This is a genomic window from Peribacillus sp. NPDC046944 (assembly GCF_050272735.1).
In the GTDB taxonomy this organism is placed as follows: domain Bacteria; phylum Bacillota; class Bacilli; order Bacillales; family DSM-1321; genus Peribacillus.
In genome coordinates this window covers 1-230,686 of the sequence record NZ_JBNNML010000003.1, presented here as the reverse complement: position 1 = coordinate 230,686, position 230,686 = coordinate 1, and the positions used below count along the sequence as shown (strand labels likewise).

Annotated in this window: 242 protein-coding genes, 1 pseudogene, 2 riboswitches and 1 other annotated feature; of the genes and pseudogenes, 197 read left to right on the top strand and 46 right to left on the bottom strand. The window is 40.5% G+C overall.

The features are described from left to right. The first annotated feature begins 210 nt into the window (after positions 1–210). The 7 genes from ACQKIC_RS06795 to ACQKIC_RS06765 all read left to right on the top strand — a co-directional run bounded on the left by ACQKIC_RS06795 (position 211) and on the right by ACQKIC_RS06765 (position 7,055). Positions 211–876, top strand: coding sequence for an O-methyltransferase (locus ACQKIC_RS06795; RefSeq protein ID WP_402869691.1), 666 nt, complete (start codon positions 211–213; stop codon positions 874–876). Beyond that, on the top strand, positions 863–1,792 hold the full coding sequence (locus ACQKIC_RS06790; protein WP_427590536.1) for a peptidase U32 family protein: 930 nt from the start codon (positions 863–865) through the stop codon (positions 1,790–1,792). The genes ACQKIC_RS06795 and ACQKIC_RS06790 overlap by 14 nt, the downstream gene beginning before the upstream one ends. Positions 1,793–1,816: 24 nt before the next feature. After that, positions 1,817–3,088: a peptidase U32 family protein gene (locus ACQKIC_RS06785; protein WP_402869687.1), complete on the top strand. Its 1,272-nt coding sequence runs from the start codon at positions 1,817–1,819 to the stop codon at positions 3,086–3,088. A gap of 1 nt (position 3,089) precedes the next feature. Next, positions 3,090–3,728, top strand: a complete 639-nt coding sequence (gene udk / locus ACQKIC_RS06780; RefSeq protein ID WP_402869685.1) for a uridine kinase — start codon at positions 3,090–3,092, stop codon at positions 3,726–3,728. A 278-nt stretch (positions 3,729–4,006) separates the two neighbouring features. Then, positions 4,007–4,483, top strand: a complete 477-nt coding sequence (gene greA, locus ACQKIC_RS06775; protein ID WP_402869683.1) for a transcription elongation factor GreA — start codon at positions 4,007–4,009, stop codon at positions 4,481–4,483. A gap of 92 nt (positions 4,484–4,575) precedes the next feature. After that, the gene (locus ACQKIC_RS06770; protein ID WP_427590535.1) at positions 4,576–6,327 is read left to right on the top strand and encodes a peptidoglycan D,D-transpeptidase FtsI family protein; all 1,752 of its coding nucleotides are present in this window, start codon (positions 4,576–4,578) and stop codon (positions 6,325–6,327) included. Between the two features lie 86 nt (positions 6,328–6,413). Then, complete coding sequence (locus ACQKIC_RS06765; protein WP_427590534.1) at positions 6,414–7,055, top strand: YrrS family protein; 642 nt, start codon at positions 6,414–6,416, stop codon at positions 7,053–7,055. Between the two features lie 41 nt (positions 7,056–7,096). On the opposite strand, the gene ACQKIC_RS06760 is transcribed toward ACQKIC_RS06765, so the two are convergent. Continuing rightward, positions 7,097–7,309: a DUF2536 family protein gene (locus tag ACQKIC_RS06760; RefSeq protein ID WP_402958344.1), complete on the bottom strand. Its 213-nt coding sequence runs from the start codon at positions 7,307–7,309 to the stop codon at positions 7,097–7,099. Positions 7,310–7,446: 137 nt separating this feature from the next. Here ACQKIC_RS06760 and ACQKIC_RS06755 point away from each other — a divergent pair, with 137 nt between their 5' ends. The 6 genes from ACQKIC_RS06755 (at position 7,447) to ACQKIC_RS06730 (ending at position 11,905) form a co-directional block, all read left to right on the top strand. Then, complete coding sequence (locus ACQKIC_RS06755) at positions 7,447–8,085, top strand: class I SAM-dependent DNA methyltransferase (RefSeq protein WP_402958346.1); 639 nt, start codon at positions 7,447–7,449, stop codon at positions 8,083–8,085. 16 nt (positions 8,086–8,101) lie between these two features. After that, positions 8,102–8,797 carry a 5'-methylthioadenosine/S-adenosylhomocysteine nucleosidase gene (gene mtnN, locus ACQKIC_RS06750; protein ID WP_402869673.1) on the top strand — a complete coding sequence of 232 codons (696 nt, stop codon included), beginning with the start codon at positions 8,102–8,104 and terminating at the stop codon, positions 8,795–8,797. 105 nt (positions 8,798–8,902) lie between these two features. Continuing rightward, the gene (locus tag ACQKIC_RS06745) at positions 8,903–9,826 is read left to right on the top strand and encodes a PLP-dependent cysteine synthase family protein (protein ID WP_402869671.1); all 924 of its coding nucleotides are present in this window, start codon (positions 8,903–8,905) and stop codon (positions 9,824–9,826) included. A 1-nt stretch (position 9,827) separates the two neighbouring features. Next, positions 9,828–10,964 carry a bifunctional cystathionine gamma-lyase/homocysteine desulfhydrase gene (locus tag ACQKIC_RS06740; RefSeq protein ID WP_427590533.1) on the top strand — a complete coding sequence of 379 codons (1,137 nt, stop codon included), beginning with the start codon at positions 9,828–9,830 and terminating at the stop codon, positions 10,962–10,964. 108 nt (positions 10,965–11,072) lie between these two features. Further along, the gene (locus tag ACQKIC_RS06735) at positions 11,073–11,339 is read left to right on the top strand and encodes a YrhC family protein (protein WP_427590532.1); all 267 of its coding nucleotides are present in this window, start codon (positions 11,073–11,075) and stop codon (positions 11,337–11,339) included. Positions 11,340–11,764: 425 nt separating this feature from the next. Continuing rightward, the gene (locus tag ACQKIC_RS06730; protein WP_402958356.1) at positions 11,765–11,905 is read left to right on the top strand and encodes a YrzI family small protein; all 141 of its coding nucleotides are present in this window, start codon (positions 11,765–11,767) and stop codon (positions 11,903–11,905) included. Between the two features lie 388 nt (positions 11,906–12,293). On the opposite strand, the gene ACQKIC_RS06725 is transcribed toward ACQKIC_RS06730, so the two are convergent. After that, positions 12,294–12,488, bottom strand: a complete 195-nt coding sequence (locus ACQKIC_RS06725; protein ID WP_402869663.1) for a sporulation protein YjcZ — start codon at positions 12,486–12,488, stop codon at positions 12,294–12,296. Between the two features lie 331 nt (positions 12,489–12,819). Between ACQKIC_RS06725 and sigK the strand changes: the two genes are divergently transcribed. Next, the gene (gene sigK / locus ACQKIC_RS06720) at positions 12,820–13,551 is read left to right on the top strand and encodes an RNA polymerase sporulation sigma factor SigK (RefSeq protein WP_402869661.1); all 732 of its coding nucleotides are present in this window, start codon (positions 12,820–12,822) and stop codon (positions 13,549–13,551) included. A gap of 188 nt (positions 13,552–13,739) precedes the next feature. On the opposite strand, the gene ACQKIC_RS06715 is transcribed toward sigK, so the two are convergent. After that, positions 13,740–14,039 (bottom strand): hypothetical protein, encoded by a 300-nt coding sequence (locus ACQKIC_RS06715; protein WP_427590531.1) that lies wholly within the window; start codon positions 14,037–14,039, stop codon positions 13,740–13,742. A gap of 167 nt (positions 14,040–14,206) precedes the next feature. Here ACQKIC_RS06715 and ACQKIC_RS06710 point away from each other — a divergent pair, with 167 nt between their 5' ends. Next, positions 14,207–15,994 (top strand): M3 family oligoendopeptidase, encoded by a 1,788-nt coding sequence (locus tag ACQKIC_RS06710; protein WP_427590530.1) that lies wholly within the window; start codon positions 14,207–14,209, stop codon positions 15,992–15,994. A gap of 56 nt (positions 15,995–16,050) precedes the next feature. Here the strand turns inward: ACQKIC_RS06710 and pssA are convergent, their stop codons facing one another. Then, positions 16,051–16,590, bottom strand: a complete 540-nt coding sequence (pssA, locus tag ACQKIC_RS06705) for a CDP-diacylglycerol--serine O-phosphatidyltransferase (RefSeq protein ID WP_402958363.1) — start codon at positions 16,588–16,590, stop codon at positions 16,051–16,053. 134 nt (positions 16,591–16,724) lie between these two features. Between pssA and ACQKIC_RS06700 the strand changes: the two genes are divergently transcribed. Continuing rightward, positions 16,725–17,522 (top strand): phosphatidylserine decarboxylase, encoded by a 798-nt coding sequence (locus tag ACQKIC_RS06700; protein ID WP_402958365.1) that lies wholly within the window; start codon positions 16,725–16,727, stop codon positions 17,520–17,522. Positions 17,523–17,565: 43 nt separating this feature from the next. On the opposite strand, the gene ACQKIC_RS06695 is transcribed toward ACQKIC_RS06700, so the two are convergent. Next, on the bottom strand, positions 17,566–17,706 hold the full coding sequence (locus ACQKIC_RS06695; protein ID WP_402869651.1) for a sporulation histidine kinase inhibitor Sda: 141 nt from the start codon (positions 17,704–17,706) through the stop codon (positions 17,566–17,568). 461 nt (positions 17,707–18,167) lie between these two features. Between ACQKIC_RS06695 and ACQKIC_RS06690 the strand changes: the two genes are divergently transcribed. From ACQKIC_RS06690 to ACQKIC_RS06655, 8 genes are read left to right on the top strand one after another with little or no spacing between them, the layout of a single operon-like run. Continuing rightward, on the top strand, positions 18,168–18,689 hold the full coding sequence (locus ACQKIC_RS06690; RefSeq protein ID WP_402869649.1) for a YqeG family HAD IIIA-type phosphatase: 522 nt from the start codon (positions 18,168–18,170) through the stop codon (positions 18,687–18,689). Further along, positions 18,686–19,795 (top strand): ribosome biogenesis GTPase YqeH, encoded by a 1,110-nt coding sequence (yqeH, locus tag ACQKIC_RS06685; protein WP_402986327.1) that lies wholly within the window; start codon positions 18,686–18,688, stop codon positions 19,793–19,795. The genes ACQKIC_RS06690 and yqeH overlap by 4 nt, the downstream gene beginning before the upstream one ends. 20 nt (positions 19,796–19,815) lie before the next feature. Next, on the top strand, positions 19,816–20,658 hold the full coding sequence (gene aroE, locus ACQKIC_RS06680; protein WP_402958370.1) for a shikimate dehydrogenase: 843 nt from the start codon (positions 19,816–19,818) through the stop codon (positions 20,656–20,658). Further along, the gene (gene yhbY / locus ACQKIC_RS06675) at positions 20,652–20,942 is read left to right on the top strand and encodes a ribosome assembly RNA-binding protein YhbY (RefSeq protein WP_402869643.1); all 291 of its coding nucleotides are present in this window, start codon (positions 20,652–20,654) and stop codon (positions 20,940–20,942) included. Before aroE ends, yhbY begins: the two co-directional genes overlap by 7 nt. Positions 20,943–20,958: 16 nt before the next feature. After that, positions 20,959–21,528, top strand: coding sequence for a nicotinate-nucleotide adenylyltransferase (locus tag ACQKIC_RS06670; RefSeq protein WP_402869641.1), 570 nt, complete (start codon positions 20,959–20,961; stop codon positions 21,526–21,528). Continuing rightward, the gene (gene yqeK, locus ACQKIC_RS06665) at positions 21,518–22,090 is read left to right on the top strand and encodes a bis(5'-nucleosyl)-tetraphosphatase (symmetrical) YqeK (RefSeq protein ID WP_427590528.1); all 573 of its coding nucleotides are present in this window, start codon (positions 21,518–21,520) and stop codon (positions 22,088–22,090) included. The genes ACQKIC_RS06670 and yqeK overlap by 11 nt, the downstream gene beginning before the upstream one ends. Next, positions 22,090–22,446 carry a ribosome silencing factor gene (gene rsfS / locus ACQKIC_RS06660; protein ID WP_402869637.1) on the top strand — a complete coding sequence of 119 codons (357 nt, stop codon included), beginning with the start codon at positions 22,090–22,092 and terminating at the stop codon, positions 22,444–22,446. Before yqeK ends, rsfS begins: the two co-directional genes overlap by 1 nt. Further along, complete coding sequence (locus ACQKIC_RS06655) at positions 22,443–23,186, top strand: class I SAM-dependent DNA methyltransferase (protein ID WP_402986323.1); 744 nt, start codon at positions 22,443–22,445, stop codon at positions 23,184–23,186. Before rsfS ends, ACQKIC_RS06655 begins: the two co-directional genes overlap by 4 nt. 112 nt (positions 23,187–23,298) lie before the next feature. Here the strand turns inward: ACQKIC_RS06655 and comER are convergent, their stop codons facing one another. Further along, positions 23,299–24,129 carry a late competence protein ComER gene (gene comER, locus ACQKIC_RS06650; protein WP_402958376.1) on the bottom strand — a complete coding sequence of 277 codons (831 nt, stop codon included), beginning with the start codon at positions 24,127–24,129 and terminating at the stop codon, positions 23,299–23,301. Between the two features lie 109 nt (positions 24,130–24,238). Here comER and ACQKIC_RS06645 point away from each other — a divergent pair, with 109 nt between their 5' ends. The 3 genes from ACQKIC_RS06645 (at position 24,239) to ACQKIC_RS06635 (ending at position 27,852) form a co-directional block, all read left to right on the top strand. After that, on the top strand, positions 24,239–24,883 hold the full coding sequence (locus ACQKIC_RS06645) for a helix-hairpin-helix domain-containing protein (RefSeq protein ID WP_403079287.1): 645 nt from the start codon (positions 24,239–24,241) through the stop codon (positions 24,881–24,883). 83 nt (positions 24,884–24,966) lie between these two features. Further along, the gene (locus ACQKIC_RS06640) at positions 24,967–25,524 is read left to right on the top strand and encodes a ComE operon protein 2 (protein WP_402869629.1); all 558 of its coding nucleotides are present in this window, start codon (positions 24,967–24,969) and stop codon (positions 25,522–25,524) included. 21 nt (positions 25,525–25,545) lie between these two features. Then, positions 25,546–27,852, top strand: a complete 2,307-nt coding sequence (locus ACQKIC_RS06635) for a DNA internalization-related competence protein ComEC/Rec2 (protein ID WP_427590525.1) — start codon at positions 25,546–25,548, stop codon at positions 27,850–27,852. Positions 27,853–27,920: 68 nt separating this feature from the next. Here the strand turns inward: ACQKIC_RS06635 and ACQKIC_RS06630 are convergent, their stop codons facing one another. Beyond that, positions 27,921–28,055 (bottom strand): YqzM family protein, encoded by a 135-nt coding sequence (locus ACQKIC_RS06630; protein WP_402869625.1) that lies wholly within the window; start codon positions 28,053–28,055, stop codon positions 27,921–27,923. Positions 28,056–28,379: 324 nt separating this feature from the next. On the opposite strand from ACQKIC_RS06630, the gene holA reads away from it, so the two are divergent. Next, positions 28,380–29,393, top strand: coding sequence for a DNA polymerase III subunit delta (gene holA / locus ACQKIC_RS06625; protein WP_403079291.1), 1,014 nt, complete (start codon positions 28,380–28,382; stop codon positions 29,391–29,393). 82 nt (positions 29,394–29,475) lie between these two features. Here the strand turns inward: holA and rpsT are convergent, their stop codons facing one another. After that, positions 29,476–29,742: a 30S ribosomal protein S20 gene (gene rpsT / locus ACQKIC_RS06620; protein ID WP_402869621.1), complete on the bottom strand. Its 267-nt coding sequence runs from the start codon at positions 29,740–29,742 to the stop codon at positions 29,476–29,478. 271 nt (positions 29,743–30,013) lie between these two features. On the opposite strand from rpsT, the gene gpr reads away from it, so the two are divergent. From gpr to deoC, 13 genes are all read left to right on the top strand, one after another. Further along, the gene (gene gpr / locus ACQKIC_RS06615) at positions 30,014–31,132 is read left to right on the top strand and encodes a GPR endopeptidase (RefSeq protein WP_402869619.1); all 1,119 of its coding nucleotides are present in this window, start codon (positions 30,014–30,016) and stop codon (positions 31,130–31,132) included. Positions 31,133–31,217: 85 nt separating this feature from the next. Next, the gene (gene spoIIP / locus ACQKIC_RS06610) at positions 31,218–32,420 is read left to right on the top strand and encodes a stage II sporulation protein P (RefSeq protein WP_402958387.1); all 1,203 of its coding nucleotides are present in this window, start codon (positions 31,218–31,220) and stop codon (positions 32,418–32,420) included. Between the two features lie 19 nt (positions 32,421–32,439). Further along, a complete protein-coding gene (locus ACQKIC_RS06605) occupies positions 32,440–32,763 on the top strand; it encodes a YqxA family protein (protein WP_402986315.1) in 324 nt (107 codons plus the stop codon). A gap of 177 nt (positions 32,764–32,940) precedes the next feature. Continuing rightward, a complete protein-coding gene (lepA, locus tag ACQKIC_RS06600) occupies positions 32,941–34,776 on the top strand; it encodes a translation elongation factor 4 (protein ID WP_402986313.1) in 1,836 nt (611 codons plus the stop codon). Positions 34,777–34,858: 82 nt separating this feature from the next. Continuing rightward, the gene (gene hemW / locus ACQKIC_RS06595; protein WP_402986311.1) at positions 34,859–36,010 is read left to right on the top strand and encodes a radical SAM family heme chaperone HemW; all 1,152 of its coding nucleotides are present in this window, start codon (positions 34,859–34,861) and stop codon (positions 36,008–36,010) included. A 125-nt stretch (positions 36,011–36,135) separates the two neighbouring features. Further along, positions 36,136–37,164, top strand: coding sequence for a heat-inducible transcriptional repressor HrcA (hrcA, locus tag ACQKIC_RS06590; RefSeq protein WP_402869608.1), 1,029 nt, complete (start codon positions 36,136–36,138; stop codon positions 37,162–37,164). Between the two features lie 94 nt (positions 37,165–37,258). Further along, complete coding sequence (grpE, locus tag ACQKIC_RS06585) at positions 37,259–37,855, top strand: nucleotide exchange factor GrpE (protein WP_402869898.1); 597 nt, start codon at positions 37,259–37,261, stop codon at positions 37,853–37,855. Between the two features lie 39 nt (positions 37,856–37,894). Continuing rightward, on the top strand, positions 37,895–39,742 hold the full coding sequence (gene dnaK / locus ACQKIC_RS06580; RefSeq protein WP_402986309.1) for a molecular chaperone DnaK: 1,848 nt from the start codon (positions 37,895–37,897) through the stop codon (positions 39,740–39,742). 272 nt (positions 39,743–40,014) lie between these two features. Beyond that, positions 40,015–41,136 carry a molecular chaperone DnaJ gene (dnaJ, locus tag ACQKIC_RS06575; RefSeq protein WP_402869605.1) on the top strand — a complete coding sequence of 374 codons (1,122 nt, stop codon included), beginning with the start codon at positions 40,015–40,017 and terminating at the stop codon, positions 41,134–41,136. A 36-nt stretch (positions 41,137–41,172) separates the two neighbouring features. Next, positions 41,173–42,114, top strand: a complete 942-nt coding sequence (gene prmA / locus ACQKIC_RS06570) for a 50S ribosomal protein L11 methyltransferase (protein WP_402869603.1) — start codon at positions 41,173–41,175, stop codon at positions 42,112–42,114. Positions 42,115–42,263: 149 nt separating this feature from the next. Next, positions 42,264–43,016, top strand: coding sequence for a 16S rRNA (uracil(1498)-N(3))-methyltransferase (locus tag ACQKIC_RS06565; RefSeq protein ID WP_402869896.1), 753 nt, complete (start codon positions 42,264–42,266; stop codon positions 43,014–43,016). 6 nt (positions 43,017–43,022) lie between these two features. Next, positions 43,023–44,360: a tRNA (N(6)-L-threonylcarbamoyladenosine(37)-C(2))-methylthiotransferase MtaB gene (mtaB, locus tag ACQKIC_RS06560; protein WP_402869602.1), complete on the top strand. Its 1,338-nt coding sequence runs from the start codon at positions 43,023–43,025 to the stop codon at positions 44,358–44,360. A 154-nt stretch (positions 44,361–44,514) separates the two neighbouring features. Next, complete coding sequence (deoC, locus tag ACQKIC_RS06555; RefSeq protein ID WP_402986302.1) at positions 44,515–45,186, top strand: deoxyribose-phosphate aldolase; 672 nt, start codon at positions 44,515–44,517, stop codon at positions 45,184–45,186. Between the two features lie 30 nt (positions 45,187–45,216). Here deoC and ACQKIC_RS06550 read toward each other — a convergent pair whose 3' ends face one another. Further along, positions 45,217–46,146 carry a Na/Pi symporter gene (locus ACQKIC_RS06550; protein WP_402958399.1) on the bottom strand — a complete coding sequence of 310 codons (930 nt, stop codon included), beginning with the start codon at positions 46,144–46,146 and terminating at the stop codon, positions 45,217–45,219. 223 nt (positions 46,147–46,369) lie between these two features. Here ACQKIC_RS06550 and rpsU point away from each other — a divergent pair, with 223 nt between their 5' ends. From rpsU to ACQKIC_RS06420, 26 genes are all read left to right on the top strand, one after another. Continuing rightward, positions 46,370–46,543: a 30S ribosomal protein S21 gene (gene rpsU / locus ACQKIC_RS06545; protein WP_028391853.1), complete on the top strand. Its 174-nt coding sequence runs from the start codon at positions 46,370–46,372 to the stop codon at positions 46,541–46,543. Positions 46,544–46,557: 14 nt separating this feature from the next. After that, the gene (locus ACQKIC_RS06540) at positions 46,558–47,001 is read left to right on the top strand and encodes a GatB/YqeY domain-containing protein (RefSeq protein WP_402869597.1); all 444 of its coding nucleotides are present in this window, start codon (positions 46,558–46,560) and stop codon (positions 46,999–47,001) included. Between the two features lie 271 nt (positions 47,002–47,272). Continuing rightward, positions 47,273–48,598, top strand: a complete 1,326-nt coding sequence (locus ACQKIC_RS06535; protein ID WP_402986301.1) for an NfeD family protein — start codon at positions 47,273–47,275, stop codon at positions 48,596–48,598. Between the two features lie 41 nt (positions 48,599–48,639). Then, entirely contained in the window at positions 48,640–49,617 is a 978-nt protein-coding gene (gene floA / locus ACQKIC_RS06530) for a flotillin-like protein FloA (RefSeq protein ID WP_402869894.1), read from the top strand. A gap of 22 nt (positions 49,618–49,639) precedes the next feature. Next, positions 49,640–50,140 (top strand): hypothetical protein, encoded by a 501-nt coding sequence (locus ACQKIC_RS06525; RefSeq protein ID WP_402986299.1) that lies wholly within the window; start codon positions 49,640–49,642, stop codon positions 50,138–50,140. A gap of 123 nt (positions 50,141–50,263) precedes the next feature. Beyond that, positions 50,264–50,548 carry a sporulation protein YqfC gene (yqfC, locus tag ACQKIC_RS06520; RefSeq protein WP_402869591.1) on the top strand — a complete coding sequence of 95 codons (285 nt, stop codon included), beginning with the start codon at positions 50,264–50,266 and terminating at the stop codon, positions 50,546–50,548. 15 nt (positions 50,549–50,563) lie between these two features. Continuing rightward, positions 50,564–51,751 carry a sporulation protein YqfD gene (yqfD, locus tag ACQKIC_RS06515; protein ID WP_402958405.1) on the top strand — a complete coding sequence of 396 codons (1,188 nt, stop codon included), beginning with the start codon at positions 50,564–50,566 and terminating at the stop codon, positions 51,749–51,751. A gap of 3 nt (positions 51,752–51,754) precedes the next feature. Next, positions 51,755–52,717, top strand: a complete 963-nt coding sequence (locus ACQKIC_RS06510) for a PhoH family protein (RefSeq protein WP_402869587.1) — start codon at positions 51,755–51,757, stop codon at positions 52,715–52,717. A 180-nt stretch (positions 52,718–52,897) separates the two neighbouring features. Further along, complete coding sequence (locus tag ACQKIC_RS06505) at positions 52,898–55,048, top strand: HD family phosphohydrolase (protein ID WP_402986297.1); 2,151 nt, start codon at positions 52,898–52,900, stop codon at positions 55,046–55,048. Further along, positions 55,045–55,521 carry an rRNA maturation RNase YbeY gene (gene ybeY / locus ACQKIC_RS06500; RefSeq protein ID WP_402986295.1) on the top strand — a complete coding sequence of 159 codons (477 nt, stop codon included), beginning with the start codon at positions 55,045–55,047 and terminating at the stop codon, positions 55,519–55,521. The genes ACQKIC_RS06505 and ybeY overlap by 4 nt, the downstream gene beginning before the upstream one ends. Further along, positions 55,499–55,876 carry a diacylglycerol kinase family protein gene (locus ACQKIC_RS06495; RefSeq protein WP_402958411.1) on the top strand — a complete coding sequence of 126 codons (378 nt, stop codon included), beginning with the start codon at positions 55,499–55,501 and terminating at the stop codon, positions 55,874–55,876. The genes ybeY and ACQKIC_RS06495 overlap by 23 nt, the downstream gene beginning before the upstream one ends. A gap of 38 nt (positions 55,877–55,914) precedes the next feature. Then, positions 55,915–56,313, top strand: coding sequence for a cytidine deaminase (locus ACQKIC_RS06490; RefSeq protein WP_402869580.1), 399 nt, complete (start codon positions 55,915–55,917; stop codon positions 56,311–56,313). Continuing rightward, complete coding sequence (gene era / locus ACQKIC_RS06485) at positions 56,306–57,235, top strand: GTPase Era (RefSeq protein ID WP_402869578.1); 930 nt, start codon at positions 56,306–56,308, stop codon at positions 57,233–57,235. Before ACQKIC_RS06490 ends, era begins: the two co-directional genes overlap by 8 nt. Positions 57,236–57,339: 104 nt before the next feature. Next, entirely contained in the window at positions 57,340–57,483 is a 144-nt protein-coding gene (locus ACQKIC_RS06480; protein WP_402869576.1) for a YqzL family protein, read from the top strand. A gap of 34 nt (positions 57,484–57,517) precedes the next feature. After that, positions 57,518–58,270, top strand: a complete 753-nt coding sequence (gene recO / locus ACQKIC_RS06475; protein ID WP_402958417.1) for a DNA repair protein RecO — start codon at positions 57,518–57,520, stop codon at positions 58,268–58,270. Between the two features lie 57 nt (positions 58,271–58,327). Further along, positions 58,328–58,503: a binding site (T-box leader), on the top strand. Positions 58,504–58,619: 116 nt separating this feature from the next. After that, entirely contained in the window at positions 58,620–59,516 is an 897-nt protein-coding gene (glyQ, locus tag ACQKIC_RS06470) for a glycine--tRNA ligase subunit alpha (RefSeq protein ID WP_402869572.1), read from the top strand. Next, on the top strand, positions 59,503–61,572 hold the full coding sequence (glyS, locus tag ACQKIC_RS06465) for a glycine--tRNA ligase subunit beta (RefSeq protein WP_427590524.1): 2,070 nt from the start codon (positions 59,503–59,505) through the stop codon (positions 61,570–61,572). Before glyQ ends, glyS begins: the two co-directional genes overlap by 14 nt. A gap of 144 nt (positions 61,573–61,716) precedes the next feature. Continuing rightward, the gene (locus ACQKIC_RS06460; RefSeq protein ID WP_402869892.1) at positions 61,717–62,355 is read left to right on the top strand and encodes a helix-turn-helix transcriptional regulator; all 639 of its coding nucleotides are present in this window, start codon (positions 61,717–61,719) and stop codon (positions 62,353–62,355) included. A gap of 16 nt (positions 62,356–62,371) precedes the next feature. Beyond that, positions 62,372–63,193, top strand: coding sequence for a pyruvate, water dikinase regulatory protein (locus ACQKIC_RS06455; RefSeq protein ID WP_402869568.1), 822 nt, complete (start codon positions 62,372–62,374; stop codon positions 63,191–63,193). A gap of 490 nt (positions 63,194–63,683) precedes the next feature. Then, positions 63,684–64,157, top strand: coding sequence for a YaiI/YqxD family protein (locus tag ACQKIC_RS06450; protein ID WP_402987336.1), 474 nt, complete (start codon positions 63,684–63,686; stop codon positions 64,155–64,157). A 31-nt stretch (positions 64,158–64,188) separates the two neighbouring features. Beyond that, positions 64,189–65,997 carry a DNA primase gene (dnaG, locus tag ACQKIC_RS06445; protein ID WP_402986291.1) on the top strand — a complete coding sequence of 603 codons (1,809 nt, stop codon included), beginning with the start codon at positions 64,189–64,191 and terminating at the stop codon, positions 65,995–65,997. Positions 65,998–66,032: 35 nt separating this feature from the next. Continuing rightward, positions 66,033–67,166 (top strand): RNA polymerase sigma factor RpoD, encoded by a 1,134-nt coding sequence (gene rpoD, locus ACQKIC_RS06440; protein WP_402869563.1) that lies wholly within the window; start codon positions 66,033–66,035, stop codon positions 67,164–67,166. Positions 67,167–67,333: 167 nt separating this feature from the next. Next, on the top strand, positions 67,334–67,864 hold the full coding sequence (locus ACQKIC_RS06435; RefSeq protein ID WP_402958423.1) for a hypothetical protein: 531 nt from the start codon (positions 67,334–67,336) through the stop codon (positions 67,862–67,864). A 234-nt stretch (positions 67,865–68,098) separates the two neighbouring features. Further along, positions 68,099–68,467, top strand: coding sequence for a cytochrome c550 (cccA, locus tag ACQKIC_RS06430; protein WP_402869559.1), 369 nt, complete (start codon positions 68,099–68,101; stop codon positions 68,465–68,467). Between the two features lie 193 nt (positions 68,468–68,660). Continuing rightward, positions 68,661–69,368: a tRNA (adenine(22)-N(1))-methyltransferase gene (locus tag ACQKIC_RS06425; protein WP_427590523.1), complete on the top strand. Its 708-nt coding sequence runs from the start codon at positions 68,661–68,663 to the stop codon at positions 69,366–69,368. After that, the gene (locus ACQKIC_RS06420; RefSeq protein WP_427590521.1) at positions 69,365–70,483 is read left to right on the top strand and encodes a Nif3-like dinuclear metal center hexameric protein; all 1,119 of its coding nucleotides are present in this window, start codon (positions 69,365–69,367) and stop codon (positions 70,481–70,483) included. Before ACQKIC_RS06425 ends, ACQKIC_RS06420 begins: the two co-directional genes overlap by 4 nt. 45 nt (positions 70,484–70,528) lie before the next feature. Here ACQKIC_RS06420 and ACQKIC_RS06415 read toward each other — a convergent pair whose 3' ends face one another. Next, on the bottom strand, positions 70,529–71,476 hold the full coding sequence (locus ACQKIC_RS06415; RefSeq protein WP_402869554.1) for a 4-hydroxy-3-methylbut-2-enyl diphosphate reductase: 948 nt from the start codon (positions 71,474–71,476) through the stop codon (positions 70,529–70,531). A gap of 123 nt (positions 71,477–71,599) precedes the next feature. Further along, the gene (vrrA, locus tag ACQKIC_RS06410) at positions 71,600–72,295 is read right to left on the bottom strand and encodes a VrrA/YqfQ family protein (protein ID WP_427590520.1); all 696 of its coding nucleotides are present in this window, start codon (positions 72,293–72,295) and stop codon (positions 71,600–71,602) included. A gap of 421 nt (positions 72,296–72,716) precedes the next feature. Here vrrA and ACQKIC_RS06405 point away from each other — a divergent pair, with 421 nt between their 5' ends. Together ACQKIC_RS06405 and ACQKIC_RS06400 are read left to right on the top strand one after the other, a co-directional pair. Further along, positions 72,717–74,030 carry a DEAD/DEAH box helicase gene (locus ACQKIC_RS06405; protein WP_402869550.1) on the top strand — a complete coding sequence of 438 codons (1,314 nt, stop codon included), beginning with the start codon at positions 72,717–72,719 and terminating at the stop codon, positions 74,028–74,030. Positions 74,031–74,044: 14 nt separating this feature from the next. Continuing rightward, positions 74,045–74,941, top strand: coding sequence for a deoxyribonuclease IV (locus ACQKIC_RS06400; RefSeq protein ID WP_402958431.1), 897 nt, complete (start codon positions 74,045–74,047; stop codon positions 74,939–74,941). 81 nt (positions 74,942–75,022) lie between these two features. Here the strand turns inward: ACQKIC_RS06400 and ACQKIC_RS06395 are convergent, their stop codons facing one another. After that, entirely contained in the window at positions 75,023–75,283 is a 261-nt protein-coding gene (locus ACQKIC_RS06395) for a DUF2624 family protein (protein ID WP_402958434.1), read from the bottom strand. 205 nt (positions 75,284–75,488) lie between these two features. Between ACQKIC_RS06395 and ACQKIC_RS06390 the strand changes: the two genes are divergently transcribed. Genes ACQKIC_RS06390 through ACQKIC_RS06380 form a run of 3 tightly spaced genes read left to right on the top strand, consistent with a single transcriptional unit; the run spans position 75,489 to position 77,544 of the window. Beyond that, positions 75,489–76,253 carry a metal ABC transporter ATP-binding protein gene (locus ACQKIC_RS06390; protein WP_402869541.1) on the top strand — a complete coding sequence of 255 codons (765 nt, stop codon included), beginning with the start codon at positions 75,489–75,491 and terminating at the stop codon, positions 76,251–76,253. 21 nt (positions 76,254–76,274) lie between these two features. Next, positions 76,275–77,108, top strand: coding sequence for a metal ABC transporter permease (locus ACQKIC_RS06385; protein ID WP_402869540.1), 834 nt, complete (start codon positions 76,275–76,277; stop codon positions 77,106–77,108). A gap of 13 nt (positions 77,109–77,121) precedes the next feature. After that, positions 77,122–77,544, top strand: coding sequence for a Fur family transcriptional regulator (locus tag ACQKIC_RS06380; protein WP_427590518.1), 423 nt, complete (start codon positions 77,122–77,124; stop codon positions 77,542–77,544). A gap of 39 nt (positions 77,545–77,583) precedes the next feature. Here the strand turns inward: ACQKIC_RS06380 and ACQKIC_RS06375 are convergent, their stop codons facing one another. Next, entirely contained in the window at positions 77,584–78,168 is a 585-nt protein-coding gene (locus tag ACQKIC_RS06375) for a 5' nucleotidase, NT5C type (RefSeq protein ID WP_402986274.1), read from the bottom strand. Between the two features lie 170 nt (positions 78,169–78,338). Here ACQKIC_RS06375 and ACQKIC_RS06370 point away from each other — a divergent pair, with 170 nt between their 5' ends. Next, complete coding sequence (locus tag ACQKIC_RS06370; protein WP_427590517.1) at positions 78,339–78,791, top strand: DUF4190 domain-containing protein; 453 nt, start codon at positions 78,339–78,341, stop codon at positions 78,789–78,791. Positions 78,792–78,879: 88 nt separating this feature from the next. On the opposite strand, the gene ispG is transcribed toward ACQKIC_RS06370, so the two are convergent. From ispG to ACQKIC_RS06355, 3 genes are all read right to left on the bottom strand, one after another. Beyond that, the gene (gene ispG, locus ACQKIC_RS06365) at positions 78,880–79,995 is read right to left on the bottom strand and encodes a flavodoxin-dependent (E)-4-hydroxy-3-methylbut-2-enyl-diphosphate synthase (RefSeq protein WP_402869891.1); all 1,116 of its coding nucleotides are present in this window, start codon (positions 79,993–79,995) and stop codon (positions 78,880–78,882) included. Positions 79,996–80,227: 232 nt separating this feature from the next. Beyond that, entirely contained in the window at positions 80,228–80,554 is a 327-nt protein-coding gene (locus ACQKIC_RS06360) for a LysM peptidoglycan-binding domain-containing protein (RefSeq protein WP_427590516.1), read from the bottom strand. Positions 80,555–80,896: 342 nt separating this feature from the next. After that, on the bottom strand, positions 80,897–81,670 hold the full coding sequence (locus ACQKIC_RS06355) for a DUF1189 domain-containing protein (protein ID WP_427590515.1): 774 nt from the start codon (positions 81,668–81,670) through the stop codon (positions 80,897–80,899). 150 nt (positions 81,671–81,820) lie between these two features. Between ACQKIC_RS06355 and ACQKIC_RS06350 the strand changes: the two genes are divergently transcribed. The 9 genes from ACQKIC_RS06350 (at position 81,821) to phoU (ending at position 91,475) form a co-directional block, all read left to right on the top strand. Next, complete coding sequence (locus ACQKIC_RS06350; protein WP_402869528.1) at positions 81,821–82,306, top strand: DUF456 domain-containing protein; 486 nt, start codon at positions 81,821–81,823, stop codon at positions 82,304–82,306. A 139-nt stretch (positions 82,307–82,445) separates the two neighbouring features. Further along, positions 82,446–83,054, top strand: coding sequence for a superoxide dismutase SodA (gene sodA, locus ACQKIC_RS06345; protein WP_402869526.1), 609 nt, complete (start codon positions 82,446–82,448; stop codon positions 83,052–83,054). 216 nt (positions 83,055–83,270) lie between these two features. Continuing rightward, positions 83,271–84,491: an MFS transporter gene (locus ACQKIC_RS06340; protein WP_427590514.1), complete on the top strand. Its 1,221-nt coding sequence runs from the start codon at positions 83,271–83,273 to the stop codon at positions 84,489–84,491. Between the two features lie 196 nt (positions 84,492–84,687). Next, on the top strand, positions 84,688–86,856 hold the full coding sequence (locus ACQKIC_RS06335) for a peptidoglycan D,D-transpeptidase FtsI family protein (protein ID WP_402869523.1): 2,169 nt from the start codon (positions 84,688–84,690) through the stop codon (positions 86,854–86,856). Between the two features lie 216 nt (positions 86,857–87,072). Next, positions 87,073–88,044: a PstS family phosphate ABC transporter substrate-binding protein gene (locus ACQKIC_RS06330; protein ID WP_402956519.1), complete on the top strand. Its 972-nt coding sequence runs from the start codon at positions 87,073–87,075 to the stop codon at positions 88,042–88,044. A 139-nt stretch (positions 88,045–88,183) separates the two neighbouring features. Then, on the top strand, positions 88,184–89,083 hold the full coding sequence (gene pstC, locus ACQKIC_RS06325; protein WP_402869889.1) for a phosphate ABC transporter permease subunit PstC: 900 nt from the start codon (positions 88,184–88,186) through the stop codon (positions 89,081–89,083). A gap of 1 nt (position 89,084) precedes the next feature. Next, positions 89,085–89,963 carry a phosphate ABC transporter permease PstA gene (pstA, locus tag ACQKIC_RS06320; protein WP_403121943.1) on the top strand — a complete coding sequence of 293 codons (879 nt, stop codon included), beginning with the start codon at positions 89,085–89,087 and terminating at the stop codon, positions 89,961–89,963. Next, the gene (gene pstB, locus ACQKIC_RS06315) at positions 89,963–90,802 is read left to right on the top strand and encodes a phosphate ABC transporter ATP-binding protein PstB (RefSeq protein ID WP_402869518.1); all 840 of its coding nucleotides are present in this window, start codon (positions 89,963–89,965) and stop codon (positions 90,800–90,802) included. Before pstA ends, pstB begins: the two co-directional genes overlap by 1 nt. 19 nt (positions 90,803–90,821) lie before the next feature. Then, the gene (phoU, locus tag ACQKIC_RS06310) at positions 90,822–91,475 is read left to right on the top strand and encodes a phosphate signaling complex protein PhoU (RefSeq protein ID WP_402986259.1); all 654 of its coding nucleotides are present in this window, start codon (positions 90,822–90,824) and stop codon (positions 91,473–91,475) included. Between the two features lie 65 nt (positions 91,476–91,540). Here phoU and ACQKIC_RS06305 read toward each other — a convergent pair whose 3' ends face one another. Beyond that, positions 91,541–92,002, bottom strand: coding sequence for a hypothetical protein (locus tag ACQKIC_RS06305; RefSeq protein ID WP_402869515.1), 462 nt, complete (start codon positions 92,000–92,002; stop codon positions 91,541–91,543). After that, on the bottom strand, positions 91,995–92,390 hold the full coding sequence (locus ACQKIC_RS06300; RefSeq protein ID WP_427590512.1) for a hypothetical protein: 396 nt from the start codon (positions 92,388–92,390) through the stop codon (positions 91,995–91,997). The genes ACQKIC_RS06305 and ACQKIC_RS06300 overlap by 8 nt, the downstream gene beginning before the upstream one ends. 431 nt (positions 92,391–92,821) lie before the next feature. On the opposite strand from ACQKIC_RS06300, the gene ACQKIC_RS06295 reads away from it, so the two are divergent. The 5 genes from ACQKIC_RS06295 to ACQKIC_RS06275 all read left to right on the top strand — a co-directional run bounded on the left by ACQKIC_RS06295 (position 92,822) and on the right by ACQKIC_RS06275 (position 96,347). Continuing rightward, positions 92,822–93,430 (top strand): hypothetical protein, encoded by a 609-nt coding sequence (locus ACQKIC_RS06295; RefSeq protein ID WP_427590511.1) that lies wholly within the window; start codon positions 92,822–92,824, stop codon positions 93,428–93,430. A 115-nt stretch (positions 93,431–93,545) separates the two neighbouring features. Beyond that, positions 93,546–93,695 (top strand): 50S ribosomal protein L33, encoded by a 150-nt coding sequence (gene rpmG, locus ACQKIC_RS06290; protein WP_028391797.1) that lies wholly within the window; start codon positions 93,546–93,548, stop codon positions 93,693–93,695. Between the two features lie 146 nt (positions 93,696–93,841). Beyond that, positions 93,842–94,414: a 5-formyltetrahydrofolate cyclo-ligase gene (locus ACQKIC_RS06285; RefSeq protein WP_427590510.1), complete on the top strand. Its 573-nt coding sequence runs from the start codon at positions 93,842–93,844 to the stop codon at positions 94,412–94,414. A gap of 78 nt (positions 94,415–94,492) precedes the next feature. Next, entirely contained in the window at positions 94,493–94,681 is a 189-nt protein-coding gene (locus ACQKIC_RS06280) for a hypothetical protein (RefSeq protein ID WP_427590509.1), read from the top strand. A gap of 124 nt (positions 94,682–94,805) precedes the next feature. Next, positions 94,806–96,347, top strand: coding sequence for a rhomboid family intramembrane serine protease (locus ACQKIC_RS06275; RefSeq protein ID WP_402869505.1), 1,542 nt, complete (start codon positions 94,806–94,808; stop codon positions 96,345–96,347). Positions 96,348–96,352: 5 nt separating this feature from the next. Here ACQKIC_RS06275 and ACQKIC_RS06270 read toward each other — a convergent pair whose 3' ends face one another. Then, positions 96,353–97,210 (bottom strand): hypothetical protein, encoded by an 858-nt coding sequence (locus tag ACQKIC_RS06270; RefSeq protein WP_427590508.1) that lies wholly within the window; start codon positions 97,208–97,210, stop codon positions 96,353–96,355. Between the two features lie 197 nt (positions 97,211–97,407). Between ACQKIC_RS06270 and ACQKIC_RS06265 the strand changes: the two genes are divergently transcribed. The 4 genes from ACQKIC_RS06265 (at position 97,408) to ACQKIC_RS06250 (ending at position 101,303) form a co-directional block, all read left to right on the top strand. Continuing rightward, the gene (locus ACQKIC_RS06265) at positions 97,408–97,620 is read left to right on the top strand and encodes a YqgQ family protein (RefSeq protein ID WP_402869501.1); all 213 of its coding nucleotides are present in this window, start codon (positions 97,408–97,410) and stop codon (positions 97,618–97,620) included. A 4-nt stretch (positions 97,621–97,624) separates the two neighbouring features. After that, the gene (locus ACQKIC_RS06260; RefSeq protein WP_402987334.1) at positions 97,625–98,596 is read left to right on the top strand and encodes an ROK family glucokinase; all 972 of its coding nucleotides are present in this window, start codon (positions 97,625–97,627) and stop codon (positions 98,594–98,596) included. 210 nt (positions 98,597–98,806) lie between these two features. After that, positions 98,807–99,970: a M14 family metallopeptidase gene (locus tag ACQKIC_RS06255; RefSeq protein ID WP_427590507.1), complete on the top strand. Its 1,164-nt coding sequence runs from the start codon at positions 98,807–98,809 to the stop codon at positions 99,968–99,970. Positions 99,971–100,139: 169 nt separating this feature from the next. Then, entirely contained in the window at positions 100,140–101,303 is a 1,164-nt protein-coding gene (locus ACQKIC_RS06250) for a hypothetical protein (RefSeq protein ID WP_427590506.1), read from the top strand. A 49-nt stretch (positions 101,304–101,352) separates the two neighbouring features. Here ACQKIC_RS06250 and ACQKIC_RS06245 read toward each other — a convergent pair whose 3' ends face one another. Next, a complete protein-coding gene (locus ACQKIC_RS06245; protein WP_402869495.1) occupies positions 101,353–101,526 on the bottom strand; it encodes a DUF2759 domain-containing protein in 174 nt (57 codons plus the stop codon). A gap of 231 nt (positions 101,527–101,757) precedes the next feature. Here ACQKIC_RS06245 and ACQKIC_RS06240 point away from each other — a divergent pair, with 231 nt between their 5' ends. Together ACQKIC_RS06240 and ACQKIC_RS06235 are read left to right on the top strand one after the other, a co-directional pair. Further along, positions 101,758–102,384 (top strand): MBL fold metallo-hydrolase, encoded by a 627-nt coding sequence (locus ACQKIC_RS06240; protein ID WP_402986246.1) that lies wholly within the window; start codon positions 101,758–101,760, stop codon positions 102,382–102,384. A gap of 111 nt (positions 102,385–102,495) precedes the next feature. Next, positions 102,496–103,593, top strand: coding sequence for a class I SAM-dependent methyltransferase (locus tag ACQKIC_RS06235; RefSeq protein ID WP_427590504.1), 1,098 nt, complete (start codon positions 102,496–102,498; stop codon positions 103,591–103,593). Positions 103,594–103,643: 50 nt separating this feature from the next. Here the strand turns inward: ACQKIC_RS06235 and ACQKIC_RS06230 are convergent, their stop codons facing one another. After that, positions 103,644–103,886, bottom strand: a complete 243-nt coding sequence (locus ACQKIC_RS06230) for a DUF2626 domain-containing protein (RefSeq protein WP_402869489.1) — start codon at positions 103,884–103,886, stop codon at positions 103,644–103,646. Between the two features lie 85 nt (positions 103,887–103,971). Next, positions 103,972–104,673 (bottom strand): helix-turn-helix transcriptional regulator, encoded by a 702-nt coding sequence (locus ACQKIC_RS06225; protein WP_427590502.1) that lies wholly within the window; start codon positions 104,671–104,673, stop codon positions 103,972–103,974. A gap of 214 nt (positions 104,674–104,887) precedes the next feature. On the opposite strand from ACQKIC_RS06225, the gene ACQKIC_RS06220 reads away from it, so the two are divergent. From ACQKIC_RS06220 to ACQKIC_RS06180, 9 genes are all read left to right on the top strand, one after another. Next, the gene (locus tag ACQKIC_RS06220; RefSeq protein ID WP_402869485.1) at positions 104,888–105,268 is read left to right on the top strand and encodes a Spx/MgsR family RNA polymerase-binding regulatory protein; all 381 of its coding nucleotides are present in this window, start codon (positions 104,888–104,890) and stop codon (positions 105,266–105,268) included. Between the two features lie 100 nt (positions 105,269–105,368). After that, entirely contained in the window at positions 105,369–106,445 is a 1,077-nt protein-coding gene (gene comGA, locus ACQKIC_RS06215; protein WP_403121930.1) for a competence type IV pilus ATPase ComGA, read from the top strand. Continuing rightward, positions 106,405–107,463: a competence type IV pilus assembly protein ComGB gene (comGB, locus tag ACQKIC_RS06210; RefSeq protein ID WP_427590500.1), complete on the top strand. Its 1,059-nt coding sequence runs from the start codon at positions 106,405–106,407 to the stop codon at positions 107,461–107,463. The genes comGA and comGB overlap by 41 nt, the downstream gene beginning before the upstream one ends. 80 nt (positions 107,464–107,543) lie before the next feature. After that, positions 107,544–107,852 (top strand): competence type IV pilus major pilin ComGC, encoded by a 309-nt coding sequence (gene comGC / locus ACQKIC_RS06205; RefSeq protein WP_427590499.1) that lies wholly within the window; start codon positions 107,544–107,546, stop codon positions 107,850–107,852. A gap of 40 nt (positions 107,853–107,892) precedes the next feature. Beyond that, a complete protein-coding gene (gene comGD, locus ACQKIC_RS06200) occupies positions 107,893–108,297 on the top strand; it encodes a competence type IV pilus minor pilin ComGD (protein ID WP_402869477.1) in 405 nt (134 codons plus the stop codon). After that, positions 108,284–108,622 (top strand): hypothetical protein, encoded by a 339-nt coding sequence (locus ACQKIC_RS06195; RefSeq protein ID WP_402869475.1) that lies wholly within the window; start codon positions 108,284–108,286, stop codon positions 108,620–108,622. Before comGD ends, ACQKIC_RS06195 begins: the two co-directional genes overlap by 14 nt. Then, the gene (gene comGF / locus ACQKIC_RS06190; protein WP_427668576.1) at positions 108,591–109,049 is read left to right on the top strand and encodes a competence type IV pilus minor pilin ComGF; all 459 of its coding nucleotides are present in this window, start codon (positions 108,591–108,593) and stop codon (positions 109,047–109,049) included. Before ACQKIC_RS06195 ends, comGF begins: the two co-directional genes overlap by 32 nt. Positions 109,050–109,071: 22 nt before the next feature. Next, positions 109,072–109,428 carry a competence type IV pilus minor pilin ComGG gene (gene comGG, locus ACQKIC_RS06185; protein ID WP_402986232.1) on the top strand — a complete coding sequence of 119 codons (357 nt, stop codon included), beginning with the start codon at positions 109,072–109,074 and terminating at the stop codon, positions 109,426–109,428. A gap of 70 nt (positions 109,429–109,498) precedes the next feature. Continuing rightward, entirely contained in the window at positions 109,499–109,696 is a 198-nt protein-coding gene (locus ACQKIC_RS06180; protein ID WP_402869469.1) for a YqzE family protein, read from the top strand. A gap of 43 nt (positions 109,697–109,739) precedes the next feature. Here ACQKIC_RS06180 and ACQKIC_RS06175 read toward each other — a convergent pair whose 3' ends face one another. After that, positions 109,740–110,537, bottom strand: coding sequence for a YqhG family protein (locus ACQKIC_RS06175; RefSeq protein WP_402869467.1), 798 nt, complete (start codon positions 110,535–110,537; stop codon positions 109,740–109,742). Further along, on the bottom strand, positions 110,515–112,203 hold the full coding sequence (locus tag ACQKIC_RS06170; RefSeq protein WP_427590496.1) for a DEAD/DEAH box helicase: 1,689 nt from the start codon (positions 112,201–112,203) through the stop codon (positions 110,515–110,517). Before ACQKIC_RS06170 ends, ACQKIC_RS06175 begins: the two co-directional genes overlap by 23 nt. 320 nt (positions 112,204–112,523) lie before the next feature. Further along, a riboswitch (glycine riboswitch) is annotated at positions 112,524–112,618 on the top strand. Positions 112,619–112,621: 3 nt separating this feature from the next. Next, positions 112,622–112,706: riboswitch (glycine riboswitch) on the top strand. 97 nt (positions 112,707–112,803) lie between these two features. On the opposite strand from ACQKIC_RS06170, the gene gcvT reads away from it, so the two are divergent. The 3 genes from gcvT to gcvPB are packed head-to-tail and all read left to right on the top strand — an operon-like array spanning position 112,804 to position 116,726. Then, positions 112,804–113,910, top strand: a complete 1,107-nt coding sequence (gene gcvT, locus ACQKIC_RS06165) for a glycine cleavage system aminomethyltransferase GcvT (protein ID WP_402869464.1) — start codon at positions 112,804–112,806, stop codon at positions 113,908–113,910. 18 nt (positions 113,911–113,928) lie between these two features. Continuing rightward, a complete protein-coding gene (gcvPA, locus tag ACQKIC_RS06160) occupies positions 113,929–115,272 on the top strand; it encodes an aminomethyl-transferring glycine dehydrogenase subunit GcvPA (RefSeq protein WP_427590494.1) in 1,344 nt (447 codons plus the stop codon). Continuing rightward, on the top strand, positions 115,269–116,726 hold the full coding sequence (gcvPB, locus tag ACQKIC_RS06155; RefSeq protein ID WP_427590492.1) for an aminomethyl-transferring glycine dehydrogenase subunit GcvPB: 1,458 nt from the start codon (positions 115,269–115,271) through the stop codon (positions 116,724–116,726). The genes gcvPA and gcvPB overlap by 4 nt, the downstream gene beginning before the upstream one ends. 160 nt (positions 116,727–116,886) lie before the next feature. Here gcvPB and ACQKIC_RS06150 read toward each other — a convergent pair whose 3' ends face one another. Next, complete coding sequence (locus tag ACQKIC_RS06150; RefSeq protein WP_402986223.1) at positions 116,887–117,270, bottom strand: rhodanese-like domain-containing protein; 384 nt, start codon at positions 117,268–117,270, stop codon at positions 116,887–116,889. A 196-nt stretch (positions 117,271–117,466) separates the two neighbouring features. On the opposite strand from ACQKIC_RS06150, the gene ACQKIC_RS06145 reads away from it, so the two are divergent. Both ACQKIC_RS06145 and ACQKIC_RS06140 read left to right on the top strand, forming a co-directional pair. Beyond that, complete coding sequence (locus tag ACQKIC_RS06145; RefSeq protein ID WP_427590491.1) at positions 117,467–118,303, top strand: lipoate--protein ligase family protein; 837 nt, start codon at positions 117,467–117,469, stop codon at positions 118,301–118,303. Positions 118,304–118,690: 387 nt separating this feature from the next. Then, positions 118,691–121,261, top strand: coding sequence for a vitamin B12-dependent ribonucleotide reductase (locus tag ACQKIC_RS06140; RefSeq protein ID WP_402869454.1), 2,571 nt, complete (start codon positions 118,691–118,693; stop codon positions 121,259–121,261). Positions 121,262–121,463: 202 nt separating this feature from the next. Here the strand turns inward: ACQKIC_RS06140 and ACQKIC_RS06135 are convergent, their stop codons facing one another. Next, entirely contained in the window at positions 121,464–122,003 is a 540-nt protein-coding gene (locus ACQKIC_RS06135; protein ID WP_402987331.1) for a PadR family transcriptional regulator, read from the bottom strand. Continuing rightward, positions 122,000–122,842, bottom strand: a complete 843-nt coding sequence (locus tag ACQKIC_RS06130; RefSeq protein WP_402956559.1) for a sialate O-acetylesterase — start codon at positions 122,840–122,842, stop codon at positions 122,000–122,002. The genes ACQKIC_RS06135 and ACQKIC_RS06130 overlap by 4 nt, the downstream gene beginning before the upstream one ends. A gap of 331 nt (positions 122,843–123,173) precedes the next feature. Between ACQKIC_RS06130 and ACQKIC_RS06125 the strand changes: the two genes are divergently transcribed. Then, on the top strand, positions 123,174–124,418 hold the full coding sequence (locus tag ACQKIC_RS06125; RefSeq protein ID WP_427590489.1) for an MFS transporter: 1,245 nt from the start codon (positions 123,174–123,176) through the stop codon (positions 124,416–124,418). A 29-nt stretch (positions 124,419–124,447) separates the two neighbouring features. On the opposite strand, the gene ACQKIC_RS06120 is transcribed toward ACQKIC_RS06125, so the two are convergent. Then, positions 124,448–124,630: a hypothetical protein gene (locus tag ACQKIC_RS06120; RefSeq protein WP_402869450.1), complete on the bottom strand. Its 183-nt coding sequence runs from the start codon at positions 124,628–124,630 to the stop codon at positions 124,448–124,450. A 135-nt stretch (positions 124,631–124,765) separates the two neighbouring features. Between ACQKIC_RS06120 and splB the strand changes: the two genes are divergently transcribed. Both splB and ACQKIC_RS06110 read left to right on the top strand, forming a co-directional pair. Beyond that, positions 124,766–125,791, top strand: coding sequence for a spore photoproduct lyase (gene splB, locus ACQKIC_RS06115; RefSeq protein ID WP_402869448.1), 1,026 nt, complete (start codon positions 124,766–124,768; stop codon positions 125,789–125,791). Between the two features lie 79 nt (positions 125,792–125,870). Beyond that, positions 125,871–126,752 carry a patatin-like phospholipase family protein gene (locus ACQKIC_RS06110; RefSeq protein ID WP_402986211.1) on the top strand — a complete coding sequence of 294 codons (882 nt, stop codon included), beginning with the start codon at positions 125,871–125,873 and terminating at the stop codon, positions 126,750–126,752. A gap of 19 nt (positions 126,753–126,771) precedes the next feature. On the opposite strand, the gene ACQKIC_RS06105 is transcribed toward ACQKIC_RS06110, so the two are convergent. Both ACQKIC_RS06105 and ACQKIC_RS06100 read right to left on the bottom strand, forming a co-directional pair. Continuing rightward, positions 126,772–127,146, bottom strand: coding sequence for an SA1362 family protein (locus ACQKIC_RS06105; protein ID WP_402869444.1), 375 nt, complete (start codon positions 127,144–127,146; stop codon positions 126,772–126,774). Positions 127,147–127,276: 130 nt separating this feature from the next. Then, positions 127,277–128,230 (bottom strand): DUF1385 domain-containing protein, encoded by a 954-nt coding sequence (locus ACQKIC_RS06100; protein WP_402986208.1) that lies wholly within the window; start codon positions 128,228–128,230, stop codon positions 127,277–127,279. Between the two features lie 345 nt (positions 128,231–128,575). Between ACQKIC_RS06100 and ACQKIC_RS06095 the strand changes: the two genes are divergently transcribed. From ACQKIC_RS06095 to ACQKIC_RS05950, 30 genes are all read left to right on the top strand, one after another. Then, the gene (locus ACQKIC_RS06095; RefSeq protein ID WP_402869440.1) at positions 128,576–129,088 is read left to right on the top strand and encodes a YqhR family membrane protein; all 513 of its coding nucleotides are present in this window, start codon (positions 128,576–128,578) and stop codon (positions 129,086–129,088) included. A 93-nt stretch (positions 129,089–129,181) separates the two neighbouring features. Then, entirely contained in the window at positions 129,182–129,631 is a 450-nt protein-coding gene (gene aroQ / locus ACQKIC_RS06090) for a type II 3-dehydroquinate dehydratase (RefSeq protein WP_427590487.1), read from the top strand. Continuing rightward, complete coding sequence (locus ACQKIC_RS06085) at positions 129,628–130,689, top strand: M24 family metallopeptidase (protein WP_402986203.1); 1,062 nt, start codon at positions 129,628–129,630, stop codon at positions 130,687–130,689. The genes aroQ and ACQKIC_RS06085 overlap by 4 nt, the downstream gene beginning before the upstream one ends. Positions 130,690–130,715: 26 nt before the next feature. After that, a complete protein-coding gene (gene efp / locus ACQKIC_RS06080; protein WP_402869434.1) occupies positions 130,716–131,273 on the top strand; it encodes an elongation factor P in 558 nt (185 codons plus the stop codon). A gap of 168 nt (positions 131,274–131,441) precedes the next feature. Continuing rightward, positions 131,442–132,374: a stage III sporulation protein AA gene (gene spoIIIAA / locus ACQKIC_RS06075; RefSeq protein ID WP_427590486.1), complete on the top strand. Its 933-nt coding sequence runs from the start codon at positions 131,442–131,444 to the stop codon at positions 132,372–132,374. After that, positions 132,367–132,882 (top strand): stage III sporulation protein SpoIIIAB, encoded by a 516-nt coding sequence (gene spoIIIAB, locus ACQKIC_RS06070; RefSeq protein WP_402869429.1) that lies wholly within the window; start codon positions 132,367–132,369, stop codon positions 132,880–132,882. The genes spoIIIAA and spoIIIAB overlap by 8 nt, the downstream gene beginning before the upstream one ends. Positions 132,883–132,904: 22 nt before the next feature. Next, positions 132,905–133,108, top strand: a complete 204-nt coding sequence (gene spoIIIAC, locus ACQKIC_RS06065; RefSeq protein ID WP_034308319.1) for a stage III sporulation protein AC — start codon at positions 132,905–132,907, stop codon at positions 133,106–133,108. A 23-nt stretch (positions 133,109–133,131) separates the two neighbouring features. Further along, complete coding sequence (gene spoIIIAD / locus ACQKIC_RS06060) at positions 133,132–133,512, top strand: stage III sporulation protein AD (RefSeq protein WP_402869884.1); 381 nt, start codon at positions 133,132–133,134, stop codon at positions 133,510–133,512. Between the two features lie 34 nt (positions 133,513–133,546). Further along, positions 133,547–134,794, top strand: a complete 1,248-nt coding sequence (gene spoIIIAE / locus ACQKIC_RS06055) for a stage III sporulation protein AE (protein WP_402869427.1) — start codon at positions 133,547–133,549, stop codon at positions 134,792–134,794. A gap of 16 nt (positions 134,795–134,810) precedes the next feature. Continuing rightward, complete coding sequence (gene spoIIIAF, locus ACQKIC_RS06050) at positions 134,811–135,425, top strand: stage III sporulation protein AF (RefSeq protein ID WP_402869423.1); 615 nt, start codon at positions 134,811–134,813, stop codon at positions 135,423–135,425. Positions 135,426–135,428: 3 nt separating this feature from the next. After that, positions 135,429–136,100, top strand: a complete 672-nt coding sequence (spoIIIAG, locus tag ACQKIC_RS06045) for a stage III sporulation protein AG (protein ID WP_427590485.1) — start codon at positions 135,429–135,431, stop codon at positions 136,098–136,100. A 14-nt stretch (positions 136,101–136,114) separates the two neighbouring features. Further along, positions 136,115–136,699, top strand: coding sequence for a SpoIIIAH-like family protein (locus tag ACQKIC_RS06040; RefSeq protein ID WP_427590484.1), 585 nt, complete (start codon positions 136,115–136,117; stop codon positions 136,697–136,699). A 592-nt stretch (positions 136,700–137,291) separates the two neighbouring features. Then, on the top strand, positions 137,292–137,786 hold the full coding sequence (accB, locus tag ACQKIC_RS06035; protein ID WP_402869417.1) for an acetyl-CoA carboxylase biotin carboxyl carrier protein: 495 nt from the start codon (positions 137,292–137,294) through the stop codon (positions 137,784–137,786). A 14-nt stretch (positions 137,787–137,800) separates the two neighbouring features. Then, on the top strand, positions 137,801–139,153 hold the full coding sequence (gene accC, locus ACQKIC_RS06030) for an acetyl-CoA carboxylase biotin carboxylase subunit (protein WP_402869415.1): 1,353 nt from the start codon (positions 137,801–137,803) through the stop codon (positions 139,151–139,153). Positions 139,154–139,182: 29 nt separating this feature from the next. Then, complete coding sequence (locus ACQKIC_RS06025) at positions 139,183–139,596, top strand: Asp23/Gls24 family envelope stress response protein (RefSeq protein WP_427590483.1); 414 nt, start codon at positions 139,183–139,185, stop codon at positions 139,594–139,596. A 465-nt stretch (positions 139,597–140,061) separates the two neighbouring features. Beyond that, positions 140,062–140,454, top strand: coding sequence for a transcription antitermination factor NusB (gene nusB, locus ACQKIC_RS06020; protein ID WP_402869411.1), 393 nt, complete (start codon positions 140,062–140,064; stop codon positions 140,452–140,454). A gap of 67 nt (positions 140,455–140,521) precedes the next feature. Further along, positions 140,522–141,397, top strand: a complete 876-nt coding sequence (gene folD, locus ACQKIC_RS06015; RefSeq protein WP_402986194.1) for a bifunctional methylenetetrahydrofolate dehydrogenase/methenyltetrahydrofolate cyclohydrolase FolD — start codon at positions 140,522–140,524, stop codon at positions 141,395–141,397. A gap of 149 nt (positions 141,398–141,546) precedes the next feature. After that, positions 141,547–142,899 carry an exodeoxyribonuclease VII large subunit gene (gene xseA / locus ACQKIC_RS06010; RefSeq protein WP_402986192.1) on the top strand — a complete coding sequence of 451 codons (1,353 nt, stop codon included), beginning with the start codon at positions 141,547–141,549 and terminating at the stop codon, positions 142,897–142,899. Continuing rightward, positions 142,896–143,129, top strand: coding sequence for an exodeoxyribonuclease VII small subunit (locus ACQKIC_RS06005; RefSeq protein ID WP_402869405.1), 234 nt, complete (start codon positions 142,896–142,898; stop codon positions 143,127–143,129). Before xseA ends, ACQKIC_RS06005 begins: the two co-directional genes overlap by 4 nt. Before the next feature lies 1 nt (position 143,130). After that, positions 143,131–144,024: a polyprenyl synthetase family protein gene (locus tag ACQKIC_RS06000; RefSeq protein WP_427590482.1), complete on the top strand. Its 894-nt coding sequence runs from the start codon at positions 143,131–143,133 to the stop codon at positions 144,022–144,024. Between the two features lie 247 nt (positions 144,025–144,271). Further along, positions 144,272–146,164, top strand: coding sequence for a 1-deoxy-D-xylulose-5-phosphate synthase (gene dxs, locus ACQKIC_RS05995; protein ID WP_402869401.1), 1,893 nt, complete (start codon positions 144,272–144,274; stop codon positions 146,162–146,164). Between the two features lie 4 nt (positions 146,165–146,168). Next, positions 146,169–146,996, top strand: coding sequence for a TlyA family RNA methyltransferase (locus ACQKIC_RS05990; protein WP_402869399.1), 828 nt, complete (start codon positions 146,169–146,171; stop codon positions 146,994–146,996). Between the two features lie 335 nt (positions 146,997–147,331). Beyond that, positions 147,332–147,781, top strand: a complete 450-nt coding sequence (ahrC, locus tag ACQKIC_RS05985; RefSeq protein WP_402869397.1) for a transcriptional regulator AhrC/ArgR — start codon at positions 147,332–147,334, stop codon at positions 147,779–147,781. A gap of 22 nt (positions 147,782–147,803) precedes the next feature. Continuing rightward, a complete protein-coding gene (recN, locus tag ACQKIC_RS05980; protein ID WP_402869395.1) occupies positions 147,804–149,519 on the top strand; it encodes a DNA repair protein RecN in 1,716 nt (571 codons plus the stop codon). Between the two features lie 162 nt (positions 149,520–149,681). Continuing rightward, the gene (gene spoIVB / locus ACQKIC_RS05975; RefSeq protein WP_427590480.1) at positions 149,682–150,974 is read left to right on the top strand and encodes a SpoIVB peptidase; all 1,293 of its coding nucleotides are present in this window, start codon (positions 149,682–149,684) and stop codon (positions 150,972–150,974) included. Positions 150,975–151,285: 311 nt separating this feature from the next. Then, positions 151,286–152,077 carry a sporulation transcription factor Spo0A gene (gene spo0A, locus ACQKIC_RS05970; RefSeq protein ID WP_402869392.1) on the top strand — a complete coding sequence of 264 codons (792 nt, stop codon included), beginning with the start codon at positions 151,286–151,288 and terminating at the stop codon, positions 152,075–152,077. 155 nt (positions 152,078–152,232) lie between these two features. After that, positions 152,233–153,210, top strand: coding sequence for a tyrosine-type recombinase/integrase (locus ACQKIC_RS05965; protein ID WP_427590479.1), 978 nt, complete (start codon positions 152,233–152,235; stop codon positions 153,208–153,210). Between the two features lie 169 nt (positions 153,211–153,379). Further along, on the top strand, positions 153,380–154,216 hold the full coding sequence (locus ACQKIC_RS05960) for a hypothetical protein (protein WP_427590478.1): 837 nt from the start codon (positions 153,380–153,382) through the stop codon (positions 154,214–154,216). Between the two features lie 22 nt (positions 154,217–154,238). Then, a complete protein-coding gene (locus tag ACQKIC_RS05955) occupies positions 154,239–154,682 on the top strand; it encodes a hypothetical protein (protein WP_427668574.1) in 444 nt (147 codons plus the stop codon). 402 nt (positions 154,683–155,084) lie between these two features. Next, positions 155,085–156,026, top strand: a complete 942-nt coding sequence (locus ACQKIC_RS05950; protein WP_427590476.1) for a hypothetical protein — start codon at positions 155,085–155,087, stop codon at positions 156,024–156,026. Positions 156,027–156,282: 256 nt separating this feature from the next. Here ACQKIC_RS05950 and ACQKIC_RS05945 read toward each other — a convergent pair whose 3' ends face one another. Next, positions 156,283–157,368 (bottom strand): hypothetical protein, encoded by a 1,086-nt coding sequence (locus tag ACQKIC_RS05945; RefSeq protein ID WP_427590475.1) that lies wholly within the window; start codon positions 157,366–157,368, stop codon positions 156,283–156,285. Positions 157,369–157,854: 486 nt separating this feature from the next. Between ACQKIC_RS05945 and ACQKIC_RS05940 the strand changes: the two genes are divergently transcribed. The 3 genes from ACQKIC_RS05940 to ACQKIC_RS05930 all read left to right on the top strand — a co-directional run bounded on the left by ACQKIC_RS05940 (position 157,855) and on the right by ACQKIC_RS05930 (position 161,638). After that, complete coding sequence (locus ACQKIC_RS05940) at positions 157,855–159,117, top strand: DEAD/DEAH box helicase family protein (protein WP_427590474.1); 1,263 nt, start codon at positions 157,855–157,857, stop codon at positions 159,115–159,117. 366 nt (positions 159,118–159,483) lie between these two features. Then, positions 159,484–161,049, top strand: coding sequence for a phage major capsid protein (locus ACQKIC_RS05935; protein ID WP_427590473.1), 1,566 nt, complete (start codon positions 159,484–159,486; stop codon positions 161,047–161,049). A 367-nt stretch (positions 161,050–161,416) separates the two neighbouring features. Further along, positions 161,417–161,638, top strand: a complete 222-nt coding sequence (locus ACQKIC_RS05930) for a hypothetical protein (protein ID WP_427590472.1) — start codon at positions 161,417–161,419, stop codon at positions 161,636–161,638. 753 nt (positions 161,639–162,391) lie between these two features. Here the strand turns inward: ACQKIC_RS05930 and ACQKIC_RS05925 are convergent. Further along, on the bottom strand, positions 162,392–162,565 hold the full coding sequence (locus tag ACQKIC_RS05925; protein WP_427590471.1) for a hypothetical protein: 174 nt from the start codon (positions 162,563–162,565) through the stop codon (positions 162,392–162,394). A gap of 140 nt (positions 162,566–162,705) precedes the next feature. On the opposite strand from ACQKIC_RS05925, the gene ACQKIC_RS05920 reads away from it, so the two are divergent. The 5 genes from ACQKIC_RS05920 (at position 162,706) to ACQKIC_RS05900 (ending at position 169,241) form a co-directional block, all read left to right on the top strand. Then, positions 162,706–163,851, top strand: coding sequence for a hypothetical protein (locus ACQKIC_RS05920; protein ID WP_427590470.1), 1,146 nt, complete (start codon positions 162,706–162,708; stop codon positions 163,849–163,851). 10 nt (positions 163,852–163,861) lie between these two features. Then, positions 163,862–165,595, top strand: coding sequence for an ATP-binding protein (locus ACQKIC_RS05915; protein ID WP_427590469.1), 1,734 nt, complete (start codon positions 163,862–163,864; stop codon positions 165,593–165,595). 161 nt (positions 165,596–165,756) lie between these two features. Then, positions 165,757–166,335: a hypothetical protein gene (locus tag ACQKIC_RS05910; RefSeq protein ID WP_427590468.1), complete on the top strand. Its 579-nt coding sequence runs from the start codon at positions 165,757–165,759 to the stop codon at positions 166,333–166,335. Between the two features lie 522 nt (positions 166,336–166,857). Beyond that, a complete protein-coding gene (locus ACQKIC_RS05905; RefSeq protein WP_427590467.1) occupies positions 166,858–168,435 on the top strand; it encodes a DUF342 domain-containing protein in 1,578 nt (525 codons plus the stop codon). A 74-nt stretch (positions 168,436–168,509) separates the two neighbouring features. Continuing rightward, the gene (locus ACQKIC_RS05900; RefSeq protein WP_427590466.1) at positions 168,510–169,241 is read left to right on the top strand and encodes a glycerophosphodiester phosphodiesterase; all 732 of its coding nucleotides are present in this window, start codon (positions 168,510–168,512) and stop codon (positions 169,239–169,241) included. Between the two features lie 44 nt (positions 169,242–169,285). Here ACQKIC_RS05900 and ACQKIC_RS05895 read toward each other — a convergent pair whose 3' ends face one another. After that, positions 169,286–169,522 carry a DUF2627 domain-containing protein gene (locus tag ACQKIC_RS05895; protein ID WP_402869389.1) on the bottom strand — a complete coding sequence of 79 codons (237 nt, stop codon included), beginning with the start codon at positions 169,520–169,522 and terminating at the stop codon, positions 169,286–169,288. A 173-nt stretch (positions 169,523–169,695) separates the two neighbouring features. On the opposite strand from ACQKIC_RS05895, the gene ACQKIC_RS05890 reads away from it, so the two are divergent. From ACQKIC_RS05890 to ACQKIC_RS05820, 15 genes are all read left to right on the top strand, one after another. Then, a complete protein-coding gene (locus ACQKIC_RS05890) occupies positions 169,696–171,762 on the top strand; it encodes a sigma 54-interacting transcriptional regulator (protein WP_427590465.1) in 2,067 nt (688 codons plus the stop codon). Positions 171,763–172,148: 386 nt separating this feature from the next. Next, the gene (bcd, locus tag ACQKIC_RS05885) at positions 172,149–173,246 is read left to right on the top strand and encodes a branched-chain amino acid dehydrogenase (protein ID WP_402869385.1); all 1,098 of its coding nucleotides are present in this window, start codon (positions 172,149–172,151) and stop codon (positions 173,244–173,246) included. Positions 173,247–173,315: 69 nt separating this feature from the next. Beyond that, entirely contained in the window at positions 173,316–174,737 is a 1,422-nt protein-coding gene (gene lpdA / locus ACQKIC_RS05880) for a dihydrolipoyl dehydrogenase (protein WP_427590464.1), read from the top strand. 22 nt (positions 174,738–174,759) lie between these two features. Further along, the gene (locus ACQKIC_RS05875; RefSeq protein WP_402869882.1) at positions 174,760–175,755 is read left to right on the top strand and encodes a thiamine pyrophosphate-dependent dehydrogenase E1 component subunit alpha; all 996 of its coding nucleotides are present in this window, start codon (positions 174,760–174,762) and stop codon (positions 175,753–175,755) included. Positions 175,756–175,767: 12 nt separating this feature from the next. Continuing rightward, positions 175,768–176,751, top strand: coding sequence for an alpha-ketoacid dehydrogenase subunit beta (locus ACQKIC_RS05870; protein WP_402869381.1), 984 nt, complete (start codon positions 175,768–175,770; stop codon positions 176,749–176,751). 23 nt (positions 176,752–176,774) lie between these two features. Continuing rightward, a complete protein-coding gene (locus tag ACQKIC_RS05865) occupies positions 176,775–178,049 on the top strand; it encodes a dihydrolipoamide acetyltransferase family protein (RefSeq protein WP_427590970.1) in 1,275 nt (424 codons plus the stop codon). A 333-nt stretch (positions 178,050–178,382) separates the two neighbouring features. Beyond that, a complete protein-coding gene (locus ACQKIC_RS05860) occupies positions 178,383–180,266 on the top strand; it encodes a methylmalonyl-CoA mutase family protein (protein WP_427590463.1) in 1,884 nt (627 codons plus the stop codon). Next, complete coding sequence (scpA, locus tag ACQKIC_RS05855; RefSeq protein WP_403079340.1) at positions 180,263–182,455, top strand: methylmalonyl-CoA mutase; 2,193 nt, start codon at positions 180,263–180,265, stop codon at positions 182,453–182,455. Before ACQKIC_RS05860 ends, scpA begins: the two co-directional genes overlap by 4 nt. Further along, complete coding sequence (gene meaB, locus ACQKIC_RS05850; RefSeq protein ID WP_402956589.1) at positions 182,455–183,612, top strand: methylmalonyl Co-A mutase-associated GTPase MeaB; 1,158 nt, start codon at positions 182,455–182,457, stop codon at positions 183,610–183,612. Before scpA ends, meaB begins: the two co-directional genes overlap by 1 nt. Before the next feature lie 127 nt (positions 183,613–183,739). Continuing rightward, entirely contained in the window at positions 183,740–184,177 is a 438-nt protein-coding gene (locus tag ACQKIC_RS05845; RefSeq protein WP_402869372.1) for a BrxA/BrxB family bacilliredoxin, read from the top strand. 337 nt (positions 184,178–184,514) lie between these two features. Beyond that, complete coding sequence (locus ACQKIC_RS05840) at positions 184,515–185,318, top strand: transporter substrate-binding domain-containing protein (protein WP_402956967.1); 804 nt, start codon at positions 184,515–184,517, stop codon at positions 185,316–185,318. Positions 185,319–185,443: 125 nt separating this feature from the next. Then, positions 185,444–186,103, top strand: a complete 660-nt coding sequence (locus tag ACQKIC_RS05835) for an amino acid ABC transporter permease (RefSeq protein ID WP_402869370.1) — start codon at positions 185,444–185,446, stop codon at positions 186,101–186,103. Beyond that, entirely contained in the window at positions 186,096–186,818 is a 723-nt protein-coding gene (locus ACQKIC_RS05830) for an amino acid ABC transporter ATP-binding protein (RefSeq protein WP_402986173.1), read from the top strand. The genes ACQKIC_RS05835 and ACQKIC_RS05830 overlap by 8 nt, the downstream gene beginning before the upstream one ends. Before the next feature lie 187 nt (positions 186,819–187,005). Beyond that, positions 187,006–187,995, top strand: a complete 990-nt coding sequence (locus ACQKIC_RS05825) for an aromatic acid exporter family protein (protein ID WP_402986171.1) — start codon at positions 187,006–187,008, stop codon at positions 187,993–187,995. A 31-nt stretch (positions 187,996–188,026) separates the two neighbouring features. Continuing rightward, positions 188,027–188,542 carry a L,D-transpeptidase gene (locus ACQKIC_RS05820; RefSeq protein WP_402869365.1) on the top strand — a complete coding sequence of 172 codons (516 nt, stop codon included), beginning with the start codon at positions 188,027–188,029 and terminating at the stop codon, positions 188,540–188,542. Positions 188,543–188,579: 37 nt separating this feature from the next. On the opposite strand, the gene prli42 is transcribed toward ACQKIC_RS05820, so the two are convergent. Then, a complete protein-coding gene (gene prli42, locus ACQKIC_RS05815; RefSeq protein ID WP_402869363.1) occupies positions 188,580–188,675 on the bottom strand; it encodes a stressosome-associated protein Prli42 in 96 nt (31 codons plus the stop codon). Between the two features lie 169 nt (positions 188,676–188,844). Between prli42 and mce the strand changes: the two genes are divergently transcribed. The 5 genes from mce to gndA all read left to right on the top strand — a co-directional run bounded on the left by mce (position 188,845) and on the right by gndA (position 195,115). Further along, complete coding sequence (gene mce / locus ACQKIC_RS05810; RefSeq protein WP_402869361.1) at positions 188,845–189,267, top strand: methylmalonyl-CoA epimerase; 423 nt, start codon at positions 188,845–188,847, stop codon at positions 189,265–189,267. Then, a complete protein-coding gene (locus tag ACQKIC_RS05805) occupies positions 189,264–190,814 on the top strand; it encodes an acyl-CoA carboxylase subunit beta (protein ID WP_427590462.1) in 1,551 nt (516 codons plus the stop codon). The genes mce and ACQKIC_RS05805 overlap by 4 nt, the downstream gene beginning before the upstream one ends. 147 nt (positions 190,815–190,961) lie before the next feature. Further along, positions 190,962–192,083: a tripeptidase T gene (locus ACQKIC_RS05800; protein ID WP_402956969.1), complete on the top strand. Its 1,122-nt coding sequence runs from the start codon at positions 190,962–190,964 to the stop codon at positions 192,081–192,083. A 328-nt stretch (positions 192,084–192,411) separates the two neighbouring features. Next, the gene (locus tag ACQKIC_RS05795) at positions 192,412–193,677 is read left to right on the top strand and encodes a DNA polymerase IV (protein ID WP_427590461.1); all 1,266 of its coding nucleotides are present in this window, start codon (positions 192,412–192,414) and stop codon (positions 193,675–193,677) included. 28 nt (positions 193,678–193,705) lie between these two features. After that, positions 193,706–195,115, top strand: a complete 1,410-nt coding sequence (gndA, locus tag ACQKIC_RS05790) for an NADP-dependent phosphogluconate dehydrogenase (RefSeq protein WP_402986166.1) — start codon at positions 193,706–193,708, stop codon at positions 195,113–195,115. A gap of 520 nt (positions 195,116–195,635) precedes the next feature. On the opposite strand, the gene ACQKIC_RS05785 is transcribed toward gndA, so the two are convergent. Next, positions 195,636–195,809 carry a hypothetical protein gene (locus ACQKIC_RS05785; RefSeq protein WP_427668572.1) on the bottom strand — a complete coding sequence of 58 codons (174 nt, stop codon included), beginning with the start codon at positions 195,807–195,809 and terminating at the stop codon, positions 195,636–195,638. A gap of 118 nt (positions 195,810–195,927) precedes the next feature. Next, positions 195,928–197,148, bottom strand: a complete 1,221-nt coding sequence (locus ACQKIC_RS05780; RefSeq protein WP_402986164.1) for an ATP-grasp domain-containing protein — start codon at positions 197,146–197,148, stop codon at positions 195,928–195,930. Positions 197,149–197,310: 162 nt separating this feature from the next. Here ACQKIC_RS05780 and ACQKIC_RS05775 point away from each other — a divergent pair, with 162 nt between their 5' ends. The 3 genes from ACQKIC_RS05775 (at position 197,311) to ACQKIC_RS05765 (ending at position 200,428) form a co-directional block, all read left to right on the top strand. After that, positions 197,311–198,354 (top strand): YheC/YheD family protein, encoded by a 1,044-nt coding sequence (locus ACQKIC_RS05775; RefSeq protein ID WP_427590460.1) that lies wholly within the window; start codon positions 197,311–197,313, stop codon positions 198,352–198,354. 660 nt (positions 198,355–199,014) lie between these two features. Then, positions 199,015–199,563, top strand: coding sequence for a transposase (locus tag ACQKIC_RS05770; RefSeq protein ID WP_402986159.1), 549 nt, complete (start codon positions 199,015–199,017; stop codon positions 199,561–199,563). A 187-nt stretch (positions 199,564–199,750) separates the two neighbouring features. Then, entirely contained in the window at positions 199,751–200,428 is a 678-nt protein-coding gene (locus tag ACQKIC_RS05765) for a transposase (protein WP_427668595.1), read from the top strand. Between the two features lie 16 nt (positions 200,429–200,444). Here ACQKIC_RS05765 and ACQKIC_RS05760 read toward each other — a convergent pair whose 3' ends face one another. Next, positions 200,445–200,618, bottom strand: coding sequence for an asparagine synthase (locus ACQKIC_RS05760; RefSeq protein ID WP_402869352.1), 174 nt, complete (start codon positions 200,616–200,618; stop codon positions 200,445–200,447). Between the two features lie 262 nt (positions 200,619–200,880). Between ACQKIC_RS05760 and ACQKIC_RS05755 the strand changes: the two genes are divergently transcribed. Then, entirely contained in the window at positions 200,881–201,045 is a 165-nt protein-coding gene (locus ACQKIC_RS05755) for a hypothetical protein (RefSeq protein WP_427668570.1), read from the top strand. A 42-nt stretch (positions 201,046–201,087) separates the two neighbouring features. Here ACQKIC_RS05755 and zwf read toward each other — a convergent pair whose 3' ends face one another. After that, complete coding sequence (gene zwf, locus ACQKIC_RS05750; protein ID WP_402986155.1) at positions 201,088–202,584, bottom strand: glucose-6-phosphate dehydrogenase; 1,497 nt, start codon at positions 202,582–202,584, stop codon at positions 201,088–201,090. Positions 202,585–202,799: 215 nt separating this feature from the next. On the opposite strand from zwf, the gene rnz reads away from it, so the two are divergent. The 5 genes from rnz to ACQKIC_RS05725 all read left to right on the top strand — a co-directional run bounded on the left by rnz (position 202,800) and on the right by ACQKIC_RS05725 (position 207,636). Further along, positions 202,800–203,732, top strand: coding sequence for a ribonuclease Z (rnz, locus tag ACQKIC_RS05745; RefSeq protein WP_402986153.1), 933 nt, complete (start codon positions 202,800–202,802; stop codon positions 203,730–203,732). A gap of 64 nt (positions 203,733–203,796) precedes the next feature. Continuing rightward, a complete protein-coding gene (locus ACQKIC_RS05740) occupies positions 203,797–204,615 on the top strand; it encodes a squalene/phytoene synthase family protein (protein ID WP_402869344.1) in 819 nt (272 codons plus the stop codon). 194 nt (positions 204,616–204,809) lie between these two features. Then, on the top strand, positions 204,810–205,805 hold the full coding sequence (locus ACQKIC_RS05735; protein ID WP_402986151.1) for an ABC transporter substrate-binding protein: 996 nt from the start codon (positions 204,810–204,812) through the stop codon (positions 205,803–205,805). 33 nt (positions 205,806–205,838) lie between these two features. After that, on the top strand, positions 205,839–206,867 hold the full coding sequence (locus ACQKIC_RS05730) for an ABC transporter permease (protein ID WP_402956603.1): 1,029 nt from the start codon (positions 205,839–205,841) through the stop codon (positions 206,865–206,867). Beyond that, the gene (locus ACQKIC_RS05725; protein WP_402986149.1) at positions 206,842–207,636 is read left to right on the top strand and encodes an ABC transporter ATP-binding protein; all 795 of its coding nucleotides are present in this window, start codon (positions 206,842–206,844) and stop codon (positions 207,634–207,636) included. Before ACQKIC_RS05730 ends, ACQKIC_RS05725 begins: the two co-directional genes overlap by 26 nt. Before the next feature lie 172 nt (positions 207,637–207,808). On the opposite strand, the gene ACQKIC_RS05720 is transcribed toward ACQKIC_RS05725, so the two are convergent. After that, positions 207,809–208,360 (bottom strand): MerR family transcriptional regulator, encoded by a 552-nt coding sequence (locus tag ACQKIC_RS05720; protein ID WP_402869337.1) that lies wholly within the window; start codon positions 208,358–208,360, stop codon positions 207,809–207,811. Between the two features lie 188 nt (positions 208,361–208,548). Here ACQKIC_RS05720 and ACQKIC_RS05715 point away from each other — a divergent pair, with 188 nt between their 5' ends. Then, complete coding sequence (locus ACQKIC_RS05715; protein ID WP_427668568.1) at positions 208,549–208,701, top strand: hypothetical protein; 153 nt, start codon at positions 208,549–208,551, stop codon at positions 208,699–208,701. Positions 208,702–208,737: 36 nt separating this feature from the next. On the opposite strand, the gene proC is transcribed toward ACQKIC_RS05715, so the two are convergent. Next, complete coding sequence (proC, locus tag ACQKIC_RS05710; RefSeq protein WP_402986145.1) at positions 208,738–209,583, bottom strand: pyrroline-5-carboxylate reductase; 846 nt, start codon at positions 209,581–209,583, stop codon at positions 208,738–208,740. 521 nt (positions 209,584–210,104) lie between these two features. On the opposite strand from proC, the gene ACQKIC_RS05705 reads away from it, so the two are divergent. From ACQKIC_RS05705 to ACQKIC_RS05695, 3 genes are all read left to right on the top strand, one after another. Then, positions 210,105–211,100 carry an MBL fold metallo-hydrolase gene (locus ACQKIC_RS05705; protein ID WP_402869333.1) on the top strand — a complete coding sequence of 332 codons (996 nt, stop codon included), beginning with the start codon at positions 210,105–210,107 and terminating at the stop codon, positions 211,098–211,100. Continuing rightward, the gene (locus ACQKIC_RS05700; protein ID WP_402986143.1) at positions 211,097–211,888 is read left to right on the top strand and encodes an SDR family NAD(P)-dependent oxidoreductase; all 792 of its coding nucleotides are present in this window, start codon (positions 211,097–211,099) and stop codon (positions 211,886–211,888) included. Before ACQKIC_RS05705 ends, ACQKIC_RS05700 begins: the two co-directional genes overlap by 4 nt. Positions 211,889–212,043: 155 nt before the next feature. Then, entirely contained in the window at positions 212,044–212,577 is a 534-nt protein-coding gene (locus ACQKIC_RS05695) for a DUF3221 domain-containing protein (RefSeq protein WP_402869330.1), read from the top strand. A 55-nt stretch (positions 212,578–212,632) separates the two neighbouring features. Here the strand turns inward: ACQKIC_RS05695 and ACQKIC_RS05690 are convergent, their stop codons facing one another. After that, positions 212,633–213,292 (bottom strand): C40 family peptidase, encoded by a 660-nt coding sequence (locus ACQKIC_RS05690; RefSeq protein ID WP_402986141.1) that lies wholly within the window; start codon positions 213,290–213,292, stop codon positions 212,633–212,635. Between the two features lie 397 nt (positions 213,293–213,689). On the opposite strand from ACQKIC_RS05690, the gene ACQKIC_RS05685 reads away from it, so the two are divergent. The 3 genes from ACQKIC_RS05685 (at position 213,690) to ACQKIC_RS05675 (ending at position 215,734) form a co-directional block, all read left to right on the top strand. After that, a complete protein-coding gene (locus ACQKIC_RS05685) occupies positions 213,690–214,949 on the top strand; it encodes a Y-family DNA polymerase (RefSeq protein ID WP_427590457.1) in 1,260 nt (419 codons plus the stop codon). Between the two features lie 26 nt (positions 214,950–214,975). After that, the gene (locus ACQKIC_RS05680; protein WP_402869324.1) at positions 214,976–215,308 is read left to right on the top strand and encodes a YolD-like family protein; all 333 of its coding nucleotides are present in this window, start codon (positions 214,976–214,978) and stop codon (positions 215,306–215,308) included. 102 nt (positions 215,309–215,410) lie between these two features. Continuing rightward, on the top strand, positions 215,411–215,734 hold the full coding sequence (locus tag ACQKIC_RS05675; protein ID WP_402869323.1) for an iron-sulfur cluster biosynthesis family protein: 324 nt from the start codon (positions 215,411–215,413) through the stop codon (positions 215,732–215,734). 46 nt (positions 215,735–215,780) lie between these two features. Here ACQKIC_RS05675 and ACQKIC_RS05670 read toward each other — a convergent pair whose 3' ends face one another. After that, positions 215,781–216,689 (bottom strand): alpha/beta hydrolase, encoded by a 909-nt coding sequence (locus ACQKIC_RS05670; RefSeq protein ID WP_402986135.1) that lies wholly within the window; start codon positions 216,687–216,689, stop codon positions 215,781–215,783. A gap of 124 nt (positions 216,690–216,813) precedes the next feature. Here ACQKIC_RS05670 and ACQKIC_RS05665 point away from each other — a divergent pair, with 124 nt between their 5' ends. Together ACQKIC_RS05665 and ACQKIC_RS05660 are read left to right on the top strand one after the other, a co-directional pair. Further along, positions 216,814–217,077 (top strand): YqkE family protein, encoded by a 264-nt coding sequence (locus tag ACQKIC_RS05665; RefSeq protein ID WP_402986133.1) that lies wholly within the window; start codon positions 216,814–216,816, stop codon positions 217,075–217,077. Positions 217,078–217,328: 251 nt separating this feature from the next. Further along, positions 217,329–217,766: a MarR family winged helix-turn-helix transcriptional regulator gene (locus ACQKIC_RS05660; protein ID WP_402869313.1), complete on the top strand. Its 438-nt coding sequence runs from the start codon at positions 217,329–217,331 to the stop codon at positions 217,764–217,766. Between the two features lie 58 nt (positions 217,767–217,824). Here the strand turns inward: ACQKIC_RS05660 and ACQKIC_RS05655 are convergent, their stop codons facing one another. From ACQKIC_RS05655 to mciZ, 3 genes are all read right to left on the bottom strand, one after another. Beyond that, complete coding sequence (locus tag ACQKIC_RS05655; protein ID WP_402869311.1) at positions 217,825–218,250, bottom strand: Ohr family peroxiredoxin; 426 nt, start codon at positions 218,248–218,250, stop codon at positions 217,825–217,827. 239 nt (positions 218,251–218,489) lie between these two features. After that, positions 218,490–219,398 carry an aldo/keto reductase gene (locus ACQKIC_RS05650; protein ID WP_402869309.1) on the bottom strand — a complete coding sequence of 303 codons (909 nt, stop codon included), beginning with the start codon at positions 219,396–219,398 and terminating at the stop codon, positions 218,490–218,492. A 57-nt stretch (positions 219,399–219,455) separates the two neighbouring features. Then, entirely contained in the window at positions 219,456–219,614 is a 159-nt protein-coding gene (gene mciZ / locus ACQKIC_RS05645) for a Z-ring formation inhibitor MciZ (RefSeq protein WP_402869307.1), read from the bottom strand. 75 nt (positions 219,615–219,689) lie between these two features. Between mciZ and ACQKIC_RS05640 the strand changes: the two genes are divergently transcribed. From ACQKIC_RS05640 to ACQKIC_RS05630, 3 genes are all read left to right on the top strand, one after another. Beyond that, the gene (locus tag ACQKIC_RS05640; RefSeq protein ID WP_402869305.1) at positions 219,690–220,241 is read left to right on the top strand and encodes an NUDIX hydrolase; all 552 of its coding nucleotides are present in this window, start codon (positions 219,690–219,692) and stop codon (positions 220,239–220,241) included. Then, positions 220,242–221,411, top strand: a complete 1,170-nt coding sequence (locus tag ACQKIC_RS05635; protein ID WP_402869303.1) for an endonuclease Q family protein — start codon at positions 220,242–220,244, stop codon at positions 221,409–221,411. It abuts the gene before it with no gap. A gap of 358 nt (positions 221,412–221,769) precedes the next feature. After that, the gene (locus ACQKIC_RS05630) at positions 221,770–223,290 is read left to right on the top strand and encodes a CoA-acylating methylmalonate-semialdehyde dehydrogenase (protein ID WP_402869301.1); all 1,521 of its coding nucleotides are present in this window, start codon (positions 221,770–221,772) and stop codon (positions 223,288–223,290) included. Positions 223,291–223,472: 182 nt separating this feature from the next. Here the strand turns inward: ACQKIC_RS05630 and ACQKIC_RS05625 are convergent, their stop codons facing one another. Then, entirely contained in the window at positions 223,473–224,036 is a 564-nt protein-coding gene (locus tag ACQKIC_RS05625) for a GNAT family N-acetyltransferase (protein WP_402986131.1), read from the bottom strand. Between the two features lie 150 nt (positions 224,037–224,186). On the opposite strand from ACQKIC_RS05625, the gene spoIIM reads away from it, so the two are divergent. The 8 genes and pseudogenes from spoIIM to ACQKIC_RS05585 form a co-directional block, all read left to right on the top strand. Further along, on the top strand, positions 224,187–224,831 hold the full coding sequence (gene spoIIM / locus ACQKIC_RS05620; protein WP_402869297.1) for a stage II sporulation protein M: 645 nt from the start codon (positions 224,187–224,189) through the stop codon (positions 224,829–224,831). Between the two features lie 123 nt (positions 224,832–224,954). Next, entirely contained in the window at positions 224,955–225,413 is a 459-nt protein-coding gene (locus ACQKIC_RS05615) for a Fur family transcriptional regulator (protein ID WP_402869878.1), read from the top strand. Between the two features lie 179 nt (positions 225,414–225,592). Next, complete coding sequence (locus ACQKIC_RS05610; RefSeq protein ID WP_402869295.1) at positions 225,593–225,820, top strand: YqzK family protein; 228 nt, start codon at positions 225,593–225,595, stop codon at positions 225,818–225,820. 5 nt (positions 225,821–225,825) lie between these two features. Further along, positions 225,826–226,719, top strand: a complete 894-nt coding sequence (gene xerD / locus ACQKIC_RS05605; RefSeq protein ID WP_427590455.1) for a site-specific tyrosine recombinase XerD — start codon at positions 225,826–225,828, stop codon at positions 226,717–226,719. Between the two features lie 299 nt (positions 226,720–227,018). Further along, positions 227,019–228,206 carry a phosphopentomutase gene (deoB, locus tag ACQKIC_RS05600; protein WP_407408423.1) on the top strand — a complete coding sequence of 396 codons (1,188 nt, stop codon included), beginning with the start codon at positions 227,019–227,021 and terminating at the stop codon, positions 228,204–228,206. 12 nt (positions 228,207–228,218) lie between these two features. Further along, the gene (locus ACQKIC_RS05595; protein ID WP_427590454.1) at positions 228,219–229,031 is read left to right on the top strand and encodes a purine-nucleoside phosphorylase; all 813 of its coding nucleotides are present in this window, start codon (positions 228,219–228,221) and stop codon (positions 229,029–229,031) included. Positions 229,032–229,097: 66 nt separating this feature from the next. After that, positions 229,098–230,402 carry a pyrimidine-nucleoside phosphorylase gene (locus tag ACQKIC_RS05590; RefSeq protein ID WP_402869288.1) on the top strand — a complete coding sequence of 435 codons (1,305 nt, stop codon included), beginning with the start codon at positions 229,098–229,100 and terminating at the stop codon, positions 230,400–230,402. A 128-nt stretch (positions 230,403–230,530) separates the two neighbouring features. Continuing rightward, positions 230,531–230,686: pseudogene (locus tag ACQKIC_RS05585) on the top strand (IS5/IS1182 family transposase); the annotation flags it as partial.

Genomic DNA, 230,686 nt, shown 5'->3' with positions numbered 1-230,686 from the left:
TTGTTTTTATGATAGAATAGTAAACGTAAAAATTTCAGATCCGATTTTATTGATGACTGTAACTCGGCTTTTGCCGGGTTTTATTTTGAAAAGATAAGGAAACGTAGATAGTCAAGTGATGCTGGTTCTAGTTCGTTTTGTATATGATGCGGAATTTCATTGAGAGCCGGCCAAGACGCTTTCGTTTTTTTTATCATTGGAGGAAATGTCTTGAACGGAAAAATAGACCAATATCTTCACGACTTACTTCCGGAACGTACCGGATTGATTAAGGAGCTAGAGGATTTTGCAAGGGAACATAATGTACCGATCATGGAGCCTGAAGGAATAGAGGTGCTGCTACAGATTTTGAGGCTTCACCAACCGAAGGCCATATTGGAAGTGGGCGCAGCAATCGGATATTCGGCGATTAGAATGGCAGAAACCTTACCGGATGTGCGTATTGTCACGCTGGAACGGAATGAAGCGCGTATTGAACAGGCGAAGGCGAACATAGCCAAGTCTGGTCTTTCGGAGCGAATCACACTCATAGAAGGCGATGCACTAGAAGCAGGGCCTCACGTGAAGGATCATGGCCCGTTCGACATCATCTTTGTGGATGCAGCGAAAGGACAGTACAAGCGTTTCTTTGAGCTGTTCGAACCTTTCCTGAATGAAGCTGGCATAATCATTACTGATAATGTATTATTTAAAGGCTTGGTTGCTGAAAACATCGAAGAGATGGAAATGACGAGACGTAAGCGAGCGCTTATTAGAAAAATAAAAGACTTTAATATCTGGCTGCATGACCATCCTCATTACGATACCGTGATTTTACCGATTGGTGATGGTGTAGCTATTAGTAAACATAGAGGTGACAAACATGAAAAAGCCTGAATTACTGGTGACTCCGATAAATATCGCACATCTAGCTGAACTGATCAAAGCGGGTGCTGATGCATTTGTAATCGGTGAGCAGCGTTATGCGCTTCGTTTAGCGGGGGAGTTCACTCGTGTGGACGTTAAGAAGGCAATTGAAATGGCGCATACTGCAGGTAAAAAAGTATACGTGTCCATGAATGCAATCTTTCATAATGATAAAGTGGACGAGCTTGAAGACTATATAGCTTTCCTACAAGAAGCAGGAGCTGACCGGATCATCTACGGTGACCCCGCAGTCCTGATGGCTGTAAGGGCTGTTGCCCCTGATATGCCATTACATTGGAACGCAGAGATGACGGTTACCAACTGGTACACTTGTAATTACTGGGGGAAACGCGGAGCGGTGCGGGCCGTTGCAGCCCGTGAAATCAGCTTGGACGAAATCATCGAAATGAAGGAGCATGCCGAAGTTGAAATTGAAGTTCAAGTTCACGGCATGACATGTATGTTCCAGTCGAAGCGTACGCTACTTGGCAACTATTTCGAATACCAAGGCAAGGCGTTGGAAGTCGGAAACCGAACAGAACAAAAGAATATGTTCCTGCATGATACGGAACGTGAAAATAAATACCCGATATATGAAGATGAAAACGGTACACATATCATGAGTCCGAATGATATGTGCATGATTGATGAACTTCAGGAATTGATGGAAGCGGAAATGGATTCCCTGAAAATCGATGGGGTCCTGAAAACGCCCGAATACATTGTGGCCGTCACAAGATTATACCGTGAGGCGATAGATTTATGTGCGGATGATCCAGATCGCTATGAGGATGTCAAAATGGAATTGTTCGAAAAAATCCAAGCGATTCAACCTGATAACCGTGAGTTAGATACCGGATTCTTCTTTAAAGAATCGGTTTATTAAGTAAGGGAAAGAGGAGGAATAGCCTTGAATGCTATTGCTGATAAAATTTCCAAGATAGTTGATGGAAAGAGAGTCATTGTAAAAAAACCTGAATTGCTGGCTCCTGCTGGTAATCTGGAAAAACTAAAAATCGCTGTCCATTATGGCGCAGATGCCGTATTCATTGGTGGACAGGAATATGGTCTCCGTTCGAATGCCGGAAACTTCACGTTTGAAGAAATGAAGGAAGGCGTCGAGTTCGCTAAAAAGTATGGTGCGAAAATATATGTGACTACGAATATCTATGCCCATAATGAAAATATCGATGGTCTTGAAGAATATATGGAAGGCCTTCGTGATACGGGGATTCATGGAATTATCGTGGCAGATCCATTGATCATCGAAACGTGTAAGCGTGTGGCTCCGGAAGTAGAAATTCATCTGAGCACGCAACAATCGCTTACGAACTGGAAGGCTGTCCAGTATTGGAAAGAAGAAGGTCTGGAGCGTGTCGTGCTAGCTCGTGAGACGAGTGCTGATGAAATCCGTGAAATGAAGGAAAAAGTCGACATCGAAATTGAAACCTTCATACATGGGGCAATGTGTATTGCCTATTCAGGCCGTTGCACACTTTCCAACCATATGACGGCACGTGACTCCAACCGGGGAGGATGCTGTCAGTCTTGCCGTTGGGATTATGACTTGTACGAATTGAATCAGGATGGGGAGAAAGCGTTATTCGATAAAGAAGATGCACCATTCGCGATGAGTCCGAAAGATTTGAAGTTGATCGAATCCTTGCCAGGCATGATTGAAATTGGGATTGATAGTTTAAAAGTCGAAGGCCGGATGAAATCCATTCACTACATCGCAACGGTAATCAGTGTCTACCGTAAAGTGATTGATGCGTATTGCGCAGATCCGGATCATTACGAGATTCAACCTGAATGGTTGGAAGAGCTTGATAAATGTGCAAATCGTGAGACGGCTTCATCGTTCATGGAGGGGGAAATCCCTGGGTATAAACAACAAATGTTCGGGAATCATACCGTAAAGACTCGCTTTGACTTCGCTGGATTGGTACTTGATTATAATGAGGAAACTCAAATTGCTACCTTACAGCAGCGTAACTTCTTCAAGCCTGGTGATGAAGTGGAATTCTTCGGACCCGAGATTGAGAACTTTACTCAAAAAATCGGCATTATCTGGGATGAAATGGGTAAAGAGTTGGACGCAGCACGTCATCCGCTTCAAATTGTCCGCATTCAAGTAGATAAGCCGGTATATGTGAACAATATGATGCGTAAGGAGAATTAACATGACAAGGAAAAAACCAGTAGTCATCGGAGTTACCGGTGGGTCGGGATCAGGTAAAACAAGTGTAACACGCTCAATTTTTGAATTCTTCAATGGACATTCCATCTTGATGCTCGAACAAGATTATTATTATAAAGATCAAAGCCACTTGCCGTTTGAGGAACGCTTGAAAACGAATTATGATCATCCGTTTGCATTCGATAATGACTTATTGATTGAACACATCAATGCATTATTGAAATATGAAACGATTCAGAAACCGGTTTATGATTACGCGAACCATACGCGGTCAGATGAAATCATAACGGTTGAACCACAAGACGTCATCATTCTTGAAGGAATCTTGGTATTGGAAGACCAACGCCTAAGAGACTTGATGGATATGAAGCTCTATGTGGATACAGATGCAGATTTGCGAATCCTTCGACGTATGACTCGTGATATTAAAGAGCGTGGCCGTTCCTTGGATTCTGTCATCGATCAATATATCAGCGTCGTTCGCCCGATGCATAATCAGTTCATCGAACCGACGAAACGATATGCCGATATCATCATTCCTGAAGGTGGGCAAAACCATGTGGCAATTGACCTCATGGTAACAAAAATACAAACAATCCTTGAACAAAAGTCTTTTTTGTAATAACATAGCATAAATAATGATAGGTGCCATTTTACCTCATATATATAAAAATCCCAATTATTTATAGGGAAAGACTGGACAAATGTTGGAAAACACAATAATCTATTCTTGATACAGAACGAACCGGCTGCTTAATGCAGTCGGTTTATATACTAAGGGACGGTTGTTCCGTAGTGGCATGTGATTATATATATTTTTTTTCGGGTAAGCACTTATAGAGTACATAAACTGGTCACGGCGGGATGTCAGCTGTGAAGAATTTGAAGGAGTGAAGGGTTTTGGCAATTGAAAAAGTATATCCAATGACTAACGAAGGTAAAGCGAAGTTAGAACAGGAACTAGAACATTTAAAGTCGGTTAAACGTAAAGAAGTGGTGGAAAGAATCAAAATCGCCCGTAGTTTTGGCGATCTTTCAGAGAACTCTGAGTATGATTCTGCAAAAGAAGAGCAAGCATTTGTTGAAGGTCGTATCACTACCATCGAAAACATGATTCGTAATGCTAAAATCATTGAAGACAATGATTTGAATACAGATACAGTAACTCTTGGTAAGTCTGTAACATTCATAGAACTTCCAAATGGTGATGAAGAAACGTATTCCATCGTGGGTAGCGTTGAAGCAGATCCATTCGAAGGCAAGATCTCGAATGATTCTCCCATTGCCAAAAGCTTGATTGGGAAAAAAGTTGGCGACAAAGTATCAATCCTAACGCCAGGCGGCGAAATGAGCGTCAAAATCGTTTCTATTAGCTAATAGCGTTTTCCAGGAGGATGTCCATGAGGGCATCCTCTTTTTAGTGTTTAAAAATCCGAACCTCGTCAACAATGGTAACGAGGTGTTTCTATATGAAAAAGAAACGAATGAGGATACTTGCAGTTGTCTTGGCTATGTTCATGCTGATGCTCATTGGCCGAATAGCTTATATCCAACTAGTGTCTACAGAATCCTTTTCCAAGCATGATGTGAATTTAATAGAAGCAAGTGTAAACCAACGCTCGCAAATTTTAAAGATTGACGACGGACGGGGGAAGTTTTACGACCGAAATGGCATTCCACTTGCCCATGAAGAAATCCCGACACTTGTTTTGTTTCCGTTTTTAAATAAGATGAACTGGCCTATAGATCAAGTCGCCTCCATAATCGGCAGGACGGAATGGGAACTGAGACAGTCGATCGCAGAAGCGAAAGATCCCTTTGTTTTTGGTGGGGATGACCCGATCGAGCTAACCTTGGATCAGTCCAAGGCAATCAATGAATTGAAAATCCCTGGCGTATTTGCGGTGAACGAAAAGCTATATCATGATCAAATACCCGCCGCACAATTGATTGGTACAACGAATATATCGGATGCCGAAAAGAAAAAGCGCTACCCGGATATGCAGCTTTCTGCAGATACGAAAATTGGCAATACGGGTTTACAAAGGACATTTGACGAGTTCTTGCTTTCCGATGGGGAATCAAAGCTTGTATTTCATGTCGATGCCAGTGGGGGTCCGATGTTTGGCGTGGACGTAAAATACGTGGAACCAGCCAACCCTCTTTATCCCGTCAAAGTGATCACGACCATCGATAAGAACATTCAAGAAGAAGCCGAGAAACTCGTGGATGAGCGCGGGATTAAAAAAGGTGGACTAGTGCTGATTGATATTGAAAAAAGTGAAATCGTGGCCATGGTATCCCGCCCCGCCCTTAATAAAAAGGACCCCAATGGCGAAGGTGCCATCAATACGATGCTCACTCAAAAAACGCCTGGATCCGTTTTTAAAACGGTAACGGCAGCAGCTGTCATTGATTACGAGGCTGCGAGCCCGACTAGAACGTTTGACTGTGATAAAACGATTGAAGGGGAAGCCGATAAACAGAGGGAGCTAGGCAGGCTGAATTTTGAGAATAGCTTTGCCCAGAGCTGTAACAGGACATTTGCCGAGTTATCAAAGGAAATTGCCGTAAAGGATCCGGACTTTTTGGATAAATATGCTGAAATGTTGGGGTTGGTTGGTCAATCCGGATGGCAGGGGGATGTTTATCATACGGCCGTCACCCAGTTGTATCATGAACAAAAAGGAAAGGTATGGCATGATGAACAATTGAAAAAGGATCCGAAAATGATTGCCAAGACATCCATTGGTCAACAGGATGTCCAAACCACACCACTTGCCATTGCCAATATGATGGCGACCATTGCAAGAGGGGGGAAGAAAGAACAGGTCAAAGCTGTTTCGAAGGTAGAATTCGACAACGGCACGACAGTAGTCGACTTTCCTACACAAACGATGGCGGGAGATACAGTGAAGCCTTATACGGCGATGAAATTGCAACAACTTTTACGAAAGGTGGTCACGGAAGTGAAAGGGACGGGGGCTTCTCTAAAGAACCTTCCTGTTGAGGTCGCAGGGAAATCGGGGACTGCACAGACTAACATTGAAAAAGGGGAGCTCAATAAATGGTTTGCTGGTTATTTTCCGTATGAAAATCCCAAATATGCTCTGGTCACGGTGAATTTTGAAACAAATGAAAGTAGTTCCAGCATGACCCCTTTATTTTCAGATATTGTAAATGTTCTATATAGCAAGGACCAGAATATACGCGAGAATTGACGAAAAGTGTAGGAAACCTTCCCCTTCTATCTCCAGCTGAATCATGATAGAATGAGGCTGAAAGTAAAGGTAGGGAGGAATGGACCTTGAGTTCTAGATTCAATCAGAGAGATCAAAAACGAAAATTAAATAAAATTTATAATATCGCGATTACCATCGTATCCATTCTCATTGTCATTGTGGCAGCCACGATTTTCCTTAGTGATGACGATTCCACGGAAAAAGCGACAACCGAGCCGAAACAAACCACTGAAAAACAACAGAAGAAAGCTGAGAAAACAGAGAAAAAAGAAGATGCACCAGGAGTCGAGGAAGAAGAAGCGGCTGAGGAAGATTCAGAAGCGACAGATACGACTGAGGAAGAAAAGGACAAGGATGCTGAGCTTGTAGAAGTGGAGGCAAGCGGAGATGGCAATGTCGAGAAGGCTTATACGAGTGAGGGCTGGAAACCGGTTGGTACAGAGCAATCGGGTGAACATACGACAAGCTTCGAAAAAGGTTCGGTTGACTGGAATGAAATGCGTAAGGCGATTGCCCTTGGAGCTGGTGTGGACGAAGGCAGCATGAAGTTATGGTGGTTACAAAACGGTGGATCTCCGAGTACGGCCATAGGCACTGTTTCAGATGGAAACGAATCACAAACGTATCGTGTACATATCGAGTGGGTGGACGGTTCTGGATGGAGACCAGTCAAAGTCGAAGAATTGAAAGTGAATGATAAAAAGTAAGCATGAAAATCCCGAAAAGCGATGGCTTTCCGGGATTTTTTTCATTTTTTCGCTTTAAAATGGACGACGGCGCTATAGAAGCGGCGTCCTTCTTCACTAACATACATTTGGTGTGATACGGAGTGCACCTGTAGCAAGATCGCTTTGTTGATCTCGATTTGGGATTGGATCTTTTCTTCTAGGCTCTTGATGCTTTCCGCTTCGAAAAATTCAATTTTATCTTCGAATAAATTTAAATCAAGTTGAAAATCCATACTATATTCCTCCAAGGTTTTGATAGTGTTAGTGTACCATCAAATCTGGTGAAACTGCCTAAAAAATGCGAACCGTTTTTGTTTACTCTCATATTCTGTTCATAGGTATGATTATTTCTCATAAAAAGGTGATTAATATGGGCAGAGAGTTTTTGGAACTATTTGATGAATGGTCTAAATCGTATGATGAATCCGTCAAGGGACAGGATATTGAATATCAAGAGGTTTTTAAGCACTATGACAAAATATTGGATAGTGTCGCGAGCCGGTCCCATGGCCATGTATTGGAGTTTGGGGTGGGAACGGGGAACTTGACGGAACGGATGATAAAAGCCGGTCTCACGGTATCTGGGATCGAACCATCTCCAGCCATGAGAGAAATAGCAATCAGAAAGTTACAGGATAAAACGGAAATCGTGGATGGTGATTTCATCGACTTTCCGATGCCGAAACAGGTCGATTCAATCGTTAGTACGTATGCTTTTCACCATTTAACGGATGAAGAAAAAGAAAAAGCCATTGCCAACTATGGAAAGTTACTGAATGCTGGTGGTAGAATAGTGTTTGCGGATACCATGTATCAATCAAAAGAAGCGCATGATCAAGCGATTCGGGATGCAGAGGATGCAGGCTTTCATAATTTGGCGAAGGATTTGCAAACAGAATATTACACGACGATTCCTTTTTTGGAAAAAGTGCTTGTAAAACATGGGTTCACTGTGAATTTTGAGCGTTGCAACTCATTTGTTTGGATTATGGAGGCGGAAAAAATATAGGAAGAGGTTTTTACTAATGAAGGTAGCCATAATCGGAGCAATGGAAGAAGAAGTTACGATTTTACGCGATAAATTGGAAGGGCTGGAACAGGTGACGATTGCCGGTTCGGAATTCAATACAGGGTCATTGAATGGAATCGATGTCATTTTGCTTAAATCAGGAATCGGAAAAGTGAATGCGGCCATGTCGACCGCAATCCTTTTGGAAAAGTTCAAACCGGATGCAGTCATTAATACGGGATCTGCAGGTGGATATCACCCTGATTTGAATGTCGGCGATGTCGTCATTTCAACTGAAGTGCGCCATCATGATGTGGATGTAACGATTTTTGGCTATGAATATGGTCAAGTGCCACAACTGCCTGCTGCTTTCATCCCGGATGAAAAGCTATTCACAATAGCAGAAGAAGCGGCTAAAGAAATTAAAGATATCCAAGTGGCAAAAGGATTGATCGTGACGGGTGATTCGTTCATGAATGATCCGGTTCGTGTCGAATTCGTCAGAGGTAAATTCTCTAATTTATATGCGGTAGAAATGGAAGCGGCAGCAATCGCTCAGGTTGCACATCAATTCCAGACACCGTTTGTTATTATTCGCTCGCTTTCGGATATCGCTGGCAAGGAGTCCAATGTTTCCTTTGATCAATTCCTGGAAACGGCGGCGCTTCATTCAGCAGAACTGATTCTGAAAATGGTTGAAAAAATGAAATAAGCCACAAAACAGCTAGTGATCAGCGGAAGCCATTCCGCTGATTATTCTTTATCTCCACCTTTAAACCAACTAAGCTTCTAAGAAAACTTAGAGAGGATGTCCACTATGAAGGTCATTCACAACATACATGATTTGATTGGCAAGACGCCCATGATGGAAATCACTTCTTTCACGATTCCGAATGATGTCCGGATTTATGCTAAATTGGAATTCCTCAATCCTGGGGGAAGCGTGAAGGATCGTCTTGGCCAAGAACTTTTGAAGCAAGCGTTTGCCACGGGAGCATTAAAAAGAGGTGGGACCATTATCGAACCGACCGCTGGAAATACAGGGATAGGTTTAGCCTTGGCAGCGATTAACCAGGGTGTCGATGTGGTTTTTTGTGTACCGGAGCAATTCAGTAGCGAGAAGCAGGAGCTGATGCGTGCTCTTGGGGCAAAAGTTGTGCAAACCCCCACTGAAGACGGTATGAAAGGAGCCATTGCCAAATCAAAGGAACTTCTTGCCGAAATTCCTGGTGCATACTGTCCTCAACAGTTTGCCAATCCCTCGAATCCGGAGACATATTATAAAACACTTGGTCCGGAAATTTGGGAGCAGCTCAATGGCAGGATCGATGTATTTGTTGCCGGTGCGGGAACTGGAGGAACCTTCATGGGGACATCCCGATATTTAAAAGAACAAAACCCTGCAGTCAAAACCGTCATCGTCGAACCGGAGGGATCCATCTTAAACGGCGGGAAAACGGGACCCCATAAAACGGAAGGAATCGGCATGGAGTTTTTACCCGCGTACATGGATGAGGCGTATTTTAATCAGATTCATACGATAAGCGATCAAGAGGCCTTTGCCAAGGTGAAAGAATTAGCCTTGAAAGAAGGACTGCTCGTCGGGAGTTCCTCTGGTGCTGCGTTTGCCGCGGCCTTGATGGAAGCGGAAAAGGCCCGGGCAGGTACAAATATCGTCGTCGTTTTTCCGGATTCCAGCGAGCGTTATTTAAGCAAAAATATTTATCGGGGAGGCCTATGAAGTGAGGAAGAAGACGCAATTGATTCATGGAGGCATTTTTGGCGATCAAAAAACAGGGGCCGTATCGGTGCCAATCTATCAGGTAAGCACATACAAACAGGATGGGCCTGGAAAGCACAGGGGCTATGAGTACTCCCGTACCGGCAATCCGACCCGGCATGCTCTCGAGGAATTGATCAAGGAGCTTGAAGGGGGAAAACGGGGATTTGCCTTCGGTTCCGGAATGGCGGCAATGACGGCTGTGATGATGCTCTTTAATCAAGGGGATCATATCTTACTGACTGATGACGTATATGGTGGGTCTTTTCGGGTGATGACAAAAATCCTGAACCGTTTTGGGCTAGAGGCCACCTTTATCGATACAAGTGATATGGACTCTATAGAAAAAGGAATCAAGCAGAATACAAAAGCGCTGTTCATTGAATCCCCGACGAATCCTCTATTGAAAATCACCAATCTAGAAGAAATAGCTAAAATAGCGAAGGCACACCACCTGCTAACCATTGTGGATAATACGTTCAGTACTCCATATTGGCAAAATCCGCTTACGCTCGGGGCAGATATCGTTCTCCATAGTGCAACGAAGTATCTCGGGGGCCACAGTGACGTTGTGGCTGGTCTTGCCGTCGTGAATGATGAAAAACTAGGGGAAGACCTTCACTTTGTCCAGAACTCCACAGGAGGCGTGCTGGGGCCTCAAGATTCCTGGTTGTTGATGCGCGGAATGAAGACACTCGGCATCCGAATGGAGGAACACGAAAGGAACACCTTGGCAATTGTCCGTTTCCTGACCGGGCATGAATCGATTTCAAAGGTGTATTATCCAGGCCTCGTCAATCATCCCAACCATGAAATTGCCAAAAAGCAATCCCGGGGTTTTGGTGGCATGGTCTCATTCGATGTCGGCAGTGGTGCAAAGGCAGAACGGGTGCTTCAAAAAGTGAAATACTTCACCCTTGCCGAAAGCCTTGGGGCAGTGGAGAGCCTCATTTCGGTTCCGGCCTTGATGACTCATGCCTCGATTCCAGCCGAACGACGCGCAACCTTAGGCATCACGGATGGATTAATCCGAATATCCGTAGGGCTTGAAGATGTGGAAGACCTCTTGGAAGATCTAGAACAGGCGCTAGAAGGATAGAACCATCATCCACACAGCTTCCTCCCATTATTTACACCCAACCATTTGGAATTAATATGGTAGAATGAGATATAGATTGTTTACTAGAAGAAAGAAGGGGTGAATGGGATGAAAAACCGTAAAAATCAAACGGCGTCTGCTCTACGTTCCAAAATGGCGGATTTTAAACAATTTGCGATCACCTTATTATGTGTAGGAGCGTTCTTTTATTTAGGAACGATACTGCCTACAACCGGAAAAACGGACCTTTCCACCAATGTCTATATGGGAGCGACTGTACTCTTCCTCGGTTTGTCCATCCTCTTTTTCCTTATATCCAAAAAATATAAAAAAATCTTGGACGAAAGCGATGACCAAGATTTTTTACAACAATAGCAATCAAGCCTGATCTCCTTAGTGTAACTGGGGAATCAGGCTTTTTTTATTACCTTATGTTCTGGAACAGAAAAAAATTTCTAAAAATTACAAAAAGTCTATTTACAAAACGTTGATTATTGGATATACTTACCAAATAATATTCCAAAGGAGGTCGAAGAAGATGAGAACATATCTACTTGAAAGCAACATTAAGCTGATTAGCTGGATCGCGCCAACAAACAATCATATACTATTCGACCTGTGCCATGCGGAATATTCTTAAAGCAAATGGGCTTTATTAATCATTCAGACATAATGGCCGCAGGGAGAATCCTTTTACCCTGCGGCCTTTTTATATTTTTAAAAATCCCGCAGGAGGAAGGAACTTTCTGCGGCCTTTTTATGCCTTTTTGGTAAGCCGCCCCCTTAAAGGAGGTGATATTATGACACTGAATATGCTGTTTTTTACAATCACGATCAAAATGAGGAAAATGACTGCTGAGGAATGTTTGCAAGAAGATCGAATCAGGAAATTACGTGAGCAGCACCTAGATAAAGCAATGAGGCATCGTCCTTTTTTCTAATCTAAAATGCACGTAAGAAATATTAAAATGAAAGGTGGAGATCAAGATGATTAAATGGGCCATTATAAAAGGGGAAAAGTGTTGCTACTGGCAGGAGAAGGATACCGGCTAACGAATGTAAGGCAATCTTCACAGTATCGCCATGGATTGTATGAAAAGTGTTCAAAATAGCAGCGGTCGGTAATCACCTAAACGTGGTAAATTGAAGATAGGTTCAATTATAAGGAGTGATTCAGAATGTTCTCAATCGTAATGGTACTGGTTATTACGACTGTCATTGGAACAGTAATCGCTGTAAATGTTTCTGTCGATGCCGATAAACCGCTGCACAGCATCATGGATTATGTAAAATAGAAAAAACTCGGCACTTGGCCGAGTTTTTTCTATTTTAACAGCATGGCCCCGGTCCTCCGCAGCCCCCGAATCCGAATCCACCAGGAATGAACCAGAATCCGAATAACAACAGTAAGATGACGAGGACGACGATCAAGGCGATTCCAAGACCGAATCCACCTCCGCCATAACAAGGTGCTGGGCATGGAGCACCGTAATTATATCCGTATGGTCCATAGCCGTATCCCATACAAATCCCTCCCTTCCGCTTAAATTCCCTATCATTATATGTAAGTTTGTCTATGTTTGATTGGGATTTTAAAAGGAGTTTTCTTGAATGATTTCCCTCCCATATTTTCTGTTAATCGCTTAGGTGATTTTCTGGGCATCTTTTAGAAAGGTCCATCAATCCTTGAATCCTAAAAACATGGATATTCCAGAGAATATCCGTGTATGTAGAGACTCTCTAGCAACGTAATGAACCAAGCGGAGGATTTCTTTTTGTGGTACAGACAAGAACAAGCCCACAATCGCATAGGTATGGATAAGGAAACACCCAATGAGGCGGGAGGATGAAACCAATGCCTGGAATACTTACTGCAGTCGGTTATCTCATCAAGGAATTTTACTTATTAGTTTCCTATGTGAAAAATAATGCTTTTCCCCAGCCATTATCTTCACAAGATGAGAAGAAGTATCTGAAGCTTATGAGTGAAGGGGATGGGGAAGCCCGTAATATTCTCATCGAGCATAATCTTAGGCTAGTGGCCCATATCGTCAAGAAATTCGAGAATACCGGTGAAGATACTGAAGATCTGATATCAATCGGGACCATTGGATTGATAAAGGCTATTGAAAGCTATTCCGACGGTAAAGGCACGAAGCTTGCCACTTACGCAGCACGTTGTATTGAAAATGAAATCCTGATGCATTTACGTGCAACAAAAAAAACGAAAAAGGATATTTCCCTGCATGATCCAATCGGTCAAGATAAAGAAGGAAATGAAATCAGTTTAATTGATGTATTGAAATCAGAATCAGAGGATGTCATTGACACGATTCAGCTTAATATGGAAATAGAAAAAGTGAAGAAGTATATTGGTGTTTTGGATGAGCGTGAAAAGGAAGTCATCGTTGGAAGGTTTGGACTAGATTTAAAGAAAGAGAAGACGCAAAGAGAGATTGCTAAAGAACTGGGCATATCTCGTAGCTATGTATCAAGAATTGAAAAGCGTGCCTTGATGAAGATGTTCCATGAATTTTATCGTGCGGAGAAAGAGAAGGAAAAGAAGGCCAAAGATAATGGGATGTAAAACGAAGAGAGTGCGGATTCTTGCTTCCGCACTCTCTTCGTTTTTTATTTATTGCGAATCAGGTCTGCAAAGGCATGGTAGATTTCAATGCCCTGGAACAGAAATAGACGTGATGCAGTTAACGAAAAGATTCCAATCATGATTAGGCGGAACCACATATCCATCACTCCTCGATTTTTTTTGTAAAATCAGTGAGTGAGAGAAGCTATGTAATTCGCCTGATAAAAGACAGGATTGAAAAAACGTCGGCGGAAGGCGGAGAGGAAATAAAGGAATCGGAATATCCATGATTCTTTCATTAGCAAAACGATGAGGATTAAGCTGACTTTCAAGTAAGGTATCAGTGCAAACTTCTTCTCGTTCTCGACTTTCTTCAAAAGGTGTACGTCATGGTCCTCTTCAAGGGTCAATGGAGTATGCTGCTGGTAGGAATGGAGCAATGTCCAGAGGAGAAGGGCAATGACTGAAAAGTGGATAATGAACTTCAAAAAGGACCACCAACTTTTCGATTAATACGTACATCAATCATATCATGCTTATAAAATGGAAAGCGGGAAAATAATTAGACAAAAACCTACTAAATCCCCCTTATGAATAGGAAAAAATGGATGGACCCTCTATAATGGTGTTGTTGATAATAAGGAGGGAATTATATATGGGATATTCTTTAACGTGGGATTTGGATGTCTTTTTTAAAGGGGGAAGCTCTTCAGCGGAATTTCTGCTCCTAATGGATGAAATCAAACAAGAAGTGACGGAATTGGATCAAGCTGTGTGTCTGTTGAATTCAGAGGGTAGTGAGAAGACTTTGATCAAGGCTCTTGATCTTTACAAAGTCACCAAAATGAAAATGGAACAGGCAGGGGCTTTTATCGGTTGCCTTGAGGCCCAAAATGTTCAGGATAAAAAAGCAGGTCAGTTAAGGGTCAAACTGATGAAGGTAGAAGCGTCCTTGAAAGTCACTTTAAGCAGACTGGATGAAAAACTGGTCCAGTTCAATGATGATTGGTTCGAGAATGTCCTCAAGAAAGAACCGTTGGATGAACTGGCCTATATATTGAATGAGCGTCGAGATCGTGCTAAAGAGAAACTTTCGGTCCAAGAAGAGTCGCTGATCACCCAGCTGTCCATGGACGGATTTGAAGGATGGAGCCAAATGTATGATACGCTCGTCGGTTCGATGACGGTTCCGTTTAAAGGGGAAGAGCTTTCTATCGGTCAGGCGGCAAATAAATTTTCCAGTCCGGACCAACGTGTCAGAAACGAATTATTTACAGCTTGGGAACGTGCATGGGAAGAAAAGGGTGAACTATTTGCAAGGACCTTGAATCATTTGGCGGGCTTTCGGATCAGCGTGAATGAAAAAAGGGGCTGGAACGATATTTTGAAGGAACCTCTGGAGATCTGCAGGATGAAGAAAGAGACGCTTGAAAGCATGTGGCAGGTCATAGCTGACAATAAAGAACCACTTGTGCGGTTTTTGCATAGAAAGGCTGAAATGCTCGAAGTGGGGAAACTGAGTTGGGCTGACTTGGATGCACCTATTGCTGTTACGGCCACATCGAAATTAATGGAGTATGAAGAAGGGGCAGACTTCATTATCGGACAATTCTCGAAATTCGGAAGTCAATTGGCGGATTTCACCCAAAAGGCATTCAAAGACAGCTGGATTGAAGCAGAGGATAGGCCAGGCAAGAGACCAGGCGGTTTTTGTACAGGCTTCCCACTGGATCATCAATCCCGGATATTTATGACCTATTCGGGAACGCCTTCGAATGTATCGACATTGGCCCATGAGTTGGGACATGCCTTCCATTCCCATGTGATGGGGAATATCCATCCATTAAACCGCTCATATGCCATGAACGTGGCTGAAACAGCGTCTACATTCGCTGAGATGGTCGTAGCGGATGCAGCTTTGAAAGAAGCATCCAGTGAGGAGGAGAAGCTGATTCTTCTAGAAGATAAAATTCAGCGCTCCGTGTCGTTATTAATGAATATCCATGCCCGTTTTCTATTTGAATCTAGGTTTTATGAGGAAAGAAAACAAGGATATATAAGTGCTGAGCGTTTAAATGAGCTGATGGTCGATGCTCAGAAAGAGGCATATGGGGATGCGTTAGATGAGTATCACCCGACATTCTGGGCCTCGAAGCTTCACTTTTATATCACCGATGTTCCATTTTATAATTTCCCGTACACATTCGGTTACCTATTTTCGTTAGGTATCTATGCGAAAGCTCTGAATGAACCTGCTGGATTCGAAGAGAAGTATATCGCCCTGCTTCAGGATACAGGTTCGATGAATGTGGAATCCTTGGCTAAGAAGCATTTGGGTGTCGATATAACCACACGAGGTTTTTGGCAAGAAGCGGTTTCTACCTGTATGCAGGATGTTGAGGAATTTATGCATTTGACGGATCCACTTGTTCGAAAGGCATGAAGCGGAAAATTGCAAAAAAAAGGGTGCCCGAATAGGGCGCCCGCTTCCTTCAGCAATTAAACTTTTCTCAATTTAAATGGACTGATCATAAGTAAAGATAATAGAATCATAAGAAATAAGAAAAAGACCGGGTGTAAATAAGGGATCGCCAGGTAGCTAAGTGTGGCCACGCAGCCAACGACGGTAATCGGTACGCCGGTAAAATATCCATTATTCTCACTTATATTGAAGCGTGCAAGGCGGTATGCTCCGCAACCAATATAAAAAACAGTTAAAAATGTTCCTGGCGCACCGAATTCTATTAATATTCCTTGGTATAATAGTAGAGCGGGTGCGACTCCAAAAGAAATAATATCACACATGGAATCAAGCTCTTTACCTAATTCCGATTCAATGTTAAACTTCCTCGCAACCATACCATCAAATCGATCTGCTAGGGCAGCCAGGAAAATTAAAAGCAAGCTAAGATTTAATTGGTCGTGTATCACGGCTATTATGGCAAATCCACCGAGGGATAAGTTCATTAGAGTTATAATATTGGCTGTTTGGGTTTTCAATTTTTTTATGGTTTGATCTAGGGCATGTAATAAAAACATCTTTTCCCTCCCTTCAAAAAAAGCAAAATAAAGTAAAGAATAGTAAACATAAGTATTTATTATATAATAATATTGGAATGAACGCAATTTATGCAAGTGCTTTTTGAATTTTTTAACAAGTTGGAGTGGTATAGTTGTATCAAACATTTTATCGTATTCTTATAGAACTCACGAATGGAAGAGTATCTTCAGGCCTATTAAAACAGTTCAGCCAATCACGATGGAGTAGGCCCTTGATTCCTCTATATGTGAAAAAATTCAACCTTGATCAACAAGAGTTCAACAATGACATGAATGCCTATACGAATTTGCATGATTTATTTACAAGGCAGCTAAAACAGGGGACGAGACCGGTTACGACCGACAGCTCTGCGGTGGCGTGTCCGGTCGATGGCGTTCTCGAGGACGCGGGAGAAATTCGTACTGATAAAAAAATCGTCGTTAAGGGAAAGGTATATTCTATGGAAGAAATGGTGGGGGATGCTCTGTTTCTAGAAAAATACCTAGGCGGTAAATATCTCGTGTTATACTTAAGCCCGAGCCATTATCATAGGATTCATGCGCCCATTTCCGGTTCTGTAATCAAAAGGTGGACACTTGGGAAAAAGTCATACCCTGTCAATAAATGGGGGATGAAGTATGGTAAGGAGCCCTTGGCCAAAAATTATCGTACGATTACAGAATTACAAAGTGAGGAAGGGTGCATAACCATGGTCAAGGTCGGCGCCATGTTTATCAATTCCATCGTCATAACGGATGATTCAAGGCAATTGAAAAAAGGACAGGAATTCTCTTATTTCAGTTTCGGTTCAACCGTCGTTCTGCTCTTCGAAAAGGATCGCTTTAGACTCGCCGAAAGCTTATCCGTTCCTGCTGATGTCAGGGTCGGTGAAACGATTGGACATTTGGCGGCCAAGCAAGAAGGGGTATGAAAATAAAAAGGCTAACAGGATTTGTCAGCCTATGTATCCCATATTAAAATAATGAGCGAATTCTATGTGTTAAGGACCTTCGATGGATTTCTGTTTCAATTAGACGGATGAAATCAGAGCTCAGCTTTAAATTCCTTGCTTTAAAATAGGATTCAAGCAACAAATCATCGGATAGTTTTTGCATTAGAACGCCATTTACGGCTGCCACCTCCAGTTGGAATGCGAGGAATACTTTGCATTTCTAGACATATATTATTAAGTCATCTTTGGTGTACCCCTACTGTATCAGAAATAAACTTGGAGAACAATCGTTCTGTTATCCACAACCGAAAGTGGATAACCTGTGGTTAAGTTGTTTACAAAGTAAGTGAGATGTTACATATCAGTATGGAAAATGTTAGTAAAGTTATCCACAGGTTGGTTGTAGGCAATATTTGTCGAAAACTATTGGTAATTTTTAGGGTGACTCATGGATTCAAGTTATCGATTTCTTTAGCTTGTTTGAAAAATGCCTTTTCATATTAGAAAACATACATTATGATGTTTCTTTACGATTAGCCCTTCTTTCACGAATTTTTTGAAAGTAAGCCGAAAATTCGATATGATAGAGACGGTAAATTTCAAAGAAAATACAGAGGTGTCAGTATGCTTAAATTATTTTTGCCGAGTGAACATGTTCAAAGCATTTTTGATATAGATCCTGAAAAGTTGAAAGAAAAGGGAATAAAAGGAGTGATCACTGATTTAGATAATACATTGGTGGAGTGGGATAGGCCCACCGCTACCCCTGAATTGATTATCTGGATCGATAAATTACGGGCCCACGGGATTTTAGTGACGATTGTATCGAATAATAATGAGAAACGCGTTCGTTCTTTTTCCGACCCCCTTCAGATTCCCTTTATTCATCAGGCGAGAAAACCGATGGCAAGAGCCTTCCATAAAGCACGGAAGGCAATGGGCTTGAAGTTGGAAGAGACGGTAGTAATCGGAGATCAGCTGATGACGGATGTATTGGGAGGAAATAGGGGAGGATTCCATACGATCCTCGTCGTACCGGTCGCACAAACGGATGAATTCAGAACGAAAATTAACCGCTATTTCGAAAGAAAGATCATGGCGTTTTTTAAACGAAAAGGAATGATAGAATGGGAGGAACACAATTGAACAGCCAACAAGAATTAGTATGCATCGGGTGCGGTGTGACAGTCCAGTCAGAACATCCCAAGGAATTGGGCTATGCCCCTCAATCCGCACTGGAAAAAGAAAGCATCATTTGTCAGCGTTGCTTTAAATTAAAACATTATAATGAGGTTCAAGATGTTTCTTTAACGGACGATGACTTTTTGAAAATCTTGAATAAAGTGGGAGAAACCGATTCTTTGATTGTTAAAATCGTCGATATCTTCGATTTCAATGGAAGTTGGTTGCCTGGATTGCACCGATTTGTCGGACATAATGACGTACTATTGATTGGAAACAAGGTAGACTTGCTTCCAAAATCGGTAAAGCCGAATAAACTGATTAATTGGATGAAGAAATCTTCGAAGGAATTGGGATTGAATCCAGTCGATGTCCTGCTTGTCAGTGCAGAAAAGGGAAAACATATCCTTGAAGCGGCTGATGCGATAGAAAAATATCGGAATGGTAAGGACGTATATGTCGTCGGTTGTACGAACGTCGGGAAATCAACTTTCATCAATCGCCTTATTAAAGAAGTGAGCGGTGAAGGGGATATCATCACGACTTCGCATTTCCCTGGAACGACTTTGGATATGATTGAGATCCCGTTGGATGACGGACAAGCTTTGATTGATACACCAGGAATCATCAACCACCATCAAATGGCCCACTATGTTGATACACGTGATTTCAAGGTTATCATGCCGAAGAAGGAAATCAAACCGAGGGTTTATCAGTTGAATGAAGCTCAAACGTTGTTTTTTGGCGGACTGGCTCGTTTGGATTATGTATCAGGAGGCAGACGCTCACTGACATGTTATCTTTCCAATGAATTGAACATTCACCGTACGAAATTGGAGAAAGCGGATGAATTATATAAGAATCATGCTGGAGAAATGCTGACGCCTCCACGTCCGGCTCAATTGGAAGAATTCCCGAAATTGATTCCGCATGAGTTTACTTTAAAAGAAGGTAAAATGGATATTGTGTTTTCAGGTCTTGGCTGGGTTACAGTCAATGAACCAGGAGCAAAGGTCGTTGCGCATGTACCGAAAGGCGTTAACGTAATCGTCCGTAAATCATTAATCTAATCCATAGGGGAAGGGATTCCATGAAGAAGATATTTGGTGTAATAGGGGATCCAATTGCTCATTCGATGTCTCCGGACATTCATAATGATGCTTTTGAAAAAGAAAATATACAGGCCGTTTATCATCATTTTCATGTCAAACCAGATAGTTTGCCTGATGCGATAAAAGGCATGAAAGCCCTTGGTGTATCAGGGTTTAACATAACGATTCCACATAAGACCCCAGTCATTCCCCTACTCGATGAGGTAGACGAATTGGCGCTTGCCATCGGGGCAGTAAATACAGTTTTTAACGAAAAAGGCCGCTTTATAGGGTATAATACAGACGGAATAGGATTTTATAGATCTTTATGCGATGAAATATCAGGTGACATTAAGGCTAAAAAAACGTTAGTGATCGGAGCGGGCGGTGCTGCACGTGCCATTTACTTTACCCTTGTTAAAGAAGGGGTAAAGCAAGTTGATATCGCGAACCGGACGAAGGACCGGGCAGCCCACCTTGTTTCTGATTGCCCATATGATAAAGAATCAAAGGCGCTCACGATTGACGAGGCGGAACAAAGCTTATCACAATATGATTTGATCATCCAAACAACATCTTGCGGGATGAGTCCGAAGTTGGATCAATCCCCAATGAAGTTAGACCAGCTTAAGGCCGGTGCATTTGTCAGTGACATTATCTATAATCCTTTGCAAACGCAGTTTCTACGTGAAGCCAAGGAAAAAGGTGCGGTAACGCTTAATGGACTTGGCATGTTCGTCAACCAAGCTGCGTATGCTTTCGAGATTTGGACCGGAATCAAGCCGGACACAACAAGAATGACAGATATTGTCTTGAACAAACTAGGAGGTAACACATGTTAACAGGAAAGCAGAAAAGATTTTTACGTTCAAAGGCCCATCATCTAAATCCAATTTTCCAAGTTGGAAAAGGCGGGGTCAATGACAATCTCATCAAGCAAATTGGTGAGGCGCTAGAAGTACGCGAATTGATTAAAGTGAGCATTCTGCAAAACTGTGATGAGGAACGTAATGAAGTAGGACGTGCTTTATCAAAAGGTGCAAGAGCGGAATTGGTTCAAATTATCGGTAATACAATCGTATTATATAAAGAATCAAGAGAAAACAAACAAATTAAATTACCGTAAGGGACCTACCTATCTTATGAAAAAAATTGGAATTCTTGGCGGTACATTCAATCCTCCACATATCGGACATTTAATTATTGCTAATGAAGTGCTAGATGCTCTAGAGTTAGATGAAGTCAGATTTATGCCCAATCATGTTCCTCCCCATAAGGAAAAAACGGAGGAAGTTACCGATTTGGACAGGATGGCTATGCTTGAAGATGCTATAGCCGGGCATCCCTCTTTTTATATAGAAGGTATTGAAATTGAAAGAAAAGGCACATCCTATACACATGATACAATGAAATTGCTGAAAGAGCGTGAACCTGACACAGAATTCTTTTTCATCATTGGTGCGGATATGATCGAGTATTTACCTAAATGGCATCGTATTGACGAGCTAGTCAAGCTTGTGAACTTTGTCGGGGTGAAAAGGCCGGGCTATAACGAAAAAACGGACTACCCTATTACGATGGTTCAAGTCCCACAGATGTTCATCTCCTCCTCCATGATCCGAAGGAAGTTAAGGACAGGGAAAACCGTGAAATACTTATTAGCCGATCCAGTGGTGAAGTATATAAAAGGGAATGACTTATATGAATCGTGAGGAAGCATTAGCGCTTGTCAGAAAACAAATCACCGAGCGTAGATATATTCATACTTTGGGCGTGGTCGAGTCTGCGATTGAACTTGCAGGACGATATGGTGCCGACGTCAAAAAGGCGGAACTGGCAGCCATTTTTCACGATTATGCAAAATTTCGTCCAAAAGAGGAAATGGAGCAAATCATCATCTCTGAAAAAATGGCACCGGACCTACTTGAATACAATATGGAGCTTTGGCATGCCCCGGTGGGTGCTTACCTGGTAGAAAAAGAGGCCGGGATCACCGACCGTGAAATACTTGATGCAATCGCCTATCACACGTCAGGCCGGGTGGGAATGAGCCTTTTGGATAAGGTCGTCTATCTTTCCGACTATATTGAACCAGGGCGTTCTTTCCCGGGGGTCGATGAAGTGAGGCAGACAGCCAAGGAAAACCTTGATCATGCTGTCATACAGGCTCTGCGAAATACAGTGGCCTTTTTAATGAAAAGAAATCAGGCCATTTACCCTGATACATTTAAGACATATAATGATTTAATCATGAATTTGAAGGAGAAGATGTAATGACTGAACGTGAACTTCTAACAATTACAGCAAAAGCGGCGGACGATAAAAGAGCGGAAGATATCGTTGCCTTAAATATGAAGGGAATTTCCTTGGTGGCGGATTACTTTTTGATTTGTCATGGTAATTCCGAAAAACAAGTACAAGCCATCGCACGTGAAATGAAGAGCAAAGCGGACGAAGCGGGCATCAATGTTAAGCGCCTTGAAGGTTTTGATGAAGCGAAATGGGTACTTGTTGACCTAGGTGATGTGGTTGCACACGTTTTCCATAAAGATGAAAGAAACTATTATAACCTTGAACGTCTATGGGGAGATGCACCTTTCGAAGATCTTGAGGGTGAACTGACTCAATGACGTACGAACGCTTTGCCTATGTATACGATGAATTAATGAAGGATGCTCCCTATGAAAAATGGTTGTTAATTCTGACGGCGAAGCTAGAGCAATATGGGATAGAAGGAAAGAAAGTACTGGATTTGGCCTGTGGTACCGGTGAGATTACCGTTGAACTGGCGCAGCATGGTTTTGATGTATCCGGTGTGGACTTATCTGATGAAATGCTGATGGTTGCCAATGAAAAAGCGGCGAAGCAAGGATTATCGATTCCTTTATTTCAGCAGGATATGGCAGAACTTGAAGGGCTTGGTCTATATGACTGTGTCACGATTTTTTGTGATTCGCTGAACTACCTTCGCGAGGAAGCGGATATTGTAAAAACTTTCAGCCGGGTTCATGATCATTTGAAGGAAGGCGGATTATTCATGTTCGATGTCCATTCGATTTATAAGATGGAAGAGATCTTTTACAATAATACGTTTGCCGTCAATGATGAAGAAGTCTCCTACATTTGGGACAGTTTCCCGGGGGAAGAACCATACAGTGTCGAGCATGACCTTAGCTTTTTTGTCAGGGACGATCAAAGCGGTTTATATGACCGTTTCGATGAATTACATTACCAGCGGACCTATCCGATTCAACAATACAAACAATGGTTGCAGCAAGCAGGATTCGAAACCCTCGAAATACTGGCGGACCTAGAAGAAAAACCGCCCGTTAACGAAACTGAACGAATCCTTTTTGTAGCCAGGAAATAATATGGGAAATAATAAGGGTCAGACCCCCTTTCGCACGGCGATGCACGAAAGGGGGTCTGACCCTTATTTTATTTTTTATTGGGAAGGAGTTTTGATTTTGGTTCTCGAATAGTTAGTAAGGATGGCCAAATTGTTTTTCGACTTCTTCAAGATCTTCTGCGAATTTTTCATGTGTTGCATGAAAAAGGTGATGAAACATCTCTCCGGTTTCTGCTTCTAAAACTTTGATTCCCTCACCTGTTATCCCGCCTTTTACACACACCTTTTCCTGTAAGGTCGGTAAGGTGTAAATGCCTTTACCCAGCAGTTCCCCCAATCCTATCAACATGTTCTCCGTTAAAATCGTTGCCGTTTTTTTATCGATTTTCGTCGTGTCTACCGCCCCTTCAATAAATGCCTGTGCTAAATAGCTAAAGAATGCAGGGCCACAGCTGACTATGTCAGAAGCGACACGGGTGATGTCATTATCGATGATGGTTGGCTCTGAGATGGATGAGGCAAGCTTCTGTAGCGACTCCTGCATCTCCTTGCTGCACGTTTCACTGAAGCTCAGTAACGATACCCCTGAACCGACCCGGTTCGTTATGCTGGGAATAAAGCGTGCGCATGGCCCCTTAACTTCTGCTTCAAGCTGAGAGACAGAGAGAGGGCTTGTGATGGATATGAGTAATTGTTCCTTTTTTATATGATGTTTGATGCCCTGCAATAGGCTATGGATTTGTAAAGGTTTTACGCAGAGAAAGATAAAATCAGCTTGATGGACGACTTCAACTGCACTTGCCGCCAATTGGATGCCAGGATGCTTTTCCTTCAATACTGAGGCTTTGGAAAGCGTTCGATTGGTAATGATTAAATCCTTTGGCTTCAATACCTCCGCTTCAAGCCACGATTCTATTAAAATCGTCCCCATATTTCCGGTACCGATCACACCGATTTTCTTCATGACTACAACTCCCTTCAAAGAAGCACAACTTCTCAATAAACACTATGGCTGTTTACCCTGTCCTATGACAATGGAATGATGAAATGATACGGAAGGAGCTCAATTAATTATGGAGACAATCCTCAAAAAGAAACTAACAGTGGTAGCCGTTGCCATCATTATTGTGGTAATAGGTTTTTATCTTTTTTTTCAACCAGAAGACGAAACGGCTGGCACAGAAGATATCTTTGCCGCTTCCGCAAACGAAGAGATGGAAGAAGTAACGAAGCCAGAAGCCGAATCGGAACCCAGAATTATGAAAGTCGATGTGAAGGGGGCCGTCCGGGCTCCTGGTGTATTTACGGCACAAGCTGGCGATAGGGTAATTGACTTGATTACCGAAGCAGGCAGTTTCACGGATAAGGCGGATAAGGATAAAGTAAACCTGGCACAGCTTGTGGAGGACCAAATGGTCATTTACGTACCGAAGATAGGCGAAGAAGATGTAGAGGGTCCTGCGAATGTTGCTGCCGCTCCAACTAGTTCCATAGCTTCTGAAGGGGCAGCTGGTGGTACAGGAGGTCAAGTGAACTTGAATGCAGCCACACAAGCGGACTTAGAAACGCTTTCTGGAATCGGTCCGTCAAAAGCCACAGCCATCCTTGAATATAGGGAGACAATCGGGAAATTCAAGCAGGTAGAGGATTTGAAGAACGTTTCTGGTATCGGGGATAAAACGTTTGAAAAGTTAAAGGATTCGATTACGGTTCAATAAATAATGAGAATGGGTACACAAAAGGACGGGAAGAAGGTAAAATTGAAGAAAGAAATTTACTGAGTCAAAGGGGACGACAACACATGAATCGGATTAGCTGGGATCAATATTTCATGGCTCAAAGCCATTTGTTAGCGTTAAGAAGCACGTGTACTCGTCTAACTGTGGGGGCAACGATTGTGCGGGATAACCGGATTATTGCGGGTGGGTACAACGGCTCGATTGCGGGGGGCACCCATTGTATCGATGATGGCTGTTATGTCATCGATAATCATTGTGTCAGAACGATTCATGCTGAAATGAACGCGCTTTTACAATGTGCCAAATTTGGCGTGCCGACAGCGGGAGCAGAAATTTATGTGACGCATTTTCCGTGTTTACAATGCTGTAAATCGCTGATACAGGCCGGGATCAAGGCTGTTTACTATGCAGAGGATTACAAAAACCATCCTTATGCTATTGAATTGTTCGAACAGGCCGGAGTTAAGATGGAAAAGGTTGAAGCAAAAGGGGCCATCGACGTGAATGGCAAAGAGAAGCAGGATTTTGTTTTATCTTTGTTGAGTCAACTAGAACAAACCGGTCTCGGAAAAGAGGTAGTTTTGGACCTGGAAAAGCAGGCCAAGCGGTTATTTGATTAATAAATGAAAAGGAGGGTGGGCATGACCAGACACCTTCTTTTCTTAGCGGTTTCTGCCACATTGGGCATTACGGCCCATTCGAATTTAAGTATGAAGCTTTTAATCTGCATTTTGTTTTTCTTATGTTTTCTTTTTTACTGGAGCGGTGGAAAGTGGAAGGTCCTCATCCTTCATATTGTCATCATGGGGATCTTTATAAGCTCCGCTTCCATAACCGAAATTCGAAACAAGTCCATATATGATGGATCGGAAAGTCACTTCCTCGTAACATTTACTTCCCAGCCAAAACTCGATGGGAATTTGCTAAAAGGGTTCGTCACAAGTGAACAAGGCGAACAACTCCTCTTACGATATACAATCGCTTCCGAACAAGAAAAGGAAGGTTTAAATCAGCACTTGCGCACGGGAATATCCTGTCCGATACAGGGAAGTTTGCAGGTCCCTGAGCCACACCGTAATGAAAACAGCTTCGATTACCAGCAGTATCTTTCCCGTCAGAACACCCACTGGATAGTAAAAGCCGATTCGATCTCTTTTTCAAAATGTAAAATGTCAAAGGCTTCTCTTGTCGTCTCGATTCGCAATTTTCGGATGAAAGGGATTTCCTACATCAAAAAACACTTTCCTAAAGAATCGAGTGGCTTTGTCACAGCCCTGATTTTTGGAGATCAGAGTGAAATCAATGAAGAGTACCTTACCAATTACCAGCGGCTTGGTTTGGTGCATCTCTTGGCAATTTCGGGGCTTCATGTAAGCCTGTTAACGGGCATGTTATTTTATTTGGGAATTCGTATCGGCATCACCCGCGAAAGAATGGTCGTCCTCATCCTGGTCTTTTTGCCGATGTATACACTATTATCCGGCGGAAGTCCTTCTGTCATGCGTTCCTGTTTGATGGCCATGTTGTTCTTTATCCTGATGCTCTTTAAAAAAAGGCTGTCAGCGAGTGTCACAATTGGCGTCATTTATCTGATTTTGTTATTTCTTCAGCCAAACATGCTTTATAACATTGGCTTTCAGCTGTCCTTCGCTGTCACATTTTCCATCATCATGTCCTCGGGCATCTTCTTGCACTATCCCCAAAAGATCATGCAGCTCCTCATCATTAGCACAAGCTGTCAATTGGCGGCCCTCCCGATATTGCTTTTCCACTTTTACGAAGTTTCCCTCTTGGGTGTCTTGTTGAATGTCTTGTATGTACCTCTTTATTCCGTGATATTGCTTCCATTTTCATTAATAACGGTCGTTTTGAATTTTTTAGTGCCAGCTCTCGGCCACCCGCTCATAACACTCCTTAATGTGACCTTCACGCTCTGCAATCGTGCCGCCGACTTGGCTTCTGATTTTCCCCTGGCCTCGGTCTCGTTTGGTAAACCAGGCTTTATCATGCTATTGTTCCTACTTGTATCGATTTTGGGCTTGTTTGTGAATTGGGAGACTTCTTTTCGCGCAAGTAAAACTTGGTGGGGGATGTTCATTTTACTTTTACTTCTTCAATTCAATATTCAAAAGCTATCTCCCTTCGGTGAAGTGCAGATCATGGATATTGGCCAGGGTGACTCGATTTTGATTACCCTGCCGTTTAACGCCGGGAATTATCTAATTGATACAGGGGGGCAAATCACATTTCCACTGGAGGAATGGAAGAAGAAGCGAAAGACCTATAATACAGCAGAAGATACCATAATCCCGCTATTGAAAAGTAAAGGAATCCATCATTTGGACAAGCTGATTTTAACGCATGCGGATGCCGATCATATGGGAAGTGCAAAAAAGTTGATCGAGAATTTCAAGGTGGAGGAAGTAATTATTGGTAGCTGGGGCGAAGAGCAATATCGGGATAAAGACTTTGTCCCTGTAGCCCGAGACAAGGGCATAAGAATCAAGTTGGTGAAAAGAGGCGACTCTTGGAGCGTTGGGGATGCTAAATTTTATGTGTTGAATCCCCACAAGAAAGAAGAAAATACGAATGAGGCCTCCGTTGTTTTGTATGCCGAGATTGGTGGGCTTTCCTGGGTTTTCACGGGTGATATGGGTGAACCGGGGGAAATGGAGCTCATCGATGCATTTCCACAACTACGGGCAGATATTTTGAAGGTGGGCCACCATGGAAGTAAAACATCTTCTTCGATCCCCTTCCTAGAGCAATTACACCCTAAAGCTGCCATCATTTCCGTAGGAAAGGAGAATAGATATGGCCATCCACACGGCCAGGTGTTGGAGTCGATGAAAGCAAATAAAATCATGGTGTTCAGGACGGACGAAGATGGAGCCGTCATTTACAAATATACTAAAAAGGGAGGAACCTTTCGGAAGATTCTTCCATAGTATGTAGAAATCCAAAAGAAAGAGACTGCATCAGCAGCCTCCTTCAGGGAAAAATAAGTGCATGAAAATTAGGATCCTACTGCTTTAACGACGACAGCAATGGTGAACATGGCAGCGAAAAATACAAATGAAGCGATGAATCCGATTGCGGAATCAGCCACGTCATCAGTCTTCGATTGGACATTCTTTTCGAATTCGTTCATTGTTTACCCCTCCTATTTCTGCTAATAGTATAAAACATTACCAAAAAAAAATCCACAGGTCACATTCTTCATTTCCTTTACTGACAAGAGTTGTCACAAATAGTTTGCTTAATTGAGGTCAAAATAAAAGTACAAACAAAGCAAGCACGTAATTGTTCTACATGAATGGTTATCGTTTTCAAGGAAGTTTTCCTAGGGCCTTTCTTGAGAGCGTTCATATAGATCCGGAACTAGACCTTAGGGGCTAGTTCCCTTTATAGCTTGTCAAATGGTTCCCCCCACTATACCATTAGAGAAGAATACATAAAAAAGAGGCGGATTCTATTGGTATTAGACGTTTGGAAGAATATAAAAAAAGGGCAATTCGCTCCCGTATATTTGGTATATGGAACAGAAGCCTATTTAATTAATGAAACGAAGCAACTCTTGATAGAGCATGTCCTTCATGAAGATGAAATGGATTTTAACTTTTCTCAATTTGATTTAGAGGAGACGCCAGTCGAAACGGCTCTTGAAGACGTAGAGACCCTCCCTTTCATTGGGGAAAGGCGTCTTGTTTTCATGCAGAACCCATTTTTCCTGACAGCGGAAAAATCAAAGTCCAAGGTGGAACATAATGTGAAAAGATTAGAAGCCTACCTCTCGGACCCTGTTCCTTATTCCATTGTGGTCTTGACGGCCCCTTACGAGAAGCTGGACGAGCGGAAAAAAATCACCAAGGAACTGAAGCGTAAGGCCGTCCTCATTGAGGCGAAGAAGCTGGGCGACCGTGAGCTTAAGGTATGGGTCAAAGAACGGGTCGCAGAATATCAGGTGCAGATCGATGATCAAGCCACGGAACTCCTATTGGAGCTTGCGGGTACAAACTTGATGATGCTGACGAACGAACTGGATAAAATGGCATTGTATGTAGAAGATGAGAAGCGGATAACGACGGAAGTTGTCGAAAAGTTAGTGGCTAAATCGCTTGAACAGAATATCTTTACCCTGGTTGATTCGGTCTTGCAACGAAAAATGGAAAGTGCCATGACCATTCTCCATGATTTACTTCGGCAAAATGAAGAGCCCATTAAGATTTTGAGTGTGATGGCTGGACAAGTGAGGCTCATGTATCAAGTGAAGGAACTATCTCGACAAGGGTATAGTCAGCAAAAAATCGCGGGACAATTGAGGGTGCATCCATACAGGGTGAAACTGGCCCTTGAAAAGACAGGGAAATTTCAAGAGAAAGAGCTGCTTAGCATTATAGATGACTTGGCTGAGGCGGATTATCGGATGAAAACTGGTCAGGCTGATAAAGCAATCACTTTAGAATTACTACTACTGAAATTCAGATGAAGGCTTAAAGGGGAGGGGATGGAATGATTCTTTCCCCTTTTTGGGCATAAAAAAAACGACCCGGAAGGTCGTTTCGTTTTCATTAAGCGTTAAGAGCGTTAAGTCTTTTCGCTAAACGAGATTTTTTACGGGCTGCCGCATTTTTATGGATTAATCCTTTAGATGCAGCTTTGTCTAATTTTACAGCAGCTGTTAAAAGAGCTTCTTTAGCAGCTTCAACGTTTTCTCCAGCTAAAGCAACTTCAGCGTTTTTCACTGTAGTACGCATAGTAGATCGAACTGTAATGTTATGAACGCGTTTTGTGTCGTTAGTTTTCACACGTTTAATAGCAGATTTAATGTTTGGCATTCCGTTCACCTCCTACAAAGAAATCGAGATTATATGAACTCGACTTTTCAAATCCATATCAAATAGCACAAATGATATTCTATCAGACTGCTTAAGATTATGCAATACTCCAGATTGAGAATCGAAAAGTAATTATAATTTCTGAAATTAATTCATCTCGTCATAATGTATTGTACCAAAAAAATGAATAATACAAAAGCTAAAATGAAAGAATGTTTAAGAGAGATGATTAAAATACTAGATTTGACTCATATAAACAGCAGGAGGCGCTATGGTGAAACATTTGGACCTAAGTAATTATAGTATTCGGACAGATCTGGCAATTGAAGCGAAAGAAATTGCCCTTGAAATGAAAGGTGTCGTCGAAGAGAAGGATGTCTCCCATATTGAAGGTGTGATCATTAAAGAAAAAGAAGTGGATGATTTGAAGATTTCCCTAGTTGAGGTCACGGCGGAAGGGGAAAAGGAGATTGGCAAGAAAGAGGGGAGTTACCTAACGATAGAGGTCCAAGGGATCCGCCAACAGGATACGGATACGCAGCAACGGGTGGAAAAGGTATTCGCCAACGAGTTAGCGTATTTTTTGAAAAGGAACAAGCTCACAAAGGAAAGCGGTTGCTTAGTCGTTGGTCTGGGTAACTGGAATGTCACCCCTGATGCACTCGGACCGGCTGTCATCGAAAACTTGGTCGTTACGAGACATTTATTCGAGTTGCAGCCGGAGTCGGTAAAGGAAGGATATCGTCCGGTCAGCGCAATTTCTCCCGGGGTGATGGGAATCACGGGGATCGAGACGAGTGACATCATCAAAGGCGTCATTGAAAAAAGCAAGCCGGATTTCCTTATCATTGTAGATGCCTTGGCGGCTCGTTCCATTGACCGGGTGAATTCAACCATTCAAATAACGGATACGGGCATCCATCCCGGTTCAGGGGTAGGGAACAAACGCAAAGAATTGAGCCAGGAAACATTAGGCGTCCCTGTTATCGCCATTGGGATCCCTACTGTCGTCGATGCCGTATCGATCACGAGCGACACAATCGATTATATCCTGAAGCATTTTGGCAAGGAACTGAAAGAAGGCGGTCGGCCTTCACGCGCCTTGGCCCCCGCTGGATTCAGCTTCGGAAAAAGGAAAAAGCTAAAAGATGAGGATATGCCAGGAGAGAAGGAACGAGAAACTTTCTTGGGAATGGTCGGTGTGCTTCCGGATGAAGAGAAGCGTAAATTGATTTATGAAGTGCTCTCGCCACTAGGTCATAATTTAATGGTTACACCAAAGGAAGTCGATGTATTCATTGAAGATATGGCCAATCTGATAGCCAACGGTTTGAATGCGGCGTTACATGAATCAATCAATCAAGGTAATGCGGGCTTCTACACCCGCTAAACGGTATTAGTGCCCAAAAATGGTGTTCTACCCTCTCTAGCAAAGTCATAAGTATTAGTAGACAAGCTATAGAGAGGGTGGACGGATGAAAAGGAGAAAATCTCCAGGTATTATTACAGCTATTCACGGATCAACAATTGTAAAAACGTTTCTAGGTATCCTAGCCTTGCTTCTTTTTGTTTTTTCCGTCAGCGGGGTCATGACTTCATTACGGCCGGAATATCGCATTACCTCGAATTCCGTACATACTGTCGCTAACCAATTTTCAGGTAAAATGCTATTTTCGATGCTGGCCAATGAAAACCATTACTTCTTCAGTGCCTTGCCTGAAGGAAAAGAACAATCGATTGTCATGGAGCAGTTAGTAAAGCTTTCGACCAACATCTCAATGGAGGATCCCCGTAGTTTGCTAGGTCGGGAATTACCAGGGTTCTCGATTTTTGATAACGAGATCCTTGTCGCAGGTGAAGGAACGAACTATACGAATATGCCGTATGAATCTCCACCACCTTTAGAGGTGATGAATGATGAAAGAGATGCATCTCTGCAAAATCTGGATGAAATAGAAGAACCTGATAAGAAGACAACGCCCAATCAACCCAAGCAAACGACCAATGGCCGCAAGGTGGTAGAAATATATCATAGCCATAATCGGGAGTCGTACCTGCCTTATCTAAAGGGTGTCACCGACCCAGATCTTGCGTATCATTCTGAAATCAATATTACAAAACTCGGAACACGGATGACCGCCGATCTCGCGGATAAAGGTATAGGAGCCTCTCTAAATAAAACGGATGTGATGGGGAACTTGAATAGCAAGGGCTTGAATTTTGCAAAAGCGTACCAGGAATCACGTAAAACCGTTCAGACGGCAATGGCGAATAATAAGGATATAGAATATCTCATCGATATCCATCGTGATTCCAAAAGGAAAAAACATACGACGATCACCATTAATGGCAAACAATACGCCAAGATAGCTTTTGTTGTGGGAGGGGACAACCCGAATTATGAAAAAAATGCGGCACTTGCCAATAAAATGCATAAAGCGTTAGAAAAAAAATACCCTGGTATCTCGCGTGGGGTCATGAAACAGGGCGGGGCAAGAAATAATGGAGTTTACAATCAGGATTTGACGGGTAATGCAATGCTTTTGGAAATTGGAGGCGTCGATAATACATTCGAGGAAATGTATTTAACGGTCGACGCATTCACTGATGTGTTCAGCGAATTGTATTGGGATGCTAAGGCTGTGGATGGCATCAAGGGAGAATCGGAAGCAAAGTAATTTGGAAGGAGCCTCTATCATGGTTCGATTTTGGTTGAAATGCACGGGCGTTTTACTTATTTTGTTTTTAGGTGTACTTATCGGGATGCAGCAGGCAAACGACGGCATGAAAAAAATGAAAGGGTATGAAGACCCCGCTTTAAATAGTGCTTTCACCATTAACCAATCGGAGCAGGGAGAAATGGAAGCGGATATCCTTGGGCAAAAAGTGACGAGTCATGATATAGAGACGAAAAAAGAAAAGCTGGAGGAAATGAAAGCTTATAATTTTTTCTCCTCCCTTGGCAAGAGTCTGGGTGAAACCGTATCAGCAGCTTTTAACGCACTCTTTAATATGATTTAGTAGTAGGATAAGCCGGTAGAAAGTTCTAGAAAAAGGCTCCATTCAAATTGAATGCAGCCTTTTTTGCTATCTCCTTCTACATAATGGACTGTCCTTGTAACTATTCTGTTGAATCTTGCATTTTCTATTGATATAATGAAAAATAGTGTATTGTGTCGACTATTGGGAGTGAACGTTATGAATAGAGAAGAGAAATTAAAAAGACAATCAAAGATTCGTAACTTTTCCATCATCGCTCATATTGATCATGGTAAATCAACATTGGCGGATCGTATCATAGAAAAGACGAACGCCATGACTCAACGTGAAATGAAGAGTCAATTGTTAGATTCTATGGACTTAGAGCGTGAGCGTGGAATTACGATTAAATTGAATGCGATTCAATTGAAATATAAGGCGAAAGATGGCGAAGAATATATCTTCCATCTTATCGATACACCGGGGCACGTAGATTTCACTTACGAGGTTTCACGAAGCCTTGCTGCGTGTGAAGGTGCAGTCCTTGTCGTGGATGCTGCTCAAGGCATCGAGGCCCAGACGCTTGCCAATGTTTATTTAGCATTGGACAATAACCTGGAAATTTTACCTGTCATCAATAAGATTGACTTGCCAAGTGCCGACCCTGAGCGGGTCCGTGGTGAAATCGAGGATGTAATCGGTCTTGATGCATCTGATGCCGTTTTATGCTCAGCTAAAGCTGGAATTGGAATTGAGGATATTTTAGAACAGGTCGTAGAATTGGTTCCTGCACCTCAGGGTGATCCGGACGGACCGTTTAAAGCACTTATTTTTGACTCCGTATTTGATGCTTATCGCGGTGTAGTAGCTTACATCCGGGTTGTTGAGGGTTCTATAAAAGTGGGCGATAAAATCAAAATGATGTCCACTGGTAAGGAATTTGATGTGACCGAATTGGGCGTCTTCAATCCGAAAGTCCAAATGCTTGATGAACTGACAGTGGGGGATGTAGGTTTCCTGACCGCAGCCATTAAGAATGTCAGTGATACGACTGTAGGGGATACGATTACGAGTGCCAATAATCCCGCGACAGAAGCCTTGCCTGGTTACCGGAAGATGAATCCGATGGTTTATTGCGGTTTATACCCGATTGATGCATCTAAATTCAATGATTTACGTGATGCTTTAGAAAAACTGGAGTTGAATGATTCAGCATTGCAATTTGAGGCAGAGTCTTCTCAAGCGCTAGGATTTGGTTTCCGTTGTGGCTTCCTTGGCCTTCTTCATATGGAAATCATTCAAGAACGTATCGAGCGTGAATTCAAAATTGATTTAATCACGACAGCACCAAGTGTTATATATGACGTTATCCTTACAGATGGAACGTCCATGAAGGTGGATAATCCATCCAATATGCCGGATCCACAAAAAATCGAAAACGTCGAAGAACCTTATGTTAAGGCGACCATGATGGCACCAACTGAATTTACGGGAACCATCATGGAAATCTGCCAAAACAAACGTGGGAATTTCATCGATATGGAATACGTGGATGAAACGCGCGTAAGTATCCATTATGAGATTCCGTTGTCAGAAATCGTCTATGATTTCTTTGATCAATTGAAATCCAATACAAGAGGGTATGCTTCATTCGATTATGAGTTAATCGGATATAAGCCATCCAAACTTGTCAAAATGGATATCTTGTTGAATGGCGAAACGGTCGATGCATTAAGTTTCATCGTCCATAAGGACTTTGCTTATGAACGTGGAAAAATCATCGTTGAAAAATTGAAGAAATTGATTCCAAGACAGCAATTCGAAGTGCCGATCCAAGCGGCTATCGGACAAAAAATCGTGGCCCGTTCATCCATTAGTGCCATGCGTAAAAACGTATTGGCTAAATGTTACGGTGGCGATATTTCCCGTAAACGTAAATTGCTTGAAAAACAAAAACAAGGTAAAAAGCGGATGAAACAAGTGGGTTCCGTTGAAGTGCCACAAGAAGCCTTCATGGCTGTCCTGAAAATGGATGATACGACTCCAAAAAAATAAATGATAGTAGAAAAAAGAGGGTAGACAGGATCTAGCCTCTTTTTCTATCGGTCCATTCGATTAAATAAAGGTTGTGAACTTAATGATTAAAAGTGCTTACCTGCATATCCCGTTTTGTGAACATATTTGCCACTATTGTGATTTTAATAAAGTTTTCTTACAAGGGCAGCCCGTTGATGAATATTTACGGATGATGAAAAGGGAAATGGAAATGCAACTTGCTAAATATCCGACAACGGAACTGGATACGGTCTTTGTTGGTGGGGGAACACCTACCTCACTTGATGAAAAGCAGCTATCCTTTCTTTGTGAGGCCATCAATGAGACCCTCCCTTTCGATGCCAAACAGGCTGAGTATACGTTTGAAGCCAATCCCGGGGACCTTTCGAGAGAAAAGCTTGAAATCCTCTTTCAAGCAGGCGTGAATAGGCTAAGTTTTGGGGTACAAAGCTTTAATGACGAATTATTGAAGCGCATCGGCCGAACACATCGGGCATCCGAGGTGTATGAAACCATTCAGTTGGCTCAGGATGTGGGCTTCACCAATATTACGATTGACTTGATTTATGGATTACCGGGGCAAACTATGGAAGATTTCGAGGATACACTCGCAAAAGCCCTTGCCCTGCAACTTCCTCACTATTCCAGTTATTCCTTGATCGTCGAACCAAAGACGGTCTTTTACAACCAAATGCGTAAAGGTACATTGAATCTCCCTCCACAGGAACTAGAGGCTTCCATGTATGAGCGGCTGATGGAAGAGATGGAGAGGCATGGAATGCATCAATATGAAATCAGTAATTTTGCTCGGCCTGGTTTTGAAAGTAAGCATAACCTGACATACTGGGACAATAAAGAGTATTATGGCATCGGTGCTGGAGCTCATGGATATACGGGTGGCAAAAGAGTGGCCAATCATGGTCCGGTAAAAAAATACATCACTCCTTTGCTAAAAGGTGAATTGCCTGTTTTAGATGAACATCCTGTGCCGCTCTATGAAAAAATGGAAGAAGAGATGTTTTTGGGGCTCCGGAAAACAAAAGGCGTCTCCCTAGAAACATTCAAAAGTAAATTTTCTGTAGAAATGAAGGAGATTTTCGGGGAATCGCTCGAAGAACAAATGAAAAAGGGGTTACTCACGATTGAGGACGGGTTCGTAAGCCTGACTGAGCGTGGCAAATTGCTTGGTAATGAAGTGTTTCAATCGTTTTTGGGAGTGGTTGATACGGATTGATGGAAATCTCTTGTCCTATAAACGGTAATTTAGCGGTTTTCATTATTGACATCATCAGCTTCATTTGATAATTTATTAGTATATTAGCACTCAGGAAGTTAGAGTGCTAACAGAGGTGATCATACATGCTAACTGATCGTCAATTATTGATTCTGCAAGTGATAATCGAGGATTTTATCCATTCAGCCCAGCCTGTCGGGTCGCGAAGCTTGTCGAAGAAAGATGAAATTACGTTCAGCTCGGCCACTATTCGCAATGAAATGTCTGATCTTGAAGAATTGGGTTTTTTAGAAAAAACTCATACATCTTCAGGAAGGGTTCCTTCTGAAAAAGGGTATAGATATTATGTGGATCATTTACTTTCTCCTCAAGCTCCAAAAAAGAATGAAATGAAATTGTTGAAATCCGTGTTCGTGGAGCGCATTTATGAACTGGAAAAGATTGTCCAAAAATCAGCTAAGATACTCTCTGAATTGACGAATTACACGGCAATCGTTCTTGGCCCCAAAGTCAATGAACATAAGCTGAAAAAGATTCAAATCATTCCATTGAGTCCTGAAACGGCAATTGCGATCATCATCACTGACACAGGCCATGTTGAAAATCGAATGATTTCCCTGCCTCCTTCTTTCGATATCAATGAAATCGAGAAGGTAGTCAATATTTTAAATGCCCGGTTAGTGGATGTACCGCTTGTCGAGCTGAAGGATAAGATCTATAAGGAAGTGGCGGTCTTATTGAGCCATCACATCCATAATTATGGATCGGTCGTTTCTGTTCTTGCGGACACCCTCACGGATACGAAACCGGAAAAAATATTTTTCGGTGGTAAAACGAATATCTTGAGGCAGCCTGAGTTCCATGACATTGCAAAAGTCAGCACACTTTTATCCATGATCGAACAGGAACAAGGATTTTATGATCTCATTACGAAAAACCCATCTGGCATTCATGTCAAGATTGGCCGGGAAAATCAAAATACCGTCCTTGAAGATTGTAGTTTGATTACCGCGACGTATTCAATCGGGCAGGAACAAGTGGGCACCTTGGCAATATTGGGTCCAACTCGAATGGAATATTCGAGAGTAATCAGTCTCCTTTCTTTTTTCTCGAAGGATTTAACGACGTTGATGACAAAGCTGTATCAAAAATAGGAGCAAAGGTAATAGTAAGGTGGCGGTAAAAGGGTTACCACCGCCCAACCTATTACTTAAGCATAAATTTGTATAATCCTTTAGGGGAGGTGAGATTGTGGAAAATAAAAACAATGAACAGACATTAAATAATGAAACAATCGAGGAAAGCACGGAAGAAGCGGTTTTTGCTGAAGAAGTGAATTCATCGGAAGAAACTCAGGAGGAAACTCCGGTAGAAAAAGATGAGCTACAGTTGGCTCAAGAAAAGATTCAGGAACTAGAAGCTAAAATCGAAGAAATGGATAACCGTTACCTTCGTTTGCAAGCTGATTTCGATAATTCTAGACGCCGTGCAAAGCTTGATATGGAAGCGGCTCAAAAATATAGAGTGCAAGATATTGCCGGGAATTTGGTCGAGGCTCTTGATAACTTTGAAAGAGCGACTAAAATCGAAGCGGATAATGAGCAAACAAAGTCCCTTCTTCAAGGCATGGAAATGGTCTATAAAGGCATTATTGGTGCATTGGCGAAAGAAGGCATCGAACCGATCAATTCTGTCGGTGAAGAATTCGATCCTCGTTTGCATCAAGCCGTCATGCAAGTTCAAGATGAGAACTTCGGTTCGAACATCGTTGTGGAAGAATTCCAAAAAGGATATCTTCTTAAGGACCGAGTGATTCGCCCGGCCATGGTAAAGGTAAACGAATAAAGAAATCATTACATATAAATATTGGGAGGTAGTGTAACAATGAGCAAAATTATTGGTATTGACTTAGGTACTACAAACTCTTGCGTATCTGTACTTGAAGGCGGGGAACCAAAAGTTATCCCGAATCCAGAAGGAAACCGTACAACACCTTCTGTTGTGGCATTTAAAAATGGGGAACGTCAAGTAGGGGAAGTGGCAAAACGCCAAGCAATTACGAACCCGAACACAATCATTTCCATTAAACGTCATATGGGTACTAACCATAAGGAAGTAATTGATGGAAAAGAATATTCACCGCAGGAAGTATCTGCAATCATCCTTCAATACTTGAAATCTTATGCTGAAGAATATCTTGGAGAAAAAGTAACAAAAGCGGTTATCACCGTGCCTGCTTACTTTAATGACGCTGAACGTCAAGCAACTAAAGACGCTGGTCAAATTGCTGGTCTTGAAGTGGAACGTATTATCAATGAACCTACAGCTGCAGCACTTGCTTATGGATTGGATAAAACAGAAGAAGACCAAACAATCCTTGTATTCGACCTTGGTGGCGGTACATTTGACGTATCCATCATGGAACTTGGAGACGGAGTATTCGAAGTACGTTCAACAGCTGGTGACAACCGCCTAGGTGGAGACGACTTCGACCAAGTAATCATTGATTATTTAGTAGAAGCATTCAAAAAAGAGAATGGCATCGATCTTTCTAAAGACAAAATGGCTGTTCAACGTTTGAAAGATGCAGCTGAAAAGGCGAAAAAAGACCTTTCAGGTGTAACTTCTACTCAAATTTCATTACCATTCATCACAGCTGGAGATGCTGGCCCACTTCACTTGGACGTAACGATGACTAGAGCTAAATTTGATGAGCTTTCATCAAGTCTTGTTGAACGTACGATGGGACCTACTCGTCAAGCATTGAAAGATGCTGGACTTTCAGCTTCAGAAATCGATAAAGTCATCCTTGTTGGTGGATCTACTCGTATTCCTGCAGTAGTGGAAGCAATCAAAAAGGAAATCGGTCAAGAACCTAGCAAAGGCGTTAACCCTGATGAAGTAGTAGCAATGGGTGCTGCTATTCAAGGTGGCGTGTTAACTGGAGACGTTAAAGACGTGGTTCTTTTAGACGTAACTCCACTTTCACTTGGAATTGAAACAATGGGCGGTGTATTCACTAAGTTAATCGACCGTAATACAACGATTCCGACAAGTAAATCTCAAGTGTTCTCAACAGCAGCAGATAACCAAACAGCTGTGGATATCCATGTTCTTCAAGGTGAACGTCCAATGTCAGCGGATAATAAAACGCTTGGCCGTTTCCAATTAAGCGATATTCCACCTGCACCACGAGGAATTCCTCAAGTAGAAGTAACATTCGATATTGATAAAAATGGTATTGTTAATGTTCGTGCAAAAGATCTTGGTACAAACAAAGAGCAAGCCATCACAATCAAATCATCTTCAGGTCTTTCTGATGAAGAAATCGAGCGTATGGTACGCGAAGCAGAAGAAAATGCCGATGCTGATAAACAACGTAAAGAAGAAGTGGAACTTCGTAATGAAGCTGACCAACTTGTCTTCCAAACGGAAAAAACGCTTAAAGATCTAGAAGGTAAAGTAGATGAAGCGGAAGTAACAAAAGCGAACGAAGCGAAGGATGAACTGAAAGCTGCAATCGAGAAAGATGAGCTTGAAGAAATCCGTACGAAAAAAGATGCTCTAAACGAAATCGTTCAAGCTTTAACTATGAAGCTTTACGAAGAAGCGGCTAAAGCACAGCAAGCTGCCCAAGAGGGTGCTGGTGAAGCTGGAGCTGGAGCTCAAGACGATAACGTCGTTGATGCAGAATTTACAGAAGTGAACGAAGACGAAAAAAATAAAAAGTAACCCTTTTGGGATGCTGAAATAGTGGGTAGTGAAATGCTGCCTGAAGTAGAAAAGTCAAAGTCAGGTTATCTTGGCTTTGGCTTTTTTTACAATGGATGGAGCTAAATATAGGAATGATAGGGCTATAAAGAGATGAAATGACAGTTTGAGGGGACATTCCCACTTCTTTTATGGAAGGGTGTTCAAACTGTTTGTGCTTTTCTAGTTGATTATTATCTTCCTACAGTGATAATATAATCTTTATGTGAATCGAATCGGGAGTGGATTTAGATATGAGTAAACGCGATTATTATGAGGTGTTAGGCCTTTCGAAGAGTGCTTCGAAGGATGAAATCAAGAAAGCGTATCGAAAGCTCTCCAAACAATATCACCCTGATATTAATAAAGCAGACGATGCTGCGGATAAATTCAAGGAAATTAAGGAAGCTTACGAAGTATTAAGCGATGAACAGAAAAAAGCCCATTATGATCAATTTGGGCATACTGATCCGAACCAAGGCTTCGGTGGTGGTCAAGATTTTGGTGGTTTTGGCGGATTCGAAGATATTTTCAGTAGTTTCTTTGGTGGTGGAGGTCGTAGAAGAGATCCTAATGCTCCTCGTCAAGGGGCCGATCTGCAATATACGATGACGCTTTCTTTTGAAGAAGCCGCATTTGGGAAAGATACAGAGATTGAAATTCCACGTGAAGAGAATTGTGATACATGTAAGGGCTCAGGTGCAAAGCCTGGTACAAAAGTCGAAAACTGTTCACACTGTCACGGAACTGGTCAGTTAAATGTTGAACAAAATACAGCTTTCGGGCGTATCGTTAACCGGAGAGCTTGTCACCATTGTCAAGGAACAGGTAAAATCATTCCGAATAAATGTTCAACGTGTAAAGGTGAAGGAAAAGTTCAAAAACGTAAAAAAATTCAAATCAAAGTACCTGCAGGTATCGATGACGGACAACAGCTTCGAGTTTCCGGTCAAGGGGAGCCTGGAATCAATGGTGGCCCATCCGGAGATCTATATGTAGTCTTCCATGTCCGTACTCATGAATTCTTTGAACGGGATGGCGATGATATTTATTGCGAAATGCCGATTACATTTGCCCAATCTGCGTTAGGAGACGAAATTGAAGTCCCAACCTTGCATGGCAAAGTTAAATTGAAGATTCCTGCCGGTACACAAACTGGTACGCGTTTCCGTTTAAAAGGAAAAGGCGTTTCGAATGTCAGGGGCTATGGACAAGGCGACCAGCATGTAATCGTATTGGTGGTCACTCCAAAGAAATTGACGGAAAAACAAAAAGAACTTCTTCGTGAGTTCAGCGAAATCAGTGGCCAATCAGGCATTGATGAACAAGAAGATGGCTTTTTCTCGAAGGTAAAGCGTGCTTTTAAAGATAGATGACTAAAAGTAAAAGAAGAGATCGGGAGTTGGTAGGTTATGAAGTGGTCTGAATTTGCAATCCACACAACAAATGAAGCGGTTGAACCTGTTTCAAATATCCTTCATGAGGCAGGTGCAAGCGGTGTTGTCATTGAGGATCCTCTTGAATTAGTCAAAGAACGTGAAAATGTCTTTGGCGAAATCTACCACCTGAACCCAGATGATTATCCGGACGAAGGTGTTTTGATCAAGGCGTACTTGCCGGTTAATAGCTTTCTTGGTGAAACGGTTGATGCTATTAAGGAATCCATCAATAATCTCCTGCAATTTGAAATAGACCTAGGGAAGAACCTTGTTTCAATCAGTGAAGTGAATGAGGAAGAATGGGCAACTGCCTGGAAGAAATATTATAATCCAGTCAAGATATCCGAGCGATTCACCATTGTCCCTACTTGGGAAGACTATACGCCAGTAAGCAGTGATGAATTGATCATAGAACTGGATCCGGGCATGGCATTCGGGACGGGTACCCACCCGACAACCGTCATGTGTATCCAAGCCCTCGAACGTACTGTTGTACCGGGTGATCTTGTGGTGGATGTTGGAACGGGTTCTGGAGTCTTGAGCATAGCGTCCGCATTGTTGGATGCAAAACGAGTTCAGGCACTTGATTTGGATGAAGTGGCTGTTCGGTCGGCCATTCAAAATGTTGAACTGAACAATGTTCAGGAAAAGGTCTCTGTTTCGCAAGGTAACTTATTGGATGGAGTAGATGAACGGGCGGATGTCGTAGTAGCCAATATTTTGGCCGAAGTGATTATGCGCTTTACGGACGATGTTGCGAAAATCGTGAAACCTGGTGGGCATTTCATTGCCTCTGGAATCATTCAACCTAAAAAACAAGATGTGAAGGAAGCGATTCAAGCTTCCGGATTCATAATTGTGGAAACCATCCAGATGGAAGATTGGGTTGCGTTCATTGCTAAAAGAAATGATTGAATGATGAGTTACTCTGATTATCTTATCCACAGGTAATCAGAGTACCTTTTTTTACGCTCAAACCTTGGCAAGGCACAAAGCATTCAAGGGAAGATGCCTTTGACTGCTAGCCTGTGAGTTTTTCTAGACTAGACGGAGTAGGTGGCACTGTGCAACGATATTTTCTTAATGAAATGGACTTTCAGGGACAAACCGTGACCATTACAGGTGATGATTTTCACCATATTGCCAGAGTCATGAGAATGGAACCTGGAGAGCGAATCATAACTGTAAAGGGCAGTGGCATGGCTGCAGTCACGGAAATCTCGGAAATTACGAGTGATACAGTTATAGGAAACATTTTGGAATGGAAGAATGAAGAAAAAGAGCTTCCCGTCCAGGTGACGATAGCGAGCGGTCTGCCTAAAGGGGATAAGCTGGAGTATATCGTTCAAAAGGGGACGGAATTGGGCGCTTACAAGTTTATCCCTTTTATTGCGGCTCGTTCGGTGGTAAAATGGGACCACAAAAAGGTCGGCAAGAAACTAGAAAGACTCCAAAAGATTTCTAAGGAGGCGGCCGAGCAGTCCCACCGTACAGTTGTCCCTTCCGTGACCGAACCGATGTCAATCGCTCAACTAACGGAGCTTGCTTCTGAATACGATCATTCGTTAATCGCATTTGAAGAAGAGGCAAAGCGCGGTGAAACATCCGTGCTAGCGTCGGTGTTGGAAAACATCAGGGCTGGACAGTCGATTCTTTTCGTTTTTGGGCCTGAAGGGGGCCTAGCGGAAAAAGAAATCGAGAAATTAACATCTTCCGGTTTTGTAGCATGTGGACTTGGACCTAGAATATTAAGAACTGAAACAGCACCTTTATATGCACTTTCCGCTGTTTCTTATCATGTAGAACTTTTGAGGTGATGAAAAATGGCAACGGTCGCTTTCCATACATTAGGCTGTAAAGTAAACCATTATGAAACAGAAGCTATTTGGCAATTATTTAAGACAGAAGGATATGACCGTGTTGAATTCGAAAACACATCGGATGTGTATGTCATCAATACGTGTACCGTAACGAATACGGGCGATAAGAAAAGCCGCCAGGTCATCCGTCGTGCTATCCGTAAAAACCCGAATGCCGTCATTGCAGTAACAGGATGTTACGCACAGACGTCGCCTGCTGAAATCATGGCAATCCCGGGCGTCGATATCGTGGTGGGCACACAGGACAGGGGAAAACTGTTAGCATACATCGAACAATTCAAGGTGGAACGCGAACCGATTAATGCAGTAGGAAACATTATGAAAAACCGTGTATACGAAGAATTGGATGTACCAGCTTTTACGGACAGAACCCGAGCTTCTTTAAAGATCCAGGAAGGTTGTAACAACTTCTGCACGTTCTGCATCATTCCATGGGCACGTGGTTTAATGCGTTCCCGTGATCCAAAGGAAGTCGTCCATCAAGCTGAACAGCTTGTCGAAGCAGGGTATAAGGAACTTGTGTTGACTGGCATTCATACAGGTGGTTATGGTGACGACTTGAAGGATTATAATTTGGCGATGCTCTTGCGTGATTTGGAAAAGGTCGAGGGACTTAAACGGATCCGCATATCTTCCATTGAAGCGAGTCAAATAACGGATGAAATCATTGAAGTGCTTACGAAGTCCAAAAAAGTGGTTCGCCATTTGCATATTCCGATTCAATCAGGATCAGATACGGTGTTAAAACGGATGAGACGTAAATATACGATGGATTTCTTCGGGGACCGTATCGAAAAATTAAAAGTGGCACTTCCCGGCCTTGCCGTTACTTCTGATGTCATTGTAGGTTTCCCTGGAGAAACCGAAGAGGAATTCATGGAGACATATAATTTCATCAAGAAATATAAGTTCTCTGAATTACATGTATTCCCATACTCGAAACGTACAGGGACCCCAGCGGCACGCATGGATGATCAAGTGGATGAAGATGTGAAAAACGAACGTGTTCATCGCCTGATCTCTTTGTCCGATCAGCTGGCAAAAGAGTATGCTTCTCAATTCGAAGGAGAAGTACTGGAAGTGATTCCTGAAACACCATTGGAAAATGGGCTTTATGAGGGGTACTCCGATAATTATATGAAGGTTATTTTCCCGGCTACTGAAGAAATGGTTGGAGAAATCGTAAAAGTGAAAATTACACAATCCGGCTATCCACATAGTGAAGGACAGTTTGTTACTATTGTGAAAGATCTTCCATTACAACAAGCAGCTAATCTTTAAGACGGCGATTTATCGCTGTCTTTTTTTTCTTCTTTTTAGAGTGATAACGGAACATAAGGGTATAGTTTATATATATCGTCATTTTGAAATTATTATGGTATCATGAGAGGTACGGACAACTAGTTTTTTTATGAATATTAAGGAGGATTACTAAATGACACAAAATGTAGCAGGTTTAATCGATCACACTTTATTAAAAGCGGATGCAACGAAAGAACAAATAAAAGTTTTATGTGAAGAAGCAAGAGAATATAAATTCGCATCAGTATGCGTGAACCCAACTTGGGTGAAGTATGCTAGTGAGTTATTGGAAGGTTCAGAGGTAAAGGTTTGTACGGTAATAGGTTTCCCTCTAGGAGCGTCCACTCCTGAAACTAAAGCCTTCGAAACAAAAGATGCCATCAGCAACGGTGCGCATGAAGTTGATATGGTAGTCAACATCGGTGCTTTGAAGGACAAGGATGATGAATTGGTTGAGCGGGACATTCGTGCCGTTGTCGCTGCAGCGACTGGTAAGGCCCTTTCAAAGGTCATTATTGAAACATCATTATTGTCAGAGGAAGAAAAAGTGCGTGCTTGCGAAATAGCTGTTAAAGCGGGAACGGATTTTGTTAAAACTTCAACAGGATTCTCAACAGGTGGTGCTACGGTTGAAGATGTAGCGCTTATGAGAAAAACGGTTGGACCGAATATCGGCGTTAAAGCTTCAGGTGGGGTTCGTAACACGAGCGATGCTGAGAAAATCATTGAAGCAGGAGCATCTAGAATTGGTGCAAGTGCTGGTGTATCCATTGTAAAAGGCTTAACAGCTGATTCTGATTATTAATTTTCATGGCCGCATTCTTAGGAATGCGGCTTATTTTTTTTGAGGACGATGCAGCATTAAAATGAAGTTGGAAAATTGGCTTGCGAAAGGTAAAACGATCAAAGAAGTCGTAATATTAAAAATGACACTAGCATGTGCAAGCTGGGTCGCTTTATTTTCAGTGAAAAAGGCAGCCGTTCGTTCTAGAACGTCCACAAGAGGAAGGAAGGCAGCCACACCAATCACATTCAGCCATATATGTGCATATGCTGTAAAGGCAGCTTGTCTACCTGAACCGATGCTAGCCATATAGCCTGTGATACACGTACCGATATTAGAACCGAGCATCATGATGATGGAAGAAGAGACGGATAGCTCCCCACTCATTAAAAAACTCATGGCGATTCCGATGGTCGCGGAGCTAGAGTGAATCAGCGCCGTTAACAGGATACCTGCCAACAAAGCATAACTAAGATGGCTTTCTATGCCACTGAGTACATGCTGAACCGATGGATAGGCAGCGATGGGCTTGGAGAGCATCTTAAAACCGCTCATCGCCGCGAAAATGGCAGAGATGCCTATAAGGGACATTCCGGCGCTTTTTAATGCGATTTTGGGCATAAAGCAAAGAGCGGCACCGCATAAGACTCCTGGAATGATCCAGCGGTCCAATGAAAAGGTCATGAATTCAGCTGTAAAGGTCGAACCGATATTCGTTCCTAAAATGATGCCAATCGTCTGTGGAAAGGATAAACTGCCGGCGGAAACGAGACCCACAGTCATGACCATGACCGCCGAGCTGCTTTGAAGGATGCCTGTGAAAATCGTACCTGCAAAAAAACCTTTCCATGGTTTATCGGTCACCTTAGAAAGAAAGGATTTTAATTTAGCGCCGGACAGGTTGAATAAGCCGATGCGTAAAACGGCCATACCCGCTAAAAATAAAGTGATGAATAAAAGGAATAAAAGTAACTCGTACATGACCAACACCTCTTGAACAGTCTATGGCCCATAGGGGAGAGACATGCTATAAAAAGCTTCAAAGTTGCAATTAGAAAAAAATATGGTAACAACATGATAATATTTCAAATAAGTTTCGTTTTATTGGTTGACCTGTCAAAGATGATATATTATAATTGTTTAGTACATGTATAACATGTTGACAACTTGAGTTAGTGTGTTGTTTTCGGAGGGAGGGAAAGAGATGTCTAAAACCGTCGTTCGTAAAAACGAATCGCTTGAAGATGCTCTTCGTCGTTTCAAACGTACTGTATCTAAAGCAGGATCGCTTCAGGAAGCTAGGAAGCGTGAATTTTATGAAAAGCCAAGCGTAAAACGTAAGAAAAAGTCTGAAGCTGCAAGAAAACGTAAATTCTAAGAGAGGGTGGAAAGATGAGTCTTCTCGAGCGTTTAAATAATGATATGAAACAAGCGATGAAGAACAAGGAAAAGGACAAACTATCTGTTATTCGTATGTTGAAAGCTTCGCTTCAAAACGAAGCCCTAAAACAGAGACAAGATTTAACAGATGATGAAGAATTGACAGTGCTCTCTCGCGAATTAAAACAACGCAAAGACTCCCTCCAGGAGTTTGAAAACGCAGGTCGTTCCGATCTCGTGGATAAAGTCCGCACCGAATTGGGATACGTAGAGGCATATATGCCTGAGCAACTATCAGAAGAAGAGATTTCTGAAATTGTTAAATCAACAATTGAGGAAGTCAATGCAACATCCAAAGCAGATATGGGGAGAGTTATGGGAGCTTTAATGCCTAAAGTTAAAGGTAAAGCAGATGGTTCTCTAGTAAACAAGTTAGTACAACAACATCTATCTTAAACTCGAAACCTAACCGCAGGCATTAGCCTGTGGTTTTTGTGTGTTTACGTGATTATTTCGCCTCTTTTAGACGTATAGTAACTAGTGAAAGGGCAGCCGATTGGTTTTATATAAATTAATTGCTTTTTAAATGAAACCTTTTTCATATACATACGTATTAACTAAGTAAGTGACGATAATAAGTGGATTCGATTAGCAAGGGTGAAATATGCCTTTTAGGTAATGGAAAGGCCGGCTTACAGGCGCTTAATACGGGAAAGGAGGCGTTCCATTGAAAATATGGCGTGGTCTATCTGTTCTCTTATTCGGATTGCTGCTTATAGTGTCTTTCTTGGTGCCGGGTGCTTCTGCAAAGGAGAAGATTGTTTACCAGGTTCCCATTCAAGAAACGGTGGAAAAGGGTTTGGCCGCCTTTTTGCAACGGGCACTATCGATTGCAGAAGTGAATAACGCAGATCTTGTAATTTTCGAGGTGAATACCCCAGGTGGTGCCGTAGATGCGGCAGGGGAGATAGCCAAGTTACTGTCTAATTCCTCAGTAAAAACAGTGGCTTACGTCAATAATCGTGCTTTATCTGCGGGTGCCTATATTTCGCTCAGTGCCGATGAAATTTATATGGTCCCCAGTGCTACAATGGGTTCAGCTGCGGTGATTGACTCTTCGGGAAATGCAGCGGGAAAAAAAGCGGAATCTTATTGGTTGGCTGCAATGAAAACGGCAGCCGAACAGAATGGACGCGATCCCATTTATGCACAAGCGATGGCTGATGAGGATATCGACCTTCCAAAATACGGAGCCGAAAAAGGAAAATTACTGACATTCACTGCTGATCAGGCAAAAAAGGCCGGCTACAGTGAAGGGACCGTTTCGGGGAAAGCTGAGTTATATAGTATACTCGGGGTGGAAGATGCGGATATTCGAACCATAGAGGAAAGCTTTCCAGAAAAGTTAGCTCGCTTTTTGACCAATCCTTTTGTGATTCCCATCTTATTGACGATAGCAGGCATCGGGATTGTGGTAGAGTTGTTTTCGCCTGGTTTTGGCATTCCTGGTTTTATTGGAATCACTGGCCTCGTATTGTTCTTTTATGGACATTTGGTCGCAGGCATCACGGGCTATGAGTCGTTAGCGCTATTCATCTTAGGAGTCATCCTTGTGCTCTTGGAGTTTTTCCTCCCTGGAGGAATTATCGGGGTGCTTGGCTTTAGTGCAATTATAGGCAGTTTATTTCTCGCTTCAGAAGATCCGGTCCATATGACCATTTCTTTGTTAATTGCGATTACCGCATCCATTTTGGTTTCTATCCTATTTGTAAAGGTGCTTGGTAAAAAAATGAACTTTTTTAGAAAAATGATATTAACCGATGCAACAAAAACAGAGCAAGGGTATGTCAGTTCTCCGAATCGCTTGGAATTATTAGGTGTTGAAGGTAAGGCAATGACAGACTTAAGGCCATCTGGAACGGCTTTAATTAATGATGAACGGGTCGATGTTGTGACAGAAGGAAGCTTTATTTCCAAAGGGACATCCATCAAAGTCGTGAAAGCTGAAGGGTCGAGAGTAGTCGTTCGGCAAATTCCGGAATCAAATCAATGAAAATAGGAAGGGTGAATGTTTAGGTGATAACTTCAGGAACAATATTTATCGTGTTGGCTGTAATTGCGGCCATCATCATCTTATCGGTATTTTTCACATTTGTACCAGTTATGTTATGGATCTCAGCTTTAGCGGCTGGAGTCAAAATCAGTATCTTTACATTAGTGGGAATGAGGCTTCGTCGTGTTATACCAAGCAGGGTAGTTAACCCGCTCATTAAAGCCCACAAAGCGGGAATCAATGTATCGACGAATCAATTGGAGAGCCATTACCTTGCGGGAGGGAATGTTGACCGTGTCGTCAATGCACTGATTGCAGCAGAACGTGCGAATATCGCATTGCCATTTGAAAGAGGGGCAGCCATCGATCTTGCAGGACGTGATGTACTGGAAGCGGTTCAAATGAGCGTTAACCCTAAAGTGATCGAAACGCCATTCATCTCCGGTGTAGCGATGAATGGGATTGAAGTGCAAGCAAAGGCAAGAATCACCGTTCGTGCCAATATCGAACGATTAGTCGGTGGTGCTGGGGAAGAAACGATCATCGCGCGTGTAGGTGAAGGGATTGTTTCGACAATCGGTGCTTCTAAAAGGCATACGGATGTCCTTGAAAACCCGGATTTAATTTCTAGAACCGTTTTATCGAAAGGTCTCGATTCAGGTACAGCATTTGAAATTCTATCGATTGATATCGCTGATGTGGATATCGGGAAGAATATCGGGGCTATCCTACAGACTGACCAGGCTGAAGCGGATAAGAAAATCGCCCAAGCAAAAGCGGAAGAACGTCGCGCGATGGCTGTTGCCTTGGAACAGGAAATGGTAGCCCGTGTCCAAGAAATGAGAGCGAAGGTTGTAGAATCCGAGGCAGAAGTGCCATTGGCTATGGCTGAAGCGCTGAAGAGCGGAAATCTAGGGGTAATGGACTACATGAATATCCAAAATATCACGGCGGATACGGATATGCGGGATTCCATCAGTAAGATATCGGATAACCCAAAGGACAAGGATAACAATTAATTCCCAGAAGGGAGGCCTTTAAATGGGAGATCTCATTCAATTCTTTCTCAGTAATCCATTCCTTCTGATTATCTTGATAGCTGTTGCAACATCCATGTTCGGCAGGAAAAAACAGCCGCAACAAAACAATCCAAACAACCCGCCGAAAAAGAAATGGCAGGAAATCATGCAGGAGCTTCAAGGCGAGATGCCACAAAAGGAACAACGGCAAACCCCTGTTCCGGCATCTGCCCAAAAAGCAGAGAAGCGTGTCGTACACTCTGCTGGGCCTGTGGATGAAACGAAAGCACAGGCTGAAAAAAGGATTGCTGAACTAAGAAGGCTGCAGCAGAAATATGAGCAAGAGCGTGTGGAACAAAAAGAAAAGGCAGATCGAATTACTACAGCCATTTCTGACGATAGCAGTCCCGTCTATCATAAAGGTCCTTCCTTCACTAAGAAACAGTTGATTGATGGAATCATTATGTCTGAGGTGCTCGGACCTCCAAGGGCTAAGCGTAGCTTGCAAAGGTCAAGGAGATAATTCGGAAGAACTTGTATCCCGCGTTCATTCGTTCAACATGAAAAAATAGAAATTGAACCTTTATAATTTTGTGCTAGAACCCTCTTTCATTTCATACATTGAGATGAAAGGGGGTTCTTTTTTATGGCTCGCAATTGGGGAAAAAAAGTGAAACAGCTTATGACCAAAACAATGGACCTTCCGCAAGATGTCATGATGGACCTGCCGCGAATTACCATGATCGGACAATTACATATATATATTGAAAATCATCGTGGCTTGTTGGCCTTTACTGACAGTGAAGTGAGGTTAATGCTTAAAAATGGCCAGCTGCTAATAAAGGGAACTGGCTTTGTCATCAAGACCATCTTGCCGGAGGAAATCATGTTAGAGGGCAAAATTGACAAAGTATATTTTATCAATGAATGATCCCGGGAGGTTTCCATGAAAAACCAATGGACAAACTATTATACAGGCTATGTAAAAGTGAAGGCATATGGAAGAGGAACCGAAAGGCTAATCAATATGTTGACAAGGAGAGGGCTTCATATCTGGGATGTGAAGCGTGTAGGAAGTGAATCCCTGATTTTCCATATGGATTTCAGGGAAATTTCAAAATTGCGTCAGGTCCTGCGAAAAAGCGACTGTAAAGTGAAATTCCTCCAAGGCAGGGGGTTTCCGTTTCTCATGAAGCGGGTGATGAAAAATAGTGGATTCTTGGCGGGTTTGATTGCCTTCCTTATTTGCATTTTTGTACTTTCCAATATGGTGTGGGGGATAGAAGTTAAAGGGGCAAAACCGGAAACCGAACATGCCATCCGTAAAGAATTGGACAAAATGGGCGTGAAAATTGGAAAGGTGCAATTTCTAGTGGACGATGTGGATACGATACAGCGAAAGCTCTCTGATCGCATCGGTGCCCTAACCTGGGTTGGTGTGGAGCTTAAGGGGACAACCTACCATTTCCAGGTGGTGGAAAAACGGCAGCCGAAGGAAATAGAGAAAACCTCCTCACAAAATTTGGTTGCTTCAAAAAAGGCGGTCATCACCAATATGTTCATTGAAAAAGGCCAACCTAAAGTCAATGTGCATGATTATGTAAGTAAAGGACAACTTCTTGTGTCAGGGTTGATTGGGAAGGAAGATAAACCAGAAATTGTTTCGGCGCAGGGGAAAGTAATGGGGCAAACTTGGTACAAGGCGAATGTGGAAGTCCCTCTGAAAACCAATTTTTCCGTCTACAATGGTAATGAAACCAGTAAGCATTATATAAAAGTGAGCAGCTTATCTATACCTATATGGGGGTTTAAGGATCCGGGCTATAAAAAGCAGGAAAAAGAATCGACTGATCGGCCGTTTCATTTTCTGCAATGGGAACTGCCCATTTCCTATAAAGTCGAGACATTAAGGAGTAAAGACGATATCGTCCGGAGTTATACGAAGGAAGAAGCGATTAAGGAAGGGAAGAAGATGGCCCAGGCCGACTTACGGAAGCTTCTTGAAGAAGAAGACCAAATTATAGGGGAAAAAGTTTTGCACGAAAGCATGGAGAATGGTAAAGTGAAATTATCTATACATTACCAAGTTATTGAAGATATTGCTGTAGGACAACCAATCATTCAAGGAGACTAGCGAATGGCAGATGAAGTGAAGGTTATTAAGTTGGAAATTGAATCACCTAATGAAGCGGTCGCTTTATTGGGCAATGGAGATTCTAATGTAAAAGTGCTTGAAGACGAGCTGGGCATTTCGGTCATCACCCGCGGGGAAGGTATAAGCGTTGCCGGTGAATTAGAGCGGGTGACGATGGGACAGGATATCCTGAAGGCGCTGTTATCTGTGATCAGAAAAGGGATTACGATAAGTTCTAGGGATGTAATGTATGCTATAGAATTGGCTCGCAAGGGAACATTGGAATATTTCGGAGAATTATATGAAGAAGAAATTGCTAAAACGGCTAAAGGTAAATCGATTAAGGTCAAAACAATTGGCCAGCGATATTATATTCAGGCCATAAAGAAGCTCGATTTAGTATTCGGGATTGGTCCTGCTGGGACCGGGAAGACCTATCTAGCTGTAGTGATGGCAATCAATGCCTTGAAAAACGGACAGGTTAAACGAATTATCTTGACGAGACCTGCCGTTGAAGCTGGCGAAAGTTTGGGATTCCTTCCTGGGGACTTAAAAGAAAAGGTAGACCCGTACCTACGTCCGTTATATGACGCTCTTCATGACCTACTGGGGATGGAACAGACCCAAAGGATGATTGAACGCGGGACGATTGAAATCGCTCCCTTGGCCTATATGAGGGGACGTACGCTCGAGGATGCCTTTGTAATCTTGGATGAGGCACAGAATACTACCGAAGCCCAAATGAAGATGTTTTTAACGAGGCTCGGTTTTGGATCGAAAATGGTCATTACGGGAGATCGTACCCAAATCGACCTTCCAAAAGGGATGAAGTCAGGTTTGATTCGGGTTGAGGAGATTCTCAAGAATGTCAAAGGCCTTTCATTTGTGTATTTTGAACAGAGTGATGTAGTCAGGCATCCGCTCGTCGCCAAAATTATCAGCGCATATGAACAGGCAAAAGAATAGAGGGAATCCGCCAATGAAATGGCGGATTTTTTCATGGTGATTCGCTTGCCCATCATGAATGGAATGTGAAATTGTGGTGAAAAGCAAGGGTTTTATCATAACATGATGAAAAGTAGAGGGAAAACTGTTATCATTTTACATATCTAGCATATTAACCATCTTTTTTTAGGAGGACCTTCTTTGAACCGTATCCAAAAATTTTTCACCAAAATAAAAGGCCTGCTGGTCCATCGCTTTTTTCAAGTACTCTTGTTCGTCGTACTTGGTTTGTTTGCATATGGGTTAATGCTATCCAACGTTAAGCCTGAAAAGATCCAAGTGGAGCTTTTTAAGCCAGCGGAACAAACGATACGATCCACCAAGACTATAGAAGATACATATAAGACTACGAAAGAAAAAGAAGAAATTTCAAAACAGGTGGCGGATGTTTATACATTAAAAAAGGAATATGCCAAAAATAAAGTCGATTTGATCTCTTCAATTTTTGATTCTGCGATTGAAGTGAACAAAGAAACAGATCCTAATAAAGGCGGTAAAAAAGGAATTAAAAAGACGGATGGCCAAAAGGTTTCCATCTTGAAAGAAAAATTGACGGATGAGGTCAATAAAGATATAGAAGAATCTGTTTTCATGGCATTGATTCAGGCGGATGAAGATGAACTGGAGATAGCGAGGGACTCCACGATAACCGCTGTGAATAATGTGATGAGTGAGCGGATTTCGGCCAGCGATGTTGAAAATGCAAAGAAAAAAGTGGTAGATGAACTGAGCTACATGAGTATAAATAGTGATATGAAGAAGGTCTCCATATCACTTGCCCGTTCGGCGATTATTCAAAATGTTTTTTTTGATAAAGATAAAACGGAGGAACAACGCCGAAAAGCAGTGGAAAGTGTGGAACCAGTCAGGATTCTACAGGGGCAGATTATCGTCGAAGAAAATCAATTAGTGGATCGGGACGTGTACAGGCAGCTTGAATTGGCTGGGTTTTTAAGTACTGAGTCCACAATCTTTCCATATGTGGGTCTCCTACTTTATATCTTTTTAACTTTTACGGCTTTTTATTACTTTTTTTACTATTCCATAACGAAACGGGATAATAAGTACAATCAGTTGTTGGTTTTCAGCCTTGTTTTTATTTTTGCAATGGCAACGATGAAAACAGTCAGCATATTCGCTGAACTGAAAGATTCGAATTTGGAATATATTTTCCCTGCTGCCATGGCAGCGATGCTTATTAAGATATTATTAAATGATAAATTGGCTGTTGCCATGACAATTTTATTAGGATCTTATGGTACGATAATATTTAATGGCGATACGCCAGGAAATCTTGACTTCTCTATGGGGCTTTATATCATTTTTAGCGGATTGATGGCCATCATAATATTATCGCGTTCCAACTTCAAATCAAGAGTACTGGTAGCGGGTCTCATGATGTCAGTGATCAATATCGCTTTCGTCTATTCGCTCATTTTCATTATGGATGGCCATTACACAAAAGTGGAGTATCTATATTATGCGGGAGCGGCTATAGGATCTGGGCTTGGTTCTGCTGTATTGACGATGGGGCTGCTTCCATTTTTCGAGGCGGGATTCGGGATTTTATCTTCAATGAAGTTGATCGAGCTTTCCAATCCCAATCACCCTTTATTGCGAAAAATCTTGATTGAGGCACCTGGTACCTACCACCATAGCGTAATGGTTGCCAATTTAGCGGAATCTGCATGTGAAGCAATTGGCTCGAATGGGTTACTTGCAAGAGTCGGATCTTATTACCACGATATAGGCAAGACAAAGCGGCCGCACTTTTTCATCGAGAACCAGTTAAATGAGGAAAATCCGCATGATAGGCTACAACCGGTAACGAGCAAGGACATTATCATTGCCCATGCCGTTGATGGCGGAGAGATGCTTCGCAACCATAAGTTCCCGAAGGAAATTGTGGATATAGCGGAACAACATCATGGGACGACTTTATTGAAATTTTTCTATCATAAGGCATGTAAGGAAGATGAAGCGACACGCGAAGTCGACTACCGGTATCCAGGGCCCATGGCGAAAATGAAGGAAGTGGCCGTCATTGGAATTGCAGATAGTGTTGAGGCTGCAGTCAGGTCGATGAAGCATCCTACACCCGAGAAGATCGAAGAACTGGTAAGTTTCATAATCAGTGACCGGATTCAAGACGGTCAATTTGATGAATGTGACATTACTATGAGAGAATTAAGTATCGTAAAGCATTCGCTTTGTGAATCGCTGAATGGTATCTTCCACTCAAGGATCGAGTATCCTGACATGGATAAATTAGGACAGAAGGTGAAAAAATGATTTTAACAATGGATTTAATCGATGAAACGAACGAAGTGACGGAAAAAGGGCAGCAGCTTGTTGAAAGCATTTTGCAATTTGCCGCCAATAAAGAGAAGATCGAAGAAGGTACGGAACTATCCGTCACTTTTGTCGACAACAAAAGGATTCAGGAGATTAATAAAGAATACCGTAATAAGGATTCGGCTACCGATGTCATTTCTTTTGCACTGGAAGAGATGGGGGAGGAAGAAGTCGAGATTATCGGGGCGGAAATGCCTCGCATGCTTGGTGATATCATCATTTCAATTGAACGCACAAAAGAGCAGGCCGAGGAGTATGGACACTCTTTTGACCGTGAACTTGGCTTTTTAGCCCTACATGGTTTTCTTCATTTGCTAGGCTATGACCATATGACTGAAGAAGATGAAAAAGTGATGTTTTCTAGACAAAAGGAGATATTGGGGGAATATGGGCTCTCGAGAGAAGGGTAAGCCAAGGTATCCACTCGTAAAAAGCTTTTCATTTGCTTGTCAAGGGATTTTGGAAGCGGTACGGACCGAGCGAAACATACAGATCCATTTCGTGGTGATGGCAGCCGTCGTGTTCTTTGGTTGGTATTTTTCATTGAACGGAATGGAATGGTTGTTTATTTTGACGGCAATTGCTGGTACGATTGCATTAGAACTAGTGAATTCGGCCATTGAACGGGTTGTTGATTTAGTGACAGACCAAATCCATCCTCTTGCCAAGCAGGCAAAAGATATTGCAGCCGGGGCTGTATTCATATATGCTATATTTTCTATAATAGTTGGATTGATTATTTTTTTACCAAAGTTGGGTATGTAGGTTCTTTTATTCATCCAATGTAGAGGGGGAATTGTATAATGAATACGAATGAATTGATTGAAGAAGCTAAAAAAGCTAGGGAAAAGGCTTATGTCCCTTATTCAAAGTTTAAAGTGGGAGCTGCTTTATTGACTGCCGATGGTAAGGTATATCATGGCTGTAATATTGAAAATGCAGCTTACAGCATGTGTAACTGCGCGGAAAGAACGGCATTATTCAGTGCCTATGCACATAATGACAAGAAGTTTAGCAAACTTGCGGTAGTAGCGGACACGGACCGACCGGTATCCCCTTGCGGAGCCTGCAGACAAGTCATTTCAGAACTATGTGAACCGGATATGATGGTTGTTTTAACCAACTTGAATGGTGATACTAAAGAATTAACAGTACAGGAATTGCTTCCAGGAGCTTTTTCACCGGAGGATTTAAATGAATAAATTAGTTAGCGATACACAGGTAAAAGGATATAAATCAGGATTTATATCCATCATCGGCCGTCCTAATGTCGGCAAGAGCACGTTTTTGAACCGTGTAATTGGTCAAAAAATCGCAATCATGAGCGACAAGCCTCAAACGACAAGAAATAAAGTTCAAGGTGTACTTACACAAAATGATTCACAAATGATCTTCATTGATACACCGGGCATTCATAAACCTAAGCATAAGCTTGGGGACTTTATGATGAAGGTTGCGACGAATACCTTGAAAGAGGTCGACCTGATTCTATTCATGATTAATGCTGAAGAAGGCTACGGTCGTGGAGATGAGTTCATCATTGAAAAGCTACAATCGGTTAATACACCCGTTTTCCTTGTAGTCAATAAAATTGATACGATGCATCCTGATGACCTTCTGCCCATCATTGAAAAGTACCAAAAACTGTATCCTTTTGCAGCGGTGGTGCCTATTTCAGCTCTTGAAGGTAATAATGTCGATACATTGCTTGCCCAAATCAAGGAACATCTTCCTGAAGGGCCACAGTTTTACCCAGCCGATCAAGTAACGGATCATCCGGAGCGTTTCATCATTTCTGAATTGGTCCGCGAAAAGGTTCTGCACTTGACTCGTGAAGAGATTCCACATTCCGTGGCTGTTGTGATTGACTCGATCAAAAAAATGGATAACAGTGACACGATCAATGTTATGGCGACCATCATTGTCGAGAGAGATTCCCAAAAAGGAATTGTCATCGGTAAGCAAGGGAAAATGCTGAAAGAAGTCGGTAGTCGCGCGAGAGTAGACATTGAGAACCTATTGGGCTCTAAGGTTTTCCTTGAGCTATGGGTCAAGGTCCAGAAAGATTGGCGTAATAAAGCTAGTCAGCTACGTGATTTTGGATTTGATGAGAAAGAATATTAATTAACAAATTTTACGCTTCATGAAAGTGTGAAAAACGGTCAAGCTAATCATTAAGGACGGATATTTATCTGATATTGCTAGTCATAATGAAGGGTGGGCTTTATATGTTGGATTTTACCTGGGAGTTATTTAGTGAGACAGGTAATGTGGACACCTATTTACTTTATAAGGAGATAGAAGTCGAAAGGCAGGAAAGACCATTAGTATCGAATGAAGAGCTAGCTGATATTGATTTTCCTGTTTCTTAAGGATTAGCTAAGGCGAGTATGGGTGGTGTCTTTTATGCTTCAGAAATGTGAAGGCATTGTCATTAGAAGGACGGCATATGGAGAAAACAATAAAATTATAACGATTTATACCCGAGAGCTAGGGAAAATAGGGGTCATGGCTAGAGGTGCGAGCAAGCCAAATAGCAGGCTTGCCGCCGTGACCCAGCTTTTTTGCTCCGGGTATTTCCTTGTTTCGACATCTAGTGGACTTGGAAGCCTTCAGCAGGGGGAAATGGTTGACTCGCTTCGTTTTATCAGGGAGGATCTTTTCGCCACTGCCTATGCTTCCTATATCGTCGAATTGCTCGATAAGAGTGTGGACGATAAAAAACCAAATCCATATCTGTTTGAATTGCTTTCACAAACTTTACATTACATAAATGAAGAATACGACACTGAGGTTTTGAAATTCATTTTTGAAATGAAAATGCTTCCTGTAAATGGAATCAACCCGGTTTTGAACCAATGTGCCGTTTGTGGGGAGACCGAAGGGGAATTTGCTTTCTCCCTAAGGGAAGCCGGGTTTATTTGTCACCGATGTTTGGACAAGGACCCTTATCATTATAAAATTTCTCCTTCTGCGGTGAAACTTCTGAGGATCTTTTATTATTTTGATTTATCCAGGCTTGGTAACATATCTGTTAAACCGGAAACTAAAAGGGAATTGTCAAAAATCATTGATGCCTATTATGAGGAATATTCAGGATTACATCTGAAGTCCAAAAAGTTTCTCAAACAGATTGATTCGATGAAAGATATGTTTTAGGTTCGAACTATTGACATTCTGGTTTTGTTTGTATAAAATTTTAATCATCAAAATAAGAAGAATGCGTCGATGGAAGAGAGTACCTGTTTTAATTCATAAAAGCGAACCCGGGATGGTGCAAGCCGGGATATGAAGACACAGGGAAGGGCGTTCCGGAGCATGATTAGGTTTGAAAAGAGGCCGTTTCATAACGGCAATTAGGGTGGAACCGCGGGTAAACTCTCGTCCCTATGCATTACGCATAGGGACGGGAGTTTTTTGTTTGCCTTGAGGAATCCTAGGCAAAAGATGCTTCCCGCCCCTGAATCTGAAATTTAGTAAGCCGCTTTAAATAATCTGGAGGTGTACGATGAATATTCAAAATATGATTTTAACTTTGCAAAAGCATTGGTCTGAGCAAGGCTGTATCTTAATGAATGCTTATGATGTCGAAAAAGGTGCCGGGACGATGAGTCCTTATACCTTCCTTAGAGCAATTGGGCCAGAACCCTGGAGTGTTGCTTACGTGGAGCCTTCAAGACGTCCTGCAGACGGCCGGTATGGAGAGAATCCTAACCGTCTTTATCAACATCATCAATTTCAAGTGATCATGAAGCCTTCTCCGGATAATATTCAAGAACTTTATTTGGAGTCATTACGGAAGCTAGGCATCAATCCATTGGAGCACGACATTCGCTTTGTTGAGGATAACTGGGAAAATCCATCCCTTGGCTGTGCGGGTCTAGGATGGGAAGTATGGTTGGATGGAATGGAGATTACCCAATTCACCTATTTCCAGCAAGTTGGTGGACTAGAGTGTAAACCAGTCTCCGTCGAAATTACATACGGAATTGAACGTTTGGCTTCATACATCCAAGACAAAGAAAATGTCTTTGAACTTGAATGGACGGATGGATTTACTGTTCGTGACATCTTTGGCCAACCGGAATACGAGCATTCAAAATATACATTCGAGACATCCAACCTTGATATGCTGTTCGAACTTTTCACGATGTATGAAAAGGAAGCGCATCGTCAAATGGAGGAAGGTCTTGTACATCCGGCTTATGACTATGTATTGAAGTGTTCCCATACGTTCAATCTGCTGGATGCCAGAGGTGCCATTTCAGTAACGGAAAGAACGGGTTATATTGCCCGTTGTCGTAATTTAGCGCGTAAGGTTGCCAAAACTTTTTATGAAGAGCGGGAAAAATTAGGCTTCCCGATCCTGAAAGTGAAAGGGGAGAAAACAAATGAGCAAGCGTGATTTGTTATTGGAAATTGGGTTGGAGGAGCTACCGGCTCGATTTGTTACAGCTTCTATGAAACAGTTATCCGACAAAGTACAAAAGTGGTTGACACAAAAAGCGATTGAATTTGGTGAAGTCGAAGCATTTTCAACACCAAGACGTTTGGCGATATTGGTAAAAGATGTTGCGGAATCACAAAAGGACATTGAAGAAGAAGTAAAAGGACCGGCTAAGAAGATCGCTTTGGACGCCGAAGGCAACTGGTCTAAAGCAGCGTTAGGTTTTGTAAGAGGACAAGGCATGACGGCTGAGGATATTTATTTCAAAGAACTTAAAGGTGTGGAATATGTCCATGTGAATAAATTCATCAAGGGGCAACCGACAGCTCAGTTATTGGCGGAGCTACAAGAAATCATAACTGGCATGACCTTCCCGAAAAATATGCGTTGGGCCAACCAGGACCTTCGCTTCGTCCGTCCGATTAAATGGTTAATTGCTTTGTTCGGTAAAGAAGTAGTACCTTTTACCATAGCTGAAGTAGAAACAGGCCGAGAAACGAAAGGTCATCGCTTTTTAGGTGAAAGTACAGTTATTGAAACTCCTGACCAGTATGAAAAGTCACTTAACGAACAATTTGTCATGGTCAATCCAGACAAACGCCGTACCGTGATCTTAGATCAAATCAAAAACCTGGAACAGGAGAATGGCTGGATCATCCCGGTCGATGAAAATCTTCTGGAAGAGGTAAATAACTTGGTTGAATATCCAACGGTGTTATTTGGCCGTTTTGAAGAAGAATTCCTTGAATTGCCTTCTCAGGTGCTGATTACATCGATGAAGGAACATCAACGGTATTTCCCTGTAAAAGATCAAGATGGAAAGTTGCTTCCTTTCTTCGTTACCGTTCGAAATGGGGATGACCGTCACCTGGATATGGTATCCAAAGGCAACGAAAAAGTATTGCGTGCCCGTTTATCGGATGCAGCTTTCTTCTACAAAGAAGATCAGAAAAAAGAGATTGCTGATGCTTTGAAAAAGCTGGATAGCATCGTTTACCATGAAGAAATCGGTACTCTAGCCGAGAAAACTGAACGTGTAACAGAGGTAACCGGAGCATTGGTGGATGCCTTGAAACTGAAAGTGGATAAAGAATTGGCGCTACGTGCTGCAGAAATAGCCAAGTTTGATTTAGTGAGTCATATGGTTTATGAGTTCCCTGAATTACAAGGGTACATGGGTGAAAAGTATGCCCTTCTAAAAGGTGAAGCGAAAGAAGTGGCAACAGCGATCAATGAACATTATATGCCACGACATGCAGATGACGATGTACCTCCATCCTTAATCGGGGCACTTGTGAGCGTAGCGGAAAAAATTGATACACTGGCATCATTCTTCGCCATCGGAGTGATCCCTACCGGTTCTCAAGATCCATATGCTTTAAGAAGACAAGCAAGTGGAGTCGTTCAAATTCTAGCGGAGAAAAAGTGGGATATCACACTGGAGGAACTTATCACTTTGGGTCTTAAAGGACTTGAAGCAAAAGGCCTCTTGAAACGTGATATGGATGATGTAAAAGCGGATATGCATACATTCTTTAAAGCCCGTGTGAAGCATTTGCTTCAGGAACTACACATTCGCTATGATTTAATCGATGCTGTTTTGGCTAATGAAATTGGTTATATCCATTCTGTTGTTGAACGCTCTCAGGTATTAGAAGCAAAGAAAGAGGAAGCCGGCTTTAAAGAAAGTCTTGAGGCGTTAAGCCGTGTCATGAATATCGCTGGGAAATGCGATAATAAGGTGACAGTGAACCCGGCTGCTTTTGAAAATGTAGAAGAAAAAGCGTTGTATGAGAAATTTGGAACGGTTGCTTCAGCCTATGCCGAAACGAATGATGAGATGGAGCATTTCGAACAGCTTATATCGCTTCAAAGCGAAATAGAGGCTTATTTCGAGCATACAATGGTCATGGCGGAAGATGAAGCCGTACGTAATAATCGTTTATCCCTTATGAAAGAAATTAGTGATTTAGTTTCCAGCTTTGGGGCTGTGAACAAAATAATCCTTTCTTAATCCAATGAAATGATCGGGACCCTTTTTATGAAGGGTTTCCGATTATTACAACTAATAGAGATGAAAACTGCTTTTATCAAATGATATAGTATATAATCGTTATATGAAGATCCTTTGTTACTTTACTCTGCGAAAAGCAGTAGGGTGGTGATTACAATTCAATTGAATAAACGTCAGGAACAGATTTTACAAATTGTTAAAGAGAATGGACCGATTACTGGAGAGCATATTGCAGATAGGTTAAGCTTAACGAGGGCGACGCTTCGTCCGGATTTGGCTATCTTAACGATGGCCGGTTTTCTAGATGCACGTCCACGTGTCGGGTATTTCTATACAGGTCGCTCGGGTACACAGCTATTGACAGATAGTCTGAACCATCTGTATGTTCGGGACCATCAATCGATCCCTGTCGTTGTGGACGAGGGTATATCTGTTTACGATGCGATTGTCATGATGTTTTTAGAAGATGTCGGCACTATGTTCGTAGTGGATAAGCATGCTTTACTCGTAGGGGTACTGTCCAGAAAAGACTTGCTCCGTGCAAGTATTGGGAAACAAGAACTGAATTCCATCCCGGTCAATATCATCATGACAAGGATGCCTAACATTACAATGTGTACTAAAGAAGATTTATTGATCGATGTTGCCAAAAAATTGATTGAGAAACAAATTGATTCATTACCTGTCGTCAAAGAAACAGAAAAAGGCTATGAGGTAATTGGAAGAGTGACGAAAACCAATATAACAAAAGCATTCGTAGCTTTAGCTGATGAAGGCTATTAGGGGGGCTTGCAAAGGAATGACGGAGAATATGAACGGTTCTATTATATATGTTGTATCGGATTCAGTTGGGGAAACAGCGGAGTTAGTTACTAAAGCTGCGGCTAGTCAGTTTTCTAGTTCCGCTTTTACTATTAAACGAATTCCGTATATTGAAGATGAACATAACGTGGATGAAGTAATTTCACTGGCCAAATTAGATGGGGCAATCATCGCCTACACTCTTGTGAAGCCTGCTATTAGAGACTACATGAAAGCACAGGTGGAAAAAGAAAACCTGTCTGCTTATGACATTTTAGGACCGCTCATGGATATCCTTCAGGAAAGAACATCTAAAGGACCTCTTAATGAGCCGGGGCTCGTAAGAAAACTTGACGATGATTATTTCAAACGTGTGGAAGCCATTGAATTTGCTGTAAAATACGACGATGGACGGGATCCACGTGGGATTTTACGTGCGGATATCGTGTTGGTTGGTGTTTCTCGCACGTCCAAAACACCTTTGTCCCAATATTTAGCTCATAAACGCTATAAAGTGGCCAATGTTCCTTTAGTACCAGAGGTAGAGCCGCCAGAAGAACTATTCCTGGTCCCGCCTGAAAAATGCATTGGGTTGAAAATAAGTCCTGAAAAGTTAAATCATATTCGGAAAGAGCGATTGAAGTCACTTGGACTCAATGATCATGCTATATATGCGAATGTGGAACGAATCAAAGAAGAGTTGACATACTTTGATAAAATTATTTCAAGGCTCGACTGCCCAATCATTGATGTTACGAATAAAGCTGTCGAAGAAACGGCCAACTTAATTATGAATATTCTTCAAAATAAAAATCGGTAGATTTCTCTTATTCTTAAAATTGAGATTAATCAAAATGTGAGCTGGACACTTTTAGTGTCGGCTCACATTTTCATGCTCAAGGTTTGTTGGGTTTTAAATGTAAAACATGGATGACACTTACATAATTCCTCTTTTGTTAAACAATTCACAACCCACTTTTTAGATGTTTGAAATTCAGAATCTAATTGGTAGCATCTTTTTAAAAAATAGATTATAATAAAAAATTGTGAGAAAAAAGTAATCTTGAGGTTTAGACTTGGTTATTAAGGAATAAACTAAGGATTATAAGAAGTCAAGTTTTTTATCATAAAAAAATTCGACACATTCAGTATAATTGATGAGGCAAAATAGGGTGTAACACTTGTTTAGAGGATACCGTTTGTATATTCTTGCGAATGACTTCAGGATAAGTGTTTGGAAGTTTCATTATATCTCGATAAAGTTTAGGGGAGAAAAAAGGATTATGCAGAATGATGTAGAATTAAAAGGTATGATAAATAAACCAATAATACATGTTGACGCCGATGCATGTCCGGTGAAAGATGAGATTCTTCATTGTGCAAGACAATGCGATGTCGATGTCTGTTTTGTTGCATCATATAAAAATATGATGAACAACCCTGAAGGCAAATGGGTATACGTCGATGCAGATAAAGAAGCAGCAGATCTTTATATAGTGAATTCTGTAAAAAAGGGTGATATTGTTATTACTGCTGATATTGGATTAGCTGGTACCCTGCTTCCTAAAAGCGTTTATGTTCTATCTCCGAGGGGAAAAGAATATACAAATGAGAATATTTTCATGCTTCTCGATATGCGCTACCAGTCAGCGAAACTTCGCAGGCAGGGGAAGCATACGAAAGGACCGAAAGCCTTTACAAAGGATGACAAAATATGTTTTACAAATAAACTTTTGAAAATTTTGTCGAATTTTGCAGGGAATCAGAATTCAATATCGAATTAAAAAACTATCACCAAAATCGCAAGGTGAAAAAATGACAAATGGTCGTATAGAAGATGAAAAGATAAATCAGATCCGAGAAGCAGTGGACATCGTCGACTTGATTGGAGAATATGTCCAGCTGAAGAAGCAAGGACGGAATTATTTCGGGCTTTGTCCTTTCCATGGTGAAAACTCACCATCATTTTCTGTTTCCGCAGAGAAGCAGATTTTCCATTGTTTCGGCTGTGGTGCAGGTGGGAATATTTTCACTTTCTTAATGGATATCGAAGGGTATAATTTTGTGGAATCTGCAAAGGTCCTGGCTGAAAAAGGGAATATACCTTTGGACATTGAAATAAATAAGGACTCCCAACGATCTAATATGCCGGCTGGTTCTCAACAGATGCTTGAAGCCCATGACTTGCTTCGAAAGTTTTACCATCATCTTCTTGTAAATACCAAGGAAGGCCAAGAAGCTTTGGAGTATCTCCTTAATAGAGGATTTACCGAAGAAACGATTGAAAAGTTCCAAATTGGTTACTCACTGGATTCTTGGGATTTTGTTTCCAAGTTTCTTTTAAAAAGGGGTTTCCCGCCAGAATTTATGGAGCAGGCTGGGTTGATTATTTACAGGGAAAAAGATGAGTCATACTTTGACCGTTTTAGAAATAGAGTCATGTTTCCAATTATGGATCATCAAGGGAATACGATTGCGTTTTCGGGTAGAGCAATGGGGGACGATGAGCCCAAATACTTGAATAGCCCCGAGACCCCAATCTTTAATAAAAGTAAAACTTTATATAATTTCCATCAAGCAAGACCGCACATTCGCAAGAAGGAACAAGTTGTAATTTTCGAAGGTTTTGCCGACTGTATTTCCGCAGTCCGTGCCGGAGTGGAGAATTCGGTTGCTACGATGGGGACCGCTCTAACCGATCAGCACATTCAACTTTTAAAAAGAAATACGGACCAGGTTTTAATCTGTTATGATTCGGATTCGGCTGGTTTGAATGCAGCTAACCGCGCAGTTAACATGCTACAGGAAACGGATTTTACCGTTAAGGTAGCACTTATGCCTGATAATATGGACCCCGATGACTACATAAAGGAATTTGGTGAGAAAAGCTTTGTTTCTGAGGTAATAGGGGCCAGTTTAACCTACATGGCATTCAAGATGCATTATTTACGTCGAGGAAAAAATGTAAATAATGAAGGAGATCGAATTCAATATATCGAAGAAGTCCTTAAAGAAATTTCTCGTTTGCCAAGTGCAGTGGAGCGGGATCATTATCTTAGGCAGCTATCCTCCGAGTTTACACTTTCGTTGGATGCGCTTGAACAGCAGCAACGACAGGTATTTTTTGCGGAACGTAAAAAGGGTACACTGCCACAACCTGCTGCTCAAAAGAAAATGACCCTTCAGTATGAGCATAAATTAAAACCTGCTCATCACAATGCTGAAATTAAGTTGATGGCCCATATGCTGAAAAGCAGGGAAATGACTTATAAGATTCAACAGTTGCTTGGACAAACACTCTTTCATGTAGATGAACATCAGGCCATCATCACCTATTTATATGCTTTCTATGAAGATGGACACGAGCCTGATCCAAGCTTTTTCCTTACTTATTTGCCGGATCCAAACTTGAGAAGGATCGTTTCGGAAATAGAAATGATGTCAGTTAATGAGGAAGTTTCCGATAAAGAACTGACTGATTGTATAAATCAAGTGTTGAAATATGAAAAGATGTTAAAGATAAAAGAAAAACAGGCAGAAGAAAAAGATGCAGTGAGACGCAGCGATCCTAAAGCTGCCGCCAGAATTGCAATGGAAATCATTAAGTTGCGCAAAATGTTGTAGTTGTTTAGGTGTAAGACCTGGAAGGAGGGGAACTAATGGCTGAAAAACCAGCACGTTCCAAACAAGTTGATAATGAATTTAGCCTTGAGCAGGTTAAAGAAAAATTAATAGAGCTAGGTAAGAAAAGAGGCTCTTTGACCTTAGAAAAAATTGCCGAAAAAATTGGCGGTTTCGAATTAGATTCCGATCAAATGGATGAGTTCTATGAGGTGCTAGCTGAAAATGGAATCGAGATTCTCACGGATGGTGAGGAAGAAGAGGATGAAGATGATCCGGATTCCAAAAAACTTGCTAAAGAAGAAGAGTTTGACTTAAATGACTTAAGTGTTCCTCCTGGTGTTAAGATTAATGATCCTGTCCGGATGTACTTGAAAGAGATCGGTCGGGTCGACCTTTTATCTGCAGAAGAGGAAATCTCTTTAGCGATGCGAATCGAGGAAGGGGACGAAGAGGCAAAACGCCGTCTAGCCGAAGCCAATCTACGTCTGGTAGTCAGCATAGCCAAACGTTACGTAGGACGCGGTATGCTTTTCCTTGACTTGATTCAAGAAGGAAATATGGGTCTTATCAAAGCGGTAGAGAAATTCGATTACCGCAAAGGGTACAAGTTCAGTACCTATGCAACTTGGTGGATTCGTCAGGCCATCACTCGTGCGATTGCTGACCAAGCAAGAACGATCAGGATACCGGTGCATATGGTTGAGACCATCAATAAATTAATCAGGGTACAAAGACAGCTTCTTCAAGATCTTGGACGTGAACCATCTCCAGAGGAAATTGCAGAGGATATGGATTTAACTCCGGAAAAGGTTCGTGAAATCTTGAAGATTGCTCAGGAGCCTGTTTCATTGGAAACCCCAATTGGTGAAGAAGATGATTCACACTTAGGTGATTTCATTGAAGACCAAGATGCGACTTCTCCATCTGAACATGCTGCATACGAATTGTTGAAAGAACAACTTGAAGATGTGTTAGATACACTGACTGATCGTGAAGAGAATGTCTTGAGACTTCGCTTCGGACTTGATGATGGTCGTACACGCACTCTTGAAGAGGTAGGTAAGGTGTTTGGCGTAACCCGCGAGCGTATCCGTCAAATCGAAGCTAAGGCACTACGAAAGCTTAGACATCCAAGCCGCAGTAAACGCTTGAAAGATTTCCTAGAATAGAATAACGCCCTTTACAGAGCCCTCTTTGAATGCCCAGCGTTCGGGAGTGGCTCTTTTTTTCAGCCATTGGTGTGGAGAATAATCCTTTAAAGGAAATCAACACCAAATCCGACAGGCAGGATTAACCGAAAAATAAAAAAACACAGTACGCATGAGGAAGTGTATTCATGGATGAAACAAGAAAGAAAATCATCATTCAAGAAATTAACTCTTGGAAGCAAAGTCGCATGCTCCCAGAACAATATTGCAATTACTTACTAGCCTTATATAGCCAGGGGGAGGCACAACCTGTTACCCCTCAGAAAAGCAAAAGCCGTAAAAAAGAATGGATTAATGGGATTGCAATGGGTGCTCTTTTTTTAATTAATATATTTTTGAATTATTTTACTGAAATATCCAACACAATGCAAATAGTCGTGACAACTTTCTCCATCCTTGCTTTTCTTTTCTTTCTTCGACGCTTCAAGAACACGAAACTCCTTTTACTATTATCTTTAATAGGATTGTTATTGTTAGTGTTAGTGGAAACAGTGCAAGTAACCGAGCTAATCGCTGCTGGAAAGAGGAGTATCCTGTATATAGGCTTATTTTTCAACTGTGGGTTATGGTTATGGATTGGCCAAAAATATAAGCTGCTCTATTTTTCGATATCTGGAATTTTGGGATTAGTTGTAATAGCTTACTTTTTATTGATATAATTAAAAACAGATGCTTGTTTGTTTTATCATGAATAGGGGTATTATGGAAATAATCCAAGAAAAGTCAAAATTGTTCGTAAATATACATAAATTTTTGACAAATTTGAGAAAAAATATAATATCTTCTATTTTTGGGGTTTTACTTGAAACTCTTTTCAAGTAAAATAATATATAGTAATTTGTATATAATATTAAATATGGTAAGTTTAGGTTCTACATAGAGGAGGAAATACTATGAATCGCAATCCAGTTATGCCTTTTATTATTATCATGGTTTTTGGTATTGGACTTATGTTTTTACTTTCATTCAAAGGTTTAGGAGATGCCAAAGATCTTGCTAAAGAAAAAGAAGGCGGAGAAAAAACAGAGGAAACGGAAAGTGCCTCATCCTCACCTGAAGACATTTATAAACAGAATTGCATTTCATGTCATGGTGATGCCTATCAAGGTGGAGTCGGACCTGCCCTTAAGGGTGTTGCCGACCGTTTATCCGAAGATGAAGTCAAAGAAGTCATCGCTAATGGACGAGGAGCTATGCCTGCTGGTTTAGTTGACGAATCGAATCTCGATGCCATGGCAAAGTATATTCACGGATTAAAATAAGCAGGAAGCTGATTCAAAACGTACATTCGTTTTTGAATCAGCTTTTCTTTTATCTTCGGTATTCTCCTCCTTTTCCCTGATGGATCCCCCCATGTTGTCCTCGTTCTGTAATTTTTCCTTGGAACTTGTTATAATCGAAATGGGAAATGAAATGATATAAATATGAATTTGAAATAAGAGAGTTGATAGTATAATGAATCACGAGAAATTATCAAAGAGATTAGAAAATGTCGCGTTACATATACCGAAAGGGAGCATTCTGGCCGATATCGGTTCCGATCATGCTTACCTGCCTTGCTATGCTGTATCCAATGGGCTCTGTGACCGTGCGATAGCGGGTGAAGTTGTGGAAGGTCCCTATCAGTCTGCCCTTAAACAAGTGAAGGGAACGCGATTAGAGGACCTCATAGAAGTCCGTAAAGGCGATGGGCTTGAGGTATTAAAACCGGATGAAGCTACATGTGTTACTATCGCAGGAATGGGCGGTACATTAATCGCTAGTATATTGGAAAATGGGAAAAAAAAGTTGGGGAAGGTGGAGAGACTCATTCTTCAGCCCAATGTAGGAGCCCTAAACGTTCGTAATTGGCTAATTGATAACGGTTGGGAATTAATCGATGAAGATATTCTGGAGGAAGATGGAAAGATCTATGAAATCTTGATTGCGAAAAAAGGGGATCCTCTTCAGCCCTATCATGAAAATAAGCAAGTTGGGCTTATGTTCGGGCCATTCCTGTTAAAGAAATTCAGTGATACTTTCATAAAGAAATGGCAACATGAGAAGGCGCACTTCGAAAGAATCATTGAGCAATTGGATGCGAGTGGCCGAAGTGGCTTAGAAACGAAGCGCAAGGAAATGGAAGTGCAAATTTCATTCATTGAGGAGGTGCTTAAACGATGAAAACAGCTAATGGTATGCAGATTATTGAAATGTTCGAACAGTTCTCTCCGAAACGATACGCAATGGAGGGGGATCCAATTGGACTACATGTCGGGGAATTGAATAAGCCCGTTTCAAAAGTGATGATTGCACTTGATGTCCTGGAAGAAGTGGTGGATGAAGCGATAGAAAAAGGTGTCGAACTGATCATTGCCCATCATCCCTTGATTTATCGGCCGTTGAAGAAAATAGATACAGCTAAGGCTAGTGGCCGAATCATCGAGAAATTGATCAAGCATGATATTGCCGTTTATGCCGCACATACTAACTTGGACATAGCCAAGGGCGGTGTAAATGATTTACTTGCTGATGCATTGCAATTACAAAATACAGAGGTCCTTGTCCCTACCCATGAAATCCCTCTAAGAAAATTAGTGGTGTATGTACCAAAAGAGGACGAACAAAAGGTAAGGGAAGCCTTGGGTAAGGCAGGAGCCGGTTCGCTAGGGAATTACAGCTACTGTTCGTTTACAGTTGAGGGTACAGGCAGGTTTTTACCCGGGGAAGGTAGTGAACCGTCGATTGGTACACGAGGCAAGATTGAAAGGGTTTCAGAAGTGCGAATTGAAACCATATTCCCTGAACCCATTGAAAAAAAAATACTTTCTGCGATGATTAAAGCCCATCCATATGAAGAAGTGGCTTATGATATTTATAAGTTGGAAAACAAAGGCGAATCCTTGGGGCTAGGCAAAATCGGGGTTCTTGCAGAAGAAATGTCCCTTGGACAATTTGCCGAGCATGTTAAAGAGACTCTCGAAGTGGAGAATGTCCGTGTAGTTGGAGACCTGAACAGTACCATAAAAAAAGTTGCCGTTCTTGGCGGTGATGGAAATAAATACTTCACGACCGCTAAGTTTAAAGGTGCCGATGTGTATGTAACGGGTGATATGTATTATCATACGGCTCACGACGCCATGATGATTGGATTGAATATCGTGGATCCGGGCCATAATGTTGAGAAAGTGATGAAAAAAGGTGTAGCTCGAATCTTGAATGAGATGTGCGTCAATAAAAATTTGGAAGTAGAATTCATACCTTCTGAGCTCAATACAGATCCTTTTACATTTATATAAAAGGATAGAAAAAGGCAGCCACTACCATTTGTGGCTGCCTTTTTTTCAGGCTTTCTTTACTTTGATTTTAGGTAATATTTTATGCAAGGGTGTTTTCTTTTCCGTATCCCATGTCGATTCGTCAGTAGGTTCATATTGTTCAAGGAATCTAATGACCTCTTTCGTTATAGGAGTAGGCGTCGAAGCTCCCGAAGTGACAGCCACCGTTTTGGCATCTTTTAACCATTCGAGGTTCAGTTCGGAAATATCGGCTATGCGATAAGCCGTGGTTCCTGCAATTTCTTCGGATACTTGTGCAAGCCGATTGGAGTTATTGCTTTTTGGGTCACCGACGACGATAAGGACATCCGCTTCTCCAGCTTGTTGTGCTACGGCCTCTTGACGGACCTGTGTGGCTAAACAGATTTCTTTATGGACCTCAGAATGGGGGAACTTTTCCTTCACCTTCTCCATGATGTCCAGGACATCCCATTGACTCATTGTCGTTTGATTGGTCACAATGATCTTTTCACTATTCAATGATAAGGCTTCGACATCTTCAGCATTTTGCACGAGGTGAACGACATCAGGGGCTACCCCAACTGCTCCCTCTGGCTCAGGATGTCCTTTTTTGCCGATATAGATGATTTGATACCCTTCCGATTCTTTTTCCCTGATCAAGTCATGTGTAGCGGTAACGTCAGGACAAGTAGCATCAAGGGTGACAAGGCCTTTTTCCTTCGCAATCTTCCGAATCTCAGGGGAAACGCCGTGAGCGGTAAAGATGACAGTTCCCGTTTCCACCTGATTGATGATTTCATTTCGGTTACTGCCATCTAGCGTTATGATCCCCTCTTCTTCAAAAGCATCGGTAACGTGCTTGTTATGAACGATCATTCCTAAAATGTAAATAGGGCGTGGCAAGGTTTTATCTAAAGCCGCATTCCTGGCAATAACCATGGCATCAACTACTCCATAGCAATAGCCCCGCGGGGAGATTTTATTTACTTTCATCTATGTGTCCTCCTTCAAAGGCAAGAAACTTACGCGTATTCCCTTCTATTATATAAGACCATAGATGATTTTACAAAATATCGTATTTCATGAATGATGCCACGGGCGCAAATTTATAATGGTTTAAATATAAAGTTTAGGTCCGGATGATCGATTCCTTGTCTTTTTGGGGAGAGCCTCGGCAGCCGGTTCTACGTTTAATTCGATTTTTGGCTTATCGCTATTCACAGCGGGTTCGGGTTCCTGAATCTTGGGAGAAGTGGTTAAATTGGTGTTTTCTTCTGCTGGTTTTTCCGTTTCTTCACTTGATGATATGCTGCGGAACACCTTCCACATGGAGGGGAGGTTTTTAATTACTGGCCCATACTGCTGCACCATTGGCGTGAATTGCTCGGCCGCTTGCAATACCTTTTGGGTGTTGTTTAGCATATTGTTGAGTGAATCGGGTTTGGTTAAGTTCTCCAGGATGCCGCCGCCACTACTTCTTGAAGAACTAGTGGTAGTGGAATTGGCTGGTGCGAATAAGTTTGGGGGAGCGGCATTTTGTTGTTTGGACCTACCTAGAAGCTTGGCTAAAATCCCTTCTTTCTTAGGAAGTTGCTGTTCTGGTCTTTGTTGTTGATTGAAGGGGGCTCCTCCACGGAAGCCTTGTTGAGGTCCCGGTGGTCCTTGTGGTCTTCCTTGAGGCGGCCTCATTGGCTGAAAAGGGTTGCTGTTTGGGTACTGTGGTCCCCTGAAGGGTCTTGGTTGCTGCATCCTTTGGCCATTATTAGGTTGCTGGAATCCAGGACCGGGGGAACGGTTTCTATCTTGGAACATAGGTTTCACCTCTTTATGGTTTAGGTATTGATGTGTTCTTCCCTATAAATTATGCAGCATGGTAAAAAAGGTTTGAGGAAAGGATAGATGGAATGTTGTGAAGTGGTCGGAAAGAAGGTAAGATGGTAACGGTAGTCTTTTTGCTCCATGTCTGCGGGGGATACGCTATGACCAGGACAGGTGCTTTTCTTTTGCAAGAGTCCATTAAGAGAACTGACCAAAGCGCTTGCGCTTTTTGTATAATCCAGCTCCAGCGTCTAGCTCGCTGTGAAAAAGATGATGGACCACATAAGGCAAAAAGCGCCTTATGGGCCAATCCCTATTTTCTTCACGAGCTACCAAGACGCTTGCGCTTTTTGTATAAAATTTATTATAATAATAAGACGTGTCTAATGAAAGACAAGAATAAAGGAGATATTTGATGAAACAAAACCAATTTGAACGATTTAATTTGAAAAGCTACATTCTAGATGCAGTTCGTACTTTAGGGTTCGATAAGCCGACGGAAATACAGGAACGCGTGCTCCCGTCGCTTTTAAAGGGAAGTAGCTTAATTGGACAGTCGCAGACAGGTACAGGGAAGACTCATTCCTATTTGCTGCCGATTATGAACAAGCTTGATGCTGGGAAAAATGAAGTTCAAGCGATTATTTCCGCACCAACCCGTGAGTTAGCGAATCAAATCTACAAAGAAGCTTTGAAAATTGCGGACCATTTCCCTGAAGATGAGCAAATTCAAGTACGTTGCTATATCGGTGGTACCGATAAACAGCGTATGATCGATAAATTGAAGACCCAGCCACAGTTGGTCATTGGGACTCCAGGAAGAATCAAGGATTTGGTTGAGGCTCAAGCCCTTCAGGTATATACAGCTACAATGCTTGTGGTTGATGAAGCGGACCTTATGCTCGATATGGGCTTCCTTGAAGATGTTGACCAATTTGCTTCCCGTATGGCGGAAAAAATTCAAATGCTTGTTTTCTCGGCAACCATTCCGGAAAAGTTAAAGCCATTCTTGAATAAATATATGGAAAACCCGAAATATGTTCAAGTTAATCCGAAACAGGCGACAGCCGCAAAGATTGAACATGTTCTGATACCTCTTCGTCACCGTAACAGGGAGCAGTTATTACATGATATCATCGTTCGTTATAATCCGTATTTGGCTATCGTTTTCACCAATACGAAAAAAATGGCGGATCATGTAGCCAACTCCCTGATTGAAAAGGGATTGAAAGTGGGCCGGATCCATGGAGATTTATCGCCTCGTGACCGTAAGAAAATGATGAAGCAAATCAATGATCTGGAGTATCAATTCATTGTCGCTACTGATTTGGCTTCTCGCGGAATTGATATTGAAGGTGTCAGTCATATCATTAACTATGAATTACCGACGGACCTGGACTTCTACATTCATAGAACGGGAAGAACTGCCCGCGCCGGATACTCAGGAATTGCAGCAACGATATATGGTACATCTGATGAAGATGCATTGAACCGCCTTGAAAAGATGGGGATTGAATTCCATGATGCCGATATTCAAAATGGCGATTGGGTAGATATAGACGAACGTAACAAACGGAAAAATCGTAAGAAACAAAAATCAGAGATAGATGTAAAGGCAAGCAGGCATGTTAAGAAGCCGTCTAAAGTTAAACCTGGTTACAAGAAGAAAATTCAACGTGACGTGGAAAACTTTAAAAAACGCGAACGCCGCATACAAAGAAAGAAATAAAAGGGAGTAATTAGATGCTGAAGATTGGGTCGCATGTTTCAATGAGCGGGAAAAATATGCTACTTGCTGCGAGTCAGGAAGCGGCTTTATATGGTTCCAATACATTCATGGTTTATACAGGAGCCCCGCAAAATACAAGACGCAAGAAAATAGAGGATTTGAATATTGAAGCAGGTAGACTGCATATGGAGGAGAATGGGATAACGGATATTGTTGTACATGCTCCATATATAATCAATATTGCCAATACCACAAATCCAGCTACTTTCGACTTGGGAATCAATTTTTTGCGCAGTGAAATCGATCGGACGGAAGCAATCGGTTCGGGTCAAATCGTCCTTCATCCTGGTGCCCATGTCGGTGCAGGCACTGAAATCGGAATTAAAAGAATCATTGAAGGTTTAAATGAGGTTCTTTCTACAGATGACAAAGTGCAAATTGCCCTTGAAACGATGGCAGGGAAAGGTACGGAATGTGGCCGTTCTTTCGAAGAATTGGCAATGATCATGGATGGTGTAATCCATAACGATAAGCTATCTGTATGTTTCGATACGTGTCATACACATGATGCTGGATACAATATCGTCGAAGATTTCGATGGAGTCCTGAATGAATTTGATAAGTTGATAGGCGTTGAACGAATCAAGGTGCTCCATATCAACGACAGCAAAAATGTCCGTGGTGCGCATAAGGACCGTCATGAGAATATTGGTTTTGGACATATCGGCTTTAAAGCGTTGAATTACATTGTCCATCATCCTCAGTTAAGCGAAGTTCCAAAAATCCTGGAAACTCCTTATGTAGGAGAAGACAAGAAGGATAAAAAGGCTCCGTATAAATTCGAAATCGATATGCTTAAGAACCAGCAATTCGACGAGGGTGTACTGGAAAAAATCATGTTGCAAATGTAAGTAGAAGGGACGATCCATCGGCATGTCGATGAATCGTCCCTTATTTTACATAGGAAATTAGATGATGCCGGCGACCCTTGTTTACATATTGGCGGTAAGGTTGTTGAAAAGGGTTTCGATTGCCCGGGCCGTATTCGCTCCTGCCACTTGGGTGATTTGACCAAGAACGTTTTGCCTTTGGCGAATATCGAATATATTGATGTTTTTACCGGCCAGCAGTGCAGTAATATCACTTGCCTGTTTTTGTGTTAGACTAATCTGATGTTGTTTAGCAAGGGAAAGTAGTTCATCCGGGCGTATCTGATTTATTTTATGGTTGACCATCATTTCGAATAATTTCATACGATCTCCTCCTCCTTTAAAACATATGAAGAAAGATAGGGTATGTGAACTCGAAAGTTTACGGATTGTTGGAAATTTACGGATGTATGGTTTTTGTTAACAGTTAGACCATGTGAAGTCTGGAGCGAATTCTTTACTTCTGAACATCTTTGATTTATACTAACCTTTGTTAATCGTAATGATTCTTAAAAAAAAGGTGATAGTTTTGGACAATGTAATCAACCCCATCGTTAAATTAGAAGATATATCTTACAAATATACAAAAGATTTAGTGCTGGAGCATGTATCACTTGAAATACCTAAAGGGGCCTTTTTAGCTATCGTCGGTCCGAATGGATCCGGTAAATCCACTCTGTTGAAGTTGTTACTTGGTGTATTTAAACTCCAAAAAGGAAAAATTAATTTATTTGGGGAAGATATCCGACGCTTTAGGGATTGGCAAAAGATAGGGTTTGTTTCTCAAAAGGCAAATTCCTTCAATTCCGGTTTTCCTGCTACCGTTTTTGAAGTGGTTCAAAGCGGTTTGACAAAAAAAATCGGCCTGTTCAAATTCGCAAGCAAAGAAGACAAGAAAAAGGTGAAGGATGCTCTGGAATCAGTGGATATGCTCGAGTATCAAAACCGAAACATCGGTGAATTATCCGGAGGTCAACAGCAGAGGGTGTTTATTGCGCGGTCAATTGTCAGTGAGCCTGAATTGTTGATTTTGGACGAACCAACTGTTGGTGTTGATTCAAAAAATGTCCATCAGTTTTACGAAATGCTTGAGATGCTAAATAAAAAATTGGGGATTACCCTAATATTGGTTACACATGATGTCGGTACTGTGACCGATAAAGTCACACATGTTGCCTGTTTGAACAAGGTGCTTCATTTTCATGGCGATGCCGTCGAATACAATGGCCTGAATGAGGAAGAATTGTCTTCCATTTACGGACATGGCGTTCAGTTTTTAAACCATAATCATTAATAAGTTTTGGAGGATAGCCCAATGATATCGGGGATATTGCAATTTGAATTTCTGCAGAACGCTTTTTTGACTGGGATCATCATCGGAGCGATTGCGCCACTTGTAGGCGTTTTTGTCGTGGTAAGACGGATGTCGATGATTTCCGATGCACTTAGTCATGTAGCGCTAGCAGGAATTGCATTCAGTTTATTGCTTCAGAAAAGTTTTCTTTCTCTTGCCGGATTGAATCCGCTTTATATAGGGATGGCCTTTTCTGTTGGAGGTTCGTTATTCATTGAAAAGTTAAGAGGGGTGTACAAGCATTATCAAGAGCTTGCCATACCCATCATCATGGCTGGCGGCATGGGGCTTAGCGTCATTTTCATTTCCGTTGCAGATGGTTTTAATACGGACTTATACAGTTATTTATTCGGAAGTGTCAGTGCAGTAAGCCGTACAGACTTGTATCTCATCATGGGAGTGGGCATTGCAGTCGCTTTGATGTTAGCCTTGTTATATAAAGAATTATTTTTACTATCCTTTGATGAAGAACATGCCAAGGCTTCAGGTATCCCATATCAAGCCATTCATTTTATTTTTATCGTGATGGTGGCATTGGTGATTGCTGCATCGATGAAGATTATCGGGATATTACTGGTATCTTCACTTATGACATTGCCTGTGGCAGCAAGCCTTCGCTTTGCAAAAGGCTTTAAGCAGATGATTGCCTTTTCCGTCATATTCGGGGAAATTTCTGTCGTGGGAGGACTATTCATATCCTATAATATGGATCTTGCTCCAGGCGGAACGATCGTGATCATCGCAGTGCTAATACTTGTCTTATCAATTTTATTGGATAAGTGGAAAAATCGATAGGTGGGGTGATTTTTTGAACGTAACAACTGCCATGCAATTACTTAAAGATAAAGGGTTTAAACATACAGGAAAAAGAGAGGAAATGCTGGCTCTTTTTTCTTCAAGTGATAAATATTTAACCGCTAAAGATGTACTGGAGAATATGAAGCGAGATTATCCTGGCTTAAGCTTCGATACAATTTATCGAAATCTTTCCTTGTTTGTCGAGCTTGGAATCTTTGAGACAACTGAATTGGAAGGTGAAAAGCATTTTCGCTTCACTTGTGGACATTCTTCCCATCATCACCATTTCATTTGTTTGAATTGTGGTAAGACAAAGGAAATCGAAGTATGCCCGATGCAGGAGCTTCAGGAAAGTTTGAAGGACTATGAGGTTTCAGGTCATAAATTCGAAATTTATGGTCGTTGTCCCGTCTGTATATCGGTAGAATCGTAAAAAAAACCATTGACTCCTGTCAATGGTTTTTTTACGATCCTATTTTAAGCTTAACGGCTTATCGGAGAGCCAATGGTTGACCCACTGAGAAGCTTCCATCCAGTTATCCACCCTGAAAACCCTTTCTGGAACCGGTCCTTGATTATATGGTGTATTGAATAAAAGGACAGGGATATTACATTCTTCAGAAATGGCGACCGCATTGTCATACTTGTCCTCTAGAAAGAGATCCACGGCGTATTTTTTGGCTGTGGCGACTTTATCATGGGAACCGACTAACTCCAGATGACTGTATTGGACCTGGTTCTTCGTAAACCAGTCTTTTGTTACATCAAGAAGGCGGTCACTCCTGGCACTGATGAAATATAAATCAGCGTGCTTCATCCAGTCCTCGAGAATGTCCTTTGCCCCTTCAGCCATTAAGGATTCCGAATAAATGGTCGGTTCGGTTTCGATGAACCATTTTGTGAAGTCTTCTTTGGGTACATTGACGAAAGGGAATAAATCATATTCATTAATGTCTTCATAAGCTAAATTTAATTGAAAAGCTTTATTTAAATAGGGAACTAGGGTATCGGGTCTTGTTATGGTCCCGTCAATATCGATACCAAATCTTTTTTTCATGATGATTCTCTCCTCATTTTCAGCAACAGTTATTTTAGTGTATCATATTCAAACAAGCCATTGGAAACAATACATATTTAAACCAAGACATGCAACCTTTATCATGAGGGTTATTCGCTATTATACATATACTATAAATGCTCCTAAAAACGAAAGTGAGTGATGGATCAATGGAAGAAGATCAATACTCCATTAATGACAAGGATCATTCAACTGAAGCGGGAAAAGATCCAGTGGTTGTCGTGGATGATGAACATCATGAGCGGTACTATACAGAAGAAAATGCGGTAGAGCAAAGGGCTTATCAAAAAAGAAACGATACTTCAGTCCAAGATAGTCGTTACCAGGAAGAAACTTCTGCCGAGATTTCCACCATTCCTTATGAAAGTAAAATGAATGGACGGTCGAATGCTTCTGGTAAAGCATCGGGTGGAACAGGTATAGGGGCCATTGCGTTAATCATTTCCATTCTCTCGTTGTTCATGATGCCCTTTATATTGGGGATCCTTGGGATCATTATTGGTTTTTCAGCCCGTAAAAGGGGATCGAGCATGGGCTCATGGGCTATAGGTATAAGTGCAGTTTCCATCATTGTGGGCATATTCATCCTGCCGTTCTTTTAAGGAGCATGTTTTTGCTGTTTCCGTTTGTAGCGGAGACAGCTTTTTTGTGGAAACAAAAAAGCCCTGATTAGAATCAGGGCTTTTTTACCTATTTAATGACCGCATTAGCCGCTTCTTCTGCTTCAGCTCTTTGCTTTGCATAATACTCTTCGGCGATTTTGTCGATTTCTATTTTTAATTCCTCAACCATGGTTTCTTCAGGTACTTTACGGACGATTTTACCTTTTCTGAACAGTAAACCTTCGCCTCGTGCTCCGGCAATGCCTATATCAGCCTCACGTGCTTCACCAGGACCATTCACTGCACAACCTAGGACAGATACCTTGATTGGTGCTTTAATCGTCTGGATATACTCCTCGACCTCATTTGCGATGGAGATAAGGTCGATTTCAATTCGTCCACAAGTAGGGCAAGAGATTAGTGTGGCCATATTAGAAGCAAGCCCGAATACTTTAAGGAGCTCCCTTGCTACTTTCACTTCTTCTACAGGGTCTGCGCTCAACGATACGCGGAGTGTGCTACCTATACCCTGGCTAAGGATGGCGCCGAGTCCAGCCGCACTTTTAACCGTACCGGAGAAGAGGGTGCCCGACTCAGTAATTCCCAGATGTAATGGATAATCAAAAGCTCTTGAAGCTTTTTCATAAGCTTCGACTGCCAAAGTAACATCGGATGCCTTCATTGACACGATGATGTCATGGAAATCAAGATCTTCCAGGATCTTGATGTGGTGCAATGCACTTTCGACCATTCCATCTGCTGTTGGATAGCCATATTTGTCGAGGATTTTCTTTTCAAGAGAACCTGCATTGACACCGATACGAATCGGAATGCCTTTAGCTTTGGCAGCTGTTACTACTGCTTCCACTTTTTCTCGGCGTCCGATATTCCCAGGGTTAATCCGTATTTTGTCCGCTCCGCCTTCGATCGCTTTCAAGGCTAGCTTATAGTCAAAATGGATATCGACCACAAGTGGAATATGGATGCGTTTTTTAATTTCAGGGATGGCATCAGCCGCTCTTTCATCCGGGCAGGCCACACGTACAATTTGACAACCTGCTTCTTCAAGACGAAGGATTTCTGCAACGGTTGCTTCAACATCATGTGTTTTAGTTGTTGTCATGCTTTGGATGATTACTTCGTTATTGCCGCCGATTGTTAAGTTTCCAACTTTAATTGGCCGCGTTTTAGTACGATGTATGATTTCACTCAAGTGGAATTCTCTCCTTTAGGAAAAAATCAATTTTGATTTTTCATTTAGTTCACTAAAATATTGTATCAATGTCCATACCGCTTGACAAGGAATAGGACGCATTACTTTTTTATTATGAAGTAAGTATACTCTTTTCAGTCGAGATTTTCTCGATTGAAGTTCGGCTATTTCTAGAAGACATCAATCCCAGCATCGGATAAGATAGATATATCATTACGGTTTATTAGTATGTGGGTACTTTGTACGTTTTACCAATTTGCATATTTTCAGGTTTTAACCCTTCATTCAAACTTTGGAAATCTGATATGACTTCTTCAATTGGCTTGTTTGATGCTCCCCTTTCATTTTCCATGATGGAGAGTAAGGTATCTCCAGGTTTGATGAGGACTTCTTTATATGCGATTGAAGGGGCCGAAGGTTTACTTACGGGCTCGGATGGCTGAACTGAAGTTGCTGACGATGGGGAGGTGGGTAAAGTTCCTGTAGTCATGTCGAAATAAATGATAAATAGAATGAAACAAATTGAGAAAAACATCAGTAACCTTTTCATTATTTCATCCCCCAATATGGTCTTTCATACATATATATTTGGGAGGATGGTGTATTATGCCTGAAATTGGGCAGGTTTTCCTGAGTGTCTTTTAAATAGAGTTTGTTTGGGCTGTCCTTTTTGAAGTTCATTCAAAAATCCCTTTGGTCATGCCATTTCACCCCTTACATACTGATTAAACTCTTATTATAGGCTTATGTTCGGGAATAGTTTGTCGATTTTAGGTGAACGGGAAAAATGATGACTACAGTCACATATGGTTAGGGAACAGGGGTGTCATATGGAATAACGCCCTGTACAAAAAACCAGACAGGCAAGAGCAAGTCTGGTTTTGATTTATTCTTATGATCCTATTTCTTCAGGATTATCATTCGTTTCTTTAATGGATAAGTGAAGCATAATTAACGACACGAACCAGCTAATGAAGGAAGCGAAGGGGACTTCTGCTTGAAAGGCGTCCATGATTGTGAAGAAAATAGTGGACAGCGTGATGCTATATGCGGCAATCCTCCATAGGTGTCTATACGATATTGAACGCCCCATGGTGCTCCGGAATATCGTCCCGAATGCAGCAAGAATGGTCACTTTCAAGAATGTTCCAGCAGCCGTGAATAAATATAAAGTCAGGAGAAGCAACGGCAGGATGATCGGTAGGACGGATTCGACGGAATGGATCCATTTGTATAAATCTTCATTATTTCCTTCTAAGAGTGAATAAGGAGAAGTTTGTATATTGCCATTCGATACAAATACAAGTTCGGATTTTAAAAGGGCCACTGCTTCATCCGTTTTTTCGGAAACATCTTTTGGAGTTAAGGAACCAGTGCCATCCACGAATATTTGGTAGTTTTCTTTTTTCAAGACGAATGGCTCTTTGTCAGCAGAGGTTAGCGTTCCATTTTTAATTTCAAAATCAGGCATTTCCTCCGAGACAGTTTCTGAAATCGCGTTTATTCCATTCGTAATCATTGTACCTAAGTAAAATGCGGAAGGAAGGAAGAATATGAGGCTCAAGAAAAATATATATAAAATTGTCTTACCAATTCCCTGGTTTTGAAAGGAACCGATATCTTTCGGTGAATAGAGGCTCACCCATAGTTGTTTGAATATGTTCATGATTTCAGCACCTATCTTATGATATTCCCCTCAATTTTAACTAGAGTTATGGAATAAAACAACCTGTATCAGCATTCAATGGTTTCAACCGCATATAAACGGGCAAATATGAAGAGGTAAGGTGTATAAAATAGAAGGGATGTTTTATTTGTGGATACGCTATTTTGGATCATCATTATCCTGATGTTCATCATCGGTTTTGTCGGTTTGATTTTTCCCATCATCCCAAGCGTATTATTCATATTCGCAGGGATTTTGTTATATGGACTTTTTTATTCCTTTGAGCCTTTTGGTTGGTTTTTCTGGACGGTCCAAGTTTTGTTTGTCGTTCTTTTATTTTCTGCGGACTATATTGCGAATATGGTCGGCATCAAAAAATACGGAGGGACTAAGGCGGGTGTTTGGGGCAGTACAATCGGGCTCATTGTCGGTCCTTTTGTGATTCCATTTGTGGGAATATTGATTGGGCCCTTCATTGGAGCATTCCTGGCCGAGATCCTTTTCCATAAAAAAGATGTGGTTACGGCATCAAAAATCGGCCTTGGTTCCGTGGTAGGCTTCATAAGCAGCATTTTCACTAAAGGAATCATCCAACTTTTGATGATTGGGTACTTTTTATTCGTGATCTTCGCCTAAAGAACTATAAAATGAAAATAAATATAGGCATAAGATTTGAAACGGATAAGAAAATTTGGTAATCTAATGCTAACGAGCTTTAGGAATCTGAAGATGACTAGAGCCCCAAAAAACAGCTTACATAGGGAGGAATTTTATTATGGCTTTCGAACTTCCACAATTACCTTACGCATACGATGCGTTAGAACCACACATTGACAAAGAAACAATGAACATTCACCACACTAAACATCACAATACGTATGTGACAAACTTAAACAAGGCGCTAGAAGGAAACGAAGAGCTTCAAAGCAAAAGCGTTGAAGAAATCGTTGCTAACCTAGACGCAGTACCAGAAGCTGTACGTACAGCTGTACGCAATAACGGTGGCGGACATGCTAACCACTCATTATTCTGGGAAATCCTTTCACCAAACGGTGGCGGACAACCAACTGGTGAATTAGCAGACGCTATCACTTCTAAATTTGGAAGCTTTGACAGCTTTAAAGAGGAGTTCGCTAAAGCGGCAACTACTCGTTTCGGTTCTGGTTGGGCATGGCTTGCCGTTAACAACGGTGAATTAGAAGTTACTAGTACACCAAACCAAGACAACCCATTATCTGAAGGAAAGACTCCACTTCTTGGATTAGATGTTTGGGAACATGCTTATTACCTGAACTACCAAAACCGTCGTCCTGAATACATCAATTCTTTCTGGAATGTTGTTAACTGGGATGAAGTTGCAAAACGTTACAGCGCAGCTAAATAATTATACGCACTAATAATAAGGCGGAAATCCTTTCGGGGATTTCCGCCTTATTTGTTTTATGGGAACTAATCGTTTACAACTTACTTATTCCTCTTGGATAATCTAAAGGGATAGGCCTGATTGGGAACGCCGATTCATCAGTTTTCTTTCCCTTTCTCACATAAATGCCATTGTTTTTTCAAACACTAGAGTGGAATTTGAAGGGGAGTTAAAACAATGGGTATTTTAGTAAAATGGAAGGGAGAGGCGGGAGCGAAGAAGGATTTGCAGCTTCTCTTGCTGATTGGCGGATTATATAGCCTGAGTGTCGCTTTATCCAATACATTTGTTAATGTGTATCTGTGGAAACAATCCGGTCAAATTATTGATATTGCCGTTTACAATTTAAGTGTGGTTCTTTTCCAACCAATTACTTTTGTATTTGCCGGACGGTTAGCCAAAAAGGTCGACCGAATTATCGTTTTAAGGTTAGGCGTAAGTTTCATGGCTTTGTTTTATTTGACAGTCCTTTTGGTAGGAACGAGGGCCACGGATTTTCTTTTTCTATTGGGGGCCTTGCTAGGGATTGGCTATGGGTTTTATTGGCTAGCGTTTAATGTTTTGACTTTTGAAATTACTGAACCGGATACGAGAGACTTCTTCAACGGTGTTTTAGGGGCTCTACATTCCTTTGGGGGCATGATTGGTCCTATCCTTTCAGGGTTTATTATATCAAGGCTCGAAAAGTTCACGGGGTATACAATCATTTTTGGTTTATCATTATTACTGTTTACCATTGCCGTTTTTCTGAGCTTTTCCTTGAATAGACGCCCTGCTCACGGAAAATACTTTTTTATGAGAGTATGGAAAGAAAGAAAAAATGATAAGAACTGGCGTATGATCACCCGTGCCCATTTTTTTCAGGGGCTTCGGGAAGGAACGTTCATGTTCATCATATCCATCACCATCTTTGTACAAACGGGAAGTGAACTGGCTATAGGGAGCTATGGACTATTGAATTCAGCGGTGTCCTTCATTGCTTATTTTTTTGTTTCGCGGTACATAAAACAACCCATGCGGAAGAAAGCAATCCTTATCGGAGGCATCTTTCTTTATATGGGAGTCTGGCTCATCGCTTTCGATGTGACATTCGGTAAGCTTCTCGTTTATGGGGCCATCGTTGCAGGAGCATATCCGCTGTTGCTTGTTCCATATATTTCTTTGACCTATGACATCATAGGAAGGGCTAAGGATGCAGCTAAAATGCGAATTGAATACGTGGTTGTCCGTGAACTGTTCGTTCATCTTGGAAGGATTGTTTCTGTAGTAGGTTTTATCTGGATGGTCATGAGCTTTGATTTAAAAGAGAGCTTGCCCTTCTATTTGTTAATCGTTGGTGCGGGACATTTGATCATTTATTGGTTTGTGAGGAATATCGATATCTATGATCGAGAATGAAAAAAGGCCTTGGAGGGCCTTTTTTTATTGTAAGATGGTGGTAAAAAAACGCGAATGAACGGCTTGAGCGTGCTTTTGGGCTAGATTTTCTTTATGTGTCTAATATTTCTAGAACATGAAGGTAGAAAAAAACAAAATTGTTCTATAGAATAGTATAGGACTATCATGACTATGGATAAAGGAAGTGTGGCTTGGTGTGGTAAATACAAAGAAAAAGAAAAAGACGCATGTACCTTTCAGATTGAATGTTCTTTTCTTTTTAGTATTTGTTTTGTTTTCTGGTCTGATTTTGCGTTTGGGTGTCGTACAGATCGTATACGGCGATGATTACCGACGCGAGATTGAAAGAACAGAAGAAGTAACCGTGAATAATTCGGTGCCTCGTGGCAAAATGTATGACCGGAATTTGAAATTGATGGTCGACAATCAGCCGCTGGATGCAATTACATATACAAGAAAGCAAGGTACGAAACAAATAGAAATGGTTGAAACGGCCGAGAAGCTAGCTAAGTTGATTGATAAAGAAGCCGATAAGGTCACGGATCGTGATAAAAAGGATTTTTGGATCCTGCGTAATCCAGAGCTTGCGGAGAAAAAGATTACGGATAAAGAAAGAAAAAAGGTAGAAGAGGGAGAGCTTGAAGAAGCTGATTTGTACAAGCTACAGCTCGAACGTATTACAGAAGAAGAAATGAAGCTTTCCAAAAAGGAAATGGAAGTCCTGGCGATTTATAGGGAGTTCGCCAGTGGTTATGCACTGACTCCACAAATCGTGAAAAACAAGAAAGTAACCAAGGAAGAGTTTGCAAGGGTGAGTGAAAATCTCGATTCGCTTCCAGGTGTGGATATTTCAACCGATTGGGACAGGTTCTATACCTATAATAAAACGCTTAAGTCTGTGCTAGGAAAGGTTTCTTCTTCAGAAGAAGGATTGCCTAGCGAAAGCCTTGATTATTATTTAGCACGTGATTACAGCCGGAATGACCGTGTGGGTAAAAGTTATATTGAGTTGCAATATGAAGATGTCCTCCAAGGCCAAAAGGCAAAAGTGAAGAATGTAACCGATAAATCAGGAAACGTTGTGGATTCAGAAGTCATTACTGAAGGACAGCGTGGGAAAGACCTGGTGTTGACGGTTGATATGGATTTACAGTTGGCAACAGAGGAAATCATTGAAAAGCATTTAATCAGCAAGAAAAAGATGGGGAACACAAAATTCTTGGATAGAGCGTTTGTCGTGATGATGGATCCGAAAACGGGAGAAGTTTTAACGATGGCAGGTAAAAAATATGACAAGGATGAAAAGACGGGAAAAAGGTCCATTAATGATTTCGCATTAGGAAACATCACGACTTCTTATACGATGGGTTCTGCTGTGAAGGGTGCGACTGTTTTGACTGGTTATCAACAAGGAGCCATTCAGCCCGGAACATTCTTCTATGATACAAAGTTGAAGATCAAAGGTACAAAGGAAAAAGGATCTTATAGCAATTTCGGGAACATAAACGATTTAACGGCTTTAAAAGTCTCTTCCAACGTTTATATGTTCAGGACCGCCATTAATATTGCAGGTGCACATTATGTGCCGAATGAGCCTTTAAACATTAAATCCAGTGCATTTTCAACGATGCGAAATTCGTTTGCCCAGTTTGGTTTAGGGGTTCGTACGGGAATCGATCTCCCGATGGAAATGAATGGTTTCAAGGGTTCCGAAACAACTCCGGGTAAATTACTGGATTTTGCTATCGGTCAGTATGATACATACACTCCTATGCAACTTGCGCAGTATGTGTCCACGATTGCCAATGGCGGGAACCGTATGGAACCCCACATTGTTAAGGAAATACGTGATCCGGTTGATGAAAATGATGAATTGGGTCCCATTTCCGAAGAAGTTTCACCAACTGTCCTGAATCGTCTTGATATGAAGGATGAATGGATTACCCGTGTACAAAAGGGCTTTGAAAAGGTAACGATGGAAGTAGGCGGAACCGCTTATTCTTACTTTGGAAATAAGTCTTATACAGTAGCGGCCAAAACAGGTACGGCGGAAGCATTCTATGATGGTCCGAGTAGATTGGATTATAGCGAGCCTCAAGCCACGATGAATATCACGCTTGTGGGTTATGCTCCAGCCGAAAACCCGGAAGTTGCATTTGCTGTTGTCGTTCCTTGGGCATATCAGGGACATTCAGGTCATTCCATGAGTAAAGAAATTGGTGCGGAAATCATGGATACTTATTTCAAGCTGAAAAAAGAGCGGACCGAGAAAAAAGATACGAATGCATCAACCGATTTGAAAGTTGAGAACGGTAAAGAGATTCAAAAAGAGCAAGCTGAAATAAGAGATAGTCAAGACGAATAAAGAAAAGATACACGCTTTTGGGATCAACCCAAAGCGTGTTTTTTTATGTTCAAATGGGGATGTTCAGGGTGCAACCACTTTTCTCTTAGCATCTTTACACTAGGTGAACAATCATTTACTGAATATTTACAATTCCTTTATACGAGGTTTACAGAGTAATCGTATGATTTGTATGTAGGACAAATTAATCATAAAAAATATTAGGGGGACTTACGCATGAGATATTTCAAGGGGATGGCGATGACTGTAGTAATGGGTGGAGTGATAGCCATTGCGGCTGGTTGTGGTGCGGATGATTCGACTAAAACAAGCGGTGCAAAAGGGGAAGGCTCTAGCTCATCTTCATTGGCAGGGGAAGTCATCATGGATGGTTCTTCTACTGTATTTCCCATAGTAGAGGCAGTTGCGGAAGAATATATGGCTGAACAACCGGATGTGAAAGTTTCTGTAGGATCTTCAGGAACGGGCGGGGGATTTAAAAAATTCATTGCCGGTGAAACGGATTTAACGAATGCGTCCCGACCTGTCAAAGAGGAAGAAAGTAAATTGATCGATGAAAAAGGTATTGAATATACAGAATTGAAATTAGCGTTTGATGGCATCTCGATAGTGGTCAACAAAGATAATGATTTTATTGAACACATGACAGTCGAGGAACTAAAAGAACTATGGGTTGATAATGGAACCGTGAAGAAATGGTCTGATATACGTCCGGAATGGCCAAAGGAAGAGATTAAGTTTTATTCCCCGGGTACAGACTCAGGCACATACGATTATTTCAATGAAGTCATACTCGAGGAAAAACCGATGGTGGAGAACGCGACACTTTCCGAAGATGATAATGTCTTGGTTCAAGGAGTAGAGGGGGATAAGAATGCCATAGGGTTCTTTGGATTCGCGTACTATGCAGAGAATAAGGATAAATTAAAGGTCATCTCCATCGATAATGGAAATGGGGCCGTTGAGCCAACCCATGAAACGATTAAAAGTGGGGACTATGCTCCTTTGTCTCGTCCCTTATTTACCTATGTAGCGAACAAATCAGTAGCAGAGAAGGAACAAGTAGCGGATTATACGGAATTCATGATTGAAAATGCGGGAGAACTATCTGAAGAAGTAGGGTACATCAGCCTTCCGGAAGAGGAGTATAAAAAGGATCTTGATAAATTGAAAGAACTAAAGGAATAGACGGTTTAATCATGTCACTCCTTTCCGTCTCCTCATCTGAATTCAGAGCGGGGAACGGATGGTCATTCAAATATTGCGTGTTTGAAATGGAGGATGCATTTTGGAACTGAAACAAGCAGAAGCCTATTCTGTACAGCGAATGATCCTGGAGAGAAAAAATAAAAAAAGGTTCAATCTGGAAAAGCTGATTCCGGTCATGCTGTTCCTAACAGCGGCCATATCGGTCTTCACGACCATTGGAATTGTCTTTACCCTTATTTTTGAGACGTTTATATTTTTTGAGAAGGTATCGATCGTTGAATTTTTTACAAATGGTAAGTGGTTACCTTTTGCCGCCACTCCTTCTTATGGAATTATGCCACTTGTTGTAGGTACACTGAAGATAGCGGTAATAGCCTCGCTAGTTGCGGTCCCCGTAGGACTTGCCACTGCCATTTTCTTGAGTGAATATGCATCGGAGAAAACGCGGAGAGTGATAAAGCCGATTCTAGAAGTGTTAGCGGGGATTCCCACTATCGTTTACGGATTCTTTGCCTTGACCTTCGTTACACCGGTTTTGCGTGATCTCTTCCCCTTCCTGGAAATGTTCAATGCGCTAAGCCCTGGGATCGTCGTAGGAATCATGATCATGCCGATGATAGCCTCTTTATCGGAAGATGCACTTATCTCGGTACCGAAATCGATCCGTGAGGGTGCATATGCTCTAGGTGCCACAAAGCTTGAAACGACGATAAAGGTGGTCCTGCCAGCTGCTGTATCCGGCATTGTGGCTTCCATCGTCCTGGCTATCTCGAGAGCAATAGGAGAGACGATGATCGTGAGTGTGGCAGGTGGTTCGACTCCTAGCGTGAGCATGGACGTCACCTCATCGATTCAAACGATGACAGCCTATATCGTGCAGGTCAGTAGTGGGGATGCTGGGTATGGAACAACGATATACTACAGCATCTATGCGGTCGGAATGACACTGTTCGCTTTTACGCTAATCATGAATCTGCTGGCGCAGTTCATCTCCCGCAGGTACAGGGAGGAATATTGACATGAAACTGATAAATAAAGGTCTTGTAGCAAAGAAAATGCCTGTCCGACTGGCGATTAACTCAATCTGTAAAGGGTTATTCTTCTTGGCAACCTTATTTGGGCTCCTGATCTTAGCCATCTTATTCTATCGGATATTTACTCAAGGGATTGGTCACTTGAATGGGGATTTCCTCCAGAACTTCGCTTCCCGAAAACCTGAAGAAGCTGGGGTAAAGGCTGCTCTCATTGGTTCATTATGGCTGATGGCCGTCGTTGCACCGGTTGCTCTTATGTTGGGGGTTGGGACGGCCATCTATTTGGAGGAATATGCGAAAAAGAATTGGATCACCACATTCATCAAAGTTAATATATCTAACCTGGCGGGAGTTCCCTCCATTGTATTCGGATTGCTTGGTTTGACGGTTTTCGTCAGGGCTTTGGCCTTGGATCGCTCCATTTTGGCAGCAGGACTAACGATGAGCCTACTCGTCCTGCCAGTCATCATTGTAGCGGCACAGGAAGCCATTAGGGCTGTACCTCGTGAATTAAGAGATGCTTCTTATGGAATGGGTGCCACCAAATGGCAGACCATCTGGAAAGTGGTCCTGCCAGCAGCGATACCAGGGATTTTAACAGGTGGGATCCTTGCTTTATCCCGGGCAATCGGAGAAACCGCTCCATTGGTGGTGGTCGGCATTCCATTATTCATTGCCTTTTTACCGCAATCAGTCATGGATACGTTTACGGTGCTCCCTATGCAAATCTATAACTGGACATCGCGTCCTCAGGAAGAATTTCAACAGGTGGCTGCAGCAGGAATCATCGTGTTGCTCATTCTGCTCATTTTCATGAATTCAATTGCTGTGGTAATCCGAAATAAATTTCAGAAAAGATACTGATGGGGGGAGAAGATAATATGAACATGACCTTAGCGAATCAAGAGGTTCCACTAATTAAAAATGAAAAAAAGCCTGTTTCTTCAAGGGCTCCCGTATATAAAACGGCAGGGCTCAATCTATGGTATGGGGAAAACCATGCATTGAAAAATATTGATCTTGATATGCATGAGAATGAGGTGACCGCAATCATCGGTCCGTCAGGATGTGGGAAATCCACCTTTATCAAAACGTTGAACCGGATGATCGAACTTGTTCCAGGCGTAAGGACGACAGGACAGATTAAATACCGGAACCGTAATATCCTGGATCAATCTTATAAAGTGGAGGATTTGAGAACGCAGGTGGGTATGGTTTTTCAAAAACCGAACCCTTTCCCTAAATCAATCTATGAGAATGTGATATATGGACCGAAACTTCATGGTATCAAGAATAAAAAGATTTTGGACGAAATAGTGGAAAAAAGTTTAAGAGGTGCTGCCATCTGGGATGAAGTAAAAGACCGTCTTCAAGAAAATGCATATGGACTCTCAGGTGGGCAACAACAGCGACTTTGTATCGCTCGGTGTCTCGCCATTGAACCTGATGTCATTTTAATGGATGAACCGACATCAGCGCTCGATCCGATTTCCACATTAAAAATTGAAGAATTGATCCAAGAGCTAAAAAAAGATTTTAGTATTATAATCGTTACCCATAATATGCAGCAAGCGGCCCGAATCTCTGATAAAACGGCTTTCTTTCTAAATGGAGAAGTCATCGAGTATGACGACACCGATACCATCTTCTCGAACCCGCATGATAAGAGGACCGAAGATTATATTACAGGTCGGTTTGGATGAGAGAAAAGGGGGCAGATGCATGATTGTACGCGAAAATTTCGAACTTCAGTTAAAAGAATTACAAGGGAAAATCGTTGAGTTGGCTGAATTGGCATCAGGCGCAATCACTAAATCATTTACGGCACTTGAGAACAGGAATTTTGAAGAAGCGCTTGGAGTCATCGAGGATGATACGAAAGCAGATTTATTGGAAGAGGAAATTAACGACTTCGCCATTCTCCTAATTGCTAAACAACAACCGGTTGCCATCGATTTACGGAGGATTATTGCTGCCATCAAAATTGCATCCGATATGGAGAGAATGGCAGACTTTGGCGTTAATATAGCCAAATCGGCCATACGAATCGGTGATCAGCCTTTCATTCTTCCGATAACTTCATTGAAAGAGATGTATGATATCACACTGAAGATGATTGAACTTTCCATTGATGCCTTTGAGAGGGAAGATATTACTCTAGCGCGAGAAATCATTGAAATGGACGATGAGGTCGATCGTTTCTATGGGGATATGATCCGAAGTCTCCTAAGATTGTCGGATGAAAAGAACCTACAACAGGTGACTCAACTTTCCTTCATTGCCCGCTATCTAGAACGAACGGCTGATCATACAACGAATATTGCCGAAAATATATACTTCCTTGTGAGGGGGCGTTATATCAGCCGCAGGGATTGAATATAGGCAGTTTTAAAAGAGAGACTTTGCCTGGCCGGCAGCCATTCAAAGTCTCTCTTTTATCATTATTGTGTCAGTGTCTTGGCCAATTGTCGATAGGTCATGTTATCCGTGACGACAAATTCGCCAATCTGAATGTTCTTGGAGAAGCCCTGATCTTCAACGTAAGACTCAAAACGTGCAGCGTCATCGATGATTTTTTCCTTTTCCAGTTTCGTTGCTATTTCTAGTGTAGTCATATTGGCTTTCACTTCTAAGGTATAGGAAACAACAGGATTATTCTTTTTGGGAACCTCTTTCTCTTGTTTCTTCTCCTCCTTGTCGATCCTTTTTTCTTCTTTTTCGGAATTTAGCCTTTCGTCTTTCTGCAAGGATACGAGATAGCCTTTTTCATTCAGCAATTTCTTAGCTTCTTCCACAGTCGGTCCAGTTTCTTCGTTGGGCTCCGTCATATAATAAAAACCAGCAAAGATTGTTGTGGAAACAATGAGGCCTGCTGAAAAGGCCTGAAGCGTCACTTTATTCATCTTTTTTTCCCCGCAATCCATATTCTTCAATGACTGAAAGGGTTTGTTCTTTCGTCAAAGAGGATTGTTTGGCGATCTGGTCCAGTGAAAGTCCTTGGTTATATAAAGAAAGAACCTGGCTCTTTAAGATTTTATGAATGGACTCCCTGTCATTTGAAGGAGTGGTTGCTTTGAGACGGTTTGCCTCAGAGTGGTCTGGCCCGTCCTGGATCACAAATTCCTCTTCAAGAATCTTCACCTTTTTCTTCAATTGGTAGATATCCTGCATATAGGTTATAGTCATTTGTTCTAGATCTTCTTCTAATTTAGCAACCTTGTCTTGTTTGAAAAAAGAAATAATAAGAAGGATGATTGCCAATGAGAATAATAGAATAATTAAGGTTTGCATGTTTTCACCTCAGGGAGAAAATTTTCGACATTTACATCTATTTTACACATATTTATTAAAAATTTGGTGATTTTCCTTTTATTATATTTTTAAAATAGCATTTCTTTTCCTAATCTGACGGATTTTCATTCGCTATTTGTCGAATTTGCACTCGGTTTATAAAAAGAAAATAAATATGGATAATAATCTTGATGTAAATCCCTTTATTTCTAAAGTAAATAAATTTCGACAAAATGTGTTTATTGTTCATTGGCGAATTCAATGCTAACATAAATGTAATAAAATAAACTGAAAAATCAAATAGTTTTATTTCTTAAACAAGGTAAAGCCTTTCTTAAAATTAGTGTGTAGGATCATGAGAGATTGAGTGTCACTGTCAGCGCCTATCGTTAAGTGTGATATAAATTCGAAAAGAGAAAGGGATGATTTTTATGAGTTCATTATCCGCATATATGCCACAGGATAACCGGGAAGTATTTCGAAAGGGGTTAAAGGCGGGGCTATGGATGGACGAGAGTTTTGATTGGTATCCTGAAGAGGATATGATGAGTCATCCCGGCGGGGAAATAAGGTCGCTTTTACAAACGTTTACCCAAGGAAAAATAACATTTTCAAAGTTCACGATAAGAAATACGTCCTTTGAGCCTAAATATCCAAAGATGTTCTTTCATTATGAAAACGCTTTCGAAAAGCAAGCGGTCGCTTTTTACAGTCCGGGTGAGCGGGCAATCCTACATGTTGCGACGCAGTCGATTGCCCTATTAGGAGGAGTTGTAAAGGGGAAAGGTATTTCACAATACTGTATTCAGGGGAAAGGGAGTCTCTATCAAGAAGGATGTTTTAAATCGTTGAAAGAAGGGATCCTTGCTTACTCACCACTTGCCAAAGGGGAGGTCACCAGTATGTTCACCCTGGAAACGGAAATCCTGCCAAAGGAATGTGTGGAAGTAGTGGCATGGGCCATACATGCTGAAACAAAAGAAGAAGCAAAACTCCTGAATCACAATCTTCTTCAAACCATGAAAAGCGGCGAGAACTAGGAAAAAAAAAGTTAAATTAATTTTTCCCGAAAAACATACTAGCATTTCACAATAAATAATGCTATTATAGAAAAGTCCTATGTGAAAAAGTCAATATGTTTGGAGGGAAATACACATGCGCGTAAATATTACATTAGCTTGCACTGAATGTGGAGACCGTAACTATATTTCTAAAAAAAATAAACGTAACAATCCAGACCGTCTTGAGCTTAAAAAATACTGCTCAAGAGAAAAACGCAGCACAACTCACCGCGAAACAAAGTAAGCAACAGGATTTTCCTGTTGTTTTTTTTTTGCTTTTTTCCCTTTTAGCCATTAATCCTAAAATTCGACAACTTTCTATTTCGGCTTTCGTAAATGAGTTCATTTTATGAGATACTGATAGTAGTAGACTTAAAGGAGTATAAAATGATGAGAGAGAATAAAAAGATAATCAGGCAACGCATTCGAACTCATTTAATGGAAATGAGCAATGAAGAGCATGAGGAGCTATCAAATAAGATTGCCGAAAATCTATTTTCACTTGACGAGTGGAAACAGGCCAAAACCATCGGCATTACCATTTCCATCTACCCTGAAATTTCAACGGTCAGGATCATTGAACAAGCATGGAGAGAAGGCAAGTCGATTGCCGTACCGAAGTGCTACCCAGAAGAGAAGGCAATGGATTTTAAGAAAATCACTTCTTTCAATCAGTTAGAGTCCGTTTATTATGGTCTTCTTGAACCAATGGAGGAAACGAAAAAAGCATCCGTCCGTGAATTGGATCTTTTGGTTGTCCCGGGTTTGGCATTTTCGAATGAAGGATATCGTCTAGGATTTGGCGGAGGTTATTATGATCGTTTCCTTTCTCATTACAGTGGAAAGACGTTAGCGCTTGCCTACGATGTTCAAATACTGGATGACTTGCCAATAGAGGTGCATGATATCGCCGTTGGTAAACTGATTACTCCCACGAAAGTTTTACGTACATATGCTCATTAGAGCAAGAAGAGGTTCCATTATTATTTTTCACTCATAAAAATCCTTTCCTGTATCACACTAATGGTAGGAGGGATTTTTATGTTACGAGTAATTGTACAAATATTTTTGATTGGTTTAGTGATTTATGCAGGTTTCAAAAATCGGTATCGTTTGATGAATGTAGCCCTATCGAATGGCATGATAAGAAAATATCTAGTGACCAAGTCTTTAAACATGCCGATATTGAGGGATAAAATGATGCAAAGTATGTTTTCACAAACCAAATGATGAGTGAGTAGAAGGAACCTAATGAGAGGGTTCCTTTTTTTATGGGAGGGACACTTCTTTTTTTTACTTTTTTGATCATTTCGTCTATAGTTTGAATTAGATAATATAAGGATTTCATCAGGAAATGATTTGGAAAGTGGGGAATGTTTTGGGGTATAAAGAGGAGTATTTATTTTGGGAGATTGTCCGGCTATTGTCAGTTCAATATGATTACCGCATGATCACTGTCACGGAAAATCATGAGGAAATATGGCTAGAAAGCGAAAAAAACACGGATTTCCCCGTGATAAGATTGATTCGTCATGATCTTGATTGGGCAAATTGGCTTAAAAGGGATATAGACCGGACCTTGAAAAACGGCGAACAAGTCAGGAAAAAGTTATATAAAAAACCAATGAGCATTTTAAGTATCTATGTGAGTAAATTTGCTCCTGTTGATGATTTTGAATTTAGCGCACAACCAGCTATGCTTCAAAAAACGAAAGTGAACACCTTTATATTTGCAAGCGAGTCTTTTCAGACTTCCAAACAAAATTTGGAGGCTACCCTGAAAACACCACTTTCGATTTCTGTACCGGAGGATGAAGAAATTGATGAAGGGCAAGTGCTCGAGTTAAAGAAGGTAGCCATCTCAGCTTCCGTCAAAAAGGCTAAGGCTGAACAAAAAGTATTCCAGCAGGCTAAACCATTCTTTACCTATATATTGATAGCGATACAGGTTGCTGTATTCATCTTGATGGGGTTTAGTGGAGGGAGCACCGATTCCAGGACTTTAATCGAGTTTGGAGCTAAATACTCGCCTTACATCCTTCAAGGGGAGTGGTGGAGGTTCTTTACTCCGATGGTTGTCCACATTGGTTTTATCCACTTACTCATGAATACATTTTCGTTGTACTTGATAGGGGCGGAAGTTGAAAGGATATATGGGAATGCTAGGTTTCTATTCATCTATATCTTTGCAGGTTTTGCAGGAACTCTAGGTAGCTTCATTATGACTCCAAACCTTTCAGCAGGAGCCAGCGGAGCTATTTTTGGTTGTTTTGGGGCCCTGTTGTATTTTGGAATGGTGTATCCAAAGTTATTTATGCGTACGATGGGTTCTACCGTCATTCTTCTCATCGTCATTAACCTGGTATATGGTTTTACTGTATCGGGAATCGATAATGCAGGACATATCGGTGGTTTGATCGGTGGTTTCCTAGCGGCCGGGGTGGTCCACCTACCGAAGACGCAAAAGGTGTTACGTCAGATGGCTTTTTTAGTTGGAACTGCCGTACTGACTTACTTTTTGCTGCAATTTGGCTATACTCATCAGAAAAATGATGATGAAACAATGGCCATGTTGGCACAGGATTACATTGAAGATGGTGAGGAAGCGAAAGCGGAGGAAATGTTAGCGGACTATGTGGAGGATAATTCTGATGCACCGATATCTCATTTCATCCTTGGGAACCTATCCTTTGATAATGAGGAATTCGAAGACGCTCGCCACTACTTTGAAAAAGCGATTGAACAAAACCCTAAGTTACATGAAGCACATTACAATCTCGCTTTGGCGTATGCCAAGCTCAACCTGATGGATGAAGCTAAAGAGCAGGCTCAAAAGGCCGTTGAGCTTGCTCCAAAGGAAAAATCATATAAGGAATTGCTAGAAGAATTGGAATAGGAAGTCTATAATTTTTGCCTTAGCAAATATGGGGTGCCGTCTTTACCGGAAAATAAGACGAGGACTTCCCTTTTATCTTTGGCTACTAACAATAGGGGGATGGTGCTGCCTTGTGGACTCAAGGTGGTACCGTCCTCTTTTTTTATGCTTATTACATAATTTTTATAAAGGCCTTCCCAAAGTTTACCGACAATTTCTTCCCGCTGGAATGAAGGAAAGCTTGAAAGCCACTGATTTTTTCTGGCCGGTAAATCGGTTAGAGAGATCACTTTATATTGATTTGGGTCAATATCAAAGTGTTCTTCGGCTTTTTGTAAACTATTTTGGGTAATATTCTTGGTTACGCTGTCCAGGACATGTTTCCACTCCTTCTGTTCCTCGGAAAGGGGATTATGGAAAGATTGAAAATCAGGTGTGGATATGGCATATAGTTTGTCTTTACTTAATTGTTGTGCGCTTGTGAAAATGGTATCAGAAGGGTGTAACTCGGCATAATGAAAGGTTATCGCATCATAACGCCCACTTTCTTTTTCCTTGAATTTGTCTGACTGTGAGAGCTCTTGTCGATTTTGTTTCCAGTTTTTTAACGTGCCTTCTAGTTTCCCATTCTTGTAAAGGAGTGAAACGTCCTGACGCAAATAGGCTGTCTGATCCAATGAGGAGTGAACTTTCCATGTAAGGGAATAGGCGTCCTTTCCTGTTTCTTTCACTACCAAATGAGTAGAAGCATGTTCAAATTGGAGGGAAGAGTCAATTGGGAAATAAATGATCGTTTCCTCTACCTGGTGTGTGTCCGAAAAATATAGGATAATAAAGATGGCAGCTACCATTAAAAAAACGGTATACTTCAATTGTAGTTTCATTTGTCGCCTCCGTTTTTGGCTGTATGCTATAAACAAGTTCATTTAAAAAGAAAAATGAATAAACGGAATGCTAGATGGAAATACCCACTGTTTCATCATATGAATGGTGCTGGACAAGAAGTACTGAAAAATAACATTAGAGGATTCACATGGCAAATTGATTATGCTGTATGGAGAAAATAGTAAAGAGGTTTAATATGAAAACATACTATGATTTACAACAATACTTGAAAAAGTTTGGGACATTCATTTATTTCGGTGATCGTGTGGCTGAGTTGGAAATGATGGAATCTGAAATCAGGGAAATCCATCAAATGCAAATGATGGACACGAAGGATTACCAGATGGCGATACTCTTGATTAGGCAGCAATTGGCTATTGAAAGAGAAAAAAATGATAAAAAAAGGTGATACGATGGAAAAGGTGCTGTTAGGGGTTGACTTGGGCGGAACCACAACCAAGCTTGCCTTAATCAATGTTTACGGAGAGATTATTCATAAGTGGGAAATTGCGACTGACATTTCCGAAAATGGAAAGAACATCACCATGAATATTGCAAAGGCGATTGATGCAAAGCTGGAGGAACTCAATGAACCGAAAAGTAAAATGCTGGGTATCGGAATGGGTGCCCCGGGCCCCGTCAACTTTACCAACGGATCCATTTATGAAGCGGTCAATCTCGGTTGGAAAGACTACCCATTGAAGGATTTATTGGAAGTGGAGACATCTCTTCCGGCCGTGATCGACAATGATGCTAATATGGCGGCATTGGGCGAGATGTGGAAAGGCGCTGGAGAAGGAGCTAAAGACCTTGTGTGTGTAACGCTTGGAACAGGGGTAGGCGGAGGGGTCATCCATAATGGCAAAATCGTACATGGTATAAGCGGAGCAGCTGGGGAAATTGGTCATATGACCGTCGTTACAGAAGGAGGGGCTCCCTGTAACTGTGGCAAGGTTGGCTGCTTGGAAACGGTTGCTTCGGCAACTGGAATTGTCCGACTTGCATCAGAAGCATTGGGAATGGCGGACGAACCCTCTCTGCTACAAGAAAGAATACAAGAGGGAAATCCGCTATCCTCCAAATTGCTTTTTCAATGCGCACTAGCAGGAGATTCTTTGTCTAAATCTGTGGTGGACCGTGTGGGCAATTATTTAGGACTGGCATTATCTCATGTTGGCAATGTCATGAATCCTGAAAAAATCGTTATCGGCGGAGGGGTTTCTAATGCTGGAGATATACTCCTGGAACCAGTCCGTAAGGCATTTGAACTTTATTCTTTTAAACGAGTTCGCAAATCGACAAAAATCCATCTAGCAACCCTTGGAAATGATGCCGGGGTCATAGGGGCTGCCTGGCTTATTAAAAATCGGTTAAATCCATCATGATCTTACTTGTAATGATTCAACCGATTATATAGGCATGGGTGGATGATAAATAGATGGAATATTGCAAAAGAAGTGACGGGAACTGAATGTAGGTATTGTTTGGCTCGGTCAATGTCCATGGAAAAGAAAGGGTCCTTTAAAAGGGGAGGTTCTTACATGTTTCCCTTTTTCATTTCATAAATATTAAGGAATGAAAGGGGACGATAGTGGATGATAATCATAAGTAGGAATGGTGACAGTTTGGACTATTACAGTAAACTGTTTCAAATCCCACAGGTATTGGTGGAGGAGGCTAACAGAGATATCCAAGGCATTCTGCAGGAAGGACTTTATGTGAACATACCGGGGTTTATTCTTCAGAAGGAGTCAAGGAACGATTTTGATCTGGTGAAAATCTCCAAACACTATCATTTGCCGCTGGATGCATTGATCCTGGTTAATCAGACAAACCAAGGACCTTTTTCAGTACCCGTTCGAATCATGGGCCCTCTGCTTAATCCGGTCAAGTTCTATGATTATCAGTCACTTCTGGATGATTTGGAGGCTTTAACCGTACATTATCCATTTATCAAGGTGGAGTCGATTGGAAAGAGTGTGTTAGGCAAAGAGCTGTTGGAAGTAAGAATCGGCCAAGGTGAAAAAGTCATCCATTTTAATGGTTCATTTCATGCAAATGAATGGATCACCTCGGCCATTTTAATGAAATGGCTTAATGATTTGCTTCTCGCCCTAAGCAACGATGATCGCATATGCGGCATAGCGTGTTTGCCTTTTTTTCAGGAAGTGACCATTTCGGTCGTTCCTATGGTCAACCCTGATGGCGTAGACCTTGTACTTAAGGGGGAGGAAGCGGCGGAGGGGTGCATAGATGTGCTCGAAATGAATAATGGCAACCCTGCTTTTTATGCCTGGAAGGCGAATATACGCGGGGTTGATTTGAATAATCAATACCCTGCCAAGTGGGAGATAGAAAAACAAAGAAAAGTACCACAGGCACCTGCACCGAGGGATTTTCCCGGTGAGGTGTGTTTGTCGGAGCCGGAAGCAATTGCCATGAAAGAATTGGCAGAGAAACGGAACTTTTGCAGAGTCTTGGCACTCCATACGCAAGGTAAAGAGTTTTACTGGGGGTATGAAGGATGGGAGCCTAAGCAAAGTGAGGAAATCGCTAAAGAGTTTGAAGCGAGAAGCGGGTACCGTGCCGTTCAATATGTTGACAGTCATGCAGGCTATAAAGATTGGTTCATTCAAGAATTCAGGAAAGAGGCCTATACAATAGAGTTGGGCAAGGGGATCAACCCGCTTCCTTTATCCCAGTTTCCTTCTATATATGGAGAATCTGTGCATATTTTAATGGCGGCATTATATATGTGACCATGATTTTTGTCGGAATATACTTCCAAATAAATATAAGGTGATTAATCGCCACATTTCTTCTTTTTTACTTTATAATGAAGAACATAAGAGGTTCATTTGTAATCTCTTACTCTTTCTAATGTCTTGCTCACACATATGCCAGGCGTTTAGTTTCAAAGGAAGGTGTGTGGAGATTAAAGTGTTTAATGCAGCCCTCACTCAATTGCTGCCTATCTGTAAGATGGTAAGTATCGTTTTGTTGTGTATCTCCACTACCCTTCTTCTCTCGGCTTGTGAGCCTTCCAATGACCTTAGTAAACCCGTAGCTGATACGGAAAAAGAAAAATCCCAACACAATCAGGAATCTTCATTGAGCACATTAGAAATCCCGGCTTCAGAAAAGGGAAAAATCGAAGCTATTTATGGTTGGCTCGATTCCAACACCATTTTGTTTTCCGAAAAGAAAGATGGTATGGATTCACTACAGCTGATGGAATGGAATTTGAAAACGAATACTTCAGCTGTTTTTTATCAGCCTTCTTCGGATTTTAGTGAAGTGTCAATCAGTCCAACAGGGGCACATGTGTTGATTTCTTCCTTCACATCAGCAGGTAAAACGGCGATTACGATCTTGGACCGAACGGGTAACCCACAATATTCTCTCGTGTTACCTGCCTACGAATTATCTTTTGAGTGGAATTCGTTCCAAGAGGATATGTTGTTTCTAACCAGTTTTTATGAAGATTGGACATACAGCAGTTATGTGATAAACCCAGAAGAGCAAACGGTTCATTCCCTTGATTTTCCACAGCCTTTCGCTCAATGGGATAGTGGAAATGGGTTGATGTTTCTTGATTGGGATAGGGAAGAACCCGCTTTGACGGCTCCTTTAGAAAGAAAAGCGTTGAATGATGGGACAGTGGAAAACTTAATGCTGGATGTCATTCATTTTAAAAAAGTGAAACACGCGCTTATGACTATTCAAGTGGAGACAGAAAAACAAGATCGAGGTACATACGCATTTTATGATGAGACAAACAAACCGATCCATTCTTTTTCCGTACCACTATTGAAAAGCTTTTCAGATTGGGTTATACCAGCCTACGACATGATTGAAAAGAATAAGGAACTTTTAACGTTCGTTCCTGTAGAATCAAAAGACGCTGACCAATATGAAAGTAAGTTTACTTTAACTAAATTGAATTGGGAAACGGGTACACAAGAAGAATTGATGAAGGACATGGAAAATGAACCATTGAGCTGTTCGCTTGATGGCAGTCTATGCTTATATGGGAATCAATTTGAAAAAATCATTGATATAAAAACCCATCAAATAAAAAAATTATTCTAAGAAATATAATGACTAAATCAAAAGCTCGCCACATGGCGAGCTTTTTCTTTTAATGTGCAACTGGAAAACCGCTGTTGATGATAGTCATGACAGTAAACCAGCCAAATACGGCGGCACTGCCTGCTGCGAAAATGAATCCCAAGAAGTTTCTTTTTTTAATTGTGGTAACTACCGCTGCTAAACCAAGTATCGCCACAAGTCCGAAAATGACCATTAATACCATATCAAAACCCCCTTTTCCCTAATTGAAAACCCAATCCCTAATAATATACCCAGAGATTTAAGTAACTACCAAAAATATGTAGAAAAGATTGCATTTGTTAATATTTTAATATTTTTTCAATTATTTGTCGAGGCCTAAAAGATGACACTTCTATGTCATGGGTAAACTGTATCAACAAAAGAGCCAAATTGGTGTAAGATAAGGGTAATGAAAATATGGGAGTTGTTGAAGATGAAATGGACTCAAATACCTCTAGGACCGTTGCAAACGAATTGTTATATCGTTTCCGACGGACAGAATTGCTTAATTATTGACCCGGGCGAGGAGCCGCAGAAAATAATTCAGTACATACAAACTAAAAAGTTTAAACCGCTGGCCATTTTATTAACCCACGCGCATTTTGATCATATCGGAGCACTGGATGCCATCCGCGATCATTATGAAATTCCTGCGTATATCCATGAAAGGGAGGCCAAATGGCTGCTTGACCCTGCCCTGAATGGTTCACAGAACTGGTTCCCCGATAATCCGATGCGCATGAAGCCGGCTGACCATATCCTTGCCAACGAACAGGAGCTTACTATTGGCGGATTCACTTTTGAAGTGCTTGAAACACCGGGGCACTCGCCGGGCAGCGTCTCCTATTATGCAAAGGAAGAGCGGCTTCTCTTTTCCGGGGACGTCTTGTTTCAGGGAAGTGTAGGAAGAACGGACTTGATAGGTGGCAGTGAATCAGTGCTTTTAAAAAGTATTGATACGAAATTATTGCCCCTTTCTGATGATACAATTGTCTTTCCAGGGCACGGTCCCATTACGACCATTTTAGATGAAAAGAATACGAATCCCTTTCTGAAATAAGAGATGCTACAGGTGCCGGATCAGGTACCTGTTTTTCTTTGAATTATAATTGATTGAATATTTTGACTCGTGTAATTATACTGAAGGTACTCGAAAAAAGGAGGTGGGAATTTGGAAAAGTTCCTGTATGAACTGATAGGAAATAGTCCACATAAAAAAATATCCTATCAGGACTATATGGAAGCTGTTCTTTATTCACCTACTTTAGGCTATTATATGCGTGAAAAAGAGAAGATTGGTATGAACGGTGACTTTTATACATCTGGTAATGTTGGCGATGCATTTGGTAGGACCCTTGCTAGGTGGTTTGTCTTCTTAATGAAGGAAAGGGGGTTGCCGCCTTGTGTCGTTGAAATGGGGGCTGGAAATGGAAAGCTGGCCCATGACATTCTCAAGTATATAAGAGAAGAAGAACCAATGCTGTGGGAGGATTTTACATATATCCTAGTGGATAGCAGTCCTTATCATAGGAAACTGCAACAAATGCGGATACGTCCATGCGAACAGGTCGTTATTGCCACTGATCTCGAAGACTTCCCAATAGTGAAGGGAATCTTGTTTTCTAATGAACTTTTTGATGCATTGCCGGTCCATGTTATCGAAAAGAAAAATGGAGAGCTTGTAGAAATATTCATCACGGTGAAAGAAGATAAATTAGTGGAAATAAAGGAATCCCTTGAAAATCAGGAAATCCACTCCTACCTGGAGGAGCATAATATTGCATTGAAAGAAAATCAGCGTTATGAGGTACCTATAAAGATGGTAGAGGAATTTGAGAGAATCGTTAATCGCCTCCATGCGGGTATCCTCCTTACCTTTGATTATGGCTATACGGAACTGGAATGGGGCGAACCAGCTCATCAGCAAGGTAGCTTAAGAGGTTTTTATCAACATAACATGGTCAATGACATACTCCAACGACCAGGGGAAGCGGATCTGACTACGCATATCCATTTTGATACCCTAATCAAACTTGGGACTAACCGGGGTCTATCCTTGAGAGATCTCCTGGTGCAACGGGACTTTTTACTGAAAGGGGGAATTCTTGAAGGGCTGAGGGATCACGAAGGAACAAACCCATTCTCCGAACATGCTAAGCGTAACCGTGCGATACGAAGCTTAATCATGCCTGGAGGCCAAAGTGAATACTTTAGGGTTTTAGTACAAACAAAGAATATAGACGAAAAGGTGAAATTGTTTCGTGAATGAGACATGATAAAACCCATGGACCAAGAGTCCATGGGTTATGTATTTTGCTCTTAATGTGCAGCGCCTGGGGTCATCATAAATACGCTCCAGTAGGAAAATCCTGCAAAGAAAACGGTAAGATAGGCACCGAAAACGTAAATATACATGCGTTCAGACAACTTCAGGTAACTCAATAGTACAAAAAATCCGGTTTGTGCGAAGAAAAGTAAAGATGTTTGGTACATATCGCCAAGATAAAAGAAAATTGCCATAACCCCTGTCCAAAATCCACAAACTCTAAACATGCGTTCCATCTGAATACCTCCCTGTGTCTAGTCGTGTTCATACTAAATAATTATAAATGAAATTGTAAGGTAATGTAAAGGATGCCTTTTGTTTCTAGGCGAGGATGGATGCCTTATAAGAACATGTTACGCAATTTTCCATCATATTATCCAATTCCACGATGTGGATATTGGTAAACAACGACTCAAACATTCCTTTTAAGAAGGAGTTGTGCATGGTGCAGATAGTGCTAGGGTCAACTTTGGCAACTTCTTTAAAGGGACAGTTATAAATTCTGAAGTGAATTTTATTTTCCGCCTCATCTGCCTGTATTTCAGGAGAGAACCCTGCAATTGATGCTGCATTTTTAAGCATGTTGACTTTTTCATCAAAGGTCAAGTCATCGATGGAGGTTGATTTAAGTTTGATTTGTTGGTGGATCAACTCTTCTCCAAATGTTTTTCCAGTTTCATAGAGCGCCTGTATGCCTGCTTCGCCGAGTGTCATCATAGTCTGGATGGCAATTTTTGAAAGTAACTGATAATCCCTGAAAGGAAAATGAAGTTGAATGACTTTATCCGATAAGTGGTAAATCCTGCTCGGACGGCCACCTTTTCCAGTTTTCCGTGCCTCTGAAGTAAGCATATCAACATCTTCAAGTTTTGATAAATGAAGACGGGCAACATTTGGATGGATTTCAAAGGAGTCTGCAATTTGCTGGACGGAGACTCCTTGATGATTATTCACGATATATTGATAGATATAATATCGGGTTGGATCGGCTAATACGTTGGTAATTCTTAACGTTTGTTCCATTGTGCCCTCCTAAAATTCCAAGTTTAACTAATTATATTATAATACAGGCAAAAAAAATTGGAATGAAAGAAAGAACAAATTTCCCTTATTTAAGAAAAAGTTCACATTTCAATTGGATTTATAGTGCAAATGTATATACAAACATTATACAAATGTTGTACAATTCCATTATGGAAATCAAAAACAATAATTTGTGAACGGAGAGTGATGAAGGATGAATCGATTAACTTTCTATTCTTATCCAAGTTGTACTTCTTGCCGTAAAACAAAGAAGTGGTTGAAAGCCAACCATGTTAGCTTTGATGAGCGTCATTTATTCAAAGATACACCGAATGAAGAAGAATTGAAGAGAATACTTGAATTAACAACCGAAGGAATGGATGAGGTATTGGCAACAAGAAGCGAAGCGTACAAAAAATTAAACGTGAACATTGATGAGATGATGCTTTCCGATGTACTCCATCTATTGACGAATGAGCCTAAATTATTGAGACGTCCGATTCTCATAGACGGTGAAAAGTTAGTGATTGGTCATAATGAAGATGCTTTACGAAATTTGGTTTCCCATAACTCAGAATTGAAAATGAGCATATAAGTCTATTCTCGAATTTTTTTTCGAGAATTTTTTTATTTAGAAGGAATTTGTCTTATAACGTCGAAATTCTACTACAAGAAAATCTGGAGGTGATGAATGATTGATATCAACTGAAAAAACAGCAGAAAAAATCCTTACCAGTGCCATTAGACTCTCGGCATCGGACATCCACGTTTTACCACGCAAGGAAGGCCCACTTATTCAATTTAGAATCGACAACAAGCTCGTACCACAAGAAACCCTATCCTTTTTTGAAACCGAGAGGCTTATTTCCCATCTTAAATTTCTTGCCGCAATGGATATTGGCGAGAAAAGAAGGCCCCAAAGCGGAGCCATTACCGTCAATCTCGCCAATAAAGTGGTTGGACTTCGCCTTTCCACCCTACCCACAGCTCACTCCGAGAGTTTGGTTATCCGTTTAATTCCTCAACAGAATATCCTACCTCTAGAACAGTTATCCTTATTTCCCAATACCGCTCAAAAACTGATAGCGCTTTTGAAACATTCCCATGGGATGATCATTTTCACGGGTCCTACTGGAAGTGGGAAAACGACAACATTATACTCCTTGCTTCATCATGCACAAGAAATGATTAACCGAAATGTCATCACGCTTGAGGATCCTATAGAAAATGAATCTGATAAAGTGTTACAGGTCCAAATTAATGAAAAGGCCGGCATTACGTATTCAGTCGGTTTAAAAGCGGCACTTAGACATGATCCCGATATTATCATGGTCGGGGAAATTAGGGATTCCGAAACGGCAAAGATTGCAGTACGGGCCGCATTGACCGGGCATCTAATCCTCACTACTATGCATACAAGGGATGCTCAAGGAGCCATTTCTAGGCTGCTAGAGTTCGGTGTAAGCTGGCTGGAGATTGAACAGAGTTTAATTGGCGTGACGGCGCAAAGACTGGTGGAGTTGAAATGCCCGCATTGTGAGGGCGAGTGTGCCCCCGATTGTTCCATGACCTACCGAAATAAAAGGGCCAGCGTATATGAGTTGCTGACTGGAAAAAGTCTAGCGGAAGTCTTGAAGGTGACGAAAGAGGAAAAAGGAAAGGGGAAAGCCACCTATCGTCAGCTGAAAGACGAAATTGGGAAAGCGGTAGCGATGGGCTATGTGAATCTCGATGAATTTGAACGGTTGGTTTACGAAGAAACCAAAAAGTAAATGGACGTTGAAAGAACAAGCTGTCTTTATAACGAAGCTGGGCGAATTATTAGCTCATGGTTATCCTTTAGCCGAGGCGATCCACTTCCTGGAATTTCAGGAATCCAAGAAAAAGGCCGGGGATTTCAATCAGGCCATTCAGGATTTAAGGAGTGGGCACCCTTTGCATCAAGTGTTGACGAATCTTACGTTTCATCCAGAGCTTGTAAGTTTTATATTTTATGGCGAACAATATGGCGACCTTGATCGAGCATTGAAGGAAGGAGGGGACTACTGGAAGAAACGGACGGAAGATACAGAAAAAGTGAAAAAACTCATGATCTATCCGATTTTCCTGTTCTTTTTTGTGAGCATTGTATTTTATGTACTGCAAAGTGTCCTTCTCCCCAAGTTTCAGACGATTTTTCAGACGATGAATGTTAAGCAGAATATGATCCTGAATGTGTTGGCTGCATCCTCAGTCATCCTCCCGCTGATCCCCTTCATCCTACTTGGAATGCTCCTTATCTTCTATTTATTCAAACAATTCTGGTTCGACAAACTATGCCCATTAAGACAACGGCGATTATTGATGAAGATTCCGTTGGCAGGACCCTTCATCAAGTTGTATGAAACGTATTTTTTTGCAAGTCAGTTCAGCGGTCTCCTCGCTGGGGGGCTTTCTATTAACCAGAGCATTAAATTATTCTCCGTAAACCAGCAGCAACCGTTTTATCAAAAGCTTTGCTCCATCATTAAAGATGATTTAATGGAGGGCAGGTCGCTAGAAACCATCTTTCAAGAGCAACCGTACTTTGATAAGAACTTGTCGATTATCGCAGCGAATGGACAAAAGTATGGCAGGCTTGATTCTGAGTTACTCCATTACAGCCGTTTTTTATTGGAAAAGATTGAAGAGAGGATGAACGCCATCATGAAAGTCATACAACCTCTTCTTTTTTCTATAATCGGGCTATTGATTATTTCTATTTATATGGCTGTCTTATTGCCGATGTTTTCTCTACTAGATGGAATATAAGGTACAAGAAAAAATGGGAGGTGAATCTGCTCAGAAAATATTGAGTGCATTCTTGTTATTTTCGTAATTAGCAGATTAATATGAAGAAATATTTTAACGAAAAAGGCTTTACGTTAATTGAAATGCTTATTGTATTGCTCGTCATCTCGATTCTGCTGATTATCACCATACCGAACATCACGAAGCATCAATCGACCATCCATTCTAAGGGGTGTGAGGCTTTTGTCAAAATGGTTCAGGCCCAAGTCCAAGCTTATGAGATAGACAATTCCAAGTTGCCTTCCGGTATTAATGATTTGGAAACTCAAGGATACCTTAAACAGAAATCCTGTCCGAATGGGGACAGCATCAGCATTGACAATAAAGGAAAGGTTACAGTCGTTGAGTAGAAAATTCGGGGAGGATAGCCCTTCCTCCGGAGGATTCACCATGTCCGAGACCCTGATTGTCCTTGTGGTATTTATTCTATTAAGCACTCTAGGCCTTAACCTATATCCAAGTTTTTCAAAGGGAATGCAAAATAAAATGTTCCTTAATCAATTGAATGAAGATATTTTTTATGCACAACAGTATGCAATAAGTCACGAAAGCTTGATTTATTTCTATGTGGATAACGATATTTACACGATTTACTCTTATAAGGAAGAAGTGATACTAGAGAGAAAGATACCGCCGGACGTACAGTTCATGAATGGGACATTAGGGGCTTCTTTTTATTTCAATCAATATGGAAATGCTTCAAAAGCCGGTACGATGACCATTGATACTTCAAAAGGGAAATACAAGCTGGTGGTCAATATCGGTAAAGGGAGGTTCAGGATTGAGAAACAGTAAAGGATACGTCTACTTAGAAATGATAGCCTCTTTTTCCATTTGTGTATTCCTAGTGATTTCCATGCTTCCTATTCTTGAAGATTCGATGTCCAATCGTAAGAACGTAGTTTTGAGGGCGGATGCCCATCATTTGCTGTATGAAAGATTGTTGGCATATATGGATGGGGAAATACAGGCTATCCACGAAGAAATTACGTACCAGGAAAAATCGTATGAATTGACCTGGAATGTCCAAAAGGAGTTTCCGGATATGGTTGAAGGATGTGTCCGATATGAAAATGCAAAGGGGAAGTATGAATCGATTTGTGATGTTGCGAAAAAGTGAAGGGTTTACCATGATTGAAATGCTCTTTTCCTTAATGATCCTGCTGACCCTTTCCCTTTTTATCCTCCAGTTTTTCTCAATCATTCAATCCCAGATAGGAACAAAAAATAGAATACATCCTAAAGAGTGGGAGATCTTTACGTTGCAAATGCAACAGGAAGTCAGAAGCTCCAAAAGCCAGGATGTTGTGGGGAATAAATTATATTTACTTTCAGGAGAGGATTTGTCTTTAATCGAGCAATATAATGACAAGCTTAGAAGACGGGTTAACGGGGAGGGCCATGAGGTCATACTCCAGAACATTTCGAATGTGAAGGTTGAAAAGGATGGCAACGTCATCGTGCTCAATATAACGGATAAAGCAGGTCAGACCTTTATACGAAGGTTCCATCCCTTCATTAAAAGTGAGTTGGTGGCTGATGAATAATCAAAAAGGAGTCATATTCCCAATGGTTATGATTATAGCTAGTGTTTTTATCATGTTCACGATACTGATGATTGATCAATTCATTATTGATAAAAAATTTTATAAAGAAGTAGAAGAGACCTTACTTTCCGATCACTTAGTGCATCTGGCCGTTAATGAAGTGACAGCCGAATGGGAGGATGAGGTACCCAAAAGCATTCAGGGGGAAATCGCCTATCCTAATGGTGATGTTCACTATAGGTTAACGAAGCAGGATGTGCGATATGCCTATATCGAATTTTCTTCTATCACCAAAAATAAGCGAGCAGGCCGAATCATCATTCTATATGATAAAAAACTAGGTAGAGTGATAGAATGGATAGAAAAACTGAAGGACTAACATGTCGATTTATGGTGAATACGAATATGGAATACGAATATGGGGCATACTTGGTCATGGGTGATAATGTATGTCTACGAACGCTTATATCAAATATATTACACAGCAAATCGTACAGTATTTCAATTTAACCAAGAGAGAAAGAAAAGAAAAGCGCCGTCATCGGAAAGAGGATAAGGAGCCTAGAGTTTCTCACTGGTTTGGAATTGTCCCTTTCGCCGTGTCCATGTTCATAAAAAAAGTCAAAAAAAGAAAGCAGATGTCTTGAATTCATAGATATCTGCTTTTCTTAATGATTGGTAAAGAAACCATTATGCTAATGATTGGTCGGATAAATAGAATAGCCCGCCATTGATGATGGTAATTTGGATATTTGGCTCATATTGGGCCTGCAATGCCTGTTTCTCAGTAAAATAGCTTTCGCTTTTATCTTCCATATCCTTATAAAAATGTTCCAATAGATTCAAGTCTGTCTGCCACCGTTCCATCGCTTCTTCCGCCCAGGTATGATCATCATTCTCGAAGCTTTTACGAATATATGTATCGAGTCTGGATAGCCCGCTTTTAGGCATGATCAAGGGGGAAAGTGTAAAAGAATAATCCGGTATTTTGGGAGTGACCTTGACCGACAGGAGACGCTCATGAAATCCTTCTATGAATTCACCGGAAATTAAATTAAGTCCTATGGACATGAAGATATCTTTTTTTCTGTCACACTGATAAGAGATTTTTACATTTTGGGTGAGCCAAGGAAAAAGTGGACTTTGGCCCGTCTTTAAGGGAGGCCTATCCTCAAAAAGCCTGATGAAACCTGCCAGCCTCTTGGTCGACTGGATAATTTGGTGGAGCCGTGGCGAACCAAAATGAATGATTTCCCCTTTCAAATCAGGCGGTGCCAGTTCGGGATGGGTGATGAACGTAAGCATGCCAGGATTCGGTATCCCACCGGTTTTTTCGAGATAGTGCCAATAAAAAGGTCTGTTCATGAGTTCCTTATCCATTTCGATCGTTAACTGAACAGTGAGATATGAAGAGGTATTTTCCAACACCTCACATGCGTTGGATTGAAAGTAGGTTATTAAAAAATCATGAATTTCCTGTTGCTGCATGGATTTCACCATCCTTCATAGCTTGTGCGAACTGAATCATGGAAGACAAATTATCCATTTTAATTTTCATTTCTCCTTCTGATTTGGACTCTCCGACAACATCAATTAAATATTCCTCGATATTGTTAAAATCCAACTTCGTTAAAATATCATCCAATTCTCCAATTACCTTTTCAAATAAGTGGATTTTTTCATAAAGCAATTTCAAAATATGCTCTTCGACTGTATTTTTAGTGGCAAAGTTATAAATCATGACGTCTTCTTCTTGACCAAGTCGATGAATCCGTCCAATCCTTTGTTCCAACCTCATTGGATTCCAAGGCAAATCAAAATTGATCAAGTGATGGCAAAATTGTAGGTTGATTCCTTCTCCTCCGGCTTCGGTGGCAATCAATACCTGGATTTTCTTCTGGAATAGTTCCTTCATCCAATCTTTTTTACCACGCTTAAACCCTCCGCGGAATGGAACGGATGAAATGCCATGCTGTTGCAGGTACCATTGTAGATAAAGCTGTGTAGCGCGATATTCGGTGAAAATAATGACCTTGTCATCAATTTTCTTAATAAGTTCCAAAGCCTTCTCTGCCTTTGAATTTTGTTCGGTGAGGTTTACTTTCTCAAACAGATCATCTAATCTTGCTTCAAAGTCAGCCGATGGTTCTTTGTATTTTTCCTTCATATTCTTCAATGTATAGTAGACTGCTTCTCGGCTGCTGCATGCTTCCCTTTGAAGGGTGAGTGAAGAAAAAGCACTTCCTTTTGTTCCGTCTGATATTGGTTTAAACTTCGTTACGGCATCATACAAGGCTTGTTCAGTTGGTGAAAATTCAATAATGATTGTCTCTACACGCCGTTTCGTCCATTCAATTCCAGTATCGGCACGTCGGTTTCTTATCATGACCGTATTGACAAGCTCCTTTAAGTGCTCATCTTCTAGAATGTTCCGGCCTTTCCCTTTGTATTTTTCGGAAAAGAGTGCGGCATTTCCTAGGTGCCCAGGCTTTAATAATGAAACGAGATTAAAGATTTCCTCGATTTTATTCTGAATGGGTGTAGCAGTCAGCAACAAACAGAATTTCTTTTTAAGATTTTGGACAAATTCATAATTTTTCGTTTTATTATTTTTAAGTTTATGAGCTTCATCAATAATGATAAAGTCATATTCTTGATTGAAAATGATATCCCGATGGGGGGCTCGCTTAGCCGTATCGATGGAGGATATGACGATATCGCATGATTCCCATACATAACTCTTCCTTTGAACGACTGCAGGAATATGAAACTTCGTATTCAGTTCGAAAGCCCATTGGGTGACAAGTGATGCGGGTACAAGGATCAAAACCTTTTTAACCAGTCCCCGAATCATATATTCTTTTAAAATCAATCCCGCTTCGATAGTCTTACCAAGACCGACCTCATCAGCCAATATGGCTTTGCCATTCATCTGTTCAACCACCTGACGTGCAGCCTCTAATTGATGGGGAAGGGGAGTCAGTTGTTGAAGGTGCTTAGGCGCTTGCAAGCCTTCGAAATCAGGAATAATTAGGTTCTCTTCCATTTGGATGGCCAGTTTATAAAGATCCCAATTTCCCCATGGACCGTCGTTTTCCATCTTTTGCAGAAATTCATCATTCCAATCAGAACTGAAGGATATATTGATTTTCATTGATTCTTGCTCCTTCTTAAAACATAATTTTCTTAGTTTCTTTAGACCATGAACTTTTTTATAGGTTAATAAAATCTTTCTCCACGAAAGTTATTGCAGAGTAAAGTATCTTAGGGTAGGATGTAAATATATTTAGAAAATTGCAATAGTAATGAAGTTAGAAGGAAAATATTCTTCTTGGATAATAATTTTAGTTATTATAGTATTAGCATTTGGATAGTGCTTTATCCAAAGATCAACAATGAGCAGATTGGTACCCATTTCACGCAAATGGATGACCATCAGGTGGGGAATTTTCAGTCTTTTCCATCAATATGCGGGTGAGGATAAGGGGAGAGACTACCATCTACATATGTAGCGCCGAAGGAGCAAACTTAGCAGTGAATCTCTCAGGCAAATGAACTCTTATCGGACGCGACTCTGGAGAGCGCCAATTATTTAATGACGGCCACCAAAGGGGAAAACCTATAATAATAGGTAAACTTTCAGGTTTCAGGACAGAGAAAAAGCCATTTTGGCTTTCTCTGTCCTTTTTTGTGTCTTTTTTTAAGGAATATCAGGTGAAAGAGAACAAGCAAAAAAATTGAAGGAGGTCATTTTTTGAGCAATTTAAAAAGAACGCCATTATTCGAGGTTTACAGTGAGCACGGTGGAAAAACGATCGATTTTGGTGGGTGGGAACTGCCTGTGCAGTTTACCGGCATAAAAGATGAACACGAAGCTGTGCGTACAAGAGGTGGCTTATTTGATGTGTCGCATATGGGAGAGATTGAGGTAAAAGGTTTCGGGAGCCTTTCTTTTTTACAAAAGATGCTGACGAATGACGTAGCCAAGCTGAAACAGGGCGGAGCGCTATACACAGCCATGTGTTATGAAAATGGGGGGACCGTGGACGATCTTATCGTTTACCAAAAAGCGGAAGAGGATTATCTGCTTGTGGTCAATGCAGCCAACATCGAGAAAGACTTCAATTGGCTTCAAGCGAATGGTATGGAAGGTGTCAGCATCAATAATGTTTCAAACGATTATGCGCAACTTGCTCTGCAGGGTCCTCGAGCGGAGAAAGTATTGCAGAAGATTACCGACCAAACCGATTTAAGCACGATTGGCTTCTTTAAATTTAAAGAAGACGTCCACATTCATAATATATCCACGATGGTTTCACGTACAGGGTATACGGGGGAAGATGGTTTCGAGATATATTGCCGAAGTGAGGATGGTCCAGCTCTCTGGAGAAAAATTTTGGAAGCTGGTAAAGATGATGGGATACAACCGATTGGACTGGGGGCCCGTGATACCCTTCGGTTCGAAGCAAAACTACCGCTTTATGGTCAAGAGCTTTCGCCGGATATCACCCCAATCGAAGCGGGGATTGGTTTTGCGGTTAAACCGGATAAGGCGTCAGACTTTTTTGGGAAAGCCGTGCTTGCCGAACAAAAGGAAAAAGGGGCACCACGTAAGCTTGTTGGCATCGAAATGATTGACAGAGGCATACCTCGGCATGGCTATAAAGTATATAACGGGGAGAAACTCATTGGCGAAGTGACGACAGGGACTCAGTCACCAACATTGAATAAAAATGTAGGATTGGTCCTTATCGATAAGAATCACTCAAGTCTATCCACGGAAGTAGAAGTGGAAATCCGTTCTAAGAGACTGAAAGCCATTGTTATCCAAACACCTTTTTATAAAAATACACGAAAATAGAAGGGAATGGTCCATAAGATGAAACATCGTTACTTACCGATGACAGAGCAGGATAAAAAAGAAATGTTGGAAGTTATAGGGGTCACATCCGTCGATGATCTCTTCAGCGATATACCAGAAAATGTCCGATTTCAAGGTGAATATGACATAAAACCAGCAAAATCAGAGCCAGCTTTAATGAAGGAACTATCAAAACTGGCTTCCAAAAATGCGGATTTGAAAAACTATGCATCTTTCCTTGGGGCTGGTGTGTATGATCATTATTCACCTGTCATCGTCGATCACGTCCTATCCCGTTCGGAGTTTTATACAGCCTACACTCCCTATCAACCGGAAATTTCTCAAGGAGAGCTTCAGGCCATCTTTGAATATCAAACGATGATATGTGAATTGACGAGTATGGAGGTGGCGAATTCCTCGATGTATGACGGTGGAACAGCCTTAGCCGAAGCGGCCATGCTTGCTGCCGGACAAACGCGCCGGAAAAAGATTCTATTATCATCTACTGTCCATCCTGAATCAAGGGAAGTGGTGAAAACCTACGCAAAGGGTCAACGGGTGGAGGTCATCGAGATTCCTCATAAAGACGGAGTCACAGATATTGCTGCTTTAAAAGACCTGGCTTCGGATGATATTGCAGGCGTCATCGTACAGTACCCCAACTTCTTTGGACGCATCGAGCCGTTGAAGGAAATGGAAGCAATCATACATAACGTGAAATCGATGTTTATCGTATCGAGTAATCCGCTTGCACTTGGTGCATTGACTCCGCCGGGAAAACTCGGTGCCGATATCGTGACGGGTGATGCTCAGCCATTCGGCATTCCAGCCGCATTCGGCGGACCTCATTGCGGATATTTCGCGGTCACGAAAAAACTGCTACGGAAAGTGCCGGGCCGTTTAGTCGGTCAGACAGTGGATGAGGATGGAAAACGGGGCTTCGTACTGACGCTCCAAGCACGTGAGCAACATATACGCCGTGACAAAGCTACATCCAATATTTGTTCCAATCAGGCATTGAACGCATTGGCAGCCTCTGTAGCCATGACTGCTCTAGGGAAAAAAGGCGTCAGAGAAATGGCCGTCCAGAATATTCAAAAAGCCCATTACGCAAAAAAGACGCTCCAAGCACAAGGAATTGAAGTGGTCTTTGAAGGACCTTCGTTTAATGAATTTGTCATTAAGTTGCCTCTTCCCTACAAAGATATCAATAAGAGGCTCTTTGAAAAAGAAATGATTGGTGGTTTTGACCTGGGCTCCGTTTATCCCGAGTTGAAAAATCATATGCTAGTGGCTGTAACGGAACTAAGAACAAAAGAAGAAATCGATGCATTTGCGCAGGAACTGGGGGATCAACTATGAATAATCAAGATCAATCACTCATTTTTGAAATCAGTACAGCCGGTCGAATCGGGTATAGCCTTCCTGAAATGGATGTAGCGGATACTCCACTAGAAGAAATCCTGCCTGTGGAATATATACGTACGGAGGAAGCCGAGCTTCCGGAAGTTTCCGAGCTTGATATCATGCGTCATTATACGGCTTTATCCAAACGGAACCATGGAGTGGACTCTGGGTTTTATCCACTCGGCTCCTGTACGATGAAATATAATCCGAAAATTAATGAAAATGTCGCCAGGTACAATGGTTTTGCCCATATCCATCCATACCAGGACCCAGAAACCGTCCAAGGTGCCCTAGAGTTGTTATTTGACCTTCAGGAACATTTGACGGAAATTACAGGAATGGATCAAGTGACCTTGCAGCCTGCTGCTGGGGCGCATGGTGAATGGACTGGGCTCATGATGATCAGGGCTTTCCATGAAGCGAATGGAGATGTAAACCGTACGAAAGTCATCGTCCCCGATTCGGCCCATGGAACGAACCCGGCTTCGGCAACAGTTGCCGGACTAGAGACGATTACGGTGAAATCCAATGAATTCGGGCTCGTGGACCTTGAAGACTTGAAGCGAGTGGTAGGACCAGATACAGCAGCATTAATGCTTACAAATCCAAATACATTAGGCTTATTCGAAGAGAACATCCTGGAGATGGCACAACTTGTCCATGATGCCGGTGGAAAGCTATATTATGACGGGGCTAACCTGAATGCTGTTCTTTCCAAAGTGCGTCCAGGAGATATGGGTTTTGACGTTGTTCATTTAAATCTCCATAAAACATTCACTGGACCCCATGGCGGAGGAGGACCTGGTTCAGGTCCGGTTGGGGTGAAGTCGGATTTAATTCCCTATTTGCCTAAACCGATCGTGACAAAAGAGGGCGATCAGTTTGTCCTTGATTATGACCGTCCACAATCCATTGGAAGGGTCAAACCCTATTATGGGAACTTCGGCATCAATGTAAGGGCTTATACGTACATAAGGTCAATGGGACCGGATGGACTTAAGGCCGTTACGGAGAATGCCGTCATCAATGCAAATTATATGATGCGACGTTTGGAACCATTTTTCGATTTGCCATATAATCGCCATTGTAAGCATGAATTTGTATTGAGTGGTCGGAGGCAAAAGCAGTTGGGAGTCCGTACATTAGATATTGCGAAAAGACTACTTGATTTTGGGTATCATCCACCTACCATATATTTTCCGTTAAATGTAGAAGAAGGAATGATGATCGAACCGACGGAAACGGAGTCAAAAGAAACACTGGACGCTTTCATAGATGCAATGATACAAATAGCCAAGGAAGCCGAAGAAACCCCTGAAATCGTTCAGGAGGCACCCCATACCACGGTTATTAAACGCCTGGATGAAACATTGGCCGCTAGAAAACCAATTCTTCGTTATCAAGCATGATGCTGAAAAAACCCCTGCCAGATGGCGGGGGGTTTTTTAGTTGGTGAAATTCATATGTATCTCGGGAAATAACATGCTTGGCCTGTTAAGCATGAGTTCCCTATTGAACAGTATGATATGTTTCAAAACCGGATAAGATGGAAGGTTTAGGCAATTGGCCTTATTTCTTCGCCTTGATCTTCCCTGTCCACATTTTGAAACCGCCTTTTAAGTGAAAAAGTTCTCTGTAGCCTTTTTTATATAGCATGGCTGCCGCTCTTCCGCTAATGATTTCACTTTGAGCATACAAGTATACAGGCTTGTCCTGCCTAATCTCCACTAAGCGGGTCTTCATTTGTGTCATAGGGATATTTCTTGCCCCTAAGATATGTCCATTATCAAAATCATTAGGTTCCCGTACGTCAATTAATTGAACTTTTCTGTAATTAGAGATAAATTCTTCCTGTGTTAAGGTTTTAACGATTTTACGTTGACGGAACCAATTAAATAGTGAATATGCAACGATGGCTACTATGATGATAATCAGTGTATATAAGATATCCAACCATAAAAACTCCCTTCTACCTAAACGAATACAGACAATGTCTATTATATAATTGGTTTCTCCAATAATCAAAAAAATTTTATAAATATTTGGTGGAATAGCTTACTTTCTTTTTTACGTTGCTAAACTCTGGTAAACTACTACTTGTGAGTTTTTTTAGAGGGTTTAATAAGCCTACGTGAAAAGAGGGGTAATCGTGACGAAAGAAAAATGGGGATTCATTGATTCAGGCAATTGTTCACCTGCTTATAATATGGCAATGGACGAAGCACTTTTGAATTGGCAGAGTAATGGGGAAATCCCTCCCATGATCCGGTTTTACGGGTGGAACCCGGCTACATTATCCATCGGGTATTTTCAAAGGGCTGAGACCGAAATCGATTTGGCAGAAGTTGAAAGGCAAGGCTTAGGTTTTGTCCGTAGGCCTACAGGCGGTCGGGCTGTTTTGCATGAACATGAACTCACCTATAGCGTCATTGTCCCAGAGTCTTATCCGGGAATGCCGAATACAGTGACCGAAGCATATCGGGTGATTTCTGAAGGAATATTGAAGGGGTTCAGAAACCTCGGACTGGATGCCTATTTCTCTGTGCCTGAAACTGAACAGGATAAAGAGATGCTGAAATCTCCAAAGTCCTCAGTTTGCTTTGATGCGCCAAGCTGGTATGAACTGGTGGTTGAGGGAAGGAAAGTTGCGGGCAGCGCACAAACGAGACAAAAAGGTGTTATCCTTCAGCATGGAGCCATCCTGCTTGAACTTGATGAGGAGAAGCTATTTAGTGTATTCAAGTTCTCCGATGATAAAGTAAAAGAGAAGATGAAAAACAATCTGAGAAACAAAGCAGTGGCCATCAATGACATTGCTGGTAGAAAAATAACTATTTCCGAGGCGAAGGTAGCCTTTGAAAACGGTTTTTCTGAGGGTCTGTCGATTGATTTGAAACCATATGTGCTGAGTGAAAAGCAATTACAGGAAGTGAAGGACATCGCCAAAAATAAATATGAAAGTGATGACTGGAATTTTTTGAGGTAGAAAAAGAGGGGAAGCGAGAGTCGGGAATAAATAAGTTTTTTCAGATTTGTGTGAACAAGCATGTATTCCTTGTAACGTCAGTGCTTTGAAAGAGGCGGGCAAAATGCAATGTTCAAATTCATTGAAATCTGTCTAATTTTTATTATAAATCGACATTTTCCTCCCTTTTACTAACTCAATTAATTGATTCACCGTTTGACAAAATTAAAAGACAATCAACCACAACACAATATATAGTGGTTAAAATAAATACTTAAACACTACATGTTGAATTTTGTGTTTCGCTATGATAAATTTAGTGTAACTTGTTAAGCGAAACGGACATGTAGGTTACATATTGATTTTTGCAACAAGAACGGATCTGAAACATGTAAAGGAGAGGGAATTATGTCGGTTGTAATTAAAGAAGCTTTAAAGGTTGATCTAGAAAGGTTGAATAAAGATATATCTTTATTTCCCCAAGTTCATCCTGTAACGGCTGATATGAAAATGATGCATAAGGGCGTGTCCCGTCTAGTTATGCTTGACCGTTATTCTTTTAAGGATACTGAAAAAATCACACTCTCTGCTGGCGATTTTGTAGTATTGACAATTAAAGAAGATCCGAAATTTCCTGCACGTGGTCTTGGCCATATCGTTGAAATAGATTGGGAATCGAAAAAGGCAAAGGTTTTAGTGGATGAAGAGTTCCGCGGAGTGCTGGATAATCCGGAAGAAGTGGAAACAGGAATCATTAATCGGCCGCTTGATATCATCGAAAAGCCGCTTGAAATATATTACGAGCAAATTGCCAAGCGTAATGCAACTGGTTTGGCTTCAGTGGAAACGACTGAAGAAAAAAGAACGGAATGGTTCAATAAATTTTATGAAGAATTAAAGGACCTTAATTTCGTGCCGGCCGGCCGGGTATTATATGGCGCTGGTTCTAACACGGATGTAACGTACTTTAATTGTTATGTCATGCCGTTTGTACCAGATTCACGCGAAGGGATTTCCGAGCATAGAAAGCAAGTCATGGAGATCATGAGCCGTGGTGGTGGAGTCGGTACGAATGGCTCTACTCTCCGTCCAAGAAACACCCTTGCGAAAGGGGTCAATGGCAAGTCTTCAGGTTCTGTTTCATGGCTTGATGATATAGCGAAATTGACTCATTTGGTTGAACAGGGTGGAAGTAGACGCGGTGCCCAAATGATCATGCTTACTGATTGGCACCCAGACATTGCGGAATTCATTATTTCAAAAATGCAAAATCCGAGGATTCTTCGTTACCTAATGGAGAACACAAAAGATGAAACCATAAAGAAATATGCATCGGATAAATTGAAGTTCACACCGCATACCGAACAAGAAACGGCGATGTACCAAGGAATCATTAATTATAAAGAGATTCCGGGTCTAGGTGGATTCAGTGAAAAAATCATTAGGGATGCTGAAGAAAAAGTTCGCGTAGGCGGAACGTATAGCGTCCACAATCCGGACTTTTTGACTGGTGCCAATATCTCAATCTGCTTAACCAAAGAGTTCATGGAAGCCGTCGAAAAAGATACGGAGTATGAGTTGCGCTTCCCTGATGTCGAAAGCTACGACGCGGAAGAAATGGCGATTTATAATGATGAGTGGCACAATGTAGGAGACGTACGCGAGTGGGAAAAAATGGGCCATAAAGTCCGGGTTTACCGTAAGATCCGTGCTAAGGAGCTTTGGAACCTGATTAACATTTGTGCGACGTACTCAGCAGAACCGGGAATATTCTTTATTGATAATGCCAACGAGATGACGAATGCAAAAGCTTATGGACAGCAAGTCGTTGCTACGAATCCATGTGGTGAACAGCCATTGGCTCCATTTTCAGTGTGTAACCTGGCAGCGGTCAATTTAGCTGAGATGGCGGATAAAGATAATAAGACCGTTAACTTCGAAAAACTTAAGAAAACAGTTGAAGTGGGCGTGCGGATGCAAGATAACGTCATTGATGCAACCCCTTATTTCCTAGAGGAAAACAAAAAACAAGCACTCGGCGAGAGACGGGTTGGATTAGGTGTCATGGGACTGCATGATTTGCTAATTTATTGTGAAACCGAGTATGGATCAGAAGAAGGGAAAATCCTGGTGGACAAAGTGTTTGAAACGATTGCTACGTCTGCTTACAGGGCTTCGGTTGAACTTGCAAAAGAAAAAGGCAGCTTCCCGTTCCTGAAGGGAACGTCGGATGAAGAAACGAATGAGCTTAGAACGCGCTTCACGAATACTGGATTCATGAAGAAGATGCCTGAGGATATTCGTACAAGCATTGCCGAGCACGGTATCCGGAACTCCCATTTATTGACCGTGGCTCCTACGGGCAGCACAGGTACGATGGTCGGCGTTTCGACAGGTCTTGAGCCATACTTCTCGTTCACATATTTCCGTAGCGGACGTTTAGGGAAATTCATTGAAGTCAAAGCGGACATCGTTCAGGAATACTTGGATCGTCATCCTGAAGCCGATCCTGATAACCTTCCTGAATGGTTTATTTCGGCGATGGAATTGGCTCCTGAAGCCCATGCGGATGTTCAATGCATCATTCAACGTTGGATTGATAGCTCAATCAGTAAAACGGTTAACGCCCCAAAAGGGTATACCGTCGAGCAGGTCCAAAAAGTGTACGAGCGCTTATATAAAGGCGGCGCAAAAGGTGGAACGGTTTATGTAGATGGAAGCCGTGACAGCCAGGTTCTTACATTAAAAGCTGAAGAAAACCAAATGGAACAGCAGCTTGAAATGGATGGCTTAACAGATGTGGAAGAAAAGAAAAAAGTCGTTCTGGTTGATACCATCAATGAACTGCGTTCGACTAATGTAACGATAGGTTCGGAAGTGGGTAACACGTGTCCAGTTTGCCGTAAGGGTGAAGTCCAGGAAATGGGCGGATGCAATACTTGTACGAATTGTGGTGCCCAATTGAAGTGCGGGCTTTAAACCAGTAATGAAAAGATGTATCGTTCATAAAAAAACAGCCCTTTGGATTAAGATAGTCTAAAGGGCTGTTTTTTAATGTCTAGAGGATTTCAGTGTGATTTCAAGTAGAGGAATGTTCTATTATTGAAAACCTTTTTATGGATTCCTTAAATAAATATCCCCTATCAATTTTACTAAGTAATATTGATAGGGGATATTATATTTATGCATTGGGCTCTTCTATTTCTTCTTTCAATTCTTTAAACCATTTTAAGTTCACTTGATGATGAGAACGAGAATTTTCGTTCATGCGGCGAAAATAATCGATTTTACCAGGAAATTCTTTTGTGATGGCTAGATAATCATCGAGGAGAGCAATTCGAGCTTCAGTCTGGTCAATTTGTGCTTGAATTAATTTTAATAATTTATATTTATCGAAATCATCTGCAAAGAGTAACGCCACATAGCATTGTAAGTTGACATATTCGGATTTAGTTCCAAACTTCACCATTAATTTTTCGAATTCTTCCATTCCTGAATTTGTGATAATAAAACGGTGGGTTTCGCGCCCATTGCTTGAAATTGTTTGATGAACTTGTTCAATCAAGCCTTTTTCATCAAGTTGTTGTAAGTTGTAATAAAATGAACCCTTCGTAAAGTTAACGATATACTTATAATGTCGTTTTTCCATTAAAGTTAGTAGTTCGTAGCCATGCGCTCCAGGATTTTGGATCAGCAGGCCAAGTATAAGCAAGGGGATTATGATTGCATCACCTTCATCATTTTTGCTTCAAATTCAGCGTATGTGATTTTGCTTAAAGCCATATTCATACTATGAATATAAATTTGTTCTGTTTTTGAATAGTCAGTATTGGTTTTTAATGATTGTTCTTCATTCGAAAGAGGTGTTAGGACATCGCACTTTTTCGAAAATGCCTCGTAGTAGCGATAACCAAATTTTCGTTGCGAAACAGCGTCCAAATGAATACCGTCCGGATTGGCTGTTAAGCCTTCTGCCGTTACAAAGTAACAGTTTTGCTGAGTATGAGCAAATCGGAGTAACTGTTCATTAACTTGTTGAGACTCTGTTGCGTATTTTCCAAAACCTATTTTCCCTAAAAAGTCACCAAGTCCACCAATGATTAAAGGGACATCTTCAAGTTCTAATTCTTTTCTTAAAGTATCAATAATCAGGACCAATTTCTCATAATATGTTTCATGAAGAGCATGGTTGCTATCACTTTCGCCTTGGTGCCAAAGAATACCGCAGATTTCACTAGACTCAAGCGCAAATCGAGCTTCAGATAAAGCATGTTTAAAAAGGGTACCTTCTGGATGCCAATCATTTAAAGAACTGCCGCCTTCCGCACAAGGAATTAAGCCAATTTCATCATCAGGATTGACTTTCGACCATTCCTCTGCAAAAGATGCTGCGAGACTTACACCAGCAACAGGACGATCGTAATTAATCGGTTCGGCCATCATTTGCCATTGACCATTGCGTAGCATTTTTATTTTTTCATTATAGATAGGATCTACTTCATGCAAGAATCCACGTCCTGCCATATTTGACTGACCTAACATTAAAAAAGATTTTGTCATTTAATTTTCACGCCTTTGGATAACTAATATAGTCTAATTAGACTTTCATCATTATATAGTCTAATTAGACTATCGTCAATTTGTTTGTCTACAAGGAACTTTTACTAACGAAAAATATAGAATCCCATCATGCTGATTACTTTATATGTCATACTTAAACTTATTAAAAAGCTACAAAAAGTCGTTGAGGTAAGCTAAGGAGCTTTCCTCGACGACTTTTTGTGTTATTCCCTATTAGCACGTCCTAACCCTTTTTTTGGAAAAAGTCTTTATGAAGTATTTTCAGTTTTATGGTTAGACTATTCATTATCAACATTAATGAGGTGCTTGAATGGAAAACCAGAAAGGTAATAGTAAGGTTAGCGTGTGGTGTATTGTAAGCATGGCTTCGATTCCTCTCGTTATGACCCTGGGGAATTCAATGCTTATACCCGTACTACCGGTTTTTGAAGAGAAAGTGAATATCACTTCATTTCAATCGAGTATGATAATCACCAGTTATTCGGTCGCGTCCATCTTTCTTATCCCCGTGGCGGGTTACTTATCTGATCGCATAGGAAGAAAAAAAGTCATACTACCGAGTCTGATATTAGCTTTAATTGGAGGATTGATTGCAGGGTTCGCATCCTGGAAAATGGACAGTCCATATACCTGGATAATCATTGGGCGGATCCTTCAAGGGATTGGAGCATCTGGGGCGTCACCGATTATTCTTCCGTTAGTGGGGGACCTTTATAAGGATGATGATGAAAAGACCAGCTCGACGCTTGGCATCATCGAAACATCAAATACGTTCGGCAAAGTTTTAAGTCCGATCTTAGGATCTTTGTTTGCAGCTGTCCTTTGGTTCCTTCCGTTCTTTTCCATTTCCTTTTTTAGCCTGATTTCCATCATTTTCGTATTCTTTTGCATCAAGGTTCCAAAAAATGAAGATGAGCCTCTTAAGTTCAAGGAATTCTTAAAAAATACGAAGGCCACCTTTAAGAAAGAAGGAAAATGGCTGTCCGTAGTCTTCATATTGGGTGTTTTCGTCATGCTCATCCTTTTTGCCGTGTTATTTTTCTTATCACATAATCTGGAGAAATTGCATCATCTAAAAGGAGTGAAAAAAGGCTTTGTATTGGCCATTCCTTTATTATTCCTGTGTATCTCCTCTTATATAGCGGGGAGGAAAATTAAAGGAAGCATTCCTTTGATGAGAAAGATCATTTTGGTCAGTTTAATACTGATGTCGGCAAGCGTGGCATTTGTAGGATATACAAAGGACAAACTCGTGATCATGCTCATTCTAGTGAGTATATTGGGGATTGCCATTGGGGCGCTACTTCCAACATTGGATGCGCTCATCACTGAGAATATCGAAAAGGAACAACGAGGAACCATCTCGTCTTTTTATAGCGCGGCCAGGTTTATCGGTGTCGCGGCAGGACCACCGCTCATGTCTGTGTTAATGAAAAATCATTTAAACATGAGTTATATTATTTCCGCCGTGATTGGTCTCATCTTGCTATTCCTCGTCTTTAAAATCATTAATAAAAAAACATTGAAACCGGACGACAAGAAAGCCGAATCCTAAAGGAATCGGCTTTCTCTTTGTTGTATCTGTCAGTTGTTTTCCATTTGTTGGCCGATTTCTTTTTCGGCCAGCTCAAGATTTGCACTTCTTAAAATGGAGTACTTGTCGACAGAGTCTCCAGGGATACGCTGTGAAGTTGGATTTTCATTAACTGTGACAGTCATTTCTTTATTTTCGGTTACTTTTCGGAATGCATTTTGCTTCTTTGACATATTGCATCTCCTTTCCATTATTTACAGAATAAAAACCATCATGAGGATTTTAGAAGTGGCAAAAGCTATCCTTATATATAGGTTGTCTAGTTTAACTAAAACTATGACCGGATCGGTCAATGAATGGAGATGGATATGAAACCCTTTATCCCACAGCTTGTTTATATCGAACCACGGGCCCTTGAATACCCCTTAGGAAGAGAACTGAAAAAGAAGTTTGAGGACATGGGTATCGAAATCCGTGAAACGACCTCTCATAATCAAATTCGGGACTTACCCGGAGATAATGATTTTCAAAAGTATCGTGTAGCTAAATCCACACTGGTTGTAGGTATCAGAAAGACATTGAAATTCGATACCTCTAAACCTTCGGCCGAGTATGCCATTCCTTTGGCCACAGGCTGTATGGGGCACTGTCATTATTGCTATTTACAGACAACGCTTGGTACCAAACCATATATAAGGACCTATGTTAATCTGGATGAGATTTTTGAGGCTGCAGAAAACTACATGAACGAAAGAAAACCAGAAATTACCCGTTTCGAGGCCGCTTGTACATCTGACATCGTCGGCATTGACCATTTGACACATTCATTAAAACGGGCTATCGAATACTTTGGCAAAAGTGAATATGGTGTGCTTCGGTTTGTAACTAAATTTCATCATGTCGATCATCTCTTGGATGCAAAGCATAATGGTAAGACAAGATTCAGGTTCAGCATCAATTCAAGGTATGTGATCAAGAATTTTGAACCTGGTACCTCAAGCTTTGACGAGAGGATAGAGGCAGCACGAAAAGTGGCGGGTGCGGGCTACCCATTAGGATTCATCGTCGCTCCCATTTATAGGCATGAAGATTGGCAGGGAGGGTATTATGAACTCTTCCAACGATTGAGCGAGGGCTTAAAAGGAGTCGACATACCGGATTTAACGTTTGAATTAATACAACATCGCTTTACGGGGCCTGCTAAAAGAGTGATTCAAAAAAATTATCCCAAAACAAAGTTGGAACTGGATGAAACCAAACGGAAATATAAATGGGGCCGTTATGGAATCGGTAAATACGTTTATCAAAATGAAGAAGCAAAAGAATTGGAAACGACAATAAGAGAGTATATAGAGGAATTTTTTCCGAAAGCTGTAGTTCAGTACTTTACTTAAAGAGAAAAGTTTCGCCAAAACAGTCATAATAAGCCCTGCTCCTGCTTAAAAATGAATAGACCGGGTGGGGAGGGCAGCTATGATCATTGACGGCGTATTTTCCGGAGGCGGGATAAAAGGCTATGGATTATTGGGTGGATTCCAAGAGTTGGAGGAACGTGGATTTACATTTCATAGAACTGCAGGAACAAGTGCGGGTTCTATTATAGCTGCCTTCATAGCAGCTGGGTATACAGGGGAAGAAATGGAGAAACTCTTTATTGATATAAACCTATCTGGTTTATTGGATAGGAGACACGGTCTTATACCGATTCCTTTTGCAAAATGGCTTTTAGTTTATTGGAAATTGGGATTATACAAGGGGGAGGCATTAGAAAAATGGGTAGCTCAAAAACTGGCTATCAGAAATGTGGTTACCTTCAAAGATCTTCCCCCTCAATCTCTTCGCATAATCGCTTCGGATATCACAAATGGGAAGTTGGTCGTCCTACCTGATGATTTGAAGAACTATGGGATTGACCCTCATACTTTTTCAGTGGCTAAAGCGGTAAGGATGAGCTGCAGCATTCCCTATTTTTTTGAACCAGTCAAGCTGAATGTAGGGAAAAGTACGGCCCTATTCGTTGATGGAGGAGTATTGAGCAACTTCCCCATGTGGTTATTCAATTCTGAACATATACGAAAGGAACGACCCGTCATCGGTTTGCGATTGAGTGCGGATGAAATATGGAAGCCACATGAGGTAGGAAACGCAGTGGAGTTATTCTCGGCCCTGTTCAAAACGATGAAGGATGCTCACGATTCACGTTATATATCCAAAAAACATGTTAACAACATCGTGTTTATTCCGATGAAGGGTATTTCCGCGATGGATTTCAATATGAATGATGAGATGAAGGGGGAATTAATAGAACGTGGACGAATTTACACAAGGGAGTTTTTAAAACGATGGACCTATTAAAAAGAAAAAAATCGGGCTCCTAAAATGAGGCCCGATTTTTCTTTTTATTTTTTTTTCCTTCAATGACCGTCAAGTGACTCTCCGTTTTCTTACGTGCTAAACCTTTCTTGGACGTTTTCGCTGCCGAAAAGCTAGCCACATTATCCTTTTTCGAAGTTTTGCTCTTTAGCCGCTTTTTCGACTGACGTGCAGCCTTACGAAATGCCTGTTGCTCTTTTTTCACTGGCTTACTCTTTGTTAATCCGGTGTAGATCATATAAATAATCCCAGCGACCGCGGCAATAATCAGAATATTCTTTAGGAGTCCGATTGGGTCAGTAACCATTCTGCTTATCAGTCCGAAGACTCCGAGGGCGATGATTCCGTATATCAAAATAGATATGAAACGTTTCAACAAAGACACCTCCTTAAGAGCATCATAAGCATTTTTAGCTTATTTTAAACATTATCCATTCAAAATATTCCCAAAAAGTAAAGAGGGAGTAATACTTATCATATTATTCCGAAAGTCAGTTATAAGTGTTTTACACAATAACATCCGAGTCTAAACCTTCCTCCGTACTTTTTTCCATCTTTAAGAGCTCATTGAAGGAAGCGAGTGCAACCTCGACCTGATCGTCTGAAGGGGATTTTGTGGTTAACAATTGAAGCCAAAGACCAGGATATCCAAGGTAACGAAGAACAGGAATATCTCTCACTTTATTCGTCAACTGCAATACCTCAAAAGCTATGCCTAGGACGACAGGGATAAGTAAAACGCGATCCACGACACGGAGCCAAAGAGGATCGGTCGGGACGAGAAGGTACACAAACATGCCGACAATGACAGTAAATAGAATAAAGCTACTGCCGCAACGGTAATGAAGCCTTGAACTTGCCTGGACATTGGCCACATTCAATTCTTTGCCACTTTCAAAGCAATTAATCACTTTATGCTCTGCCCCATGATATTGGAACACGCGCTTGATTAATGGGGTCATGGATACTACGTAAATATATACGAGCAGTAGTATCAATTTAAATAAGCTTTCCACTAGGATCTGTGCCAGGTGACTAGAGAATATGGGTCTTGTCAATTCTGCAAGGAAAACGGGAACGAGGGTGAACAGCAATTTCCCGAATAGGAATGATAGAACACCGATAACAGCCACACTTAACCATACACTAAACCTTGAAGACTCCTTGACTTCTTTTTTCTTTTCTACTTTGGTTCCTTCAGCTTCCTCTTCATACTGTTCTGTGGAAAAATTAAGATGTTTAGAGCCATTTGCACTTGATTGTATAAGGGCAACGATTCCCCGTACAAATGGGATTTTTTTTAGCCGATTCATCACAGGCTTTGATTCTCGTGGTAAATGGTAATACACGATCGTTGAATCCTTGCGACGGACAGCGGTGACTGTGTGATGCTTGCCGCCAAACATGACGCCTTCCACGACAGCCTGCCCTCCATAAACGGGTTTTTGAACCTCAGACATTTCTACACCAACCTAAATAGTTTTTCACGTAGCTCTCTCATGGATGCTAACATGTATAGCCTAAAATATGTTCAGGTTTTTAAATCGACCTTTCATCAATCTATTGATGATGAGCGGGGAACTTATTCCTAAACACGAACATAAATGAACCATCTCAGGAAGAAACATTCTTATACATATAAACTTCAACATTGAATGGATATTATCCTTTGAGAAAAGTACATTATTTATGAGTTAATCATACAGAATAATAACAAAAACCTCTAGTAAATCTACCCTCGAAGGCCCAAAAAAGAAAATATTCCTATTTAAGAAAGGACATACTATATATCGGAGGTGTTTAAGGTGTCTACAAATGAAACAGGTAATCATCAGCAAGAGAATAAAAGTTTGTTGCTTGCCAATGTATTTGCCATTGGTATTTTTGGGGGAATCTTTGCTAGTTTAGCCGGAGTGGCGGCACATTATTTTAAGTTTATGGAGTTTAGTCCGAAATTCATCTTAACTTCCTGGTCGGATATGTCCTGGATTGACCGTTGGCAGGGAACGATGATGACTTTGCTAGTGTTCGGAATCCTCTCCATTGGTGTTGCTTTCATATATTATGGGCTTTTAAAAAAAATTAAAAGCATTTTTGCTGGTCTGATTTATGGTGTGATTTGTTGGGCATTACTGGTTTTTGTTTTCAAGCCAATGTTTTCAGATTTGCCCGCTGTTTCGAAGATGTCATCCAATTCCATCATAACCAGTGTTTGCATTTTTATATTATACGGTCTTTTTGTAGGATATTCTATATCCTATGACCATCAGGAATATCTGCGTCAAAAAGAAATCGCTGAAAATCAATCGGGAAGCTGATCGGGCCGTTTGTAAAAAAGTAGTAAGACAATTTGTAATTATGATAGAATATTCATGGAAAGCATTATTTAACCATGAGCAGGTGTTGGAAAGATGATAAAAATTTTATTAATTAATGGTCCGAACCTTAATCGATTAGGTAAACGGGAACCGGTTCATTATGGCTCCTCTACCCTAGAAGATGTGGAAGCCCAATTGAATGAGCAAGCAGAAGGGTTAGGTGTGGACTTGAGCTGTTTTCAATCTAATCATGAAGGTGCGATCATCGATAAACTACATTGGTCAGAAGATCATGGATTCGATGGGGTCATCATTAATCCAGGAGCATTCACGCATTACAGCTATGCGATTCGTGATGCGATTGCCGGTATTGATGTTCCGGTTATTGAGGTGCATATTTCGAATATACATGCCCGTGAGAGTTTCCGTCACGAATCGGTTACTGCCCCGGTATCAGCTGGACAGATTGTCGGATTGGGAATACATGGATATGAATTGGCATTACAGGCCATTACGAAAATTGCAAGGGGGAGAATTAAATGAATAAACTGGAACGGTTGCGCGAATCAATGGAAAAAGTGAACGTTGATGGGTTATTAATTACAAGTACATATAACCGCCGGTTTATGACTAACTTCACGGGAAGTACCGGTGTCGTGCTGGTTTCACAGAAAGAGGCTAAGTTCATCACGGACTTCCGATATGTAGAACAGGCCGGGACCCAGGCTAAGGGTTTTGAAATCGTTCAACATAAAGGAACACTCCTTGAAGAAGTCGGGAAACAAGTTGAAGAGATGAAAATTACCAAATTGGGCTTTGAACAAGACCATATGACATTTGCCACATATAAGGCTTATGAAAAGGCTATCAAAGCTCAACTTTTGCCGTTGTCGGGAGTAATTGAGAATTTACGCTTGATAAAGACTTCTTCAGAGATTAAGATATTAAAGGAAGCGGCTGCTATCGCTGATGCTGCCTTTACACATATTCTTGATTTTATTCGTCCAGGCGTCACTGAGCTGGATGTGTCCAATGAACTTGAATTCTTCATGAGGAAACAAGGCGCAACTTCATCTTCTTTCGATATCATTGTCGCATCAGGTGTTCGATCTGCTCTTCCACATGGTGTTGCAACGGATAAGACTATCGAAAAAGGTGACTTCATCACATTGGATTATGGTGCGTACTATAATGGATATGTATCGGATATCACCCGCACATTAGCAGTCGGTAAGCCAAGTGAAGAACTTATTAATATTTATGACATTGTTTTAGAAGCTCAATTACGCGGCATGGCTGGGATTAAACCTGGGATGACGGGTAGGGAAGCGGATGCACTAACTCGCAATTTAATTGAAGAAAAAGGGTTTGGACAATACTTTGGACACTCGACGGGACATGGAATTGGTCTTGAAGTCCATGAAGGTCCCGCATTATCCGTAAGGTCTGATATCATTTTAGAACCAGGCATGGCAGTTACCGTTGAACCAGGGATTTACCTACCGGGAATTGGCGGAGTACGCATTGAAGATGATACAATCGTTACATTAAGTGGTAACGAAGCACTTACTCATTCATCAAAAGAGTTAATCATTCTGTAAACATGTACATGTAGGAGGACAAATTTATGATTTCAGTAAACGATTTTCGCACAGGTGTAACCATTGAAGTAGATAATGGAATTTGGCAGGTTATTGAATTCCAACACGTTAAACCAGGTAAGGGAGCGGCATTTGTACGTTCTAAATTACGTAATCTTCGTACAGGTTCCATCCAAGAAAAAACTTTCCGCGCCGGTGAAAAAGTGGCGAAAGCACATATCGAGAACCGCAAAATGCAGTATCTTTATGCAAGTGGAGACAGCCATGTATTCATGGATAACGAAACATACGACCAAATCGAACTTCCAGCATCAAGTATCGAACGCGAATTGAAATTCTTAAAGGAAAACATGGAAGTACATATCTTGACTTTCCAAGCGGAAACACTGGGCGTCGAGCTTCCTAATACAGTTGAACTTGAAGTTGCTGAAACAGAGCCAGGCATTAAAGGCGATACATCTTCAGGTGGAACAAAAACTGCTGTACTTGAAACGGGCCTTTCCGTTCAAGTGCCATTCTTCATCAACCAAGGCGACAAATTATTGATTAACACAAACGAAGGTTCATACGTATCACGTGCCTAAGTTAACCTAAGTCATAAGAAGTCCGGGATTAATCATCCCGGGCTTTTTTTTATGTTTTTTTAGTCACAAAGATGAATTCAGGCGATGCTTCTTTGATTAGCTTGTCATCATTATATGATTCCCGGCATACATTTTATTGAAAGTGGTGTATACAGGAGGATTGCCTAAATGGAAATGGTACTTTCTTTTCTACCGAAAAAACTATGCGCACATCTCCAAGGGATGACCCCGATGATGATAAAAAAAATAGAAGAGCTGAGGATTCGAGTCGGCAGGCCGTTAGAAGTGATAGTAGGGGGAAATCCTTTCTTTTTCCCTTATGAAGTGACCCCGAGTGATGCAGAGCAATTACTGAATTCTATAGGCCAATTTTCGCTATATACGCTAGAAGAAGAATTAAAGCGCGGTTATATCACCATAGCCGGGGGACATCGTGTAGGACTAGCGGGCAAGGTCATACTGGAAAATGGGATGGTCAAGGCGATAAGGGATATCTCGTCCTTTAATATTCGGGTAGCACGTGAAAAGATAGGGGCAGCTGAACCACTCACGGCTTATTTATATAATGGGGAATGGCAGCATACCCTTTTAATCGGTGCCCCCCAGTCAGGGAAAACGACCATTTTGCGTGATATTGCCAGAATGATCTCGAGTGGAATCGATCGGAAGGGCATCCCTCCTCAAAAAGTGGGGATTGTGGATGAACGATCGGAAATAGCTGGTTGTGTTCATGGAGTTCCTCAACTTGAATTCGGCCCAAGGGTGGATGTCCTTGATGGCTGCCCCAAAGCGGAAGGGATGATGATGATGATTCGTTCTATGTCCCCGGATGTATTGGTTGTGGATGAAATTGGACGGGCAGAGGATACACAAGCGGTACTCGAAGCCGTAAACGCAGGAATTAAACTGATCATCACTACGCATGGCCATACACTGGAGGAAGTGAAAAAACGTCCTTTTGTATCGGAAATCTTAAGACAGAATATTTTTGAACGCTTTATTGAATTACAAAGAAGTAAGACAGGAGACCGGAGTTATAGGGTGTTCGATGCGGCGGGTGGCCAATTATTCTTAGGTGGAGCCGTGAGTCCTCATGTTTAAGATGATTGGAGCGGCCATCATTATTTTAGCCACAACATGGGCGGGCTTTGAAGCCGCCAAGAAATTGAGTATGCGCCCCCGCCAGTTACGTCAACTGAAAGTCGCCATGCAATCGCTTGAAGCTGAAATCATGTATGGGCAGACCCCTTTGAAAGAAGCAGCCCAGAAGCTCTCCAAGCAAATGCCAAAACCACTTTCCCACTTTTTCCATACGTTTGCCAATCGACTTGAATCAGGCGAAACCACTGTAAAAGAGGCTTGGGACGCTAGCTTGAAAAAGATATGGCAGTCCCTTGCTTTAAAGCAAGGGGAGTTTGAAATCCTATCTCAGTTCGGTGAAACCCTCGGGAGAAGTGATAAATATCATCAGCAAAAACAAATCATGCTAACGATGGCACACTTGGAACGGGAAGAGAACGATGCACTGGAACGACAGAGAAAGTATGAAAAGATGATGAAGAGCCTAGGCTTTTTATCAGGATTATTATTAATCATTTTGCTGATGTAGGGCATATCCGGGAGGGATAAACATGGGCATTGATGTGGACATCATATTCAAGATAGCGGGTGTGGGGCTTGTCGTGGCGTTTCTTCACACGATTCTCGATCAGGTAGGGAAAAAGGAATATGCTCAGTGGGTGACACTTTTTGGCTTTATCTATATTTTGTTTATGGTAGCTTCCGTGGTAGAGGATCTATTTCAAAAAATTAAGTCCGTATTCCTATTCCAGTAAAGGGGGTAATCGCGATTGAAATCATAAAAATCGTCGGAATTGCCCTAGTAGCCACCTTTTTAGCCTTGATAGTCAAGGAGCAGAAGCCAAATTTTGCTTTTTTGTTAGTCGTTTTTGTAGGTTGTACAATCTTTCTCTTTCTGGCGGATAAAATATACGAAATCATTTTGATGCTTGAAAAGATAGCTGTGAATGCGAATGTCAATACAGTTTATTTAGAGACAATCTTGAAAATTATCGGAATTGCTTATATCGCTGAATTTGCTTCTCAAATCACAAAAGATGCAGGTCAAGGGTCATTAGCTTCCAAAATAGAACTGAGCGGGAAGATTTTGATCTTGGCCATGGCCATTCCCATTTTGACGGTCATTATTGAAACGGTAATACAGATGCTCCCTAGTTAATGGACTATTCCAACTAGTCAATTGAGGTGAATGTATGAAGCGGCAGATGCCTTTCTTATTCTTCCTATTCGTTTTATTCTTTTTCCTGCATACATCTGTTGGACATGCTGCCGAAAATGGTGAAATCAAGAATGAGCCCATTAAGCAATCTGAGGAAGAACAGACATGGAGGGATAACCAGGAACCAATCATGCAATCAGAACTGGTACAAGCCCAAATTGAAAGATTAGGCGTTGACGAGCTCAAGCAATATTGGGATGACATCGTAACGGAATATGGCGGTTTCTTACCGGAAAGCCAAAAGGGTAGTTTTATGGATTTTGTGAGCGGTGAGAAGAAATTTTCATTCGAACAATGGTTTAAAGGCATAATGAAATTCGTCTTTCATGAACTCCTTGTAAACGGTAAATTACTGGGATCGCTCATTCTTTTGACCGTGTTCAGCATGTTTCTGCAAGCACTACAGAATGCTTTTGAACAGAGCTCAGTGAGTAAGGTGGCCTATGCGATCGTTTATATGGTATTGATCATATTGGCACTGAATAGTTTCCATGTGGCCATTGAATATACAAAAGATACGATTGATCTAATGATTTCCTTTCTAATGGCGCTCCTACCTTTGTTGTTAGCTTTAATAGCGGCTTCAGGTGGTCTTGTATCCGCTGCATTCTTTCATCCAATCTTAATGTTCCTGATGAATACCAGTGGGATATTGATCCAATATGTCGTCCTGCCTCTCTTATTTTTCGCTGCCATTTTAAGTATTGTCAGCACATTGTCTGAACATTACAAAGTGACCCAACTCGCGCAATTGCTTCGTAATTTTGCTATCGGGATCCTGGGTGCCTTCATGACGATATTTCTCGGGGTGATTTCCGTCCAGGGTGCCTCATCCGCCGTTGCCGATGGAGTGACGATCAGGACGGCAAAATTCATTACCGGTAATTTCATTCCGGTGATAGGGCGTATGTTCACTGATGCGACTGATACAGTCATTAGTGCATCAGTCCTTCTTAAAAATACGGTGGGCTTGGCAGGTGTCGTCATCCTTCTGCTCATCATTGCTTTCCCCGCCATAAAGATCTTAATGATCGCTTTTGTCTATAAGTTGGCTGCCAGTCTTTTGCAACCACTTGGAGGAGGACCCGTCATCAATTGTCTCGACATTATCAGTAAGAGTATGATTTATATTTTTGCAGCGCTGGCCATCGTATCTCTCATGTTCTTTTTATGCATCACCGTAATTATCGCAGCCGGGAATATAACGCTGATGGTCCGCTAGGAAGGATGAAGTGTGAGTGAGCTTTTTAGCTGGTTGGATAACAAATATTATCGTATTTGTATTGCTGGCAACCGTGATTGATATGCTGCTTCCCAGTTCAGCACTGCAAAAATATGCAAAAATGGTCATCGGACTATTATTGATCGCGATAATTCTTACTCCAATTTTGGGACTATTTCATACGGATTTTGATAAAATTCTTTCCACTGTGACAAGTGAATTTGAAAACCCAAATAAAAAAGATTTAGGAAATTTAACAGAAATGAAGAAAAAAGAAATACAAGCTACCCAAGGTGCATATATTTTAGAACAAATGGCTGTTGACCTACAGACAGAAGTGGAAGAGGAGTTGGTGGAGGAGTACCAAGTGAAGATCAGTTCGATTGAAGTCGGAGTCACGAATGAAGAAAGTCCGAGCTTAGAAGAACTACAGCATATCAATATTTCATTGGAGGAGGCGGAAAAAAGAGACTCATCCTCCGCGATAGAGACGGTGGCTAAGGTGGACATCAGCACCCGGGAAAAGACCACACCTACTATGTTGAACCTCGAAGCCGTCAAGAAGTTTCTGGCAGCAAGTTGGTCTGTCGATGAAGAAATCATTGAAATCGCCGGGGAGAGGAGTGACTGAGATATGAATAAAGATAAGGGTCCATTATCCTGGCTAAACAAACTATTGAACAAAGATCCGGACCAAAAAGATCCGCAAGATAAAAAACCTTCGATGTATATCTATGCCTTAATTGTTGTCCTTTTGGGTGTGGGAATCATGATGGCCGGGAATCTATTGACCACCACGAACCAAGCCGGGAAGATAACGGGCGATAAAGCGGTATTCAGTAATAATAAGCAGGAAGAAGAGGATGTGGAAACATTCGGTCAGAAAAACCAGACCGACTTCAAGTCGACAAAAGATTATGAAGTATACCTGGCGAACGAAATGAAGGAAGCCCTGGGATCCATTGTAGGTGTGGAGGATGTAAAAGTCGTAATCTATGTGGATGCATCCGAGAAAAAAGTCTATGAAAGAAATAAAACCACTCAAAAACAAGTGACTCAAGAAACCGACCAGGAAGGCGGAAAAAGAACGGTCGAAGACACCTCGGTAGATGAACAGCTTGTCCTGATTAAAAACGGGGAAAAAGAGGGACCAATCATTTCCGAAACCCAAAAGCCAAGCGTACGAGGGGTCCTCGTTGTCGCTAAAGGGGCAGATAATATACAAATTAAGAAATGGATTGTCGAAGCTGTAACACGCTCGCTTGATGTGTCAAGTCACCGGGTTTCTGTCATGCCTAAAAAATAAGGGGGAAAACGAACATGTTATTGAAAAAACAAACGGTTTGGTTATTGACGATGTTAAGTCTAGTAGTGGTGCTCTCGGTCTACTATTTAACGGCTCCTGAAGAAAATGCAGCAGATTTGCCGGCAACGGAAGAACAAAAAAATCAGACAGAAAGTCAAACGGAAAGCAAAGGAGACAGTAAAGAAGAAAGCAAAAAGGAAATGGAGACTTCCACAGGGGATAATGGTTCTTCTGTAACCATTGCTTCCGGTGACGAATTTGAGGCATTAAGAATGCAAATTGAGGACGAACGTGCAAAATTGAATGAAGAGTTAACGGTTAAAATGGGGGATACCGATCTATCCGCTGAAGAAAGAGATGAAGCTTATGCTAAAATCGAACAATTAAGTGAAACGAAAGTGAAGGAAAATATCATTGAAAACTTAATTGTAGCGATGGATTATAATGCTGCGCTTGTCCGGGTTGATGGAACGGATGTAAAAGTGAGTGTAAAAGCTGATAAACAAACGAAGACGGAAGCTAATAACATCATACGCCTTGTACGTAAAGAAGTGGAGAATGCACAAAATGTAGTCGTGAATTTCCAACCGGAAAAATAATTTTAAAGTGAGTGGAAACTGATACACAACAGTTTTTCGAAAAAGGAAATATGCATGCTGGTTCTTTTCTTTAGTAGAAAAGGCCTTTTTTTTCGGAAAAAAATGGATGGCCGCGATTTGGTGGTCCCAAAAAAAGGAGACAAAAAAATAAAAATACCTCCCCTCGGCATTATCCAATGTAATCCCTTTAAAGTAATAAAAAAGGCGGTTTTACATGGTTTTTACCGTTTTAATAGGGAAAAATTCCGAATTATATTTTAAAAATAGATTTAAAAAATTCACAATCTTAAGATAAAAGTGTAATATAGAACTGTAAATAGCAAGTCCCAACTAATCTATCATTGAATATATACAAGCTAATATTGTATGATATTAGAAGCAGGTATTAAAAAATTCAAAACTTCCTGCTAGACATATTTTTTGAGGGATTTACTTCTGTTATATTACAGAAGGAATATGTGAAATGTCTTTCGGTGTTTTAAAAGAAACGGCTCCGGTGCTAGAGACGGCAGAGGCCAAAGACGATGGGCAAATTACATATACATATTGAATTGTCTCAAATTTCCATTAAATCAGACAAGGGGTGCCTAAAATGAAGGTCCAAGAAATTCGTGAAATTATTAAGTTAGTCGATCAATCTAACATCGGTGAATTTGTTTATGAAAATGAAGGAACCAAAATTTTGCTGAAGAAAACGGAAGCGGGTACAGTAGCTTATCCAGCACCTGCTCAAGAAGTCGTACAAGCTAAAGCGGCTGTGGAAGTCACACCTACACCAGCAGCCCAGCCAGTAGCTAAAGCGCCAGAAGCAGCAACACCAGCAACTCCTATAAATGAGCAAGAAAACTTACATAAAATCACATCCCCAATGGTGGGAACGTTCTATCAATCTCCTTCTCCTGATGCTGATGCATACGTGAAAGTAGGCTCCAAAGTAACGGCGGACAAAATTGTCTGCATCGTGGAAGCTATGAAACTTTTCAATGAAATTGAAGCGGAAGTAAACGGGGAAATTGTAGAAGTACTTGTAAAAGAAGGCCAACTTGTAGAATATGGTCAACCATTATTTTTAGTAAAGCCTGAATGAGGAGCTGTTTCTAAATGATTAAGAAGGTATTGATTGCAAATCGCGGTGAAATTGCAGTCCGGATTATTAGGGCTTGCAAGGAGCTTGGTATTGAAACTGTAGCGGTTTATTCAGAAGCCGACAAAGAGGCACTACATGTACAAATTGCTGACGAAGCTTACTGTATTGGTCCTAAACTATCAAAAGATAGTTATTTAAATACAACGAACATTATCAGCACAGCCAAGAAAACAGGTGCGGATGCCATCCATCCTGGATATGGTTTCCTTGCAGAAAATGCTAACTTTGCGGAGCTATGTCGTGAATGTAATATTATATTCATAGGACCAAGTCCTGAGGCCATCAATAAAATGGGAACTAAGGACGTGGCAAGGGAGACCATGCGTAAAGCTGGAGTTCCTATCGTACCAGGTTCAAAAGGAATCATTAAGGACACGGATGAAGGTGTGGCACTTGCCAAGGAAATGGGCTACCCAGTTATCATTAAAGCTACAGCTGGTGGTGGCGGTAAAGGGATCCGTGTTGCGAGAACGGAAGAAGAGCTCGTCAAAGGCATTAATATCACGCAACAAGAGGCAGCAACGGCCTTCGGCAACCCGGGCGTATATATTGAAAAGTATATCGAGGACTTCCGTCATGTTGAAATTCAGGTAATGGCTGATAACCACGGGAATGCCATTCATTTAGGAGAGCGTGACTGCTCGGTTCAACGACGTTTACAAAAGCTTGTTGAAGAAACACCATCTCCGGCCCTTGATGGGGAGACACGTGCGGAAATGGGACAAGCTGCCGTTACAGCTGCTCTTGCCGTTAATTATTCCGGTGCAGGTACGGTGGAATTCATTTATGATTATGTGAATAGGAAGTACTATTTCATGGAAATGAATACACGTATCCAAGTGGAACATCCTGTTACGGAAATGGTCACAGGTGTAGACTTGATTAAAGAACAAATCAAAGTCGCTTCTGGCGATAAGCTTTCTCTTTCACAGGAAGAAGTGACCTTTAACGGTTGGTCAATCGAATGCAGGATCAATGCGGAAAATCCTGAAAAGAATTTCATGCCTTCCGCAGGGAAAATCCAGATGTATTTACCACCAGGTGGATATGGCGTCCGTGTGGATTCTGCAGCATACCCAGGATATACAATACCGCCATATTACGATTCCATGATTGCTAAATTAATTGTCCATGCACCGACAAGAGAAGAAGCAATCGAGAAAATGAAACGAGCTTTAGGCGAGTTTGTCATTGAGGGAATTAAGACTACAATTCCTTTCCATATTAAGTTACTTCAGCATGAACAATTTGTTTCTGGAGAATTTAATACCAAATTCCTTGAAATTTATGATGTAATGAACTCATAATGTAAAGGAAGACAGGAGGTGCTTTTAGAATGAGTGAATTGGAAGGCAAGTTACTCGAAATGGATGAATACAATAGTGGACTTGGTAAAGTTGAGATTGCACCTGAGGTTATAGAAGTTATCGCGGGTATTGCTGCATCGGAAGTGGAAGGTGTAGCACATATGCGGGGGAATTTTGCGACAGGCGTAGTAGAAAAGCTTGGCAAGAAGAACCACGGCAAAGGTGTTAAAGTAGACTTAACAGGTGAAACGATCAAAGTCGATCTATATTGTGTGATGAGATTTGGTGTGTCTATTCCGAAAATTGCACAGGAAGTTCAAGACAATATTCGTGAAGCGTTACTAAATATGACTGCTATCGACGCGGGAGAAGTAAACATTCATGTTGTTGGAATAGCTTTCGAAAATGCAAAAAATGAAACGGATTACGAGCAAGAAGTGTAATCGGCATCATTCTAACTAAAACCTGCAAAAACCCGACTATATGTCGGGTTTTTGTTTTGAGTCTTTATTCAATGAATCCATCCCGCTCTCATAATATTCTGTTATACGAACATAATAAGGCGGTGTATGGAAGTTTCCCTTTAATTTACGTGGGTTTTCTGTTAGAGTGTAAAAGATGAAATATGATCATGAAAGCTAAGCAGGGACTTTTGGCAGTTTCGAAAAAATATAACATGATCCGTTGTACAAAAGTTAAATGGCGAAAAATCCATTTAACGTGAATCCTCATGAGAAATTGCATAGAGGTTCATGTCATGGAGAGTATTTTGACGTTTTTGTTAGCGGAAAATAGATGAATCTATAGAAATTACGATAAAGAACTTAATATTTTCGATAAATTGTTGATTATTGTTCGTCTGTACTAGCATTTTCATATATAATAGTAGATGTCAAAGGAGTAAGATTATGAAAAGAAGAGTAGCCCGTGAAAAATCCCTTCAAGCACTATACCAAATAGATATCGCCAAGTCAGAACCGGAAGAAGCTATGGAAAGTGTGCTGAACGGTGCACCCACTGACGAGTATTTCGAAACATTAGTTACAGGGATAGCGGAAAAGCGTGAACAGATTGATGGAATGATCAGAGATAATTTGGAAAACTGGACATTGGAAAGACTCGCAAATATCGATCGGAATCTACTGCGTATCGCAGTTTATGAAATGATCCATTGTGATGATGTCCCGGTAAGTGTTGCGATGAATGAAGCTATTGAAATTGCTAAGAAATTCGGTGATGACCAATCAAGCAGCTTTGTGAATGCCGTTTTATCCAAAGTCAAAGAAAAAGTCGGCAACTAAAGCTATTTTAGGTACTGATGGGTCTCCGCAATTTCTTTAGCAAAAGTTAACTTGGGAGGAACTACACATGTCAGCTCAAATCATTAATGGTAAAGAAATTGCAGAGTCGGTAAGGCAGGATATTAGCAAGGAAGTCCAACAATTACGTGAAAAAAATGTTGTGCCCGGATTGGCCGTTATATTAGTCGGTGACAATCAGGCTTCACAAACCTATGTGCGAAATAAGCAAAAAGCTTGTGAAGATTTAGGCATGCATTCCGTGTTAATCCAAAAACCTGCGGATTTAACACAGCAGGAATTAATACAGAACATCGATGAATTAAACCAGGATGACAGCATTCATGGGATTTTGGTGCAGCTGCCGTTACCTGGACATATTCAGGAAAAAGCGATTATTGAAGCAATTTCACCTGAGAAGGATGTTGACGGGTTCCATCCAATCAACATCGGCAGGATGATGACGGGACAGGATGCTTTCTTGCCGTGCACGCCGTATGGAATTATGGTCATGCTTGAATATATCGATTATAACCTTGAAGGCAAGCACGTCGTTATTGTCGGAAGAAGCAATATCGTAGGGAAACCATCAGGACAGTTGTTTTTGAATGCGGATGCAACGGTTACATATTGCCACTCTAAGACGAGTGACCTTGCTTACTTTACTAAACAAGCTGATGTGGTCGTGGTTGCCGTCGGTAAAAGAGATACAATCACCAGTGCCCACATTAAAGAGGGTGCCGTCGTGATTGATGTTGGCATGAACAGAAATGATGAAGGTAAGCTTTGTGGAGACGTTTCGTTTGAAGAAGTGAAGGAAAAAGCTTCTTACATTACCCCTGTACCTAGAGGCGTAGGTCCGATGACGATTACGATGCTCATGAAGAATACTGTTAAATCTGCTCAGAAAACACTTAACTTGGATAAACAAACAATGAAAAGTTAAAAAAAATGCCAAATTATTTTAAAGAAGCGGACCTCTTGTTTTATAATAACAAGAGACCGCTTTTTTCTATGTAAAGATTAACTGGGACTATAAGTCTGCAGTAAAGGCTGGTTCCCTTTATATCCGATTCTGTCGGAAGGAGACATTATATGAGCGACCAACAATATTTAAGTGTGTCGGCTTTAACAAAATATATAAAACGAAAGTTCGATGTGGATCCGCATTTGCAAAATGCATACATAAAAGGGGAAATATCCAATTTCAAACAGCATACAAGCGGGCATATGTACTTTACTTTAAAAGACGAGAAAGCCCGTTTGCTGGCTGTCATGTTTGCGGCTAACAACAAAGGGATGAAATTCACACCTGAAAATGGGATGAAGGTACTTGTAAGGGGAGATATATCCCTATACGAAGCCAGTGGACAGTATCAGCTTTATGTGAAAAGCATGGCTCCTGACGGTGTGGGGGATCTATACATTGCATATGAACAGTTAAAGAAAAAACTGGAAGAAGCAGGATTATTCCTGGCTAAACATAAGAAAGCGATTCCGCAATACCCCAAATCGGTGGGGGTCATTACATCACCGACTGGGGCAGCTTTAAGGGATATTATAACGACCATCAAGCGGCGTTATCCCATTACTAAAATCATTGTTTATCCAGCTCTTGTACAAGGAAATAATGCTGCTAAATCGATTGCACAGGCGATTTCACTGGCCAATGCAAGAGCAGAATCCGATGTGCTGATAGTTGGGAGGGGCGGTGGTTCCATCGAGGAACTTTGGGCCTTCAATGAAGAGATAGTAGCTGAGTCGATATATGATTCGGATATTCCCATTATCTCAGCAGTGGGGCATGAAACGGATTTCACGATTGCTGACTTTGTTGCTGACATGCGTGCGCCGACTCCTACGGGGGCAGCAGAGCTTGCAGTGCCTCACCTGAATGAAATATTGGAAAGGTTGATGAATCGCAAGAATCGTTTGACACGTTCCATCCAGGAGCAAGTGAATGCCAATCGTACACATTTGAGTAGGCTTGAAAGGTCTTACGCATTCCGTTACCCTCATAAAATGTACGAACAAAAACTTGAACAGTTGGATAGGGCAACAGAGAGGTTAGGGAAAACCAGTACGCGATATTTCCTGAAGAAAAGGGATGAATTGAATCAGATGACTGAAGTTCTGAATAAACAGCATCCTGAGCAATTGGTCAGGACTTCAAAGGAAAGCCTGCAGCAGTACGAAAAAGCGCTGCGTAAGACTATGGAAGCCATCTATCGTCAAAAATCACAGCGATTCGTTTCAATGACTGCCACTCTATCGGCCCTAAGCCCACTGAAGATCATGGAGCGGGGCTATGGGTTAGTCTTTACTGAAGATGAGACGTTAATTAAAAGCACACAGCAAGTATCCACTGGAGATAAGATAGCTGTTTCGATAAAAGACGGAACACTTGAATGTGAGATAACCGAAATAAAGGAGCGGATTGAGCCATGACTAACAAAAAGGATATTACATTTGAAGAAGCGATGGAGAACCTCGAGAAAATTGTAGAACAGTTGGAAGAAGGAGATGTACCATTGGAAAAAGCCATTTCCATTTATAAACAAGGAATGGATTTATCCAGACTATGCCATACCAAGTTGAAAACTGTCGAGGATCAATTAACGCAAATTTTACGCGAAGATGGAGAACTGGAAAACTTTGCGGTTCAGGAGGAAGAATAATATGAGTACGGCAACGTTCGAAACTTTTTCGAAAGAGTATAAAGCGTTAATAGAGAAAGAAGTCGTTGAATATGTGAAGAAATTGAACGCTCCAGAAAGTGTCAAAGAAGCTATGGCCTATTCCTTGGAGGCAGGCGGAAAACGCATCCGTCCTTTATTGGTCTTCTCGGTATTGTCGGCATTCGGAAAAGATTTGAGGATGGGGATTCCGGCTGCAGCGGCAATTGAAATGATTCATACGTATTCTTTGATTCATGATGACCTGCCAGCGATGGATGATGATGATCTCCGACGCGGAAAACCGACGAATCATAAAGTTTTCGGTGAAGCGGTGGCCGTACTCGCGGGTGATGCCTTACTTACATATAGCTTCCAATTGGTGGCTGAAATGTCTGATCCCGAAGTGAGTGCGGAGATGAAGTTGGATTTAGTAACTGAAATTGCAAAATCCGCCGGTGCAGAAGGAATGGTTGGAGGACAAGTAGCAGATATGGAAGGCGAAGAAAAGCAGTTGACCCTTAGTGAAATGGAGTATATTCATGAACATAAAACGGGGAAACTATTGGCGGCAAGCATCCTTTCAGGTGCCATCTTAGCTGGAGCCGATGCCAATCAACGTCAGCATCTCCGCGATTTTGCTTATCACTTGGGACTTGCTTTTCAAATCCGGGATGATATCCTGGATATTGAAGGTTCGGTCGAGCTTATTGGTAAGCCTGTCGGCAGTGACGCGGCGAACCACAAAAGCACCTATCCTTCCCTGCTGACGCTACAGGGAGCCAAGGACAAGTTGAATCATCATATCCAATTGGCGCATGCTTCCTTAGCGGAAACGAAATTACAAACGGGCCTATTGAATGAATTAACGGATCTAATAGCGAATCGGGATCATTGAGCATTACCAAATTTGTTATCAAACAAAGTTTTATGGTATACTCATTGTGAAAATTTATGCAACAGAAAATGAATTCATAAATGACGATACGTGATAAAATAGGTATATAAAGCCGCCGAAATCACCTGGGTGTTGGCGGCTATTTTTTAACTTAAAAAGAATTTTTCGGTCAAGCCTTCTATAATAGTCGCTTTTGAGGCTCTGATTATGCTTACAACCGGAAATGACAGAAAGTGAGTGGTCCTGTTTGGATCTTCTATCTATAAAAGACCCTTCATTTTTGAAGAAAATGAATAATGAAGAGCTTGTCGAATTAAGTGTGGATATTCGTAAATTCCTCGTGGAAAAATTATCTGTAACTGGTGGGCATATCGGTCCCAATTTAGGCGTGGTCGAGTTGACAATCGCGCTTCATAAAGAATTTGATAGTCCGAATGATAAAATTTTATGGGATGTAGGTCATCAATCTTATGTTCATAAAATCTTAACAGGAAGAGCCGGAGAGTTTAATACGTTAAAGAAATACAAAGGGCTTTGTGGTTTTCCAAAAATGATTGAAAGCCCTCATGATGTATGGGAAACGGGACACAGCTCGACCTCTCTTTCCGCTGCCATGGGGATGGCTGCAGCCCGTGATATCAAAGGTGAAAAGAGTTTTATCCTACCAGTGATTGGGGATGGCGCCCTTACAGGTGGAATGGCTCTTGAAGCCTTGAATCATATCGGTGATGAGAAAAAGGACATGATCGTTATATTGAATGATAATGAAATGTCCATTGCCCCTAATGTAGGCGCCTTGCACTCGGTACTGGGAAGATTAAGGACAGCAGGAAAATACAACTGGGCAAAAGACGAGTTGGAAATGTTCTTGAAAAAGATTCCCGCAGTCGGTGGCAAACTAGCAGCAACGGCCGAACGCTTGAAAGACAGTATGAAATACCTGTTGGTGTCCGGCATGTTTTTCGAGGAGTTAGGTTTTACCTATCTTGGACCAGTAGATGGCCATAATTATGAAGAACTGTTAGATAACTTGAGGTTTGCCAAGAAAACTAAGGGTCCTGTTCTATTGCATGTAATTACCAAAAAAGGAAAAGGGTACTCACCTGCTGAGCTTGATACGACAGGCAATTGGCATGGAACAGGCCCATACAAAATTGAAACGGGTGACTTCGTTAAATCACCTAGTAAAGGGCCGGCTTGGAGTGCGTTAGTAAGTGAAACGGTACGCAAGCTTGCACGAAATGACGAACGTATCGTCGCGATAACTCCTGCGATGCCCGTTGGATCGAAGTTAGTCGGTTTTGCGAATGAATTTCCTGAGCGTTTTTATGATGTTGGAATTGCTGAGCAGCATGCCGCTACTTTCGCAGCCGGGTTGGCAACCCAGAAAATGAAACCGTTTTTGGCGATTTACTCAACCTTCTTGCAAAGAGCGTATGATCAGGTGGTACATGATATCTGCCGTCAAAACTTGAATGTCTTTATTGGCATTGACCGTGCCGGTCTTGTCGGTTCTGATGGGGAAACGCATCAAGGTGTGTTCGATATCGCGTTCCTACGCCATGTTCCTAATATGGTATTGATGATGCCTAAAGATGAAAATGAAGGTCAGCATATGGTCAATACAGCCATTAATTATGATGATGGTCCCATAGCCATGCGTTTTCCGCGCGGAAATGGACAGGGGGTCGTCATGGATACAGAATTACAACAAATCCCGATTGGTTCATGGGAAGTATTGAAAGAAGGATCGGACGTTGCCATTTTAACATTTGGGACAACTATTCCGATGGCTCTTGAAGCAGCAGCCCAACTTGAAAAAGAGGACTACTCTGTAAAGGTTATCAATGCTCGTTTCATAAAGCCTCTTGATGAAAAGATGCTTAGCAGCTTACTTGGCGAGAAAATGCCAATATTGACAATTGAAGAAGCCATTCTTCAAGGTGGATTCGGTAGTTCAGTACTTGAATATGCACATGACCAAGGGTTCTACGGGGCAATCATTGACCGAATGGGCATACCAGATTACTTCGTTGAACACGGTAGTGTGGACGAGTTACTGGAAGAAATCGGCCTAACAACGGATACGGTTAAGAAAAAGATTAAAATGATAACGCCAAAAAAAGAAAAAAGGGCCTGACAATATGAAAGTAGCGAAAGAAAGATTAGATGTTTTATTAGTAGAACAAGGATTGGCCGAAACGCGTGAAAAAGCAAAGCGTATGGTGATGGCTGGTCTTGTCTATGCAAATGAAGAAAGATATGAAAAACCAGGGGAAAAAGTGCCGGTTGATCTTGAATTGACGATAAAAGGGAAAGTGATGCCTTATGTATCAAGAGGTGGTCTGAAACTTGAGAAGGCATTGAAAGAATTTGATTTACACGTCGATGGAAAGATCCTTCTGGATATCGGCTCATCCACTGGGGGCTTTACCGATTGTGCTTTACAGAATGGCGCCATCATGTCTTATGCTCTTGATGTTGGCTATAATCAACTTGCATGGAAGCTAAGACAAGATGAGCGGGTTAAGGTCATGGAACGGACTAATTTCCGCTATGTCACACCTGCTGATTTAGATGGACAGATGCCTAACTTTGCAAGCATTGATGTATCTTTCATCTCGCTCACTTTGATTTTACCTGTGTTAAAAACCTTGCTTGTTCCAAAAAGCGACGTCGTGGCACTTGTAAAACCTCAATTTGAAGCGGGGAAGGGTCAAGTTGGCAAAAAAGGGATTGTCCGTGAGCCTAAAATTCATAAAGAAGTGTTGAACAAGATTATTTCCTTTGCACAAATGGAAGGATACGATATTAAAGATGCTTCCTTCTCTCCTATTACTGGTGGGGACGGCAACATAGAATTTCTGCTCCATTTATTTTGGGAGGGCCCAAAAGAAGTGGGAGATATGCTACTATCCAAAACGGTGGATGATATCGTTGGGGAAGCCCATGCCCAATTTAAAAAAGAATAGATAAGTCTTCGTATGGCTCCTTTGGCTGAATGGTTAGCTAAAGGAGCTTTTTTTCTTGAAATGGTTCATGTTCATGCACCAAGGTTTAGAAAAAGTATGCAAAGAAAGTTTTAGTACAAAATAAGGGATAAGAAATGTATATTAGAGAAAAAAGTTGTACAATTGTATAAAAATCCGCTAACATTAATATTAGCCTCTTTCTTCGACGGTTTTCTTGTGTGTTAGGGACGTTTGTGAGGATTAGGAAAAGCAAAGCAATTACATATGGTCAGCTTGCTAAAGTTAGGGCAACGATGATAATTAAAATGAGCAACAGTTGAGAGGTGCTTCTACTTATGAATAAAGGACAGCGTCATATAAAAATAAGGGAAATAATTACGAATAATGATATTGAGACACAGGACGATTTAGTGGAAGAACTTAAAAATGCGGGGTATAACGTTACACAAGCAACTGTTTCAAGAGACATTAAGGAACTTCACCTTGTAAAGATACCGTTATCTGACGGCAGGTATAAATACAGCTTACCGGCTGACCAACGTTTTAATCCATTACAGAAATTAAAAAGAATGCTGGTTGATGCTTTTGTTCGCATTGACGCTGCAAATAATTTGCTAGTCATGAAGATGTTACCAGGAAATGCCCAAGCAATTTGTGCACTGATAGATAATTTGAATTGGCAAGAAATACTCGGAACCATCGGCGGTGATGATACATGTTTAATTATTTGCCGTTCTGAAGAAGACGCAAAGATCATTTCCGGCAAATTCTTGGACATGCTCTAATATTTTGAAGAGGTGATCTAGATTGTTAACAGAACTTTCGATTAGGAATTTTGCGATCATTGATAGCCTGTCCGTCTCTTTTGAAACAGGATTGACGGTATTAACGGGGGAAACTGGGGCAGGAAAATCCATTATCATTGATGCCGTGCATCTATTGGTTGGAGGGCGTGGTTCGGCAGAATTCATACGCCATGGTGAATCGAAGGCTGAGATAGAAGGCCTATTTCAAATAGAAGATGATACCCATCCGGTATTTGTTAAGGCGAAAGAATTTGGCATCGATATGAACGATGGAATGGCTATCCTGCGAAGGGACATTTCACTGAGTGGTAAAAGTGTATGCAGGGTCAATGGAAAATTGGTTACGATCGCGATATTGCGAGAGATAGGGCGGACATTAATCGATATTCATGGTCAGCATGAACATCAGGAATTAATGGATGAACGACTTCATCTTCCATTGCTGGACCAGTTTGGCGGGGAAAAAATCGCGGCCGCACTTGCTGAATACCAAAAGCTATATAAGAATTATGAAATGACATCCAAGCAGTTAAATAATTTGAGCCAGAACGAACAGCAAATGGTCCATCGATTAGATTTGATCCAGTTTCAGTCCGATGAAATTCAAAACGCGGAGTTAAAGCTTCATGAAGATGAAGAGTTGATGGAAGAACGAAAAAGGATTAACAATTTCGAGAAGATTCATGAGGCCCTCCAGACAAGTTATAATGCCTTAAATGGAGAGCAACATGCCGTGGATTGGCTTTCAGTAGCCATGAGTAATATGGAGGAAGCGGCCAACTTGGATGAAGCACTGAAAAAAAGCTCCGAAACCGTCTCAAATAGTTATTTCCTGCTTGAGGAAGCGGTTTCTACTATTAGAGATCAATTGGATTCTTTGGATTACGATACGGAACGGGTGGAGTTCATCGAAAGCCGTCTAAATGAAATTAACCAATTGAAGCGAAAATATGGGCGCAGCATCGAAGAGATTTTAGAGTATGGTGCAGGTATTGAAGAAGAAATCGAAAAGCTTCAAAATCGGGAAAGTCATATCTTAAAACTGGAAAAGGAACTTAAATCAATAAAGGCGGATTTGATTATTGAAGCGAAAAATCTGTCTGAGCTCAGACAAACATTCGCCCAGCAATTAACGAAGAGCATTCATCAGGAATTAAAGGATCTATATATGGAAAAGACCATATTCGAACCACATTTTCATCAAACGGCCTATACTTTTGATGAGCTATCAGAACGTGGGATTAATCAATCTGGTCTCGATAACATGGAATTTTATATATCCACCAATCCTGGTGAACCTTTAAAACCATTGTCAAAGATTGCATCTGGAGGAGAGTTGTCCCGGATTATGTTGGCGATGAAAAGTATTTTCTCCAAGCACCAAGGGATTACCTCCATCATTTTTGATGAGGTAGACACAGGTGTAAGTGGCCGGGTGGCTCAATCCATTGCCGAAAAAATCTACAAAGTGGCCACGGGTTCCCAAGTGCTTTGCATTTCCCATTTACCTCAGGTTGCCGCGATGGCGGATACTCATCTATTCATCGCCAAGAATGTGAGGGCCGGTCGTACCAACACTTCGGTGAAGCCTCTGGTAGAAACCGAAAAAATCCGAGAAATTGGCCGGATGATATCCGGTGTCGAGATAACGGATTTAACCAAACAGCATGCCAATGAATTGATTCAGCTTGCTAAAAAGATGAAAATCACTTCATGATGTTTCTAAGTAAGAAGGTATCATAATTTATCATAAGCATTCATTGTAAAGCTATCCAAAAACGGATAGCTTTTATTTTGTCCAGCTGTTATAAATGATTGTCATGAGGGCTAAATTAAAGGGGTAGCCATAAAGTTTTAGAGAGCGAGGAGAGTGAATGGATTGAAATTAGTATGGATCAACAGAATCATCGGTGGAATTCTCCTTGTTTCGCTATTAACATTAGGGTTATACCAGCCATTTCGTGAATATTTTTTAATTCCAAATCAGCTTGTACTCTTTGAGGGTAGTCACTATAGTATTTCCAAGTCATTACCTGTTTCAGCAAAAGCTTCAGATTCAAGTCAAGGAATTTCGGTCCATGATGAGAAAGCCTCCATTACACTAGGTGCCGAAAAGCCAGGTACGAACGAGGTGTTGCTTGATGTGGCAGGCTTACCTGCCAAGAAGGTTGATATAAGAGTGTTGAAAGATTTTAAAGTCATCCCTGGTGGGCAGTCCATAGGGGTTAAACTTAACACGTTGGGTGTGCTCGTGGTCGGTCATCATCTTGTTGATACACCTCAAGGAAAAAAATCCCCTGGTGAAAAAGCAAAAGTGGAAGTCGGGGACATCATTACGGCAATCAATGGCCAAACAATAAAAAAGATGGGTGACGTCACTCCTTTTGTCCAGCAGGCAGGTGAAAAGGGAGAACCGTTGAAGATCGTGATCAATCGTGATAATGAAGTGCTTCACAGTTCGCTCATGCCTCTAAAAGATAAAAATGAAGGAATTTTCAAATTAGGTCTGTATATCCGTGATTCAGCAGCGGGTATCGGGACGATGACATTTTATCACCCGGATACGAAAAAGTATGGTGCATTGGGACATGTCATATCGGATATGGATACAAAAAAACCAATCGTCGTGAAAGATGGGCAGATTGTACAATCAATGGTCACTTCCATCGAAAAGGGGAGTAATGGGGACCCAGGAGAAAAATTGGCACGTTTTTCGGCTAACAGAGAAAAAATAGGTAACATTAATCGTAATAGTCCTTTTGGGATTTTTGGGAAACTAAATCAAGATTTCAAAAATGGTGTTATGGATAAGGCATTACCCATCACCCTTTCTCACCAGGTGAAGGAAGGGCCAGCCAAAATTCTTACGGTGGTGGATGGTTCAGAAGTAGAAGCCTTTGATGTGGAAATAGTCAGCTCCATTCCACAAAAGTTTCCTGCAATAAAAGGAATGGTTCTAAAAGTGACTGATAAAGAATTACTCAAAAAAACGGGCGGGATCGTTCAAGGAATGAGCGGCAGCCCAATCATACAAAATGGTAAATTAATCGGTGCCGTTACCCATGTATTTGTCAATGATCCTACAAGCGGGTATGGAGTCCATATTGAATGGATGTTAAACGAAGCCGGTATCAATATATATGACAAAGAGGATTATGAGAAAGCAAGCTAACCATCGAAGGTATCCAACTGGATACCTTTTTTTACTTGGTTCAATATCAATGGCAACTAAAATGATTTATCTTGGAAAAGAGGTTTTTTGAAAGAATTGTGCTAAAATGAAAATAAATGAAGATTTTTCGACAAAGCAGTTCTTCAGGTAGCAAACGAAGTCGAAAACAAGAGATATCCGGAGAATAATATTGAATTCCTTTTATTTTTTCGAAAATAAAAGGAATTTAGTTTCCATTGTCGAAAAGTTCAATTACAATAGAATTTAGTCATATAGAAAAAAGACCATTGTAGTTGAGGAGGAAATCAAGAGTGAAAAAAATCAAGGTATGCGTGGTAGATGATAATAGAGAGCTGGTTGGTCTTCTGGAAGAATACATTTCTGCACAAGATGACATGGAAGTAATCGGTGTTGCACATAATGGTCAAGATTGCATGGGGATGCTAGAAAGCGTTGATCCGGATATTTTGATTCTTGACATTATTATGCCTCATTTAGACGGATTAGGGGTATTGGAAAAACTTCGTGAAGTTAAACGGGGAAACATGCCTAATGTAATTATGCTTACTGCATTCGGTCAAGAAGATGTTACGAAGAAGGCTGTGGACTTAGGCGCTTCATATTTCATCCTGAAACCTTTCGATATGGAGAACTTGTCCAACCATATACGTCAAGTGAGCAACAAAGGACAGTCGGTTCTAAAGAACCATAGTCAGTTTAGTTACCGTCCTCAAAATGAGTCAAAACCGAAAAACCTAGATGCAAGTATCACAAGCATTATCCACGAAATTGGAGTGCCGGCACACATTAAGGGTTATCTATATTTAAGGGAAGCCATTTCAATGGTTTATAATGATATTGAGTTATTGGGATCCATAACAAAAGTGCTGTATCCGGATATCGCGAAAAAATATAATACAACGGCTAGCCGGGTTGAACGTGCCATCCGTCATGCCATAGAAGTGGCATGGAGTCGTGGGAATATCGAATCGATTTCGTCTTTATTTGGTTATACCGTCAGCATGACAAAGGCGAAACCTACGAATTCGGAATTCATTGCGATGGTCGCAGATAAGCTACGTCTTGAACACAAAGCTTCTTGACAGGGTTAGGGGATAGGCCTTCCAGATAATAGTAGGCCAATAAATTCTTAAAAATTATACTAAAAATCGATTTCAAAACCCATAAACTTTTTCTGGAATGGCCAATGAATGTAAAAAATTCACTGGTCTTTTTATTTTGTGTAAAGGGTGATGAAATGAAGCTAACAGAGTTCGAATTTTTTTTAGAAGATTTTCTAATTTACTGTCAATCAAAGAACTTGTCACCAAAAACTTTGGCTTCTTACGAACAGTCATTAAAATTGTTTCTTTTGTATTTAAAAAATGAACATGAGGTTATTGATCCAAATAAAGTGAAAACAGGACATATTCGTCAGTATATAAAATACGTCCAAGAAAGAGGGAAATACACGGTAGTTGGGAATAATAAAAGTGTTAAAATAAATCATCCTCAAAATAGAAAAGACTACAAAAAGACAGTAAGCAATGTGACGATCAATAATTACCTTAGAAATATAAAAGTGTTTTTTAATTGGTTGCATATAGAAGGAGAAGTAAGGAAAAATCCAGTCGATGCAATTAAACAGATTAAGACAGAAAGGAGACAGAAAAAAGAAATTAAAGAAGATGAATTCAGATTATTGCTTAATCAATTTGATTTTACTAAATTTCATGGTTACAGAAACAAAGTAATTGTAATGATACTCCAAGATACAGGGATGAGGATTGGGGAATGCTTAGCCATTGAAGTTGATCAAATTGATTTTAAACATAGAATGATACTTCTTACGAAAACCAAAGCAAGAAAAGAGAGGTATGTTTACTTCTCTCAACAAATGTCAAGAGAGCTACGCCATTACGTTAAGTTTAAAGAACGGTATACAACGGTAGAACTCCTTTTTCCAACCACAAGAAACACTGAATTGACAATTGCATCATTTGAAAAACAACTTAAACAAGCCGGAGAAGAGATTGGGCTTTCGGTTCATCCCCATCAAATAAGGAACAACTTTGCAAGGCAATTCTTAATGAATGGAGGAGACCTTTATACCTTGAGTAGAATTTTAGGTCATTCTTCTGTTACGGTTACGGAACAAGCATACTTAGATCTCACTAGAGAAGAGATTGCAAAAAAGTACCATCAACATTCCCTTTTATCAAAATGGAGATTATAAATCCACAAACAAAACACTGTTGTACTTTACCGTAGCAAAGTATTATAATTAAATAAAGACCTTACCCATTATAGAGCTGGCACTCTAGGATAAGGTCGACCAACAATTCACAAGGAACTGTCATTGTCATTATATCAATGTTTTTCCTTGTACTCAAGGAGTAGATGGTATGTTAGTGAATGGAAAAATGGAAGAGCTAAAGAAATATAGTAAAAATACATATGATAAACAAGCTTTTGTAGAACAAGTTAAAAATAATTGGGACCTCACTGATCTTCAAATAAGAATGACCTACTTAATATCTGATTTAGCGGTGCAAGCAGATGGCGTTTTTTCAATCGCCTATAATACATTCGTTAATATGTTTGAACGTCGATTCAGTATGAAAATAAGTTTATCTTCTGTACGTCGATTCTTTAGTTTACTCTCAAAAATTGGAGTCTTGTCAGTTAATCCTGCTAAACGAAAAAATAATAAACAATCTGCAAATATTTATATTGTTGAGAATTTCAAAAGTGAAATTGCTGTAGAGAAAAAACTTAATGAAAATCATGAGCACCCAGTAGAACAACCATATGAACACCTTGAAGAGCATCATAATATACCTTTAACTAAACCATTAACTAAACCTCTAAATAAAAAGCCTAATTTCAATTGTAATTACAAGAAATCTGATATCGATAGATTCAAAAGTTTATTAACTAATGCTGCTAATGAAATGTATCCTAAGTTTTCTTTAGGTAGATGGTCAAAAAAACAGTGGAATACTCTAATTACCCAATTTGTGAATGATACGATTACAAGTGGACGCTATAAAAATGTACCTGACGAGAAGATTAACGGATTTACATATAAATGTCTTGAAAAAATTGTTTCTAATTCTGATTATAAAAGATCTCAAGACTTTTATGATTACCAACAGACAATGTCTGAATTGGCTCAAAATAAAAATAGAAATAAAAGTAATGAGGGGTATCCATTCATTTACAATTGGTTAGAAAACTGAGTTATAATAATATTAGCAAATTATGGAGGTTGTAACTGTTATGGTTAATTCTCATGATGTTGTTAGTGTAGCTGATATTTTAGGGGTTAGCCCATCTACTGTTAAAAAGTATTATCTACTTATGGAAGAAAATGATCATCGTTTTCAACGGAACACTATTGGGCGAGTAATTTTTTCTGATGCGGAATTAAATTTATTTCTTAAATTAATTTCCTTGAAGAATGAACCGGGGATGACAGTGAAGAAGGCAGTAGAACAGATTATAGGCGAGATGAATACAAGTGCGAAAGAACCTCAACCTATTAACAGTTTAGACCCTTTAATACATGAACAGGACTTTCTTAGCGTTACAAAACAAGAGTTTCGAGAAGCAATTAAAATAATTGAACAAATTGAAGAGTTAAAAATGGATTTAAATCAAACGGTTAAAATAATAAATAATAATCTGAAAAATTTTAAATCATAAGTGAGAGAACTAACCCGATAATTAGATAGCTCTCAGAGGTTCATAATGACCTCGTGTTGAATCTTTAGAATATTAATGGAGAATTATATAGAATCTTTCATAAGGTTCAGTAATGAGCAATTTTGGATAGGAGATGACTGTTAAAAAGCAGAAGAGATTTTAGTAATAATTGAAAAAATGGAAAACGAAGAACGGTGGAAGCTGCTCGATGAAATGTTTAATAAGTATTACAACAATAGAGGGATTCCAAAAACTGAGCTGGATTTAGAGTATTAAACATACGTGAGAAGAGGGCTGCGATTTTTTTCGCAGTTTTTTTTGTGGTTTGCTTTACATTCTTGGATAAGAAGATATAAAGACTCCGTAAGAAAACATAAAACAAACTTATTGGAGGAATATATAATGAATCAGCCTAACCTACGTCAATTAAAAAACAATGTGGAAATTATCGGAACTCTAAAATCTAAGGAACTTGAGGTTAAAGATAGTGCTGCAGGGAAGACATTTATTTCTGGTAAATTAGTTGTTCAAACAATAACGGATGAGAAGGTTAACGAACATGTTATTAAAATATTTGTCATGAAATCTTCAAACCTTTATAAAGGTATAGAAACAGTTAAAAATGAATATAAAACAATTGATCAAGATGGAATTGAAAATGCAGATCGTATTAAAGTAAAAGGTACGTTAAAACTAAACGAGTACTTTGGAGCTCAAGAAAATTTAATTCAATACAACGAAGTTAGAGGTATGTATTTCCAACGCCTTGAAAATAATGCTAAAGATCAAGATCATGCTATTGCATCTATTGAAACAGTTATTGAAGGATTCTCTGAAAAATTAAATGAAGAGCAATTACCAACAGGACAATATATTGTTAAAGGATTTACTGTTGGATGGAATGATGAAGTTATTGAATTTAAAAATACCTTTATTGATGCAGATTTATCTCAAGCGTTTATAAACTTATACGAACCTGGTTCAACTGGTAGATTATCTTTTAAATTGGAGAGCTACGCTGAAGACGGAGAACAACAACAATCAATAACTACTGGATTTGGGAATACTGTAGAAATAGAAGATATATTTGAACCAACTAAAAAATACGTAAGTAATATTCAAATTATTGGTGGAGATGTACCTTATGTAGATAGTAGAGAATACACTTCAGAAGAAATTGAGACTGCAAAACAAATTAGATTAACTAAAATTCAAGAACTGAAGACTAAATATAATATCTCAATACCACAAGAAAACAACGGATTTGGACAAGGTGCTACTGATCAAAATGAAGAATTCCAATCAAAGCCATTTATTGATCCAAACGGGATGCCAGACTTTTGAATCTACTAATATATATTTAGACCTTAGCATTTTAATGCAAGGTCTTTTTTGTCTTTTTTTTATAAAATCAATAGTTTATTAATCAAAAATTAATGAGAAGAAATAAAGGTCCTTATAACGCTTATTCAACTTAAGTACCCTATATTTAAATGCATTTCTTTACAAACATTAAGTATACAAATCAATTAAAAAATCACCCGAATTCTAAGGGATTTGTAGAGATGAAGTGATCTAACAGTGTTTATACCGTGTCGTGTTATTGGAATATTAACTTATGAATATCTTCATTGTACTTACCGCGTTTTTTAATAAAACCCCGTAAAAATTTGTCATAAGATACAAATGTAGCATTATAGGAACTTTGATAACCATAAGCCTTTTTTATGATTGTTCCTGTTTCAAAAGAGGTAGAAATAACAAAGTCAATTGCATCATTCTTATCAATTTTTCGACCATCAGATTGTATACTTTCAAATAAATATTGATAGTAAGCCATTTCTAGTGAATTAAATCCTTTTTTGTCTTTTTTTAAAATTCCTGACTTAAGTGAGTTTAAAAAAAGGTATATTTTCTTATCCGCAGCTGGCTTAGGAACACCCTGACCTAAAGTAGATTGAATTTTTTTAATACCATCTTCCTCAATTTTAAATACATAATTCGTAATTTTGAACAGGCTGGTATCTAAGTCATCACTTAGGTATACATGGCCCTCATTAAAAACGTAATCTACATAATCAATTTGGGCACCTAGAATAAAACTTAGTTTTTTTGGTAACTTCTTTTTTGGAATTACCCCTAAGTAAAACTGATCAATAAGTTCAGATATACCAGTAGTCAGATTTTTTTCAATTATCTCAATAAATTTGTTGAAATTTTGAAGCTCAACTATATCATTTTTATCCAAATAATAAAAACTATAATATGCAGTTAAGAAAATCATTACTCTTGTAAGTTCATGTTTCTCAAACTCTTTCTTCTTATCCATATTTTGAGAACGATATTGAATTTCATCTAGCTTTGAATTCATTTCATTTTTAAAATAACTGTCATTCAAAAACTTGATGTTAAACTCTTTTTCTTCTAGAATATTTTTCTTAAAATTAACAAATCGACGTTTAGTTCTGTAATCAGCTTTTGAAGGTTCAGAAGAAAATTCTTGTCTATATATTCGCCCGAATAATTCATAAAGCGAAGCTACATGAAACCCTTTCGAAATCTCTTTAGATTCCATGAACCTGAGAAATTCAGTTGCATTTAATTGTTCTGTATTGCACTTACCTTTTTCTTTTAAATCTATAAAATCATATAGAAGGTTTGTATCTAGAACAATTATTTCAGGCATTTTTTTACTCCTCCAGTATTTAAAATCATTTTTTAAAGTTTAAACTAACCTCAAAAATTACACCATATGTATAGAAACTATTAATAAGTATACTAGAAAATTGGTTTATTTGTTGAACTAATCTGTACCTTTAGTTGGACAAGAACAGGAATAAAATTCTCATTTTATAATTATAAGGAAATATCAGTTAAATATGGTTTTGTGCGAACTCTACTTCGTAAGATTCTTTTTGTCCAACCTAAAGGTTGTCCAAAGCTAGTAATTTAACGTATTTTCAAAAAGTGGAAATACGTTGTCCGGAAACCCTTTGGTACCAACACTTCTTGAGCATTTTTGTAATAATAAATAATATAAAGTAGGAATGATACGAAAACCTTTCGAAGAAAGTTTGAGTAAAAGTTTACGACAGTGGTGCTCCAATTAATTTACGTTCTAAAACCTCCAGATATATTAACAACAAGAAATAACTATCTTGGAGGAATTAAAATGACAGTAAAAGTATTAGATGCAATTTGTGGTTCAGGTAAAACAAGTTACGCAATCCAACATATTAATGAAAATCCAGACAAACTATTTATCTATGTAACCCCATTTTTATCAGAAGTTAAGAGAATCAAAAATGAAACCATTCCAGAATTTTACGAACCAGAAATAAAATATGGCAAAGGTAAAAAATCAAATCACATAAAAATTCTTGTTGAAGAAGCAGCCAATATTGTTATGACTCATGAATTATTTGCTAGACTCGATCAAGAAACGTTAATGAACATTAAGTTAGAAGGATATACGTTGATTATGGACGAAGTCGCTAACGTGCTTAACGCTGTTGGAGACATAACAAAAGATGATATTCGATCTTTAAGAGATTCGAAAATTCTTAGAATTGAACCAACTGGAGAAATCACTTGGCTCGATAGCAATTATAATGGAGTCTTCAATCATTTGAAGGTATTAGCTATGAAGAAAAATCTGTTCCTTCATAATGAAGTAATTATTTTTTGGACAATGCCAGTGATAAATTTCAGTTCTTTCGAAGGAGTTTATATTCTTACTTATTTATTTGATGGGCAAATTCAAAAGTACTACTACGATATGCATGAAATCAAATATCGAAAATATTCAGTAGTCAAAGCTGAAGAAAAATACAAGTTAACTCAGTATTCAAAGAGTCTTGAACCGAGAGATTATATTGGAAGTCTTCTTGGTATATATGAAGATTACCAGAATGGAAAATCAATTAGTAAATTGAATACGAATTATCTTGTCAAATCTAATAAGCCTGATAAAGCTTTATCTAAAAAATGGTTTGATAAAGCAGATACATCTCAGATTGATCAACTTAGAAAAAATCTATTAACCTTCTTTACGACTCAAGCTTCAACAAAAGTTGATGATCTTTTCTGGACTACTTTTAAAACTCTAGCTCCAAAAATAAAAAATAAGAAATGTAAGATCAATAAGAAAGACGACCGTTCCAAAGATAATTTCATTCCATTTAACACAAGAGCTACAAACGCTTATGCAGATAAAACAGCAATGGCTTTCGTACTTAACCGTTTCATGAATCCTAATGAGAAGCAATTCTTCTCCAATCGGGGAATAGAAGTGGATGAAGATTTATTAGCAACCTCAGATTTAATTCAATTTTTGTTCCGTGGTTGTATACGAAATAATAAACCTATGAATTGTTACATTCCATCAAGCAGGATGAGAACTCTGTTGAAAAAATGGATAAATTTCGAAATATAAGAATGGTCTTATAACTAATTGTTAAAACGAACAAAAATATTGTTAAAACGAACAAAAATCCGTACAAATTCCCTTAGAAATATATATATATATTAGAGAGTTATAGTAGTTTTTCATTACTATATCAAAGAAAGTTTCTCCAGGCTTTCTTCAATTTTTTCAACGTTTGAATAGAAGAGAAAGATATATACATTTCTTTTCTCAACCTAAGACGCTCAAATTACTTGAGTGTCTTTTTATTTTTTGCCTACTACAAAAATTGTTAAACTCAACAATTATTAAATATCTCACAGAAGGAATCAATAATAGCATAGGAGATTCCTTAAATGGAATTAACAATGTCAATAAATATATGGAGGAAAACAGATGAAAATGGAACTACGTGTCGTTACATCTCAGTTAGAAGCTAATCCTGATGGATCAATGACTGTTTCTGGCTATGTCAATAAGACAGAACAGCTTAGTAATGTTTTAGGGACAGCAAAAAAATTCGTTGAAAAAATCGGAAAAGGAGCTTTCGCTCGAGCTATTCAGAATTCTTCTAGAGATATAGATTTTCTAGCAGAGCATAAAAGAGAATTAATCCTTGCATCAACTCGAAATGGTTCTTTAGAACTTAAAGAGGATGAGCAGGGTCTTTTTATGTCCGCAACAATCACTCCTACTTCATGGGGAAAAGACTATTACGAATTAATTAAGTCCGGAATCCACAGAAGCATGTCTTTCGGTTTTAGAACTGTGAAAGACAATTGGAAGCTAGTTGGTACAGATCTTTATGAAAGAACGATTGAAGAGTTAGAACTATTTGAGGTTAGTGTTGTTAAAGATCCAGCCTATTCTCAATCAACTATTTCAGCAAGAGGAATTGATCTTATTGAAGACGTGAAAATACCGTCTAATTTAGAATTATTGAAAAAGGGAACTAAATTTTCATTTTATAAAAAAGAGGAGAGAAAATCTAATATGAAAACAGTACATTACTATGGACAACCAACAAAAGAATCAGAAGCAAAAGAACAGAGAAAAGCTGAGTATAGAAGGGTAGCAAATTATCTTCGTGGAGAAGAACGAGCATTGAACTATACAGGTAATGGTACTAGTGCTGTTCCTCAAAATGTTCATCAAGAAATCATTAAGAAGTTAGAAGAAACAGCTCCAGTATTTGGACGGTCTCGAAAGTTTCCTACTGTTGCAGGTTCATTGAAAATACCAAGAGAGAATAGTACGGATCAAGCAGGTTTTGTAGGAGAAGGCCATAATGTTACAGAATTAGCAATATCTTTTGGTGAAGTAAAACTTGAACAAAAACGCGTGGGTGCATCAATTTCATTAACAAATATGTTGATCAATGATTCTGGTGTTAACATTGTTGATTATGTTGCAGATCTGTTATCACGACGAGTTGGAAAGACAATTGAGAGTTCTATCTTTACTGGTAACACAGCAGAAGAATTTCGTGGAATTGTTCATGACACAGATGTTAAAGAAGTTAAGGTTGTAGGGCCTGTTGGTGATAATCTTATAAAGTTTTTGAAAATAGAAGATTTATTAGATCTTTACAACACAATTCATCCTGACTATCTTTCTGGTTCTGCATTCTATATTCAGAGAGAAGCATTCAATGTAATTTCGAAAATGAAAGATGAAGCTGGACACTTTTATATGCAGAATGGATTCGTAAATGGAAAATTGACCTACACGTTGTTTGGTGCTGAGATTATCGTAACTAATTCTCTAACTGCTGAAAATCCTATTGTCTTCGGAAATGTTGGATTAGGATATGCAATCATGGTTAAAGGTGAGTCTGGTCTTCAAATGATTACAGATACGAAGAATGCTCTTGCAGGTACAAAAATGTTTATCTACGATATGTATGTTGATGGAGCTGTATTCAATCCCGAAGCATTAGCGAAGTTAACTGTTTCTAATTAAAGTCAGTAGTTCTGGCTTTCTGTTTTTTATTTAAACATATTATTGGAAGTGGATGAGGCCTCTATCTCTGAAACTTCCTTCTTTTTTTTATGAACGAAAAAAAATGAGGTCTAGATTATCAATACCAAGATTGATGTTTTGTAAAAAAAGTTAGATGTCTGTTTGAGACTCAAGATGCAAGGCAGTAGTTCGTATTATTAGGGCTGATATAAGTCTGTTAGGTATTAGCTCTTAAAAATAAGGTATTACTGGAATTAGTACTTGCTGTAAGTTATGAATTATAACGTGCTGCCATAGATATAGGCTTTATATGGAGAGTATTACAATACAACAAAATACAAAATAATATTTGAAAGGAAGGATAACGATGGATAAGAAGATTGAATGTTTAAAGGATATTAAAGAAGATGTAGGTGTTGATTTGTATCGTAAAGCAGTGACGAAGGTTGTTGCATCATACTACTCTAAAGTGTTATCAAACAGAGGTAAGAAAGTAAAGAGAACTGAGGTTTGGGAAAGGACAAACATAAAGCTAAAGGAGTTAGGTATAGAAGGAGTTTCATATGAGTTCATGAGAACTGTGGTTTGAGTTAAGTTTAATCATTTAGGGTGAGAGCTGAAGTAGTTGTAAGTGATGAATGAAGTAGATGATGTAGACTCAAGTGCAGATTAGTAGCTCAGGTGAAGATAGTAGTTTGTAATTGGATGTGTGATGCAAGAGTGAAGAGTAAATTGGGAAAAAGAAAATGAATTTCAAGTGTTGAGGGTAGCTAGCCTTGACGATATGGCCTACCTTCATTTTGAAAAAAAGTTAAAACGTCTTAAATAACCGTGAGGGAGCATTTTTGCTAAAGGTACCAAAACGCCCAAACTCCGTTGAAGTAATAGCATATGTACTAATGTAATAATTAATTTAGTCACAATTCAAGAATACTCATACTATATGTATGGGTATAAACTGATTAATCAAAACTAGGGATATAAATTGGCGCAAAGAACGCAGTACCAATTTGAATGTCATTCTTAGTTTTTTTAGAATTTTGTTCAGGGTATTTTTGAATAAATTTTTCTTTAGCGACTTTAATATGTTCAGGAGTATACCGTCTTTCATCTTTAAAGGTACATCACCACCTATAACCATAAGTTCTAATTTGTTTGTGTTAGTTTGGTGCTTTGTACTTGTGAAAGCAAAAGCGTGTATCTGTTGTTTTATCTTAGATGGACAACTTAGTTTGCAGATTAACCGTCCTGTAGCATTTTCAAAGTTCGTTATAACTGACATTAAAACCATTTAATGAAGTTACCTTACTTGTTTCGTCTGTATGAAAGCTTTCCACGATAGTTATATTTTCATTAAGGCCATATCATCCTCCTTTTCTTCTTCACCTAATCTATTAAAGAAGATTCCTCTTATTTCATGAAGTTGCTCTTTACTTCCTATATAATGAACGTATTTTAATGAGCCAGTATCAGCGTTCTCAATACTATCTGTTTCAATAGTTGGATATTCATTCATTATAGTTATTCTTCTTTATATTTTTCACCTCCAACAAAATTCATACATCACCTGAAATAATTTAAGATTTTTTCATCTTTTTACCAGTAATTTGTATTAAATGATATATAATGTAAATGCAAGTTATTGGGGGTGGGGGATTGGATCTACAAACTACTGTTTCTCCGAATGAAAGAGATGGAGGATATTATGCTATCAAGGGGTTTTTATTTCAATTTGATATCACACTAATAGAAGTATTAAGTAATCCAGAAACAAAAGTTCAATTTGAACAAATACAGGATATAAATTACGACAATTATGTAATGCAAGTAAAACATAAGGAGACCCAAAATTATAGTGCTAGTAAAATTAGAAAGCCTGTAATCCAATTATTAGAGATATTTAATGCGGATGAAAGCAAAAAGCTTAATTTATATTGCTATTTTAAAGATAAATCTCCTGAGAACAAATCATTAAATTTGACGGAACTCGATAGCATATTAGGGGAAGAAAAATCGAAATATAAGCGGAGTTTAAAAAGTGAATTTTTAAAAAGCTTTCAACTAACTTTCACCTATGATTATAATTCTCAATTTATCGAACTCATAGAGTTAATTAAACAATTATATGCAAAAGGTGACCATGCATTAGCAATCTATTATCACTCGATATTTAGATCGAAATTATTGGATTTGGCAATTAAAGAAAAAAATATGAGAGAAATTATGAAAAGCGATTTGGATGGATTTATCACTGATGTAAGAAAAGTTATTTTTCATTCCTCCTATGCGGATTACTTAACTAATGAGCAATATGTAAAATTAATACGACGAGAAATCTTTACATTTAAAACTCCAAATATCGGGAATTTTGAAAGGTTATTTATAATTGAAACAAATGAAAATGATCATATTGTAGATATTCAGAATACTATATTCAAACTAATTAAAAAGTATCATCGTCATAATAAATCACCAGCTCCATTTATTTGTTTTAGCGCCATGGAGACAGAGAAGTTGAATCTTATTAAACAGTCTCTAATAGATCAGGGCATTTATTTTAATGATGGCACGCTATTTAATGGTGACAAATTTAGAATAGATAAAATTGTGGAAAGAAATGAAAATAAGCGAGTTAAGATTATCAATAGTGAAAATTTAAATAAGTTAGTTAAGGATATGAGATTTAATGAAGTATATCAATTTCACAAAAACAATCTAGTAACATTAAATGTAGATAAAAATACAAAGCACATTCAAATATTCACTGAAGATATACTACAAGTCTTAAAAATGATTTCATAGGGGGGTCAAGATGGAAGATATATTTGAACAAGAACAAAAAATTGCAAAGGTTATTTCCGTATTGCCAAACAAGATTAAGATACAAGTAACTGATATTGAAAAGTTTAAATTAGAGGCTGAGAGATTCTCAGTAGGTTCTTATATTCGTGTATCAGATAGTGAAGATTGTGCTTTAATTTGTATAATAGAGAATTTCTCAATCGAAAAAGAAGGTAATGAAAGTCAGTATATATTAGAAGCAATGCCACTTGGTTTTTTAGATAGTTATGGAAAGTTTAGTAGAGGGGGAAATAACATTGCTATACCACCAACAGATGTTGAGCTAGCAAAACTAGAAGAGATACAGACTATTTATGAAGCGGTGGATCCAATAAAAAGGTTTTGCTTCTCAAAATTGTCTCAAGAGAAAGAAATAAAGGTACCGGTGAATGGAGATAAGTTTTTCAATAAACATATTGCAGTTGTGGGTTCCACAGGCTCTGGTAAATCTCATACAGTTGCAAAAGTGCTACAAGAGGCTTTAAATGTTAAAGATAGTGAGTATGAAGGGTTAAATAATTCCCATATTGTTTTATTCGATATTCATTCGGAATATAGAGAAGCATTTCCAGGGGCTAATTATATAGATGTAAATAACTTAGCATTACCTTTTTGGTTAATGAATAGTGAGGAATTAGAAGAATTATTTATTGATACTGAAGCTAATGACCATAATCAAAGAAATGTGTTCAAAGAAGCAGTCACTCTTAATAAAAAGAAGCATAATCCGGGAGTGGATGCAAAACAAATAACATATGATGCTCCATATAAGTTCGACATAAATGAAGTCTTAACTTATATACGTAACAAAAATAATAACCGGAAAAATAAGAAAAACAAGATTGTTTGGGAAGGTATCGATGGCAAGGATTTTGAAATTACAAGTGATAAAATAAATTTAATGTTTGAAGATGATTTAACTGCTTCGTTAGCTACAGGAACTTCAAATGGTCCAAATTTTGGGGACTTCCTAAATTTCATATCAAGGATGGAAAATAAATTAAATGATAAGCGATTAAGTTTTTTACTCCATGGGAAAGTTGAAACAATCTCCTTTAAAGATACTATTAAGCAATTTCTAGGGTATGAAATAGAAGCCCAAGAAAAAACAATTAACCATAATGTAACTATAATTGATTTAAGTGGAGTTCCTTTTGAAGTTTTAAGTATAACTGTATCTTTAATTTCAAGAGTAATTTTTGAATATGGGTACTATTTCAAAAAAACCTTTACAGATGATTATAATAAAACACCAATTTTGTTGGTTTATGAAGAAGCTCACAAGTATATCCCTAAAATTAAATCTTCTAAATATAACTCTTGTCGAGTATCGATAGAAAGAATTGCTAAAGAAGGACGGAAATACGGAGTAACTGCCATGATTGTAAGTCAAAGGCCTTCGGAAATTTCTGAAACCATTTTTTCGCAGTGCAGCAACTTCATTTCTATGAGATTGACTAACCCAGAAGATCAAAATTATGTGAAGAGATTGCTTCCTGATAGTTTAGGCCCGTTAACAGACTCCTTACCAACATTAAAAGAAGGGGAAGCAATACTTATTGGGGATTCTATTGTAATGCCCTCATTAGTAACAATTGATCCTTGTAATCCAACTCCATCATCAAATGATATTCATTATTTACAAGAATGGAAGAAAAAATGGGCAAATGTAGAATTTGATCATCTTATAGAAAATTGGAAATGATAATTACACTGTCTACTAAAGAACTTTATATATAAAATATCAATTTTATTATTCAATATATAAGTAAGTATTAATTCAGATTCTTAACTTCTCTTTCAAATATAAATTGTTTGTTTACAAATTCAATCACCTCGATATAAAAATGTCGAGGTGATTAGTATATGTACTATGTATATATTCATAAAGACAAGAAAACTGGAGAAATCGTTTATGTTGGGAAAGGATCTAATTTTAGATATTGCGGTTATAACAGTAGATCATCTGAACATGCGTCCAAGATGAAAAGTGGAAAATTAGAATACATTATTTTAAAGTATTTTGATGAGGAAGAAGAAGCTTATATATATGAAGAAAAAATCACAAATCAATACAAAATGCTCAATCAAGGTAAATTTAATATAAGCATTGGAAGAAGACTAGGGGAAGAAACAAAGATAAAAATATCCAATATTCTTAAGGGGAAAAAAAGAAGTTGGGAAACTAAAGAACTGATTAAGAGAAATCATGCCAGACCTCATGCAAAAGAAGTGATGATGTATAAAGATGGTATTCTCATAAAAAGATTTAGAAGTTCCAGAGACGCTGGGAAATTTGCTGCTACTCAGGGTATTTGTTCTTATGGATGGTGCGGAAGAAGTCTCAAAACTGGAGAATCTACAAAGGCTACGAAAAATTTTCCAATTGGGGGCTATCGTTTTGCTTATATGGATGATAAAATACAATCAAGGAAAGACCAATGAATTTAATCTAAAAACCGATAAATTCTTGGCTATTATAGAAGAAGTTTGTAAATCGATGCTGATAGATTAACGTTTAAGAGTTTAAATTACCCCCTATACTCCGAGAAGTTCCGAATTCATTGCGATGGTCGCAGATAAGCTACGTCTTGAACACAAAGCTTCTTGACAGGGTTAGGGGCTACGGATTGTTTTTAAAGAACAACTGACCATAAAGAGGCTAGAGCCGCTAAATAAAATATAGTAGAACTCGTGGCGCTTTTAAGTTGATAAGGTGTAGTTGCCTATTTTAGGCAAGTATGAGTAAGTCCATGAGTTTTTTTATATTAAACGCCTTTTATTTATTGGATTATTCCTGAAGAATCCAATAAATAAAAGGCGTTTTTGTTTGGATATAGGGCTTCATATAGGATGAGTTTTTGCAAATATCAAATTACTTAGTGAAATATGTATGTTTTTAGATTTTTTTATAGATTGTGGCTTATAATTATAGGTATATATTCGTAGGCACGAGGAGGAAAGTTTGTGATTTATGAAGAAAATCAATATTTCATCTTGGAAATGGAAGAAGAAATAGTATATATGACCGTTTTTCAAAAAGGTTTTTCCATTCTGCAAATGAATCCAATCCTGAATAAATATCCACAAATCTCACTGGATAATTTTAAAGATTTAAAGGATGCACTTATACAGGCTAGCGGGGAAAAAATCAAAGTGGGTAAACAAAAACCACTCTTGGAGTGGAAGATAGCGGAAGACAAGCTGACAGCAAGTGTAAAGATTAAGTGTTCTGCGGATTATTTGATGAATCACCAGTCAGAAATAGTGGGGATGATTTTACAGGATCTACAACGTGAGAATATTTCAGAAGGAATCTTAATGCATGTCTTGCAAAATCAGTTACAAGTGAAAGAATCAATTGTTGTGGCTAAAGGCATTGAGCCGGTTCATGGAACGGATGCTGTGGTCACCTATTACAAAAGGTCGGATAGAAAGCCTGTGATACGGGAGGATGGAAAGGCCGATTATTACGATATGAATTTCCTTGATGAAGTAAAAAAGGGAGAGTGGCTTGGTGAAAAGACCCCTCCTACAGAAGGGACGATGGGAAGGTCCATTACAGGGGACTTTGTTCTCGCACAGAAGGGGAAAAATAAAAAGCTTCAATATGACCAAAAAACTGTGGAGGCAATTGAAAGTGAAGGTAAAATCGTTCTCAGGGCCATGACAGATGGAGTGGTGGAGTTCAAAGACGGGAAAATCAGTGTAGGAAATCACCTTGTCATTGAGGGGGATGTCGGAATCGAAACAGGTAATATCGAATTCGAAGGAAGCGTTACCATAAAAGGATCGGTTCTTGACAATTTTTCGGTAACGGCTACCAAGGATATATCCATTTTAAGTGAGCTGGGGATAAGTAATGTAAAAGGAATTTATTCGAAAAAGGGGGATGTATTCATTAAAGGCGGTATTTTTGGAAAAGGGGTTTCCGAAATCTCTGCAGGTAGAAATATTTACGTAAAGCATGCTAATGAAAGCCATTTACATGCAGGGGAAAGCATACATATCGGATATTATTCGCTTGGAAGTTTTCTGAAAGCAAAAAATATCTATACAGATGAAAAGAAAGGAAAATTGATTGGGGGCGTTATTGAAGCTCATGGAAAAGTCAGGGCTGCCGTCATCGGGAATAGAATGGAACGGAAGACTATCGTAAATGTACAGGGCTTTAATCGTATGAATTTAAAAGAGGAATTGAATGAAACTTTACTCCGTTATAAGGCAAAGGTTCAAGAGCTGGAATTAATGAAGGAAAAGCTGGAGGTCTATGAAATGTTCGTCGGACAATTGAATGTTTCGCAAAATTATCAATATGAACATACCAAAGAACAGCTTGAACGCTTGAATGGTGAGATTTTTCAAATCGATGAAAAACGTAAATCATTGATGGATACACTTGAATCCAAGGGGGATGGGGAAATTACCATCGGGCAAATGGCATTTCCTGATACTCGACTGCAAATTAAAAGCATGGAGAAAAAATTGAACGACTTAACAAAAGGAACGTTCTATGCGGAAAATAATTATTTGCATTTTGATTAATCTTAAATTAATATCCGACTGCGCCTTTTCATAAAATTGAAGATCTACTGAAATTTTTGTGGGGGGCAGTTTTTATGACGTTAATTTTCGCACACCGAGGATCGGCAGGAACCCATCCTGAAAATACGATGGTGGCTTTCCGAGAGGCTGCTCGTGTTGGAGCGGAGGGAATTGAAATGGATGTGCAGCTTTCAAAGGATGGCGAAGTAGTCGTTATTCACGACGAAAAGCTTGATCGAACCACAGGTGTCTCTGGCTTTGTGAAAGACAGGACATTAAGAGAGTTGCAAACCTTGAATGCGGCTTCATCCTATGCGGGTAAAGGGTGTGAAGAGCGAATTCCTACGCTTGATGGACTGTTGAAGTGGTTGTACCATACCCATCTCTTTTGCATTATTGAGTTGAAGAACACCTTTTTTATGTATCCGGGACTAGAAGCAAAGGTCATTAGGCTCATCCGGGCGTATGAGATGGAAGAACGAATCATTATTTCTTCCTTTAATCATTATAGTCTGGTTTTTTGCCATCAGTTGGCACCAGAAATAGAAACTGCACCATTGTACCGGGAATTTATGTATATGCCCTGGGTATATGCACGTGCGATTGGTGGAAGTGCGATACATCCTAGTATCCGATCAGCCCCAGACTCGATCATTCAATCTTCCATGGACGATGGGATCCTGGTTCGGCCCTATACCGTTAATAAAGAAGAAGATATGAAGCGGTTATTCAAATTGGGTTGCAGTGCCATCATCACTGATTTTCCGGAAAAAGCAAAAATAGTAAGGGCAAATTATGAAAAGTAAAAAAACAGGGGGCCATGTGATTCATGCCCCCTTGTTCGACGTGTTTAAAATTTGTTAAATCTACTTTGAACTTTGTCTTTTTTACGATCCCGGTGAAGAATAAACCCTGCGATAAAGGCTATCCCTCCTATCGTTATCAGCAGTCCAATTAAAAATTGGATCCAAAGCATGGGATAGGGAGGTTGGAGAATGCCAAATACCATATCCCGCATTATCTTAATTCCGTACGCGGCAAATGCTCCCGGGATAAAAAGGATGGAAAAAGCGATTAAACGTTTCATGTGTCAAGTCCCTTCCAGAAATTCCATATAAAAAATGATAAAGGATAATATATTTTTGTCAAGTATGGGTAATTGAGAAAATCATTGGAATGTGTGAACGGTCATTTTGGAATCAATATGGTAAAATCAAAGATATCATAGGCGGGAACTTACTATCGCAGAAGGAGGAAGTCATGCAAAAGGTGATGATCGTTGGTGGAGGAAAAGGGGGCAGTGCTGTATTGGAGCTCCTACTGGAAAGCAAAACCCTTTTCATTGATTGTATGGCTGATACGAATGAGGCTGCTGAAGGGATCCTGGCTGCAAAGGCACGAAAAATTTGTACAGTATCAAATTGGGAAAGTGCGATGGATAGGGAATTGGATATCATTATTGATACAACCGGTGACCCTGCTGTTTTTAAGGAGATAAAAAAGAAGACGGGACAGCAAACGATACTGGTTCCTGGTAGTGTAGCCCATATTCTTGTTAAACTCATCGAAGAGAAAAATCATCTGATTAATAAGTTGGAAAATTCATCCTCCATAATGGACTTGATATTGAATGCAGCGAGTGAGGGCATGTTAGTGATCAATAAAGACGGCTATGTCACCTTATTCAATCACAATGCTGAACGAATAACCAATACAAAACGGGAAACGGTAATTGGCCGACATATCCTCGATCTTGTTCCTTCCAGTGGGTTATTAAGGGTGATGGAGACGAGGGAACGAGAAGAAAACCAACATATTTCCATCAGTAAATCGGGTATGGAGTTCATTACGTCCAGGATTCCCTTGGTAAGTCACGAAAATGAAATGATAGGCGCATTCTCGCTGTTTAAGAAAAGAACGGAAGCGGAAGCGGTAAAACTAGCTGAACAAATAACGGATTTAAAAGAGATTCAGACCATGCTTGAGGCCATCATTCAGTCTAGTGATGAAGCAATATCGGTGGTGGACGAACGGGGATATGGTTTATTGATCAATCCAGCCTACTCTAGGATAACAGGATTGACGAAAAATCAAGTAATTGGCAAACCGGCTGCCATTGATATTTATGAAGGGGAAAGCATGCATATGAAGGTCCTTAAGACTAGAAAGCCTGTTCGCGGAGTTAACATGCGTGTTGGTCCTAAACATAAGGAAGTAATTGTGAATGTTGCACCAATCATTGTTGAAGGAGTATTGAAAGGAAGCGTTGGAGTCATTCATGACGTTTCTGAAATTCAATCGTTAACTCATGAATTGAACCGTGCAAGGCAAATCATCCGTACTCTTCAGGCAAAATATTCTTTTGATGATATCATTGGCACTTCGGAAGAGATGAAGTTACCTATCGATCAGGCTAAATTGTCTGCGAGAACCCCTGCTACCGTTCTATTAAGAGGTGAATCAGGAACAGGCAAGGAACTGTTTGCCCATGCTATCCATAATGAAAGTGATCGAAAGTTCAATAAATTCGTCCGTGTTAATTGCGCAGCAATTTCGGAATCTTTGTTGGAAAGTGAGCTATTCGGGTATGAAGAGGGTGCTTTTACGGGAGCAAGAAGAGGCGGAAAAACCGGACTGTTTGAGGAGGCCAACCATGGAAGTATATTTTTGGATGAAATCGGTGAGTTGCCGGCGAGTATCCAGGCTAAATTACTTCGGGTTCTCCAGGAACAAGAACTGATAAGGGTGGGTGGTACCAATCCCATACCTATTAATGTCAGGGTGATCGCTGCAACCAACATTAACCTTGAACAAGCCATAGTAAAAGGGACATTCCGTGAAGATCTTTATTTCCGTTTGAACCGGATGCCCATTTTCATCGCCCCATTGCGGAAGCGAAAGGGAGATATAAAAGAACTGGCAGAACATTTGATTCACAAGATCAACCAGGAATACGGGCGAAGCATCGAAGGAATTACAGATGAAGCAATTCATAAAATGCAAATGTATAATTGGCCAGGTAATGTTCGGGAACTAGAAAATATCCTGGGTAGAGCAATTATCTTCATGAAGTTAACCGAGACCATCATGGATGTCCAGCACATTCCGGACTTTATTGAAGATAACATTCCTTTAATACAAGAGAAATCATTAAGAAATGAAGCGTACGTATCGGGAGAAATGCTCATGGAAATAATGGACAGGTATGAAGCGAAGGTTATTCAAGAGGCGATATATACGTATAAGGGGAACAAAACCCTTACAGCAAAGGCGCTTGGCATTTCAGTCAGAAGTTTATATTACAAAATGGAGAAAATGGGAGTGTGAAAAAAACTGCATGCAAATAATTGCACAGTGTGCAAAAAAATGCACGTTCTTGGCGTTTATTATTCTTCGATAAGCAGATGGAATGTATTTAATTAAAAAACTTATAGGATTGGATATCTCTTCTGCTTCCACGTTTTACATCAATTCCCACTCCCTTTTCACAGGAATATATCCACCATATTTATTTTGTTGGCATGTAATTTGCATGTTATTGAATGGAATATGGATTTTTTGGGTAACAAATCGCGAAATGCGCACTATCATATAGGCAAGAGAGCACTAACTAACAATATGACTTTAACCTTTATATGTCAGAAAAGAATGAGGATACAGGATGAGCCTCTCTTTTTTGGCAACTTTGAAAACATCTGAGGGGGGATTCCATTATGGAAATTTTCAACTATTTAGAACGATATGACTATGAGCAGCTATTATTTTGTCAAGATAAACAATCAGGTTTAAAAGCGATCATCGCGATACATGATACGACACTTGGCCCAGCCCTTGGTGGTACTCGCATGTGGACATATGCTTCAGAAGAAGAAGCCATAGAAGATGCGCTAAGACTTTCAAAAGGTATGACTTATAAAAATGCGGCAGCAGGCTTGAATCTAGGTGGTGGAAAAACCGTGATTATCGGAGATCCACGTAAAGACAAAAATGAAGAAATGTTTAGGGCATTCGGTAGGTATATCCAGGGATTGAATGGCCGCTATATTACTGCCGAAGATGTCGGAACCACAGTGGAAGATATGGACCTTATTCATGAAGAAACAGATTATGTCACAGGCATTTCACCTGAGTTCGGTTCATCAGGGAACCCTTCGCCGGTCACCGCTTATGGTGTGTACCGAGGCATGAAAGCAGCGGCAAAGGAAGCATTCGGAAGTGATTCTTTGGAAGGAAAGGTGATTGCCGTTCAGGGGGTAGGGAATGTAGCTTATAATCTATGCCGTCACCTGAATGAAGAAGGAGCGAGACTGATTGTCACTGATATTAATAAAGAGAGTGTAAATCGTGCTGTTGAAACATTTGGTGCCAAAGCTGTAAACCCGGATGAGATTTATGGAGTGGACTGTGATATTTATGCACCTTGTGCATTGGGCGCTGTCATAAATGATGGAACGATCGGTAAAATCAAGGCAAAGGTGATTGCAGGTGCGGCCAATAACCAATTGAAGGAACCGATTCATGGGGACCAAATACATGAAAAAGGAATCATTTATGCACCTGATTATGTCATTAATGCGGGCGGTGTCATAAATGTTGCGGATGAACTGAAAGGGTACAATCGGGAAAGAGCCTTGAAAAAAGTTGAAGGTGTTTATGATAGCATTGAAAGAGTCATTGAAATAGCAAAACGGGATAAAATCCCGACCTATAAAGCAGCTGATAGAATGGCAGAAGAGCGGATTGAAAGAATGAGAAATTCCAGAAGTCAATTTTTACGAGACGAGAAACATATCTTGAACCGACGTAGATGAGTTAAAAAACAACTTGGATTCCTGTGTTATCAGGATGGACATAGGAATTTCCAACAAGGAGGAATGAACATGGCTGAAGAATATGATCTTGTCATTCTTGGCGGAGGAACCGGAGGGTATGTTGCAGCAATCAGGGCGGCACAGCTTGGTTTAAAAACGGCAGTCGTTGAAAAAGAAAAGGTAGGCGGGACATGTTTACATAAAGGCTGTATTCCTTCCAAAGCTTTGTTAAGAAGTGCAGAGGTTTACCAAACGGCTATCAAAAGTGAGGAATTCGGTATTTTCACAGAAAACGTGAATGTGGATTTCAGCAAAGTCCAGGAACGGAAAAACAAGGTGGTCGACCAGCTTTATAGAGGGGTCCAGCACTTGATGAAGCAAGGGAAGATCCACGTTTACGAAGGAATAGGCCGAATACTTGGACCTTCCATCTTTTCACCAATGCCAGGAACAATTTCCGTGGAAATGAATAATGGTAGTGAAAATGAAATGCTGATTCCACAAAATATCATCATTGCTACCGGTTCACGCCCAAAATCATTACCAGGTTTATCGATTGATGGGGATCTTGTCCTTTCTTCCGATGAAGCACTTCAGCTAGACAGCTTGCCAAAATCAATCATTATAGTTGGTGGAGGCGTGATAGGTATTGAATGGGCCTCGATGTTAAATGACTTTGGCGTGGAAGTAACGGTACTAGAATATGCAGATAAAATCATTCCCACAGAAGATCATGAAATTTCGGATGAAATGCTTCGCTTATTGAAGAAAAAAGGCATTACTTTTCATACAGGCGCTAAGGTGTTGCCAGAGACGCTGAAAAAAGATAAATCAGTGTCCATCACTGCAGAAATCAACGGAAAACTCGAGGAGTTCGAGGCAGATAAACTATTGGTTTCCGTTGGAAGAATGGCTAATCTTGAATCGATTGGTTTGGATAATACGGATATCGTCATTGAAAATGGATATATTGTCACCAATGAATTTTTCCAAACGAAAGAGACGCATATGTACGCGATTGGAGATTGCATCGGCGGTTTGCAGTTGGCCCATGTTGCTTCACATGAGGGATTGACGGCAGTTGAACACATGGCAGGAAAAAAACCGGAAAAGATCGACTATTCGCTTATATCGAAATGCATCTACTCAAGTCCAGAAGCGGCAAGCGTCGGCATGACAGAGGAACAGGCCAAAAAAGATGGATATGAATTGAAAATTGGAAAGTTTCCATTCCGGGCTGTCGGTAAAGCCCTTGTTTATGGGGAATCGGATGGATTTGTCAAAATCATCTCGGATAAAAGAACGAATGATATTCTGGGTGTCCACATGATTGGACCGCATGTTACGGATATGATTTCCGAAGCTGGCCTGGCAAAGGTACTGGATGCCACCCCTTGGGAAGTGGCAAAGACGATTCACCCCCATCCAAGTCATTCGGAAGCAATCGGAGAGGCAGCTCTCGCAGTGGATGGCCTTGCCATTCACTCATAAAAAAGGAGGAGGTTTTTTGATAATGGTGGAAACACGTCATGAACAATTGGGTTTGAATGATGAAACCGTATTAGATATGTATCGGACCATGCTGCTGTCACGTAGGATGGATGAGCGGATGTGGCTGTTGAACCGTTCAGGGAAAATTCCTTTTGTGATTTCCTGCCAAGGGCAAGAAGCTGCACAGGTTGGAGCGGCATTTGCCTTGGATCGGCAAAAGGATTACGTATTGCCTTATTATCGGGACGTCGGAGTCGTCTTGTCATTTGGAATGACGGCGAAAGAATTGATGCTATCAGGATTTGCCAAAGCCGAGGATCCCAATTCCGGGGGAAGGCAAATGCCAGGTCACTTTGGACAAAAGAAAAACCGGATCGTTACGGGTTCTTCTCCGGTAACTACACAGGTACCACATGCGGTGGGAATTGCCCTTGCAGGGAAAATGGAAGGAAAGGACCTGGTGACATTCGTCACGTTTGGGGAAGGTTCATCCAATCAAGGTGATTTTCATGAAGGGGCCAACTTTGCAGGCGTCCATAAGCTTCCAGTCATCTTTATGTGTGAAAACAACCAATACGCCATATCCGTTCCTATATCCAAACAGCTTTCCTGTGAAAAGGTATCGGACCGGGCAATTGGATACGGCATGCCTGGAATCACGGTGGATGGCAATGATCCGTTGGAGGTATATAAAGCGGTTAAAGAAGCGGCTGATCGCGCTCGTAGAGGAGAAGGCCCCACTTTAGTTGAAACCGTTTCATATAGGCTGACTCCCCATTCAAGTGATGACGATGACCGCAGTTATCGTGAAGCTGAAGAAGTGGCTGAAGCGAAAACAAAAGATTCCATCATGACTTTTGGAGCGTATTTAAAGGAAGCGGGTATCATGGATGAAACCCTTGAAAAACAACTTAATGATGAAGTGATGAAAATAGTGAACGAAGCTACAGATTACGCCGAACATGCTCCATATCCGAAAGCTGAAAGCGCTATGGATCATGTTTACGAACAAAAGTAAGGGGGGAAAAGGATGTCGGTAATTTCTTATATAGATGCAGTGACAATGGCAATGCGCGAAGAGATGGAAAGAGATTCGCGAGTATTCGTTTTGGGGGAGGATGTCGGGAAAAAGGGCGGAGTCTTTAAGGCGACAAATGGTCTATATGAGCAATTCGGTGAATCAAGGGTCATCGATACGCCCCTTGCAGAGTCAGCGATTGCTGGTGTAGGAATTGGGGCAGCCATGTATGGACTACGACCTATTGCCGAAATCCAATTTGCGGATTTTATCATGCCCGCTGTAAATCAAATTGTTTCCGAAGCGGCAAAGATCCGTTATCGTTCCAATAATGATTGGAACTGCCCAATGGTCATCCGTGCTCCGTATGGTGGCGGAGTTCACGGAGCGTTATATCATTCCCAATCCGTGGAAGCTATGTTCGCGAACCAACCAGGATTGAAAATTGTGATGCCTTCCACCCCATATGATGTAAAAGGCTTGCTTAAAGCTGCCATTCGCGACGAGGATCCGGTACTTTTCTTTGAACATAAGCGTGCGTACCGTTTGATTAAAGGTGAAGTTCCGAATGATGATTATGTACTGCCAATCGGTAAAGCTGATGTGAAAAGAGAGGGAGAGGACATTACTGTCATAACCTATGGGCTTTGTGTTCACTTTGCTCTCCAAGCGGCAGAAAAACTAGCAATGGATGGTATTTCAGCGCATATTTTAGATTTGCGCACCGTATATCCGTTGGATAAGGAAGCCATCATAGAAGCGGCTTCCAAAACGGGTAAGGTCTTATTGGTTACAGAAGATAATAAAGAGGGTAGCATCATGAGTGAGGTTGCAGCCATCATTGCCGAGCATTGCCTATTCGATTTGGATGCCCCAATCAAGCGACTGGCTGGTCCGGACATCCCTGCAATGCCTTATGCACCTACAATGGAAAAATATTTTATGGTTACCCCTGATAAAGTGGAGAAGACGATGAGAGAACTGGCTGAATTTTAATAGAAAAGAAGGAGGATTAAATGATGGCGATAGAACAAATGAAAATGCCCCAGCTTGGTGAAAGCGTGACAGAAGGGACCATAAGTAAATGGCTTGTTCAGCCAGGAGATCACGTGACGAAGTATGATCCACTAGCTGAAGTGATGACGGATAAAGTAAACGCTGAAGTTCCTTCTTCTTTTACGGGGATTGTTAAGGAGTTAAAGGCGGATGAGAATCAAACGCTGGCTGTGGGGGAAGTTATATGTTCCATTGAGGTCGAATCAACCAAGCCCAAGGAAGAGGAAAAAGAAGACCCAGCAGAGAAAAATGATGATGCAGTTAATAGCATGGAGCCTAACGTGGAAACTCCGACTCCGAATAAAGTCCGGTTTTCTCCCGCTGTACTAAAGCTCTCCCAGGAACATGATATCGATCTCTCTCAAGTGAATGGGACGGGGAATGAAGGAAGGATAACGCGTAAAGACTTATTGAAACTCATTGAGTCCGGAAACCTCCCTCAATCGGCAGCTGGTGTAAGAACTGCGTCCGAGCCAAAAGAACATCTGCCCCAATCATTGCCATCAAATGAGAAAGAAACTGTCATTCCTAGCATGACTGGAGATAGAGAAATACCCGTAACTGGGGTAAGGAAAGCGATTGCTTCGAATATGTCGAAAAGTAAGCATGAGATTCCGCATGGATGGACAATGGTTGAAGTTGATGCGACGAATATGGTTAAACTTAGGGATTCACTTAAATCGGATTTCAAACAAAAAGAAGGGTATAACTTAACCTACTTTGCATTCTTTGTTAAAGCGATTGCGCAGGCTCTAACCGAATTTCCTCAGATCAATTCAATGTGGGCAGGCGATAAAATCATTCAAAGAAAAGAAATTAATATTTCAATCGCGGTCGCAACGGAAGATGCTTTATTTGTTCCGGTCATAAAAAATGCAGATGAAAAGTCGATCAAAGGGATTGCTAGGGAAATCAATGACCTGGCATCAAAGGTGAAAGCAGGAAAGTTAAGAGTCGAGGATATGCAAGGCGGCACTTTCACTGTCAATAATACTGGTTCATTTGGATCGGTCCAGTCCATGGGAATTATAAATCATCCGCAGGCAGCGATTCTACAAGTGGAGACCATTGTAAAAAGACCTGTCGTCATCAATGACATGATAGCGGTCCGTGATATGGTCAACCTATGTTTATCACTAGATCATCGGGTATTGGACGGTCTTGTATGCGGCAGATTCTTAGCGCGAGTAAAAGAAATCATTGAAAAAATAACATCGGATAATACATCTGTTTATTAATAGGGAAAAAGAAGGAGGTAACCATAAAGGTGCTTCCTTTTCTCTGTGCCTCTTTAACTGTTTATGAATAGAAATATAAGAGTATTTAGAAAATAGTCGACAATATTTTTATTTTTGCTATTATTTTATAGAGGCTCTTCTCATAATTATTCTCCATCTTCTATCATATGGTTTTTTTAACAGGTTTTGATATTAGCTAAAATTATAAGAATATTATGATAGAATATATATAAATTGATGGGAGAGTGTTTTTCTTATGTAATTGACTGAGCGTTCGGTCTACGTATTGGCGATTGAACCAGTAGGAAAGCAAAATATAAGGGAGCGATTAAAATGGAATTGAAAGATGTAAAAAACATATCCTTTCCAAAACCTTCATTAGAAGAGTGGAAGGAAGCAGCAGAAACTAGTTTAAAAGGCAGAAGTGTCGAAAAATTAAAAACGAATACATATGAAGGCATCACTTTAAATCCCCTCTATACAGAGGAATCTGTTTCAGATGGAGAACAAACAGAGCTTCCCGGATTTGCTCCCTTTACACGTGGAATTGCTCCGACCGGTTATTACGAGCAGCCATGGTTTGTCGTACAACCTGTAAGCGGTATCACAGCTGACGAGGCAAATGAAAAGATGCACGCCGCACTAGAGCGCGGTCAGAATATTGTCGTCTATCCAGCTCATCTTCTTGCGGAGGGTGCGAGAGTTTCAAAACTTTTTAATGGCCTATCATTAAATGAACTTCCCGTTTTCATTGACCTGAAGGGAAAGCAAAAGGAACTATTCACTCAATTCAAAGCTGTTGCAAATCAACAAAATGCGCAAATTAAGGGTGTGCTTGCAGAAGATCCGATTGCAGAATGGTTAGTCGGTGGTCAAGTTCCTGAAGATACAGAAACATATTTTGCAGAATGGGCAAAAACAATCCAAGATTATCAACAGATTGGTCCGGACTTAAAGTCAATTCTTGTTAACACGGCTAGTTTTCATAATGGAGGAGCCAATGCAATTCAAGAGCTTGCCTATGGATTGGCAGTTGCTGTCCAATATATATGGGAAGGGCAAAAACAAGGGATTTCCGTACAGGATATTGTCGGAAAGATCGTGTTTTCCTTTGCAGTGGATTCCAATTACTTTATGTCGATTGCGAAGATACGGGCGGCTAGAAGACTTTGGGCTGGTCTAGCGGATGCTTTTGAAGAGGATGCCGAGTATTTTAAAATGGTTATACATGCAGTTACATCCGAGTTGACAGAAACGCTCTATGATCAACACGTGAATATTCTGCGGACCACGAATCAAGCATTTGCTGCAGCAATTGGAGGGATTCAGTACTTGCAGATCCATCCATTTAATCATGCTTCAGGTGAGTGTAATGAATTTTCGGAAAGAATAGCACGCAACACGCATTTAATCCTTAAAGAGGAAACGAATATCACAACGGTGGTCGATCCTGCCGGCGGATCTTGGTATGTCGAGCAATTGACGGATGAATTGGCTGATAAAGCATGGGTGAAGTTCCTTGAGATTGACGAGGCAGGCGGGGTACTTGATGCCATTATGCAAGGAACTTTACAAGCAGACATAGCAAAAGTCTACGAGGAAAGGGTCCAGAATGCGGCACTACGGAAAGAAAGTATTATTGGTACCAACGTTTATCCGAACCCTACCGATAAAATCAAAGTTCCTACAACTGAAACACAGAGATCATATATGGTGGTTCAGGGGCCAGTAGACATTACACCAATCAAGTTAGATCGTATATCATCCCAATTTGAACAGTTAAGATTACGAAGTGAAGAGTGTAAACAAAATGGCGGGAAAGCACCGACAATCGGCCTTATTAACTTGAATGAACTTAAATCTTATAAGCCTCGTGCTGATTTTATAAAAGGCTTTGTTGCAGCCGGTGGAATTGAAACGATGGAAAGTGAAGGATGCCATGATAGTAAGGAAGCGGTGGATTATATAGCTGAAACCAAGCTTTCCATATACTGTGTATGTGGAAGTGATCTTGATTACTCGGATAAGGCGGAATCCATCATAAAAGAGATTAAACAGCAATACCCACACATCAAGCTATATGTCGCTGGAAAGCAATCGGCAGAATTGGAGACCGTTTTATTGGAGTCTGGAGCGGACGACTTTATCCATGTTAAAACGAATGTTGTGGCGGTCTTGACAGAACTACTACAAGAGCTAGGGGTGAATGAACAATGAAAAAACCAAATTTCTCTACCATAAATCCTGCTAAGTCTGAGCGTAAAGGAACAGTTGAATTATGGAAACAAGAGGCAGAAGCAGCAGTTGAACAAAACATCGAGGAACTTTTATTCGAAACGAATGAACAAATCAAGGTTAAACCATTATATATGAAAGAAGATAGTCAGAATTTGGAGCACATGGAAAGTGTACCGGGAATTGCTCCATATACAAGGGGACCCTATCCATCCATGTATGTGAACCGGCCATGGACAGTACGACAATATGCAGGGTTCTCAACTGCGGAGGAATCCAACGCATTTTACCGCAGGAATTTAGCGATGGGTCAAAAGGGTCTCTCGGTGGCCTTCGATTTGGCAACACATCGCGGCTATGATTCGGATCATCCTCGTGTTGTTGGGGATGTAGGAAAAGCGGGTGTGGCGATAGACTCGATTTTGGATATGAAGATCCTATTTGATGGAATACCACTCGATCAAATGTCGGTATCCATGACAATGAATGGAGCGGTTTTACCTATTCTTGCTTTTTATATCGTTACAGCCGAGGAGCAGGGAGTCACCCAGGATAAGCTTTCTGGTACCATTCAAAATGATATCTTAAAGGAATACATGGTTAGGAATACGTATATCTATCCACCCGAGATGTCGATGAAAATCATTGCTGATATATTTGAATATACTTCAAAATATATGCCAAAGTTCAATTCAATATCCATTTCCGGTTATCACCTACAAGAAGCTGGAGCACCTGCGGATATCGAGCTTGCTTATACGTTGGCGGATGGCCTGGAATATGCAAGGACAGGAATGAAAGCCGGTATCGATATTGATAAATTTGCCCCTCGTTTGTCGTTCTTCTGGGCTGTTGGAATGAACTATTTCATGGAAGTGGCAAAAATGAGAGCGGGACGGTTCATATGGTCAAAACTAATGAAACAGTTTGAACCGAAGAATAAGAAAGCGATGGCTTTACGAACACACTCCCAAACATCGGGGTGGAGCCTTTCAGAGCAAGATCCTTTCAATAATGTGGCACGAACACTGATCGAGGCGCATGCAGCTGCCTTGGGCCATACCCAATCTTTGCATACGAACGCATTGGATGAGGCCATTGCCCTTCCAACCGATTTCTCAGCACGTATTGCCCGGAATACACAGCTTTATCTTCAAGAGGAGACTGGCATTACAAAGGTCATCGATCCATGGGCAGGTTCCTATTATGTCGAATCGCTAACAAATGAACTGATTGAAAGGGCTTGGGCTCATATCGAAGAAATTGAAGGTCTTGGGGGCATGGCAAAGGCGATTGAAACCGGTCTTCCAAAAATGAGGATTGAAGAAGCGGCAGCAAAACGTCAAGCTAAAATCGATTCTCAAGATGAAACAATCGTGGGTGTCAACAAATATCGCCTGAAAAAAGAAGATGCGATTGAAATCTTGGAGATAGATAATACCGCCGTCCGCGAAAGTCAACTTAAGCGTTTAAGCATTCTTAAAGAAAAAAGAGATCAGTCGAAAGTCGATGAAGCTCTTCAGGCATTGACGCAAGCGGCACGAACTGGTGAAGGTAACTTGCTTGAATTGGCAGTACAGGCAACTCGAGTCCGCGCTTCACTTGGGGAAATTTCCGATGCAATTGAAGAAGTGGCTGGTCGTCATAAGGCCACCATCCGTTCTATTAGTGGTGTTTATAGCTCAGCTTATTCGAAAGAAGCGGAAATTGAAGAAGTAATTGCCATGACTGACGAATTTCTTGAAAATGAAGGCAGACGCCCTCGTTTATTGATGGCTAAGATGGGGCAGGACGGCCATGATCGGGGATCGAAAGTGGTTGGTACGGGGTTTGCTGATTTAGGCTATGATGTTGACATCGGACCACTATTCCAAACACCGGAGGAAACCGCTCTTCAGGCTGTGGAAAATGATGTGCATGTTGTTGGGATGAGCTCGCTCGCTGCCGGCCACAAAACACTATTGCCGCAATTGATGGCCGAGTTGAAAAAATTGGGCCGGGAAGACATTATCGTCATTGTCGGTGGAGTCATCCCAGCACAAGATTATGATTATTTAATGCAAAACGGCGCATCAGCGATTTTTGGACCTGGCACGGTCATCCCGCAGGCAGCTAAAAAAGTGCTACAAGAAATATACCATCGCCTAGGATATGAGGAAGTGGCACAGTAATGAGTGAAGATAAGAAGCCGGAATGGGTCGATCCTAACAATCAGGATGGTTTTGCTTCTTCGTTAAAGCCAGGTGTGGAATTGGATGCTGGTCATAATAAAGCATCAAAAAGTAGATTTATCAAAAAGAAAAATGAGAGAATCTCGATACCACAATTGAAAGATGGAATCTTGACCGGGGAGAGAGCAAAGCTTGCAAAAGGGATCACATTAGTGGAAAGCAATGCCGAACATCATTTCGAGTTGGCACAAGAACTATTGCACTCAATTCTCCCACACACAGGTGCTTCGCTCCGCATCGGCATTTCAGGTGTCCCTGGGGCTGGTAAAAGTACATTCATCGAAACCTTTGGAACGTTTTTATGTAATAAAGGATATAAGGTTGCGGTACTCGCTGTCGATCCAAGTTCCTCGATTAATGGAGGGAGCATCCTTGGGGATAAGACGAGGATGGAGGAACTGGCACGGAATCCTCAAGCTTTTATCCGACCTTCCCCATCAGAAGGAACTTTGGGTGGGGTGCATAGGAAAACGAGGGAAACGATGTTACTTTGTGAGGCGGCCGGTTTTGATGTGATTTTGATTGAAACGGTGGGTGTAGGGCAGAGTGAAGCGATTGTCCGAAGTATGGTCGACTTTTTCATGTTGCTTGTCCTAACAGGAGCCGGAGATGAATTGCAGGGCATGAAAAAAGGAATCATGGAACTTGTTGATGGTATAGTGGTCAATAAAGCAGACGGTGAAAACATTCCGCTTGCGAACAGGACAAGGTCGGAATACAGTCGTATTCTCCATTTCCTTCAGCCTGCCACTAAGGGGTGGGCTGGAAAAGCGTATACATGTTCTTCTGTTACAGGAAAAGGGATTCCTGAAATTTGGGACGTATTACAGGACTTTTCGCAGACAACAAAGTTATCGGGTGTTTTTCAGGAACGGAGAAGAATGCAATCCAAAGAGTGGTTGTATTCATTAATAGACCATCAGCTTAAAACCATGTTCTATAAAAATGATACTGTCAAAGGCTTACTGCCCAAGCTTGAAAATGAAGTGATGTCCGGTAATAAAACGGTCACTAAAGCCGTACAACAAGCATTTCAATCGTTCTCTGAATCCTTAAGTTCGAATGAATGCGGTCCCACAGATAACGAACGGATATAGCTCTCCCTTTCTTATCACCAATTGGAATCTTGATGTTTTTAATCATGGCCAGTTAAATTGATTGAATCGGGCTTCGTCAATTGTTATGATAGTGGTGAAGAGAAAAAGCTGGAAGGAGCACTATACTATGAATATGGATTTCAATTTTTTAATGAATGACGTGGTCAAACAAGCTCGCGATGAGATTAAGACTGCTGGATATACAGAACTGACGACTGCTGAGGAAGTAGAAGATGTATTGGCCCAAAAGGGTACGACGCTAGTTATGGTCAATTCCGTTTGTGGTTGTGCTGGGGGAATTGCTAGACCAGCTGCAGCCCATGCGATTCATAACGATAAACGTCCTAATCAGCTTGTAACTGTTTTTGCAGGTCAAGATAAGGAAGCGACTGAGAAGGCCCGTGATTATTTCGAAGGATATCCACCATCATCACCATCATTCGCTCTTCTGAAAGATGGAAAAATCATCACGATGATTGAGCGTCATGAAATCGAGGGTCATCATCCAATGTCTGTAGTGGAAAAATTGCAAGCTTACTTCGATGAATATTGTGAAGAAGTGTAAGACTTTGCTTATGCATTAAGCTTACTAGTATCTTTTAAGAAAACCGCCGAGTTTGGCGGTTTTTTTATTGGTGAATTTGCTTGGAATCAGTTGGAAAAAGAAGAAATTGGTTAGTTAACCAGGTGTATTTTGTAGTAGGTAGAGTATTATATTAGAATTTGGTTAAAATAATATTCTAAAAAATAAATTTTTCATTAAGCTTATTGAATAATTATAAGAATGTGTTAAAATACACAAGAGTGCATGAATATTAGTTCGCATACGAGTTTAAGTTTATCGTAATTTGGCCATTGGCTCATACAAGAATCAAAAACTACTTGGAGGAATAATGATGAAATTGAAAAAGCGGGTAGCATTGTTGCTTACTTCTGTTTTATTAGTAGGTATTTTAGCAGCATGTGGAACCTCAGAGAAAAAAGAAGAGAATACATCAGGTAATAAAGATAAAAAAGTGCTAGTAATGGGAACATCTGCGGATTATCCACCGTTTGAATATGTTGAAACATCCAAAAGCGATGAAATCAAAGGATTTGACGTAGATATCGCTAAAGCGATCGGTAAGAAATTAGGATATGAAATCCAGGTGAAGGATATTGATTTTAACAGTCTTGTTCCATCACTTGAAAATAAATCGGTGGATTTTGTTATCTCTGGAATGACTCCAACACCGAAACGTGAGAAATCCGTTGATTTTAGTGATATTTATTATACAGCGAAAAACATGATCATTACGACAGATGGCAGCAAGATAAAAACGGTAGATGATTTAAAAGGGAAAACGGTAGGCGTACAGCTTGCTTCCATTCAAGAGACATTGGCAAATGACTTGAATAAAAATGAAAATATCGGGATGAAGATTGAAAAACGGAATCGTATTCCTGAAATCATCCAGGAAATGGTTGCGAAACGTTTTGATGCCGTGATTATTGAAGATACAGTTGCTAAAGGATATTTGAAAGACAATCCGGATTTAGTAGGATATGAGATGGAAACTGGGGAAGAAGACGCTGGTTCCGCTATTGCATTCCAAAAGGGCAGTGATTTAACGGAAGATTTCAATGCTGAACTGAACGAAATGTTGGAAAATGGTGAAATGGAAAAATTAATTCTAAAATGGTTCGGTGGCAGTGAAACTAAATAGTACAGAGAAAAGGGAAAACGTTCAGAAGTGATAAAATACGCCTTCTGAGCGTTTTTCCACGCTTTATTGAGTATAAAGTGAATAAGGAAGGCCTTTATAGGTCTTTATAAGAGAGGATGAATGGAGTGAATCTGGATTTTGAAAGGATTATGCCTTCTCTTCCATATATCATGGAGGGAATACCGACTACACTAAAAGTTGTGGCGGTTGCGGCTGTAATCGGTTTTGTTTTGGGGATCATCTTATCCATACTGAAAATCAGCAGAATTAAGCCGTTAAATTGGATTGCTGACTTTTATACATCGATTTTCCGCGGTACACCATTAGTTTTACAATTAATGCTTATTTATTTTGGTTCCCCACAAATTTTAGGGATTCAAATCGAAGCGTTTCAGGCTGCTTTCTTGGCTTTCGGCTTAAACTCTGCCGCGTATATCTCGGAAATCATCAGGGGTGGTATATTAGCGGTCGATAAAGGCCAACGTGAAGCCGCGCTTGCCCTTGGGGTTCCTTATTCAAGTATGATGTTGAATATCATCTTGCCACAGGCCATCAAGAACATTCTCCCTTCTTTAGTGAATGAAATCATTTCCTTAACGAAGGAATCCGCCGTGGTAACCATCATCGGTTTAGGCGATATTATGCGCCGTTCTTATATTGTCGGTGGTGAGACCTATAAATTCTTCGAGCCGATATTATTTGCCGGTCTCATTTATTATGTGATGGTCATGATTCTCACTATCTTAGGTAAAGTGATCGAAAGGAGAATGAGACGCAGTGATTAAAATAGATCAGCTTCAAAAGAGTTATGGCAAACTTAACGTTCTAAAAGGAATCAGTACAGAAATTGGACAGGGTGAAGTCCTAGCGATAATCGGTCCCTCCGGATCAGGAAAGTCGACTTTTCTCCGGTGTATCAATATGCTTGAAACACCTACTGATGGACAGATTTGGTTCAAAGATCAAAATATTACGGATAAAAAGACTAATATTATGAAAGTCCGTGAGAATGTCGGGATGGTATTTCAGCATTTTCATTTATTTCCACATAAGACAGTGCTTGAGAATCTGACATATGCGCCTATGAAGGTGAAAAAGTTATCGAAAGCAGACGCTGTGAAACAGGCAAGAGAGCTTTTGAATAAAGTCGGATTGGCTGATAAGGAAACAACGTATCCAAATCGTCTTTCCGGCGGGCAAAAACAAAGGGTTGCCATAGCACGTGCATTGGCCATGAATCCAGAAGTCATGCTGTTTGACGAGCCGACTTCCGCATTAGACCCGGAAATGGTAAAAGAAGTATTGGACGTTATGAAGTCACTGGCCCATACCGGGATGACAATGTTAATTGTTACGCATGAAATGGGATTTGCTAAAGAAGTGGCCGATCGGGTTCTATTCTTGGATGGCGGCTTGCTTGTTGAGGAAAGTGCTCCGGAAGAGTTCTTTTCCAACCCGAAAAGCCAGCGTGCCAAAGATTTTCTTCAAAAAGTGCTTTAGAATGAAAAAATGAACATGTAGTGAAAAAAGGTAACTTTAGTTACCTTTTTTATTTTATCCAAATAATGTATCATAGGTATAACGAATTATTAATAATTTAGAATTTTCCTTCATAAAGGACTGTAAAATTATCTGAATAGCTGATAGTATTATAATAGAAGTGAAAGAAGCAGGGTGATACATAACAATGTTCAAAATCGGGTATAGAACGATTAAAACTGCTATGGGGGCATCCATCGCAATTATTATTGCACAATTGCTGGGTTTGAATAATTTCTCTTCTGCTGGCATCATAACGATTTTATGTATACAGGTTACAAAAAGGAAATCGGTATTTGCCTCCTGGCATCGATTTTTGGCTTGTATGATCGCAATGCTTTATTCTACTTTACTGTTTCAGGGTATAGCTTTCCATCCCCTTGTAATCGGGCTAATCCTTCTCATCTTCATCCCGACTACAGTTGCCTTGAATGTTAGCCAGGGAATAGTTACAAGCAGTGTCATCATCCTACATCTCTATGGCTCTGGAAAGATTACTATTGCACTGCTCGTCAATGAAACGATTTTGATTGTCGTTGGAGTGGGTGTGGCACTTATCATGAATCTATACATGCCTAGTGTGGAAAAAAAATTAATTGCTTACCAGGATAGAATTGAGATGAATTTTAGTGCTATCTTAATGGCAGTTGTCCGCTATTTACGGGATAATGACCATACATGGGATGGAAAGGAAATTACAAAAACAGCAAATCTTCTTAATGAAGCCAAAAGTCTTGCCTTTAGGGATGTGGAGAATCATTTTCTTCGGGAAGAAGATCTCCATTATCATTATTTCAAAATGAGGGAAAAGCAATTCGAAATTATTGAGAGGATTCTCCCTTTGGTCACAAATATTCCTTTAAGAGTGAAGCAAAGCGGTATATTGGCAGACTTTATAGAGGATTTGGCTGAAAATGTTCATCCTCAAAATACGGCGATCCTTTACTTGAGGAAACTTGAGGAAATGGAAGAGTTTTTTAAGGGGATGGAACTTCCTCAAACCCGGGAAGAGTTTGAATCACGTGCAGCTTTATTGCAGCTTATGAAGGAAATGGAACGCTATTTATTGCTTAAGCATTCTTTCAAGGGATTCCCTAAGGAGAGTCATAATAGAATGAAAAAGAGGCCGTTGGCTTAAACTAAGCAAAAAAGTAAAGGAACTGATAGAAATGAAACGAATCCTTTCTTTATTGTTATTGCTTGTCTTGTCAGCTGTACCATCTCAGGCCCTTGCTCAAACCGTAAATCACGGAGAGCCATTCATTATTATCAATAAAGCGAATAATAAACTGGCTTTCATTGACGACAACGTGGTACAAGAGATACTTCCAGTCGGAACAGGCAAGAGTCAGGAATTGACGCCTGAAGGGTTATTTACCGTCAAAGTAAAAGCGGTTAATCCTTACTATCGAAAAAAGAATATCCCTGGTGGAGATCCCAGAAATCCGCTTGGGTCAAGATGGATTGGTTTTGATGCCAGGAATACAGATGGCAGGATTTATGGGATACATGGAACCAATCAACCATCCTCAATCGGGAAATACATTTCCAATGGTTGTGTGAGGATGCATAAACCGGATGTAGAGCGGTTATATGACAAGGTTCCGATTGGGACAAAGGTTCTAATAACTCTATCAAATGAAAGTTTCAACACGTTAGCCAGAAATATAGGGGCTATCAAATAAGAAAGAGGGAAGCTTTTAGCTCCCCTCCTGCAGCCTATTACAATAAAAATGCGATGCCTGATAGTAAGGTCGTCAATAACATCGAGATAAGCATGAGATAGACAACAACTTTTCTTACTTTTTTATTTTTCATTATGTTCTCTCCTCAAACAGTATGATTATTTTCATTTTAACTTGAACATATAGGAGAAACAAGCAAAAGTGCAATATTCTCATTATTCAAAAGAATGGTATAGTTACATAATGAATTGATAGAAAATTCAATAGAGTGAAAATAGTACATAGTATGGGGGAATAGTAAAATGATTAAGAATATTGATCATATCGGGATTGCGGTTAAATCAATAGAGGAAGCCTTGCCGCTTTACACTGAAACATTGAAATTGGAGCTTGAAGGAATAGAAACGGTTGAGAGCCAAGGCGTTAAAGTGGCATTTATCCTAGCAGGGAATACTCGTTTAGAGTTATTGGAAGCGTTATCTCCTGATAGTGCCGTCGCTAAATTCATTGAAAAACGGGGTGAAGGGATTCACCATGTGGCTTTGGGTGTAGAGCGAATAGAGGATCGAATCCAGGAAATAAAAGAATCCGGTCTTCGTATGATTGATGAGACTTCAAGAAAAGGGGCACATCACGCAGATGTCGCTTTTATCCATCCTAAATCGACGTCGGGTGTCCTATATGAGCTATGTGAAAGAACTGAATTAAAGGAGGAGCAAAAATGACTGATATCTATGAAACTATCAATGACTTGTACGATCGACGCCGAAAGGTAGAAATGGGCGGCGGGGAAGATAGAATTGAAAAGCAACACGAAAAAGGAAAACTAACGGCGAGGGAAAGAATCGAACTTCTAGTGGATGAGGGTACCTTCGTTGAGCTGAATCCCTTTATCAAACACCGGAACACCAATTTTGGCATGGAAAAAGCAGAAGGACCGGGAGAAGGAGTAGTAACTGGTTATGGGAAAGTCAATGGTCGTGACATTTACCTGTTCTCTCAAGACTTTACCGTGTTTGGTGGGGCGCTCGGAGAAATGCATGCTCTGAAAATTGCCAATGTTATGGATTTGGCTGCGGAAAATGGTGCTCCCTTCATCGGGTTGAACGATTCTGGCGGAGCTCGGATTCAGGAAGGGGTTGTCTCCCTTGATGGATACGGTCAAATTTTCTATCGTAATTCGATATATTCTGGTGTGATCCCTCAGATTTCTGTCATATTGGGTCCATGTGCAGGTGGCGCGGTTTATTCACCAGCCATTACGGATTTTGTTTTCATGGTTGAGAAAACAAGCCAGATGTTCATTACAGGACCGAAAGTTATCGAAACGGTGACAGGGGAAAAAATTTCATCTGAAGGATTAGGCGGAGCGAAGGTACATAACACGGTCAGTGGTAATGCTCATTTCATGGGTGCTTCGGAGGAAGAGGTTTTAGCTGATGTTAAACGTCTTTTAAGCTATCTCCCGCAAAACAACCAAGAAAAGCCACCGGCTCTGGAAGCGACAGATGAAGACGACTATCGTCCAGATTTAACGGACGTTGTCCCATATGAAGGCATTCGTCCATACGATGTCCGAAAAGTGGTCAATCAAATTGTCGACGAGAATTCATTTATGGAAGTGCAAGCAGGGTTTGCGAAGAATATCGTGGTTGGTCTAGCACGCATTAAAGGGAAATCAGTGGGGCTTATTTGTAACCAGCCTAAAGTGTTGGCTGGTGGACTCGATATTGATTCATCTGATAAAGCTGCCAGGTTCATACGATTCTGTGATTCATTCAATATACCATTGATCACTTTTGAAGATGTTTCTGGATTTTTCCCTGGTGTTAAACAAGAACATGGTGGGATCATCCGCCATGGTGCGAAACTTTTATATGCCTATTCAGAAGCAACTGTGCCAAAATTAACGATCATTCTCCGTAAAGCCTATGGTGGTGCTTATGTGGCCCTCAATAGTAAATCCATCGGGGCAGACCTTACGTTTGCTTGGCCAAATGCTGAAATTGCGGTGATGGGATCAGCTGGAGCTGCAAACATCATATTTGCCCGTGAAATTAAAAATAGTGAGAATCCTGAAGCCACACGTGCAGAGAAAATTGAGGAATATCGTGAAAAGTTTGCAAATCCATATGTAGCGGCAAGTCTTGGAATGGTCGATGATGTTATTGACCCTCGTGAAACAAGAATTAAAATCATCCAATCGCTTGAAATGCTACGTAATAAAAAAGAAACCCGTCCATGGAAAAAACACGGGAATATTCCGTTGTAAGTACCAGTATGAGGGGAGCCTGAAACCAGGCTCCTTTTTTTGCTTTTTTATGTTTTTATTGAAAGGAGATCTTCCTATCGGATTATTTGCCGGGTAACGGCTTTAGAGATATACTTATAAAGGATTACTTTTATGGAGGTTTAAATGATGATTAATGAAGAACGGTTAGTTAGTGAATTCTTTGAATTGGTGCAAATTGATTCAGAAACTAAAAATGAAGCAGCAATAGCTAAAGTTTTAAAAGAAAAATTCACGGCACTTGGCGTGGATGTTTTTGAAGATGATACAATGTCTGTTACGGGTCATGGGGCTGGTAATTTAATTTGTACGCTGAAAGGCACGAAACCTGGCGTAGATACCATTTATTTCACATCACATATGGATACGGTCGTACCAGGTAACGGTATCAAACCGTCTATTAAAGATGGATACATAGTGTCAGATGGAACGACGATTCTAGGGGCAGATGACAAAGCAGGTTTATCTGTTATGTTAGAAACGTTGAAAGTGATTAAGGAGCAGAATATTGAGCACGGAACAATTGAGTTCATCATTACCGTTGGTGAAGAATCAGGGTTAGTAGGAGCAAAAGCTCTAGATCGTTCTCTTGTAACGGCAAAATACGGCTTTGCTCTTGACAGTGATGGTAAAGTTGGGAATATCGTCGTTGCTGCCCCTACTCAAGCCAAGGTAGCTGCAACCATTTTAGGCAAGACCGCCCATGCTGGCGTAGCTCCTGAAAAAGGGGTTTCTGCCATTACGATTGCTGCCAAAGCCATTTCAAGAATGCCTTTAGGCCGCATTGATGATGAAACGACAGCCAATATCGGACGTTTCCAAGGTGGACAACAAACGAATATCGTTTGTGATCATGTGGAAATTTTATCAGAAGCAAGATCATTGGTTCCTGAAAAAATGGAAAAACAAGTAGCAAGAATGAAAGAAGCTTTCGAGACTGCTGCCATCGAAATGGGCGGACGGGCCGAAGTGAAAGTCAATGTCATGTATCCAGGCTTTAAATATGGAGCAGGTGACCATGTGGTCGAAGTTGCAAGAAAAGCGGCAGAGAAAATTGGCCGTCCATGCGAATTGGTGAAAAGCGGCGGCGGTAGTGATGCAAATGTAATTGCTGGATTTGGCATTCCTACGGTTAATCTAGCAGTCGGCTATGAAGACATTCATACAACGAATGAAAGAATTCCAGTGGAAGAATTGACAAAGTTGGCTGAAATGGTCATCAGTATCATTCAGGAAGTTTCCGCAGAATAATTACGCGAAGATGGATGAAGTAGTTTCCCGAGAATATCGTAAATTGGCGTGTTAGCCACCAAAAAACCGAATATATGCAGGGTGTAGCGCATATTGGAAGTCACTTGTCACATTAATAATGATCCAAAAAAACTCGTTCATCTTTAGTGGACATAAAAGGGCTACAGGAATATATGTACAGTCATCAGTAATATGATGACTGTTTTTCTTAGAATGAAGCACTACTTCAATGGTTATCAAGGTTAGATTGGGGTATCTTAATGAAGAAGATTTAGTTTATATGGACCCGATTTCCTGAGATTTGTACCAACAAGGATGTGACAGTCACATGAAGGATATGTATCCTAAAAATGGAAAGGTCATTCTCCATGTAGACATGAATAGTTTCTATGCATCTGTGGAAATGTCCTATGATGAATCATTGAAAGGGAAGCCATTAGCGATTGCCGGTAATGTTGAAGAAAGAAGGGGAATCATCGTTACCTGTAGTTATGAAGCCAGAAAGTATGGGGTTAAAACGACCATGCCCATTTGGCAGGCCAAAAAACTATGCCCTCAATTAATCATTAAAAAGCCGAATTTTGAGCGATATCGAAAGGCTTCCCTCGCCATATTTGAAGTATTGCGGCAGTATACGGAAATAGTTGAACCTGTTTCCATCGATGAAGGGTATCTGGATATCAGTGGGTGTGCAGAATGGGGTTCACCTTTGGAAATTGCCAAAAGTATTCAAGAGCGTATATATAATACAATGGATCTCCCTTGTAGCATTGGCATTGCCCCAAATAAATTTTTGGCTAAAACAGCATCGGATATGAAAAAGCCGATGGGCATCATGGTTCTAAGGAAAAGAGATGTTCCTAAGGTTCTCTGGCCCTTACAGGTGGTGGAGATGCATGGGATTGGCGGTAAAACGGCAGAAAAACTCCAGACAATCGGTATCCAGACAATTGGAGACCTGGCCAAGGCCAACGAAACCCAGTTAAAACAGTTGCTGGGGATAAATGGCATCCGTTTGAAGGAACGGGCTAACGGAATGGATTCGCGAGTTGTTGATCCAGAGGCCATTTTTGACCATAAAAGCATTGGGAATTCGACAACCCTGCCAAAGGATACTACCAATCAAAGAGAGCTGGTCGGGGTATTGGAGAAGCTTTCGGAAAAAGTTGCAGTACGTTTGAAGAATAAACGTTTGCTAGGTCAGAAGATTGGAGTGACCATCCGTTATAAAGATCGGAGGACCATTACAAGAAGTAAGATGGTTTCCAATCCATTTTTTGAAAAAACGGATATTTCGGATTGGGCTACTGAGCTGTTTTTGAAGAATTGGAATGGAGAGGCCATTCGCCTGTTAGGTGTAACGGCTTATGATGTCATTGAAAAAGAATCTTCATTCAAACAACTCGATATCTTTTCCTTTGAAGAGGATGCTGACAAAGAACCTTTATACGAAGTGATGGAACACTTGCAAAATAAGTATGGAGAAAATATTATTAAAAAGGGCCTTACTTTGAAAGAACGGTCAATTGGTACGAATACCAGTTTTAGCAAAGACTTTTTTGAGCGAACCAGAAGTAAAAATGGACTAAGGTGACATACATCCAAATGAAGGGAAGGTAATCATGACAAAACAACAAATTGGCGTTATCGGACTTGCTGTAATGGGTAAGAACCTTGCATTTAATATCGAAAGCAGAGGGTATTCAATTTCCGTGTATAATCGTTCCGCTGCAAAGACGGACGAAATGATGGAAGAAGCGAAAGGCAAAAATGTAGTACCGGCATATACGCTTGAAGAATTCGTGAATTCGCTTCAAACACCAAGGAAAATTCTATTGATGGTAAAAGCGGGTGCCGCTACGGATGCAACCATTGATCAACTTAAGCCGCTTCTTGAAAAAGGGGACATCGTCATTGATGGCGGGAATACGTTCTACAAGGACACGCAGCGCCGCAATGAGGAATTGAGTGAACTTGGTATTCATTTCATTGGAACTGGTGTCTCAGGAGGGGAAGAAGGAGCCCTGACTGGTCCTTCCATCATGCCAAGCGGGCAGAAGGAAGCATATGATTTGGTAGCTCCAATCTTGAAGGATATTTCTGCCAAGGTTGATGGGGATGCATGTTGTACATATATCGGACCAGGTGGTGCCGGACATTATGTGAAGATGGTGCATAATGGAATTGAGTATGGTGATATGCAGCTGATTTCGGAATCTTATTTCCTTTTGAAAAATCTTCTGGGTCTGTCCGCTGAAGAATTTCATGAGGTGTTCACTGAATGGAATAAGGGAGAGTTGGATAGCTATCTTATTGAAATCACTGCTGACATTTTCAAACGCTATGATGAAGAGACAGGTAAGCCTATGGTCGATGTCATTTTAGATAAAGCTGGCCAAAAAGGTACAGGTAAATGGACGAGCCAAAGTGCACTGGATCTTGGTGTACCACTTCCAATCATAACGGAATCCGTTTTTGCACGATACATTTCAGCCATAAAAGAAGAGCGGGTAGAAGCAAGCAAGGTCCTCAGCGGTCCGGAAGCTAAATTTACCGGTGATAAAAAGGCTTTGATTGAAAGCATTCGCAAAGCGCTTTATATGAGTAAAATTTGTTCGTATGCACAAGGCTTCGCTCAAATGAAGGCTGCATCTGAAGAGAATAACTGGAACCTTCAATATGGGGACATCGCGATGATTTTCCGTGGGGGCTGCATCATCCGTGCTCAGTTCCTGCAAAAAATCAAAGATGCATATGATCGCGAAGCAAACTTGAACAACTTGCTTCTAGATCCTTATTTCCAAGAAATTGCCGAAAATTATCAAGGAGCTTTGCGTGAAGTGGTCTCTACCGCTGTGTTGAACGGCATTCCAGTTCCTTGCTTGTCTTCTGCACTCGCTTATTTCGATAGCTACCGTACAGAAACGCTTCCGGCCAATTTAATTCAAGCTCAACGCGATTACTTTGGGGCACATACGTATGAACGAATCGATAAAGAAGGTACCTTCCACACTGATTGGATGGACAAATAAATGTAGGAGGCAGGGGCTGTCTAATAAGTTCTTATTCCAGTGAATTTCGCAAAAACAAAGAGGCAGAAATGTTGTTAAATCAACGTTTCTGCCTTTTACTATTTATTCAATTTCGGTGTAATTACACCTTTTGGGACAGCCCCTGCTTTTTTGTGCCTTTTTAACGCAGAATGTTCAGATATAGATTCGTTAAAGATTTTTTATAAAAAAGGTTATCGAATTGATTGTAAGGAAGAGTATAGTCTTAAACCATGGAAGGTCAAACAAGTAGGATCATATATCCCTTTATATAATCTTTTATAAATAGATTCAGTTGATTTCTCTTGATTACTTTTTTCACGAAACCACAACCGCCTGCTTTAATCAAAGGGTTTTCTTCTCTTCTTTTGGAGTCATATATTCTTTTCCTAGACTGAAAGGATTTGAAAAAAACAATTTAATTGGTTCCTTTTGAGATTTTTAGCGTTATTCAACCTCACTAAAAATGCGAAAGTCTTTGATAGGACCTTCGCAGAATGATTTAGTCTTTATAGTCGTCATCGAAATAATTATAACTTTTTAAAACCAAGCGCCTTTTTATTATTTTTTTAATATTATAAAAAACCAATAGAGTTCCTATTACATCTATTTCGTTGTAATCACGTACTAAATTAAGGACTGTTTGATATTCGTGAGACACTATTTTTTCTATCATTTCAGCATTTCCCCCTTAATGTTTTTGTCAATATTAATTTGAGTCATAGTATATTAATTCTGATGGATACCCACATTAAATTGTACATATAATGTCTTTCAAGTTCTGTTCGCAAAATTTATAATTGTTCAAGATTAAAATGAATTTCCTTAGCTGCTTCCTTGGCCACTTTTTTTGCTTCTTCTTCCACATCAGAGGATGCCAAAACGTAACCATAACGGTCTCCCATTGATAATGGTGGCCGTAATATCTTTCCTTTACGAGGTTTTATAAAAACTTCTTGTACTCCAGGATATTTACCAGCTCGGTTCTTGCCCGTTACTTTAACTAACTTCCCCATAGTGTCTACAGTTATATAATGTACATATACGTATTTGCTATGTTTCTTAGTAAGATTAGGTTTATTTCCTAGAAATAATTGAATGGTTTCTTCTACTAAATTAATTCCATATCCTACTTCAATGATTCGATTCATGGCACCTCCGGAAATCCTAGGATTTATTTCTATTAATTTCCATTCACCTTGTATTAGTCGCAATTCTAGATGACATGCGCCATTTTTTATTTGAAATGCCTCTACAATGTTACTTACTGTTTCATAAATACCATCATAAAACTGTTTTTCCATATGTGGTAACAAACTATAACCCGTTACGATAAAGCGTTTTTCGAACGTAATTTCTTGTTCAATAACGGCAACAATATAAACCTGTCCATCTTGCACTAATGTTTCAACTAAATATTGTGGTCCTGTTAAATATTCCTCCAATAAAATAGGTGAATTTTCATACTTTCTTATTAGATTTTTCATTGATTTTCTTAATTGAGATTTGTTATTTGCCAATAGAACATCTTTTGATCCAGCTGATATAGGAGATTTCACAATCAACGGTATATGTTTATTTTGTTCCTTAAGAAAGTCCTTTAGGGCATCTTCTGGATTATAAATTTCAAAGTAAGGCGAAGATGGAAGGCTCTTAAGAAGATTCCTTGTTAAAATTTTATCTTCCATGCTCAGAATTTGGTTTGAAGGAACAGTGCTAGTACAAAATATTTCCGCTAAAGCCGCTGCAACATTTACATAAGGATCTATGAAACTTAAGATTGCATGTATTTCCTTTCCTTGATTTTGTAATTTATAGATTGTTTCTTTCAATGTCTGATGATTAGATAACTCTGTCAATATCATTTGATGGACATCAGGAAATTCTAATCTTTGCTCAAGGAATTTTGGTCTATTCGTTAATAGCACGGTAAAATAACCAAGACGCTCTGCAGCTTTTAGAGCTTCTCTGCTTGATCCTGATTTATTGGAGCCAATAAAAACAATTGTTTTCATAATTTATTTTATCCCACCTGTGTTTGCTGTTTTATATTTACTTTAATAGAATATATATTTGGGACAATGATTGTTCTTAATAAGTCAAAAAATAGGAATAAAGACAGGCCTAATTTAATAATTATTGAGGAAAGCATTAATAAAAGGTGGGATGCAACTATTATGACCTTAATTGGCATGCTTCATCATCGGGCGGATCCACTAAAAGTGAGGAGAGCCTATGCTTACTCAGTTGTAGCAAAAGCAGAAGGGGTAAATTTCTTTTACTTTACGCCAGGGCAAGTAGATGTAAAAAATCAAACAATTAATGGGAAAATTTACGAGAACGGAAATTGGATTGAAAAGAAATTTCCTTTTCCTGACGTCATCTATAATGCTAGCTATCCCTTAACTGAAAAAGGTGAAATAATCGTAGATTATTTATCCGAGATCATTCCGTTTACAAGTCATTCTGTTGGGGATAAATTACATGTATTTAAGCAAATTAAAAAAGGGAAATCATTTGAACAATATCTTATACCCACTAATGAATTAACCAAAGTTAATAGGTTAATGAAAATGGTCCATCTTTATCCCAAAGTGATTATCAAACCATTGTCTGGACATCAGGGCCAGGGTATCGTTTTTATTGAAAAAGAAGGAACTGAAAAATACAGAGTGAATGAAGCTGGGAAAATCTCTATTTATAAAAAACAAGAATTGATCGAATTTGCATCTCATAAAATTCAAGAACAAGAATATTTAGTTCAACGTTTTATTTCATGTCAAATTAAATCCGGTCAGGTATATGACTTACGATTGCATGTACAAAAAAATGGAGAAGGAAAGTGGGTCATTACCGCTATTTATCCACGTGTAGGAACCCTAGGAAGCATTACATCAAATATGGGTAGCGGTGGTTATACTTGTTATCTTGATATTTTATTGAAAAATGAGTTTGAAGATTCCTGGTTTGATATAAAAAAAACGCTTGAACATTTCTCAATAAGTTTTGCTACCCACTTTGATTCTTTATATGAAGATGTATCGTTTGATGAATTGGGCATTGATGTAGGAATTGATGAGAACCAAAAATTGTGGTTATTTGAAGTAAATTGGAGACCAGGGGCACCTATGATATTTAATTGTGAATTAGATGTAGCAAGAAATACGGTTCTTTATGCTAAACATTTGGCTACTAATAGTAAACGTAATATCTCTGATTAAGATATTTACGCTTTTCTACTTAATATTTTCCCCTACAGATAGACAGTAAAAAAAGGACATGATGGAGGGTGTTCTTAAAAGTCTATCTGGGAGGGGATTTTCTGTGGCCAATAAAGGGCGTCGTATTCAAAAGGTATATTATGTGTATTCATATACATATAGGAGAGTACTTTCCATTAGTCAGTTTTGTGAACGGTTTGAATTAAATATCGTAGCTATCCATAAAAAATCCATATTTCAGCTATAAACGAATGAATGACAAGGACCTTTTCAAGTATCCAAGGTTGGGCGTTTTATGCCGCGGTTTTGCTTTCTAGTATTACTGTAGTCAACACTGCAGTGCCCAATACTAGGAATTAACTAACATCCAATGTTTAATTCCTTCAAACCGATGTTAGCGGTGCCCTCTGTTTGATGAACTCTATTGGAGGTGAACACCGTATGATATTAACATTCATTTATTGAACAACAATCCATGCGGTAGAGATGGTAATATATGTATAATTGTAAATAGGAACTTTGCATTTTTTATTTTTATGAAAAGAGTAGTATGATTTATTTTATTCATCCTTGTAGTTTAAACACCTTTGAATGAAGGTATGGTCTAGTAAATGTTAGCTAAGAGCGTAGGAGATAGCAGGCAAGAGAGAAAAGGAGCGGGTGACTAATGTATATCATCTGGCTGGCTTGCAGAAACCGGATTATCGAACGATTAATCGATTTCGCACACAACAAATGGAAAAGTTCCTTCCGAAACTTTTTGAAGAAATGATTCATCAACTAATAGAAGAAAAGCACATCACTATGGAGAATTACTTCCTAGACGGAACAAAGATTGAAGCAAGCGCAAACAAGTATTCATTTGTGTGGAAAAAAGCGACGACAAAGTTTGAGGCGAAGCTACAAGAAAAAATTGAAGAAACGTACCAACAGATTCAGACCATTACAGATGAAGAAGGGCATGAACTGTCTGCTCAAGACGAAACGTCCTTTTTAACGGCAGAGGAAAAACTAACTCAAATAGAAAAAGCATTAGTGAAGAAAGTTGAAAAAGAAACGAATGGTATCCAGCTTGAAGAAGATGTCCAGGTACGAAAAGAAAAACGACGGGAACTCAGTCCGGTTAAGAAACTATTGAAATTAGTGCGCGAAGACTTAGGTCCACGATTAGTGAAATTTAAACAACAAAAAGCTCTATTTGGCGATTGAAATAGTTATTCTAAAACTGATACGGATGCGACATTTATGCGGATGAAAGATGAACATATGAATAACGGACAACTAAAACCTGGTTATAATATTCAAATGGCAACGGAAAATCAATTCATTCTTTTTTATACGATACATCAGCGCCCAACTGATACTTTAAGCCCCATATAGAGGCACTGAAGAATACATCGCTACCATTCCATTCCCGAAAAACGTCATCGCAGATGCCGGCTATGGCAGTGAAGAAAACTACCTCTACTCTTTGGAGGAAGAATTTGAAGCTTTGATTCCTTACAATACTTTTTTAACGGAACAAAAACGGAGCTATAAAAAAGATATTCGTCATGTGAGTAACTGGGCATATGATGAACAAAAGGATGAATACACCTGTCCAAATAACCGTAAGGTTTTATTTAAGCGTTACTCGACCCGTACGGATAAAAATGGATTCACACGTGACTTTAAAATTTATGAATGTGAGGATTGTACGGATTGCCCATTAAAATCACAATGTACAAAGACGGCAGGAAATCGCCAAGTGCATGTTAATCCAGTTTATGAAGAACTAAAAGCGAAAGCAAAAGTGAACCTTTGGTCTGAATCGAATGCACAAATCTACGCTCGACGAAAAATCGAGGTAGAGAGTGTTTTTGGTCATATCAAGGGCAATAGGTCGTTCCGTCGCTATTCGCTTCGGGGCTTAGCGAAAGTCCAAACGGAGTTTGCCATCGTAGCCATGGCACATAATTTACTGAAGATAGCTGGATTACGTCAGCTACTTTCAGTAAATTATTATAAAAATAGAAAAACGGGTGAAGAAAAACAATTGTTTTTCTTCACCCGTTTTATTTTAGGGACTTATTAGACAGCCCCTTCTTCTACTAACGTCGATGCTCAACAAGGTCAATGACCCCTAATACAACATGTGCCAAACCGAAACCAAAAACGGTATTAGCAACCATCTTGTTTGAGCCACGGTTCTGCTTCATGGCATAACCTGCAGCAGTTACGGCAGTTCCTAACGCTGTTGGAATTAACCCTTCACGAACTTCCATCGTAAAATCCCTCCGCATCGGTTAGTAGTGGTATTCAGATAAAGAACACCATTTATATTGTTACCACAGCTTGACGTTATCATTCGGCTATACGGAAAAAGGAGAGATGAAATAATAAACTGAACTCAATGAAAAAATGGGTACTTGGTATATTTCTTTTTTATGCCGAAAGTAGTAAGATTTATAGCAACCATCTTTAACAGTTTATGTACCTGTATAAAATGTATGGGATGATGATCGTATAAGTGAAGCAAGAAAAGGAGTGGTTGAATTGATGCACTTCATCTGGATGATCGTAGCCCTTGTTTTATTTTTTGTGGTTATTGAATCAAGTGTGACTTTTTGGCTTAATCATGGAACAGATTCAGAATCGAAGGATTTTATCCATGCCATTCGAGAGAAAATCATCAAAAAGAGTGCCTCATAAAATAGAGAAGAGGATGCAGGTTCACTGCATCCTCTTATTAGTTTACTGATTAATTCTTTTTTCTTTTTCGATTTGCCACCAAACATGTCCATCTTCTGCTAAAAGCTCATCGGATGCTTTTGGTCCTGTCGAACCCGCTTCATAATTGGGGAAAGACGCTTCTTTCGTATTTTCCCAGGCATTCGAGATGGTATCGACAAACTTCCATGAAAGGGCGACCTCATCCCAATGTGTAAAGTTTGTGGCATCTCCACGCATGCTATCAAATAAAAGCTTTTCGTAAGCTTCAGGTGAATTGATATGTTCGATTCCTTTGTTGGAGACCGTCAACTTCACTGGCTTCGTATTCATCGTCGTTCCAGATTTCTTCACATTTAAGTAAAGGGAAATACCCTCTTCAGGTTGGATATGGATGACGAGAAGGTTTGGTTGCAAGGTTTCTTCGGTTTTGTAATAGAGATTCATTGGAATGTCCTTAAATTGAACAACGATCTTCGTCGATTTTACATCCATTCTTTTACCAGTACGGATATAAAAAGGAACACCCGCCCAGCGGAAGTTATCAATCATCAATTTACCTGCAACATAGGTTTCTGTATTAGATTCAGGATCGACATTCAATTCATCACGATAAGCAGGGAGTGTTTGTTCCCCTATTGTACCTGAGCCATATTGACCGCGGACGAAATATTTTTTGACTTCGTCCACTTTCATTTGCCGGAGTGACCGTAATGCTCGGACCTTTTCGCTACGGACTTCTTCTGTAGTCAAGGCAATCGGAGGTTCCATTGCAAGCAGGGCGACCATTTGCAATAAATGGTTTTGGACCATATCTCGTAAGGCGCCACTTGTTTCATAATAACGTCCCCGTTCCTCGACACCAAGTGTTTCACTTGAAGTAACTTGAATGTTGGAAATATAACGGTTATTCCATAGTGGTTCGAATAAGGCATTGGAAAAACGGATGACTTCGATGTTTTGTACCATTTCTTTGCCCAGATAATGGTCGATTCGATAAATTTCATCTTCAGCAAAAGCGGTACGTATTTGCTCATTCAAGATTTGTGCTGTTTCAAAACTGTGACCAAATGGTTTTTCGATGACAAGGCGTTTGTAACCCTTGGTATCGGTCAAGCCTTGGGCTTTTACCTGTTCGGCAATGGTTCCGAAAAACTCCGGTGCCATCGCTAAATAAAAGATACGATTGCCTTCCAAATCATACTGACCGTCTAAATTATCAGCAACCTGCTTTAATTGTAAATAGGACTCCGAACTAGTTACATCATGTGAATGATAGTGGAAATGGGAAACGAATTCATCGACCTTTTCTTCCGCATGTCCGAACGTCAGGATGGAGTCTTTTACACTTGCTTGAAACTCAATATTGGTTAATGGCCTTCTGGCGACACCCACCACTGCGAATTTATTGATTTTTTCTTTTTGAAATAATCGATATATCGAAGGAAACAGTTTTCGTTTCGCTAAATCTCCGGTAGCGCCAAAAATCATGATTAATGCTGTAGGTTTATTTTCTGTCATGTTAGAACCTCAACTTTCCGTAATTTCTATCTTAAGTTGGATATGTACTAATTCTTAATTTTACGGTTAGCTTTCCCTCAAAGCAATCTATTTGCGCATTTTTTCGTAATTTCATTAAAATCTTCAAAGAGGTCGAATTTTAAACGTTGAAAAATGAATCAGGGCCTCTGTTATGCTATAGTAAGGTATAAAGTTTTTGCAACGGAGGTAGGAATGTGGATTTTGTTTTTTTAGGAACGGGCGCTGGTGTTCCGGCAAAGGCGCGTAATGTGACGGCAATCGCCCTTCAATTATTAGAAGAACGGGGAAAAGTATGGCTTTTTGATTGCGGGGAAGCGACACAGCATCAAATTTTAAAAACGGCGGTTAAACCACGTAAAATTGAAAAGATTTTCATAACGCATTTGCATGGTGACCACATCTTCGGTCTTCCTGGTCTTTTAAGCAGCAGGTCTTTTCAGGGTGGAGTCGAAAAATTGACGGTGTACGGCCCAAAAGGCATTGATGCTTATATCACGACGAGTTTACAAGTGAGTGCCACTCATTTGAAATATCCATTGGAAATTATTGAAATTGAGGAAGGCGTCATATTCGAAGATGACCAGTTTACCGTGACCGCCCTGGAACTTGATCATGGCATTTATAGTGTCGGTTACCGAATCGTGGAAAAAGATCGGCAGGGGAGTTTACTGGTTGACCAGTTGCGTAAACAAGGAGTGCAACCGGGTCCCCTTTATAAAGCATTGAAAAATGGGGAATCGGTCCGTCTTGAAGATGGTCGGACCATTAATGGGAAAGACTATCTTAGTGCGCCGCAGAAAGGCAGGATTATTACGGTACTTGGTGATACTAGGGTTTGCGACAATGCCCTCGTCCTTGCCGACTCAGCTGATTATCTCATCCATGAAGCAACCTTTTCTGCGGAAGAAACGGAATTGGCAACGGCCTATTTCCATTCAACTACTATACAAGCGGCTGAAACTGCCAAAAAGGCGGGGGTTAAGCACCTTGTTTTAACACATATCTCCTCACGCTATACTCTTGAGGATGCAGAACGGTTAAAAGAGGAAAGTAGTGCAATCCTTTCGAATACAACCATGGCAGAAGATTTATTGTCGATTAAAATCCCTTTATATGTACAAGAATAGGGAAATCATTACGATTATTTGGTATAATAGTTCAATTGCTTATTGGATATAGGAGGGTGAAAAAATGACTGAACAAAATAATTTACATAACAAGGCGATGGATTTTCTTTTGAAAACAAGTCGTACTTTTTTTATCCCTATTAGTTACTTGCCATCAGGATTACAGGAAGCCATTGGTTCGGCATATCTTTGCATGCGGGCCATTGATGAAATTGAAGACCACCCGAATCTAGGTGCCGAAGATAAAATCGCCCTATTGCAGGCTGTTAGCAGCCTATTGAAAACCGATTATCGTAAAGAGGACATCCAGGCTGTTTTTGAACCATATAAGGATGTGCTTCCGGAAGTGACCTTGCAACTTGGAGATTGGATGGATTATTGTCCTCCAGGTGTGCTTGGTAAGGTCCTTGAGTCTACCAAGGAAATGGCTGAAGGCATGGCGAAGTGGGTTTCGAAGAATTGGCAAATACATGATAAGGAAGAGCTTGATGAGTATACCTATTATGTCGCTGGTTTAGTTGGGGTGATGCTCTCTGATATTTGGAAATGGTATGATGGAACAGATACGGATCGCAATCTTGCCATTGCATTTGGACAGGGCCTTCAAACGGTCAACATCCTACGGAACCGTGAAGAAGATGCAGAACGCGGCGTGAATTTTTATCCGAATGGATGGGGCTTCAAAGAGATGCTGAGCCATACAGAATATAATCTTGAATTGGCGGATAGGTACATTGAAGACATTGAGACAAAGGATATTGTCCATTTCTGTAAAATTCCTTTGGAATTGGCTAAAGCTACTTTGAAGGCGTTAAAAGAAGGAAAAGAAAAAATCGATCGGTCAACGGTTACCACTATCGTAAACCAGGTCGTCGATAATTAAGAAGAGCCAGCTACTGTATAAAGTTTATACAGTAGCTTTTTTATTACTTCATAAATGTAATTGTAAAATTCTAAAAATTTAAAAAATATATTGGAATAGTGGCAGTAAACGATTATAATTTAGTACATAAAAGCGGAAAAGTTGACTTCGTTAGAGAGACAGAATTTTAAAAAAGAGAAAAGCGGAGGAACATTATGAAAAAGAGATTATATTCAACGGCAGCCTTGACCTTGATTACTGGAATTTTACTTGCAGGGTGTGGAAATGAAAACGAGAAAGACTCGGCAAAAAACGAAAGTGATAAGGATGTTTTCAAAGTCGGAGTGACACAAATCGTTCAGCATGATTCTTTGGATCAAGCATATGAAGGGTTTCAGGCTGCTTTGAAGGATAGTGACATTAAAGCAAAATATGATCTCCAAATTGCTCAGGGCGATCAAAACAACAGCCAAACGATAGCGAATAACTTTGTCGGGGATAAAGTGGATTTGATTTTTGCTAACTCGACGCCAAGCGCTTTAAGTTCATTGAATGCGACTAAAGATATTCCAATCGTCTTCACTTCTGTAACTGATCCAGTAGCTGCGGAACTTGTTACGTCCATGGAGAAACCAGGTGGAAATGTGACAGGTACGACCGATTCTCATCCGGATGCCATCAAAAATTCCATGAAGTTCCTGGCAGAAGAGCTTGGAGCGAAAACAATAGGGACGGTTTACAATACGGGCGAACAAAATTCAGTCGTTCAAATTAAAAATGTGAAAGCGGAGGCAAAAAAAGCGGGCTTGAAAGTCGTGGAAGCATCCGTCTCGACTTCAGCCGAAGTTAAGCAGGCAACGGAATCGTTGATTGGAAAAGCGGATGCTTTCTATATCATTACGGATAATACAGTAGTTTCAGCGTTAGAATCGGTGATTTCGGTAGCGAATGACCAGGATATCCCCTTATTTGTCGGGGAACTTGATTCCGTGAATGCAGGCGGTTTCGCAGCATATGGCTTCAGTTACTATGATATTGGCTACGAAGCAGGCCAGAAAGCGGTAGAAATATTAAAAGATGATAAAAAACCAGGTGATATCGCGGTTCAATATCCTCAAAAACTAAAATTGGTGATTAATGAAACAGCTGCAAAGGAAATGGGTGTTGAAATAAAAGAAGAATGGAAAGCAAATGCTGAGTTTGTTAAATAAGCTTTTGCGTTATTCCAGGGAAGGAAGATAAAAATGCCAACAGCCATATTTAACTCTTTTGAATCTGGAATGATCTATGCGATCATGGCACTTGGAGTCTATTTGACATTCAGAATTCTCGATTTCCCGGACATGACGGTCGAAGGTAGCTTCGTGACAGGAGCTTCTGTCGCCGCTATTATGATCGTCAATGGTTTCTCGCCGATTATGGCCACGTTTTGCGCCATGCTTGCCGGATTTGTGGCAGGGACGATGACAGGGCTGCTGCATACAAAAGGGAAGATAAATCCGCTTCTTGCCGGTATTTTAATGATGATTGCGCTCTTTTCCATTAACTTAAGGATCATGGGGGCTTCGAACATTCCCTTGCTTTCTCAAACGACGATTATCACGAACATCTCAGAAGCATGGTCTCATACTGGTTTGGATCAAATGTTTAATGGGATTTTTTCAATCATTGGCCTTGGTGAAAGTTTGCCAAAAACATGGGGCATTCTCATTGTCATGTTTATTGTAGTAGTAATGATTCAACTGGGGATGTCCGCCTTTTTAAAAACGGATGTAGGCCTTGCGCTTCGGGCAACTGGTGACAATGAAGCGATGGTCAAGAGTTTTTCGGCTCATACAGGGAATATGAAGATATTAGGCCTTGCCATCGGGAATGCCTTAGTTGCTTTCTCTGGTGCTTTAGTTGCCCAGTACAATGGTTTTAGCGATATTGGGATGGGAATCGGGATCATCGTAATCGGTCTGGCCTCCGTCATCATCGGGGAAGCGTTATTTGGCGCAAAAACGATTGTACGCGCCACGCTAGCTGTCATTGGGGGAGCCATCATATATCGTATCGTCGTTACATTGGCGCTACGTGTAAAATTCCTTGATACGGGTGATGTGAAATTAATCACTGCGCTTATTGTAATCGGTGCCTTAGTCATCCCGCAAATTTCCGAAAAACAAAAAGAAAAAGGTCGTAAGAAAAAAAGACTCAAAGAATTGCAACTGCACCGTATCGAGCCTACAAAGGGGGAAGAGGAATTTGCTGCAGCTAAATCAGATTTATAAGGTCTTCAATGAAGGGACTCCGGATGAAAAGCTTGCCCTTGGCAATCTGGATTTACAGCTGTCAAAGGGTGAATTTGTAACGGTCATTGGCAGTAATGGTGCTGGGAAGTCCACGTTGATGAATATGATTTCCGGTAAGACCCTTCCCGATGCTGGTGATGTCATCATTGATGGCCAAAATGTATCATCGATTGAAGAACATAAGCGGGCTAAAATGATTGGGCGGGTTTTCCAGGATCCCATGCTCGGAACGGCCCCGCACATGACCATCGAAGAAAATATGGCCATCGCGTATGGCAGGACGAATCGAAGGGGTCTTGGTTTTGGGGTAACGAAAAGACGGAAAGAGCTTTTTAACGATAGCCTGAGTACACTCCATTTAGGATTGGAAAATCGCATGAATGCAAAAGTGGGGTTATTATCGGGAGGGGAGCGTCAGGCGTTATCGTTATTGATGGCGACCTTCACCAATCCGAAAATCCTGCTTCTCGATGAACATACAGCTGCTCTCGATCCATCCAGGGCAGAGCTTGTTACAAGCCTGACGAAGGAAATTGTTGAAAAGAACCGGTTAACTACATTGATGGTGACTCACAATATGCAGCAGGCCATCGATCTTGGTGATTCTTTAATCATGATGGATAAAGGCCAAATCATTTTCGAGGCAAGAGGCCCGAGAAAACAGGCACTGACTGTTGATAAGCTCTTGAATGAATTCCAGCGTATCAAGGGTGAAAAAATGCTAAATGACCGTGCGGTGTTGATATAAAGTGAAAGAGGCCTAGCGCTCAAGGTGAATGACCTTGGACCGAGGCCTCTTTTTTCGGCGGAATAGGAAGGGTTTACTATCGAGTGACTGAGTCTCGCCTTACGGAAGGCCAAGAGAACGGGTTGACTGCAGAGGACAGTGGACGTTCGGAGAGAATGCAAGGTCCTCCTGCTTAATCGCTATCAGCAGTGCTCCAAGGAGAATTGTCATCTTTTTTGGTTCCAAAAAAGTTTTTCATGAAGGACTTTTTCTTTGTTTTTTTAGCGGCGGCAGCTTCTTCGGTAGCGAGATAAAAATCTGCTGGTGGAATGGTGGCAGCTTCTAATGCTTCAATACGGGCTTCAAGTTTAGTGACGAGCTTATGCATGTCTTCCATTTCACTTCTATGCTGTAATAGTTGATAGGAAACAACGTCATCCGCTTTTGTTTTCAGACTTTTTTCTAGCCTGGAGACTCTTTCGTTTAGGTGATCTTGTCCTTTTTCCGACTCAATAGGTTGTTTAACAGTGGCCTTTCTGGTCTTCTTTTCTGAAATGCTCACCTTTTGTAAGACCACTCCCTCGTTCAGCTGGTCTTGGATTTTCCTCAATAAGTCAATATCTTCCTCCGAAAACTGGTAATGACCTAGCTGATTCCGTTCTACTTCCATGTTCAATTGAGTAACCCAGCGTTGAATGGTACTATGAGAAACGTTCAATAACTTGGCAACTGCACTTGTATTCATCTAGATTCCCCTCCTTTTGGTTGTAGAATTCTAGATAAAAGAAGCGATTCCTTTGCCGTTGACAAAACAAGTACTGATTCGCCAAAGATAGTGGATTTCCTACCTGTTTTTGCTGCCATGTCGATTTTATTTACCGGTACCGTCGTATTTCCAGTGGGTGTTCTTCCCGACGTAATATAATCATTTTGATGGGGAAAACGTATTTGCCAAGTAAGCTGGATAAGCGGGAAGGCGATTTAGAAATATTCCATTTGAAATATGGGTTAATTAATCAGGAAGAATGGATGACAGCTTCTCTTCGTTATCTTAGTCATGGCCATTTAGACACAATAGGCTGTTAACTCCCATTTGGGAGTCAACAGCCTGTTTACTTATTATTATTGGGGAACTACATATTTAGCCAGCTCTTTACTGATTTGATCTCCCATTCGCTTGGATTGCTCGGTGGCATCTTGAACACAGGAGATAAATGCTTCTTGTACCTGATGGGCTTGAAGTGCTTTCAGGCCAGCTTCCGTGGTCCCTCCCGGTGAAGTGACTTCTTTTCGCAGTACCGCTGGTGTTTTTGGAGATTTCTGCAGCATTTCGGCTGCACCGGTTAATGTCTGAAGGATTAATTGCTTTGCTGTTACGGCATCAAGGCCAATGGATTCCGCGGATCTTTCCAGAGCCTCGACCAGATAATAAATATAAGCGGGACCGCTTCCGGATAAGCCCGTTACGGCATCAAGCTGTGTTTCTTCGACGATGGCAACCGAGCCCACCGTTTCGAATAGTGTGATGGCCGTCTGCAATTGCGATTCAGTTGTATGTGCATTGGCCGACAGGGCAGTGGCTGACTGTCCGACGGCTGCCGATGTATTAGGCATAGCCCTTACGATGGCGACCGGTTTGGCTGCAATCCCTTCAAGGCTTACCGTATGGACCCCTGCCACAACGGAAATGATTAGCATATCTTCCCGGATGTATTCCTTTATGGATTGCATCGTGGTTAAAATATCTTTTGGCTTTACTGCAAGTACTACTATGTTCGCATTCTCTAGTAGTTGCGGAAGAGACCGTGTTGGGGTAACCCCATATTGTTCTGTTAGATAAGTGAATCGTTCATCATTTTTCTTGTTGGTCACAAAAATGTCAGCCGGGTTTATTACTTGCTGAGTGACCAAACCGGAAATGATTGCTTCGGCCATTGATCCAGCCCCGATAAAAGCTATTTTTTTCATTTCACTCACTCCTTTAATGCATACTAGTAACGGTCAGTTTTCCCAAATAAAATAAAAAAGACCCCTCATCCAATAAAGGACGAAAGGTCTGGCTTCCGTGGTACCACCTTTGTTCAACTCCTACAAAATAAAAAGGAAGTTGCACTTGAATCCGCTAACGTGGGATGAACGTCAGTTTTACTGAAGGCTCATAAGGTAGGTTCAATAATAGAGAGGACGGTGAAGCTTTTCAGCACATTTAAGAACTTCACTCTCTTTACGCCATCCATTATTTACTTGGCCTCAATCATAGCCGTGCCGTCTTTAATTACTTGTGATTATGAAGGATGCATGAGTACTCTGTCAATAGTAATATATGCTGAGCCTTAAAATATAGTCGTTAATTATGTGAAAATAATGACAATGTTCAGGATTATATGTAAAATAGTGATTACATACACAGTTTTCTAATAAAATAAGGAAATACCAAATTTTACGGATATATAAGCTTATTTAAATATAATATTAAGGTGGAAATAGACATGGTGAATTGGAATGGGGATATCGCAAAGCTTTCTCTGCCGACGCCGTTTGCAGTGGGCGATGTAAATGTTTACATAGTTAAAGGAGATGCCTTAACTTTAATTGATACGGGGGTTAAAACCGTACAATCAAAAGAGGCACTGAATGCTGGACTTGGGGAATTAGGGCTGCAACTATCTGATATTGAACAAATAATCTTGACGCATCATCATCCAGACCATGCTGGTGCACTCGATTTCTTCGATAAGAAAGTCCCGGTGTATGGTCATAAAAACAATCAGCGGTGGCTGACTCTAAGCGATGAGTTCCTTGACACCCATAATTCTTTCTTTCTAGACTTTGCAGGGAAATTGGGCGTGGCTGAAGAATTGAAACATAGATTGACCCATGACAAAGAAGAAATCCAATTCCTTAGTAAAAGGAACATGCAAGCACATTTGGCTGAGGGTGACGAACTTCCGGGCCTTCCAGGATGGCGAGTGATCGAGACTCCTGGTCATGCGCAAAGCCATGTTTCCTTTTATCGGGAGAGTGACGGCTTAATGATTGCAGGAGACCACTTACTTGCAAGAATTTCGCCTAATCCATTAATGGAGCCACCCTTGATTGTGGGTGGCGTTCGTCAACGGCCATTGCTTCAATACAATGCCTCCCTTCAAAAACTATTAGACTTTCCAATTTCTAAGGTTTATTCAGGACATGGGGGAGAAATTGATGGAGAGAAAGTGTCCGATTTGATTCGATATAGATTTGAGCGACAGCATAATCGGGCCATGCAGGTGAAAAGCATGCTCCAAGAAAAACCTTTAACGGGATTTGAAGTGTGTCAGCGTCTCTTCCCAAAAGTTTATCGTCAGGAAGTCGACTTGACACTCTCGGAAACGGTCGGTCAGTTGGATTATCTGGAGGATTTGGGTGAAATCGAATTGGAAATGCAATCGGGTGTCATTTTATATTCAAGTGCGACGACAGTTTCTAAGGGGATAATCTATTGAGTAAATTAAGCAGGAAAGTCATTGTCATTACCGGGGCTTCGGGAGGAATTGGAAAGGAAATTGCGATTCAATCTGCCCGACTTGGGGCAAGACTCGTTCTTTTGGCAAGGAGCCTGGATAAATTGCAGACTCTGAAGGAGAGCCTGACCAGCCAATACGGGGTCGATGTTTTTGTATGGAAGTTGGATGTTTCCGATACAGAACAAGTGGAAAGGGTCTTCGTTGACATCCACGACCAGGTCGGCACCGTGGATGTGTTGGTCAATAATGCCGGGCACGGCACGTTTAAAGAAGTCCTTGATACGGATTTAGAAGAGAGTAAAGGGATGTTTGCTGTCAATGTAATCGGCTTGATGGCCTGTACGAAGTTTGTGCTTCCACATATGAAGCGCAAACAAGCGGGCCACATCATTAATATTGCGTCACAGGCAGGGAAAATTGCAACACCTAAGTCCACACTTTATTCAGCCACTAAATTCGCGGTGCTTGGTTATTCGAATGCTCTCCGGCTTGAATTGATGGAAGACAACATTCATGTGACCACCGTCAATCCTGGGCCAATCGAAACCAACTTTTTTACTATAGCGGATGAATCCGGGACATATATGAAGGGCATTAAGAAATTCATGCTTAAGCCTGAGGATGTAGCAGCCAAAATCGTTGCTGCCATGCTAACTAATAAACGGGAAGTCAATCTGCCCGCCTGGATGAATATGGTGAGTAAGTTTTATACCTTGTTTCCAAGAATCACTGAGACCGTTGGGAAAAAAGCATTTTTTAAAAAATAGATACTTCTAAATATAAGTGAAGATTACTATTTTAATAAGAAATTAAGGGGAGTGTCATCTGACATTCCCTTTTTTTTGAATTTATTTGGATCAACTTTCCATTTTATGTAACCATTTCATTGGTAAATTCGTCTGTTTTATAGGAGGGATTTTGTATGAAGCTCGTTATGGGAAAGTCTTTTATCTTTTTATTCCTTTTTTTCATTCTGGGAAGCTGTCAATCCTTCTCTGAAGAGCAACCCCATAAGTCCATTGGCAAGGGAGAAGAAGGATTCATTACAGATTTAGATGATAAGCGGATTCTGATAAAAGGGACGTATTACAAGGTGAAAAATCATACGTATATACAAGATGAACATGGGGCAAAGCTCAGTTATTCAGACTTGGCAATCGGGATGAAAGTTAAACCATGGTACGGTGGAGAGGTCGAAGAATCATTTCCTTCGAAAGCGGATGCAGAATTGATACGGATTTTAAAGGATGAAGAGAGTCTAGAAGAGCAAAAGGCCGTAACTGCTGCACTTGAGCATGTGACTAAAGCTCCTAGTCAGCGTTTCATGGTTCTTGAAATCATTCATTTTCCTTCCGAGCATGTATACAATATTGAAATGATGAATCGCTCCAACTTGGACGCATCATTTACTGTGACCGTAGACGATTCTACTGAAGAAATCTTATATCTAAAATAATAACAGGGCAGAATCAAATAGATTCTGCCCTGCTTCGTTTTAGTCTTATGTTTTTTTATAAAGTTTTTGCACCCAGGTATTTTGGCGCCCAATAGGAGTTATTCATATCGGTGATGGTAATTCCTTTAGAAGAGGAAGCATGAATGAACTGATTGTTTCCAATGTAGATTCCAGCATGGGAAACACCCGTCTTTCCAGAAGAAGTATCAAAGAATACAAGATCGCCTTTTGATGGCGATGATACTTTCAATCCGGTATTCGCATAAAGCTGGGATGTTGTCCGTGGTAGGGTAATTCCTTGTGATTTTTGGAATACATAATAGATGAACCCCGAACAGTCAAATCCTGCTGGTGTCGTGCCAGCCCATTTGTATGGTGAGCCTATCAATGTTTTTGCATAATTAATCATGCTTGTATTATTGACATTATAAACACCGAGCGCATTGAAGGTATTTCTTCCTGCAATCCCATCGGCAGTCAATCCTTTAGCTTTTTGAAAGTTTTTTACGGCAGTTGTTGAATAGGCTCCGTAGTAAGTAGTCAGTGAACCAGTATATGTGAAATAACCTTTAGTTTTTAATAGGGTTTGTAGTTGTTTGACATCACTATGTGTCATTCCGGGTCTGAGGGTTTGATCTCCAATATTTGCAAACGCCTGAAGTGGGGTCAGCATTAATGCAGAAGCAACAGCAGCTGAGGCAATCCATTTCTTCATGTATCTCATTTCCTCTCTCTATCTCTCTATTCTTCTTTAACAATATTATCCTACAATACCATTGTGACAATCAAACCAGTTTTTGATTACATTTTCATTACAAAAAATAAGTAATAATACTTAGTGAAAAAACATAGAAAACGTTTTTCTTGAATAGTAAAAGGGTTAAAAGCCACGGTTCCCATTTTGGGCAAGATACCAACTAATTATATTTGTGAAAACTAGTTGGATATAATGGATTACTTTTAAAATAAAGGATTTTTATGGGTATTTAAAAGAGTCCCATAAAAAGGTGGAAATTTGTCATGAAACTTCCATTGAATGCGAACGTTTATTCGTTTAGAATGAGGGATATAATATAAAAGCGAACATATATTCTATGTAGGGTGAAGAAAAAATGGATTATAGCATGATGCCGAAACAATCAATTATGTGTATTGATATGAAAAGTTTTTATGCTAGCTGCTCAGCGGTCATGCATGGATTGGATCCGCTCGAATGTTATTTGGCAGTGGTGGGTGATAAGAATAGGGAGGGGAGCATTGTGCTTGCGGCTTCTCCAAAGCTAAAGAAGGAATTCGGTATAAAAACAGGTTCTCGGAAGTTTGAGATACCGAAAGATCCGCGCATTCTAGTCGTTGAACCCAAAATGGCCACTTATTTGAGAGTTTCGACGGAGATTACGCGCTTGTTTCACCGCTATGTTCCAAAAGAAGCGATTCATGTATACAGTGTGGACGAAAGTTTTTTGAAAGTTGATGGAGCGGCTTCTTTATGGGGGGATGCCTGGAATATTGCCAGGAAAATAAAAGATGACATTGAAAGGGAATTACAGATTCCAAGTGCAATCGGGATTGGGCCGAACATGCTGATGGCGAAGCTTTCTCTTGATCTCGAGGCCAAACATACAGGAATAGCTGAGTGGACATATGAAGACGTACCAGCTAAGCTTTGGCCGATTTCTCCGCTTCGTGAAATGTGGGGGATAGGAAGGAGGGTGGAAAAGACCCTTCATGGCATGGGAATATTCACTGTCGGGCAACTTGCCAATTATGACCTTCAATTGCTTGAAGCGAAGTTCGGGATTATGGGCAATCAGCTTTATCATCATGCCTGGGGAATCGATTTGTCAGATCTCGGGGCGCCGATCATCGAGGGGCAGGTCAGCTTTGGTAAAAGTCAGATTTTACTCCGTGATTACAAGGAAGAACACGAGATCAAGCAGGTTATGGTAGAAATTTGTGAGGAAGTCGGAAGAAGGGCTCGTACCCATAGGAAGGCTGGACGGACGATCAGTCTGAGCATTGGTTATAGTAAGGATGAGTTTGGCGGTGGGTTTCATCGCTCCCGTTCGATTGAGGAACCGACAAATATCACAATGGAATTGTATAAAGTCTGTCTTGAACTTTTTCATGAAAACTATCATAAGCAAAAAACGGTTCGTAGCGTTTCGGTCACACTCTCGAATATTGTGGATGATAATGAGATGCAGCTGACTTTATTTGATGCTTCACGGTGGAAAAAGCGGGAATTGAGTTATACCGTTGACCGCATTCGACATAAATATGGTTCAAAATCACTGTTGCGCGCGGTTTCGTATACGAAAGCCGGGACGGCCGTTTATAGAAGCGGATTGCTTAGCGGGCATAAGGCTTGACAAAGTCGTCAGAGGAGGAAAAAAGAATGATTCATGATCGGGGGCGTATCAAATGGACATCCATGATGCTACCGGAGCATGTGAAGATGTTGCGGGATTGGGTGGCGGAGGATAGCCATGAAGCAAGACGCATTCTCGATGAACAGCAGTTTGAAGAAATGAATGCTGTGATGGGGGAAGCGATGGAAGAAGGTAGAGAGGTCACGATTGCCTATTATGACAGAACCCGATACCAGCTTTTAATCGGAAGCATTCATTATTATGATGAATGCTTGCAAAGACTTCATATTATTGACCATTTTCAGCAACCACATTATATTCAACTTTCCCATATAGCGGATGTAAGATTGATGGAATAAGAATGGTGGGATTATCCCCATGGATGCACAAGAGTGCGGGAAAAGGACAGGGGTCCTTTCATCGTTTATAATGGGGGAATGGAACGAATAGGGGGAAATGAGATGTACATTGAATGGACAGATAGAGCAGCCGAAAAACTTTCCGATAAAATACAGGGAAAAGAAGGACATTTACAGTTGAAATATGATACAGATGGCTGTGGTTGCGTAGTAAGTGGCGTGACAGCTCTTTGGCTCGTTGACGAGCTTGAGGAGGATAATCAAAAAGTGGAAACCAATGGAATTCCCCTTTATGTCGAAAAATCTAAAATGATTTTTCTCGATGATATCATGACAATAGACTTTGTGGTCGAAGCAAACTGCTTTCAGCTAAAAAGCCCGAATCAAATCTTGAATCCAAGGATGAGTTACTTTAATAAACTCTAAAAAAAGCAAAGGGAGAATCCCGATAGTCGTGAGATTCTCCCTTTGTCTATTTCAATACAAGCTGTTCGAGAAATTGGTCGATCCGTTCCTCATATTCCTTGGGATTAGCATTATATGATTGTGCGTGAGCCCCGTTTTTTGCGAGGTAAAGTTGTTTTGGTCCTTTTTTTGCTTCATATAATTCAAGTGTCATGGAAGCGGGAATGAAAGTATCAGGTTCACTATGAATGAACAGCACTGGTTTTTCGATAGTACTAATGAAATCTATCGGTGATACTTCGTTCGTCCAATATCCATCACGAAGTTTGATGAACATGCGCCCAAGTGGAAAGATGCTCCAGGTTGGAAAAGGGATTTCCATACCGATTTGATGTTGAATTTGCTTTTCAAAATTGGAAAATGGACAATCGGCAATATAAAAATCTGCTCCATCTTCAAGCATGCCCGCATATAGAAGAAGGGTCACAGCCCCCATGGATTCACCATGAATGCCGAAGAAAAGATCTGAACCTTTACGTTTTTTTAACTCGTCAATCACGGCTTTCAAGTCGAATTTTTCATAATGTCCATAGCTGCTTGTTTTCCCACCGGAGTCTCCATGACGACGGTGATCATAGATGACCGCATTGAATCCACGCTTAAGGAAAATGTTCATGTACTTGATCGAGTTCGTTTTATTTTCTGTCACGCCGTGAGCAATAATGATCCACTTATTCGTAGGATGCGGTTCAATAAACATGCATTTCAAGGAATACCCAGATGGAGAAGGTACCCAGATTTCGCTTTTAGGCAGGGTATCAAAATCCTCTTGAATGAACCGTTTAGCCAAGACTTCACGATCTTTGATGAAATCATCTTCCTTCTTCTTCATGTACATGAGCCGATTAGAAAAATAAATACCGATGCCGACCATATACGTCAAGATGCCGGCAATTGCGAGACCCCATTTTTTCATGGTGAACCTCCTTGTTTTTAGTTTATTTTACCATGTTGAAAAATAAGAAAATACTGTTAAGAAATCGTCACGGGTAAAACCGGAGTCATGGTATAATAATGTATAATGTCAGGGGGTTTTAAGGATGAAAAAGAAACAGCCGCGCAATCAAAATCAAAGTAAAAAGCAAGATAAAGAAGCATCGTCATCATTGAAACTTGGTGATATGCTCAATCAAGATATCATGTCGCAGCTTCGCCAAAAACAAAAAGAATTAAACGATGCGGAACAAGAGAAGAGAGCAGCAGAAGAAGAAAAGAAACGTCAAGAAAGAAAACAGCGTGAGAAAAATAAATCATTCGAAGAGCTGTTGGGTGAAAGTGATCTTAACTGGAAAAACTATAAATGATTTTAATGAAATCGGGATGTTTATTATGACCCGACCAAAAAAACGATAAATGGAAAGCATCTTCGTTGGTACCCATGTACTTATAACGGGGATGTTTTTGTATGAGGAAAATGACATGGAACAAATTAAATTCCTTCGTAATTCTGTTTGGATGGCCGAATCGCTTTATTTTATAAAGCATAACGATTATATTAAAAGTAAGTTTGATAGGTACCCGCTTATCGAATGGACTACTATTAGTTGGTGATGAAATGGAAAAAAGAATAGAATCTGTACTGGAAAATCAACTATGCTTCCTTCTATATGCAAATTCGAGGGAAATGACCAAGAAGTATAAACCACTACTTACCAAACTTAACGTAACGTATCCTCAATATCTCGTTCTGCTTTTACTATGGGAGCAAGACACGCTTACAGTGAAGAAATTAGGGGAGTTACTTGCACTTGATTCAGGAACGCTCACTCCCATGTTGAAACGGATGGAGCAGAATGGGCTCATTGTTCGTGAACGGTCCACTAAAGATGAAAGGTCTGTCATGATTCAGCTGACTCGAAAGGGACTTGATTTAAGGGAAGAAGCCTGTTTCATTCCTGAACGCATTTCGGATATGTCCGGTGAAGATAAGCAAGTGGTTGAGGATTTGAAAGCGTCGCTGCTTCAACTATTAAAAACCTTGCAAGCACTTTGAAGGAATAGAAAAACGCCTGGGTTCACTTCAAACCCAAGCGTTTTTTTGTGAAATTGCTTTATTCTACTTCAATTTCAATGGCAACATCCACATTGCCGTTGATTGCTTTTGAATAAGGGCACATTTGGTGAGCTTTATGAACGAAAGTTTCAAATGAATTTTTATCGATTCCTGATCCCTTTACGACTAATGTTACAGCCAAGCTGTATTGATGCATATCACCCATCAATAAACTGACATTGGCTGTGACGTTTGAAGTAAATGTAGCACCTTCAATCTTTCCAACCGATTGTAAAGCACTATCAAAACAAGCAGCATATCCTGCTGCAAAAAGCTGTTCAGGATTAGAAGCTTCAGGCATCTGTTTAGCCCTTGGCGTTCCGGGCATTGCAATATCAACCGTAAAGTTTCCATCAGCTGAAATGGCCGTTCCTTCTCTTCCACCATCAACCGTTACGGACGTCGTAAATAGTGTTTTTGTCATTGTTTATCTCCCCAATCTTTTCATTTAGATTGTGCACAATTGAATTTTATAATATTAATTAAGAAATAGCAACAGAAAAGATCTTAGAAAGAACTCACCCTACACTTTTGCAGCTGAGTTATTTAAAAGTGTAGGGTATGACTCCCGGAATAAAAAAAAGCTATCCAACCGTAGGTGTACGGAAAGGATAGCTTTGCAGAGAAATGATTGCTAGTCTTTAAAGGGTGTTCAGGTTAGATTTATTCCCGGTGGTTTGCATATTTGCTTGCTTTGGTGAGTTGCTTCAACAGATCAAGTTCATCTTTTGAAAGAGAAGGGCTGTTGGCAGCCTGACAGTTTTCGCGAAGCTGTTGCACCGTGCTCGCCCCGGCTACGGCAGATGCAACGCATTGGTTCGATAATACATATTGCAGAGCCACAGCATTCAGCTTCTTGCCGGAAATCTCCTCTTTTAATTGTGGAAGTAAGTCCTTGAGTGCTTGATAGCTATAATCGAGGTAGCCGTCCTCACTAGCCTTGTTAAGCATTTTTTCACTTAGCAGCCCTTTGGCGAGAGGCCCCCGAGCAATGATGCTGACCTGCTTATTTTCCAAAAGTGGCATCCACTCTTCCGGACGGCGGTCCAGAAGGCTGTACTGCATCATCACGGAATCAATATCTGAATTCTCGACAAATGCCTTAATTACATTGGGCCGAATCGATGATATTCCATAGTACCGAATCAAACCTTCTTTTTTTAAGTCCTCAAAGGCTTCAATCGTTTCCTCCAAATTATCTTCAATCGTACCGCCATGCAGCTGATAGAGGTCAATATAGTCGGTGCCTAGTCTCTTTAGGCTGTCTTTTACGGCCGTCTTGATATAGTCACCGGATGGATCCCAGCTCCAGCCTTCTTTATTCTCCGTCCAGCGGTTTCCGACTTTCGTTGCTATGTACACTTGATCGCGAACTGGCTTTAGGCTTTCTCCCACAATTTCCTCGTTCACTCCAAAATCATATAAGTCAGCGGTGTCGAAGTAATTGATGCCTTCATGTAAAGCAGCCTTCACAATTTCGGCTGCCTTTTTTTGATCGGTTCCCAAAGACATGCATCCAAGTCCAATTTCGGATACAAGCAAATCCGAATTTCCTAATCTGCGTTTTTTCATGTTATCCTCTCCTTTATATCTTCATTGTAAAGGAGGAATCATTTTCACTCAAAGATTTCACTTGATCCTTTTTAAGGGGTGAGGTTCTTGTCGATGGATATCTGCAATCCAGTCATTGACATAAACATAGTCACTTTGTAGACTTTTGAGTTTTTGAACAATCTCCCAACTCTTTCCGGAGAAAACAATGCCATTTTCGAACACATGAATTTTCATCAAATCGCCCTCCATCCCTAGTATGGTAAAATGTATGAAGAATCATGCTGTAATTAGAACAGAGGAGTGGACAAGTTGAAAAAATTCGAAGAGAAAACATTATCAAGCAAAAAGATATTCACGGGTAAAGTAATCAATTTACAAGTGGATGATGTCGAGCTTCCTGATGGGAAAACGAGTAAACGAGAAATCATCAAGCATCCCGGGGCAGTCGCAATCATCGCTCTTACAGCTGAAGATAAGATCATCATGGTCGAACAGTACCGTAAAGCGTTGGAGAGAAGCCTGGTTGAAATTCCAGCAGGTAAGCTTGAAAAAGGGGAGGAACCCGTTCGGTCGGCAGAACGTGAACTTGAGGAAGAGACGGGCTATGAATGTGAAAGAATGGAGCATATCATCTCTTTTTATACGTCTCCAGGCTTTGCGGATGAGCTAGTCCATCTCTATTTGGCCCACAATTTGAAAAAGAAAAAAGATGCGGCACCATTGGATGAAGATGAGTTTGTCGAGGTGATCGAGCTGACATTGAAGGAAGCTCAAAACTATCTGGATGAAGGGAAGATCCAAGATGCCAAAACGGCCTACGCCGTACAATATTTGCAGTTGAAAAAGGCGTTGAATGAATAAATGAAAGAATACTATGCTGATTTCCATATTCATATCGGCAGGACGAGAAGTGGGAAGGCGGTTAAGATCACCGGAGCTAAAACGTTGACCTTCAGCAACATAATCGAAGTGGCAAGCGAACGAAAAGGACTCGATATGATAGGGGTTATAGACTGCCATTCTCCTGAGGTTATTGAAGAGATAGAAGCTGGAATTCACAATGGGGAAATTACGGAAATGGAGGGTGGCGGACTTCATTATCGGAACCTCACCATCATCCCAGGGTCGGAAATTGAAATATATGACCACAATTGCCATGGACCGATTCATGTTCTTGCCTATTTTCCAAATATGGAAGTGATGAAGAGGTTTTCATCATGGATGAGTAATTATGTGAAAAATATTACGTTGAGTTCCCAGAGGATTTATTGTGACGGGCGAAAGTTGCAAGAAACCGTCAAATCCCTTGGAGGGCTGTTCATCCCTGCGCATGTTTTCACCCCCTTTAAAAGCTTGTACGGTAAAGGCGTAAAGGAAAGCCTGGCGGAAGTGTTCGATCCGAAGCTCATTGATGCCATCGAACTTGGTTTAAGCTCGGATACCTATTTGGTGGAGGACATAAAAGAATTGAAATCGTATACCTTCCTGACGAATTCGGATGCCCACTCCCTTGGAAAGATAGCCCGTGAATATCAAATGCTATTGCTTCAAGAACCGAGTTTTACAGAGTTGGAAAAAGCGCTTAAGGAAGAAGAAGGTCGTAAAGTGACAGCCAATTATGGATTGAATCCCTTATTGGGTAAATATTATCAAACCGTTTGCGGAAGTTGCCTTCATAAAATGGCCATAAATGCTGAGGCATGCAGTGAATGCGGAGGCAAGAAGATCATTAAGGGAGTTTCCACACGTATTGCCGAATTATCCGTTTCTGGAAAAGGGGAGGAAAAGAGGTCCCGACCGCAGTATATTCATCAGGTTCCGCTTGATTTCATTCCGGGCCTTGGCCCGAAGTCCATGGACAGACTGCTGGGGGCCTTCGGAACAGAGATGAATATCCTTCATGAGGTGACTCTCGAACAGCTTTCAGAGGTCGTTCCATTGAAATTAGCCCACTTTATAGATTCCGCAAGAAAAGGGATATTGGGTTTTGATGCAGGAGGAGGCGGCAAATATGGGAAAGTTAAGATGTGATAACACAGGCTTTCCCGATATAAGCTTTTCAAAAGGCATTTCTAGATGGAAGTGCCTTTTGTGCTTGTTATAGATATCACTTGGTAGCCATTAGTCTTTTTGTGAAATAGAAAAGGGATTCATTTAACACTTTGTATAATGACTAAAAAGCCAGGAAGTTACACAATAGGAATAGGAAATAAATCATAATAAGGAAGTGACACGAATATAGGCGCAACATGAAGGCGTAAACTCGCGACTGAAATTCCGAGTTTAATTATCTGAGTATTTTGTGAGTTTGTGGGTGACGGATTACATAAAGGAAATGCTTCACCCCTACATTATATAGTAAAATCTCGAACAATTAGGAGGAGTTATAATGACTGAAACAATAAAAGTAAAAGAATTATCTCATTTTATAGGCGGTCAAATGGTTGCAGGACAAAACGGGAGATTTTCGGATGTATTCAATCCTTCAAGTGGAGAAGTCATTGCGAAAGTACCGTTAGCTTCGATTGAAGAAGTAAAGGGAGCCATTGATAAAGCCAAAGCTGCATTTCCCGCTTGGCGTGACATGTCCGTAGCAAGGCGTGCGGATATAGTGATCAAGTTTCGTAACTTGCTTACGGAACATACAGATGCCCTAATTGATCTGATTTGTACAGAAAGCGGTAAAACGGCAGAAGATGCAAAGGGCGAGATTACCCGTGGAATAGAATCTGTGGACCTTGCCATTGGAGCGCCCCATTTAGTGAAAGGGGAATATTCCGTCAACGTCGGTGGACAGATCAATGTCTATTCGGCGAAGTACCCACTTGGCGTCGTAGCAGCCATTTCTCCATTCAACTTCCCAATCATGGTGCCACTGGCCCAGACGAGCATGGCAATTGCTGTAGGCAATGCAGTCATTCTGAAAGCTTCGGAGCGAGTTCCGATGACAGCTTTATTCGTGAGTGAATTATGGAAGAAAGCAGGATTGCCGGACGGTATTTGGACCGTTATCAATGGTGATAAGGACGCTGTCAATGAATTATTGAGAAATCCAGAAGTGGAGGCAATCTCCTTCGTGGGCTCTACGCCGGTGGCTCAATATATTTATGAGACGGGAGCGAAACATGGTAAGCGTGTGACGGCTCTTGGTGGCGGGAAGAACAATATGGTTGTCATGCCTGATGCGGATTTAGAACAAGTGGCAAACTCTTTTATTGGAGCTGCATATGGAGCTGCATCCCAGCGTTGCATGGCCATTTCAACGCTCATGCCTGTTGGAGAAGAAACAGGGGATCGTTTAATAAAGATTTTAAAAGAAAAAATCGGCGCATTGAAAGTGGGCTCTTACACAGACCGGGAAGTTGACTTCGGACCTGTTATATCCCAACAATCAAAAGAGTCGGTAATTGCTGCGATTGACAAGAGCATTGAAGAAGGTGCAACGGTAGTGTGTGATGGACGGGAATTAGACATCGTGAAAGAATCCAGTGGTTTCTTTGTCGGCCCGACATTAATTGACCATGTAAAGCCAGGAATGGATATATATGAACAGGAAGTGTTCGGACCCGCCCGTAATGTTGTTCGGGTCGCTTCACTAGAAGAAGCGATTAAGCTGATCAACGAACATGAGTTAGGGAATGGTGTCACCATTTTCACCAATGATGGAGCGGCAGCTCGGAAATTCACAACGGAAATAGACGTTGGGATGGTAGGAGTTAATGTCCCGATTCCAATCCCTGTCGGCTACCATAATTTTGCTGGATTTAAAGGGTCTAGATTCGGTGAAGGTCATATGTTCGGACCAGACCAAGCCCGTTTCTTTACAAAAACAAAAACTGTCTCAGAACGATGGTTGACATCGTCCGCCAATACGGGGTCGACATTTGCCTTTCCAAGCAATAATGATTGAAGATTGAAATACAAAGAATCCCTGAAACTATTTTAGGGATTCTTTAGGTCCTTTTAATGAAGCTTCATAGAAAGAGAGTTAATTGGAACGTAAAGTATGGAAAGCCAAAGAGGATTAGTTTTGCTTTTTAAAGCTAATGGAGAGAGTCCTGACAGGGAAATCTGATGCTGCCAGGGCTCTTTTTAGTTTATTGTTTTTGCATAAATGCAAGTGTCTCGTAATGTCTTGCCGTCGGCGCTTAAAGCATCATTATGTAAAATCCCTTCCAGGGTAAATCCAAGCTTTTCAGGAATCCGTTTGCTGGTAAGATTGTTGGGATCACAACGGATTTCAATTCTCTTGGCCCCATAATGATTAAAGGCGAATCTTGTTAACCTTTCTACCACTTCAGTTATATATCCTTTGTTCCTGTATTCCGTATCGATCCAATAACCGATTTCAAACTTGGGGATGTCCCAGTTAATTCGATGGAGGCCAGTGGAGCCTATGAATTGACCGTCTTCTTTCCTATAAATATGGAGTCTAATATCTTCTTTTAAGATAAAATCAGCATATGCTTTCAGGACATTCTTTTCTGAAGCTTCTATTGATGGTTCTTGCTGGGCAAACGGAAGCCATGTCTTCAACTCGTTTCGTGAACGGACTATGGCTTCATATACGTCAAGTCCATCTCCCGGTAGGCAAGGTCTTAAATATAAGCGAGAAGTTTCAATTTTTTCTGGAAAATCCATTAGTATAGCTTTCATATTACCCCTCCAAACAACTTTATGGAAAATTATAACACGTCTTTTATGAAAAATGTTCTACGACTCTGTAAATTACGCTTGAATCCTTGTCATAAATAAAACAGAAAAAACATAGATTCTAGTAAGTGGAGTTGGGAGGATAGATAAAAGATGAAAAATAGATCTGCCATACAAAATGCTGTAAGGAAACATGTTAACGAACATTCCTCATTATACGTTTTTATCACTGTACTCTTTTTAATGGGTGTCATTTTTGGTGCTGTTCTCGTAAACAGTTTGAGCTTTACTCAAAAGGAAGATTTGTTCTACTATTTATCACAATTCTTCGGACAAGTTTCCAAAGGGGAATTTGCTTCTTCACACGATATGTTCAGTCAAAGTCTTATGCATAACCTTAAATATATTGGGGTCATCTGGATTCTTGGGGTTTCGGTTATCGGTTTGCCAGTGATATTAGTACTGTTATTTGTAAAAGGTATGGTTGTGGGATTTACGGTCGGATTTTTAGTCAATCAAATGGGGTGGAGTGGATTCCTATTATCATTTGTGGCAATCCTACCGCAAAATATATTCATTGTCCCGATCTTTATCGTGATCACGGTTCTGGCCGTATCGCTATCCATGAAGATGATCAGCCGCATTTTTCTTAAACAGGTTCGGGAGCCTTTAAAGCCGATTATTTCCCGCTATGTTTTTTCCTTGATCTTGGCTGGGGTATTTTTAATTGCAGCAGCTGCATTTGAAGCATATTTATCCCCTTCCTTAATGAAAAATGTCGTAAGCTTCTTGGGGTAATGAAGGATAGCTACGCATTCATCATGATTTTTTTGCTATTAATAAGGAAATCTATTTTGACAGTTTTCCCTCATTTGATATAATGTATAAGATAGCGGCGCGGGAGGGAATATTGGTATGGAAATAGAAAATAGAATTGATAGAATAAAAAAGCAGTTGCACTCGTCCAGCTACAAATTAACGCCTCAGCGAGAAGCGACCGTCCGCGTTTTACTTGAGCACGAAGAGGATCATTTAAGCGCAGAAGACGTTTACCTCCTTGTCAAAGAAAAGTCGCCGGAAATTGGATTAGCAACGGTATACCGTACGCTAGAGTTGCTGACTGAATTGAAAATAGTAGATAAAATTAACTTTGGAGACGGAGTTTCCCGTTATGATTTAAGACAAGAAGGCGCAGCGCATTTCCATCATCATCTGGTTTGTGTGGAATGTGGAGCGGTAGATGAGATCCAACAAGACTTACTTGAAGACGTGGAAGCCATTGTCGAGCGTGACTGGAACTTCAAGATAAAAGACCATAGATTAACCTTTCATGGCATTTGTCATCGATGTCATGACAAAGTCGAAGATAAAGATGAATAAAGTCGGACCTTCTCCCCTACCTGGAGAAGGTTTTCTGGTTTTAAAAGAAAATAGTTTGCCTGTTTAACCTGGGTTAGAAATAGATAGAACTTTTTTTCCTCTTCTTTACCGAAAGATGTATAAAACTTGTCCCGATGGGCATAGATTGATACAAAGTGCTCGGATAGGGAGGGGAAAGCATGAAAACGTCATTGAAGCTAGTTTTACATACAGCTAAAGTGATGATACTCTTCGTTAGCTTCACTGTTCTTTTTTACATAGGAATGGTATGGTTAAATCAGGAATATCATAGTTATCATCGGTACGATGAACCAAAAGGCACAGCTGTCAAAGTATCAAAAGCTGTTGATACAGGTGATGATGCATGGTTTGAACGCTTAATGTTGTTTTATTTAAACGGGGAGTAATGAATATGGAGAATCAAATTAAGGATTTCATTCATTTTTTGACCATTGAAAAGGGTCTTGCCAAAAACACACTCGTCTCGTATGAACGTGACTTGAAATCATATTGGGCCTATTTAATGAATGTAGAAATGATTACCGATTGGAATGACTCACGTCGGGCAAACATCTTACACTTTCTTGCTCATTTGAAAGACCAAGGGAAATCGTCGAAAACCATTGCCCGCCATATTGCTTCAATCCGATCCTTCCATCAATTTCTCCTTCGTGAAAAGGTGACTGACCAGGATCCAGCTCTACATATAGAAACACCCAAACCTGAAAGAAGCCTTCCAAAGGTGTTAAGCATGGAAGAGGTGGAAGCCTTATTGGAAGCCCCAAAGGTAATGAACGAATATGGATTACGTGACAAAGCGATGCTTGAACTGATGTATGCGACAGGAATGCGTGTCAGTGAATTGATCTCAATGGATGTGAGCGATGTACATGCGACGATGGGTTTTGTCCGTTGTATCGGAAAAGGGGATAAAGAAAGAATCATCCCTATCGGACAAACAGCACTGGGGGCCATCGGGAATTACTTGGATAGTGCCCGTGGTGAATTTGCCAGTCCAAAGCATCGGACGGATTCACTTTTTTTGAATCACCATGGAAACAGGTTGACGAGACAGGGATTTTGGAAGATCTTGAAAAAACTCGTGAAAGAGGCGAGAATCGAGAAGGAAATTACACCGCATACACTAAGGCATTCTTTTGCCACACATCTTTTGATGAATGGAGCAGATTTACGGGCCGTTCAGGAGATGTTGGGGCATGCGGATATTTCGACGACTCAAATCTACACACATATTACGAATGTTCGGATAAAAGATGTGTATTCTAAATTTCATCCAAGAGCTTAGAAATTAGTAGATTGAAAGTGTAGGAGGAAAGGCCTCCTGCACAAGTAATGGTGAATCAGCCATCAGGAATAGGTGGCCCAATTTATTGGACCATGATAAGCTGAAACTATAAAAATCTTTTTTAAAATTATGAGTCTGTTTTTCTATATAAAGATTAAGGTACATAACAATTGTCTAAAACGATTGGTATCGTTTACAATAAAGAGGTCAGACTTCTGACGTTTCGGTTATGGTAGGTTAAGTGGACAATAAACGGGGAATATAAAAGGGTATAATACTATTTATTGGAGGGAATTAGCATGGAAAAAAATTCAGCATTTAAACGCATTTTTGTAGTTGTCATGGACTCAGTTGGGATTGGCGAAGCACCGGATGCAGATTTATTCGGTGATAAAGGAGCAGATACACTTGGCCATATCGCTGAGAGAATGAATGGATTGAACATGCCGAATCTTTCTAAAATGGGTTTAGGCAACATCCGTGACATTAAAGGTATCGCAAAAACAGAGCAACCGATTGCTTACTATACAAAAATGAAAGAAGCGTCAACAGGAAAAGATACGATGACTGGCCATTGGGAAATAATGGGTCTTAATATCACAACACCATTTCAAGTATTTCCGAACGGTTTCCCTGAGTTATTAATCAATGAACTTCAAGCGAAGACGGGACGTTCAATCATAGGGAATATACCTGCAAGCGGAACGGAAATCATTGAAAGACTTGGCGAAGATCACATGAAAACGGGAGCTTTAATTGTGTATACATCTGCTGATTCTGTTTTACAGATTGCCGCTCATGAGGACGTAGTCCCATTAGACGAGTTATATAAAATTTGTGAAATTGCACGTGAGTTGACGATGGCTGATGAATTTAAGGTTGGACGCGTTATTGCAAGACCTTTCATTGGAGAGCCAGGAAGCTTCAAAAGAACACCTAACCGTCATGATTATGCATTGAAGCCATTTAACAGAACGGTAATGGATGAAATGAAAGATGCTGGGTTGGATGTTTTGGCAATTGGGAAAATCTCGGATATCTTTGATGGTGAAGGAGTCACCGAATCATTACGTACAGTCTCCAATATGGACGGAATGGATAAATTAATCCAAACCATCGATCAAGACTTTAAGGGATTAAGCTTCTTGAATCTAGTGGACTTCGATGCCTTATATGGTCACCGTCGTGATCCGGAAGGCTACGGAAAGGCTTTGGAAGAGTTCGATGCTAGAATGCCTGAAGTCATAGAGAAGCTGACAGAAGATGACTTGTTGATCATCACAGCCGACCACGGGAATGATCCGATTCATGAAGGTACAGACCACACTCGTGAGTATGTTCCATTATTAGTTTACTCAAAACGTTTCACAAAAGGCACGGAGTTACCAGTAAGAGATACTTTTGCTGATATTGGTGCAACAGTTGCCGCTAACTTTGATATAAAGATGCCTACATATGGGAAAAATATTTTAGGCGACGTGAAATAAGGGAGGGTAAATATGTTTAATAGCATTGAAACAGCTGCTGAATTTATAAAGAATAAAGTGGAAGGGACTCCAGATATAGGCTTGATTCTTGGATCTGGTCTTGGGGTATTGGCAGATGAAATTGAAAACCCGATAATTATCCCTTATCATGAAATCCCGGAATTTCCCGTCTCGACTGTAGAAGGACATGCAGGTCAGCTTGTCATCGGAAATCTGAGTGGCAAACAGGTTGTAGCCATGCAAGGTCGTTTCCATTTCTATGAAGGATACTCAATGGAGAAAGTCACTTTCCCGGTACGTGTGATGAAACTGCTTGGTGTTGAAACATTAATCGTAACCAATGCTGCTGGAAGTGTGAATAAAAGCTATGCACCGGGAGATCTGATGATCATTACGGACCATATCAATTTAATGGGAACTAACCCATTGATTGGTGCAAATGAAGACCGCTTTGGTCCTCGTTTCCCTGATATGTCAGAAGCTTATAATAAAGAATTGCGGGCAAAAGCTAAGACGATCGCTTCTACGCTGGGCTTGGATGTAAAGGAAGGCGTCTATATTGGGAATTCTGGTCCTACCTATGAAACTCCGGCAGAAGTAAGGATGGCAAGAGTTCTTGGTGGGGATGCAGTGGGCATGTCCACTGTTCCGGAAGTTATCGTTGCTAGACATTGTGGGATGAAAGTACTCGGGATATCTTGCCTTACAAACATGGCTTCTGGTATTTTGGACCAGCCCCTGTCACACGTGGAAGTTATTGAAACGACAGAAAAAGTAAAAAGCAGTTTTCTGGAGTTTGTTAAGTCGATTGTTAAAGATTTATAAATCGGATTTAAAATAATACAAGTACAGTCGAAACTAAGGCTGTCTTTAAAGAATGGGGAATGACTTATGAGAATGGTTGACTTAATCGCAAAAAAACGTGATGGAAAGACACTTTCCACTGAAGAGATTCAGTTTATTGTGGAAGGCTTTACAAATGGAACGATTCCTGATTATCAAATGAGCGCATGGGCAATGGCAATCTATTTTCAGGAGTTGAACGAGCAGGAGCGTGCTGATTTAACGATGGCCATGGTAGAATCCGGTGATCAAATAGATTTATCGATGATAGAGGGAATTAAGGTCGATAAGCACTCTACAGGTGGCGTTGGTGATACGACCACACTTGTTCTTGGACCATTAGTGGCAGCTGTAGGCGTTCCAGTGGCAAAAATGTCAGGGCGCGGCCTTGGCCATACAGGTGGAACCATCGATAAATTGGAATCCGTTAAAGGGTTTCATGTGGAAATTGAAAATGATGAGTTCATTGAACTTGTCAATAAAAACAAGATAGCCGTTATTGGTCAAAGTGGTAACTTAACTCCAGCAGATAAAAAGCTTTATGCATTACGTGATGTAACGGCTACCGTCAATAGCATCGGGTTGATTGCTGGTTCCATCATGAGTAAGAAAATAGCTGCTGGTGCGGATGCGATTGTTCTTGATGTAAAAACGGGTGCAGGTGCATTCATGAAGACACTTGAAGATTCCGAGAAACTGGCACATGCAATGGTGAGCATAGGAAATAATGTCGGCCGTAATACGATGGCAGTCATTTCAGACATGAGCCAACCTCTTGGTTACGCAATCGGGAACGCTCTTGAAGTTAAAGAAGCGATTGATACGCTTAAAGGGGAAGGTCCGGAAGATTTAACGGAACTATCTTTAACGCTAGGAAGTCATATGGTGTACCTTGCTAAAAAAGCGGGCTCCCTTGAAGAAGCCAGAACCCTGCTTGAAAATGCAATCAAGGATGGTTCAGCGCTTCGATCATTCAAAATCTTCTTGGAGGCACAGGGAGGAGATGGCTCAGTTGTAGAACAGCCAGAAAAACTTCCACAGGCTGCATACACTTTTGAGCTTGAAGCTAAAGAAGACGGATATGTATCGGAAATCGTTGCTGATGAAATCGGTACGGCTGCCATGTTATTAGGTGCTGGACGTGCTACTAAAGAATCGGAAATTGATTTGGCTGTAGGTCTTATGCTTCGTAAGAAAATCGGTGAAACCGTGGCTAAAGGTGAATCACTTGTAACCATTTACAGTAACTTTGAAGATGTTTCAAAAGTAAAAGAGAAATTATACGAAAACATTACAATTTCCAAGGAAAAAGTTGAAAAACCAACGTTGATCTATAAAGAAATCATGGAATAATGATTCGCCAAGCAGGTCACTCTTTTTAATAGAGTGACCTCAGACTGTAGACAAACTCGATGAAAATCGACTTTGCCTACAGTCTTTTTTATTTTAAAATAAAAGTATTAAAACTTGAGGTGATAAAGATGCTTTCGAAACATGATTCTATTCAGCGAGATCAACTTGAAATGATTACTTTGGATCAATTGGTGCCAGCGAACCATTTGGTTCGTAAAATTGAGGCGGCCATTGATTTCTCTTTCATTTATGATTTGGTGAAAGATATGTATTCTGAGGTAGGT

What these genes read in the sequence shown, in the direction of transcription:
- ACQKIC_RS06790 (WP_427590536.1), top strand. Translation starts at nt 863, where the DNA reads ATGAAAAAGCCTGAATTACTGGTGACTCCGATAAATATCGCACATCTA.
- udk (WP_402869685.1), top strand. Translation starts at nt 3,090, where the DNA reads ATGACAAGGAAAAAACCAGTAGTCATCGGAGTTACCGGTGGGTCGGGA.
- ACQKIC_RS06770 (WP_427590535.1), top strand. Translation starts at nt 4,576, where the DNA reads ATGAAAAAGAAACGAATGAGGATACTTGCAGTTGTCTTGGCTATGTTC.
- ACQKIC_RS06760 (WP_402958344.1), bottom strand. Translation starts at nt 7,309, where the DNA reads ATGGATTTTCAACTTGATTTAAATTTATTCGAAGATAAAATTGAATTT.
- ACQKIC_RS06755 (WP_402958346.1), top strand. Translation starts at nt 7,447, where the DNA reads ATGGGCAGAGAGTTTTTGGAACTATTTGATGAATGGTCTAAATCGTAT.
- mtnN (WP_402869673.1), top strand. Translation starts at nt 8,102, where the DNA reads ATGAAGGTAGCCATAATCGGAGCAATGGAAGAAGAAGTTACGATTTTA.
- ACQKIC_RS06745 (WP_402869671.1), top strand. Translation starts at nt 8,903, where the DNA reads ATGAAGGTCATTCACAACATACATGATTTGATTGGCAAGACGCCCATG.
- ACQKIC_RS06735 (WP_427590532.1), top strand. Translation starts at nt 11,073, where the DNA reads ATGAAAAACCGTAAAAATCAAACGGCGTCTGCTCTACGTTCCAAAATG.
- ACQKIC_RS06730 (WP_402958356.1), top strand. Translation starts at nt 11,765, where the DNA reads ATGACACTGAATATGCTGTTTTTTACAATCACGATCAAAATGAGGAAA.
- ACQKIC_RS06725 (WP_402869663.1), bottom strand. Translation starts at nt 12,488, where the DNA reads ATGGGATACGGCTATGGACCATACGGATATAATTACGGTGCTCCATGC.
- sigK (WP_402869661.1), top strand. Translation starts at nt 12,820, where the DNA reads ATGCCTGGAATACTTACTGCAGTCGGTTATCTCATCAAGGAATTTTAC.
- ACQKIC_RS06710 (WP_427590530.1), top strand. Translation starts at nt 14,207, where the DNA reads ATGGGATATTCTTTAACGTGGGATTTGGATGTCTTTTTTAAAGGGGGA.
- pssA (WP_402958363.1), bottom strand. Translation starts at nt 16,590, where the DNA reads ATGTTTTTATTACATGCCCTAGATCAAACCATAAAAAAATTGAAAACC.
- ACQKIC_RS06695 (WP_402869651.1), bottom strand. Translation starts at nt 17,706, where the DNA reads ATGCAAAAACTATCCGATGATTTGTTGCTTGAATCCTATTTTAAAGCA.
- ACQKIC_RS06690 (WP_402869649.1), top strand. Translation starts at nt 18,168, where the DNA reads ATGCTTAAATTATTTTTGCCGAGTGAACATGTTCAAAGCATTTTTGAT.
- aroE (WP_402958370.1), top strand. Translation starts at nt 19,816, where the DNA reads ATGAAGAAGATATTTGGTGTAATAGGGGATCCAATTGCTCATTCGATG.
- yhbY (WP_402869643.1), top strand. Translation starts at nt 20,652, where the DNA reads ATGTTAACAGGAAAGCAGAAAAGATTTTTACGTTCAAAGGCCCATCAT.
- ACQKIC_RS06670 (WP_402869641.1), top strand. Translation starts at nt 20,959, where the DNA reads ATGAAAAAAATTGGAATTCTTGGCGGTACATTCAATCCTCCACATATC.
- yqeK (WP_427590528.1), top strand. Translation starts at nt 21,518, where the DNA reads ATGAATCGTGAGGAAGCATTAGCGCTTGTCAGAAAACAAATCACCGAG.
- rsfS (WP_402869637.1), top strand. Translation starts at nt 22,090, where the DNA reads ATGACTGAACGTGAACTTCTAACAATTACAGCAAAAGCGGCGGACGAT.
- ACQKIC_RS06655 (WP_402986323.1), top strand. Translation starts at nt 22,443, where the DNA reads ATGACGTACGAACGCTTTGCCTATGTATACGATGAATTAATGAAGGAT.
- comER (WP_402958376.1), bottom strand. Translation starts at nt 24,129, where the DNA reads ATGAAGAAAATCGGTGTGATCGGTACCGGAAATATGGGGACGATTTTA.
- ACQKIC_RS06645 (WP_403079287.1), top strand. Translation starts at nt 24,239, where the DNA reads ATGGAGACAATCCTCAAAAAGAAACTAACAGTGGTAGCCGTTGCCATC.
- ACQKIC_RS06640 (WP_402869629.1), top strand. Translation starts at nt 24,967, where the DNA reads ATGAATCGGATTAGCTGGGATCAATATTTCATGGCTCAAAGCCATTTG.
- ACQKIC_RS06635 (WP_427590525.1), top strand. Translation starts at nt 25,546, where the DNA reads ATGACCAGACACCTTCTTTTCTTAGCGGTTTCTGCCACATTGGGCATT.
- ACQKIC_RS06630 (WP_402869625.1), bottom strand. Translation starts at nt 28,055, where the DNA reads ATGAACGAATTCGAAAAGAATGTCCAATCGAAGACTGATGACGTGGCT.
- rpsT (WP_402869621.1), bottom strand. Translation starts at nt 29,742, where the DNA reads ATGCCAAACATTAAATCTGCTATTAAACGTGTGAAAACTAACGACACA.
- gpr (WP_402869619.1), top strand. Translation starts at nt 30,014, where the DNA reads ATGGTGAAACATTTGGACCTAAGTAATTATAGTATTCGGACAGATCTG.
- spoIIP (WP_402958387.1), top strand. Translation starts at nt 31,218, where the DNA reads ATGAAAAGGAGAAAATCTCCAGGTATTATTACAGCTATTCACGGATCA.
- ACQKIC_RS06605 (WP_402986315.1), top strand. Translation starts at nt 32,440, where the DNA reads ATGGTTCGATTTTGGTTGAAATGCACGGGCGTTTTACTTATTTTGTTT.
- lepA (WP_402986313.1), top strand. Translation starts at nt 32,941, where the DNA reads ATGAATAGAGAAGAGAAATTAAAAAGACAATCAAAGATTCGTAACTTT.
- hemW (WP_402986311.1), top strand. Translation starts at nt 34,859, where the DNA reads ATGATTAAAAGTGCTTACCTGCATATCCCGTTTTGTGAACATATTTGC.
- hrcA (WP_402869608.1), top strand. Translation starts at nt 36,136, where the DNA reads ATGCTAACTGATCGTCAATTATTGATTCTGCAAGTGATAATCGAGGAT.
- dnaK (WP_402986309.1), top strand. Translation starts at nt 37,895, where the DNA reads ATGAGCAAAATTATTGGTATTGACTTAGGTACTACAAACTCTTGCGTA.
- dnaJ (WP_402869605.1), top strand. Translation starts at nt 40,015, where the DNA reads ATGAGTAAACGCGATTATTATGAGGTGTTAGGCCTTTCGAAGAGTGCT.
- prmA (WP_402869603.1), top strand. Translation starts at nt 41,173, where the DNA reads ATGAAGTGGTCTGAATTTGCAATCCACACAACAAATGAAGCGGTTGAA.
- mtaB (WP_402869602.1), top strand. Translation starts at nt 43,023, where the DNA reads ATGGCAACGGTCGCTTTCCATACATTAGGCTGTAAAGTAAACCATTAT.
- deoC (WP_402986302.1), top strand. Translation starts at nt 44,515, where the DNA reads ATGACACAAAATGTAGCAGGTTTAATCGATCACACTTTATTAAAAGCG.
- ACQKIC_RS06550 (WP_402958399.1), bottom strand. Translation starts at nt 46,146, where the DNA reads ATGTACGAGTTACTTTTATTCCTTTTATTCATCACTTTATTTTTAGCG.
- rpsU (WP_028391853.1), top strand. Translation starts at nt 46,370, where the DNA reads ATGTCTAAAACCGTCGTTCGTAAAAACGAATCGCTTGAAGATGCTCTT.
- ACQKIC_RS06540 (WP_402869597.1), top strand. Translation starts at nt 46,558, where the DNA reads ATGAGTCTTCTCGAGCGTTTAAATAATGATATGAAACAAGCGATGAAG.
- ACQKIC_RS06525 (WP_402986299.1), top strand. Translation starts at nt 49,640, where the DNA reads ATGGGAGATCTCATTCAATTCTTTCTCAGTAATCCATTCCTTCTGATT.
- yqfC (WP_402869591.1), top strand. Translation starts at nt 50,264, where the DNA reads ATGGCTCGCAATTGGGGAAAAAAAGTGAAACAGCTTATGACCAAAACA.
- yqfD (WP_402958405.1), top strand. Translation starts at nt 50,564, where the DNA reads ATGAAAAACCAATGGACAAACTATTATACAGGCTATGTAAAAGTGAAG.
- ACQKIC_RS06510 (WP_402869587.1), top strand. Translation starts at nt 51,755, where the DNA reads ATGGCAGATGAAGTGAAGGTTATTAAGTTGGAAATTGAATCACCTAAT.
- ybeY (WP_402986295.1), top strand. Translation starts at nt 55,045, where the DNA reads ATGATTTTAACAATGGATTTAATCGATGAAACGAACGAAGTGACGGAA.
- ACQKIC_RS06495 (WP_402958411.1), top strand. Translation starts at nt 55,499, where the DNA reads ATGGGCTCTCGAGAGAAGGGTAAGCCAAGGTATCCACTCGTAAAAAGC.
- ACQKIC_RS06490 (WP_402869580.1), top strand. Translation starts at nt 55,915, where the DNA reads ATGAATACGAATGAATTGATTGAAGAAGCTAAAAAAGCTAGGGAAAAG.
- era (WP_402869578.1), top strand. Translation starts at nt 56,306, where the DNA reads ATGAATAAATTAGTTAGCGATACACAGGTAAAAGGATATAAATCAGGA.
- ACQKIC_RS06480 (WP_402869576.1), top strand. Translation starts at nt 57,340, where the DNA reads ATGTTGGATTTTACCTGGGAGTTATTTAGTGAGACAGGTAATGTGGAC.
- recO (WP_402958417.1), top strand. Translation starts at nt 57,518, where the DNA reads ATGCTTCAGAAATGTGAAGGCATTGTCATTAGAAGGACGGCATATGGA.
- glyQ (WP_402869572.1), top strand. Translation starts at nt 58,620, where the DNA reads ATGAATATTCAAAATATGATTTTAACTTTGCAAAAGCATTGGTCTGAG.
- glyS (WP_427590524.1), top strand. Translation starts at nt 59,503, where the DNA reads ATGAGCAAGCGTGATTTGTTATTGGAAATTGGGTTGGAGGAGCTACCG.
- ACQKIC_RS06455 (WP_402869568.1), top strand. Translation starts at nt 62,372, where the DNA reads ATGACGGAGAATATGAACGGTTCTATTATATATGTTGTATCGGATTCA.
- ACQKIC_RS06450 (WP_402987336.1), top strand. Translation starts at nt 63,684, where the DNA reads ATGATAAATAAACCAATAATACATGTTGACGCCGATGCATGTCCGGTG.
- dnaG (WP_402986291.1), top strand. Translation starts at nt 64,189, where the DNA reads ATGACAAATGGTCGTATAGAAGATGAAAAGATAAATCAGATCCGAGAA.
- rpoD (WP_402869563.1), top strand. Translation starts at nt 66,033, where the DNA reads ATGGCTGAAAAACCAGCACGTTCCAAACAAGTTGATAATGAATTTAGC.
- ACQKIC_RS06435 (WP_402958423.1), top strand. Translation starts at nt 67,334, where the DNA reads ATGGATGAAACAAGAAAGAAAATCATCATTCAAGAAATTAACTCTTGG.
- cccA (WP_402869559.1), top strand. Translation starts at nt 68,099, where the DNA reads ATGAATCGCAATCCAGTTATGCCTTTTATTATTATCATGGTTTTTGGT.
- ACQKIC_RS06425 (WP_427590523.1), top strand. Translation starts at nt 68,661, where the DNA reads ATGAATCACGAGAAATTATCAAAGAGATTAGAAAATGTCGCGTTACAT.
- ACQKIC_RS06420 (WP_427590521.1), top strand. Translation starts at nt 69,365, where the DNA reads ATGAAAACAGCTAATGGTATGCAGATTATTGAAATGTTCGAACAGTTC.
- ACQKIC_RS06415 (WP_402869554.1), bottom strand. Translation starts at nt 71,476, where the DNA reads ATGAAAGTAAATAAAATCTCCCCGCGGGGCTATTGCTATGGAGTAGTT.
- vrrA (WP_427590520.1), bottom strand. Translation starts at nt 72,295, where the DNA reads ATGTTCCAAGATAGAAACCGTTCCCCCGGTCCTGGATTCCAGCAACCT.
- ACQKIC_RS06405 (WP_402869550.1), top strand. Translation starts at nt 72,717, where the DNA reads ATGAAACAAAACCAATTTGAACGATTTAATTTGAAAAGCTACATTCTA.
- ACQKIC_RS06400 (WP_402958431.1), top strand. Translation starts at nt 74,045, where the DNA reads ATGCTGAAGATTGGGTCGCATGTTTCAATGAGCGGGAAAAATATGCTA.
- ACQKIC_RS06395 (WP_402958434.1), bottom strand. Translation starts at nt 75,283, where the DNA reads ATGAAATTATTCGAAATGATGGTCAACCATAAAATAAATCAGATACGC.
- ACQKIC_RS06385 (WP_402869540.1), top strand. Translation starts at nt 76,275, where the DNA reads ATGATATCGGGGATATTGCAATTTGAATTTCTGCAGAACGCTTTTTTG.
- ACQKIC_RS06375 (WP_402986274.1), bottom strand. Translation starts at nt 78,168, where the DNA reads ATGAAAAAAAGATTTGGTATCGATATTGACGGGACCATAACAAGACCC.
- ACQKIC_RS06370 (WP_427590517.1), top strand. Translation starts at nt 78,339, where the DNA reads ATGGAAGAAGATCAATACTCCATTAATGACAAGGATCATTCAACTGAA.
- ACQKIC_RS06360 (WP_427590516.1), bottom strand. Translation starts at nt 80,554, where the DNA reads ATGAAAAGGTTACTGATGTTTTTCTCAATTTGTTTCATTCTATTTATC.
- ACQKIC_RS06355 (WP_427590515.1), bottom strand. Translation starts at nt 81,670, where the DNA reads ATGAACATATTCAAACAACTATGGGTGAGCCTCTATTCACCGAAAGAT.
- sodA (WP_402869526.1), top strand. Translation starts at nt 82,446, where the DNA reads ATGGCTTTCGAACTTCCACAATTACCTTACGCATACGATGCGTTAGAA.
- ACQKIC_RS06340 (WP_427590514.1), top strand. Translation starts at nt 83,271, where the DNA reads ATGGGTATTTTAGTAAAATGGAAGGGAGAGGCGGGAGCGAAGAAGGAT.
- ACQKIC_RS06330 (WP_402956519.1), top strand. Translation starts at nt 87,073, where the DNA reads ATGAGATATTTCAAGGGGATGGCGATGACTGTAGTAATGGGTGGAGTG.
- pstC (WP_402869889.1), top strand. Translation starts at nt 88,184, where the DNA reads ATGATCCTGGAGAGAAAAAATAAAAAAAGGTTCAATCTGGAAAAGCTG.
- pstA (WP_403121943.1), top strand. Translation starts at nt 89,085, where the DNA reads ATGAAACTGATAAATAAAGGTCTTGTAGCAAAGAAAATGCCTGTCCGA.
- pstB (WP_402869518.1), top strand. Translation starts at nt 89,963, where the DNA reads ATGGGGGGAGAAGATAATATGAACATGACCTTAGCGAATCAAGAGGTT.
- phoU (WP_402986259.1), top strand. Translation starts at nt 90,822, where the DNA reads ATGATTGTACGCGAAAATTTCGAACTTCAGTTAAAAGAATTACAAGGG.
- ACQKIC_RS06305 (WP_402869515.1), bottom strand. Translation starts at nt 92,002, where the DNA reads ATGAATAAAGTGACGCTTCAGGCCTTTTCAGCAGGCCTCATTGTTTCC.
- ACQKIC_RS06300 (WP_427590512.1), bottom strand. Translation starts at nt 92,390, where the DNA reads ATGCAAACCTTAATTATTCTATTATTCTCATTGGCAATCATCCTTCTT.
- ACQKIC_RS06295 (WP_427590511.1), top strand. Translation starts at nt 92,822, where the DNA reads ATGAGTTCATTATCCGCATATATGCCACAGGATAACCGGGAAGTATTT.
- rpmG (WP_028391797.1), top strand. Translation starts at nt 93,546, where the DNA reads ATGCGCGTAAATATTACATTAGCTTGCACTGAATGTGGAGACCGTAAC.
- ACQKIC_RS06285 (WP_427590510.1), top strand. Translation starts at nt 93,842, where the DNA reads ATGAGAGAGAATAAAAAGATAATCAGGCAACGCATTCGAACTCATTTA.
- ACQKIC_RS06280 (WP_427590509.1), top strand. Translation starts at nt 94,493, where the DNA reads ATGTTACGAGTAATTGTACAAATATTTTTGATTGGTTTAGTGATTTAT.
- ACQKIC_RS06275 (WP_402869505.1), top strand. Translation starts at nt 94,806, where the DNA reads ATGATTTGGAAAGTGGGGAATGTTTTGGGGTATAAAGAGGAGTATTTA.
- ACQKIC_RS06270 (WP_427590508.1), bottom strand. Translation starts at nt 97,210, where the DNA reads ATGAAACTACAATTGAAGTATACCGTTTTTTTAATGGTAGCTGCCATC.
- ACQKIC_RS06265 (WP_402869501.1), top strand. Translation starts at nt 97,408, where the DNA reads ATGAAAACATACTATGATTTACAACAATACTTGAAAAAGTTTGGGACA.
- ACQKIC_RS06260 (WP_402987334.1), top strand. Translation starts at nt 97,625, where the DNA reads ATGGAAAAGGTGCTGTTAGGGGTTGACTTGGGCGGAACCACAACCAAG.
- ACQKIC_RS06255 (WP_427590507.1), top strand. Translation starts at nt 98,807, where the DNA reads ATGATAATCATAAGTAGGAATGGTGACAGTTTGGACTATTACAGTAAA.
- ACQKIC_RS06245 (WP_402869495.1), bottom strand. Translation starts at nt 101,526, where the DNA reads ATGGTATTAATGGTCATTTTCGGACTTGTGGCGATACTTGGTTTAGCA.
- ACQKIC_RS06240 (WP_402986246.1), top strand. Translation starts at nt 101,758, where the DNA reads ATGAAATGGACTCAAATACCTCTAGGACCGTTGCAAACGAATTGTTAT.
- ACQKIC_RS06230 (WP_402869489.1), bottom strand. Translation starts at nt 103,886, where the DNA reads ATGGAACGCATGTTTAGAGTTTGTGGATTTTGGACAGGGGTTATGGCA.
- ACQKIC_RS06225 (WP_427590502.1), bottom strand. Translation starts at nt 104,673, where the DNA reads ATGGAACAAACGTTAAGAATTACCAACGTATTAGCCGATCCAACCCGA.
- ACQKIC_RS06220 (WP_402869485.1), top strand. Translation starts at nt 104,888, where the DNA reads ATGAATCGATTAACTTTCTATTCTTATCCAAGTTGTACTTCTTGCCGT.
- comGB (WP_427590500.1), top strand. Translation starts at nt 106,405, where the DNA reads ATGAATTTGAACGGTTGGTTTACGAAGAAACCAAAAAGTAAATGGACG.
- comGC (WP_427590499.1), top strand. Translation starts at nt 107,544, where the DNA reads ATGAAGAAATATTTTAACGAAAAAGGCTTTACGTTAATTGAAATGCTT.
- comGD (WP_402869477.1), top strand. Translation starts at nt 107,893, where the DNA reads ATGTCCGAGACCCTGATTGTCCTTGTGGTATTTATTCTATTAAGCACT.
- comGF (WP_427668576.1), top strand. Translation starts at nt 108,591, where the DNA reads ATGAATCGATTTGTGATGTTGCGAAAAAGTGAAGGGTTTACCATGATT.
- comGG (WP_402986232.1), top strand. Translation starts at nt 109,072, where the DNA reads ATGGTTATGATTATAGCTAGTGTTTTTATCATGTTCACGATACTGATG.
- ACQKIC_RS06180 (WP_402869469.1), top strand. Translation starts at nt 109,499, where the DNA reads ATGTCTACGAACGCTTATATCAAATATATTACACAGCAAATCGTACAG.
- ACQKIC_RS06175 (WP_402869467.1), bottom strand. Translation starts at nt 110,537, where the DNA reads ATGCAGCAACAGGAAATTCATGATTTTTTAATAACCTACTTTCAATCC.
- ACQKIC_RS06170 (WP_427590496.1), bottom strand. Translation starts at nt 112,203, where the DNA reads ATGAAAATCAATATATCCTTCAGTTCTGATTGGAATGATGAATTTCTG.
- gcvPA (WP_427590494.1), top strand. Translation starts at nt 113,929, where the DNA reads ATGAAACATCGTTACTTACCGATGACAGAGCAGGATAAAAAAGAAATG.
- gcvPB (WP_427590492.1), top strand. Translation starts at nt 115,269, where the DNA reads ATGAATAATCAAGATCAATCACTCATTTTTGAAATCAGTACAGCCGGT.
- ACQKIC_RS06140 (WP_402869454.1), top strand. Translation starts at nt 118,691, where the DNA reads ATGTCGGTTGTAATTAAAGAAGCTTTAAAGGTTGATCTAGAAAGGTTG.
- ACQKIC_RS06130 (WP_402956559.1), bottom strand. Translation starts at nt 122,842, where the DNA reads ATGACAAAATCTTTTTTAATGTTAGGTCAGTCAAATATGGCAGGACGT.
- ACQKIC_RS06125 (WP_427590489.1), top strand. Translation starts at nt 123,174, where the DNA reads ATGGAAAACCAGAAAGGTAATAGTAAGGTTAGCGTGTGGTGTATTGTA.
- ACQKIC_RS06120 (WP_402869450.1), bottom strand. Translation starts at nt 124,630, where the DNA reads ATGTCAAAGAAGCAAAATGCATTCCGAAAAGTAACCGAAAATAAAGAA.
- splB (WP_402869448.1), top strand. Translation starts at nt 124,766, where the DNA reads ATGAAACCCTTTATCCCACAGCTTGTTTATATCGAACCACGGGCCCTT.
- ACQKIC_RS06110 (WP_402986211.1), top strand. Translation starts at nt 125,871, where the DNA reads ATGATCATTGACGGCGTATTTTCCGGAGGCGGGATAAAAGGCTATGGA.
- ACQKIC_RS06100 (WP_402986208.1), bottom strand. Translation starts at nt 128,230, where the DNA reads ATGTCTGAGGTTCAAAAACCCGTTTATGGAGGGCAGGCTGTCGTGGAA.
- aroQ (WP_427590487.1), top strand. Translation starts at nt 129,182, where the DNA reads ATGATAAAAATTTTATTAATTAATGGTCCGAACCTTAATCGATTAGGT.
- ACQKIC_RS06085 (WP_402986203.1), top strand. Translation starts at nt 129,628, where the DNA reads ATGAATAAACTGGAACGGTTGCGCGAATCAATGGAAAAAGTGAACGTT.
- efp (WP_402869434.1), top strand. Translation starts at nt 130,716, where the DNA reads ATGATTTCAGTAAACGATTTTCGCACAGGTGTAACCATTGAAGTAGAT.
- spoIIIAA (WP_427590486.1), top strand. Translation starts at nt 131,442, where the DNA reads ATGGAAATGGTACTTTCTTTTCTACCGAAAAAACTATGCGCACATCTC.
- spoIIIAB (WP_402869429.1), top strand. Translation starts at nt 132,367, where the DNA reads ATGTTTAAGATGATTGGAGCGGCCATCATTATTTTAGCCACAACATGG.
- spoIIIAC (WP_034308319.1), top strand. Translation starts at nt 132,905, where the DNA reads ATGGGCATTGATGTGGACATCATATTCAAGATAGCGGGTGTGGGGCTT.
- spoIIIAE (WP_402869427.1), top strand. Translation starts at nt 133,547, where the DNA reads ATGAAGCGGCAGATGCCTTTCTTATTCTTCCTATTCGTTTTATTCTTT.
- spoIIIAG (WP_427590485.1), top strand. Translation starts at nt 135,429, where the DNA reads ATGAATAAAGATAAGGGTCCATTATCCTGGCTAAACAAACTATTGAAC.
- ACQKIC_RS06040 (WP_427590484.1), top strand. Translation starts at nt 136,115, where the DNA reads ATGTTATTGAAAAAACAAACGGTTTGGTTATTGACGATGTTAAGTCTA.
- accB (WP_402869417.1), top strand. Translation starts at nt 137,292, where the DNA reads ATGAAGGTCCAAGAAATTCGTGAAATTATTAAGTTAGTCGATCAATCT.
- accC (WP_402869415.1), top strand. Translation starts at nt 137,801, where the DNA reads ATGATTAAGAAGGTATTGATTGCAAATCGCGGTGAAATTGCAGTCCGG.
- ACQKIC_RS06025 (WP_427590483.1), top strand. Translation starts at nt 139,183, where the DNA reads ATGAGTGAATTGGAAGGCAAGTTACTCGAAATGGATGAATACAATAGT.
- nusB (WP_402869411.1), top strand. Translation starts at nt 140,062, where the DNA reads ATGAAAAGAAGAGTAGCCCGTGAAAAATCCCTTCAAGCACTATACCAA.
- folD (WP_402986194.1), top strand. Translation starts at nt 140,522, where the DNA reads ATGTCAGCTCAAATCATTAATGGTAAAGAAATTGCAGAGTCGGTAAGG.
- xseA (WP_402986192.1), top strand. Translation starts at nt 141,547, where the DNA reads ATGAGCGACCAACAATATTTAAGTGTGTCGGCTTTAACAAAATATATA.
- ACQKIC_RS06005 (WP_402869405.1), top strand. Translation starts at nt 142,896, where the DNA reads ATGACTAACAAAAAGGATATTACATTTGAAGAAGCGATGGAGAACCTC.
- ACQKIC_RS06000 (WP_427590482.1), top strand. Translation starts at nt 143,131, where the DNA reads ATGAGTACGGCAACGTTCGAAACTTTTTCGAAAGAGTATAAAGCGTTA.
- ACQKIC_RS05990 (WP_402869399.1), top strand. Translation starts at nt 146,169, where the DNA reads ATGAAAGTAGCGAAAGAAAGATTAGATGTTTTATTAGTAGAACAAGGA.
- ahrC (WP_402869397.1), top strand. Translation starts at nt 147,332, where the DNA reads ATGAATAAAGGACAGCGTCATATAAAAATAAGGGAAATAATTACGAAT.
- ACQKIC_RS05965 (WP_427590479.1), top strand. Translation starts at nt 152,233, where the DNA reads ATGAAGCTAACAGAGTTCGAATTTTTTTTAGAAGATTTTCTAATTTAC.
- ACQKIC_RS05960 (WP_427590478.1), top strand. Translation starts at nt 153,380, where the DNA reads ATGTTAGTGAATGGAAAAATGGAAGAGCTAAAGAAATATAGTAAAAAT.
- ACQKIC_RS05955 (WP_427668574.1), top strand. Translation starts at nt 154,239, where the DNA reads ATGGAGGTTGTAACTGTTATGGTTAATTCTCATGATGTTGTTAGTGTA.
- ACQKIC_RS05950 (WP_427590476.1), top strand. Translation starts at nt 155,085, where the DNA reads ATGAATCAGCCTAACCTACGTCAATTAAAAAACAATGTGGAAATTATC.
- ACQKIC_RS05945 (WP_427590475.1), bottom strand. Translation starts at nt 157,368, where the DNA reads ATGCCTGAAATAATTGTTCTAGATACAAACCTTCTATATGATTTTATA.
- ACQKIC_RS05940 (WP_427590474.1), top strand. Translation starts at nt 157,855, where the DNA reads ATGACAGTAAAAGTATTAGATGCAATTTGTGGTTCAGGTAAAACAAGT.
- ACQKIC_RS05935 (WP_427590473.1), top strand. Translation starts at nt 159,484, where the DNA reads ATGAAAATGGAACTACGTGTCGTTACATCTCAGTTAGAAGCTAATCCT.
- ACQKIC_RS05930 (WP_427590472.1), top strand. Translation starts at nt 161,417, where the DNA reads ATGGATAAGAAGATTGAATGTTTAAAGGATATTAAAGAAGATGTAGGT.
- ACQKIC_RS05925 (WP_427590471.1), bottom strand. Translation starts at nt 162,565, where the DNA reads ATGAATGAATATCCAACTATTGAAACAGATAGTATTGAGAACGCTGAT.
- ACQKIC_RS05915 (WP_427590469.1), top strand. Translation starts at nt 163,862, where the DNA reads ATGGAAGATATATTTGAACAAGAACAAAAAATTGCAAAGGTTATTTCC.
- ACQKIC_RS05910 (WP_427590468.1), top strand. Translation starts at nt 165,757, where the DNA reads ATGTACTATGTATATATTCATAAAGACAAGAAAACTGGAGAAATCGTT.
- ACQKIC_RS05900 (WP_427590466.1), top strand. Translation starts at nt 168,510, where the DNA reads ATGACGTTAATTTTCGCACACCGAGGATCGGCAGGAACCCATCCTGAA.
- ACQKIC_RS05895 (WP_402869389.1), bottom strand. Translation starts at nt 169,522, where the DNA reads ATGAAACGTTTAATCGCTTTTTCCATCCTTTTTATCCCGGGAGCATTT.
- ACQKIC_RS05890 (WP_427590465.1), top strand. Translation starts at nt 169,696, where the DNA reads ATGCAAAAGGTGATGATCGTTGGTGGAGGAAAAGGGGGCAGTGCTGTA.
- bcd (WP_402869385.1), top strand. Translation starts at nt 172,149, where the DNA reads ATGGAAATTTTCAACTATTTAGAACGATATGACTATGAGCAGCTATTA.
- lpdA (WP_427590464.1), top strand. Translation starts at nt 173,316, where the DNA reads ATGGCTGAAGAATATGATCTTGTCATTCTTGGCGGAGGAACCGGAGGG.
- ACQKIC_RS05875 (WP_402869882.1), top strand. Translation starts at nt 174,760, where the DNA reads ATGGTGGAAACACGTCATGAACAATTGGGTTTGAATGATGAAACCGTA.
- ACQKIC_RS05870 (WP_402869381.1), top strand. Translation starts at nt 175,768, where the DNA reads ATGTCGGTAATTTCTTATATAGATGCAGTGACAATGGCAATGCGCGAA.
- ACQKIC_RS05865 (WP_427590970.1), top strand. Translation starts at nt 176,775, where the DNA reads ATGGCGATAGAACAAATGAAAATGCCCCAGCTTGGTGAAAGCGTGACA.
- ACQKIC_RS05860 (WP_427590463.1), top strand. Translation starts at nt 178,383, where the DNA reads ATGGAATTGAAAGATGTAAAAAACATATCCTTTCCAAAACCTTCATTA.
- scpA (WP_403079340.1), top strand. Translation starts at nt 180,263, where the DNA reads ATGAAAAAACCAAATTTCTCTACCATAAATCCTGCTAAGTCTGAGCGT.
- meaB (WP_402956589.1), top strand. Translation starts at nt 182,455, where the DNA reads ATGAGTGAAGATAAGAAGCCGGAATGGGTCGATCCTAACAATCAGGAT.
- ACQKIC_RS05845 (WP_402869372.1), top strand. Translation starts at nt 183,740, where the DNA reads ATGAATATGGATTTCAATTTTTTAATGAATGACGTGGTCAAACAAGCT.
- ACQKIC_RS05825 (WP_402986171.1), top strand. Translation starts at nt 187,006, where the DNA reads ATGTTCAAAATCGGGTATAGAACGATTAAAACTGCTATGGGGGCATCC.
- ACQKIC_RS05820 (WP_402869365.1), top strand. Translation starts at nt 188,027, where the DNA reads ATGAAACGAATCCTTTCTTTATTGTTATTGCTTGTCTTGTCAGCTGTA.
- prli42 (WP_402869363.1), bottom strand. Translation starts at nt 188,675, where the DNA reads ATGAAAAATAAAAAAGTAAGAAAAGTTGTTGTCTATCTCATGCTTATC.
- mce (WP_402869361.1), top strand. Translation starts at nt 188,845, where the DNA reads ATGATTAAGAATATTGATCATATCGGGATTGCGGTTAAATCAATAGAG.
- ACQKIC_RS05805 (WP_427590462.1), top strand. Translation starts at nt 189,264, where the DNA reads ATGACTGATATCTATGAAACTATCAATGACTTGTACGATCGACGCCGA.
- ACQKIC_RS05800 (WP_402956969.1), top strand. Translation starts at nt 190,962, where the DNA reads ATGATTAATGAAGAACGGTTAGTTAGTGAATTCTTTGAATTGGTGCAA.
- ACQKIC_RS05795 (WP_427590461.1), top strand. Translation starts at nt 192,412, where the DNA reads ATGAAGGATATGTATCCTAAAAATGGAAAGGTCATTCTCCATGTAGAC.
- gndA (WP_402986166.1), top strand. Translation starts at nt 193,706, where the DNA reads ATGACAAAACAACAAATTGGCGTTATCGGACTTGCTGTAATGGGTAAG.
- ACQKIC_RS05785 (WP_427668572.1), bottom strand. Translation starts at nt 195,809, where the DNA reads ATGATAGAAAAAATAGTGTCTCACGAATATCAAACAGTCCTTAATTTA.
- ACQKIC_RS05780 (WP_402986164.1), bottom strand. Translation starts at nt 197,148, where the DNA reads ATGAAAACAATTGTTTTTATTGGCTCCAATAAATCAGGATCAAGCAGA.
- ACQKIC_RS05775 (WP_427590460.1), top strand. Translation starts at nt 197,311, where the DNA reads ATGACCTTAATTGGCATGCTTCATCATCGGGCGGATCCACTAAAAGTG.
- ACQKIC_RS05760 (WP_402869352.1), bottom strand. Translation starts at nt 200,618, where the DNA reads ATGGAAGTTCGTGAAGGGTTAATTCCAACAGCGTTAGGAACTGCCGTA.
- zwf (WP_402986155.1), bottom strand. Translation starts at nt 202,584, where the DNA reads ATGACAGAAAATAAACCTACAGCATTAATCATGATTTTTGGCGCTACC.
- ACQKIC_RS05740 (WP_402869344.1), top strand. Translation starts at nt 203,797, where the DNA reads ATGACTGAACAAAATAATTTACATAACAAGGCGATGGATTTTCTTTTG.
- ACQKIC_RS05735 (WP_402986151.1), top strand. Translation starts at nt 204,810, where the DNA reads ATGAAAAAGAGATTATATTCAACGGCAGCCTTGACCTTGATTACTGGA.
- ACQKIC_RS05730 (WP_402956603.1), top strand. Translation starts at nt 205,839, where the DNA reads ATGCCAACAGCCATATTTAACTCTTTTGAATCTGGAATGATCTATGCG.
- ACQKIC_RS05720 (WP_402869337.1), bottom strand. Translation starts at nt 208,360, where the DNA reads ATGAATACAAGTGCAGTTGCCAAGTTATTGAACGTTTCTCATAGTACC.
- ACQKIC_RS05715 (WP_427668568.1), top strand. Translation starts at nt 208,549, where the DNA reads ATGGGGAAAACGTATTTGCCAAGTAAGCTGGATAAGCGGGAAGGCGAT.
- proC (WP_402986145.1), bottom strand. Translation starts at nt 209,583, where the DNA reads ATGAAAAAAATAGCTTTTATCGGGGCTGGATCAATGGCCGAAGCAATC.
- ACQKIC_RS05705 (WP_402869333.1), top strand. Translation starts at nt 210,105, where the DNA reads ATGGTGAATTGGAATGGGGATATCGCAAAGCTTTCTCTGCCGACGCCG.
- ACQKIC_RS05695 (WP_402869330.1), top strand. Translation starts at nt 212,044, where the DNA reads ATGAAGCTCGTTATGGGAAAGTCTTTTATCTTTTTATTCCTTTTTTTC.
- ACQKIC_RS05690 (WP_402986141.1), bottom strand. Translation starts at nt 213,292, where the DNA reads ATGAAGAAATGGATTGCCTCAGCTGCTGTTGCTTCTGCATTAATGCTG.
- ACQKIC_RS05685 (WP_427590457.1), top strand. Translation starts at nt 213,690, where the DNA reads ATGGATTATAGCATGATGCCGAAACAATCAATTATGTGTATTGATATG.
- ACQKIC_RS05680 (WP_402869324.1), top strand. Translation starts at nt 214,976, where the DNA reads ATGATTCATGATCGGGGGCGTATCAAATGGACATCCATGATGCTACCG.
- ACQKIC_RS05675 (WP_402869323.1), top strand. Translation starts at nt 215,411, where the DNA reads ATGTACATTGAATGGACAGATAGAGCAGCCGAAAAACTTTCCGATAAA.
- ACQKIC_RS05670 (WP_402986135.1), bottom strand. Translation starts at nt 216,689, where the DNA reads ATGAAAAAATGGGGTCTCGCAATTGCCGGCATCTTGACGTATATGGTC.
- ACQKIC_RS05665 (WP_402986133.1), top strand. Translation starts at nt 216,814, where the DNA reads ATGAAAAAGAAACAGCCGCGCAATCAAAATCAAAGTAAAAAGCAAGAT.
- ACQKIC_RS05660 (WP_402869313.1), top strand. Translation starts at nt 217,329, where the DNA reads ATGGAAAAAAGAATAGAATCTGTACTGGAAAATCAACTATGCTTCCTT.
- ACQKIC_RS05655 (WP_402869311.1), bottom strand. Translation starts at nt 218,250, where the DNA reads ATGACAAAAACACTATTTACGACGTCCGTAACGGTTGATGGTGGAAGA.
- ACQKIC_RS05650 (WP_402869309.1), bottom strand. Translation starts at nt 219,398, where the DNA reads ATGAAAAAACGCAGATTAGGAAATTCGGATTTGCTTGTATCCGAAATT.
- mciZ (WP_402869307.1), bottom strand. Translation starts at nt 219,614, where the DNA reads ATGAAAATTCATGTGTTCGAAAATGGCATTGTTTTCTCCGGAAAGAGT.
- ACQKIC_RS05635 (WP_402869303.1), top strand. Translation starts at nt 220,242, where the DNA reads ATGAAAGAATACTATGCTGATTTCCATATTCATATCGGCAGGACGAGA.
- ACQKIC_RS05630 (WP_402869301.1), top strand. Translation starts at nt 221,770, where the DNA reads ATGACTGAAACAATAAAAGTAAAAGAATTATCTCATTTTATAGGCGGT.
- ACQKIC_RS05625 (WP_402986131.1), bottom strand. Translation starts at nt 224,036, where the DNA reads ATGAAAGCTATACTAATGGATTTTCCAGAAAAAATTGAAACTTCTCGC.
- spoIIM (WP_402869297.1), top strand. Translation starts at nt 224,187, where the DNA reads ATGAAAAATAGATCTGCCATACAAAATGCTGTAAGGAAACATGTTAAC.
- ACQKIC_RS05610 (WP_402869295.1), top strand. Translation starts at nt 225,593, where the DNA reads ATGAAAACGTCATTGAAGCTAGTTTTACATACAGCTAAAGTGATGATA.
- xerD (WP_427590455.1), top strand. Translation starts at nt 225,826, where the DNA reads ATGGAGAATCAAATTAAGGATTTCATTCATTTTTTGACCATTGAAAAG.
- deoB (WP_407408423.1), top strand. Translation starts at nt 227,019, where the DNA reads ATGGAAAAAAATTCAGCATTTAAACGCATTTTTGTAGTTGTCATGGAC.
- ACQKIC_RS05595 (WP_427590454.1), top strand. Translation starts at nt 228,219, where the DNA reads ATGTTTAATAGCATTGAAACAGCTGCTGAATTTATAAAGAATAAAGTG.
- ACQKIC_RS05590 (WP_402869288.1), top strand. Translation starts at nt 229,098, where the DNA reads ATGAGAATGGTTGACTTAATCGCAAAAAAACGTGATGGAAAGACACTT.